The sequence below is a fragment of the Pseudomonas putida genome (assembly GCF_003228315.1).
GTDB lineage: Bacteria > Pseudomonadota > Gammaproteobacteria > Pseudomonadales > Pseudomonadaceae > Aquipseudomonas > Aquipseudomonas putida_S.
The window spans coordinates 5,161,644-5,390,291 of the sequence record NZ_CP029693.1; the positions used below are offsets into that span (position 1 = coordinate 5,161,644).

Consider the following 228,648-nt stretch of genomic DNA (forward strand, 5'->3'; position numbering starts at 1 on the left):
ACAGTTCATTCCAGAAAGGCGTGCCGTCCTTCCTGTAGTTGCGCAGGATTTCCCGGCACGACCCTTCGCTGTTCAAGGCATCACGAATTTTCGGCAGGGCGTCCTGGTCGCGGTCGCCCGATTGCAGGAAACGGCAATCCTGATAAAGGATTTCTTCGCTGGTGTAACCGGTCAGGCGTTCGAACGCCGGGTTGACGTAAATCAGGATCTTGTCCTGGTCGCCTTCCTTTTCGGCAATCACGATTCCGTCGTTTGAAGCGTTGATGGCCAGTTGCAGGAGTTTTGCGTTGATCATCGGTGAATCCCTTCATTGTTGGTCGGCCAAGGGATTCTAGAAGACCGTGCTGTTAATATCCCGGTCTTTCACTCAGGTTCAGGATCAGATTGATGAAAGTCGCCATCATTTCCGGCTCGGTATACGGCACGGCCGAAGAAGTCGCCCGTCACGCGGCGAGCATTTTGAAAGCCGCCGGTTTCGAAACGGCCTACAACCCTCGTGCCAGCCTCGCCGATCTTCAGGCATTTGAACCAGAGGCCTTTCTGGCCGTGACCTCCACTACGGGCATGGGCGAATTACCGGATAACGTACAGCCGCTGTACTTCGCCATTCGCGACCAATTGCCCGCGGCCTGGCGTGGCTTGCCGGGGGCGGTGATCGCTTTGGGCGATGCCAGTTATGGCGATACCTTTTGCGGCGGTGGCGAACTGATGCGCGAACTGTTCGGTGAACTGGGCATCCGCGAAGTGCTGCCAATGTTGCGTCTGGATGCCAGCGAGAGCGTGAATCCGGAAGGGGATGCCGAGCCTTGGCTGGCTGAGCTCGTCGGTGCTCTCAAGGGTTGATCGACTGATTTCGGGGGCCGGCAACGGCGCCCGTCATGCTTCTGGCGGGGCGGCCTGAAACACGCCCCGCGCCTTCTCTGGCGGCGGTCATTTGACATGGATCCAATCTGTTTTGGCCACTGACTCGCTCGGCCATCAAGCTGGCTGCCAACGCAACTACGGGAACCCGGAGGGCTGACTAGACTCGGTATTTATTGGAAACACTCCATAATAAAAACCAGAGGTTCCTAGTCGTGAGCGTAGCCCCCGTCCAATCTCCAAACAGCGTCAAAGATCTTGTCAGCCCCGCTGAATGGCAAGCCCGCGTCGACCTCGCCGCCTGTTACCGCCTTGTCGCCCAGCATGGCTGGGATGATCTGATCTTTACCCACATCTCCGCCAAAGTGCCGGGCACCGAAGATTTCCTGATCAACCCGTTCGGCATGATGTTCCACGAAATCACCGCGTCGAGCCTGGTCAAGGTTGATCAGGCGGGCAACAAGCTGATGGACAGTCCCTACGAGATCAATCCGGCCGGGTACACCATCCACAGCGCGGTGCATGAAGTCCGTCACGATGTCGTCTGTGTGCTGCACACGCACACCGCTTCGGGTGTTGCGGTGTCGGCGCAGAAACAGGGCGTGCTGCCGATCAGTCAGCAGTCGTTGTTCGTATTGTCGAGCCTGGCGTATCACGCCTACGAAGGTGTGGCGCTCAACCACGAAGAAAAGGCGCGGCTGCAAGCCGACCTCGGTGAAAACAATTTCCTGATGCTGCATAACCACGGCCTGCTGACCTGTGGCAGCAGCATCGCCGACACTTTCCTGATGATGTTCACCTTCCAGCGCGCCTGCGATATCCAGGTCATGGCGCAGACCGGTGGCGCGGAACTGATCGCCATCGAACCGCAGATTCTGGCAGGGGCGAAGGCGATGATTGCCGGCGTGACCAAAAGTGCTCAAGGCATGGGTGGGGCGTTGGCCTGGCCAGCGCTGCTGCGCAAACTCGATAAACAGGATCCGGGGTACAAGCTCTGATGGCACTTGCCGAGATTCCCCTGTCAGTCTGGCGCAAGCGCAGCCGGACCTTCATCTTCCGTGGCCAGACCATCCGATACTGGACGGCGGGGCAGGGTGAGCCGCTGCTGCTCATTCATGGCTTCCCCAGCGCCAGTTGGGACTGGCATTACCTGTGGCAACCCCTGACTCAGCGTTATCGCGTGATTGCCTGCGACATGCTCGGGTTCGGTGATTCGGCCAAACCCGTGAATCACGAATACAGCCTGCTGGAGCAGGCCGACCTGCAGCAGGCATTACTGGCGCACTTGAATGTCGCGCAACCGGTCCATCTGCTGGCCCATGACTATGGCGACAGCGTGGCCCAGGAGTTGTTGGCGCGGCATTACGAATCGCACATCCACATCGCCAGCTGCGTGTTCCTCAATGGCGGGTTGTTCCCGGAAACCCATCGCCCGGTGCTGATGCAGAAACTGCTGCTCAGTCCCTTGGGCTGGATGATTGGTCGCGCATTCAGTCGTGATGGGCTGGTGAAGAGCTTCCGGCAGATTTTCGGACCCAAGACCCGTCCCAGCGAAAGCGTGATCGATGATTTCTGGAGCCTGATCGAAACCAACCATGGCCCGCGGGTCATGCACAAATTGATCACCTACATTCCCGAGCGACGGGTGCAACGCGAGCGCTGGGTGAGTGCGATGCAGCGTGGCGAGGTGCCGCTGCGGGTGATCGATGGCGAGTTCGATCCGGTTTCCGGCGTGCACATGGTCGCCCGGTACCGGGAGCTGATTGCCGATGCGGACACGGTGCTGTTGAACGACATCGGTCATTACCCGCAGATTGAAGCGCCGTGTCAGGTGCTCAAGCACTACCTGGAGTTTCGCGAGCGTCTGATGCTGCCGCCGCTGAAGATGGCGTGTTCCTGAAAAGATCGCAGCCCGTGCAGGAGCTGTCGCAGGCTGCGATCTTTTAATCATCCTCCACCGTCCCGATACATCATCCCCCAGCCTTATCGCGCACCATTCAGCCCCCCTCGTGTTCATTGTGACCCGCAGCGCCGTGCCTGACACTCGGACCCATCGTCCCAAGGCCTGCTGGAGTCCTCCATGAATCAATCTGTACGCTTCGAAGACAAAGTCGTGATCATCACCGGTGCAGGTGGCGGCCTGGGACGGGCGCACGCACTGTTGTTCGCCAGGCAGGGTGCCAAAGTATTGGTCAACGACCTCGGTGGTTCGGCTCAGGGCGAAGGTGCCAATGCTTCGGCGGCGGATCGTGTGGTGGCGGAGATCCGCGACGCGGGCGGCACCGCGGTGGCTAACCACGACTCGGTCACCGATGGCGACAAGCTGGTACAACATGCCATGGACGCGTTCGGTCGCGTCGACGTGGTGGTCAACAACGCCGGCATCCTGCGCGACAAGACCTTCCACAAAATGGAAGACGCCGACTGGGATCTGGTTTACCGCGTCCACGTCGAAGGCGCCTACAAAGTCACCCGCGCCGCCTGGCCGCACATGCGTGAGCAAAACTACGGGCGGGTGATTTTCACCGCGTCCACCTCGGGCATCTACGGCAACTTCGGCCAGTCCAATTACGGCATGGCCAAGCTCGGCCTTTACGGCCTGACCCGCACCCTGGCCATCGAAGGCCGCAAGAACAACATCCTGGTCAACGCCATCGCCCCCACCGGCGGCACCCGCATGACCGAAGGCCTGATCCCGCCGCAAGTATTCGAGCAACTCAAGCCGGAACTGGTCAGCCCACTGGTGGTGTACCTGGCCAGCGAAACCTGCCAGGACACCTCTGGCCTGTTCGAAGTCGGTGGCGGCTGGATGGGCAAGGTCCGCTGGGAACGCAGCCTCGGCGTCGGCTTCGACCCACGAGCCGGGTTCTCACCGGAAGACGTGGCGGAGCATTGGTCGCAGATTTGTGATTTCGAAGGGGCGGCGCATCCGAAGGACAACATAGAAGCGCTGAAGGAAATGATGGGGAATTTGCAGAAGTATTCGCTCTGATCGTGTTTCATTCGGCAGGATCCGTTCGGGTCCTGCCAAGCCTCCCGTTTGTTCCTTCGCTACAAACCTGTCGCCCATAAAAAAGGCCGCTGCAAACGCAGCGGCCAAGCAAGACGTTGGATCCAGGAGCTACAAATCAACGTCGGTGTACCCGGGGCGATGACTCGAAAGCTTCGAATCATCTGAAATCTGTCGCGAGCGGCGTGGGAAATCACACGCTGTCGCTTCGTGCTTCCAGGCTGTTTCCCGTGAAAGCCAGGCTAGATTAAGTCTTTGCCGGCAAAGGAAAAACAGCGATTCCTGACATGCACTCTTACAGGGCACGCAACAGTGGAATGCGCTGTAGGCACTTTCACTGTAGCAGCTGGCTGCAGGAGCTGCCGCTGGCTGCGATCTTTTGATCTTGCCCCTTGGAAAGTTCAAAAGCCGCAGCCTCGTTGCACTCGACAGCTCCTGCGAGTGTTTGTCATCCCCCCCTATGCGTTCTGCTGATGGCCCGCCATCGAGGCCATCCATACCCCCGCGCAAACCCCGTTGCATGCGCCCGGTAATCCTTTGGAGGTACACCACGAATACCTCCTTGGTGCGCTTATCGCCCCAGACACGCGGCAGTAGGGTGAGGCCTTCTGTCACTCACCGGGGAAGACGCATGACAAAAACAACAATGCGCGCCATCTTCACGCCGCAGGCGCTGGCCGCTGCGGTGGCCTTGGGTTGCTGTGCCCAGGCGCAGGCTGTTTCTTTCAACATTGGGGAAATCGAGGGCACCTTCGATTCCTCGCTGTCCGTGGGCGCGAGCTGGGGCATGCGTGATGCGGATAAATCGCTGGTGGGTATTCCCAACGGCGGCACCGGGCAGGCGTCGACCGGTGACGACGGGCGCCAGAACTTCGGCAAGGGCGAAACCTTTTCGAAGATCTTCAAGGGCATTCACGACCTCGAATTGAAGTACGGCGACACCGGTGTGTTTGTTCGTGGCAAGTACTGGTACGACTTCGAACTGAAGGACGAAGACCGGCCGTTCAAACAAATCAGCGACCACAACCGCAAGGAGGGCGCCAAGTCCTCCGGCGGGCAGATTCTCGATGCCTTCGTCTATCACAACTATTCCATCGCCGAACTGCCGGGCACCGTGCGTGCGGGCAAGCAGGTGGTCAGCTGGGGTGAAAGTACCTTCATCGGTAACTCGATCAACAGCATCAACCCCGTCGACGTTTCCGCGTTCCGCCGGCCCGGCGCCGAGATCAAGGAAGGCCTGATTCCGGTCAACATGCTGTTCGGCTCCCAGGGCCTGACGGACAAGCTGACGGTCGAGGCGTTCTATCAACTGGAATGGGACCAGACCGTCGTCGACAACTGCGGCACCTTCTTCGGCAACGATGTGGTGGCCGACGGTTGCAACAAGAACTACACCGTCGCGAGCCCGGCCATTGCGCCGTTGCAGCCGGTAGCGGCAGCATTTGGACAGGGCTTCGAGGTCACCCGCGAAGGCGTGGTCGTGCCTCGCGGACAGGACCGCGATGCCCGGGACTCGGGGCAGTGGGGCACGGCGCTGCGCTGGCTGGGGGATGACACCGAGTACGGCCTGTACTTCATGAACTACCACAGCCGCACTCCCAACGTTGGTACGAAAACGGCTGGTCTCTCCACGCTGGCAAGCATTCCGGGGATTGTCACCGCGGCCAACCGTATCGCTCCAGGTAGCGGTTCGGGGCTTGCGCAAAGCGTGATGCTCGGTCGCGGCCAGTACTACCTCGAATACCCGGAAGACATTCGCCTGTACGGCGCGAGTTTCTCCACCACCTTGCCAACCGGCACGGCGTGGACCGGAGAGATCAGCTATCGCCCCAACCTGCCAGTACAGGTCAACACCAACGACCTGACTCTGGCGATGCTCAACCCGATCGCTGGCGGCGCGGCATCACCGATCGCGACCACCCCGGGTGCCGACAACAAGGGCTATCGGCGTAAAGAAGTGACACAGGTCCAGAGCACCCTGACGCACTTTATCGATCAGATCGCGGGCGCTGATCGCCTGACCCTGGTGGGCGAAGCAGCAGTGGTGCATGTCGGTGGCCTGGAGGGTCGCAGCAAACTGCGATATGGCCGCGACTCGGTGTACGGCCAGTATGGTTTCGGCGGCGATACCGACGGCTTCGTGACCTCGACTTCGTGGGGTTATCGCGCCCGGGCGATCCTCGATTACAACAACGTCATCGCCGGGATCAACTTCAAGCCCAACCTGTCGTGGTCCCACGACGTCTCCGGCTACGGCCCCAACGGCCTGTTCAACGAAGGCGCCAAGGCGGTCAGCCTGGGCGTGGATGCGGACTACCGCAATACCTATACCGCCAGCCTCAGTTACACCGACTTCTTCGGTGGCGACTACAACACGCTCGAGGACCGCGACTTCGTGGCGTTGAGCTTTGGCGTGAACTTCTGACCTGTCTCGAGAAAGGATGATTTCCATGCGCAAGATGATTCTGCAATGCGGTGTCCTGGCCCTCGGTCTGCTGGCTGCCAACGTCATGGCTGCGGTGTCACCGGAAGAAGCGAACAAGCTGGGTACCACGCTTACCCCCTTGGGCGCCGAGAAGGCCGGTAACGCCGACGGCTCGATTCCAGCCTGGACCGGCGGCATTCCGAAAAACGCCGGAGCGGTGGACAGCAAGGGCTTCCTGGCCGACCCGTTCGCCAATGAAAAACCGCTGTTCATCATCACGGCGGCGACGGTGGACAAGTACAAGGACAAGCTCTCCGACGGGCAGATCGCGATGTTCAAACGCTACCCGGAAACCTACAAAATCCCGGTCTATCCGACCCACCGAACCGCAGCCCTGCCACCGGAAATCTACGAGTCGGCCAAGCGCAGTGCGCTGAACGTAACCCCGATCAACGACGGCAACGGCCTGGCCAATTTCACCGGCAATCGCTACTACGCCTTCCCGATTCCGAAGAACGGCGTCGAAGTGATCTGGAACCACATCACCCGTTACCACGGCGGCAATCTGCGGCGCACCATTACCCAGGCTACGCCGCAGTCCAACGGCGACTTCACCGTGATTCGCTTCAAGGATGAGGTGGCAGTGCCTTCGCTGCTGGGAGACCTGAAACCGGGCAGCGATGACAACGTGCTCAATTATTTCAAACAGGAAGTGACGGCCCCGGCTCGGCTGGCGGGTAACGTGCTGCTGGTTCACGAGACCCTCGATCAGGTTGCTGAACCGCGCAAGGCCTGGATCTACAACGCCGGCCAGCGCCGTGTACGACGCGCACCGCAAGTGGCCTATGACGGGGTCGGCACTTCGTCCGACGGCCTGCGCACCACCGACAACTTCGACATGTTTTCCGGCGCCCCGGACCGCTACGACTGGAAGTTGATCGGCAAGAAGGAAATGTACATTCCGTACAACAGCTACAAGCTCGATTCGCCCGATCTGAAATACACCGATGTGATCAAGGCCGGTCATATCAACCAGGACCTGACCCGCTACGAATTGCATCGAGTCTGGGAAGTGGTGGCGACGGTCAAGCCCAACGAGCGTCACGTGTACGCCAAGCGTCACATGTACATCGACGAAGACACCTGGCAGGTGGCGCTGGCCGATCACTATGACGGTCGCGGCCAACTCTGGCGTGTGGCCGAAGGGCATGCGCAGTTCTACTACGATCATCAGGTGCCGGCCTACACCGTCGAAGCGCTGTATGACCTGATCGCCGGTCGCTACATCGCCCTGGGAATGAAGAACGAAGAGAAACGCAGCTTCGAATTCAACATCGCGGCAAAAGCCGGGGACTACACGCCAGCAGCCCTGCGGAGCACAGGGGTGAGGTAATCGTCCTACAGAGTCCTACACAAAAAGGTGACCTCTTGGTCACCTTTTTTATGGCCTTCAATCAGCCTGCTGAATACTTCTTCAACAAGCGCTCCGGAGGGGACTAGGGTGGCGCCACAACTATAAAAAGGCGCACTACTATGACTGCCATGACGACGTGTCTGGACCGTCCTGGATTTCTGCCTCGTTTGTCTTCCCATCACCTGTCCCGCGAGCGATTGGTCGAGCCGTTGCTGGCTGCCACGGCGCGGGTGAAACTGCTTTGCGCGCCGGCCGGTAGTGGCAAGAGTGCGCTGCTCACTGAATGCCTGTTGCGCGCGCCTTCGGGCTGCCGGGTACATTGGCTGCCATTGGCGGGTGAGTCGTTGAGTGTTGCCGACTTTCTGCAGCGGCTGGCGCAAGTGCTGGGGCTGGCGTCGACGGATGAGTCCGCATTGCTGGAGCACCTCGCCCGGTTGCAAACGCCGACCTGGCTGTTCATCGATGATTACTGCCGCTTCTCTCACCCTGATCTCGACCGTCTGCTCGATCGTTTGCTGACCCTCACTAACCCCTCCTTGATTTGGTGGCTGGGTTCGCGCAGGCGTCCGTCCTGCAACTGGCCACGGTTGTTACTCGATGACGAGTTGTATGAATGCAACGGTGCGGCGCTGGCGTTTACCGAAGCTGAAGTCGGGCAGTTGCTCGTCCATGCAGAGCCTTCCCAAGTGGCCAGTTTGGCCAAACGGGTCGTCCAGCGCAGCGGTGGATGGTGTGCCGGAGTACGCATTGCCTTGCTCGAGGGTTGTCCGTGGGCCGCCGGGCAGGAGCGGCAGGGGCGCTCGGCGACACTGTTCGATTATTTGCAGCACGAGCTGTTCAATACCTTGCCGCCGGAATTGGTGGAGGCCTGGCAAGTACTGGCCCGTTTGCCGCGCTTCAATGCCGGCCTTTGCGAGCATCTGTTCGGTGCCGGTGAGGGAGCTGTGTTGTTACTGGCTTTGCAGGAGATGGGCTGTTTTATCGAGCCCTGGGAAGATTCCACGGAATGGTTTCGTGTGTTCGCTCCACTGGCCCAGGCCATGCGTGACGAACAGGGCGCGGTGGGTCGCTCCTGGCATCGGCGCGCGTGCCAGTGGTTCTGCGCCGAAGAGGACTGGCAGGGCGCCTTCGAGCAGGCGCTGCTGGCGGAAGAGTTCGAGGTGGCGGTGAGTCTGTTGCAGCATTTCAATTTCGAGCATCTGTTTCGGCGCGAGAACGTGCGCCTGTTATTGAACCTGCATGAGCGTCATGGGCAAGACTTGACCCTCGGTTCGCCGCAACTGGTCAGCCTGATCACGGCGGCGCTGCTGTTTGCCGGGCGATTCGAACAAGCGGCAGAGTGCATCGAGCAAATGGCGCGGTTTGCTCCGCAACCGACGGCGGTGTCTCAGCGGCAACTGCTGGCACGCTGGCAGGCGCAACAGGGCTGGCTGCTGCATCTGCAGGGGCGTATGCCGGCCGCGCGCGGGCATTTCGTCGAGGCCTTGGCCGAGCTGGCCGCCGAGGCCTGGCCGGCGCGTTTGCTGTGTCTGTCCGGGTTGACCCAACAAGCGCTGCTCAATGCCGAGCTGGATGTCGCGCAGGCGCTGAACCGCGAAGCGCTGTGTCTGGCGCGGGCGCAAGGCTCGTTGTTGTTCGAGGCGTTGCTCGAACTCGATCACGCTCAGTTGCTTGAACATCGTGGCGCTCCCGGGCGCGCCGAGAGTCTGTTGGCCGATATTCATGAATTGTTGAGCCGACAGGCTGACCGCCCGACGCCGTTGCTGGGGCGTATTGCGTTGCGACGCGGGCGCCTGGCGTTGTGGCAGGGGCAGGATGAAAGGGCCGCCGAGTTCTTCCAGAGCGGCCTTCAGGACTGCCTGCACAGTCAGGACAAGCGTGCGTTGTACGGCCTTCTCGGGCAGGCCCAAGTAGCGGCCAATCAACGGGATTACGCCCAGGCGTTTGATCGCTTGCGCGAGGCCGAGCGCTTGATGCAGCAACGACAGATTCCCGACACCGTTTATCGCAGTGCCCTGCTGCAAATCAGCAGTCACTTCTGGTTGCAGCAAGGTCGGCCGGAATTGGTCCAGGAGGCGCTGACTCGCGTGCTGCGTCATTACCGCGGGCCCCATGCCCGGCAGGCACCACCGGCGACTGTGGAACTGATTGCGCGGGTCGAGTACTTGCTGATCATCGCCGAGACCCAACTGCAATTGGCTCAGGCTCCGCTGGCGCGGCTCAAGGCTTTGCTCGATCACGCGCAGCAACATGGAATGGTGGCGCTGGAAGCCGAATTACAGTTGGCCATTTGCGAAGTGGCGGACCTCATCGGCGAAACAGAGCAGGCAACCTCGGCGTTACAGACGGGACTGGCGTTGGTGAAGCGCTGCCATCTTCAGCAGGCTTTGCATGAACTGCGGCTGCGGCAGCCAACCTTGCTCGCTCGTCTGGGCGCGGACGACGAACCTGGGGCGCCTCTGGAAGCCAATCCGTTGAGCGGGCGGGAGTTGGAGGTGCTGGGGTTGATAGCCCAGGGCAATTCCAATCAGCAGATCGCCGAGCAGTTGTTCATCTCGTTGCACACGGTGAAAACCCATGCGCGGCGCATTCACAGCAAGCTGGGTGTTGAACGCCGGACTCAAGCAGTGGCTACGGCGAAAAAATTGGGCTTGATTGCACAAGGTTAGCGGCGGCCCTTGTAGGAGCAAAGCTTGCTCGCGATGGCGTCGTGGCAGCCAACAATGGGTTATCTGATTCACCGCCATCGCGAGCAAGCTTTGCTCCTACAGGGGATGGCGTCAGGCTGCAGGGCCGCTGCCCGCTGCAAAGCCCATTCGCCAACTTACGGCGCGCGCCGCCGCCAGCAACCGTTGCGCCGCCGGGCCATCTTCGTCGGCATGAAACAGCGAAGTCGGGCCAACCACCGTCAATACCGCCACGACATTGCCCATCGCGTTGAACACCGGCGCCGACAAGGCATCCACGCCGGGCATCAGCAAGCCGTGCACATGATGCAGGCCACGTGTGCGGATCTGCTCGCACAGGTCGGCATAGGCTTTATCGTCCGTCAGCGCGTGGCCGGTATGAGCCAGCAGTTCCTGGTCGCGCAACTCCACGGTTTCCCGCCTGGGCAGATAGGCGCCGAACACCAGGCCTGTGGAGGAACTGAGCAGCGGCAGCACCGAGCCCAGTTGTGTCACCACCGTGACTGCCCGCACCGCCGGTTCGATGTGTACCACCGTCGCGCCCTGATTGCCCCACACCGCCAAAAAGCAGGTTTCGTTCAGGTCGTCGCGCAACTCGGCCAGCGGCAGGGCGCCGACTTTCAGCACGTCCATACTGTTGAGTGCCGCCAATCCCACGCGCAAGGCTTCGCGACCCAGCCCGTAGTGGTTGGTCGCGGGATTCTGTTCGGCAAAGCCGCTGGCGATCAGTGCCTGCAAGTAGCGGTGAACCTTGCTTGCCGGCATCTGCACGTGTTCGGCCAGACGCGAGAGTGAAGTCGACGGCGACAATTCGGCCAACGCCTTGAGGATGTCGGTACCCACCTCGGCGGAGCGGACTTTCTGTTTACCGTTGCTGTCGCTGGTGGGCTTTTCCATGGTGGCGCCGTCTTTCAAGGGAGGAGATCCGGGGATGAATGGGCGTCTTTATAGCTTGACGCTCAATGCCAATCAAATTACGTTATTCGTAATTGGATTACGATAAAAACAATTCTGGCGTGCCTCGGTCTCTGTCGCAGAGCGCAAGGGTCACGACCTGTTCCTTGTTCAGGAGGCTTCATGAACCTCGATTCAACGACGCCAGCACTGGCTTATCAGTCGGGCTTCGGCAACGAATTTTGCAGCGAAGCGTTGCCCGGCGCATTGCCGGTCGGCCAGAACTCCCCGCAAAAAGCCCCTTACGGTCTCTATACCGAACTGTTTTCCGGCACCGCGTTCACCATGGCTCGCAGCGAAGCGCGGCGGACCTGGATGTATCGCATCCAGCCGTCGGCCAACCATCCGGCATTCGTCAAGCTCGACCGGCAGTTGGCCGGTGGTCCCTTGGGCGAAGTGACGCCCAATCGCCTGCGTTGGAATGCCCTGGATATTCCCGCCGAACCTGTGGATTTCATCGATGGCCTGGTGAGCATGGCGGCCAACTCCAATGCGGATAAGCCGGCGGGCATCAGCATTTTCCAGTACCGCGCCAACCAATCGATGGAGCGGGTGTTCTTCAATGCCGACGGCGAAATGCTGCTGGTGCCGCAACTGGGTCGCCTGCGTATCGCCACCGAACTGGGCGTGCTGGACGTGGAGCCGCTGGAAATCGTCGTGCTGCCACGGGGCCTGAAATTCCGTGTCGAACTGCTCGACCCGCAAGCGCGCGGCTATATCGCCGAGAACCATGGCGCACCGCTGCGCCTGCCGGATCTGGGGCCGATCGGCAGCAACGGCCTGGCCAATCCGCGGGACTTCCTGACCCCGGTTGCTCATTACGAACACCTCGCACAACCAACGACCCTGGTGCAGAAATTCCTCGGTCAGTTGTGGGCCACCGAACTCGATCATTCACCGCTGAACGTGGTCGCCTGGCATGGCAACAACGTGCCGTACAAATATGACCTGCGCCGTTTCAACACCATCGGCACCGTCAGCTTCGATCATCCGGACCCGTCGATCTTCACGGTACTGACCTCGCCGACCAGCGTGCACGGCCTGGCCAACCTCGATTTCGTGATCTTCCCGCCACGCTGGATGGTCGCCGAGAAAACCTTCCGTCCACCGTGGTTCCACCGCAACCTGATGAACGAATTCATGGGCCTGATCCAGGGCGAGTACGACGCCAAGGCCGAAGGTTTTGTCCCCGGCGGCGCGTCCTTGCACAGCTGCATGAGCGCCCATGGCCCGGATGGCGAGACTTGTACCAAGGCGATCAACGCCGATCTCAAGCCGGCAAAAATCGACAACACCATGGCCTTCATGTTCGAGACCAGCCAGGTGCTGCGCCCGAGCCGTTTCGCCCTCGATTGCCCGCAACTTCAAACCAACTACGACGCTTGCTGGGCCACGCTGCCCGCCACTTTCGACCCGACCCGGAGATAACCCATGACGCAGACTTCTATCACTCGCAGCTGGGTTGCATCCGCCAACGGCCATGCTGATTTCCCGTTGCAAAACCTGCCGCTGGGCGTGTTCAGCGTGAAGGGTTCGGCGCCACACAGCGGCGTGGCCATCGGTGAACATATTTTCGATCTGGAAGCCGCGCTGGACGCCGGCCTGTTCGACGGTGCGGCGAAAACCGCCGTCGAAGCCACCCGTGGCGGTCAGCTCAATGCCTTCTTCGAACTGGGCCGCGAGGCGCGTGTGGCCTTGCGCGAGCGCCTGCTGGAACTGCTGAGCGAAGGCAGCACCCTGCACGGCAAGATCGAAGCCCAGGGTGCAAAACTGCTGCCACTGGCTGCGGATTGCCAGATGCACCTGCCGGCTAAAATCAATGACTACACCGACTTCTACGTCGGTATCGAGCATGCACAGAACGTCGGCAAACTGTTCCGCCCGGACAACCCGTTGTTGCCGAACTACAAGTACGTACCGATCGGCTACCACGGCCGTGCCTCGACCATTCGCCCGTCCGGCACCGATGTGCGTCGGCCAAAAGGCCAGACCCTGCCGGCTGGCCATTGTGAGCCGACCTTCGGTCCTTGCGCACGCCTGGATTACGAACTGGAACTGGGCATCTGGATTGGCCGGGGCAACGAGATGGGCGACTCCATCGCCATTGGTGACGCCGTCGATCACATCGCCGGTTTCTGCCTGCTCAATGACTGGTCGGCGCGGGACATTCAGGCCTGGGAATACCAGCCGCTGGGTCCGTTCCTGTCGAAAAGTTTCATCACCAGCATTTCCCCGTGGGTGGTGACTGCCGAAGCGCTGGAGCCCTTCCGTCGTGCCCAGCCGGCACGTCCGGAAGGCGATCCGCAGCCGCTGCCGTACCTGTTCGACAAACGCGATCAGGCCGCCGGCGCCTTCGACATCGAACTGGAAGTGCTGTTGTTGACCGAAGCCATGCGCGAGCAGAACCTGCCGGCCCATCGCCTGACCCTGAGCAACTCGAAACACATGTACTGGACTGTGGCGCAAATGGTCGCGCACCACAGCGTCAACGGCTGCCAGCTGCAGGCCGGTGACCTGTTCGGTTCGGGCACCTTGTCGGGACCGGAAAACGGTCAGTTCGGCAGCCTGCTGGAAATCACCGAAGGCGGTAAAAAGCCGGTCGAACTGGCGTCGGGCGAAGTGCGCAAATTCCTCGAAGACGGTGACGAAATCATCCTGCGTGGCCGTTGCAGCCGCGAAGGTTTTGCTTCCATCGGTTTCGGCGAATGCCGCGGCAAAGTCCTGCCGGCGCGCTAAGGGGAACGGGTCATGGAACTCTATACCTACTACCGCTCGACTTCGTCCTATCGGGTGCGCATCGCACTGGCGTTGAAAGGGCTGGATTACCAGGCGCTGCCGGTCAACCTGATTGCGCCGCCCGGTGGCGAACATCGCCAACCCGCGTATCTGGGCATCAACCCGCAAGGCCGCGTGCCGGCCTTGCGTACCGATGAAGGCGAATTGCTGATCCAGTCTCCGGCGATCATCGAGTATCTGGAAGAACGTTATCCACAGGTGCCGCTGCTGTCCCAGGACCTCGCGGCCCGTGCCCATGAGCGCGGTGTGGCGGCGGTCATCGGTTGCGATGTGCATCCGCTGCACAACGTCAGCGTGCTCAACCGGTTGCGTCAACTGGGGCACGATGAAGTGCAGGTGGTCGAGTGGATCGGCCACTGGATCGGTCAGGGGCTGACGACCGTTGAACAACTGATTGGTGACGATGGCTATTGCTTCGGGCCGCAACCAGGGCTGGCGGACGTGTACCTGATTCCACAGTTGTATGCGGCCGAGCGTTTCAACATTTCTTTGGATGCCTGGCCACGGATTCGTCGCGTGGCAGCGCTGGCGGCTGCACATCCGGCGTTCATCAAGGCGCATCCGGCCAATCAGCCGGACACCCCCTAACAGCCAACACCTCCCCTGTAGGAGCGAACCTGCTCGCGATGGCGGTGTGTCAGATATAGAAATATCGAATGACACGCCCTCATCGCGAGCAGGCTCGCTCCTACAGGGGAACTATGTTCAGTGGACGATGGAATTGGGTGGCAGGTGCCCCAGCCGCTCCGTCAGACGAATGCGCTGGATCGGGTCGTCGGTCAGCAGCAGGGCACGTTCCAGGTCGAAACGTTCGGCATTGGGGCAGTCCAGCCGTTGATAGAGGCTGGCCCGGGCCAGATAGTCGGCGGTGGTGCCATTACCTAGTTCCAGCACACGTTCGGCGTCGATCAGGGCGCCGATGTAATCGTCGTTGGCCAAATGCAACTGGCGCAGGTTGCGTGACAGGCGCTGGAGCATTTGCAGCGGTTCGGCGGTGGCCAGGTGCTCGGCGCTGAGTTTCAGGTCCGGGCCGTACTGGCGATGCAGCAGTTCCCGGCAATCGTTGGGGTAGAGGCGTCGGCCACCGCACGGGTCGAGCAGGTGATCGGCCCCGGGTACGCGCAATAGAAAATGGCCGGGGAAGTTGACCCCCACCAGCGGAATCTCCAGGCCCTTGGCCAGTTGCAGTGCAATCAGGCCCAGGGCCAGGGGTTGCCCGCGTCGACGTTCCAGCACTTTATTGAGCAGTGCCGCCTGGGCGCGCAGTGGATTGGAGTCGTCCTGGGCAAACCCCAGGTCATTCATGCAGCGCAACAAGGGTTGCGCCAGCTCGCTTACCGGCAACATCGGCAGGCTACCGCTGATCCGTTGTTGCAGCGTCTTGAAGTTCTCCAGCAGCGCACCCGGGTTCACCTCGCTGTCATGCTCGGCGGCAATCCACAGTGCCGCCTCGAACAGTGCGGGCGGTGAGCGTTGCAGACAGGCGAAAAACGATTGACGCGGGGTCATGAAAATCTCCGGGCAATGCCTCGTTTTAGCCTCGTCTGCGCCATCCGTCCAGTGCCGGCCATGAGGCTCGAAGGATATTTCCGAATGCCTTAACAGCCGCTCTGCTTATTCCGGTGCGCTTCGGCAATTTTTACGCGCAAGCCTATACTGGCGACTACAAGAAGTGATTCGGGAGCCCCTACGATGTTCGCTCTCATGCAAAGCACTCGCCTTGAATCGCTGCATCTGAGCGTTGACCCGGCCACCGGGTTGAAGGCGGTCATTGCCATTCATGACAGTCACCTGGGCCCTGCCCTGGGAGGGTGTCGATACCTTGCCTACCCCAGCGATGAGTCTGCGATCGAGGATGCGGTGCGCCTCGCCAAAGGCATGAGTTACAAAGCCGCACTCGCCGGCCTGGCACAGGGCGGCGGCGTGGCGGTGATTATTCGTCCCGCCCATGTGGCCAACCGCGCCGCACTGTTCGAAGCCTTCGGTCGCTGTATCGACAAGCTCGACGGACGCTACATCACCGCCATCGACAGTGGCACGTCGGTAGCGGACATGGATTGCATCGCCCAGCAGACCCAGCATGTCACCAGCACGACATCGGCGGGCGATCCCGCGCCCCACGCAGCGATGGGCGTGTTCACCGGCATTCGTGCCACCGCCATGGCGCGATTGGGCAGCGACAACCTTGAAGGCCTGCGCGTGGCCATTCAAGGCTTGGGCAATGTGGGGTATGCGTTGGCCGAGCAGCTGCATGCGGCGGGCGCCGAATTGCTGGTCAGCGACATTGACCACGGCAAGGTGCAATTGGCCATGGAACAACTGGGCGCTCATCCGATCGCCAACGACGCACTGCTCAGCACGCCCTGCGACATCCTGGCGCCCTGTGGCCTGGGCGGCGTGCTCAACAGCCATAGCGTGACGCAACTGCGTTGCTCTGCGGTGGCGGGTTCGGCGAACAACCAGTTGACCCATCTGGACGTCGCTGATCAGTTGGAGCGGCGGGGCATCCTGTATGCACCGGACTATGTGATCAATGCCGGCGGGCTGATCTACGTGTCACTCAAGCATCGGGGCGAAGAGCTGTCGACCATCACCGCGCACCTTTCGAAAATAAGCTCGCGATTGACTGAGGTGTTTGCTCACGCCCAGGCGGAAAAGCGTTCGCCGGCGCGGGTGGCGGACGAACTGGCGGAGAAGGTCCTGTACCGATAAAAGATGTTGGCCATGAAAAAGGCCCTGAGCCATTCGACTTAGGGCCTGTTCAATTCGGCTGCCACTTATTTTGCTGCTTTGGTGGCCTTGGCTGGCTTGGCCGCAGGTGCCGGTTCAGCGGCCACCTCTTCTTCAACGGGTGCTGCCACCGCTTGCGGGGCTTCCACCGGCGCGGTCAGCAATTCGGACAGGGCGTCCGGCTGGCTCTTGAAGGCCTTGGCGAACACATCGCGATTCTTCGCCATGTAGATCCCGGCTTCTTCGACTTGCTGTTCAGTCAGGGACGGAACGGCTTTTTGCAACACTTCGGCCAGCAACTCGGCCAGCTCGAGCATTTTGTCATGACGGTCAGCTTCGGCTTTATCCATGAACAAGCGCTCCAGATCTCGGCTGCTGCGGTATACCACTTCGACGGCCATTCACCACCTCACATGCCTTTACATTTGGTTGTCTGAGTCGACTACTGTATCTATATACAGCAAAAGAATAAGCGAATCGCTGGGGTTTGGGTAGTGGCTTTTTAATGTAGTCCGGTTTTGGGGATTGTCAGGTGGGCCGAGTCGTCGCAATCGCGAGCAAGCTTTGCTCCTACAGGGGCAACATGCGACCAAACGCCACGGAGCGCAATGCACAGGGGCTCGCCATGATGGTGTGGCCATGTTTATGCATGGAACAGCTTGCAGAACAAACGTAAAGTCCAACCCGCATTATCCGGTCGAGCCGACCTAAAGGAAGCATCATCGTGAAAATCAACTGGGCCGAAAACCTGCGGCAGACCGTGCACGAACTGGCCGAATCCCTGGGCAACCTGTTCGTCGAGACCTTCCACTATCTGGCGTTGTTTGCCATCGGCGCCGTGACCGCGTGGGCGGCGGTGATGGAATTTCTCGGGATGATCGAGCAGGGGCACATCAAGATCGATGACATCCTGCTGCTGTTCATCTACCTGGAATTGGGCGCGATGGTCGGGATCTATTTCAAGACCAACCACATGCCGGTGCGTTTCCTGATCTACGTGGCGATCACCGCACTGACGCGCCTGCTGATTTCCAACGTATCGCACCACAATCCGCCGGACCTGGGGATCATTTACCTGTGCGGCGGGATTCTGCTGCTGGCGTTCGCGATTCTGGTGGTGCGCTATGCGTCTTCGCAGTTTCCATCGGTGAAGATTGAAAATCCGCACCGCAAGATCGGTGCGGGTTCCGGTGAGCATCCCGAGGTCGAGAAGGGCGAGATTTAAAGCCTGATGGCGGGGCGGACGCGGCCCTTGGCCGGCGGTGGAGGCGGGTTGCGCGTGCCGTCGGTGGTCATGGATTCAAGGATGGCCACCGCGCTGTGGCCCTGTTCGATGGCAATGCCGAACTGAATGCTTTGCACCAGACGCTTGAGGCGTTTGGGGTCATTGCGCTGTTCGGCGCTGATCATGCGCTTGGCGACCACTCGACCACTGTTGGACAAGGTCAGCATGATGCTGCCATCCAGGCCCTGAATGCTCAGGTTGATCTGATAATCCGCTGCAAAGGCATCGGTAATGAGCTGAAATGGGTTGTCCATGATGCGTCACCGCCTGATTGAACGTGCAGTTGTTGACCGGTCGTGATCGGGATTAGTTCGCAACACCAGACCATCGGCCATTCCGTGACCAATTCGCCATCAATGCGTGCAACAGGGATGTAGCAAGGGGCATGCCGGATGGATTGTCCGACAATCATTGCGGCACTTGAACCTGTGGGAGCGAGCCTGCTCGCGATGACGGCTGCACAGTCAACGCTGTGTTGTCTACAGTGAGTGCCCGAATCAGGGCAATAAACTCTGACGTGCCTCCAAACCGGTCAACACTCCACCCAATTCACCGCCAGGCCACCGCGTGACGTTTCCTTGTATTTGTCGTGCATGTCGGCACCGGTATCGCGCATGGTGCGGATCACCCGATCCAGGGAGATGAAGTGCTTGCCGTCGCCGCGCAGGGCCATCTGCGTGGCATTGATCGCCTTCACTGCGGCAATCGCGTTGCGCTCGATGCACGGCACCTGCACCAGCCCGCCGACCGGGTCGCAGGTCAGGCCGAGGTTGTGTTCCAGGCCGATTTCGGCGGCGTTTTCCAATTGCTCCGGGGTGGCGCCCAGTACTTCTGCCAAGCCGGCAGCGGCCATGGCGCAAGCCGAACCCACCTCACCCTGGCAACCGACTTCGGCACCGGAAATCGAAGCGTTTTTCTTGCAGAGGATGCCGACGGCCGCCGCGCCCAAAAAGAACGCCACCACATCATCGTCCGAAGCGTCCGGGTTGAATTTCATGTAGTAGTGCAGCACCGCCGGAATGATCCCCGCCGCGCCGTTGGTCGGTGCAGTGACCATGCGCCCGCCGGCGGCGTTTTCTTCGTTCACGGCGAGGGCGAACAGGTTGACCCACTCCATGGCCGACAGGGTCGAGGTGATGACGTTCGGCTTGCCGATTTCCAACAGGTTACGGTGCAGCTTTGCCGCGCGACGTGGCACCTTCAGGCCGCCGGGCAGAATGCCCTCGTGGCGCAACCCTTGCTCGACGCACTCACGCATTACCGACCAGATGTGCAGCAGGCCCTCTCGGATCTCGGCGTCGCTGCGCCAGGCCCGCTCGTTGGCCATCATCAGTTCGCTGACCCGCAGGCCGTGCTGGTTGCACAGCTCAAGCAATTCGACAGCGCTGGAAAAGTCGTAGGGCAGCACCACATCACTGGCCGGAGCAACGCCGGACTCGGCTTCAGCCGCCTCGATGATGAAACCGCCACCGACCGAATAGTAGGTTTGCTCGAACAGTTCGCCGCTGTCGCCGAACGCGGTCAGGGACATGGCATTGGGGTGGTAAGGCAGGCTCTCATCGAGCAGCAGCAGGTCGCGGGACCAATCGAAAGGGATGCTCACCTGGCCGGCCAGCGACAGAAGGGCGGTTTCGCGCAGGGTCTGGATGCGGCTGTCGATGGTGGTGGGGTCGACTCGGTCCGGCCATTCGCCCATCAGGCCCATGACGCAGGCGCGGTCGGTGGCGTGGCCGACACCGGTGGCCGAGAGGGAGCCATAAAGTCGGATTTCTACTCGCCTCACATCGGACAATAGACGCTGATCGACCAGTGCCTGAGCGAAGGTCGCCGCTGCGCGCATCGGACCGACGGTATGGGAACTGGACGGACCGATGCCGACTTTGAAGAGATCGAAAACACTGATAGCCATGCTAAAGCCTATTCCTGAAATGGAAGATGAATCGCTGCCATTTTTGTAGGACAAGCGCACTTTCAGCGATACTGCCAAGCAAGGTCCTACGTGACCAACGAAACTTCCTAAGAGAGCCTTTAGCAGGACTAAACGATGAGCCGTCAATTGCATGCCCAGACCTATGTGTGGCTGCAGGTGTTTTCCTGTGCGGCCCGACACCTGTCGTTCACCCGCTGCGCCGAAGAGCTGCACATCACGCCGGGAGCGGTCAGCCAGCAGATTCGCCAATTGGAAGAGCGCCTGGGTTTTCGCCTGTTTCATCGGCGCGCCCGGGGCGTGGAGCTGAGCGCGGAGGGTCAGCGACTGGCCATCACCGTCAACGAGGCCTATGGCAGCATCGATGCGGAATTGCGTCGGCTGGATGCCGGGATGATCAGCGGAACCCTGCGGGTGCGCTCGATTCCCTCGTTCCTGAGCAAATGGCTGACCCCGCGCCTGCCCCGTTTGCAGCAACGATTTCCCGATATTCAGTTGCGCCTGGTGGCCGAGGACAGCAGCGTGCCTCTGCATGAAGGGGACTTCGATCTGGCGATCGATCTCAATGACGGAAGTTATCCCGGGTTGTTATCCACAGCCTTGCTCGATGAGCAGATTTTCCCGGTGTGCTCACCGGGCCTGTTGCGCGGTCGCCCGCCGCTGCATGGTCCGGCGGACCTGATGCATTTCCCGTTGCTGCACGACATCACCGCCTGGCGTGGCAGTTACGAGTACGCGGAGTGGGAGTTCTACCTCAATGCCATCGGCTTCGAGGGGGCGGATGTGCGGCGCGGGCACACCTTCAATCGCAACCATCTGACCATCGAAGCGGCCATCGCCGGCATGGGCGTGGCCATCGCGCGGCGAACCCTGCTGAACGACGAATTGGAGCGCGGGGCATTGATCGTGCCCTTTGGCCTGTCAGTGCCCAATCACAAGCGCTACATGGTGCTCTATGCGCCGGGCGCGCTGAGTCATCCGGGCGTGCGGGCGGTGCATGACTGGCTGGTGGAAGAGGCGGGGATCTTTCGTGCTTTACATCCGCTGGAGCCATTGGATGACGGAGCGATGTAAGAAATTCTGACACTGGGTGGGGCGAATCAACTCCCGACCTTAACAGCGCTTTTGGCGGTTGTCCGGCTTTTTTTACGATTAAAAAATTATCTTTTTTCAGGGGTTGAATTGTTCAGCGTACAGACCGATTGTGTAACCAAGAGGTCACGGTGATGACGCCCAAGGGCTTAGCTGACCGGCCTCTCGCGAGCTAGCTGAAATAAGGGATGAACTATGCAAATCCAAGTCAATAGCGATAACCATATTCAAAGCAGCAAACGACTGGAGGAGTGGGTACGAACCACCATTGAGAGCACGCTCGAACGTTACGAAGAGGATTTGACCCGGGTCGAAGTTCACCTGCGAGATGAGAACGGCGACAAGCCCGGTCCCCACGATTTACGCTGCCAACTGGAAGCGCGGCCAAAAGGCCATCAACCAATTTCCGTCGCCCATAAAGCCGCCAACCTGGAACTGGCGATCGACGGGGCTGCCGAGAAGCTTGAGCATGCGCTCGAACACCTGTTCGGCAAACTGCGCGGCAAACCGCGCGCGGCCGTGGTGCCCTTCGAGCGCAGGCCGCACGCTGACAAGCTGCTGGAAGAAGAATTTCTTGAAAACGAACAGGCTGCCCAAAACGGCTGAAGCCTGATTTAACCTCCCAATAGAACGGGCCTGCATTGCAGACCCGTTTTGTTTTGAGTGCTTGCCCGAGCTGATCTCATTCGACAGCTTTGCGTATGAGAATATTTATCATTAGTATTGCGCCTCGCTGGCCCGCCCCATTGCCCTTTGCGCAGTACCCGACCGATGATCACGAGCCCTCCCGACCCCCACGATCTTGCGCAGGACGAACCGCGCGGCGACCGTGCCCATTTTCTTCAGGTATTCCTTTCGCAGCAGTCGCAGATGGAAGCGCTGGTGAACCGCCGTGTCGGTTGCCGTGCGACAGCCGCAGACCTGGTGCAGGACTTGTTCCTGCGTTTCTGGCGGCGGCCCCTGGTGCAGGTCGAAGAACTCGGCACCTACCTGCTGCGTTGCGCCGGCAACATCGCCATCGATCATTTGCGTAGCGAAGGCTCGCGAGCCCGGGCCAGCGAAGGCTTGATGGTGGAGCCCTCGGACAGCGTGGGCAGCGAGCCGCAGGCGGCGCTGGAGGCCGGCAACGATTTGCGCCATGTCGAGGCAGCGTTGCGCGCCTTGCCCGAGCGTACGCGGCAGATCTTTCTGCTCAATCGCATCCACGGACGAAAATACGCCGAGATCGCCAAGGCCATGGGTTTGTCCCAAAGCGCCGTGGAAAAACATATGATGCGCGCGCTCGAAGCCTGCAAGGCCAGCCTGCGGGAACCGCCACCACGCATGCCAGGGAAAGCACCGTGAACACTACTCAAAACGTCACCCCGACGGCCGCTCAGGAACAGGCCGCGCTGGCCTGGCTGAGCCTGTTGCATGACCAGCCGACCAGCGGCGATCAGGTCACGTTCAGCCAGTGGCTGCAGGCCGATCCGGCGCATGCCGAAGCTTACGCTCGGGCCCAGGTGCTGTGGGAGTTGAGCGAAGGGCCGGCACGCACCCTGGCCGATGAAGATGCCCTGGCCCTGCAGCGTTACCTCAACGCCATGAATCGCTCCCGGGGCAACAGCGTCCGGCGCTGGTCCGGCGCGCTGGCGATGGCCGCCTGTTTGTTGTTGATGATCAGCCTCGGCACCGGCTGGCAACCGTCGCGCTGGCTGGATGACCTGGGTGCTGATTACGTCTCGGCGCCGGGGGAGATCCGTACCGTTACCCTGGCCGATCAATCGCAAGTCACCCTCGACGCCGACAGCGCCATTGCCGTGGATTTCAGCGGGGGTGAGCGGCATGTGCAAGTGCGGCGCGGGGCCGGGTTCTTCAGCGTGACCCATACCGGCGAGCCGTTTGTGGTCGATGCGGAGAAGGGGCAGGCGCGGGTGCTGGGGACCCAGTTCGAAGTACGCCTGCAAGACCATGGCGCGCAAGTCACGGTGTTATCCGGTCGGGTTGGGGTGACTGCCGATAAGGGCGCCCCTCAGCAAGTGCTCACTGCCGGTCAGCAAGTGGTTTACGGCGAAGGTTCCGCGCAACCGTTGCACGCCGTGGACAGTGAAGCGCAACTGGCCTGGCGCCAGGGCTGGCTCAACTACTACAAGGCGCCACTCGCCGATGTGGTGCAGGATCTGGGGCGTTATTACCCCGGCCGGATCCTCCTGCTCAACGATGAATTGGGCAAGCGGCGGGTCAGTGGCAGCTTTGCGAGCAAGAACCCGCAGGCGGTGTTGAGTTCGTTGCAGGGGGTGATGGGGTTTGAGCAGCATCAGGTGTTGGGGCATCTGATTATTTTGCGGTGATGCCACCGGCCCCATCGTGAGCAAGCTCGCTCCCACAATTGAAATGCGTTCCCTAGGGCAAAAATATTTTTAATTTATTGCTGAGGTAAATCCAAGCGCCATCCGTGTAGTGACTGAAACTGCGATTCATTCGCATCCGTTGCGGTTCTACACAGGTCATGAGTCATGAAGTCCAGGGCAAAATCGGGTTCGGTCAAACAGTGGTTGAGTGCTTCAGTTCTAGGCTTTTCGACTTTGGCAACGTTGCCCCTGAGCGTGGCGATGGCTGCCGACACAGGCAGCGCCCAGCAACACGGGCAGTTCAATTTTGCGCTGACCGCCAAACCACTGCCCCAGGCCTTGAGCGACTTCACCCGGGTGACCGGCATCAGCGTCGTCTACACCGATGAAACGCCCTACGATCTCAATGCGCCGGCGGTCAACGGCCAGATGAGCGCCGAACAGGCCTTGCAGCAATTGCTCGGCGGTTCAGGGTTCACCTACCGCCGCACCGATGGCCACACCATGGTACTTGAGCCGCAACCCACCGAAGGCGCCTTGAGCCTGGGCGCAACCACCATTACGTCGGTGGCGGAGCAGTCCGAGAGCTATCAGCCGCCTCCTGTCAGTTCGGTGGCGCGCTCCTCGGCGCCGATTCAGGAAATCCCGCAGACCATCAACGTGGTCGCCGCCCAGGTCATTCGCGATCAGGCGCCGCGCAACCTGGACGATGCACTGGCCAACGTCAGCGGCATCACCCAGGGCAATACCCTCGGCAGCACCCAGGATTCGGTCATGACCCGCGGCTTTGGTGACAACCGCAACGGTTCGATCATGCGCGACAGCATGCCGATCGTTCAGGGTCGTGGTCTGAATGCCACGGTGGATCGCGTCGAAGTGCTCAAGGGGCCGGCGTCCCTGCTCTACGGGATCCAGGACCCGGGCGGCGTGGTGAACATGGTCAGCAAGAAGCCGGAATTGACCCAGTACAACGCCTTGACCCTGCGCGGTTCAACCTATGGCGAGGGCAAGAACGGCAGCGGCGGCACTTTCGACAGTACTGGCGCGCTGGGGACTTCCGGCTTGGCCTATCGCATGGTGCTGGACCACGAAGACGAAGATTACTGGCGCAACTTCGGTGTGCACCGCGAGAGCCTGGTCGCCCCTTCGCTGGCCTGGTTCGGCGAAAGCACCAAGCTGCTGTTCGCCTACGAGCACAGGGAGTTTCTGACCCCCTTCGACCGTGGCACGGTGATCGACCCCCGTGACAACCATCCCCTGGACATCTCCCGTGATCGCCGGCTCGACGAGCCTTTCAACAACATGGAAGGGCGCTCGGACCTCTATCACTTCGAGGCCGATCACGAGCTCAACGACAACTGGAATGCTCACTTCGGCTACAGCTGGAACCGCGAAACCTACGATGCCAGCCAGGTGCGGGTAACGGCCATCGACACCAAAAAAGGCACGCTGACTCGCAGCATGGACGGCACACAGAATGCGCTCAGCACCGACCGTTTCACCACCGCCAGCCTTGAGGGCAAGGTGAATGTACTGGGCATGCAGCATGACCTGGTGTTCGGTATCGACGACGGGTACCGCAAGATCTACCGCGCCGACCTGATCCGCCAGAAAAGCCTGACCACCTTCAGTTACCTCAATCCGGTGTACGGCCGTGAAGTCGAAGGCACCACGGTCAGCCCGGCCGACAGCGCGCAAACCGATTTGCTACGCAGCGATTCGGTGTTTTTCCAGGACTCGATCCACCTCACCGACCAATGGATTCTGGTGGCGGGCGGGCGCTTCCAGGAGTACGACCAGTACGCCGGCAAGGGTGTGCCGTTCCATGCCAACACCGACAGCAACGGCCAGAAATTCGTACCGCGCGCGGGCCTGGTGTATCGCTACACCGACGCCTTGTCGTTCTACGGCAGCTACACCGAATCGTTCAAACCGAACTCGACCATTGCGCCGTTGAGCGGCAGCACCGCGGTACTCGATGGCAGTGTCGCGCCGGAAGAGGCCAAGTCCTGGGAGCTGGGCGCCAAGCTGGATCTGCCGGGCCGCGTGACGGGTAACATCGCCCTGTTCGATATCAAGAAACGCAACGTGCTGATCGCCAACGCCGAAGGCCCGGTGACGATCTACAGCGCCGCCGGTGAAGTGCGTTCCCGTGGCCTTGAAGTGGATGTGAGCGGCCAGCTCAGCGACCGCTGGAGCATGATCGGCAGCTACGCCTACACCGACGCCGAGGTCACCAAGGACCCGGATTACCAGGGCAAGCAATTGCAGAACGTGGCGAAGAACAGCGGCTCGCTGTCGGCGGTGTATGACTTCGGCCGAATCATCGGTGGCGATCAACTGCGGGTTGGTGCGGGGGCGCGTTATGTCGGAGAGCGGGCGGGCAATGCGGTGAATGATTTCGACCTGCCGAGCTACACCGTCGCCGATGCGTTCGCCACTTACGACACTCAATTGGATGGGCAGAAGGTCAAGTTTCAGCTCAACGTGAAGAATCTGTTTGATCGCACCTACTACACCTCGGCGGCGAGTCGGTTCTTTGTATCGATGGGGGATTCGCGGCAGGTGGTGCTGTCGAGCACCCTGGAGTTTTGATCCGAAACCGCGTCATCGTTCATCGCGAGCAGGCTCGCTCCCACAGTGGACAAATGTCGAACACAAAATCTGTGTTCACTGAACATCCCTTGTGGGAGCGAGCCTGCTCGCGATGAGGTCCGAAAATTTAACGCAAAAACGCCTGCCGATACTCCCCAGGCGTCCCGCCCAGCGACTGCCGAAACCGATTGGTAAAGTGACTGGCACTGGCAAACCCGCAAGCCAGTGCAATCTCCCCCAGCGGCTGTGAGGTCCAGCGCAGCATTTCCCGCGCCCGGCTCAAGCGTCGCGCCAACACGTACTGATGCGGCGGCAGGCCGAAGCTTTCGCGGAACATCCGCGCAAAGTGATATTCAGACAGCGCGCACAACGCCGCCAGTTGTCCCAGGCTGATGGCCGCGTCCAGATGGCTGTCAATGTATTCCACCAACAGCCGCCGCTGATGCGCCGCCAGTCCACCCTTGAGGCGCAAGCCCGGACGTTTGCTGACCTGGCTGAGAAGCGCATGGCCGAGGATGTCGTGGGCCAGGCTGCTGGTGAACAGCCGCTCGCCCGGTTCGTCCCATTTGAGGGCGATCAACTGCCGGAAACGCAGCGCCTGTTGCGGATCTTCAAGAAAGGTCTGCTCGCGCAACTGCAACTCCCGGGGTTCACGATCAAGCAGCGTGACGCAACCCAGGGCGAATTGTTCGGGGCTGAAATAGAGGTGGGCGAGGCGAATATTGCCGTTGATCACCCAGCCGGACTGATGATCGGCGGGCAGCACGCACAGTTTGTCGGGACCACCCTTGGTGCCGGGTTGATCGCGGCGAAAGGTGCCGGTGCCGCCAGCGATGTAGCAGGACAGCGTGTGATGGCTCGGCGCCTCGTAGTCCTGGGCGTCGTGATGATTGCTCCACAGGGCCGCGGACAGGCCGTCACCGAGCTCGGCGCTGTGCTCCAGGCGAGCATTGGGCGAGCGGTTGAGGGCTTGGAAGACTTGCAGGGTGTCCAGTGCGGCCATGATCGTTGCTCTCTACCTCCAACTGCATCCGACGCCTCGCATCCTACTCCGTAGACGTTCGCCTGCCAGCCCGCGGTGCGACAAAAGCGCAAGTTTATGCAAGTGCGCGGGCCTGCGGCGCAGGACACTGGGCACCTATTGAGGAGCCTGCGCCATGAATCTTTCTTTGTATCTGCTGACCGTGCTGATCTGGGGCACCACCTGGATTGCCCTCAAATGGCAATTGGGCGTGGTGGCGATTCCGGTGTCTATCGTCTATCGCTTTGGCCTGGCCGCGCTGGTGCTGTTCGCGATGCTGCTGCTGAGCCGAAAACTGCAAGTGATGAACCGGCGCGGGCATCTGATCTGCCTGGCTCAGGGGCTGTGCCTGTTCTGTGTCAACTTCATGTGCTTCCTCACCGCCAGCCAGTGGATTCCCAGCGGTTTGGTGGCGGTGGTGTTTTCCACCGCGACCCTGTGGAACGCCCTCAATGCGCGGGTGTTCTTCGGCCAGAAAATCGCTCGCAATGTGTTGATGGGCGGTGCATTGGGCCTGCTTGGCCTGGGGCTGCTGTTCTGGCCCGAACTGGTTGGCCACACCGCCAGCCCGCAGACTTTGCTCGGCCTGGGGCTGGCCCTGTGCGGCACCTTGTGTTTTTCGGCGGGGAACATGCTGTCGAGCCTGCAACAGAAAGCCGGGCTCAAGCCGTTGACGACCAATGCCTGGGGCATGGCTTACGGTGCGGCGATGCTGTCGGTCTGGTGTCTGGTCAAAGGCATCCCGTTCGACATGGAGTGGAGTGCCCGCTACATCGGTTCGCTGCTGTATCTGGTGATTCCAGGCTCAGTGATCGGTTTCACCGCGTACCTGACGCTGGTCGGGCGCATGGGGCCGGAACGTGCCGCTTATTGCACCGTGCTGTTTCCGGTGGTGGCGCTGAATGTCTCGGCATTTGCAGAAGGTTATCAGTGGACCGCTCCGGCGCTGGCCGGGCTGGTGATGGTGATGCTGGGCAACGTGTTGGTGTTCCGCAAACCCAGGGCAAGCGTGAGTCCTGTAGCAGGCAAGCTGGCTTGAATGGCAACGGGGTCAGTTGTCCTTCGCCACCAACAGATAGATCAGGCCGAGGAACATGTATTCAATGTTGCTTCTGGCCCAGTCAAAGGCATTGCGTTGCGCGGAATATTCCATGTCGAACCATTCGTTGAGAATGATCACGTACAAAGTCTGGTAAACGAAAAGTGCAGTGCTGAAACCAATGATGGCGAACTTCTTGGCTTCGTGGAATTCACTGCGTGATGCGGAAAGTTTGCGGCACAGATGATAAATGCCGACCAGGAAACTGAAGGTGAAGATGATTTCGAGGGTGATGATTGCCCAGTAAAAACGATGATGGAAGAGGCTGGAGGAAATGGCTCGATAGCGTCGAGAGTCGTTCCCTTCGGTGTCGCTCATGCTAATGATTCGCCCGATGTATTCGGAGTAGGCCGCGTAGTCGGTGAAGTTGTTGGCGAGGGTCATCAGTCCGAAAAGAGCCGCCATCACGACGACCAGTATTTTGCTGCGCCTGAGGACGCCGGCAGTGGTGAAGTTGCTCATGGAAATACTCCGAAATGCACGGCAAATGCCGTTAAGTCGTCGGAGTTTATAGGCGTTTCCCGCCATGTCGCCGGGCACTGAATTGCAAGTTATGTCGTCGTTACATGCCGGTATGAGCTGCCGCAGGCTGCGATCTTTTGATCTTGAAAAACCAGCTCAAAAGATCGCAGCCTGCGGCTGCTCCTACAGGGAAATGCGCTTACGGGATCAGCCCTTCCAGACCTGCGGGTTGACCAGATCCTGCGGCCGCTCGCCCAGCAGTGCGGCGCGCAGGTTGCTCAGGGCGCGATTGGCCATCGCCTCGCGGGTTTCGTTAGTGGCCGAGCCGATGTGCGGCAGGGTCACGGCGTTTTTCAGCTGGAACAGCGGCGACTCGGCCAGCGGTTCCTTTTCGTACACATCCAGTCCCGCGCCGCGAATCCGGTTGTTTTGCAGCGCTTCGATCAGGGCCGGCTCGTCCACCACCGGGCCGCGCGCAATGTTGACCAGGATGGCACTCGGCTTCATCAGCGCCAGTTCGCGATGGCTGATCAGGTGTCGGGTCTTCTCGCTGAGCGGTACCACCAGGCACACGAAATCGGCTTCGGCCAGCAGTTGGTCCAGGGTGCGGAACTGCGCGCCGAGCTCCTGTTCCAGCTCGACCTTGCGGCTGTTGCCGCTGTAGATGATCGGCATGTTGAAACCCAGGCGGCCACGACGGGCAATCGCCGCGCCGATGTTACCCATGCCGACGATCCCCAGGGTCTTGCCGTGGACATCGCAACCGAACAATTGCGCACCGACCGTGGCTTGCCATTGGCCGGCCTTGGTCCAGGCATCGAGTTCGGCCACGCGGCGGGCGCTGCTCATGAGCAGGGCAAAGCCCAGGTCGGCGGTGCTTTCGGTGAGCACATCCGGGGTGTTGGTCAGCATGATCCCGCGTTCGCTGAGGTAGGCCACGTCATAGTTGTCGTAGCCCACCGAGACGCTGGACACCACTTCCAGTTTGGCGGCGTTCTCCAGTTGCGCGCGACCGAGTTTGCGGCCGACGCCGATCAGGCCGTGAGCGTGGGGCAGGGCTTCATTGAACTGGGCATTGATGTCGCCGTTTTTCGGATTCGGCACGATGACGTCGAAGTCTTGTTGCAGGCGTTCGACCATTTCCGGCGTGACGCGGCTGAAGGCGAGGACGGTTTTTTTCATGGAGGCTGGCTCGTCGGGCGGAGGAGAATGCTGAGCACGCTAACATTCTTCCCGGGATTTGTGCGAGTCACTTGGCAGCAGATTGCGGCGCTTCATCCAGTTATACTGGCGCCTTTCGCGGCTCGCTGATCGGGCCCGACACTTTACGTATCACCCGGAGCTTTCATGACTTCCCCGAAACAACCGCCGGTTGCCGACACCTTGAGCGACGAGCAGGCAACGCTGGCAGACGACGTCGAGTCCAGCACTGACGGCGAAACCAAAGCTGCCATCCCGGCGTTCAAGTTCCCGTTCAAGCCGGGTGAGCTGGCGGCCGCCAAGGGCTCCAACCAGCCGTGGTACAAGAATGGCGCCAAGAACGGCCACACCAAGACGCCGGGCATGGCACCGCCGGGGACTCGGCGGTCGATGGGCAAGCGCTAGGATCCAGAATTTGTGGTAATGGTTCTACCGCTATCGCGAGCAAGCTTTGCTCCTACATTGAATCTCTGCCAGTCGCCTGTATTGCGAACGACAAAGATCCCTTGTAGGAGCAAAGCTTGCTCGCGATGAGGTCGTTACAGGCACCGCAACTGTTGGATCAAGCCGCCCGCAGAGAAATAAACGCATAATTGGGCGCATCCACCGCCACCTGCGCCCCCGTCGCCAGCACTTGCCCGGCGACCTCCTCACTCGACAGATGAAACTGCCACTCGCTGCTCCATTCCGGCAATGTCTGCCCATGCAGCTCATCGATGATCTTGGCGAACTCGTTCATGTCCGGCAGATACGCGGTAAAGCCATCGCCCTTTAGCGCCGTCGTGCGAATGCCCAGCAACGCACAAATCGCATCCTTCATCAGGATCTCGTCGCGATCCGCCTGACGGGATTGCTGGATCAATTGCGCCAGTTCCCGATCGACCAGTTCGCCGCCGACAATCAACTGCGGCCCGGTTTCCCACGACTCGGGCGGGCATTCCTTGACCGCCGTGTTCAGTGGAATGTGCGGGTTGATCTCCATCGGATAGATACGGCACACCAGTGGCCGGCGGTCGTAGATACGGCAGCGGTTGTCTTCGTCAAGATTTCGACAGGCGCCGGCGTTGTAGGCGGCGAAGGTGATGGCGACGAATGCCTCGGTATCGGCGCTGCGAACCGGTGCGGAACGGCGCTGGGCGTGTTCACGTTGCTCTGCCGGCAGACCCAGGCCGTTGCTCAAGAAGGCTTCCACCAGCACGATCACCTGGCCACCGTCGGCGGCCCACATGCGGGCTTCGGACAGGGTCAGGGAAACATGGTGGTCATGGCAGCATTTGCCACAGCCTACGCAGGAAAACGTCGTATTCATTGAGCGCACAGTCGCATCCACAGGCATGAATCGGCGACAGAAAGCCGCCGCGAAGGCCCTGTCAAAGCAAGTTATGCGCCACTCAATGCGCCTTGGCGGTCGGGCGGATGGAGTCCCATTCGGTCACGTAGGCGGTTTTGCTCTGCTTGTTGTAAAGACACAGCTCGGTGCCCTGGGCGCCTTTCATGTGTTTTTGCGGGTACTGGCCTTGCAGCAGGACGGCGGTGTAGCCGACGCGGTCATCGAACTGCGCGGGGGGGCCGACAGGTTTGGTGTTCTTCAGGCCACTGGCCTTGGTGCAACTGGCGAGCACGGTTTTGTCGTAGGCGGCCCAGGCGTCGAAGCTGGAGGCGTGGGCCTGGGTGGCGAGGGCGGTGAGGCAGAGGAGGGTGAGGGTTGCGAGTTTCATGGTTCAGGGATCCTTGGATGGTGACCAAGGCTGAGTATGCCTGATGGTGTGATGGAGATTATGTCGGCCCCCATCGCGGGCAAGCCTTGCTCCCACAGGATTTGGAGTTGGTTGCGCAATTTGTGTAAGACCCGAAACCTGTGGGAGCAAGGCTTGCCCGCGATGGCGGTGGGTCAGGCAGGCACCAATTCCCGGCGGACTGCATACATGCCGACACTCTCATATAACCGCCGCGCCCGCCGGTTGTCCTCCAGCACCTTCAAATCCACAAACCCTTCCCGACGCTGCCGGAACACACTGAACGCCTGCAGCAGCAACCCACGCCCCAACCCCTGGCGCCGGGCGCGGGGATGCACCACCAGATCCTTGATGTAGGCACTGGTCCAGCACTGGCACACGGCGACTACGCCATCGGCATCCAGTGCAACAAGACACAGGGTGGGATCGTATTCGGGGTCACTTTCAAACCGCTGCTGCCAGACATCCAGCGCGGGCACGCGCCCACCGCCGTCCTGGTGGCCCAGCTCCATCAAGTGGTGCACGGCAGCGGCGAGTTCGGGCCGGTAGTGGGTCAGTTGAATGCCGGACGGCCAGTCGCTGGCGGGCACGACCTCAGTGAGGTCGCGCCGCATCAACCAGCAATAGTCAGCGGCCAAGACTCAGTGACCCTGTTCGGCCACAGCCTTGGCCGCGGTGATCAGGCACTGGGTCAGTTCCGGCGAGGAGAACTTGGTCAGCACCGCATTGGCGCCGGCCTGCCGGGCCTTTTCGCTGTTCATCGCGCTGTCCAGCGAGGTGTGCAGCAACACGTAGAGATGGGCAAAGTCCGGGGTTTCGCGCAGGGTGCGGGTGAAGGCGTAGCCGTCCATCTCGGACATTTCGATGTCGGAGACAATCAGGTTGATCTGCTGGGCGGTGCCCTGCAGGTCCAGCAGGCAATCGATGGCTTCCTTGGCGCTGCGCGCGGTGTGGCATTGCAGGCCGAGATTGCGCAGGGTGTGCACCGACTGCTGCAACGCCACCTGGCTGTCGTCGACCACCAGAATCCGCGCGCTGCCCAGGATTTCCGCGTCTTCCATGGTCAGTTCGGTCGGCGACATGTCGATCTCCACCGGTGCGATACCGTGGATCACTTTCTCGATGTCCAGCACCTGCACCAGCGTGCCGTCGACCGAGGTCACGCCAGTGATGTACGCGCGGGAACCACCGGAGCCGAAGGGAGGTGGGCGGATGTCGGTGGTCAGGCAATGCACGATCTTGCTCACCGCCTGTACGTGCAGACCCTGCTTGGAGCGACTGACGTCGGTGACGATCAGGCAACCGCCGTTGGGGTCTTCCAGTGGACGTTCGCCGATGGCGCGGCTGAGGTCGATCACCGACAGCGAGGCACCGCGCAGGGTGGCGATGCCTTTCACGTGGGGGTGCGACTCCGGCAGTTTGGTCAGCGGCGGGCAAGGGATGATTTCACTGACTTTGAGCAGGTTGATCGCCATCAACTTGCCGCTGCGCAGGGTGAACAGCAGAAGCGAAAGTGAATCCGCGCGGGCTTTGGTGGAGGACATAAAAACCTTCTTTGGAAAAAGGTGGCGGGCGACTGCGAGGATCGCCAACAGCTATCGATGCCGGGTTATCGACTTGTTGGGGGCAGGCTTTAGAAATTCGGTTGAATGTTAGACCGCCATCGCGAGCAGGCTCGCTCCTACAGTTGATTGCATTTCAAATGTAGGAGCGAGCCTGCTCGCGATGGGGCCCTCACTTCATGCCCAACCTTTTGGCCATCCGCCCGAGATTCGCCCGATCCAGCCCCAACTCCCGTGCCGCGCTGGCCCAGTTGTTGTGATGCCGCTCCAGGCACGCACCGATCAACTGGCGCTGATAATTTTCCGTGGCCTCGCGCAAATCACCGATCACCAGTGGGATGGCTGCGGTGGCCGGTTGCTCGGCGGCGACTTCCAGGCTGCCATCGGGCAGGTCCAGATCGGCCGCGCTCAAGCTGAGAATCTTCGGTCGCTCCTTGCAGTTGCCGAGGGCTTTCAAGGCGCTGCGGCCGATCAAGTGTTCCAGTTCCCGCACGTTGCCCGGCCAGTCATAGGCCAGCAACGCCACCTGGGCGTCGCTGTTCAGGCGCAGGCTGTTGAGGCCCATGCGTGAGCGATTCTGCTCAAGGAAATAGCCGCTGAGCAGCAGCACATCGCGGCCACGGTCACGCAGGGCCGGGACCCGCAACGGGTAAACGCTGAGGCGGTGATAGAAGTCGGCGCGGTAGCGGCCGCTGCGCACTTCTTCGGCCAGGTCGCGGTTGGTCGCGGCGATCAATCGCACATCGACCTGATGCTCCTTGTCCGAGCCCAGGCGTTGCAGTTGGCCGCTTTGCAGCACCCGCAGCAATTTGGCTTGCACCGTCAGCGACAACTCGCCCACTTCATCGAGAAACAGCGTGCCGCCGCTGGCCAGTTCGAACTTGCCGCGCCGGTCGCCCAATGCCCCGGTAAAGGCACCGCGCACGTGACCGAACAACTCGCTTTCCACCAGCGTGTCGGGCAGTGCGGCGCAGTTGAGGCTGATGATCGGCTTGTTGGCTCGGGGCGACGCAGCGTGGATGGCTTGGGCGACCAGCTCCTTGCCGACCCCGGTTTCCCCGGTGATCAGCACGGTCAGGTCGCTGCCGCCCACCAGATTGATTTCTTCCACCAGGCGCTTGTGGGCCTTGCTCTGGCCGATCATTTCGCGGCTCTGCTGGCCGCTGGCCTGACGGTAAACCTCGGCGCGCTGGTGCTCGTCCTCGACGCGATTGTTCAGGCGCTGGATGCGCTCGGCGGCGTTGACCGTGGCGGCCGCAAGGCTGGCGAAGGCCTCCAGGGCGTCCAGTTCGATGGGCTCGAAGCGTTCGGGGTCGAGGGCGTCGAGGGTCAGCAAGCCCCAGGGGCGTTCGTCGATGAACAGCGGGCAGCCCATGCAATCGTGGACTTCCAGATGATCATCGAGACCATCGACCAGCCCGTCATAAGGGTCGGGCATGTCACTGTCGGCGGCGAACCGGGTCGGCCCGTGGCTGCTGAGCAAGGCTTCGAAGCGCGGATGCTCGCTGACCTTGAAGCGTCGACCGAGGGTGTCGGTGCTCAAACCGTCGACGGCCAGCGGCACCAGCCAATCGCCATCAAGGCGCAGCAGGGCGGCGGCATCGCAAGGCAGGAGGGCGCGCATGGCTTCCAGCAGGCGTCGATAGCGCTCGCCTTCAGGGAGTTCGCGGGACAGGTCCGAGACCAGGGGAAGCAGGGCGGTGAGCAGGGATTTTGCAGTCATAATGACTCCGTGTAGTCGACATGACTATAAGGCGGCTTGTGTCGATATGACTACTCTATTTTTAAGTTATTGATTTTTAAGTAAATAAAAGTTGGCACGAAAGCTGATATCCCTAAGGCAATCGATTACAAACCCTCGATGTTCAGGAGTCACCTTATGCTTAGCGTTCAAGACCGTGCCATCGTCAAATCCACCGTGCCGCTGCTGGAGAGCGGTGGCGAAGCGCTGATCACCCACTTCTATCGTATGATGCTGTCCGAGTACCCGGAAGTCCGCCCACTGTTCAACCAGGCCCACCAGGCCTCCGGTGATCAGCCGCGCGCGCTGGCCAACGGCGTATTGATGTACGCACGCCACATCGACCAGCTCGATCAGTTGGGCGACCTGGTGGCCAAGATTATCAACAAGCACGTGGCCCTGCAGATTCTGCCGGAGCACTACCCGATCGTCGGCACCTGCCTGCTGCGCGCCATCGCTGAAGTGCTGGGCGAAGAAATCGCCACCCCGGAAGTGATCGCAGCGTGGGGCGCGGCTTACGGTCAACTGGCGGACATCCTGATCGGTGCCGAAACCAGCATCTACGACCAGAAAGAACAGGCACCCGGCGGCTGGCGCGGCGCGCGGGAATTCATCGTCGCCGACAAGGTGGAAGAAAGCGCGGAAATCACCTCGTTCTACTTCGAACCAGCCGACAAAGGCCCGATTCTGGCGGCAGAGCCAGGCCAGTACATCGGCATGAAGCTGATCCTCGATGGCGAAGAAATCCGCCGCAACTACTCGTTGTCGGCACGGCCCAACAACGGCCGGTACCGCATCAGCGTCAAGCGTGAAATCGGTGGTCGTGCTTCCAATCACCTGCACGATGCACTGCACGTGGGCCAGAGCATCCAACTGTTCCCGCCATCGGGCGAGTTCACCCTGACCGCCAGCGACAAACCGCTGGTGTTGATCAGCGGCGGTGTCGGCATCACCCCGACGCTGGCGATGCTTGAAGCCGCGCTGGAAACCGAGCGCCCGGTGCACTTCATCCACTGCGCCCGCAACGGCAGCGTCCACGCGTTCCGCGACTGGATCGAAGGCTTGGCTGCGCGTCACCCGCAACTCAAGCGCTTCTACTGCTATGCCGAAGACGACGGTGTGAGCCCGGCGGCGCACAAGGTCGGCCTGCTGAGCCTGGAGCAACTGGGCGAATGGCTGCCAGCCGAGCGCGATCTGGACGCTTACTTCCTGGGGCCGAAAGGTTTCATGGCGGCGATCAAGCGTCACCTCAAGGCGCTGGGTGTGCCCGAGAAGCAAAGCCGTTACGAGTTCTTCGGGCCGGCTGCGGCGCTGGAATAATCGATCAGGCGCGCGGTGGACCTGTTCCACCGCGTCGCCTTCTTCGCGGGCAAGCCTTGCTCCTACAGGATTTGTGTCGTTCACATACACCGGGAACGACACAAATCCTGTAGGAGCAAGGCTTGCCCGCGATGGCGTCACCTCGGTCTTAAACTGAAAAAACCGCACGAAAGTTAATCCCTTCTTAACCCGCCAGGCGTCTTCTCCCCCGATCCCCGCGACACGCACCCGATTCTCCAAGAGCCAGGCCAGCGTGTAGACTGGCGGGCAATCGATATCTGGAAGGGAAACGCGATGAGCGAGGAAACACTGCGGTTGGGGCGTGAACGGCGCTATCTGGTATTGCTGGGCATCATCTGCCTGGCGCTGATCGGCGGCGCGCTGTACATGCAAATCGTGCTCGGCGAGGCACCATGCCCGCTGTGTATCCTGCAACGCTACGCCTTACTGCTGATTGCCATCTTCGCCTTCATCGGCGCGGCCATGCGCAGCCGTCGCAGCATCACGATCTTCGAAACCCTGGTGGTGATTTGTGCGCTGGCAGGCGCTGGCGTTGCCGGGCATCACGTGTTCACGCAGTTCTACCCGGCCGTGAGCTGCGGTATCGATGTGCTGCAGCCGATTGTCGACGACTTGCCGCTGGCCAAGATCTTCCCGCTGGGCTTCCAGGTCGACGGTTTCTGCTCCACGCCGTACCCGCCGATCCTCGGTTTGTCCCTGGCGCAATGGGCGCTGGTGGCCTTCGTGCTGGTGGTGATTCTGGTGCCGTTGCTCACGGTGCGTAACCGCAAAAACCTGCGCTGAGGTCGATGGCGGCAACGCCGCGCACAACCTGAAAACGCCCCGGTCCTTGAAAGAGGGCCGGGGCGTTTTTGCATTTTCAGAGGCTTCGTTAAAACATCGTGATATGCGGCAAGCTAGGGTGCGACACGTGTGCGACATGTTGTCACATCTTTTGTGTCGCACCATCTTTCAAGGGGGCGAATTGGTGCGCGGGCAGGCGGCGAAATTGGCCTGTTTTCCAGCGTGGCCATTTCCCTGCCATCAAGCTCGAGCAGGCAGTTTTAACAGGCTCTGGCAATTTGCCAGAGCCCCCGTCATATGGGGGCTTTGCCGGCATCGAGAGCGAGGATCGGGTGCTCGATACTGTCTGAAATGCGGGTAGGTAGACCTACTAATTTTGGTGTTTTTGTTGAGAATCAATTTCGATACCATGCCGCACTTTTACGAGTTCCGTTAAGAATTGTTGCGGCTCGGGATATAAATTATTTCGGGATGAGACATGGTTTAAAAAACACGAAATATCTACAATCGCCCGCACTGAATCCCCGGCGCTGCTCACCCTCACCAGGTCATTGAGCAGGGAAGGGTGTCGAGAGGCCGGGTGGCTTCATGCGACTCCCAGGTGTCGGTGCCTCCAACTATCCGCACCAAATGGAATTGGTCTGTAACAAGGCCTTTGACCACGTATCGAATAAGAACTCGATGCTAGCCCAGGATTTGTCGAAACGCGTCTGACGCACGACGGGCCAGCCCTTATTCAATCCAAGAAAAATGCCAACCCTTGGCAGGGTGAAGTGTTGGCGATCAAAACCCAACTGCATGGCGCAAGCTGCTTTAGAGGTCGTGAGATGATTAAAAACAGGTACCCCAGACTACTAGGCTTAGTGCCCCTGATCGGCGCGTTGTTGCTGTCAGGCTGCAACATGACCTTGCTCAACCCCAAGGGCCAGGTCGGTCTGGATGAGCGAAACCTGATCATCACCGCAACGCTGCTGATGCTGCTGGTCGTGGTTCCGGTGATCGTGATGACGTTCCTGTTCGCCTGGAAATATCGCGCCTCCAACACCAGCGCCACCTACACGCCGAAGTGGAACCACTCCACCAAGATCGAGATCGCGGTGTGGGCTGTGCCAATCATGATCATCATTGCCCTGGGTTACGTGACCTACAAGTCGACCCACGCCCTGGATCCGTATCGTCCGCTGGAATCCGACGTCAAGCCTGTGACCATCGAAGTGGTCGCGCTGGACTGGAAATGGCTGTTCATCTACCCGGAACAAGGCATTGCCACGGTCAACAAGATCGTGTTCCCGGCGCACACGCCAATCAACTTCAAGATCACTTCCGACGCTGTGATGAACTCGTTCTTCATCCCTGCGCTCGGCGGTCAGATCTACGCGATGGCGGGCATGCAGACCAAGCTGCACTTGATCGCCAACGAGAACGCTGAAATGGACGGTATCTCCGCCAACTACAGCGGCGCTGGCTTCACCGGCATGAAATTCAAAGCGACCGCAACGACCCAGGAAGAATTCGACGCTTGGGTCAATGAAGTCAAAAAGGCACCTAAAAAGCTTGAACAGGCTGAATACGCAGCTCTTGCCAAGCAGAGCCAGAACAACCCAGTCGAGCTCTACTCCTCGGTTACACCGAACCTGTTCCAGATCATCGTCGACAAGTACGAAGGCATGAAACCGGGTCCTAAGGTGCACCACGAGAAGAAAGAGAAAGAAGTGGCCGCTACGGACATGAACTCGCATTCAGCTGCCGGGGCAGAGGAGTAAACGATGTTTGGTAAATTAAGTTGGGAAGCGGTCCCGTTCCACGAGCCGATCGTGATGGTGACCATCGCCATGATCGCCCTCGGTGGCGTGGCACTGTTCGCTGCAATCACCTACTTCAAGAAGTGGACCTATCTGTGGACCGAGTGGCTGACGTCGGTCGACCACAAGAAAATCGGCGTGATGTACATCATCGTCGCCATGGTCATGCTGTTGCGCGGCTTTGCCGACGCCATCATGATGCGTACCCAGCTGGCCATGGCCACCGAGGGTTCGCCTGGCTACCTGCCTCCTGAACACTATGACCAGATCTTCACCGCTCACGGTGTGATCATGATCATCTTCATGGCGATGCCATTCTTCACCGGCCTGATGAACCTTGCAGTGCCGCTGCAGATCGGCGCGCGTGACGTTGCCTTCCCGTTCCTGAACTCCCTGAGCTTCTGGCTGCTGGTTTCCGGCGTGGTGCTGATCAACCTGTCCCTGGGCGTCGGCGAATTCGCCAAGACCGGTTGGGTTGCCTATCCGCCGCTGTCGGGCCTGCAATACAGTCCGGGCGTGGGTGTGGATTACTACATCTGGGCGCTACAGCTATCCGGGCTAGGTACGACGTTGACGGGGGTCAACTTCCTGGCCACCGTGCTGAAAATGCGTACCCCTGGCATGAAGCTGATGGACATGCCGATCTTCACCTGGACCTGCACCTGGGCAAACGTTCTGATCGTGGCTTCGTTCCCGATCCTGACCGCTACCCTGGCACTGCTGACGCTTGACCGTTACATGGATTTCCACATTTTCACCAATGAACTTGGTGGCAATCCGATGATGTACGTCAACCTGTTCTGGGCTTGGGGTCACCCTGAGGTTTACATCCTGATTCTGCCGGCCTTCGGTATCTTCTCCGAAGTGGTTTCGACCTTCTCGGGCAAGAAACTGTTCGGCCACCACTCCATGATTTACGCATCGGGCGCGATCTCGATCCTGGGCTTCATGGTTTGGCTGCACCACTTCTTCACCATGGGTTCGGGTGCCAGCGTCAACGCCTTCTTCGGTCTGGCGACGATGCTGATTTCCATACCGACGGGTGTGAAGCTATTCAACTGGCTGTTCACCATTTACCAGGGCCGTCTGCGCTTCACCAGCCAGGTGATGTGGACCCTGGGCTTCATGGTCACCTTCGCCATCGGCGGCATGACCGGCGTACTGCTGGCCATCCCGGGTGCCGACTTCGTTCTGCACAACAGCCTGTTCGTGATCGCGCACTTCCACAACGTGATCATCGGTGGTGCTGTATTCGGTTACATCGCCGGCTTCGGCTTCTACTTCCCTAAAGCGTTCGGCTTCAAGCTGCACGAAGGTTGGGGCAAGGCTGCATTCTGGTTCTGGATCACCGGCTTCTTCGTCGCGTTCATGCCGCTCTATGTACTGGGCTTCATGGGCATGACCCGTCGTCTGAACGCCACGACCAACCCTGAGTGGGTGCCGTACCTGTACGTCGCCATGTTCGGTGCGATCCTGATCGCCGCCGGTATCGCGTGCCAGCTGATCCAGCTCTACGTGAGTGTGCGTGACCGCAACAAGCCAGAAAACATGTGCGAACACGGCGACCCGTGGAATGCACACACCCTGGAATGGTCGACCTCGTCGCCACCTCCGTTCTACAACTTCGCCGTGCTGCCAAAAGCCGATGGCGTCGATCCGTTCACCGAAGCGAAGGAAAACGGTACTGCGTACAAGACTCCGGCCAAGTACGAACCGATCCACATGCCAAACAACACCGCTACCGGTGTGGTGATGGGCGCGCTGCTGACCGTGTTCGGTTTCGCGATGATCTGGCACATCTGGTGGCTGGCAATCGCGAGCCTGGCTGGCACCGTGATCTACTTCGCGATCCACGCGGCCCGTGATGATCAAGGCTACTACGTGCCGGTCGACGTGATCGAGCGCATCGAAGCCGAGCAGCACAAGCGTCTGGTAGCGGCCGGTAAAGTCCGGGCCACCACCACCCGTGTTGAAACCTCGTTGGAACAGGCTTAAACCATGTCGAACTTAGTGACCAATGTTGGACACGCCCATGGTCATGACCATGGGCACGATGACCACCACCACGACTCGGGCGAGATGACCGTATTCGGTTTCTGGCTCTACCTGATGACCGACTGCATTCTGTTTGCGTCGATCTTCGCAGCGTACGCGGTACTGGTTAACAACGTAGCGGGTGGCCCGTCGGGCCACGACATCTTCGAACTGCCATACGTGCTGGGCGAAACCGCTCTGCTGTTGTTCAGTTCGATCACCTACGGCTTCGCCATGCTGGCGTTCTTCCGTGGCAACAAGAAGCAGGTCCTGGGCTGGCTGGCCCTGACCTTCCTGTTCGGTGCCGGCTTCATCGGCATGGAGATCAACGAGTTCCACATGCTGATCTCCGAGGGCTACGGCCCTAACCGTTCGGGCTTCCTGTCCGCGTTCTTCACCCTGGTTGGTACCCACGGTCTGCACGTGACCAGCGGTCTGATCTGGATGGCGATCATGATGTATCAGGTGCAGAAAAACGGCCTGACGGCGACCAACAAGACCCGTCTGAGCTGCCTGAGCCTGTTCTGGCACTTCCTGGACGTCGTGTGGATCTGCGTATTCACCGTTGTTTATCTGATGGGGACTATGTAAATGGCTAACGCTCATTCCCACAATGGCCACGACGACGGCAGCCACGGCAGCGTCAAGTCCTACGGCATTGGCTTCATCCTGTCGGTGATCCTGACCCTGATTCCGTTCGGTCTGGTGATGTACCCGACGCTGCCAAAGTCGATCACTCTGCTGATCGTCGTGGCATTCGCCGTGATCCAGGTGCTGGTGCACCTGGTGTACTTCCTGCACCTGGATCGCTCGTCGGCACAGCGTAACAACGTCATCGCGTTTGTCTTTGCCGCGATCGTGATTGCCCTGCTGGTTGGTCTGTCGATCTGGATCATGTTCAGCATCCACACGTTCATGATGGCGAAGTGAGGTAAATCCGCATGTCCTTCAAGCACTTTATCCAAATCACCAAACCGGGGATCATTTTCGGTAACGTGCTTTCTGTGGCAGGCGGATTTTTCCTGGCCTCCAAAGGGCATGTCGATCTGGCCATCTTCCTGGCCGCCATGATCGGCACGTCCCTGGTGGTTGCCTCCGGTTGCGTGTTCAACAACTGCATCGACCGCGACATCGACCTGAAGATGGAACGCACCAAGAACCGGGTGCTGGTCCAGGGCCTCATCTCCCTGAAACTGGCCCTGGCCTATGCGACCGTCCTGGGTGTCGCCGGCGTTGCCCTGTTGTACAAGGTGGCCAACCCGTTGGCCGCGCTGTTCGCGGTGATCGGCTTCGTTATCTACGTCGGCTTCTACAGCCTGTACCTCAAGCGCAAGTCGGTTCACGGCACGCTGGTGGGCAGTCTGTCGGGCGCCATGCCGCCAGTGATCGGCTACGTCGCGGTGAGCAACACCTTCGACATGGCTGCACTGACGTTGCTGGTGATGTTCAGCCTGTGGCAGATGCCGCATTCCTACGCCATCGCGATCTTCCGCTTCAACGATTACCTGGCCGCATCGATCCCGGTGCTGCCAGTGAAACGCGGAATCCAGGTGGCCAAGAAGCACATCTTGATCTACATCCTGGCCTTCCTCGTGGCGACTCTGATGCTGACCTTCAGCGGCTACGCCGGCATGAGCTACCTCGCCGTCGCCGCGGCCATGGGCATGTACTGGCTGTACATGGCCTGGACCGGCTACAAGGCAGTGGATGACACGGTCTGGGCACGCAAGCTGTTCGTGTTCTCGATCTTCACCATTACCGCGTTGAGCGTGGCGATGTCCCTGGACTTCAAAGTGCCGACCGAGTTGCTGCTGACGTACGCGCCTTAAGCGTCGGATGCGATAAAGAAAAACCCCGCCCTTCGAAAGAAGGTGCGGGGTTTTTTGTTGGCTTGGGTTTGGTCAGGGAATTCGATTTAACTTGGCTTTTACTGGTGCGTGAATGCGATCAAACGTCAGCCTTCGTTTATTTCGGAAAGCAGTGCATGGCATTTGGGAAACGTCCTAACGCCATTTTTCATGCATCTCAGTACGGTCCATTTCGATCACCACACTCCCATCGATGGTAGAGGTTAGAAATGGAATTACAGGACGTAGTCGTTCCCCGTCTGAACACGAGCACGGCGTTGGGGCAGGCATTGGTGTCGATGTTCAAGTCAGTCGAAGTGCAGCTGACGCTTGAAGGTGCCAAATCGGGTGCGCTCAAAATCATCGTCTTTGGTGGCTGCGCGGTTCATCTGTACACAAATCATCGAGTCTCCACGGACGTCGATGCCGAGATCTACGAGTTCAATTTTCCTGGAGATCTTCACCTGCAGACCCTTCTTGCGCAGGTCCCGGAAGTATTCACAGATGAACGATCAGGTCGACTGATGGAGCTGAACTACGACCTGCAATACAACACAAGCTTTGGTCCTATCCATGAGGACTACTGGGAGCGCAGCTTGCCTCTGGTGGAATTCCCCGCAGCGTCTGCGCTGCATGTTCACATTGCAGCACCTATAGATCTGGCAATCTCAAAGCTGGGAAGGGCTACGGAACAGGATATCGGCGACATCATGGCACTTCTCAGGGCAGGCTTCGTACGAAGCACAGAATTCCATCGGCTGGCATTGCAGGCGATTGATGTATATGTTGGCAACAAAGAGCAACCTATCTCTGTTCTCACCAATATCCTGCAAGACTATCTGGAGACGACAGATGACGAAGCCCCTTGACGGCCAAGTCCTCTCCTCAGCTTTGGACACACTGGTCAGAAGTCCTCTGGATCAGGCAGACGACGCTGCGCTTATCAGCGCTGCCAAGGCCGTGTGGTATTCGAACTCCAATCTGAAGGGCGAAATTTCAGCATTTCTGAGCTGTCATAACGACGATTTGCAATTAAGACGGGCAGGGTATCTGCTTGAGCGCTTCACGCGCTTCGCCTGTGTGTCTGATACCCGTGTGTCGGAAACCCTGAGTGCTCTCGAGCTTTTTTCGCGCTCAACTTCCAGGCAAGAAATGACTCCACACACGGGCCTGCCGCTTAATCAGCGCCGCGATGTACTTGCCATTTCCTGGGGGTTGGAGGAAGGGCTTGGGCTAAAAACCCAAACACTGTTGCCTTACCAGACGAGGCACTATGAAGCAGAGCAGCGCTCGATGTTTTCCTGAGCTGATCGATACCTGAAAGCCCCGCATTCAAAGAATCGCGGGGCTTTTTCATTCAGGCGCGGTCGAGCAATCGCATGAACCGCTCGCGCACCAAAGTGCTATCGCTATGGCCGACGTTGAAACGCAGGAACTGACTGGCATTAGGCGCTTTGCTGAGCAGCGTTCCGGGGGCCAATACCAGGTCGATTTCCAGACCTTTTCTCGCCAGCGTTTCGGCGTGAAACCCTTCGGGCAATTGCGTCCAGATGAACAAACCTTCGTGGGGTAGCGATGACACCGAGCAACCGGCCTCGACCAGCCAGCCGGATACCCGGCTGCTCGACTCGTAAAGCCTGTCCACTGTGCGCCGTGTGTGTTTGGCGTAGCTGCCATCGCTGAGCATCGCGCAGACGATCTGCTCCGCCAGTTCCGAGGTCATGCCGCCGCAGGCCATTTTCAGGGTGACCATGCGGGCCGCCAGTTGTGGCGAGAGCACCGCGAAACTGACGCGGCTGTTGGCGGTCAGGGTCTTGGAGAATCCGGAGACGTAGCTGACATTGTCCAGCCCACCCGCCGCCAGGCGCGGGGTCATGCGTTGTTGCAGGTCGCAGTACAGATCGTCCTCGACGATATGGAAGCCATAGCGATGGCTCAACTCCAGCAAGCGATAGACCTGCGCCGGTGAGAACGAATGTCCGGTCGGGTTGTGCAGGACGTTGTTGGTCATGTACAGCACCGGGCGATGAGTATTCACCAGTTGCTCGAAGGCCTCCATGTCCATGCCATCGGCACCACGGGCAATGGTGATGACCTTGGCGCCATGCAAGGCCAGGTTGGTGTGCATGGTGAAGTAGCACGGGTCGTCGAGCAGCACGGTGTCGCCGGGTTTGACCAGCAGACGCATCAGCATGTCGATGGCCTGTACGGTGTTGGCGGTAGTGACGATCTGGTCCACCGGCACTTCGATGCCGATGGCCGACAGCTTGACGCGCAACGCTTCGCGAAGTGGCAGGTAACCGGCGGCGACGCCGTACTCGCCCATTTGCAGAGAGGTCGCACGCAGGGTGCTGCGCACGGCCTTGAGCAGTTCTTCGGCAGGCAGCCAGGAGGAGGGGAGGAAGCCGGCACCGGGACGCAATGCGCCGGTGTCTTGCAGCACCGCGCGGCGGACCACGCTCAGTGTGTCCTGGGGCTGCAGGTCCGGCCCGGCGTCGGTCTTGAGGGTGACGCTGGAGCGATGCACGTAGTGCCCCGAACCCTGGCGAGATACCACCAAACCCTTGGCCCGCAAGCGGTCCAACGCATCCACCACCGTGGACTTGCCCACGTTCATCAGCTCGGAGAGTTCGCGAATCGGCGGCAGCCGCGAACCATGTGGAAGTCCGCCCTGGCTGATCGCCACGGACAATTGATCGACGATCTGCTGGACCAGCGGCACACCCGGCTGGAACTCGAAAGCGGCGATCACGGCACGCTGAACCTGCATTTTACTGGTCTCTCCGGCAGTAAAGTTCGTTCGATTCTAAACGAACTTGCTCTGATGAAAACAAGCCTCTGTCTCTACCATCACCTTACAGACTTTCCTGATTGTTGGCGCTCCACGCCGGAAAAATCACGGGTTCAAGAGGTGCTGCATGAGTGTTCAAACCACGGTCGCCGTCGCCAAGCCGGTGATCAACATCCGCCTGTTTGCGATCCGGATCATCACCGCGGTATCGCTGTTTGCGGTATTGGGCAAGGCCAACGTCTGGCTCGACACCGCGACCAACAGCATCCTCGCCCTGGGCTATCGCGCCTTGCTCCTGTTGCTGCCGCTGACGTTGCTGGTCCTGGGCCGCCGCTCCCTGAGCGTCACCTTGCTCTGCGCCGCCTCCGGTCTGGTATTGCTGGCCGTCACCCGTAACCAGGGCGTGGTGATGTTCGCCGCCGCGCTGTTCGCCTACGGCATCGCGATTGCCGGTTACCTGATCAAGAGCGAAGCGGCGCAGACCAAGGAAGGCGCGGCCTACAACCGTGTGGCGATGAACATGGGCAGCCTGCTGGCCGGTCTGATCCTGCTGTCGCCGCTGCTGACCCCGACCATGTTTTTCCTCGGTGCGGCGGCGTTCGTGCTGCTGTGCCTGCCCATCGCTCTCGGCGCGACCTTTACCTCCGAGCCTGTGACCGCAAGCCCCATCACTCACGATGGCAGTGGCTGGCGCAACAAACTGCCGTGGGTGATCGCCGGGATCATCATGGGCATCAAGCTGTTCGGAGTGTTCTCGATCCTGCCCCAGGCGATCCTGCTCAAGACCGGTGAACTGCCTGCCTGGTACGGCCTGATGCTGATCCTCAACAGCGCCGTGGTGGTGTTCGCCCAGGTGCCGGTGATGAAGCTCATCGAGCGCACCGGTCGCTTCAAGGTCGTGGCGGTGATCGGGATCATCGTCGGCGGTTTCGCGGTGCTGTCGTCACCCGCCGCCTTCCATGTCGAGACCCTCATGGGCGCGCTGATCTGGGTGGCGCTGCTGTCCATCGCCGAATGCGCGTTCAGCTATCTCGATTACTTCTCGGTCAAGCAGAACAACATGTTCGTCAAGGAAGTCTCCCTGGGCGTGGGCGCCGGGCTCACGGTGCTGGTCATGCGGGTGGTGCCGGCGCCGTATAACGCGCTGCTGCTGGCGGCCATCGGCGCGGGGGGAATCCTGGCGTGGTACTGGTTCAACCGTAAATCCCAAGCGTCGTTACACGACTGAGTCGTCGCGGGTGCGGGTTTCAATTTGCAAGACGGGGGCATTATGAATACGACTTCATGCGTCGTAGTGGTCGGTTACAACGGCAATCGGGTTCACGATATCCCGAAATTGCGCGAGCTGTGCAAGCAGCTCTACAACGCCAGGCTGATCCTGCTGGTCGAGCAGGTCCAGCCGCACGACGATCAGGTGGCAGACCATGTCTGCAGTTGCTCGCTGGCGGAAAAAGACGTCGCCGAATCCCTTGAACTGGTGGTGGGTTGCCTGAACGCCGATCGCTGGAAGCTGATCGGCGTGTTGCCGTTTTCCGACCGTGGCGTGCTGCTCGGCGCGGCGCTGGCCAGTCATTTCGGGCTGCCCGGCATCACGCCGGCCGAGGCACGGGCGGGGCTGGACAAGCAGATCTTCCGCAGCCTGGAAGTCATGGCCACCGAGGCGCCCGAGGATTACCGCCCGGTGTTTTCCACCCGGGTCGAGAGCCTGTCCGAGTTGCGTCAGCGGGTGGTCGAGTTGGGTGGCAAAGCCTTCATCAAGCCCGCTTGCGAGGGCGCGAGCCGCGGTTGCCGGGTGATCAATCATCCGTCGGAGTGTGATGAAGTCTGGCAGGCACTCAAGCCCTACCGCGAAGGCGGCATCGTCATTGAAGAGTTGATCCAGAACGCCCGTGAATACAGTTGGGATTGCGTGGCCGGCAGCACCTGGATCACCGAAAAAACCACCACCGAAGGCGCCTACCGCGCCGAGATCCAGCAGGTGGTTCCCGCGCCTCTGGCGGAGGACGTACAGACGCAATTGCTCGACGCCGGACGGCACATGGCCGACCTGGTGTCGCTGGACAACGGCGCCTGGCACAACGAGGTGTTCCTGCGTGCCGACCATCTGACCTCCGCCGTGGAAACCAACATGCGCCCCGGCGGCATGCACATCTGGGACCTGGCACGTCAGGCGTTCATCGATTTCAACCCGTGGGAGCGCTGGGTGCGCTGGGCCGTGGAAGGCCGGATCGAACCCTATGAACCAGTCGCTCGCGGCTATTGCGGCATTCGTCTGCTCAGGGCGCCAGCCGGCGGGATTTTGCGTTCGATACCCGACATCGAGTCGCTGGCCCGTTCGCTGAACATCGAGGTGGTGGAGGGCAAGTTTGCCAAGCGCATCGGTGATTCGGTGTCGGCGCTGGTGAAGGACAACTTCTCGTTCATCGGCCACATCGTGCTGTTCAACGAGCACTACGGGCAGCTCAGCAACGACCTGTTGCGGCTGTCGCAAGCCATCGAGGTAAACGTCGGGATCACCAGCCTGGAGCCGCCCGTGAGGGCCGCGGGCTGAATTCGTAGCGGTTGTAGTTTTGGCAGTATTGATGAGGATTCGGTAAATGATTGAACACATGACCTGTGATGAACGTTTCATCGCCCTGGCCAAGGAGTTCGGCTTTGACATCTACGGTGAGAACACCGTGGGCGGCCGTTACACTCCGCTGATTCGCCACCACGATGAGCTGTACATCAGCGGTCTGGTGCCACGCATGGATGGCAAGATTCTCTATCCGGGCCGTGTCGGCCGGGACCTCGGCATGGCGGACGCGCAAGCGGCGGCCAGCATCTGTGCGTTGCGCGGTCTGGCGTTGATCGTCGACGCCATCGGTTCACTGGATAAAGTCAAATCACTGATCCGCATCACCGTGCATGTACGGTGCACGGAGGACTTTGTCGATCTCAGCGAAGTGGCCAACGGTGCGTCAGATGTCTTCAGTCATGTATTGGGTGATGCCGGTAAACATACGAGAACCACTGTCGGGGTTTATCAGTTGCCGAAAAATGCCGCAGTCGAAGTTGATATGATTGCGGCGCTGCGTCCCTCGGTTCTGTAATCAATGAAAGTTCCTGCTTTACAGTTACAAGTTGTTGTCCTAGTGTCTGGTGACTCAAGTCACCGGACATTTGGTATTTGCCCATGAATAACGTTCAAGGCAGGTTCTTTTCATATAAGGATTTTCGTCAGAGTTTGAATAATTCGCCGATGGGAGCGCGAGTCTGGACGCAGGGCGAACTGGCGGATATGCGTCAGAGTCTGGCGGACAGTGATGTCGATATTGTCGCGCTGGCCCACGACAACAGCCCTGAAGGTTGCAGGCTGACCCCAGGGATGGCGGTCTCCATGCAATGGCTGATCCCGGGCACCAGGCTCGACGGCCATGCCCATGCCTGGTGGCATCTGTTCATCATCCAGTCCGGCAGTGGAACCCTGACCCTGGACGGTGCCGATGAGGTCAGCGTCGGCCCCGGCGACGTATTATCGGTGCCGGCCTGGACCCGGCATGGCTTCGTCAACACCAGCAAAACCGAGCCTTTGGCCATGCTCAACATGAGCAACATGCCGCAAATGGCGCAGCTGTCGAACGCCACCCTCTAATCATCCCCCCTGCTTTTCTGTAGGAGCGAGCCTGCTCGCGATGGTCGTCAACGATGACGCGTATTCATTGGTAATACGCGGCGTCCGTGAGTCCATCGCGAGCAGGCTCGCTCCTACAGTTTCCCTGTTCAGCCCATAAAATATTGTCACCTGCGGCAACAAATTTCCCCACGCCAGAAACTTTCTGTATCGATTGAAACAGACAAATTCTGTATCTATTCAGCCCCCAATCAACTTAATACGATCACTTCCAATGCAGGTTTATCAATGCAGCCATTGCAAGGGAGTGTTCTATGGAAAACCGAAAACTCAAACTGTATGTCGGTGCGGATTTTATTAGCGCATTTGCGATGTCGGCATTTGTGGCGCTAAAGGAGAAGCAACTTTCGTTCGACTTTGTGACAGTGGATTTGAAGGCTAAAGAAAACTATCAAGATGCTTATAGGGATCTTTCCCTGACTAACAAAGTTCCCACGTTAGTTCATGAGGATTTCGCGCTGTCGGAATCTTCCGCCATCGCCGAATACCTGGAAGAACTCTCCCCAGGCCATAAAAAACTCTATCCACAGGACCTCAAACAGCGCGCCCGTGCCCGTCAACTCCAGGCCTGGCTGCGCAGCGACTTGCTGGTGGTGCGCAAGGAGCGCCCGTTTGACCTGGTGTATTTCGGCAAGAAGGACACCCCGCTCTCCGACGATGCGAAAGCAGCAGTCGAGCGCCTGTTCTTCGTCGCCGATCACCTGCTGGAGGAGGGCGCCGAGCACCTGTTCGGTGACTGGAGCATCGCCGACACCGACCTGGCCATCATGCTCAACCGCCTGGTCGCCAACGGTGATCCGGTGCCTGCGCGACTGACGGCCTACGTGCGCCAGCAGTGGGACCGCGACAGCGTCCGGGCATGGATGGACATAGAGCGCGTAGCGCCAGCCACCAAGTGATCACTGCCAGCCAACACCAGGAGCGCTGCCATGCAGGGACTGTCGGAGCACGAAAGATACAAACCCTATAACTCACGCACCATCCGCGAGACGCCGTACTGGCACAAACTCACGCCGGATTTGCAGGAGGCCATGACGGTCGTGGCCCGGGTCATGCCGTTTCGCACCAACGAATACGTGCTGGGGACGCTGATCGACTGGAACAACATCCCGGACGATCCGATTTTCCGCATGACGTTTCCCCACCGGGACATGCTGCTGCCGGACGAATACACCTCGCTCAAGCAATTGATCGAGCTGGACGACAGCGCGGCCATCAAGCGCAAGATCGAAGCGATCTGGCTGCGCATGAATCCTCATCCGGCCGGACAGCTGACGCACAACAACGCCACCCTCGACGGAAAAGTCCTGCCGGGCATACAGCACAAATACCGCGAGACCGTGCTGTTTTTCCCCGGCGCCGGGCAGACCTGTCACGCGTACTGCACCTTCTGTTTCCGCTGGGCGCAGTTCATCGGCGAGGAAGAACTCAAGTTCAACGCCCGGGAATCCCAAGAGCTGGTGAGCTATCTGCGGGTGCATCCGCAGGTAACCGACGTGCTGATCACCGGGGGCGATCCGCTGATCATGAACAGCCGCTCCCTGGCGAGCTACATCGAGCCGTTGCTGGAATTGCCGCACCTGAAAAGCATCCGCCTGGGCACCAAGTCGGTGGCGTATTGGCCGCAGCGGTTTGTCAGCGACAAGGATGCACCGGAGTTGCTCGAGCTGTTCCGGCGGGTCATCGCGGCGGGGAAAAACCTCTCGATCATGGGGCACTACAACCACCCGGTAGAGCTGCGCCAGGACATCGCCCGGCAAGCCGTCGAACGTATTCGCAGTACTGGCGCGACCCTGCGCATGCAGGCGCCGGTGATCCGCCACATCAACGAAAACCCGGACGATTGGGCAGCGTTGTGGACCGAAGGCGTGCGCCTGGGCGCGGTGCCCTATTACATGTTCGTCGAACGCGACACCGGTCCCAGCCATTACTTCGCAATGCCCCTGGCGCGGGCCTTCGAGATCTTCCAGGCGGCGTATCGCACGGTGTCGGGGCTGGCGCGCACGGTGCGCGGGCCGTCCATGAGCACCTTCTACGGCAAGGTGTTGATCAATGGCATCGAGACCGTCGCGGGGGAAAAAGTCTTCGTGCTGCAGTTCCTCCAGGCCCGGGATCCGCAATGGGTGTTGCGCACCTTCTATGCGCGCTTCGACCCGCAGGCGACCTGGTTCGACGAGCTGAGACCGGCCTTTGGCGAACGTGCGTTTTTCTTTCAGAACGAACCTGAGCGGTTGCTGGCAGCCAAGCCGGAATTGATACCGGTCCTGCTGCAAACGGCGTAGGGCATTTCTTGTGATGTATGGGGAGATATGGACATGAGCACTATCCCGTTTGATCAACGCGATGGGGTGATCTGGCTCGACGGCGAGTTCGTCGAGTGGTCGCGGGCGCGTCTGCACGTACTGACCCACGGCTTGCACTACGCGAGCACGGTCTATGAAGGGGAGCGGGTGTACAACGGCAATATTTTCAAACTGCGCGAACACACCGAGCGGCTGTATCGCTCGGCGCAGTTGATGGATTTCGTCATCCCGTTCGAGCCTGAAGAACTGGAAGCGGCCAGCTATGAACTGCTCAAGCGCAACCAGGTGGTCGAGGGCTATCTGCGACCGGTGGCCTGGCGCGGCAGCGAGATGATTTCCACCTCGGCGCGCTTCAACCGGGTGCATGTGGCGATTGCCTGCTGGCAATGGCCGAGCTACTTCGACCCGGCGGCACGCATGGCCGGTATCCGCTTGAAGACCGCTACATGGCGTCGTCCGCCACCCAGCAGCAGCCCGTTCGAGGCCAAGGCGTCGGGGCATTACCAGATCGCCACCCTGAGCAAGCACGACGCGGAAGACAACGGTTTTCACGACGCGTTGATGCTCGACTGGCGTGGTCACGTGGCCGAAGCCACCAGCGCCAATGTGTTCTTCACCCAAGGTCGCACGCTGTACACACCGGTGCCGGATTGCTTTCTTGACGGCATTACCCGGCAGACCGTCATCGGGCTGGCCAGGGCGCTGGATTACCAGGTGGTCGAAACCACAATTCTGCCTACGCAACTGGGCGACTTCGAAGAATGTTTTCTCACCGGCACCGCCGCCGAAATCACGCCTGTGCAAAGCATCGACGAGCATCGCTATCGACCGGGCGATGTGTGCCGCGACCTGATTGCCGCTTACACCTCAACCGTCAACGCCTGATCAACCGCCAGGAATATCACCATGTCAAATCCAGGGATTGTTGCGTCCAAACCTTACGTTTCGCTGGGTCATCGCCATGACGAGTTGTCGGCTCGTGGCTGGACGGTCCTGACCCCCGGCGAATTCGCCCATGACGTTGTCGGCACCTTGCATGAGTTCGGCCCGGTCATTCCGCAGTTCAACGGCCAGACGGCCTTTGCCATCACCCGCAAGCCGGGTTACGAAGACTTGCCGTATTCCCAGAGCATGAACGGCATCGGCCCGCACACCGAAGCGCCGGTGTACACACCGCCGCCGCGCTACCTGGCGCTGCATTGCCATCGCCAGGCAACCTGTGGCGGCGGGCATACGGGGTTGGTGGATGGCTATGAGTTTTTGAAGTCGCTGGAGCGCACCGAGCCCGAGTTGCGCGAGTGGCTGGATGACACGCCGGTGGAGTTCGTCGCCACCGCCAAGCCAGGTGAGCCGGCGCAAACGCGGGTCAAGGAATACATCCTCACGCCTACCGAAGACGGCGACATTTTCCGCTTCAGCTACAACCAGTTTCACTACGGCGATGTGAACCCTTCCAAGCAAGCGCTGGAGCAGTCCCAGGTGAGCAACAACAGCTCGCCGCTGGCCAAATTTGCGGTGCTCGGCGAGGCGTATTTCATCGAGCACAACACCCCGGTGCTGATCCCCGAAGGCTGCATGCTGATCTGGGATAACTGGCGGATGATCCACGCCCGCAGTCGATACACCGACCCGGCGCGGCACCTGACCCGCTACTGGCTGGCCTGATTCTTCCGTCGCTTTTTTTCTTCTGGCGTACCCGCGAGCGGGTACGCGTCCTACAGGTATCGCGTCATGCAAACAGCAATCGAGATCGCCAAGGTCGATCATCAACTGGTCGTGCGGCTGAATCAGGCCTGGACCCGCCGGGCCACGGTCTGCTCACCCGAGAAGACTTCGGTCGAGGAGGTGTTCGACCCGTCCCGTCCGGACTACCCGCAACAGATGGTGCCGTTTTTCCACCACCCGAAATTCCAGGCCCTGAGCGACGAACTCAAGAGCAGCGTGGTGACCTGGGGCTGGATCGGCTACAACCTGCGCACCGTGACCGCCGAGGAACATGTGGTCAACCCGGCGCTGAGCGCCATTGCCAATCAATACCTGGGCAAGGACAACTGGCATTTTCGCGAGGCCATGCAGCAGACCCTGATCGACGAGCACTACCACACGCTCATGCACTTGCGGGCCATCGAGCGAACCAAGCTGGAACGCGCGATCGATCAGGAGCTGGACTTGCCGCCATCGGTGACCTATCTGCGGTTGCAGGCGTTGCGGGAAACCCTGGCCGAGCAATGGCAGAAAGACCTGGCGGCGATCACCTTTGCGGTGGTGGCCGAGATCAGCGTCAACGCTTATCTGGATCTGTTGGCGGATGACCAGAGCATCCAGCCGCAGAATCGCCGTGTCGCCGAGCTGCACAACCGCGACGAATATGCCCACAGCAAGGTGCTCGCCGAAGTGGCCAAGGTCATGTACGCCAACATGCAGCCTGAGCAGCAGGCCTTTTTCGCACAGACCCTGTCGGTGGCCCTGAGTGCCTTTGTCGCCCAGGACTACTCGATGTGGGAGGCGATCCTGACCCAGCTCGGGGTCGGGGAGGCGGCGCAGATCATCGGCGACACCCGCGAGAGCAGCAAAAACGCGACCATCATGCGCGACTACAGCGGCCTGCATAAGCTGGCGCACGAACTGGGCATCAGCGAGCAGATCGACTTCGATTTCCGCCCGACCCTCAAATCCACTGCCGCCGCCTGAACCAGGAGAGTCGTATGTCCGTTCCCGTGTACGAAGTGTTCGCCATCCGTGTCGGCGCCAATGCCCAGCGCACCGCCAAGGAGAACTTTCTTTACGATGCCTGCTGCGGTGATCCGAATGCGCCGATGCCGCTGGATTACTACTTCTGGGTGATCCGCAACGAGCAGCAAGTGGTCGTGGTCGACACCTGTTTTCAACCGGCCACGGCGGATCGGCGCAATCGTCAGATGTACCGCCTGCCGGAAGAATCCCTACGACAGCTGGACATTGATCCGACGCAGGTCGAGCAATTGATCCTGACCCATTTGCACTGGGACCACGCCGGCAATATCGCGTTGTTTCCCAAGGCCACCGTGCACTTGCAAGAGGCGGAATTGCGCTTCTGCACCGGGCCGAAAATGACCCATCGCACGGTGAACAAAACCTACGAGGTCGAGGACGTGATGTCGGCACTGCCGCCGCTGTTCGAAGGGCGCATGCGCTTGCACCGGGGCACGGCCGAGGTACTGCCGGGCATCACGCTGCATGCGGTGGGCGGGCATACGCCGGGTAGCCAGGTGGTACGGGTCAATACCGCGCGGGGCTGGATCGTCCTGGCGTCAGACGCCGCGCACCTGTGGGTCAACATTCGTGAGCGCAGCCCGTTTCCGATTCTCGACGATCTGGCGCAAACCCTCGAAGCCTTCGCCGAAATCGATCGCCTAGCCGACAGCGAAGACCATGTCATCCCCGGCCACGACCCGCAGATCGCCGAGCGTTTTCCGCATTGGAATGATGATCCGCATATCATCTGCCTCCACCAAAACCCAGCCTGATCACTTCCCACTGTAGGAGCGAGCCTGCTCGCGATGGACGCCAGAACACCGCGGGGTATCAGGTTGCCAGCGTCATCGTTGACGACCATCGCGAGCAGGCTCGCTCCTACAGTGGGTATGCATCAGCTTTGGGTTTTGAGGATCTGGCCAAGGGTCTGCAGCGCCTCATCAACCCTCGACGAATACGGCGCACCACAACCAATGCGCACAAAGTGATCGAACCGCTGGCCATTGGAAAAGATCCCGCCCGGGGAAATCTGGATCCCGCAATTCAACGCCTCGTGAAACAACGCCATGGACGAATGCTCACGGGGCAGTTCCACCCACAGCAAGGTCCCGCCCCGGGGATTGGTCGCCCGCGTGCCGGCGGGAAAGTAGCGCAGGATCGCCTCGCTCATTTGCTGGCGCTGCTGCGCGAGGGTAACGCGCAAACGCCGCAGGTAACGCTCATAGGACGGCGTGCCCATGAACGCACTGACCGCCAGTTGCGACAGCGCCTCGCAGCCACGGGACTGGGTGTACTTGAGCATTTCCACGCGCTCATGCCACTTGCCGGCGCTGATCCAGCCCAGCCGCATGCCCGGTGCCAGGGTTTTGTTCAGCGAGGCGCAATAGATCACGCTGTCGTCCCGGTCCCAATGCTTGAGGGTGGACAGCGGCTGCTCGGTGTCGACCAGATCGCCATAGGTGTCGTCCTCGATCAGCACGACTTCGTGTTCGGCGCACAGCTGCACCAGTCGCGCCTTGTTGGCGTCGGGCATGATGCTGCCCAGCGGGTTGTGCAGGTTGGGAATGACGATCAACGCCTTGATCCGCTCCGGGCCGTGCAGCACCTGTTCGAGAGCCGATAGTTTGATACCGACCTGGCTCGACGCCGGCACTTCCAGCACTCGCAGGTTCAGGCTTTCGAGAATTTGCAGCAGTCCGTAAAAGGTCGGCGACTCCACCGCCACGGTATCGCCCGGACGCGTCACCGCCCGCAACGCCAGGGTGATGGCCTCGGTGGCGCCGTTGGTGATCACGATGCGTTCGGCGCTCAGGTGGGTTTTGCTGGTCAGCGCGCGACGGGCCAGCACGTTGCGTAGCGCGATATTGCCGGCGGTCGATCCCGAGGTCTCGAACAGATGCTGATCCTGGCGCAAGGCCTTGATCATGTTGTCCTGCAGGGTCTTGATCGGATACAGCTGCGGTGCGCAGTAGGCGCTGGCGAAATTGACCTTCACCGTCGCCCGTTGGCTGGCCTTGAGCACTGCCGACACCTGTTCGTGAATGCCCACGTAGACACCGGTGTCCAGCGGCGGGGGCAGGGCGGTCGGCGCGGGTTTGGCGGGGGTGTCGGGCTGGCGGATGTAGTTGCCGGAGCGGGGGCGGGCTTCCAGTACGCCGTAGTCTTCCAGTTCCCGGCAGACCTGCACCGCGGTTGACAGGCTGACCGCGTGTTTTTCCATCATCAGCCGAATCGAGGGGAAACGTTCACCGGTTTTCAGGGTGCCGCTGCGGATGGCGTCCAGGTAGTGATTGGCCAGTTGGCGGTACAACGGAGTCGTGTTCATGATGACCTCAGCAGTTGCACCACTGAGGTCATTGGCTGGAAAGTGAACCGGCTCCCCAACCTTAATCTGAGCGGGCGGACCCGTGGTGCTGTTGGGTGAAGGGAAGTACTGCTGTCGATACTGGAAGATTAATCACGGATTTGCCCGAATCGCAGGCAATAAAAAGCCCCGCTCTGGGGCGGGGCTCTTGGGGGTACAGCGATTACTGGGCGGCGATGCTGTAGCCGTCGAATGCCGTCTGCTGTTGCAGCGCGGTGATGATGTTCTTGCGGTTGGCGGCTTGTTCGGCGCCGCTGTTGTCGAGGAAGGTTTCGCTTTCCAGCTCCGCTTCTTCGCCTTCACCGACGAAGGTGAAGCCGAGGAACTCCAGGGCTTCGCGGTCAACGTTCAGGCGCGAGCGCGGGGTGCGCAGGGGCAGGGTGACGCTGATGCCGTCCTTGCTGATGGTGAACACTTCGGCTTCTTTCTTGGCGCGTGCCGCCTTGCTCTTGCCGCCGCTCGGGTTGCTGATGGCCTGGTGCGTCTGGTTCAGCACTTTCAGCGCCAGACCGTAGACGATTTCCTGGAAGGCCGGGTCGTCCTTGAAGCTCGACAGGATGCGGCTGATCGGGAACTTGCTGCTCAGGTCTTCCAGCGCGGCGATATCGGCCGCTTCGGCGTCCTTGAGTTGCTTGAGCTGGCCCATCAATTCATAGGCCTTGTCGTCGTCGAAGCTGTCATGGGCCTGGCGGATCGCGGCGCGCAGCTCGCGAATCTGCTCGCTTTCGCGGGTGGACTGGAAAGCGTCCAGCACCATCTCGCTGATGGTTTTGGCCTGGGGGACGTGTTGTGAAAGATTGATGGAGTTTTCGTATTCCGCTTTGGACGACAGGGTGACTACGGTTTCAGCGGTGTTGGAATCGGACATTGAAATTTCACTACTTTGTTCAGCTTGAATAGGGGGAAAAAGCGTAGGGGCTTTTTCGGGCCGACTAATCTATTGGACCGGGGCGGCAATGTCACGACCCGGCTGGCCACCGGTCAAGATTTTGCTTTTCTGTAGGAGCAAAGCTTGCTCGCGATGGACGTTAACGATGACGCTGGCAGCCTGAAACCCCGCGGCGCCCTCTCGTCCATCGCGAGCAAGCTTTGCTCCCACAGAAAAGATTCAAGCGCAAAAACAAAAAAGCCCCGCGTTCATGACGAAGCGGGGCTTTGTGTTGAGGTGTGATCAGGGGTGCAACAGCTTCTGCGCCCGCTTGTCCGCCAGATGCTGAACCACCAACCGGCCAATCAGCACCGCCAGGGTCAGGCTGATCAGGATCACCGAGATTGCCGCGACGCTCGGGTCAACGTTATCGCGCAGGCCGCTCCAGATGCGTTTGGGCAAGGTGTCGACGTTGACGCTGGTGATGAACAGGGTCACCGCCACTTCTTCCCACGACAAAGCGAAACCCAACAGCGCGGTGGAAGCCAGGCCCAGTTTCAGGTTCGGCAGGATCACCATGAAGGTGGTCTGCATCAGGCTGGCGCCGAGGTTGCGCGAGGCCAGTTCGATGCGCCGGTCAATCTGGCTCAAGGCAACCAGCATGGTCACCACGCCATACGGCACCACCATGATCACGTGGGCAATCACCACGCCGGTCAGGGTGTCGTAGCCCATGCCAGGCGCGTAGCGGCCGAGCTTGGTTTCCATGAAGTACAGCACCAGCGCGGAAATCACCGGCGGAATCGCCATTGGCAACAGCACCAGACCGATCAGCGCCGTGGCCAGCTTGGAGCGCATGTACCAGATGCCGAGGCTGAAACTGGCCGCCAGCAAGGTGGCGATGATGCTGGTGGCGAAGGCGATGGTCAGACTCTGGCTGATCGCGTGGAACCAGTCCGGGTTGCTCACCAGCGCCTCGTAGTGACGCAGCGACCAGTTGCCTTCGGGCATCGACAGGAAGCGTTTGCTGGTGAACGACACCGGAATGACCGTCAGCAGCGGGAACAGCATGAAGGCCATGGCGACCACGGCCAGCAGCCGGGTACTCGGGCTTGTGCGATGGGTATTCATAATGTTCTCAGCCTACCAGTCGATTCACGCGTGTCATTTTCAACAGCACCCAGATCAATGCACTGACCAGGGCCAGCAGCACCACGCTCAGCGCCGCGCCCAGGCCCCAGTTGCTGGTCTGGAACATCTGCAGGAACACGTACTCGGCGATCATCACCGTTTGCCCGCCGCCCAACAGCACCGGGGTGATGAAGAAGCCCAGACAGAACACAAAGACCATGATGAACGCGCCGAGCATGCCCGGCAGGGTCTGCGGCAGCAGCACTTGCCAGAAGGTGCGCAGGGCGCCGGCACCCAGGCCACGGGACGCCATGAGCACGCGCTGGTCCAGCTGGCGCATGGTCGACAGCAGCGGGAACACCGCATACGGGATCATCACGTGGAGCATGCCGATGACCACGCCGATCTCGTTGCGGCTCAATTGCAGCGGCTGATCGATCAGGCCCATGCCCATCAGGCTGTTGTTCAGCACGCCATTACTGCGCAGGGTGATCAACCAGCCAAAGGCGCGCACCAGCACGGAAATCCAGAACGGGATGAAGATGCAGATCTCCACCACGCGCTGCCAGAACGGTGGGCTGAACACCCAGCAGTAGGCCAGCAGATAGCCGATCACCAGGGCCAGCAAACTCACGGTCATACACAGGCGCAGGGTGCGCCAGAGCATTTCGTGGATCGCAGGATCCGTCGCGATGCGCTGGTATTGCTCGATGCCCGGGGTGGGCAGCGTGAAGCTCCAGCCGACCACGCCAAGGAACGGCAGCACATAGAAGACCAACAGCAGCACCGGCAACGGAAACAGCAGCAGGCCACGCTCCAGGCCCGGCGAACTGAAGCGGGGCTTGGGGCTGGAGAGGGTCGAGGTCAGGGTCGTAGTCATGGTCTGAGGCTCACTTGGACAACCGCGTCAGATACTCTTCCAGAGCCTTGGAGTAGTTGTCGGCATACCACTGGGCGTTGAGGGCGATCTGTTTTTTCAGGTTCTCCTCGGAGGCACAGTTGGCCTTGAGTTGCTCGGCCGACATCAGTTTCTCGGTGGCGCTGTTGGACGGGCCGTTGCCCAGCAGTTCAAACAGTTTGAGCTGGCCGTCAGGCTGCAAGGCGTGCTGGATGTATTGCATGGCAGGCTGGGTGCCGGCCGGGTTGCCCGACAGCACCGCCCAGCTGCTGGAGTTGATGAAACCGTTGTCGAAGCTCCAGCGCACGCGGTTGTCGGTGTCTTCGCTGAGCAGCTTGGCGCGGGTGTGCCAGATCGCGCCCACCGACACTTCGCCATCGACCATCAGTTGCTGGCTCTCGGCGCCCGAGCTCCAGAACGACAGCACGTGGGGCTTGATCTCGTCGATCTTCTTCATCGCCCGTGGTACGTCCAGCGGGTACAGCTGATCGGCCGGTACGCCGTCGGCCAGCAGCGCCGCTTCGAGCATGCCGTTCATCCACTTGTACAAGGTGCGCTTGCCGGGGAATTTCTTCACGTCCCAGAAATCCGCCCAGGTCTTCGGCCCGTTGTCACCGAACTTGGCGCTGTCCCAGGCCATCACGTAGCTGAACTGGTAGCTGGCGATGCCGAAGTCGGAAGCCAGTGCCGGCGCTACCTGATCGCGCTTGATGACGTTGTAGTCCAGCGGTTGCAGTATCTTTTCCCGGCCCAGCACGATGGCGCTGTAGCTCTCGACGTCGACCACGTCCCAGCTTGGTTGACCGCTGGCCAGTTGCGAGCGGATCGCGCCCTCGGTGGGACCAGCGCCGTCGATGCGCACCTGGATGCCGGTGTTCTTGGTGAAGGTGTCGGTCCACGCCGATTTGAAGGCATTCAGGGCGTCGCCACCCCAGTTGACCACCACCAGCGGCTTGTCCGCCGACCAGCTGATGCCACTGCGCAACGCCAGCGGTACGGCAGCCAGCAAGCCCATGGCCTGGATGAAGGTACGACGGTTGATCTGACCGTCGCGGGCCTTTTCGATGAGCACTTCGATGCAGTCTTGTTGATGGTCCTGGCGCATGGGGGGCAAGTCCTCAAGCGGCGGGTGCCTCGTTGGGCGCCGGCCTTTTTGTTGTCATTGGAAGAGAGCTTTGTGATGCGGATGCTTTTTGATTCAAGCCGGTAGCAGGAAGCTTTGTTGCACCGGCCAGCTGAGCCACACCGGCGCACCGCTGGGCATCAAGGCGCCCGGGTGATTGCCGGGTACGGACAGGTTGATCGGCAGGGTGTCGCCGCCAACTTTCAGCGCCAGATGGGTGCTGGAGCCCTGGTAAACCTTCTCGGTGAGTTGCGCCGGCATCACGTTGTAGCCTTCCATGGTCGGGCAATCGCTGTGCAGTTCCATGTGCTCGGGACGCACCGCCAGCACGATCGGCGCATTGCTCAGCGGCGCCGGGGCAACGGCGTGCAGCACGCTGGTGCCGCAGCGACCGCTGGCGGTGGCGCCGTTGCGGGTCAGGTTGTCCAGCGGGAACAGGTTCATCTTGCCGAGGAACTCGGCGACGAAACGGCTCTCGGGACGGTTGTAGATGTTTTCCGGGGTGTCGACCTGAGTCAGTTTGCCGTGGTTGAAAATCGCGATGCGCGACGACAACGCCAGGGCTTCGTTCTGGTCGTGGGTAACGAACACGAAGCTGGTGCCGACCTGACGGTGGATGCGTTGCAGCTCGGTTTGCAGTTGTTCGCGCAGGTTCTTGTCCAGTGCCGACAGCGGCTCGTCGAGCAGCAGCAGTTCCGGTTCGAACACCAGGGCCCGGGCAATCGCCACGCGCTGCTGCTGGCCGCCGGACATTTCGGCTGGCTTTTTGTGCATCTGCGCGCCGAGGCCGACCACTTCAAGGATGTGCTTGACCCGGCGATTGCGTTCCTCGACCGGGACTTTGCGGATGCGTAGCGGATAAGCCACGTTGTCCGCCACGGTCATGTGCGGGAACAGCGCGTAGCCCTGGAACACCATGCCGAAATTTCGCTGCTCGGCCGGGCGCTTGATGATGTCGACGCCTTGTTCCATCAACTTGCCCGCCGTGGGGCTCAGGAAGCCGGCGAGGATCATCAACAGGGTGGTCTTGCCCGAGCCGGAAGGGCCGAGCAGGGTAAGAAATTCGCCTTTGCGAACGTCGAGATCGACGTTATCCAGCGCCGCGAAACGGCCGTAATACTGGCTGATACCTTGAGCGCTTAGCTGAATCGCTGAACGGCTGGACACAATGAGGTTCCTCTTTTTATTGCCCATAAAACGTACGAGGACGGAGGTGAGTCCGAAATGGGCTTTGGGACCTATTATTGTTAAAAATATCGCTACATCAATGGAATTATTTTGCTCGTATTGGTTAGTTTTTTTACTCAATTCATTGGCGATTTTCACCTCGCCCAAGACCCTTGAACCAGAGCCTTGAACCTGTAGGAGCGAGCCCTGCTCGCGATGGGGCCAGCACAGTCAACATTGATGTTGAATGTCAGATCGTCTTCGCGAGCAGGCTCGCTCCTACAGGTTGCGGTGTATCAGGGCGTGTCCTGCCAGGTCTGGTGGGACGATTGCAGCTGCGTCTTCACCCAGTTGCTAAAGGCCTGCACCACCGCGCGTTCGGCTTTTTGCGGGTCGGCGGCCAGGTAGTAGCCGCGGTGCAGGTCGATGGTGATGTCGAACGGGCGCACCAGCAGGCCCTTGGACAACGCATCGCCGCTGATCAGGTTGTCGCCGATGGCGATGCCCTGGCCGGCGATGCAGGCGGACTGCGCGCAATGCGCGTCGGAGAACAGGATGCCGCTCACGGCGTTGACGCTGGAGGCGCCGGCGGCGGTCAGCCAGACGCGCCAGTCCGAGTAGTCGGTCATGTGCAGCAGCGGGAAATGGCTCAACTCCTGTGGGCTTTTCAGGCCGCTCAGGGTGTTGATCAGGCGCGGGCTGCACACCGGGAAGAAGCGCAGGGCGACGATCTCTTCGACCATCATTTCCGGCCAGTCACCAATCCCATAGGCGATGAACAGGTCGGCGCCCGGGTTGTTGACGTCATCCGGCGTGCGCGGGGAAATCAGCTGCAACTGCACCTGCGGGTATTGGCGCAGGAAGGCGCCGATGTGGTGGCACAGCCAATAGGTGGCGAACCCCGGCGCGCAGCTGACGCACAGCCGCCCCGAGATTTCCTGATCGTCGATCGCCTGCCCGGCGTCGAGCAGGTTCATCAGGATCCCGTGCACCTCTCGCGCATAGCGCTCGCCCTGCCAGGTCAGGCCGATCCCCCGGCCAATCCGCTCGGTGAGGGCAAAACCCACGCATTCCTCAAGCTTGCTGATCTGGTGACTGATGGCGCTGCGGGTCAGGTTCAGTTCACGGGCCGCGACCGAGACGCTGCCCAGGCGGGCCACGGCGTCCAGCGCGCGAAGGGCTGTCATCGAAGGAAAGCGCATAAATCGTCCGTTGTGATGGGAAAGCCTGCGTATGGTGACGGAAATCGAACAGTCAGGCCAAAAAAAATCGATTGTTGTATTGGTTGATTCAACAATACTAGCCCAACTTGTCATCGGGCCGGTCAGGCCCTTCATCAAAGAGGTGCTGCATGACCACGTGTGCCCAGGCGCTTGTTCAGTTGCTGGAAGGCTATGGCGTTGAACATGTCTTCGGCATTCCGGGCGTACACACCGTCGAGTTGTATCGCGGTCTGCACGGCAGCCGCTTGAAGCACGTCAGCCCGCGTCACGAACAGGGCGCCGGGTTCATGGCCGACGGGTACGCGCGGGCCAGCGGCAAGCCGGGGGTGTGTTTCATCATCACCGGTCCCGGCATGACCAACATCATCACCGCCATGGGCCAGGCTTTTGCCGACTCGGTGCCGATGCTGGTGATCTCCACCTGCAACCGCCGTGAACAACTGCGCCTGGGTCATGGCCATCTGCATGAACTGCCGGATCAGCGCGCGCTGGTGGCCGGCGTCTGTGCCTTCAGTCATACCTTGCAGCATCCGTCGCAACTGCCGGAAGTCTTGGCCCGTGCCTTTGCATTGTTTGGCTGTACACGACCGCGCCCGGTGCATATCGAGATTCCCCTGGATGTGCTGGAGATGTCCGCCGATGACCTGGATCTGTCCGCGCGTCCGCTGCCCGCCGCACCGGCCCCGGCACCGCAGGCCATCGAGGCGGCGGTTGCCCTCATCAACAATGCCAAACGCCCCTTGATCCTCGCCGGCGGTGGCGCGCGGCGCTGCTCCCAGGCCCTGACCTCGCTTGCCGAACGCTTGCAGGCCCCGGTGGCGCTGACCACCAATGCCCGTGGCCTGTTGCCGCCTGAGCATCCTTTGCTGCTTGACGGTGTGCAATCTTCCGCCCATGGCCGCGAGCTGATCGCCGAGGCCGATGTGGTGCTGGCGATCGGTACCGAGCTTGGGGAAACCGACTACGACTTCTTCGGCCTGGGCGCGCTGTCGTTCAAGGCACCGCTGATTCGCCTGGACATCGACCCGCTGCAAGTGCTCGGCGTGCAGCCGGCGGCGGTAGGGTTGCTGGGCGATGCCGAACAAGGTCTGCAGGCGCTGTTGGCGAGACTGGTGCAGCGCCAGCCCGAATCGCACTGGGCCGGCGAGCGCGTGGCGCAGGTCAATTCCGTCGAACAGGCTGGCTGGACCGCCAAACAAAGCCGCATGCAGGCGCTGCTCGATACCTTGCGTGATCACTTGCCCGAGCCACTGATCGTCGGTGATTCGACACAGCCGGTGTATCAGGGCGCATTGGGTTATCGCGCGCCGACACCCAACAGCTGGTTCAACGCCGGCAGTGGCTACGGCACCTTGGGTTACGGCTTGCCGGCCGCCATCGGCGCCAAACTGGCTCAACCGCAGCGCCCGGTGGTGGCGCTGGCGGGGGATGGCGGCCTGCAGTTTTCCAGCAGTGAGCTGATCGCCGCCAAAGAGGCCGGCACCGGGGTGATCCTGCTGCTGTGGAACAACAGCAGCTACGCGGAAATCCGCGACTACATGAACGCCCGCTCGGTGCCGTTGCTCGGGGTGGAAATCCTCACGCCGAACTTCGCCGCCCTGGCGCAGAGCTGCCACGTCAACCACCACCGTGTCGGCCATCTGCAAGGCCTGCGCGAGTTGCTGGACGGGCTCGGCAACCCCGGCGAGCCGGTGATGATCGAGGTCGATGCCGCGACCTTCCTGGCTGACTAAAACAACAACAATTTTTCAGGTCCCCAGCCCGCCAAGCGCCGGTGGACCTTTCAACCTCCTGAACGTAAAGGTGGCTTACATGGCCGAGTCCGATAACTTTCTTTCTACCCATTCGGCGCAGGGAACCTACGCTGACCTGATCCTCGCCAACGGTCGCATCTACACCCAGGACCCGGCCAATCCCTGGGCCGAGGCCGTGGCGATTCGCGATGGCAAGTTGATCGGCGTCGCCAGCCTCGGCCAGATCGAAATGTTCAAAGGCCCGAACACCCGGGTGCATGACCTGCAAGGCGCGTTCTGCATGCCGGGCCTGCACGACATGCACACCCACCCCGACCTGGCCCTGGCCCCGCGCTATGCCGATGACCTGGACGTGGGCATCGAAGACCCGACGCCGGAGCAACTGCGCGAAAGCATCCTCGCCTATGCCGACAGCCATCCGGGCGACGGCTGGATCTACGGTCAGTACTGGGTGCGCTACACCTTCCGCGAAGCCGGTTTGACGCCAGGCCGCGCCTGGCTCGACAGCGTCATGCCGGACCGTCCGGTGGCGCTGCTGGACCGCATGTGGGGCACCATGATGGTCAACTCCAAGGCCCTGGAGCTGGCTGGGATTGACCGCAACACTTCCGATCCGCGCAACGGTTATTTCGAGCGCGACGAACTGACCGGCGAACCCACCGGCCTGATGATCGACGGTGCCTACGCGATGATCCACGCCGCCATGCCACCGACCCCGGTCAACGTGCTGCGCCGTGCCTACCGCGATGGCGTGCATTTCCAAAGCTCCCGTGGCGTGACCGCGAGCAAGTACGTGCACGTCTGCGAGCAGCGCCTGCAAGCGCTGAAGGAACTGGACGACAGCGGCGAACTGACCGTACGCATCGAAGCGGCGATCAGTTGGCAGGACGATATCTTCCCGGTGCGTCGTCGCTGGGAGCTGCTGGCGGGCGAGCGTCACTACTACCGCAGCGCGCGCCTGAGCGCCAACGCGGTGAAGTTCCACTTCGACGGCACCGTGGAGCCGAAATCCTCGTACCTGCTGACCCCGTGGCCGGAAGAAAAGAGCTGGCGCGGCAAGCTCAACCTGACCCCGGAACACATCACCGACATGGTGGTGGACATGGACCGCAAGGGCATCCGCGTGATTGCCCACTGCACCGGCGACGGCGCGTCCGACGTGTTCCTCGACGCCGTGGCCGAGGCCCGTCGTCGCAACGGCTTCAGCGGCGTGCGCCACCAGTGCGCCCACAGCACCTTGCTGCACCCGGGCAACCTGCCGCGCTTCAAGGAACTCAACGTGATCGCCGAGTTTTCCCCGGCGGCCTGGTACCCGACGCCGTTCGCCAGCGGCGCGCGTTCCGGCTACGGCCAGGAGCGGCTCAAGCGCATCTACGACTTCAAGGGTGTGCTGGCGGCGGGCGGTACGGCGGTGATGGGCACTGACTGGCCGGTGGCGTCCATCGACCCGTGGCTGGCGCTGGAAACCATGATCACCCGCCAGAACCCGTGGAACGACGACCCGGCCTGCTTCGGCGACCCGATCAGCCTGGAACAGGCGCTGACCGTGATCACCAGCAACGGCGCGGTGGCCATGGGCCTGGAGCAGAGCACCGGCAGCCTGCAAGTGGGCAAGTCGGCGGACCTGATCGTGATCGACCGCGACCTGTTCGCCGCTCCGGCACGCAATTACATCCACAAGACCCAGGTGCTGCTGACCTTCGTCGAAGGGCAACTGGTCTACGATCGCAATTCCACCCTGGAATCCGTTGGCCTCAAGGCCGTGTGGAAAGGTGAACCACCGGTGCTGGAGGGCAAGGCAGAATGACTTCCCCACGCATCGCGGTGACCGTCGTCTCGGGCTTTCTCGGCGCCGGCAAAACCACATTGCTCAACCGCATGGTGCGCCGTGCGGAGGGCAGCCGACTGGCGGTGATCGTCAACGATTTCGGTGAGCTGAACATCGATGCGGCCATCGTTTCGGAAGTCACCGACGCGGTGTACAGCCTGCAAAACGGCTGCATCTGCTGCACCGTGCAGGAAGACCTGCTGGCGCAACTGGGCAGCCTGGCGCAGCTGGAGCCACGGCTTGAACGCATCGTCATCGAATGCAGCGGCGTGTCCGATCCACAGCGCATCGTGCAGACCCTGGCTTATCCACAACTGCGCAGCCAGATGCAGTTGGACATGGTCATTACCGTGGTCGACGCCACCCGTCATCTGCAACTGGAGGGCGAGTACGCGCGCCTGGCCCGGGCCCAGGTGGCGGCGGCCGACCTGTTGCTGTTGAACAAGACCGACCTGGTGGACGAAGCGCAATTGCAGGCGTTGCGCGAGGCATTGGGGCTGCGCACGCGGATCCACGAAAGCGTGCAGGCGCAGTTGCCGGATGCGCTGTGGCTGGAAACCGATCTGGAACTTGAGCCCCGTGCCGTGAAGCCGCTGACCCGGGTGGCCGATGGCGACCACGGTGACATGTTCAGCAGCTGGCTGTGGCAGAGCGACTCGGCGCTGGATGCCGAGGGTTTGCGTGGCTGGTTGCAGGCGTTGCCTGGCGATGTGTTCAGGGTCAAGGGTTTGGTGCGGCTGGCGCAGGGTGACAAGGCGCATTGGTTGCAGCATGTCGGCACACGCAGTCAGTTCTCGCCGGCGGGTGATGAAGCCAACGCCAGCGGTTCGCGGCTGGTGTTTATCGCACGTCGCGGTTTCGATGGCTGGGAAGCGTTGGGTCAGGGGCTTGAGGCGTGCTCGGTGAAGGCGGGGGTGAAGGCATGAGTCCTGTCGAACAACGGCTTCGGGAAGAGCTTGCAGCCTGCTATCGCTTGATCGCGCATTTCCGCATGACCGACCTGATCTTCACTCACATTTCCGTGCGTCTGCCGGGGCCGGAGCATCATTTCCTGATCAACCCGTATGGGTTGATGTTCGATGAGATCACCGCGTCGAATCTGGTGAAGATCGACCTGAATGGGCAGGCGGTCGAGCCGTCGCCGTATCCGGTCAATCCGGCTGGTTTCGTGATCCACAGTGCGATCCACGGTGCCCGTGAAGACGCGCAATGCGTGCTGCACACCCACACCAAGTCCGGCTGCGCCGTGGCTGCGTTGAAGTGCGGGTTGCTGCCGGTGAACCAGATCTCCATGGAGTTCTACGGCAAGGTCGCTTACCACGACTATGAAGGCGTGGCGCTGGACATGAGCGAGCAGCAGCGGCTGGTGGCGGACATAGGTGACAAGCCGGTGTTGATGCTGCGTAACCATGGGTTGCTGACCGTGGGCGAGACGGTAGGACAGGCGTTCATGCGCATGTATTACCTGGAAAAGGCCTGTGAGATTCAGTTGGCGGCGCAGGCGGCTGGGGAGTTGGTGTTGCCTCCGGCCGAGGTGTGCGAGCACACCGAGCGCCAGTTCAATGACCCGGGGCGGCCGCTGGAGGAAGGGGAGTTGGCGGATCCGGATGCCATGCAGCTGGCCTGGGCGGCGTTGTTGCGGATGCTGGAGCGGGTGGCGCCGGGGTATCGGGATTGATCCTGGACTTGCGTTGAATGGGCTGACGTCATCGCGGGCAAGCCTTGCTCCCACAGATTTCGGTCGTATGCAAAATTTTCATACAACTCGCTCCTGTGGGAGCAAGGCTTGCCCGCGATGGGCGCGCCACGGTTTGTCAGGTATGCCCCGAGGCATTCAGGCTCATCGTCCGCACCGCCGTCTCTTCATCCTTGGGCAACGAAAACCGGAAGGTCGCGCCACGCCCGGGCACGTCGATCAACTGAATCTCGCAGCCATGCAATTGCAGGATGCGATGCACGATTCGCAGCCCCAACCCGCCATCGCGCCGTGCGCCACCAATGTTGAACGGGCGCAGGAACAGGCCTTCGCGCAGTTCCGGGGCGATGCCGGGACCGGTGTCGCTGACGGTCACTTCTATAAACGATCCTTGCGGCCGCAGGCTCAGTTCGATTTCCCCGCCTTGCGGCGTATGACGCAGGGCGTTGTCGAACAGGTTGGTCAGCACCCGTTCGATCAGCCCCAGGTCGGCGCAGGCCGCCGACACGTTGGGGGCGAAGGTGGCCTTGAGCTCCACCTGCCGCGCCTCGGCGGTGAGTTCGAATTTCTGGAAGATGTCCTGGGCCAGATCGGTCAGGGAAAAGCGCTCCAGGATCGGCTGCACGAAACCGTGTTCCAGGCGCACCAGTTCCAGCAGCGACTGCGCCAGGCCACCGACTTTGCGGCTCTGATCCAGGGCGATGCCCAGATAGCGGCGGCGGTCTTCCGGGGACAGGGTGGCGTCCTTGAGCGACAGGGTTTCCAGATAACCGTGCAACGAGGCCAGGGGCGTGCGCAGGTCGTGGGAGATGTTCGCCACCAGTTCGCGACGTTCCTGGTCCTGGCGGGTCAGTGAGCGCCACTGCTCGCCGAGGCGCGCCTGCATCTGCCGGAAGGTGGCATCGAGGATGGCGATTTCGTCGTGGCTGGCAGCTTTCTCCGTCGGCGGGGCGGGCGCCGGCGTGACCGGGATGCCATCGATGTCAAAGCGGCTGACACTGTCCGTCAGACGGCGCAGTGGTCGAGTGATGAGGCCGAAGGCCGTAAGACCGGCAATCAGGCACAGCAGCGCCACCAGACCGATGGACAGCAGCGCGGTATTGAGCGCGGCGCTGGTGGCACCGCGCTCGGCGAGGCGGTCGTGGTCCTCGCCGAGCAGCACCACGTAAAGATAACCGGCCGGCTTGCCATTGACCTTCAGCGGCGCGGCGCTGAACACCTTGCGTGCATCGACGCTGCGCGGGTCGTCGCCGGGAATCGGCAGCGGATCGCCCCTGAGCAGGCGCTGGATCGGTGCCAGGTCAACCTGTTCCCGGCGTATCCGGCCCTCGGGCGCGGCGCTGCCGACGATCTTGCCCTCGGTATCCAGCAGGTAAACCTCGACGCTGGGGTTGACCTGCATCAGCTTGCTGAACAGGTCGCGCACGGCGTTGGGCATCAGGCCCTGGGCGTCCATCAGCACCGTGTCGCGGGCGATGTGTTGCGCCAGGTCCCGGGACAATCCCTGCACCACTTCCTGTTCATGCATCTGGTTGGATCGCACCTGCAGCCACGCCGAGGTGCCGCAGCACACCAGCAGCAGTACGGCGAACACCAGGGACAGGCGCTGCGTGAGGGTCAGCCTCATGGTTGCGGCTCCTCACTGCTGGCGAATTTATAACCGCGTCCCCACACCGTGAGAATGCGCGCCGGTTGCGCCGGGTCGGTCTCGATTTTCGAGCGCAGGCGATTGATGTGAGTGTTGACGGTGTGCTCGTAGCCTTCATGGCTGTAGCCCCAGACGGCGTTGAGCAGGTCCATGCGCGAAAACACTTTGCCGGGCTGGCGCGCGAAGAAGTACAGCAGGTCGAATTCCCGTGGCGTCAGGTCCAGGCGCCGGCCTTCGAGGGAGGCTTCGCGAGTGATCGGGTCGATGGCCAGGCCGTCGATGTTCAGGCTGCCGGCGTCCATCTTCAGGTTGCGCGCCATGGCGTCGACCCGGCGCAGCAGGGCTTTGACCCGGGCCACCAGTTCGAGCATGGAAAACGGCTTGGCCAGGTAGTCGTCGGCGCCCAGCTCCAGGCCGAGAATCCGGTGCACTTCGCTGGAGCGGGCGCTGGTGATGATGATCGGGGTGTAGCGCGCCATGGCCCGGGCGCGCCGGCAGATTTCCAGGCCATCGACGCCCGGCAGCATCAGGTCCAGAACCAGTGCATCCCAGTTGCCTTGCTGCAGCAGGCGCATGGCCTCATTGCCATCGGCGCTGTGCACCACCTCGAAATGCTCATCGCGCAGATGCAGGCAGATCAGGTCGGCGATATGCAGGTCGTCCTCGACCACGAGGACGCGTTTGTTCTGTTCCATCCACTCATCCTTCGGTTAATACCCTGGACCTCTTTACCTGTAGGAGCGAGCCTGCTCGCGATGGTCGTTAACGATGACGCGGGCTGTCTGGCAAAACGCGTCGCCCTTGAGTCCATCTCGAGCAGGCTCGCTCCTACAGGGGCAGGTACAGGGATCGGTATGGCGCATTGTGCGGTGTTTTCAGGCATCGAGTTATCACGAATTGTTTAACTTCCCGTGAGGATTTGGCGATCCCCCCAAGCTTAGGCTCTGTTCCATGAAAGGCCTCAAGGGCTATCGGAGATGACCATGTTCTCAAGACGACAATTTCTTTGGGCGAGCGGCGGGCTTGGGGTTGCGGCCCTGGCGATCGGCGCATTGCCAAAGTTCGCCAGCCGTTCTGTACTGATCAGCGAGGCCGACGCCTCGGAGGTGTTCGAAGTGACCCACAGCGACAGCGAATGGCACGCCATCCTCAGCGACGAGCAGTATGAAATCCTCCGTGAAGAGGGCACCGAGCGCGCCTACAGCAGTCCACTGAACAACGAGCACCGTGACGGCACCTTCGCCTGTGCCGGCTGCGACCTGCCGCTGTTTTCCTCGGCCACCAAATTCGACAGCCGTACCGGCTGGCCCAGCTTCTGGGCGCCGCTGGACAAGGCCGTGGCGACCCGCCAGGACCGCACCTTCGGCATGGTCCGCGAAGAAGTCCACTGCCGGCGTTGCGGCGGGCATCTGGGACATGTCTTCGATGACGGCCCGAAACCCACCGGCCTGCGTTACTGCATGAATGGCCTGGCGATGAAATTCGCGCCGCGCACGGTCTGATTCCCTTCACTCACGTTTTGCAGGTAACCCCTATGTGGCTTCTGGTCCTCGCGTATCTCGGCGGTGTACTGACCATCGTCAGCCCCTGCATCTTGCCGGTCTTGCCCTTCGTCTTTGCGCGCACCGGGCAGCCGTTCGTCAAGAGCGGTTTGCCGCTGCTGGCGGGCATGGCGCTGACGTTCGCCTTCGTCGCCACGCTGGCGGCGGTGGGCGGGGGCTGGGTGGTGCAGCTCAATCAGTACGGGCGCTGGCTGGCGCTGGTGTTCGTGGCGCTGTTCGGCCTGACGCTGTTGCTGCCGCAACTGGCCGAACGCCTGACCCGGCCGCTGGTGGCGGCGGGCAGTCGTTTGTCCGAAGCAGCGGGAGCGGATGCACGGCCACGCCCGGGGGCTTCGTTCCTGATCGGCGTTGCAACCGGCTTGCTGTGGGCGCCTTGCGCCGGGCCGATCCTGGGCCTGTTGCTGACCGGTGCGGCGCTGCAGGGCGCGAGCATCGCCACCACCTTGCTGTTGCTGGCCTATGCCGCTGGCGCCGCGACTTCCCTCGCGGTTGCATTGCTGCTCGGTGGCAAGGTCTTCGCCGCGATGAAACGCTCGATTGGCGCCGGGGAGTGGCTGCGTCGCGGCCTTGGCGCGGCGATGCTGGCCGGTGTGGCGGCCATTGCCCTGGGGTTGGATACCGGGGTTCTCGCACGATTTTCCACCGCCTCCACCGGCGGGATCGAACAGGCGCTGGTGGAGAAACTGGCGGGCAAGTCTCCGCGCAACAGCACGGCGATGATGGCGCAAAAACCGTCGTCCGAAGGCGCTCTGCCTGTGGCCAACACCAGCGCCAGCAGCCTGCCGGTCGAAGGCAACCTTCCACCACTGGACGGCGCCGTGCAGTGGCTCAACTCGCCACCGCTCGATGCCCACGCGCTCAAAGGCAAAGTGGTGCTGGTGGATTTCTGGACCTACTCCTGCATCAACTGCCTGCGTTCGCTGCCCTACGTGAAGGCCTGGGCCGAGAAGTACCGCGATCAGGGGCTGGTGGTGATCGGCGTGCATGCGCCGGAATTCGCCTTCGAGCGCAACGTCGACAACGTCACCAAGGCCATGAAGGGCCTGGGGATCAGCTACCCGGTGGCCATCGACAACGAGTTCAAGATCTGGCGCGCGTTCAACAACGAATACTGGCCGGCGCACTATTTTGCCGATGCCCAGGGGCGCATTCGTTATCACCACTTTGGCGAAGGCGAGTACGCCGAATCCGAGCGGGTCATCCAGCAACTGCTGCGTGAGGCCGGTGCCAGCAAGGTCTCGGATGGGCTGATCAATGCCAAGGCCGAGGGCGTGCAAATGGCCCCGGACAACAACGAAGTGCAATCGCCGGAGACCTATGTCGGCTACCAGCGCGCCGAGCATTTCGTTCCTGAAACCAGCCTGGTACCGGACAAGGTGGCGACCTACAACCCACCGTCACAACTGGCACTCAACGACTGGAGCCTCGGCGGGCAGTGGCATGTCGGTGCCGAGCGCGCCACCGCCAGTGCGCCAGCCAGCCGCATTGTCTATCGCTTCCATGCTCGCGACCTGCATCTGGTGCTCGGCCCCGGCGCGGATGGCAAGCCGGTGCGCTTCAAGGTGCTGATCGATGGCAAGGCGCCCGGTAATGACCACGGCATGGACGTGGCGCCCGACGGCAGCGGCACGGTGACTGACCAGCGCCTGTACCAACTGGTGCGCCAGAACGGTGGTGTGGATGACCGGACGTTCAGCATCGAGTTTCTTGATCCGGGCGCATCGGCCTATGCCTTTACCTTCGGCTGATCACCTTTTCCAACTTGCAGGAGTTCGAACCATGAAAATCCAGTTCACCTGGCGCCGTACCTTGTTGGGATTGGTCGCTGCGGGCGCTATCGGCCAATGCCTGGCGTTCTCCCTCGGTGGCGCTGAAGAGGCGGTGAAAATTGCACCGCCGACCCTCGACGAAACCAGCCATGCCCGCACTGAAACCGCGGTCTTTGCCGGCGGTTGTTTCTGGGGCGTGCAGGGTGTGTTCCAGCATGTCAAAGGCGTGAAGAACGCGGTCTCCGGTTACGCGGGCGGGGCGGCCAATACGGCGCAGTACGAGCGTGTCAGCGAGGGCGATACCGGGCATGCGGAGTCGGTGGAAGTCACCTTCGACCCGAGCCAGGTCAGTTACGGCACCTTGCTGCAAATCTACTTCTCGGTGGCGCACAACCCGACCGAACTCAACCGCCAGGGGCCGGACACCGGCACTCAGTATCGCTCGGCGATCTTCACCAAAAGCAGCGAACAGCAACGGGTGGCGCAGGCCTATATCGCTCAGCTCGACGCGGCTCATTCATTCGATAAACCGATCGTGACCAAGCTGGAAAGCTACAACGGTTTCTATCCGGCGGAAGAGGAACATCAGGACTTTCTGACCGAGCATCCGAGCTATCCCTATATCGTGATCAACGACCTGCCGAAGGTGGCACAGCTCAAGCAGCTGTACCCGGATCGCTATCAGGAAAAACCGGTGTTGGTGAAGGCGGGTTTGTAGAGATAGGCAGCAGGTCTTATCCCGAGATCACGTTCTTGCCGGCGATCTTCGAGCGGTACAGCGCCTGATCGGCACGGGCCATCAGGCCGGTCTGCTGCTCTTCATCAAAGCGCTGCACCACGCCGAAACTCATGGTCACCTGGAAGTCCCCTACCGGCAGCAACTCGCTCAGGCCCTGGCGGATGGTCTCGGCCAGGGTCCTGGCTTCGGTCAGCGAGGTGTTGGCCAGGGTCATGATGAATTCGTCGCCGCCCCAGCGGGCCAGCAGGTCGCCTTCGCGCACGAAGCGTTTGATGTTGTCCACCACGTGCACCAGGGCGGCATCGCCCAGGGCGTGGCCGTAGTGATCGTTGATGATCTTGAAGTCGTCGATGTCCATGGCGATCAGCGACAGCGGCTCGCGAAAACGCTGGGCACGCTCGCAGGCCTGGGGCAGTACCTGTTCCAGACGATAGCGATTGGCGATGGAGGTCAGGGTGTCGGTGTGGGCCAGCTTGCGGTTTTCTTCGAGCTGCAGTTGCAGTTGCTCATTGACCCGGGACAGTTCCGCCGTGCGCTCCTCGATCATCGCTTCGAGGGAGTGATTGCGCCGTTGCAGTTCATCGAGCAGGCGGCGCTTGTCTTCGATGCTGCGGTGGGCGCCAACCATGCGCGCTACCGAGCCGTCAGGGTTGCGGGCCAGCACCTGACCACGGTCTTCGATCCAGAGGTAACCACCGTCGTGGGTACGGCAGCGATACTCGGCCTGATAGACCGGGCTGCGCTCGCTCAGGTGATCATCGAAACGGGCCATGACCTGTGGATAATCATCGGGGTGGATGATGTTTTCCCAGGTCAGCACGCTGTTATCCAGAGAGTGAGGGCTGTAGCCGAGCATTTCGTACCAGCGCGCGTTGCGGTAGACGAAACCGGTGTTGGCGTTCCAGTCCCAGATACCGTCGCTGACCAGTTCCATGATGGTGTGCAGCATGTTGGCGTTCATGCCCGACAGGTCGAACTTCACCGGTTCGATGTTCGATGCTTCGTCCATCGCTGCTCTCCCTGCTGCCCTGATATCAAAATGACCAGTCCTGCGCGGAGATTAATTCATGCCGCACCGGGGCGGCTAGTGTTTGCCCCACATGCCCATGGCGAAGTCGACGAAACGACGCAGTTTGGGCAGTCGGTAACGATCCTGGGCATAGACCAGGTGCATCGGTCGGCACGGCAGTTGATAACGTTGCAGCAGCGGGACCAGTTTGCCGTTCTTCAGATCCGGCTCCACCAGCGCATCGGGCACCATCACGATGCCCATCCCGGTGCGCGCCGCCTGATGCAACCCCGCCGAACTGTTGATCACCATCGAGCCACTGACCGCCACCACGATTTCGCCATCCGGGCCATTCAGCCGCCATTGCCGGGCCACTGCTTGCCAGTCGTCGCCGGCCGGATAAGCAAATGCCAGGCAATTGTGGTGTCGCAGGTCTTCGGGTTCTTCCGGGGTGCCGTGACGGGCCAGGTATTCCTTGGAGGCGCACATGGTCAGGGTGTAATCGATCAGCGGGCGCGCGATGAAGTTCGAGGGCTCGAGTGCGCCGAGGCGGAAGGCCACGTCGAAGCCATGATCCAGCAAGTCGGGGCGGCGATTGGTCAGCACCACGTCCAGCTTGACCCGTGGGTTGTGCAGGCTGAACTCACTCAGGGCCGGTGCCAGGCGTTCGGTGCCGAAGGTGAGCGGGGCGGTGATGCGCAAGGTGCCGCTGGGCTCATCGTGGGATTGTTCGGCCAGGCGTTCCGAATCCGCCACCAGCCCGAGCACTTCAAGGCAGCGCTGGTAATACGCACTGCCGAACTCCGTCAGGCGCTGGCGGCGGGTGGTGCGGTTGAGCAGGCGCACACCCAGGCGCTGCTCCAGTGCCTTGAGGTGATTGCCGACCATGGTTGTGGACATTTCGCACTGCTGTGCGGCGGCCGTCATGCTGCCGGCTTCCACGACCCGCACGTAAACGGTCATTGCCTGGAACAGATCCATTATCAAGCCCAGCTTTAAAATGATTGAAGTATTACTGCGTTTATCCAGCTCAGGTGGCTAACCATACTGCAAAAACACCGACAATAGCTGGAGCCTGATGTCATGACCGCCGCCTGCCTGATGAGTACTTACCAACCACTGGCCTTGAGTTTCGACAGGGGCCTGGGCACGCGCCTGTGGGATCGGGCGGGTCGTGAGTACCTGGATGCGGTCGCCGGTGTGGCGGTGACCAACGTCGGCCACTCCCATCCGAAAATCGTCGCCGCCATCAGCGAACAGGCCGGGTTGTTGCTGCACACCTCCAACCTGTACAGCATCGATTGGCAGCAACGGCTGGCGCACAAGCTCACGGCGCTGGCCGGCATGGATCGGGTGTTCTTCAACAACTCAGGTGCCGAGGCCAACGAAACGGCGCTGAAAGTTGCCCGGCTTCACGGCTGGCACAAAGGCATCGAGCAGCCGCTGGTGGTGGTCATGGAAAACGCCTTTCACGGGCGGACCCTTGGCACCCTGTCCGCCAGCGATGGCCCGGCGGTGCGGCTGGGCTTCAACAAGCTGCCGGGGGATTTCATCAAAGTGCCGTTCGGTGATCTGAAGGCGCTGGAGCGGCTGCATCAGGCCCACGGCGAACGCATCGTGGCGGTGTTGATGGAGCCGATCCAGGGCGAAAGCGGCGTGCAGCTGGCGCCACCGGGCTATCTCAAGGCCGTACGTGAACTGTGCAGCCGGTGGGGTTGGCTGATGATGCTCGACGAAATCCAGACCGGCATCGGCCGTACCGGTCAGTGGTTCGCCTTCCAGCACGAAGGCATCACCCCTGACGTCATGACGCTGGCCAAGGGCCTGGGCAACGGCATCCCCATCGGCGCCTGCCTGGCCCGTGGCAAAGCCGCCGACATCTTCACCCCCGGCAGTCACGGCAGCACGTTCGGCGGTAATCCGCTGGCCTGTCGGGTCGGCTGCACGGTGCTGGAGATCATCGAGGAACAAGGCCTGCGGGAAAACGCCCGGCTTCAGGGGGAACGGCTGCTGGACAGATTGCGCATGGAATTGGCCGACCACCCGAACGTCCTGGCGATCCGCGGCCAGGGCCTGATGATTGGCATCGAACTCAAGCAACCGATCCGCGACCTGAGCCTGATCGCGGCCCGGGATCATGGTTTGTTGATCAATGTGACGAGGGGCCAGACGATTCGGTTGTTGCCGCCGCTGACCATTGATGAGCGTGAGGTGGAGATGATTGTGAGAGGGGTGGGGCGGGCGATTTCAGTCGCTTGATACATATCCCTTGTAGGAGCGAGCATGCTCGCTCCTACAGTTTCAATGCGGCACTTCAGTTGGAGTTTTGAACCGCCAAACGCGTCGAACAACCGCTGATGCGCAGCAAACCCAGTGGAATCGTCACGCGTTCGATAGCTACCCGCCCATTCCAGCATCGCGATCAAGCGCTCGTCATCGTTCACCTCGCGTTGGCGAATGTTGGCGACGCATTGTTCATCTTCGAGACTCAACCAGATCAACGCCGTCGCTCGGGGTAGCAGCTCAGTGACGATCCATCCGTAAACCCCCTCGATCACCCAGCGCTCTTCATCGGCCGCGATGCGCGCAATCACCAGCACTTCGTTGCGGGGACGAGCAATGCTGTGTTCGTCCGACAGCCAGTTGATCCGGTCGAGATCGATCCAGGGGATCTGAAGTCGGCTTTTCATCCGGCTGGCCAGCCAGCTTTTGCCGGAGCCGGAATTGCCGATGATCAGGGTTCGGGTGAGGTCCATGGGTGACACCAATTAACTGTAGGAGCGAGCCTGCTCGCGAAAAACGTCATGTCTCCGCGTTTATTCAGGTGCCCCGCGTCATCGTTGACGTCCATCGCGAGCATGCTCGCTCCTACAGGTTCTGATTTTCGTCTTGCGGGGGGACCATCCGCGTCTTTGGCGCACCGTTTGCGTTGAGCTGGAAGATATCGCTCGGCTGTCCCTGTTCATTAAAGAACACCTGCCCAACTCCCGCCGAGTTCCACAGCCGCTCACCCGCTTCGGCATGTTCGGGAATGTGCGGCACGATGCGCATGCGCCGGCGTTTGGTCAGCCAGTTGAGCGGTGAGCGCGGCGAGTAGAGCCAGCGGTTGAGGCGGTCGAACCATTCCAGCAGCCTCGGCGGGAATTCGTTCTTGATGCCGCTGCTGGTGATCTGCCAGATGCGTGGCCCGGCCTTGCGGTGTCGGATCAGCACTTCGTAGACGAAGGAATAATGCACATCCCCCGACAGCACCACGTAGCTGCCCGGTGTACGTGAATGTCGGAAAATGTTCAGGATCACCTGTGCTGCGCCGCGATGGGCCATCCAGTTTTCCGCGTCCACCAGCAGGGGATAACCGCACCAGCTGAAGACGCGCTGCACGGTTTCGATCAGCTTCACGCCAAACACCGGCGCCGGTGAAACGATGATCGCCGACGGGTGATCCAGCAGCTCCTGTTGCAGTTCGCTCAAGGCTTCCCAGTCCAGCAGGCCCGACGGTTGCTTGAGGTTCATCTCGCTGCGCCAGCGCCGGGTGCGGGTGTCGAGCACGACCATGGCCGGAGTGGTGGGCAGCACGTAATGCCAGCGCTGGAACTTCAGCAGTTCATCGATCAATACATCCTGCACGGCGCTGTCGAGATAGCCGTCGTTGCCGGTGGAGCTGAAACCCTCGGCTTTCTCCAGCACGGCGTCGAAGGCATCCGGATTGTTGCCCCAACCCTGGCACAGCATGTACGCCAGCAGCGCATTGCCGATGATGCGTTTGGAGAACGGATGGCCGTAGGCCGTTTCTTCCCATTGCGCGGAAAGATTCCAGTCATCGGTAATATCGTGGTCGTCAAAGATCATCAGTGTCGGCAGATGCGCCAGGGCTCGCGCCACCTTTCCCTGGCCAGACTTGAAGCCGTCGATGCGGGTCTGCTCCAGCGCATATCGCTCGCGCCTTTCGGGTGTCAGCACCGGCGGTTGTGGATTGATCAAGGCCCACGGCACCGGCGACCAGACCAGCAAATACATGGCCATGACTTCAGCGAAGGTCACCAGATGATTGTCGGCGCTGCTGCTGGTGAAAATCGGCTTGCGCGCGCCGCCGAAGAATCGCTCGCGCAGAGTCTCGTTGCTCTCCAGCGCTGGCAGCAAATCCGCGCGGTGGTAGTAACTGGCGGGGTGCTCATAGAGTTTGGCGCTGTCGCTGACCACGGCGCCTTCCAGGTGCTCGCCGAACAGTCCCAGCCGATTGATCAAGGCATGAATCGCCCGCAGCATCGGCCCCGCCACGTCATCGGCGTAGACCTGATCGCCGGTCATCATCAGCAAGGCCGGGCGATTCGTGGGCTCGTGTGTCTGCGCCAGCAAGTTATCCACACACAGCAAACCGTCCGCGGCCGGGTGATGAGGCTTGCGGCAGGAGCCGTGGAGCAGTTGATCGATACGCGAACGCAGGACGAAGTTCGGCGTACGGGCATCGCCGTACAGCAGATGCGGCGCCCAGTCGGCGATGCCGGTGCCATCCTCCAGCAGCAGGTCGTAGGTGACCAGTTCATCGCAGGGCAGGGCGCTGTCCAACGTCACATCGATCAGGTGCACAAAGGCATGGGTGCCTACCGCGATGACCTTGCATTGCTCGACATCGAGGCCAACATCGCCCACGCCTTGCAGCCGCAGGGTCAGCGACAGCGCCCGCGAGCCCACCAGCCACAGCACCAGTCGCGCCGGCTCCAGCCGTCGCAACAGCGGGCCGACCAGTACGGGTGGCAAGACTTGATGAGCGTCGGGCAATGGCAGCGTTGCGGGCATCCGGGTTCAAGCTCCTGGGGCACAGAGGCGGGCGATGATAGCGCAGGTCATGTTCGCTGCCTGTTAAGCCTTGTGAGCTACAGTGCATCTTTCAGGCTGTTTGAACGTATTCGGGAAGGAGAGTGAACATGAACAGAATCATCCTGCCAGCACTGGCCATTCTCATCGCTGCGCAATCCCCGGCCTATGCCATCAGCGACAAGTACCGCAAACAGTTGGAGCAGTCCGGCTGCACCCAGGTCAGCGAAACCCAGGGTTGCGATATCCACAAGAGCAAGGCCGAAAACGCCAAGGCCGGGTTCAGCAACCCGGCTGTGGATAACTCAACCACCCAGACGCCGTATGCCGGGCAATGGGTGGCCAAGAGCGATTCGGGCGCAACCGTCGCCACGATCCGGATCGATGCCAAGGAGCAGGTCTGGGTCAACGGCAAGCAAGTTAACGCCAAGCGCACCGACGGCACGCTGCAGTTTCGCCAAGGCAAACTGACCTTCACGATTCAGGGCGATCGGCGGTTGCAGAACGAGGACTACTGGACCGACAGCGATGCCGGGACCAAGGGACCGATCCAGATCGAATGACCCTCACATCCGGGGGCGTGGCATTGTCGAGGGCATGCGCTGCTGGTCGGGGATAATCCTGCCACTGCCTCGGTTATCAGGCGGTTTTGACTGGTCGTCCTGGCGAGTGTCATGGCACGACGACCCGCTGATGGCCACGAACACGAAGAGCAGCAGCGGTGCGATCAGGTGCTTGGACATGGCGGTTCTCCGAAGCCGGACTCTTGCAGCTTAATCGCCGTTTTGCCTGCGCACCGCGCCGTTGGTCCGCCTTCATATTTCGCAACTTGTGCCAAGCTGATGGGACGCCCATTCGCCGGTCGCCCAGGAAGCCATGACATGAAGCGCGCCCAAGTGTCGAACATCCGTCGAGAGTTCTACAAAGCCGTCGGCTTCTATCTTCGACTGGCCTGGCCGATCTTTTCCACGATGGTGATCGTCATCGTAACGGTGGGGTTGATCATCAGTTATCTGGAGGGCTGGGATGCGTTTGACGGTATCTACTTTGGCTTCGTGACGGGATTGACCATTGGCTATGGCGAACTGGTGCCGAAGCTGCCGTTGTCGCGGGTGTTGGCGATATTGCTTGGATTCAATGGTGTGTTGCTGACGGCGATTTTTGCGGCGATCAGCGTGCGGGCGATCGAGACGGCGGTGCGGGTGACGGGCGAGGACAAGTAACCGATCCCTGTAGGAGCGAGCATGCTCGCGATGCAAGTTCATGTAACGCGGGTATCCAGACAGCCCGCGTTATCGTTGACGTCCATCGCGAGCATGCTCGCTCCTACAGGGGGGGCGGTGTCAGGCTTCCCAGCCGGCCCCGCTGACCGCTTCTTGCGCCAGTGGGTGCATTTCAGCCCCTGAATGCTCCGTCTGCCAGGCCAGCAATTCCTTGCGCATGCCCGGCGTCCAGTACATCTGCAGATGGTTGCGCACACCCTGCACCGCCAGTTGCCGGTCCGGCTCGCTGGCGAAGTACTGGGCGATCTGGTTGGCCATCTTGATCAGGTTCTCAGTGCTCATCGGCGTACCTCCGCCTTATCGCCACGGGCGCGTTCCTTGAGCAGACGATGCTGTTCCTCGGTGAATGCCTGGAAGCGTTTTTGCCATTCCGACGGGTGATACACGCGGCTGACTTCCACGGCGGTGACCTTGTACTCCGGACAGTTGGTAGCCCAGTCGGAGTTGTCGGTGGTGATCACGTTGGCCCCCGATTCGGGGAAGTGGAAGGTGGTGTACACCACGCCCGGTGCCACCCGTTCGGTGACCCGCGCGCGCAGCACGGTCTGGCCGGCGCGGCTGCCGATGCCGACCCAATCGCCTTCGTTGATGCCACGGCTTTCGGCGTCGGTCGGGTGAATTTCCAGGCGGTCCTCGTCGTGCCAGGCGACGTTGTCGGTGCGCCGGGTCTGGGCGCCGACGTTGTACTGGCTGAGGATGCGCCCGGTGGTCAGCAGCAGTGGATAACGGCTGTTGACCTTCTCTTCGGTGGGCACGTAACCGGTGAGCATGAAGCGCCCCTTGCCGCGCACGAACTGCTCGATGTGCATGGTCGGCGTGCCGTCCGGCGCATTGGCGTTGCACGGCCATTGCAGGCTTCCGTGACGCTCCAGTTCCGCATAGCTGACATTGGTGAAGGTCGGCGTCAGGCGGGCGATCTCATCCATGATTTCCGACGGATGTTTGTAGTCCATCCGGTAGCCCAGGGCATTGGCCAGCGCCACCGTACCTTCCCAGTCGGCCTTGCCGCCCAGCGGGTCCATCACCTTGCGCACCCGCGAGATACGGCGCTCGGCGTTGGTGAAGGTGCCGTCCTTTTCCAGGAACGAAGCGCCCGGCAGGAACACGTGGGCGAACTTGGCGGTTTCGTTGAGGAAGATGTCCTGCACCACCACGCATTCCATGGCCGACAGGGCCGCGGTGACGTGCTGGGTGTTCGGGTCGCTTTGTGCGATGTCTTCGCCCTGGCAGTACAGGCCCTTGAAGCTGCCGGCCAGCGCCGACTCGAACATGTTGGGAATGCGCAGGCCGGGATCGGGTTGCAGGGTGACGTTCCACGCCTGTTCAAATTGCGCGCGGACCGTTTCGTTGGAGATGTGCCGATAGCCGGGCAGTTCGTGGGGGAAGGAGCCCATGTCGCAGGAACCCTGCACATTGTTCTGCCCCCGCAGCGGGTTCACGCCCACGCCTTCGCGGCCGATGTTGCCGGTGGCCATGGCGAGGTTGGCGATGCCCATCACCGAGGTGCTGCCCTGGCTGTGTTCGGTGACACCCAGGCCATAGTAGATCGCCGCGTTGCCGCCGGTGGCGTACAGGCGCGCGGCGGCGCGGATGTCGGCCGCCGGTACGCCGCAGATCGGGCCAATCACTTCCGGCGAGTTGTCCGCGCGGCTGACGAATTCGCTCCAGCGGGCGAAATCGACATTCTCGCAACGGGCGTCGATAAAGGCCTGGTCTTGCAGCCCTTCGGTGATGATGGTGTGGGCCAGTGCATTGAGCATGGCGACGTTGGTGCCGGGGCGCAGGGCCAGGTGATATTCGGCGCGGGCGTGCACCGAGTCCACCAGATCGATGCGTCGTGGATCGATGACGATCAGGCGCGCACCTTCACGCAGGCGGCGCTTGAGTTGCGAGGCAAACACCGGGTGCGCATCGCTCGGGTTGGCGCCCATCACCAGGATCACGTCGGCCTGCATCACCGAATCGAAACTCTGGGTGCCGGCGGACTCGCCCAACGTCTGCTTCAAGCCATAGCCGGTCGGCGAGTGACAGACCCGCGCGCAGGTGTCGACGTTGTTGTTGCCAAACGCGGCGCGCACCAGTTTCTGCACCAGATAGGTTTCTTCGTTGGTGCAACGGCTGGAAGTGATGCCGCCGATGGAATCGCGACCGTATTTTTGTTGCAGACGGCGGAATTCGCTGGCGGCGTAGGTCACCGCTTCATCCCAGCTGACTTCCTGCCACGGGTCGTTGATGTGCTGGCGGATCATCGGCTTGGTGATGCGATCCGGGTGGGTGGCGTAGCCCCAGGCGAAACGGCCCTTGACGCAGGAGTGGCCGTGGTTGGCCTGGCCGTTCTTGTCCGGAACCATGCGCACAAGCTGGTCGCCTTTCATCTCGGCGCGGAACGAGCAGCCCACGCCGCAATAGGCGCAGGTGGTGATCACGGCGTGTTCGGGCTGGCCCATTTCGACCACGTTTTTTTCCATCAGGGTCGCGGTAGGGCAGGCCTGCACGCAGGCGCCGCAGGACACGCATTCCGACTCGAGAAAGTTCTCGCCACCGGCCGCCGACACACGGGATTCAAAACCACGCCCGGTGATGGTCAGGGCGAAGGTGCCCTGGGTTTCTTCGCAGGCGCGCACGCAGCGGTTGCAGACGATGCACTTGCTCGGGTCGTAGTCGAAGTAGGGGTTGGATGTGTCCTTCACATCGGCCAGATGGTTTTCGCCTTCATAACCGTAACGTACTTCCCGCAGGCCGACCTGACCGGCCACGGTTTGCAGCTCGCAGTTGCCGTTGGCCGAGCAGGTCAGGCAGTCCAGCGGGTGATCGGAGATATACAGCTCCATCACGTTGCGGCGCAGGGTCGCGAGCTTGGGCGTTTGGGTGTGCACGGTCATGCCTTCAGTGACAGGCGTGGTGCAGGACGCGGGGTAGCCGCGCATGCCGTCGATCTCCACCAGGCACATGCGGCAGGAGCCGAAGGCTTCCAGGCTGTCGGTGGCGCAGAGTTTCGGGATGGTGGTACCCATCAGCGCGGCGGCGCGCATCACCGAGGTGCCTTCGGGCACGCTCATGCTGCGACCGTCGATGGTCAGGGTGATTTGCACCTCGCTGTGGCGCTCGGGTGTTCCAAGATCGATATCGGTTTTCGGGTCGAAGAGCGTGATCATTGTTCGGCCTCCGAGGCTTGCAGACCGAAGTCGGCGGGGAAATGTTTGAGGGCGCTGGCGACCGGATAGGAGGTCATGCCGCCCAAGGCGCAGAGCGAGCCGTATTGCAGCGTGTCGCACAGGTCCTTGAGGATGATCACCTGCTCGTCGCGAGCGCTCTGGTCGGGCGCGGCCAGCAGGCGGTCGATTACCTCCACGCCACGGGTCGAGCCGATCCGGCAAGGCGTGCATTTGCCGCAGGATTCTTCGGCGCAGAACTGCATGGCAAAGCGTGCCATGTGGGCCATGTCGAGGCTGTCGTCAGCCACCACTACGCCGCCGTGGCCGAGCATCGCGCCCATGGCGGCGAAGGCTTCGTAATCCAGTGGCGTATCGAATTGCGAAGGCGGCACCCAGGCGCCCAGCGGCCCGCCAACTTGTGCGGCCTTCAAGGGACGACCACTGGCGGTGCCGCCGCCGTAGTCTTCCACCAGTTCGCGCAGGGTCAGGCCAAAGGCCCGTTCCACCAGGCCGCCGTGGCGGATGTTTCCGGCCAGTTGGAAAGGCATGGTGCCCAAGGAACGGCCCATGCCGTAGTCGCGGTAGAACTGTGCGCCCTTGGCCAGAATCAGTGGGACCGAGGCCAGGGTCAGTACGTTGTGCACCAGCGTTGGCTGGCCGAACAGGCCTTGCAGCGCGGGAATCGGCGGCTTGGCGCGGACGATGCCGCGTTTGCCTTCCAGCGAATCCAGTAGCGCGGTTTCTTCACCGCAGATGTACGCGCCGGCGCCGACGCGGACTTCCATGTCGAAGGCCTGGCCGCTGCCGCCGACATTGGCGCCCAGATAACCGGCTTCACGAGCGATATTCAGCGCTTGGCGCAGGGTGGCCACGGCATCCGGATATTCCGAACGTACATAGATGTAGCCGAAGGTGGCGCCGGTGCAGAGCCCGGCAATGGCCATGCCTTCGATCAGCAGGAAGGGGTCGCCTTCCATCAGCATGCGGTCGGCGAAGGTGCCGGAGTCGCCTTCGTCGGCGTTGCACACGATGTACTTTTGCGCCGCTTGGGTGCCGCGCACCGTGCGCCATTTGATCCCGGCGGGGAAGGCTGCGCCGCCACGGCCGCGCAGGCCGGAGTCGAATACTTCTGTGGCGGTCTGCTCGCCGCCAACGGTGATCGCTCTTTTCAGACCCTCGAAACCGCCGTGGGCGCGGTAGTCGTCCAGCGACAGCGGCCGGGTGATGCCGGCGCGGGCGAACAGCAGGCGTTGTTGGGATTTGAGATACGGCAGCTCTTCCACGAGGCCCAGGGCCAGGGGATGTGCTGTCGGGTTTTGGAGGGCTTCGAGTACGGACGGCACATCGTCTGCGGTCAACGGGCCAAAGCCGATCCGGCCTTGCGGGCTATCCACTTCCAGCAACGGTTCCAGCCAGTACAGGCCGCGCGAGCTGGTGCGCTGTAGCTCCAACGGCAGATTGCGTGCCTTGGCCTGAGTGATCAGGGCGGTGGACACCTCATCGGCCCCCACGGCACGGGCCAGCGAATCACAGGGCAAATAGAGAGTCGGCATCACGCGTCCTCCCTGCAAGCATCGAGCAAGGCATCCAGCCGCTCGGCACTGAGCCGCGCATGCACCCGACCATCCAGCTCCAGTGCCGGCGAACAAGCACAGGCACCGAGGCAATAAACAGGGCGCAAACTGATGCTGCCATCGGCGCTGCTGCCGTGGTCATCCAATTGCAGTCGATCGCGCAATTGCGCCGCCAACTGCTCGGCCCCACGGCTCTGGCACGACTCGGCGCGGCACAACCGCAGAATATGGCGGGCCGGCGGCGCGGTACGGAAGTCGTGGTAGAAGCTGATCACCCCGCGCACCTCGGCCTGACTGAGGTTCAGCGCATGGGCAATCTCGGGGACGGCGGCATCGGGGACGTAGCCGATGCGCTCCTGAATATCATGAAGAATGGGCAACAGCGCACCGGGAGTACCCTTATGGCGCTCCAGCAGCGTGTTGATCACAGGCAGGTGCAACTCAACATCAGGCATTCAGCAATCCTCACGGTCACGGACATACCAGAAGGTCGTCGGTTGTCCGAAAGTGTCGGCTGCGGCACTCACACCACGTCACGGTATCGTGGCAATTTCAGGCCGGTGGCCAGGGTGCCCTGAGTGGGCATCTTGTTGTGCCCGATGCGGTCTTCGCCGCACCTCTATAAAGGGCATAAAGCGCAGATTGCCACGGGGGCTTTTATTAACCCGCACCAAAGCGACGTGTTTGGTTCTGTCTACGACTCTCTATTGAGTCTAGAAGAGTGTGGTGGGAGATGGTGTTGTTAGAGACTGTTACGTAATTTCTGCCAGACAGCCGTAACCTTCTGTAGGAGCGAGCTGCTCGCGATGGCGGAGTTTCAGGCAGCATATTCGTCGACTGACACTCCCTTTTCGCGAGCATGTTGTCGCCAGGCACAAAGCCAACCCAATCGCCTCTCGAAGAAAAAACATCATCAATATCCTTCTACTTTTCCGAAGCACGCGTAGGAATCGTCTGAACTGTTCTCCGTCGCCTTGAATTGCCTCTTGGCCCCAGTACCGTGCGTGCGGCCAACTCAATCCTGAGTCGGTGCAGCGCACCGTTTATGGCTGCGCCCCACGGGGACGCCAATAGACAGGGAGTTCAAGAAATGAATGAAGGGCATTTTATCCGTGTGGGCGACAAGACCTCGTGCGGTGGCGAGGTCAAGGATGGTCATGACGGCGTCATCATGTATGGCCTCGCCCATGCGCGCGAAGGTGATCCCGTCACCTGCGGCGTGGACGGCCAGACCTACAGGATCCAGGGCGGCATTTCCTACATGGAAAGTCATGGACGATTGGTCGCCGGCACGCTGGACAGTTACAGCGGTTGCCCTTGCAAGGCGACCCTGAAAGCATCGAATTTCAACGGATCGTATGAATCCAGCCGAAGCGCTGCACCCTATGCCGCACAGACCGCCAGACAGCCGTCTGCCCGGGCCATGAGCAACCCGGAACCATCGCCATCCTCACTCGCGACCCCGCGGACCAACCCGACGCCAACACCGTTCACCACCTCAGCCCAGGAGCCCGGTTTTTACGTCGTTCCCCGAAGTACTACCCGCGAACAACTCGAAGCGAATCTGTTCACCCTGCGCGACCCGGCGGTGATGGGCAAATTCAAGCTGCTCAATCCCAATCTGGGCGATGTCAAAGCTGGTTCGATGATCGTGCTCGGTGATCCCAATCATCACCAATGCACCCGGCAAGAAGCCCTGCTCATGGAAGTGGCGGCCAAGACCAACCAGATCATCGAAACGCTCAGCTCGGAGGAAGCGGATTTCATGGTTCGTCACCGCGATGAAATCCAGACTTTTCTGGCGTTGGGCTCGAACGCTATCGGCGTCGGTGCGAGCATTTTCAAAAACAATCTGGATAACGTAGGCAATGCCTTGAGGGACATCGAGGCATTGCATCAGAAGACGCTGGAACGAGATGGCCACCTTCGCTCACCGACGTTCTTTGCAGAACGCCAGCTCTTGCTCGCCCAACTGAACAGCCACATGACGGCACTGACCCGCAAGGGAATTGGCTTCCCCGACCATATCAACCTGAAAAAAGCGCTGAGCATCTCCAGTCAAAGCCTGGTCCATCTGTGGACCAACGCCAGTCCTGCGGGGAAGATTCCGGGGTATGCAACCCACCTTGAAGGTGTGGCGAAGGCTACCAAGTATGTCCAGTATGGCGGTTGGCTAGGTACGGCTATCGGCGGCGGGGCGTCTGCGTTGAAGGTTCAGGATGTATGTGCCGCCGGGAATACTGAAGCTTGCGAGCGAATCAGATTTACCGAGACGGGGAGTTTTGCTGGGGGGATCGGTGGTGGTGCCGTGGCGGGTTCAATACTGACTGCATCTGCAGTTAGCAGTCTTTGTATCGGGCTTGGCGTACCTACCGCTGGTATCGGAATGTTGGCGTGTAGCATCCTCGCGGTAGGCGGTGGCTCTTATGCGGGCAGCATGCTTGGCGAGAAGGGGGGTGAAATCATTGGGGAAGTTGTTTATGAGAATTTGAAATGACTACTGCGGAACTGGTCGTTGGCAGTTTATGTGGAGTCGTGCTGATCAGCATGTTTATCTGGCTTGCGATTGCACTATATCTCGGCTACACAAAAACTGACGTGCTGCTGAACTCTTTCAAGAACAGTTCTTCTGTCATAACCATCGCTACGCGTATACACGCTGGACCTTGGGGGAAACTGCAGTTGGTAGGTTCAGCCTGTAGCGCCGTTACATTTCCGCGATTTTTTGTGAAACATGGTATCGCCAGTACTGAAGATATAGCGAACTTTCCTCTTTTGCTCAGGCGCATGCTCAAAGCACTCATGTGGTGCGCTATAGGGCAGTTCGCTGCTTTAGCACTGCTCGTTGCGTTGTGGGAGTCCGGAGTACTCAAACAATAAAAATGGGCAAGACAAAGGGGATATATTAATTATTGAGCAAACCTCAATAGCAAATCCGTTCCCTTTGTTTTGATAGCTAATTTTATGGGGTTCAGGCTGTATCACTCATCGAAGTAAGTGTGCCGACAATTCTTCCAACGCTTGCAATTTTTTCAGTAAACGGAATTACGTACATGACCGAAATCAATCAGTTGCAGCCCGAAGAGTTTGCAGGAATGGAGGATATTCGACGCGAAATCGATGCCCTTGATCAGGCGGTAATCAAACTGTTGGGCAAGCGTTTTCGATACGTACTGGCTGCCTCGAAGTACAAGACCTCAATGACTTCGGTGCGTGGTCCGGAGCGTTTCAAGGCCATGTTGGCGACACGACGCGAGTGGGCCGAGGCTGAAGGGTTGAGCCCGGACGCAATCGAGAAAATGTACAGTGACCTGGTGAACCACTTCATTGAAGAAGAAATGAAACACTGGGTGGCTCATCAATCCAGCACCTGACTCGAGTGCCCGGGCTGTCCGTCATGGGCTGGAAACGGACTTGGCTAACGCTGGCCGGCGGGAAAACCGGTGAGAGGAAAGGGGTACAAAAGCCAGTGGGAGCAACTTACTAGTGAAAGCGCCAACCTAAACAGCACCAATGCTGAATGTCTTGCAGCATTTGCAATGCCTGTACCCACTCAGGCCAAGCTCACCGCCCTACGCCAGCCTCGAACTTAGAACCGTAACCCCACATTGATCATCCCGGCAGCCCCTCCAAGCACGACGAACTCCGCTGCCACCGGTCCCCAGTGGGCACCGAACGAGGGAATGACGACGGGGGCGACGCCAAAATGGTTCAGGGGGATTTTGTCGTCGTACTTGCCTTTGTAACCCTCGATAAGCCCGCCGCTCAGCTTGACGTATAGCGGGTAGCGCTCATGCTCCCAGACCTTGCCCAGGTAGGCGTAATACGAACGCTGGTAGAACGAGTTCTTGAAAGTGGCCGCCCCCCACAACAAACCGTCGCCGTAGACGCGCTCGACACCGACCAGTTCCTGATGGTTGTTGTGTTCGGGGTCGTGGGTCCAGTGCTTGGTATAGGCGCTGGTTTGCAGATACCAATAACCGTCCTTTTCCTCACCGTCCGCCGCGAACACAGAGAGTCCGACGGTAAAGCAGGTGATGCCGGTGAGTGCTGCCCTGATCATTTTTTGATCCCTCGTCAAATGACCTTATGACCTTAGATAGGTGTGTGGGAAACGCCAGTGGACAGCGAAATGGCAAGGTAGTAGCGTCGCGCCACTTCATCATCTTTGTAATGGACTACACATGCTCACGCTCGCTCCAGCCTCGCGTCTGTTTTGCGCGATCACTTTCGCCTTAGTGACGACACCGGCGTTCGCCGACTGGGATGAAACCCCGGAATACGCCTGGAAGACCTACCTCTCCGATTGCCGGTATTTACAGCTGGCAGTGACCGATGTCGAGAGCGGGCGCAAGACGGCCAAGGAGGCCTTGCCCTATATCGAGAGCCAGCTGCGAACCATTAGGGTACATCGCAAAAACCTCGCCCAGCCAAGCCTCGACTCGCCCGAATACGCCCGCTGTGAAAGCCTCATGCCCCAAGTGCAAGACATAGCGGCCAAGGGGAGTGATGAATACAACGAGGAAATAGCTCAGCAATTGCAAAAAAACCAGACCGAACACCTGAACTCTGCGGAATACAAGCGTGCTCGCTCACTGGGCTTCAGCGACGTCGGCGAAATCGGGGCCCTGGACCAGCACGCCGAGCTGGATGGCGAAGAGAATTTGAAGACCTTGATGATCAAGGTCGATTTCGGTTGCGGCCGCCATTTCCGCGCCGCGTATTACGCCAAACCCTATGTGATCTACACCGTCCATCGCTCGGATGGCAGCTGTGGCGTGTATAAGCACGTCGCCGTGCTGGGCGGTGAAATGGTGGAGCGAGGCGACTTCATTGATGAGCAAGAGACTTTTCAGTACGTGGGGTGGAAGAAATTGGCCGGGCCTGATGGATTTCTCATCGACACTCAAGTCGTAAAGGTGCTGAAGTAACCCGCAGGATTTTTCTTCGGCAAAGGATGGACAGATGATCGACTTCAACAACAAAGGCTTCTTCAAACTCAAGCAGAACGACGAATACGCCGAACGCGTTTCCGCTCTGCTGATCGACGGCGAACACGTCATCGACTCCTACAAATCCATGCGCGACGGCGTGGTGTTCACCAACAAACGCATCATCTCGGTGAACGTACAGGGCATCACCGGCAGCAAAAAAGACTTCACTTCGTTGCCGTACAAAAACATCGTGGCGTACTCGGTGGAAACGTCCGGGACGTTTGATCTGGATTCGGAGCTGGAGATTTACTTCTCGTCGTTGGGGAAGGTGAAGTTCGAATTCACCGGCAAGACGTCGATGGTGGAAATTTCGAAGCTGATTTCACAGCATCTGCTCTGACCCGTATGCTCAAAAGCCCCGAAACCCGGGGCTTACAACCCTCGCCAGTTGGCCACATCCCCTGTAGGAGCGAGCCTGCTCGCGATAGCGCCAGCCCTGCCAACCTCAACCCGACTGTACTCACCCAGGAACCAAATTCGACCACATCAGCCCGAGTGCAACCGACCCCGTAAAAACACTGACACCCCCGGCAAAAAGATGGCGCAGAAACAGATCTTCCGGCTGCTCCAGCCTGGCAATGAGCCACATCCAGGTGCCAACCAACGTCCCCAACCCGGCCATGATCGAGTACAGCATGAAGGGTGCCTCGGGAGAGCCAATGCCCGCGGCGGAGCGAGTCAGCATCTCCACCGCCATGGCGACAATAAAACCGGCCACGAAACCCGCCAGATTAGCCAGCCACAAGTTCGTGGTACCCCGATGCCGCACCACCAAAACCCACATCCCAATCCACCCACCGTAAATAACCAGCCAGTCGAAGAGCATTGTTGATTCCTTCCTTGAGGACCTGCCGCTGAGTCCAGGATTGTTCCGACTATCGGGCAATCCGGCCTTTAAGACCACCTGCCTTTACTGGATGTCTTTCAGATAGTTCTTGAGCGCGATGAGTGGGGTATCAAGCTGTTCCATTGCCTGAGTGCCAGCAAATTCTTCTGCCAATTTCCGCAACTCCCGCCCCAACGGCTTATCCACACCCCCAACAGCCTCCAGCGCCAACCCCACACACTCACCCAATTTCATCTGAATTCCCTCAACATCCCCCCGCCGCACCAGCAACTCAAACACATCCCGCTGGTAATCGCCCATCACCAGGTCATCGCGCAAGATCGGGCTTGAACCTTCCGTTTCATAAGCCAGTTTCAGGGAGAAGAGGGCGATGGTTTCCAGTTGTGATTCCATGGGGGGAGTCCTTGATGAGTGTCTGACTGACCGAGGGGCTGAGAAATCAAAAAGCATCGCTGGCAAGCCAGCTCCCACAGGTCGGTGGGGTGCCGGGGGCTTTTCTGTGGACGAAAAAAAAGGCCTTGCTAAGCAAGACCTTTCTTAATTTTGGTGCCCCGAGGGAGACTCGAACTCCCACTCCTTTCGAAAACGGATTTTGAATCCGCCGCGTCTACCAATTCCGCCATCAGGGCAATGGCCGCGGAGTATAAAGATGAGATAACCGCTGGTCAATCAGGTACATGGAGAATTTTTGATAATTCCGCTAGACTTCCCGGCCCTGCTAGACGAACCCCATCATGCGCGTTGCTGACTTTACTTTCGAGCTCCCTGATTCGCTGATCGCCCGCCATCCACTGGCCGAGCGTCGCGGTAGTCGCCTGTTGACCCTGGATGGGGTCAGCGGCGCCCTGGCACACCGTCAATTCACTGATTTGCTTGAGCATTTGCGCCCGGGCGATTTGATGGTGTTCAACAATACCCGGGTGATTCCGGCGCGGCTGTTTGGCCAGAAGGCTTCCGGCGGCAAGCTGGAAATTCTGGTGGAGCGGGTGCTGGACAGTCATCGCGTGCTGGCCCATGTGCGTTCCAGCAAGTCGCCCAAGCCTGGGTCGAAGATCCTGATCGATGGCGGTGGCGAGGCCGAGATGCTGGCGCGTCACGATGCGCTGTTCGAATTGGGGTTCGCTGAAGAAGTCTTGCCGCTGCTCGACCGCGTCGGGCACATGCCATTGCCTCCTTATATAGACCGCCCGGATGAAGGCGCCGATCGTGAGCGCTACCAGACCGTCTACGCCCAGCGTTTGGGCGCGGTGGCGGCGCCGACGGCGGGGCTGCATTTCGATCAGGTGCTGATGGAGGCGATTGCCGCCAAGGGCGTCGAGACCGCGTTCGTGACCTTGCACGTTGGCGCTGGCACCTTCCAGCCGGTGCGCGTGGAGAAGATCGAAGACCACCACATGCACAGCGAATGGCTGGAAGTCGGCCAGGACGTGGTGGATGCGGTTGCCGCCTGTCGCGCGCGCGGCGGTCGGGTGGTGGCGGTGGGGACCACCAGCGTGCGTTCCCTGGAAAGCGCCGCCCGCGATGGCGTGCTCAAGCCGTTCAGTGGCGATACCGACATCTTTATCTACCCGGGCCGGCCTTTTCATGTGGTCGATGCCCTGGTGACCAACTTCCATTTGCCCGAATCCACGCTGTTGATGCTGGTTTCGGCGTTCGCCGGTTACCCGGAAACGATGGCCGCCTATAAAGCCGCGGTCGACAACGAATACCGCTTTTTCAGCTACGGTGATGCGATGTTTATCACCCGTAACCCCGCACCACGTGGCCCAGAGGAAACAGAATGAGTCGCCAATGTCGTATGTCTTTTGAGCTTTTGGCCACCGATGGCAAGGCTCGTCGCGGTCGTTTGACCTTCCCCCGTGGCACCGTCGAGACCCCGGCTTTCATGCCGGTCGGTACCTATGGCACGGTCAAGGGCATGCTGCCGCGGGATATCGAGGCGATTGGCGCTGAAATCATTCTGGGCAACACCTTCCACCTGTGGCTGCGCCCGGGCATGGAAGTGATCAAGAAGCACGGCGACCTGCACGATTTCATGCAGTGGAAAGGCCCGATCCTGACCGACTCCGGCGGTTTCCAGGTGTTCAGCCTGGGCGCCATGCGCAAGATCAAGGAGGAGGGCGTGACCTTCGCTTCTCCGGTTGATGGCGCAAAAGTGTTCATGGGGCCGGAAGAGTCGATGCAGGTCCAGCGTGACCTGGGCTCCGACATCGTGATGATTTTCGACGAATGCACGCCGTACCCGGCCGACGAAGACGTCGCCCGCGTATCCATGGAGTTGTCGTTGCGTTGGGCCCAGCGCTCGAAGAACGCCCATGCCGACAACACGGCGGCGCTGTTCGGCATCGTTCAGGGTGGCATGCACCAGGACCTGCGCATGCGCTCCCTGGAAGGCCTGGACAAGATCGGCTTCGACGGCCTGGCCATTGGCGGTCTGTCGGTGGGCGAGCCCAAGCATGAAATGATCAAGGTGCTGGATTATCTGCCGGCCCAGATGCCGGCTGACAAACCTCGTTACCTTATGGGCGTTGGCAAACCGGAAGATCTGGTGGAGGGTGTGCGCCGCGGTGTGGACATGTTCGATTGCGTGATGCCAACCCGTAATGCCCGCAATGGGCATCTGTTCATTGATACAGGCGTGATCAAGATCCGTAACGCGTTCCATCGCCATGATGATTCGCCGCTGGATCCGACCTGCGATTGCTATACCTGCCAGAACTTCTCCCGCGCTTATCTGCATCACCTGGACAAGTGCGGCGAAATGCTGGGAAGCATGCTCAATACCATCCATAACTTGCGCCATTATCAAGTGCTTATGGCTGGTTTGCGCGAGGCTATTCAACAGGGTACATTGGCCGCCTTTGTCGATGCCTTCTACGCCAAGCGCGGGTTGCCTGTTCCGCCCTTGGACTGAGTTTTCTGACCCCAAGATTCAACATTTGCAACTGGAGTGCTAAATGAGCTTTTTTATCTCTAATGCCATGGCAGACGGTGCTGCGCCGGCAGCTGCAGCCCCTATGGGTGGCGGTTTTGAGTGGATTTTCCTGGTCGGCTTCCTGGTCATTTTCTACCTGATGATCTGGCGCCCACAGGCCAAGCGCGCCAAAGAGCAGAAGAACCTGCTGAGCAGCCTGCAAAAGGGTGACGAAGTTGTGACCACCGGCGGTATTGCCGGCAAGATCACCAAAGTTGCCGATGATTTCGTGGTGCTGGAAGTGTCCGACACCGTCGAAATGAAGTTCCAGAAAGGCGCTATCGCCGCCACGCTGCCAAAAGGCACGCTCAAAGCGATCTAAAGTTTCAACTTCATTCTCAATCGACGGGGCGCGCAAGGCGCCCCGCGTCATAAACGGGCGGCGTGATGCTGAACAAATATCCTCTGTGGAAATACATTCTGATCCTGGCGGTGCTGGCGATCGGTCTGATTTATTCCGCTCCCAATCTCTATCCCGATGACCCGGCCATTCAGGTCAGTGGCGCAAGTACTGCGTTGGCGGTCACTCAGGCTGATCTGGATCGCGTGAGCACTGCGCTCAAGGACTCCGGGATCAACGTCAAGGCGACTTCGCTGACGGCCGGTGGCAAGGGCGGTCTGGTTCGCCTGGTCAAGGCTGAAGACCAGTTGCCTGCCAAGGACGTTGTGCGCAAGGCGTTGGGTGATGACTACGTCGTCGCGCTGAACCTGGCACAAACCACCCCGCAATGGCTGCGTAACGTCGCTGCGCACCCGATGAAGCTGGGTCTGGACTTGTCCGGTGGTGTGCACTTCCTGCTGGAAGTGGACATGGAAAAAGCCCTCGATGCACGCCTGAAAGTCTACGAAGGCGACGTCAAGAGCCTGCTGCGCAAAGAGAAAGTGCGCTATCGCAGCCTGCCGCAACTCAATGGTGCCATTCAGCTGGGCTTCACCGATGAAGCGACCCGCGAACAGGCCCGTGCACTGGTACGCAAGAACTTCAACGATTTCGACATTGTTCCGGCCGACCTGAACGGTCAACCGGTGCTGCGTCTGGCGATGACCCCGGCCAAGCTGGCGGAAATCCGTGAATACTCCATCAAGCAGAACTTGACCACGGTACGTAACCGCGTCAACGAGCTGGGTGTTGCCGAACCGATCGTCCAGCGTCAGGGCGCCAACCGCATCGTGGTTGAGCTGCCGGGCGTGCAGGACACCGCAGAAGCCAAGCGTATCCTCGGCAAGACGGCCAACCTGGAGTTCCGTCTGGCAGCTGAGCCTGGTGCTTCGAAAGCCACTTCCGAGGAATTCGAGTTCCGTGAAGGCAAGCGTCCTCCGGCACTCATCGAGCGTGGCCTGATCATCACCGGTGACCAGGTGACTGACGCCAAGGCTGGCTTCGGCGAGCACGGCACGCCGGAAGTGAACATTCGTCTGGACGGCCACGGCGGCGAGCTGATGAGCCGTGCAACCCGTTCGAACGTGGGTCGCAGCATGGCGGTGATCTTCATTGAACAGCGTCCGGTCACCACTTACACCAAGCAAGTGGTCGATGGCGTCGAAAAAGACGTTCCGGTGCAGTCGTTTAAAGAAGAGAAGAAGATCATCAGCCTGGCGACCATTCAGTCGCCACTGGGTGCCCAGTTCCGCATCACTGGCCTGAACGGCCAGGGCGAGTCCTCCGAACTGGCGCTGCTGCTGCGTGCCGGTGGTCTGGCCGCGCCGATGTACTTTGCTGAAGAACGCACCATCGGCCCGAGCCTGGGTGCGGACAACATCACCAAGGGTATCGATGCATCGCTGTGGGGCATGCTGTTCGTCTCGCTATTCATCATCGCCATCTACCGCTTCTTCGGCATCATCGCCACCGTCGCGCTGGCTGTGAACATGGTGATGCTGCTGGCCCTGATGTCGCTGCTGGGTGCAACGCTAACCCTGCCGGGTATCGCCGGTATCGTGTTGACCATGGGTATGGCGGTCGACGCCAACGTACTGATCTTCTCGCGGATTCGTGAAGAGATCGCCGCGGGCATGACCGTGCAGCGGGCCATCAACGAAGGCTTCAGCCGGGCATTCACCGCGATTCTCGACGCCAACCTGACCACCTTGCTGGTGGGCGGCATCCTGTTCGCCATGGGTACCGGTCCGGTCAAGGGCTTTGCCGTAACCATGTCCCTCGGGGTTCTGACTTCGATGTTCACGGCCATCATGGTCACCCGCGCGATGGTCAACCTGATCTTCGGCGGTCGTGACTTCAAGAAGTTGTGGATTTAAGGGGCTGCCATGTTACGTACAATCAACTTCATGGGCGTTCGCAACTTCGCGTTCGGCGTCACATTGTTCCTGACCGCACTGGCGCTGTTCAGTGTGTTCCACAAGGGCATGAACTGGGGCCTGGACTTCACCGGCGGTACGCTCATCGAGCTGACCTACGAGCGTCCGGCCGACGTCACCAAGGTGCGTGAGCAACTGGTGACTGCGGGTTATCACGAGGCCATCGTGCAGAACTTCGGTGCAACCACCGATTTGCTGGTGCGTATGCCGGGTGAGGATCCGCAACTGGGTCATCAAGTAGCTGAAGCGCTGCAGAAGGTCGGCGGCGAGAACCCGGCGACGGTCAAGCGCGTCGAGTTCGTTGGCCCGCAGGTCGGTGAAGAGCTGCGCGACCAGGGCGGCCTCGGCATGCTGATGGCGCTGGGCGGTATCCTGATCTACCTGGCGTTCCGCTTTCAGTGGAAATTCGCTGTCGGTGCGATCGTGTCCTTGATCCACGACGTGATCGTGACCGTCGGTATCCTGTCGTTCTTCCAGATCACCTTCGACCTGACGGTGCTGGCGGCGGTGCTGGCGATCATCGGTTACTCGCTCAACGACACCATCGTGGTATTCGACCGGGTTCGTGAGAACTTCCGCGTGCTGCGCAAGGCCAGCCTGATCGAGAACATCAACATCTCGACCACTCAGACCCTGCTGCGGACCATCGCGACCTCGGTGTCCACGTTGCTGGCCATTGCCGCGCTGCTGTTCTTTGGCGGCGACAACCTGCACGGCTTCTCCCTGGCGCTGCTGGTGGGTGTATTGGCGGGTACTTACTCGTCGATCTACATCGCCAACGTGGTGCTGATCTGGCTGAACCTGAGCACTGAAGACCTCATTCCTCCGGCGAATACCGAGAAGGAAGTCGACGACCGTCCTTGAGTGAAATTTCCCTCACTGCCGTAGTCCAAAAAGGCGCGAGTTGAACTCGCGCCTTTTTTTATGCTCCAAGGCTGGGAGAAGCGCGGGTTTATCCCGCATGAGATGGTCAGGAGGTTCATGTGAACAAGTCGATGCTGGTTGGTGCTGTACTGGGTGCTGTCGGTGTGACTGCCGGGGGTGCTTTGGCCACCTACAGCCTGGTTAAGAAAAGCGGCCCTGAGTATGCGCAAGTGCTCGCCGTTGAGCCGGTCAAGACACAAATCAAGACTCCACGTGAAGTGTGCAAGGATGTAACCGTTACCCGGCAAGCGCCGGTGAAAGATCAACACCAGATCGCCGGTACGGTGGTGGGTGCACTGGCAGGTGGTCTGCTGGGTAACCAGATCGGCGGCGGCACCGGCAAGAAAATTGCCACGGTTGCAGGCGCAGTCGGTGGTGGTTATGCCGGTAACAAGGTTCAGGAGGGCATGCAGGAGCGTGACACCTACACGACGACTCAGACCCGTTGTAATACGGTGAATGACATCAGTGACAAGGTAGTGGGTTACGACGTGCGGTACTCGCTGGACGGTAAAGAGGGGAAGGTGCGAATGGATCGCGATCCGGGGAATCAGATTCCTGTGGATAAAGAGGGTCGGCTGATCCTGTCGCAGAATCAGCAGGGGCAGTGATCTGCTGAAACCGATGCAAAAAGAAGCACCCTGCGGGGTGCTTTTTTGTGCCCGGGGATTTAAGGGCCTCCTGTAGGAGCGAGCCTGCTCGCGATGGGCTCTAGAGCGCCGCGGGGTGTCAGGCGTCCAGCGTTATCGTTGACGACCATCGCGAGCAGGCTCGCTCCTACAGGGGCGGCGGTGATTTCGATGGGCATAAAAAAAGCACCCCGAAGGGTGCTTTTATCTGTCGCTGGACGCTTAGCGCTTCAACGAAGCCGGCAGGTGCGGCTGAATCGCCGTCAGTACTGCCTTGAAGCATTTGGTGTTGCCGGCAACGACGTGACCTTTTTCGAGGAAGTCATGACCGCCAGTGAAGTCGCTCACCAGGCCGCCTGCTTCCTGAATCAGCAGGGCGCCTGCTGCCATGTCCCACTCGGACAGACCCGACTCCCAGAAGGCGTCGAAACGACCGGCGGCCACGTAGGCCAGGTCTAGGCTGGCGGAGCCGGCGCGGCGGATGCCGGCGGTCTGGCCAACCAGGGCGCGGAACATGCCCAGGTAGTTGTCGAGGTTGTCCATCTGGTCATCGCGGAACGGGAAGCCGGTACCCAGCAGGGCGCCGTCCAGGCTGGTGCGGCCGCTGACGCGCAGGCGACGACCGTTCAGTTGGGCGCCACGGCCACGGCTGGCGGTGAATTCTTCCTGGCGAACCGGGTCCAGTACAACGGCGTGTTCCAGGCGACCACGGTATTTGCAGGCGATGCTGACAGCGAAATGAGGGATGCCGCGCAGGAAGTTGGTGGTGCCGTCCAGTGGGTCGATGATCCACAGGTATTCTTCGCCTTCGATCCCGGTGCCGGCGTGCAGGCCGGTTTCTTCACCCATGATCGAGTGGTTCGGGTACGCCTTGCGCAGGGCGTCGATGATTTTCTGTTCGGCGGCGCGATCCACCTCGGATACGTAATCCTTGGCGTCTTTTTCGTCGACCTTGATGGTGTCCAGGCGCTCGATGGAGCGGAAGATCAATTCACTGGCGGCGCGGGCGGCGCGCAGCGCGATATTCAGCATGGGCTGCATGGATGTGTCACCTAAGGTTGTTAAAGAAAGCCGAGCATTCTATCAGAAAGTTTCTACAGGAGAAGGACGACGTTCGCTTTCATGGCTTAACGGTAGTTTGAGCTGTAAGATTCTGCTCCCCATCTATATGTTCGAGAGCGCCTCCCTTGCTGCAAAACATTCGTGTCGTCCTGGTCAATACCAGCCATCCGGGCAATATCGGCGGGACTGCGCGCGCCATGAAAAACATGGGGCTGTCGCGGCTGGTGCTGGTCGAACCTCGCCTGTTCCCGCATCACGAGGCGGACGCCCGCGCATCCGGTGCCGGGGACATCCTTGAAAAAGCGCAAGTCGTCGCCACCTTGGAGGATGCCTTGGTCGGCTGCAACCTGGTGCTGGGCACCAGTGCCCGCGACCGGCGGATTCCCTGGCCGCTGCTCGATCCGCGCGAATGCGGTGCGAAAGTGGTCGAGGAAGCCGGGCAGGGCGCCGAGATCGCGCTGGTGTTCGGTCGCGAAGACTCCGGCCTGACCAACGAAGAGCTGCAGCGATGTCACTATCACGTGCACATCCCATCCGATCCCGAATTCAGTTCGCTGAATCTGGGAGCGGCGGTGCAGGTGTTGAGCTATGAAGTGCGCATGTCCTGGCTCGCGGCCCAAGGCCAGCCGAGCAAGGTCGAAAAGGACGAAGTGGCATCGGTCAAAAGCATGGAGCTGGCGACCATGGATGAGTTGGAGCGATTCTATGAGCACCTGGAGCAGACCCTGGTGGCCATCGAATTCCTCGATCCGGAAAAGCCACGGCACTTGATGGCGCGCCTGCGCCGGTTGTACGGACGCAGCTCGGTCAGCCGGGCGGAAATGAATATTTTGCGTGGCATCCTCACGGAAACCCAGAAAGCGGCCCGTGGTGAGCTTCTTAAGCGGAAGGATTAATGATGTTCGAGCGTTTGCGTGAAGATATCCAGAGCGTTTTCCATCGAGACCCGGCGGCGCGCAATGCATTTGAAGTCCTGACCTGCTACCCGGGCATGCATGCCATCTGGATCCACCGCTTGTCCTCGGTCTTGTGGCGGGCGGACCTGAAATGGCTGGCGCGGCTGGTGTCGAACTTCGGTCGCTGGCTGACCGGGATCGAGATTCATCCGGGGGCCAAGGTGGGGCGGCGCTTCTTTATTGACCATGGCATGGGTATCGTCATCGGTGAAACCGCCGAAATCGGCGATGACGTGACCATTTATCAGGGCGTGACCCTGGGTGGCACCAGCTGGAACAAGGGCAAGCGTCACCCGACCCTTGAAGATGGCGTGGTGGTCGGGGCCGGCGCCAAGGTGCTCGGTCCGTTCACCGTGGGTGCCGGGGCCAAGGTCGGTTCCAATGCGGTGGTGACCAAGGCGGTGCCGGCCGGTGCGACAGTGGTTGGCATTCCTGGGCGGATTATCGTCAAGCCCGATGAGGAACAGGATGCCAAGCGCAAGGCGATGGCCGAGAAGATCGGCTTCGATGCCTACGGCGTCAGCGAAGACATGCCGGACCCGGTGGCGCGTGCCATCAACCAGTTGCTCGATCACCTGCAGGCCGTTGACGGGCGTCTGGAGGGGATGTGCGGGGCGCTGAAGGATCTGGGCAGTAATTACTGTGCGAAAGACCTGCCTGAACTGCGCGAAGAAGACTTCGCCTGCGTAAAAGACAAAGACCAATCCAAGGCCGGCTGATCCCGTTGCAAGGGGTCGCAGGTCGCTTTCAGGCAATGGCGCAGCGCTAAGCGGTGTGCCATTAAGCCGCAGACCCTGCTATCATTCGCGCGCTCTTTTGCGGGTAAACCTGACTAAAGTACTAGGTCTTATAGTTGACTTAAATACTCGGGAATCGCATACTCGTACCCATTCCGAACTCCGTGGTAACTGTCCATGCGACTGACTACAAAAGGCCGATACGCCGTGACCGCCATGCTCGACCTGGCGTTGCACGCGCAGCACGGGCCCGTGTCCCTGGCCGATATCTCCGAGCGCCAAGGCATCTCCCTGTCCTACCTCGAGCAGCTTTTCGCCAAATTGCGCCGCAGCAATCTGGTGTCCAGCGTTCGTGGTCCAGGCGGTGGCTACCAGCTGTCACGCGACATGCAGGGTATCCAGGTCGCCCAGGTGATCGATGCGGTGAACGAATCGGTCGATGCCACCAAATGCCAGGGCCAGGGTGATTGCCATCAAGGCGATACCTGTCTGACTCACCACTTGTGGTGCGATCTGAGCCTGCAAATTCACGAATTTCTGAGCGGTATCAGCTTGGCTGACCTTGTCACTCGCCGTGAGGTGCAAGAAGTAGCCCAGCGCCAGGATCAACGCCGTTGCAACAGCAAGGCGCCACGCCTGGACAAGATTGAAGCGTCCGCCGTCGAATGACAGCCACAGAGCTAACGGCGCGCCAGCCAGCCTGATTTAGGAGATAGTCCATGAAATTGCCGATTTACCTTGATTACTCTGCGACTACCCCGGTTGATCCGCGTGTCGCGCAAAAGATGAGTGAATGCCTGCTGGTCGACGGAAACTTCGGTAACCCGGCGTCCCGTTCCCACGTATTTGGCTGGAAAGCCGAAGAGTCCGTCGAAAACGCCCGTCGTCAGGTGGCCGATCTGGTCAACGCCGATCCGCGTGAAATCGTCTGGACCTCCGGTGCCACCGAATCCGACAACCTGGCAATCAAGGGTGCGGCACATTTCTATGCCACCAAAGGCAAGCACCTGATCACCACCAAGATCGAACACAAGGCTGTCCTCGACACCATGCGCCAACTGGAGCGCGAAGGCTTCGAAGTGACCTACATCGAGCCTCGTGAAGACGGTCTGGTCACTCCAGAGATGGTCGAAGCCGCACTGCGCGACGACACCATTCTCGTATCGATCATGCACGTGAACAACGAGATCGGTACCGTCAACGACATCGCCGCCATCGGCGAGCTGACTCGTTCCAAAGGCATCCTTTTCCACGTCGACGCCGCTCAGTCCACCGGCAAGGTCGAGATCGACCTGCAGAAACTGAAAGTCGACCTGATGTCCTTCTCCGCCCACAAGACCTACGGCCCTAAAGGCATCGGCGCGCTGTACGTGAGCCGCAAGCCTCGCGTGCGCATCGAAGCGACCATGCACGGCGGTGGTCACGAGCGCGGCATGCGTTCCGGCACCCTGGCGACTCACCAGATCGTCGGCATGGGCGAAGCCTTCCGCGTGGCCAAGGAAGACATGGCTGCCGAGAACGTGCGCATCAAGGCACTGAGCGATCGTTTCTTCAAGCAGGTCGAGCACCTGGAAGAGCTGTACGTCAACGGCAGCCTGACCGCCCGCGTTCCGCACAACCTGAACCTGAGCTTCAACTACGTTGAAGGCGAGTCGCTGATCATGGCTCTCAAGGATCTGGCGGTATCGTCCGGTTCGGCCTGCACCTCGGCATCCCTGGAACCTTCGTACGTTCTGCGCGCCCTGGGCCGCAACGACGAACTGGCGCACAGCTCGATTCGTTTCACCTTCGGCCGTTTCACCACCGAAGAAGAAATCGACTACGCCGCGCAGAAAGTCTGCGAGGCCGTTACCAAGCTGCGCGCTCTGTCGCCGCTGTGGGATATGTACAAAGACGGTGTCGACATTTCGAAAATCGAGTGGGCGGCACACTGATTTCAAGTCGCCGCGAACCGGCCCCGTGGACTCAGGTTCCGGGGCTCAAAGAGCGACTCTCTGATGAGTGAGGATTAAGAATCATGGCTTACAGCGAAAAGGTCATCGACCACTACGAAAACCCGCGCAACGTCGGCAAGATGGACGCGGAAGATCCTGACGTCGGTACCGGCATGGTCGGCGCGCCGGCTTGCGGCGACGTCATGCGCCTGCAGATCAAGGTCAACGACGCCGGCATCATCGAAGATGCCAAGTTCAAGACCTACGGCTGCGGTTCCGCCATTGCTTCCAGCTCCCTGGCCACCGAATGGATGAAGGGCAAGACGCTGGACGAGGCAGAAACCATCAAGAACACCCAGCTGGCTGAAGAGCTGGCCCTGCCGCCTGTGAAAATTCACTGCTCCGTGCTCGCCGAAGACGCCATCAAGGCGGCTGTTCGCGACTACAAGCAGAAGAAAGGCTTGATCTGAATTTCAAGATTTGGCGACGAGTAAGGAGTCGACGATGGCTATCAGCATGACAGAAGCGGCAGCACGACACGTGCGACGCTCCCTTGATGGGCGCGGCAAGGGTGAGGGGATTCGTCTGGGTGTTCGCACCACGGGCTGCTCCGGCCTTGCCTACGTGCTGGAGTTTGTCGACGAGTTGGCTGCGGAAGATCAGGTGTTCGAAAGTCACGGCGAAAAAGTGATCATCGACCCGAAAAGCCTGACTTACCTGGACGGCACCGAGCTCGATTTCGTCAAGGAAGGGTTGAACGAAGGCTTCAAGTTCAACAACCCCAACGTGCGCGGTGAATGTGGCTGCGGCGAAAGCTTCAACATCTGAGGCTTGTCGTGGGTACTCCTTGTCATTTCGCTTTATTCGAGCTGAAACCGGGTTTCGACCTGGATCTCGATCAGCTGGCTTCGCGCTACCGTGAGTTGGCGCGCAGCGTTCACCCGGACCGCTTTGCTGACGCCACCGAGCGTGAGCAGCGGCTCGCGCTGGAACAGTCCGCGAGCCTCAACGAGGCCTACCAGACGCTCAAGAGCCCTCCCAAGCGCGCGCGTTACCTGCTCGCCTTGAATGGTGGCGAGCTTCCGCTGGAGGTCACGGTGCATGATCCGGAGTTTCTTCTTCAGCAGATGGAGTTGCGTGAAGAGCTTGAAGACCTGCACGACAGTGCCGACTTGTCGGGTGTGGCCGCGTTCAAGCGCCGCCTCAAGGCTGCGCAGGAAGAGCTGAACCAAAGCTTTGCCGCTTGCTGGAATGATGCCGCGCAACGCGAGCGGGCCGAGCGCCTGATGCGACGCATGCAGTTCCTCGACAAGCTCACCTACGAAGTGCGCCAGTTAGAAGAGCGCCTCGACGATTAACCCAGTGCCGCTCCGGTCGCACGCCTGATATACAGATAAGTCCTGATAACGATGGCCCTACTGCAGATCGCCGAACCCGGCCAAAGTCCTCAACCGCACCAGCGTCGTCTGGCTGTGGGGATCGACTTGGGCACTACCAATTCGCTGGTCGCTGCCTTGCGCAGTGGTCTTTCCGAGCCTCTGGCCGACGCAGAAGGGCGGGTGATCCTGCCGTCTGCCGTGCGCTATCACGCTGATCGCGTCGAAGTGGGCGAGTCCGCCAAGCTGGCTGCCGCTTCCGATCCTTTGAACACTGTGCTGTCGGTCAAGCGCTTGATGGGTCGTGGTCTGTCCGACGTCAAGCAATTGGGCGATCAACTGCCGTACCGCTTTGTCGGCGGCGAATCGCACATGCCGTTCATCGACACGATCCAGGGCCCGAAAAGCCCGGTCGAAGTCTCAGCCGATATCCTCAAGGTTCTGCGCCAGCGTGCCGAAGCCACCCTGGGTGGAGAATTGGTGGGCGCGGTGATCACGGTCCCGGCCTATTTCGACGATGCTCAGCGTCAAGCCACCAAAGACGCCGCCAAGCTGGCTGGCCTGAACGTGCTGCGTTTGCTCAATGAGCCAACCGCAGCCGCCGTGGCTTATGGTCTGGATCAGCATGCCGAAGGTCTGGTGGCGATTTACGATCTGGGTGGCGGTACCTTCGATATTTCGATCCTGCGCCTGACCGGCGGTGTGTTTGAAGTGCTGGCCACCGGCGGCGACAGCGCCCTGGGCGGTGATGACTTCGACCATGCCATCGCTGGCTGGATCATCGAGAGCGCCGGTCTGTCGGCCGACCTCGATCCGGGTGCGCAGCGCAATCTGCTGCAAACCGCTTGTGCCGCCAAGGAAGCGCTGACCAACGCCGCTTCTGTCGAAGTCGTTTATGGCGACTGGAAAGCCGAGCTGACCCGCGAAGCCTTCAATGCGCTGATCGAGCCGATGATCGCTCGCAGCCTGAAAGCCTGTCGCCGCGCCGTGCGTGACTCTGGTATTGAGCTGGAAGACGTTCATGCCGTGGTCATGGTCGGTGGTTCGACCCGCGTACCGCGCGTTCGCGAAGCCGTCGCCGAAGCCTTTGGTCGTCAGCCGCTGACTGAAATCGATCCGGATCAAGTGGTGGCCATCGGGGCCGCGATCCAGGCCGATACTTTGGCTGGCAACAAGCGCGATGGCGAAGAGCTGTTGCTGCTTGACGTGATTCCGTTGTCCCTGGGGCTGGAAACCATGGGCGGCCTGATGGAGAAGGTGATTCCACGCAACACCACCATTCCCGTCGCCCGCGCCCAGGACTTCACCACCTACAAGGATGGCCAGTCGGCCATGGCGATCCATGTATTGCAGGGTGAGCGCGAGCTGATCAGCGACTGCCGCTCCCTGGCGCGTTTCGAATTGCGCGGCATTCCGTCGATGGTGGCGGGCGCGGCGAAGATTCGCGTGACCTTCCAGGTCGATGCCGACGGTTTGCTGAGCGTCTCTGCTCGCGAATTGGGTTCGGGCGTGGAGGCGAGTATCCAGGTCAAGCCGTCCTACGGCCTGACCGATGGCGAAATCGCCAAGATGCTCAAGGACTCGTTCGAATACGCCAGCGATGACAAGGTGGCTCGCGTTCTGCGCGAGCAGCAGGTCGATGCCCAGCGCCTGGTCGAAGCGGTGGAGGCTGCCCTGGAAGCTGACGGCGACCGTCTGCTCGACGCCGACGAGCGCATGGTCATCGAGATGCAGGTGCAGGAACTGACCGAACTGATGAAAGGTACCGATGGCTACGCCATCGAGCAGCAGACCAAGCGTCTGTCGCAAGTGACCGATGCCTTTGCAGCCCGCCGCCTGGACTCGACGGTGAAAGCCGCGCTGGCGGGGCGCAACCTGAATGAGATTGAGGAATAACGATGCCGCAGGTCATTTTTCTGCCACACGAAAAGTTTTGCCCGGAAGGCATGGTCGTGGAGGCTGAGACCGGTACGTCCATCCTCGAGCTGGCCCATGAGCACCATATCGAGATGGAAAGTGCCTGTGGTGGCGTCTGCGCCTGCACCACCTGTCACTGCATCATTCGCGAGGGCTTTGACTCGCTGGAAGAGGCCGACGAGCTGGAAGAGGACTATCTTGACAAGGCCTGGGGTCTGGAAGCCCAGTCTCGCCTGGGTTGTCAGGCGAAGGTCGGGACTGAAGACCTGACCGTCGAAATTCCGAAGTACTCGCTCAACCACGCAGCCGAAGCGCCGCACTGATTCAAGGAATTGTCATGAGTCTCATGTGGACTGATGTGCTGGAGATCGCGATCCAGCTGGCTGAAACCAAGCCTGATGTAGACCCTATGTCGGTCAACTTCGTCGATCTGCGCAAGTGGGTGATGGAATTGCCCGAGTTCGGCGACAAGCCTGAGCATTGTGGCGAAAAGATTCTGGAGGCCATTCAGGCCCACTGGATCGAAGAACGCGACTGAGCCACGCCGCAGGTTAGGCAATACCCGAGAACCCGCGTATAATTCGCGGGTTTAATTTTTCGCACATTACCGTTTCTGGAGTTACACCATGGCTGTTCAACGTACTTTCTCCATCATCAAGCCTGACGCTGTTGCCAAAAACGTGATCGGCAAGATCACCACCCGTTTCGAAGACGCTGGCCTGCGCATCGTCGCTTCGAAAATCAAGCAACTGTCCAAAGCCGAAGCCGAAGGTTTCTACGCTGAGCACAAAGAGCGTGGTTTCTTCGGTGACCTGGTTGCCTTCATGACTTCCGGTCCGGTTGTCGTTCAGGTTCTGGAAGGTGAAAACGCTATCGCTCGCAACCGTGAGCTGATGGGCGCTACCAACCCTAAAGAAGCTGCTGCCGGCACCATTCGTGCTGACTTCGCTGAATCCATCGACGCCAACGCCGTACACGGTTCGGACTCCGAAGCCGCTGCCGCTCGCGAAATCGCATACTTCTTCGCAGCTACTGAAGTAACCACTCGCTAAGCATTGGCTTAAAGAGTGAAGGTGAATCCATGACTACATCGACTGTTAAAACCAACCTGCTGGGGCTCACCCAGCCGGAAATGGAAAAATTCTTCGACTCAATCGGGGAGAAGCGTTTCCGTGCCGGTCAGGTAATGAAATGGATTCACCACTTTGGCGTCGATGATTTCGACGCCATGACGAACGTCGGCAAGGCCTTGCGCGAGAAGCTCAAGGCTGTTGCCGAAATTCGTGGTCCGGAAGTGGTCAGCGAGGACATCTCCAGCGACGGCACCCGCAAGTGGGTGGTGCGCGTGGCGTCCGGCAGCTGCGTCGAGACCGTGTACATTCCCCAGGGCAAACGCGGCACCTTGTGCGTTTCGTCCCAGGCAGGCTGTGCCCTGGACTGCAGTTTTTGCTCCACCGGCAAGCAAGGCTTCAATAGCAACCTCACCGCCGCCGAAGTCATCGGCCAGGTGTGGATTGCCAACAAATCCTTTGGCAGCGTCCCGGCGACCGTCGACCGTGCCATCACCAACGTGGTGATGATGGGCATGGGTGAGCCGCTGCTGAACTTCGACAACGTCATTGCCGCCATGCATCTGATGATGGATGACCTGGGCTACGGCATTTCCAAGCGCCGCGTGACCCTGTCCACCTCGGGCGTGGTGCCGATGATCGATGAGCTGGCCAAGCACATCGACGTCTCCCTGGCGTTGTCCCTGCACGCACCGAACGACGCATTGCGTAACCAATTGGTGCCGATCAACAAGAAATATCCGCTTAAGATGCTGCTCGAATCGTGCCAGCGCTACATGTCGTCCCTTGGCGAAAAGCGTGTACTGACCATCGAGTACACCTTGCTCAAGGACGTGAACGACAAGGTCGAGCACGCGGTCGAAATGATCGAGTTGCTGAAGAACGTCCCGTGCAAGATCAACCTGATCCCCTTCAACCCGTTCCCGCACTCCGGGTACGAGCGGCCTAGCAACAACGCCATTCGTCGGTTCCAGGATCAGCTGCATCATGCCGGTTTCAACGTCACCGTCCGCACCACCCGTGGTGAAGACATCGACGCCGCTTGTGGTCAATTGGTCGGGCAGGTGATGGATCGCACCCGTCGCAGCGAACGTTATATCGCCGTGCGCGAGTTGAGCGCCGAAAACGATATGGCCGTGAACGCCGCGAACAAGTAAACAGAGAGGATCTCTATGTCCCTGCGCTTTGCGCTGCTTTTGTTACTGGCCAGCCTGTGTGCTGGCTGTGTTCTTTCGGGCGATTACAACCCGATGAAGACCAGCAAGGGCCGCGACGAAGCGCGTGAGGCGTACGTACAACTGGGCATCGGCTATCTGCAGCAGGGCATGACCGAGCGGGCGAAAGTCCCGTTGAAGAAAGCGCTGGAGCTGGATGGCGCGGACCCGGATGCCAACGCGGCGCTGGGGCTGGTGTTCCAGGCCGAGATGGAGCCGGAACTGGCCGACCAGCATTTTCGCAAGGCGCTGTCCTCCCGTCCCGCCGATGCACGCATCCTCAATAACTACGGCAGTTTTCTTTTCGAGCAGAAACGTTACAAGGAAGCCTACGAGCGCTTTGAGCAGGCGGCTGCCGATACCCTGTATCCTGAGCGCTCGCGGGTTTTCGAGAACCTCGGCATGACCGCCGCGATGCTGGGCCAGCGTGACCTGGCGCAGCAGCAACTGGAAAAAGCCCTGCGTTTGAATCGGCAACAGCCACGTGCCTTGCTGGAAATGGCTGAGTTGTCTTACGAAGACAGGCATTATGTGCCCGCGCGTGACTATTACGATCGTTTCAGCCTGCTTGCCGAGCAAAATGCACGTAGTCTATTGCTCGGCGTTCGGCTGGCAAAAGTGTTCGAAGATCGCGACAAGGCCGCCAGTTTCGGCCTGCAACTAAAACGACTCTATCCGGGTACACCGGAATATCAGCAATACCTGTCGGAGCAATGATGAAAGCGGCGCATCCCGAAGTTGTAGCAGCGAATCGCGTTAATCCCGGTGAGACCTTGCGCCAGGCCCGCGAAAGCAATGGCTGGTCGCTGGCCGAAGTGGCCCTCAAGCTCAACCTCACCGTCAATTCCCTGAGTCATCTGGAAGCCGGCGCTTTCGACAAGCTGCCGGGGCATACCTTCGCCCGCGGTTACATTCGCGCCTATGCCAAATTGCTCGGCATGGACCAGGCCGTTCTGGTTCAGCAATTCGATCAATCCACCGGCACCGACTCCCAAGGCAGCAACGTTCATAGCCTGGGTCGTATCGAAGAGCCGGTGCGGGTTTCCCACACGATCTTGCGCATTGTCAGCCTGCTCCTGCTGGTAGCGGTGATTGGTGGCGGTTTCGTCTGGTGGCAGGATCAGACTTCCTTGCGCAACAAGGATCTGGTCAGCCTGAGCCCTGAGCACGTTGAAGTCGAAGGCGCCGACGGCACCACCCAGATTCATCCGCTGGATGAGCCGGAAGATCAGGCGGTCGCCGAGGGCGAGGCCGAAGGTTCGACTGCCCTGGCTTTGCCGCAGGCCGAAACTTCGGCTGAAGCACCGGCGCAAGCTCAAGCTCAAGTACCAGCGCCGGCAGCTCCGGCGTCACCGGCCACTCCTGCTCCAGCGCCTGCTGCGCCAGTGCACAACACTCCCGCAGTTGCTGCGACTCCGGCTGCTCCGGCTCCGGCGGTTCCTGCTGTGCCAGCGCCGGCTGTGACCGCTGCTGCTGCCCCTGCACCAGCCCCTGCCGCTACTCCGGCAGCACCTGCTGCGCCGGTCGCCGGCCAGGGTCAGGTTCAAGTGCAGTTCACTGCCGATTGCTGGACGCAAGTCACCGACGGTGGCGGCAAGGTGCTGTTCAGCGGTCTCAAGCGCAAAGGCGACAGCCTTTCCGTCAATGGCAAGCCACCGTTCGCCGTTCGCCTGGGCTACGCCCGTGGCGCGCAAGTCAGCTACAACGGCCAGGCGGTTGATGTTGCTCCGTTCACCAGTGGCGAGACTGCTCGCCTGAAGTTGGGTCAATAAGTCATGCACGGCGAATCTCCAATCAAACGTCGCGAATCGCGCAAGATCTGGGTCGGTAATGTGCCTGTTGGCGGCGATGCGCCTATCGCTGTGCAGAGCATGACCAACAGCGACACCAACGATGTCGCGGCCACCGTCGCTCAGATCAATCGCCTTGAAGCCGCTGGTGTCGATATCGTGCGGGTCTCCGTACCGGACATGGACGCCGCCGAGGCCTTCGGCAAGATCAAGCAACTGGTCAAGGTGCCACTGGTCGCCGACATCCATTTCGACTATCGCATCGCGCTGCGCGTCGCCGAACTCGGTGTCGACTGCCTGCGTATCAACCCGGGCAACATCGGTCGTGAAGATCGTGTGCGCGCCGTGGTCGATGCCGCCCGTGATCGCGGGATTCCGATTCGTATCGGAGTCAACGCCGGTTCTCTGGAAAAAGACCTGCAAAAGAAATACGGCGAGCCGACACCGGCAGCGCTGGTCGAGTCTGCCTTGCGTCACGTCGAGCACCTTGAGCGCCTGAACTTCCAGGACTTCAAGGTCAGCGTGAAAGCCTCCGACGTGTTCATGGCCGTCGAGGCGTATCGCCTGCTGGCCAAGGAAATCGTCCAGCCGTTGCACCTGGGCATCACCGAAGCCGGTGGTTTGCGTTCAGGCACGGTGAAATCCGCGGTGGGCCTCGGTATGCTGCTCGCCGAAGGGATTGGCGATACTATTCGCATCTCGTTGGCGGCCGACCCGGTCGAGGAAGTGAAAGTCGGCTACGACATTCTCAAATCCCTGCACCTGCGTTCCCGTGGCATCAACTTCATCGCCTGCCCGAGCTGCTCGCGGCAGAACTTCGATGTAGTCAAGACCATGAACGAACTGGAAGGGCGCCTCGAAGACCTGCTGGTGCCGCTGGATGTCGCGGTCATCGGTTGCGTGGTGAACGGTCCGGGTGAAGCCAAGGAAGCCCATATCGGCTTGACCGGCGGCACGCCAAACCTGATTTACATCGACGGCAAGCCGTCGCAGAAACTGACGAATGACAATCTGGTGGATGAGCTTGAACGCTTGATCCGCGAGAAAGCGGCCGAAAAGGTCGAAGCCGACGCTGCCGTCATCGCGCGTGGCTGAGCCTGACTAACGAGCCGAACGAATTTAAGGATTTAAAGTGAGCAAGTCTCTGCAAGCCATTCGTGGCATGAACGACATCCTGCCCGAACAGACTCCCCTGTGGCGTCACTTCGAAGGCACCGTTTCGCGTTTGCTGGATAACTACGGTTACAAGCAGATCCGCATGCCGATCGTCGAGTTCACCGAGCTGTTCAAGCGCTCCATCGGTGAAGTGACCGACATCGTCGAAAAAGAGATGTACACCTTCGACGATCGTAACGGCGACTCCCTGACCCTGCGCCCTGAAGGTACCGCTGCCTGCGTACGTGCCGTGCTCGAACACGGCATCACCGGTGGTGGCCAGGTGCAGAAGCTCTGGTACATCGGCCCGATGTTCCGCCACGAGCGCCCGCAGAAAGGCCGTTATCGCCAGTTCCACCAGATTGGTGTCGAAGTGTTCAATCTCGACGGTCCGGACATCGATGCTGAACTGATCGTGCTGACCTGGCGCCTGTGGGGCGAGCTGGGCATCCGTGATGCGGTCAAACTCGAGCTCAACAGCCTGGGCACCAGTGAGTCCCGTGGTCGTTATCGTGAAGCGCTGGTCGCGTTCCTGTCGCAACACCTGGACAAGCTGGACGAAGACAGCCAGCGTCGCCTGAAGACCAATCCGCTGCGCGTGCTCGACACCAAGAACGCCGAAACCCAGGCGATCCTGGTCGATGCGCCGAAGATGGCCGACTACCTCGACGAAGAGTCCCGTGTGCACTTCGAGGGCCTCAAGGCTCGTCTGGACGCTGCCGGCATTCCTTATGTCATCAACCCGAAGCTGGTTCGCGGGTTGGACTACTACAGCAAAACCGTTTTCGAATGGGTCACCGACAAGCTTGGCGCACAGGGCACCGTGTGTGCCGGTGGTCGTTACGACGGTCTGGTCGAGCAGATGGGTGGCAAGCCGACTGCCGGCGTGGGTTTTGCCATGGGCATCGAGCGTCTGGTCCTGCTGCTGGAAACCCTGGAGCAGATCCCGGAAGAAATCTCCCGTCAGGTCGACGTATACCTCTGCGCCTTCGGTGAAGAGGCCGAGTTGGCTGGCTTGGCACTGGCCGAGCGTGTGCGTGACCAGTTGCCCAACCTGCGCCTGCAAGTAAACGCCGGCGCCGGCAGCTTCAAAAGCCAATTCAAGAAAGCCGACAAGAGTGGTGCGCTGTATGCACTGATCCTCGGTGACGACGAGATGGCCCAGCAAGTGGTAGGTTTCAAACCCCTGCGTGGCCAGGGCGAACAACAAAGCATTGCCTGGGATGCGCTTGCTGCACACCTGGCCACCTGCGTCGTGCAGGGTTGAAGCTGTCATAAACAGCCGAATTAGCGATTAAGGAGTATTGGGGTGTCGAGTACCGAAGAGGAACAGCTGGCGGATTTGAAGGAATGGTGGTCGCGCAACGGCAAGCCCCTGGTCACTGGCGGCCTGTTGGCGCTGGTCATCGTATTCGGCTGGCAGGCGTTCCATAAGTATCAGAGCAACCAGTCGCAAGGCGCCTCGATGCTCTATCAGCAACTGCTGGAAACCACGCTGACGCCTGATGGCAAGCCGGATGCAGCCCGTGTATCGGAACTGGCGGGCAAGCTCAACAGTGAGTTCGCCGGCAGCGCCTATGCGCAGTACGGCAGCCTGTTCGTGGCGAAAGTCGCCGTCGACAGCGGCAAGCTGGATGACGCAGCCAGCGAGCTGAAAGCCATCACCGCCAAGCCGGCCAACGCAGCGCTGGGCGAAATCGCCCGTCAGCGCCTGGCTCAGGTTCTGGCTGCGCAGAACAAGGTCGATGAGGCCCTGAAACTGCTGGAAGGCGACGCTGACAAGGCATTCCTGGCAACTCGCGAAGAACTCAAGGGCGACCTGCTGGTTCAGTTGGGTCGTACCGACGAAGCGCACGCGGCCTATCAAAAAGCCAAGGCGGCACTGTCGGATGAAGCGGCGGTCGGTGGCCTACAAATCAAGCTGGACGACCTGGCCAAAGGGGATGCGTGACGTGATCCGTTGGAAACATGCAGCATTGCTGGCTCTGGCCATTCTGGCCGCGGGTTGCAGCAGCAACAGCAAGAAAGAACTGCCTCCGGCCGAACTGACCGATTTCAAGGAAGAAGTGGTTCTGAAAAAACAGTGGAGTCGTTCGATCGGTGACGGTCAGGGCGAAACCTACAACATGCTGGTTCCGGCAATCGACGGCGAGACCATCTACGCCGCCGACGTGACCGGCGTGGTGATGGCGCTGGATCGCAACACTGGCGACGTCAAATGGAAAAAAGATCTCGAACTGCCTGTTTCCGGTGCCGTCGGTGTCGGTTACGGCTTGCTGACGGTCGGTACGCTCAAGGGTGAAATCGTTGCCCTGGATGCCATCAATGGCGAAGAGAAATGGCGCGCTCGCGTGTCCAGCGAAGTCCTTGCGCCACCGGCCAACAACGGTGACGTGGTGGTGGTTCAAACCCAGGACGATCGTCTGATCGGTCTGGACGCCGCCACCGGCAACCAACGCTGGCTGTATGACAACACGCCTGCGGTACTGACCCTGCGTGGCACCAGTGCGCCGATCGTCACCAACCGCCTGGCGGTGGCTGGCTTTTCGACCGGTAAAGTGGTCGCGCTCGACATTTCCAACGGCGTGCCGGTGTGGGAGCAGCGTGTAGCCATCCCGCAAGGTCGTTCGGAGCTGGAGCGTGTCGTCGACATCGATGGCGGCTTGCTGTTGTCCGGCGAGACGATCTATGTCGCAAGCTATCAGGGTCGCGTTGCGGCGCTCGATCTGCAAAGCGGTCGTCAGCTGTGGCAGCGTGATGCCTCCAGCTACGCGGGCGTCGCCCAGGGTTTCGGCAGCGTTTACGTGAGCCTGTCTTCGGGTACCGTTGAAGGTGTCGACGAGCGTTCCACCACAGCCCTGTGGAGCAACGACTCGCTGGCCCGCCGTCAACTGTCGGCCCCGGAAGTGTTCTCCAGCTACGTTGCAGTGGGTGACCTGGAAGGTTACCTGCACCTGCTGAGTCAGGTGGATGGCCGTTTCGTCGGCCGTGAGCGCATCGACAGCGACGGCATTCGTGCCCGTCCGCTGGTGGTGGGTGACACGATTTATGTGTATGGCAACAGCGGCAAACTGGAAGCCCTGACCATCAAGTAAAGGTTTGACTATGCTTGGGTTAAATCCCGAGCGGCTTCACATATGCAGGACTGTAGGAGCGAGCCTGCTCGCGATGGACGTCAACGATTACGTTGGTGTGCAGAATAAACGCGGTGTCTTTGCGTTTATCGCGAGCAGGCTCGCTCCTACAGAAAAGCACAAGGTGATAGCACCCGAGCACCAGCCGCTGCCACGCAGCGGCTTTTGTATTTTCTGAAATAACGAAGTGGAGAGCCGCATGGTTCCCGTAATCGCCCTGGTGGGTCGACCGAACGTCGGCAAGTCCACCTTGTTCAACCGCCTGACCAGGACTCGTGACGCCATCGTCGGCGACTTGTCCGGTCTGACCCGTGATCGCCAGTACGGTGAGGCCAAGTGGCAAGGGCGTTCCTACATTCTGATCGACACCGGCGGTATTTCCGGTGACGAGCATGGTATGGACGAAAAAATGGCCGAGCAGTCGCTGCTGGCCATTGAAGAAGCGGATGTCGTTCTGTTCCTGGTAGACGCCAAGGCGGGTTTCACCGCCGCCGACCAGATGATCGCCGAGCACTTGCGCAAGCGTAACAAGCGTTCCCACGTGGTCGCGAACAAGGTCGACAACATCGACCCTGAAATGGCCCGTGCCGAATTCTCCCCGCTGGGCATGGGCGACGCGATCCCGATCGCGGGCGCCCACGGCCGTGGTATCACCCAGTTGCTGGAAATCGCCCTGAGCGACTTCCCGAAAGACGACGATGAACCGGAAGAGGGCGAGGAAGAGGAAGTTGCCGAGGGCGAAGAAGCCAAGCGCATTCCTGGTCCGAGCGAAAAAGACGGGATCAAGATCGCCATCATCGGTCGTCCGAACGTTGGCAAGTCGACCCTGGTCAACCGCATGCTTGGTGAAGAACGAGTCATCGTTTATGACCAGCCCGGCACCACTCGCGACAGTATCTACATCCCGTTCGAGCGTAACGAAGAGAAGTACACGCTGATCGACACCGCGGGTGTGCGCAAGCGCGGCAAGATCCACGAAGAAGTCGAAAAGTTCTCCGTGGTCAAAACCCTGCAGGCGATCAAAGACGCCAACGTGGTGATCTTCGTGATGGACGCCCGCGAAGGCGTGGTGGACCACGACCTCAACCTGCTGGGCTTTGCGCTGGAAGCCGGTCGTGCGCTGGTCATCGCGCTCAACAAGTGGGACGGCATGACACCGGGCGAGCGTGACTATGTGAAGATCGAGCTGGAACGTCGGCTGTTCTTCGTCGACTTTGCCGACATCCACTTCATCTCGGCTCTGCACGGCACGGGCGTGGGCAACCTCTACGCTTCGGTGCAGAATTCGTTCAAGTCGGCGGTCACCCGCTGGCCGACCAGCCGTCTGACCCAGATTCTCGAAGACGCCGTCAGCGAGCACCAGCCGCCGATGGTCAACGGTCGCCGGATCAAGCTGCGTTATGCCCACCTGGGTGGTGCGAACCCGCCGATCATCGTGATTCACGGTAACCAGATCGAGAAGGTGCCGAAGTCTTACGTTCGTTACCTGGAAAACACTTACCGTCGTGTCTTGAAGCTGGTCGGTACGCCGATCCGCATCGAGTTCAAGGGCGGCGAGAACCCGTACGAAGGCAACAAGAACACGCTGACCGACCGCCAGGTCAACAAGAAGCGTCGCTTGATGTCGCACCACAAGAAAGCCGAGAAGAAGCGCCGCGACAAGAAGTAAAAGCAGCTCCAGGCTTCTAGTAAAGGCAGAAGGGTCCTCGTTGAGGACCCTTTTTTATTGTGCGGCGGTTTGACGCTTGACCACTTGCAGCTTGAAACTTGAAACTTGCAGCTCACCTGCAAGGGGCTACCGATGATCACCAGTAAGTTGCCGAATGTCGGCATCACCATCTTCACTCAGATGTCTCAACTCGCGGCTTCGAGCGGGGCGATCAATCTGTCCCAGGGTTTCCCCGATTTTGATGCACCGCAAGCGCTGTGCGATGCGGTCGGCCGGCACGTTGCCAATGGCCACAACCAATACTCTCCGATGACCGGCCTACCATTGCTGCGTCAGCAAGTGGCGGCGAAGATCGCCCGCAGCTACGGCGTAGCGGTTGATGCCGACAACGAAGTGACCATCACTCCCGGCGCCACGCAAGCGATCTTCTGTGCGATCCAGGCCGTTATCCACAGCGGCGATGAAGTGATCGTGTTCGACCCGAGCTACGACAGTTACGAGCCGTCCGTGGAACTGGCTGGCGGTCGTTGCGTGCACGTGCAGCTCGGGCTGGACGACTTCTCCATCGACTTCCAGAAGCTGGCCGAGGCCATCACGCCACGCACGCGGATGATTGTGCTGAACACCCCGCACAACCCGAGCGGGGCTCTGATCAGCCGAGCCGAGCTGGATCAGCTCGCGGACCTGATTCGTGATCGCGATATCTATCTGATCAGCGATGAGGTCTACGAACATCTGGTGTTCGACGGCGTGCCTCACGTCAGTGTGCTGAATCATGAAGAGCTGTATCAGCGCGCCTTCGTGGTCAGTTCCTTCGGCAAGACCTACCACGTCACAGGCTGGAAAACCGGCTACGTGGTCGCGCCGCCGGCCCTGACGGCGGAGCTGCGCAAGGTGCACCAGTACGTGAGTTTCTGTGGTGTGACGCCGCTGCAATTCGCGCTGGCCGACTTCATGGCCGAGCATCCGGAACACGTGGAAGAGTTGCCTGCCTTCTATCAGGCCAAACGCGACCTGTTCTGCGACCTGTTGGCGCCATCGCGCTTCAGTTTCACCCGTGTCGCCGGCACCTATTTCCAGTTGGTCGACTACTCGCAGATCCGTCCGGACCTCAATGACGTCGAAATGGCGTTGTGGATGACCCGTGAACACGGTGTGGCGAGCATCCCGATTTCGGTGTTCTACCAGACGCCACCCGAGGGCCAGCGCCTGGTGCGCCTGTGTTTCGCCAAACGCGAGGAGACCCTGCGTAAAGCAGCGGAAAAACTATGCGTGATTTGAGTGCCTTGCCGAAACTGACCGTCGCGCTGGTGCAAACCACCCTGGCCTGGCATGACCGTCAGGCCAACCTTGCGCATTTCGAGCCGTTGCTGGAGCAGGCTCGGGGAGCGGACCTGATTATTCTGCCGGAGATGTTCACCACGGGTTTCTCCATGGAGTCCGAGGTGCTGGCGGAGGCGGAAAACGGTCCCACCAGCAAGTGGCTCCGGGCTCAGGCGGCGAAGCTGGATGCGGTGATCACCGGTAGTGTCATCGTGCAGGCCGCCGATGGCAGTCATCGCAACCGTCTGCTGTGGGCGCGGCCGGATGGCGAAGTGTTGCACTACGACAAGCGCCATCTGTTCCGCATGGCCGGTGAGCATCATCACTACACCCCAGGAGAGCGTCAGGTGCAGTTCGAGCTCAAGGGCTGGCGGGTGCGGCCATTGATTTGCTACGACCTGCGTTTCCCGGTGTGGAGTCGTGATGCTCAGGACACGGACCTTCTGCTATACACCGCCAACTGGCCGGGCGCGCGTCGACAGCACTGGAATCGTTTGCTGCCGGCGCGGGCCATCGAAAACCTGTGTTATGTGGCGGCGGTGAACCGTGTCGGGACTGACGGCAAAGGTTTTGCCTATACCGGTGACAGTCAGGTGCTGGATTTTCAGGGCGAGACATTGCTCAGTGCCGGAGAGGCGGACGGGGTATTCAAGGTGGAGCTGGATGCGGCGGAACTGGCTGCTTATCGCACAAGGTTTCCGGCGAATCTGGATGCGGATACTTTCGAGTTCACCTGAGATCCCTGCCGTCTGAGCTGGCCTCTTCGCGAGCAGGCTCGCTCCTACATTGGATCGGTGTGAACACGGTCACTATAGGAGCGAGCCTGCTCGCGATGAGGTACTGACAGGCGACACAAAATTTTCAGGCAAACAAAAAGGCCCCGAGGTTCACACCCCGGGGCCTTTTGCATTGCAGCGAAGGTCAGTTATGCCGCTTTCGCTTCCGGCTGGCTCAGGGAGCGGTTCAGCGCGCTGAACAGTGCCTTGAAGCTGGCGGTCGTGATGTTTTCGTCGATACCGACGCCGTGCACCGCACGTTCGCCGTTCACACGCAGTTCAATGTAAGCCGCTGCCTTGGCGTTGGTGCCCGCGCCGATGGCGTGTTCGTTGTAGTCCATGATCTCCACCGGAATCGGCAGACCGGCAACCAGTGCTTCCAGGGCGCCATTGCCCTTGCCGCGCCAGTGCAGGTTGGTTTCGCCCTGGCCTTGGCTGGCGACTTCCACTTCGACGGCGCTGTGGCCGTTCTCTTCCTGCAGGCGGTGGCTGACCAGCGCGTAAGGAGCGTTGGCTTGCAGGTACTCGCTGTGCAACAGGGCGTGGATCTGCTGGGCGGTCATTTCCAGGCCCAGACGATCGGTTTCACGCTGCACGACCTGGCTGAACTCGATCTGCATGCGACGCGGCAGGCTGATGCCGTATTCCTGCTCCAGCAGGTAGGCGATGCCGCCCTTGCCCGACTGGCTGTTGACGCGGATGACCGCCTCGTAGCTGCGACCGATGTCGGCCGGGTCGATCGGCAGGTATGGCACTTCCCACAAGGCGTCCGGTTTCTGCTGGGCGAAGCCCTTGCGGATCGCATCCTGGTGGGAGCCGGAGAACGCGGTGTGGACCAGATCGCCAACGTACGGGTGACGTGGGTGCACCTGGATCTGGTTGCACTCTTCGACGACCTTGCGCACGCCGTCGATGTCGGAGAAGTCCAGCTCAGGGTTCAGGCCCTGGGTGTACATGTTCAGTGCCACGGTCACCAGGTCGACGTTACCGGTACGTTCGCCGTTGCCGAACAGGCAGCCTTCGACACGGTCGGCGCCGGCCATCAGGCCCAGCTCGGTGGCGGCTACGCCAGTGCCACGGTCGTTGTGGGTGTGCAGGCTGATGATCACGCTGTCACGACGGTTGATGTGGCGGCAGAACCATTCGATTTGGTCGGCATAGATGTTCGGCGTGGCGCATTCCACTGTGGCCGGCAGATTGAGGATCATCTTGCGCTCAGGCGTCGGGTTCCACACCTCGATCACTGCGTCGCAGACTTCCTTGGCAACCTCAAGTTCGGTAGCACTGAAGGTTTCCGGGGAGTACTGGAAGGTCCACTCGGTTTCCGGCTGCTGGGCGGCATATTTGACGAACAGCTTGGCCGCGTTCACGGCGATTTCCTTGACCCCGTCCACATCCTGGTTGAAGACAATGCGGCGGAAAGAAGGGGAGGTGGCGTTGTACAGGTGAACGATGGCTTTTTTCGCGCCACGCAGGGATTCGAAGGTACGTGCGATCAAGTCTTCACGTGCCTGGGTCAATACCTGGATGGTGGTGTCGTCCGGGATGTGACCGTCTTCGATCAGCGTGCGCACGAAGTCGAAATCGGTTTGCGAGGCGGACGGGAAGGAGGCTTCGATTTCTTTCACGCCGACCTGCACCAGGGTTTTCCAGAAGCGCAGCTTCTTGGCAGAGTCCATCGGTTCGATCAGCGACTGGTTGCCATCACGCAGGTCGGAGCTGCACCAGATTGGAGCGGCGGTGATGGTTTTCGACGGCCAGGTGCGATCCGGAAGGTTGATGGTCGGGAACGCGCGGTATTTCGAAGACGGGTCTTTGAGCATGCTCATCGGGAAATCCTTATTGTGTGGGCCGAAAAAAGGCGGCCTGCCGGTGGATCGAATGTTCTGGATAAAGCGAAAGACGAGGTGCCGCGATTCAGCCCGGCAGTCGTGCGCTGACAAGGCACAGGCTGCGGTGCTGACGGAGTTGGATGAGGGTGTGAGAGGTTTTCATGCCTTCAACCCTAACCTTGAGGGGGAGGATGGCAAGCAGTCAAAAAAAATTGAGAGGAATACTCGCCGGGATCGGTTTTCAGAGATTTTATTGCTCTGAACAGGCCTGATCTTCAGGTTGCTTGCGCAAGGTTTGAGCGATGCGCAATCGGCGGTTTCGGCGTCGCGTGCTCATGACGGGGGCTATTCTTCTTGAAAGCCTGGACTGGCAAGTGGGAGTCGCGATGAACGAGTCCGATTGGAAACAGTATTGCGTATTGCGCCCGATAGCCCATGAACGGATGTGCACCCGGATCATGAACGATGTCGAGAAGATCGTGCTGGACAAGAGCATCCCGCCCTACGAACGGATCGATGCCAGCGAAGAACTGTTGAAAGCCGGGCAAAAGGAGCTGTATTGGGCGTTTGGCGTCTTCAGGTTTTCCCGCCACGAGGCGCGCTCGCATTTGCTTGGGTTGTGCGCGCGGGAGTTGATTAAGGCAGAAGAGTTGACGGGTTTCTCGCCAGACACCCAGGAATGGGTCCGGCACTGTTTGGCGGATCGGGAGGTCCATGGGATTGAAGATTTGGACGCGGAGTAAGTGGCGTCTGTTCTACCGCCTTCGCGAGCAGGCTCGCTCCCACAGTGGGCTTTGGTGTGCACGAATCTCGTGTACAACAATTACCTGTGGGAGCGAGCCTGCTCGCGAAGGGGTCATCTGCCTCACCGAAAAACTAAGGCTGAAACGCCCCGATAAAAATCGCCGGATCCACCCGCGCATCATTCAGGCTGACGTTCCAATGCATATGCGGCCCGGTCGCCCGTCCCGTCGCACCAACCTTGCCCACCACAGCACCACGGGCCAGTTGCTGCCCAACCTTCACATCGATTTTCGACATATGGCAGAACATGCTGATAAAGCCCTGGCCGTGATCGACAAACACGGTGTTGCCATTGAAAAAGTAATTGCCGATCAGGATCACCTTGCCCGAGGCCGGAGTCTTGATCGGTGTGCCAGCGGGAACGGCGAAATCCAGGCCCGAGTGGGGATTGCGCTCTTCACCGTTGAAGAAACGGCGCACACCGAACTTGCTCGACAGTGGACCGTTGACGGGTTTGTCCAGCAGCAGATTGCTGGGCGTATTCGGGCTGAACGTGCGGTAGGCGGCGATCTGCTCGGCCAGTTCGCGTTCGATGCGCTTGAGGTTGTCCTGGTCCGGATTGACCTGTTGGGTGTTTTTCAGGGTGATGCGCTGTTCCGGGTATTTCTTGTTACCGACCGTGAAACCCAAGTTTCGGCCGCCGCTGCTGATGGACTGCGCGCCCGGCTTGACCGTCAACGGCACGCCGACAATGGCCAGCCAGTTGTTCTGTTCCTTGACCACCAGCACCGGTTTGCCCTGGTAACTGGCTTTCGGTGCCTGCGCGGCGGTGCCCAGATCCACCACGGCCACGCCTCCCGGCACGGGCTTGTTCAGCAGGCGCGTGATGTAGCTGTCGGCGTGGGCGTTGAGCGTCAGGCACAACAATAGAAGCGAAGCGAAAAAACGCGGCATGGGTCAATCCAGTAAAGAAAGGGTGACGGGTGTCAGGTGATTGTCTTCGACCCGCACTTGCAGCTCGCCTTCACCCAGTTTGGCCTTCAGGCGCTGACCGGTATGGGTTTGTGCGGCGTTGCGAATCGCGTTGCCACGCTCGTCCAGCAAAATGCTGTAACCACGGCCGAGGGTCGCCAGCGGACTGACCACATGCAGCGTCTGCATCTGGCTGTGCAATTGCAGGCGGCGGCTTTTCAGGCCCTCGCGCATGGCCCGGGGCAGGCGTTCGGCAAGGCTGTCCAGACGCTGACGCAACATCGCCAGCTGCCGGCCCGGATGCTGTCCCGTCAGGCGGGTTTCCAGGCGGATCAAGCGTTCGCGGCGAGTATTGAGGCTGCGTTCGAAGGCACGGCGCAGGCGCATGTCCAGATCGTCCAGCCGTTGCGCTTGCTGGCGCAGGCGTTCGCCGGGATGCCGCAACCGGCGGGAAATGCCCTCCAGGCGCAAGCGATCACGCATCAGGCGGTCGCGCATGCGCATCACCAGCCGACGGTGCAGGCTTTCGACCCGGCGCACCAGGTCGCTGGAGTCCGGGGCCAGCAGTTCGGCGGCAGCGGAAGGCGTGGGAGCGCGAACGTCGGCGACGAAATCACTGATCGATACATCGGTTTCATGGCCGACGGCGCTGACGATCGGCGTCACGCAGGCATCCACGGCGCGGGCCACGGCTTCTTCGTTGAAGCACCAGAGGTCCTCCAGCGAACCGCCGCCCCGGGCCAGAATCAAGGCGTCAAAGCCACGGGCGTCTGCCATTTTCAGTGCGCGGACAATCTGAGCAGTGGCTTCGCGACCCTGTACGGCGGTGGGGATCAGCGTCAATTGCACTTGCGGCGCTCGGCGCTGGAACACACTGATGATGTCGCGGATCACTGCGCCGGTTGGCGAACTGATGATGCCGATGCGTTGCGGGTGCGCCGGCAGCGGCACTTTGCGCTCGGCGCTGAACAGACCTTCGGCGCTGAGCTTTTCCTTCAAGGCATCGAAGGCCAGGCGCAAGGCGCCATCGCCGGCGGGCTCCACGGTGTCGAGGATCAGCTGATAATCGCCACGGCCCTCGAACAGCGAGACCTTGCCCCGTACCTTGACCGCCAGGCCGTCTTTCAGCGCTTGGCGAACCCGTGCGGCGTTCTGCCGAAACAGTGCGCAACGCACCTGGGCGCCGCTGTCCTTGAGGGTGAAATACACATGGCCCGACGCCGGGCGGGCGAGGTTGGAGATTTCGCCTTCGACCCAAATGTTGCTGAACACGTCTTCGAGCAACACCCGCGCGCGGCCGTTGAGTTGGCTGACGGTCAGGACCTCGCGGTCCAGGCCGAGTCTTGCAAAGGGATCTTTAATCATGGGGCGCAGTTTAAAGGCATTCGATGATCAATCTCCATGAGTGCGCACAAATCCCGTGTGGGAGCGAGCCTGCTCGCGAAAGCGTAGTGTCAGGCGCTGCAGAGTTGAATGTTAATCCGCATTCACGAGCAGGCTCGCTCCCACAGGGGTAGAGTCGTCGACCGGTATTCAGGGAAGAGGGGGAGTGGGTGTGCTTGAGTTTTTGAACCAATGGCCGTTCGGCACCGTGGACTGGCTGCTGATCGGTCTCGGGATTGCCCTGGCCTATATCGTGTTCGGTATCGCCGGATTCGGTACCGCGCTGGTGGCCGGGCCAATCCTGATTGTTTTCATGCCGTTGTCGAAAATCGTGCCGCTGCTGGTACTGCTGGATTTCGTCGCAGCGTTCGGCAATCTGCTGCCCTCGCGACGGGACGTGGCCAAGCCCGAGCTTTTGCGACTGCTGCCGTGCATGGCCGTTGGCTGCACCTTGGGGGTGATTTTTCTGTTGAACCTGAAATCCGACCTGTTGCTGCTGTTGATGGGGCTGTTTATCAGTGCCTATGCGATTTACAGCCTGTGGATAAAAGTCCGTCCGGAGCAACTGTCGGCCGTGTGGGCGGTGCCGATGGGCACGGTAGGCGGGATGTTCGGTGCGTTGTTTGGCAGCGGCGGCTTTTTGTACGCGATTTATCTGAACAGTCGACTGCCCAAGGATGAAGCCCGGGCGACCCAGAGTGCACTGATCAGTTGCAGCACGGTGGTGCGTTTGAGTCTGTTCGCTGTGGCGGGCGTGTATGCGGATCTGCCATTGCTGGTGCTGGCGGCGTGCTTGCTGCCGGCCATGGCGCTGGGGCTGTGGGTAGGTCGACGATTGACCCGACGTTTGTCGCGCGAGGCCTTTGTGCGGCTGGTGACGTGGCTGGTGCTGGCGAGTGGGATTGCATTGATCGGGCGCTATCTCGCTACCTGAACGCATGGCCAGAACCTGTAGGAGCAAGGCTTGCCCGCGATGGCGTCCATAAGATCGCCATCGCGGGCAAGCCTTGCTCCTACAAAAGCGGTGCGATGTGATGCCCTGGCTCGAATCAATCGTTGTACTGACTCAACAACCGCTCAAGCCGTGCACTCAAGCGGCGTTTGATTTCGGTTTCGATGTGCGGTGCGAAGTCATCGATCACGTCTTGCATGATCAGTTGCGCGGCGGCGCGCAGTTCGTTGTCCAGGTACAACTGTGCTTCGGCGTTTTTGCTGGTGCCAGCCGGTTCGGCAGCAGGCCTGCTTGGTGCGGGTTCGACGGTCGGTGCGGGTTCGTTGACGGTGTCGAACAGCATGGGAATCTGTTCCTGATCGCCTGCTTCGACCGTATCGGTCAGCAGCGGCGGTTGCAGGTTGTCATCGCCGAGCAATTGGCGGATCGACTCGAGGTCGTCCAGCAATTCCACGGGTTTTTGCAGCGGTTTTGGAGTGTCCATCGGAAGGCTCAGAGTCGCTGTAAACGGTGATCTTGCAGAGGATAGCCCTGTTCGCGGTAGAAACGGAAACTCTCCCGCGCGGCCTGGCGGATCGTAGGATCCTCGACCACCACTTCCGCCACCCGGGCGAAGCGCTGGGCAAAGGCGGGGACCTTCAGGTCGAGGTTGACCAGCAAGTCCTGATGTTGACCGCAGTCATCGCCAACACCCAGCACGATCGGGCTCTCCGGTTCGTTTTCAGCGGGACCGTGAGGCACGAAGCTTTCGCCTTTGAATGCCCACAGGCGCGCGTCGAGATCATCGCGCTGGGCAGTGTCGCTGCAATGCAGGTAGACACGGTGGCCCATGCGCCAGGCTTTTTCCGTGAGCTTGCAGGCGAAATCCAGGCGTGCCGAAGGATCGGCGCTGGGCAGGATATAGAAGTCGACTTTGGTCATTGCGGTTCCTGAGCTTCAGGCGGCGTCACCCGAGAGTGACGCTGCCCGAAGTCATCGGTTTCAGGCTTTGGCGCGGTCCAGCAGGTATTGGGTCAGCAGGGGAACCGGACGGCCAGTGGCGCCCTTGTCCTTGCCGCCGCTGGTCCAGGCCGTGCCGGCGATGTCCAGGTGCGCCCAGTTCAGGTTCTTGGTGAAGCGCGACAGGAAGCAGGCGGCGGTGATGGTGCCGGCTTTCGGGCCGCCGATGTTGGCGATGTCGGCGAACGGGCTGTCCAGCTGTTCCTGGTACTCATCGAACAGCGGCAGTTGCCAGGCGCGGTCGTCGGCGGCCTTGCCGGCGCTCAGCAGTTGACCGATCAGTTCGTCGTTGTTGCCCAACAGGCCCGAAGTATGGGAGCCCAATGCAACCACGCAGGCGCCGGTCAGGGTGGCGATATCGATCACGGCCTGTGGCTTGAAGCGCTCGGAGTAGGTGAGGGCGTCGCACAGCACCAGACGGCCTTCGGCGTCGGTGTTGAGGATTTCCACGGTCTGGCCGCTCATGGTGGTGACGATGTCGCCCGGGCGCGAAGCGGTGCCGCTCGGCATGTTTTCGGCGCAGGCCAGGATGCACACCAGGTTGATCGGCAGCTTCAGTTCGAGCACGGCGCGCAGGGTACCGAACACGCTGGCGGCGCCACCCATGTCGTATTTCATTTCATCCATGCCGGCACCCGGCTTGAGGCTGATGCCGCCGGTGTCGAAGGTGATGCCCTTGCCGACCAGTGCGTACGGCTTCTCGGATTTCTTGCCGCCGTTGTATTGCATGACGATCAGGCGCGGTGGCTGGGCGCTGCCCTGGCCGACGGCGTAGAACGAGCCCATGCCCAGTGCCTTGATCTTCTTCTCGTCGAGGACTTCGACCTTCAGGTCCTTGAACTCTTTGCCGAGGTCCTTGGCCTGCTCGCCGAGGAAAGTCGGGTGGCAGATGTTCGGCGGCAGGTTGCCCAGGTTGCGGGTGAACGCCATGCCGTTGGCAATCGCGGTGGCGTGGGTCACGGCGCGTTGTACTTCAGCCTGCGCGGCCTTGATGGTCAGCAGGGTGATTTTCTTCAGGGCGCGGGGTTCGGCTTTCTGGCTCTTGAACTGGTCGAACTGGTATCCGCCGTCCACCAGGGTTTCGGCCATCAGGCGGGTCTTGCCGTAGCTGTCGCGACCCTTGACCACGATTTCATCCAGGGCCAGTACCGCATCGCTGCCACCCAGGCCTTTGAGGGTGTTGAGTACACCGGCGACGATCTTGCGGAACGGGCGGTCGCCCAATTCTTCATCCTTGCCGACGCCTACCAGCAATACGCGCTCGGCTTTCAGGTTCGGCAGGCTGTGCAGCAGCAGGCTCTGGCCGACCTTGCCGGCCAGGTCGCCACGCTTGAGCACAGCGCTGATCGCGCCACCGCTGAGTTCGTCGAGCTGTTTGGCTGTGGCGCCGAGCTTGCGACCTTCGCCAACGGCAACCACCAGCGTGGCGGTCTTCAACGTTTCGGCGTTAACACTTTTTACAACCAGTTCCATGTCCGGGTCCCTGAATTGATGGTCAACTCGCAAGCGCTCGGCAGTGGAGGTGCGTCGCTTGCCTGCATATAAATAGAAAGAAATAGATGGGCGCCAGCAATGGCCGACGGCGAAGGCCGCAGTTTGAACCTCGCTACCGGCGCCTGACAACCCTCGACAACATTAATGTGCAGGCGCGAGCCTGCTCGCGATGGACGTCCCGACAACGCGGGCTTTCAGACAGACCGCATCATCGTTGACGCCCACCGCGAGCAGGCTCGCTCCCTCAAGGGGCAGATGCATTGCGAAGTGACAGGCGCACCCAATCACAGGATAATGCGCCATCTTTTTCGGCGGCTCTGCCCTGCGGGCTGTCTGATGTGTTGCTTGTTTGGCCGCCTTAGCCTGACAACCCTGGAGTGTCTGGTTTGATCGTCTTCCGTTATCTATCCCGCGAAGTCCTGTTGACCTTGAGCGCCGTCAGCGCCGTGCTGCTGGTCATCATCATGAGCGGACGCTTCATCAAATACCTCGCACAAGCGGCTTCGGGCCAGCTGGATCCGAGCTCGCTGTTCCTGATCATGGGCTATCGCCTGCCGGGCTTTTTGCAACTGATCCTGCCGCTGGGCCTGTTCCTCGGGATCCTGTTGTCCTACGGTCGCCTGTACCTGGAAAGCGAAATGACCGTGCTGTCGGCCACCGGCATGAGTCAGCAACGCCTGTTTCGCATGACCCTGTTCCCGGCCACCCTCGTGGCACTGGTGGTCGCATGGTTGAGTCTGGGCCTGGCACCGCAAGGGGCCAATCAGTTTCAGCTGCTGTTGAACAAGCAGGACGCCCTGACCGAGTTCGATACCCTGGAGCCAGGTCGTTTCCAGGCACTTCGCGACGGTACCCGGGTGACTTACACCGAGCAACTGACGGATGACCGTATCAATCTGTCCGGTGTATTCATTTCGCAAAAGAACCTCTCTTCCGATAATAAAGATCGCGGGATTTCGGTGCTGGTGGCAGAGAAGGGGCGCCAGGAGATCCGTCCTGACGGCAATCGCTACCTGATTCTCGACAATGGCTACCGGTATGACGGTAACCCGGGGCAGGCCGATTACCGCGCGATCCAGTACCAGGAATACGGCGTTCTGCTGCCCAAGCCGGAAGTCAGCGAAGAGGTGACCGACCGTGATGCCATGCCGACCGCGTCCTTGATGGCCAGTGAAGACATCCGTTTGCGAGCCGAGCTGCAGTGGCGCCTGTCCTTGCCGTTACTGGTGTTCGTCGTGACCTTGATGGCGGTGCCGCTGTCGCGGGTCAATCCGCGCCAAGGCCGTTTCCTCAAGCTACTACCGGCGATTCTTCTTTATATGGCTTACCTGACCATCCTGATTGCCGCTCGCGGCGCCCTCGATAAGGGCAAGATTCCAGCTGCGCTCGGCCTGTGGTGGGTGCACGGTTTGTTCCTGGTCATCGGCCTGGGCCTGCTCTACTGGGAGCCCTTGCAGTTGAAGCTGGCGAGCCGTCGCGCGGCGCTGGAGGTGGCCCGTGGTTAAGCTCGACCGCTATATCGGTAGCAGCGTGCTCATGGCGATCCTGGCTGTGCTGGGGATCATTCTCGGTCTGGCGACCTTGTTTGCGTTCATCGATGAGATGGGCGAAGCCAGTGATACCTACACCCTGGTCGATGTCCTCAGTTATGTATTACTGACTGCGCCGCGCCGGCTGTACGACATGCTGCCGATGGCCGCGTTGATTGGTTGCCTGGTCGGTCTCGGCAGCCTGGCCAGCAACAGCGAACTGACCATCATGCGCGCGGCCGGGGTTTCGGTCGGGCGGATCGTCTGGGCGGTGATGAAGCCGATGCTGGTGCTGATGCTGGTGGGGGTGTTGATTGGCGAATACATTGCGCCGGCCACCGAAAGCACGGCACAAGCCAATCGTTCCCTGGCCCAGGGCAGTGGTGACGCACAAAGTGCCAAGCACGGCATGTGGCACCGTCAGGGTGAAGAGTTCATTCACGTCAACTCGGTGCAGCCCAACGGTATTCTGTACGGCGTGACGCGTTATCACTTCGACAAGGAACGGCACATGCTGTCGTCCAGTTTCTCCAAGCGTGCCGAATTCCAGACGGATCACTGGCAGTTGAACGATGTCACCACCACGCTGTTTCACGAGCGCAGCACGGAAGTGGTCAATACGCCGGTCGAGCGCTGGGACGTGGCATTGAGCCCGCAGTTGCTGAGCACGGTGGTCATGGCGCCGGAATCGCTGTCGATCTCGGGGTTGTGGGGCTACATCCACTACCTGGCGGATCAGGGCCTGAATAACGGCCGGTACTGGCTGGCATTCTGGGTCAAGGTATTGCAGCCGGTGGTCACCGCCGCCCTGGTGCTGATGGCGATTTCCTTCATCTTCGGTCCGTTGCGCTCGGTAACCCTCGGTCAGCGTGTATTCACGGGTGTGCTGGTGGGCTTCAGCTTCCGCATCGCCCAGGATCTGCTGGGTCCGTCGAGCCTGGTGTTTGGCTTCTCGCCCTTGTTCGCGGTGCTGGTGCCAACCGGTATTTGCGCCCTGGCAGGGTTCTGGTTGTTGCGTCGGGCCGGTTAAGAGCGAGCCATTTACGCCGTTTGTCCCATTTGAGAACGCCCCTGTCGCAAGGCCGGGGCGTTTTTGTACATGCCGTCTGACCTGCGAACGTGACGCTTGCGCCGTGGATCAGGTACAATTCCCGGCTATTTTTCGGCGGGCTATGCCTGCAGCCTTTTTGAGTGTTGATCCGTGAGTGATTTGAGTCATATCCGCAATTTCTCCATCATCGCCCACATTGACCATGGCAAGTCGACGCTGGCCGATCGTTTCATCCAGATGTGCGGCGGCCTGGCCGAGCGTGAAATGGAAGCCCAGGTGCTGGATTCCATGGACCTTGAGCGTGAGCGCGGGATCACCATCAAGGCTCACAGCGTTACTCTCTATTACAAAGCCAAAGATGGTATCAACTACCAGCTGAACTTCATTGACACCCCCGGCCACGTTGACTTCACCTACGAAGTCAGCCGCTCGCTGGCGGCCTGTGAAGGTGCGTTGCTGGTAGTCGATGCCGGTCAGGGTGTTGAAGCACAGTCGGTTGCCAACTGCTACACTGCGATCGAGCAGGGCCTGGAAGTGATGCCCGTGCTGAACAAGATCGACCTGCCACAGGCCGAGCCTGAGCGCGTCAAGGAAGAGATCGAGAAGATCATCGGTATCGACGCCACCGACGCCGTCACCTGCAGCGCCAAGACCGGCCTGGGTGTCGATGAAGTGCTGGAGCGTCTGGTTGCTACCATTCCCGCGCCGACCGGCAATATCGAAGATCCGCTGCAAGCGTTGATCATCGACTCCTGGTTCGACAACTACCTGGGCGTTGTCTCCCTGGTGCGTGTACGCCATGGCCGCGTGAAGAAAGGCGACAAGATCCTGGTCAAGTCCACCGGCAAGATCCATCTGGTGGACAGCGTCGGTGTCTTCAACCCGAAACACACCGCCACAGCCGACCTCAAGGCTGGTGAAGTGGGCTTCATCATCGCGAGCATCAAGGACATTCACGGTGCACCGGTAGGTGACACCCTGACCCTCGCCTCTACGCCGGACGTCGAGGTGCTGCCTGGTTTCAAACGCATCCAGCCGCAGGTCTATGCCGGTCTGTTCCCGGTCAGCTCCGACGATTTCGAGGATTTCCGCGAAGCCCTGCAGAAGCTCACCCTCAATGATTCCTCGCTGCAGTACACGCCGGAAAGCTCCGATGCCCTGGGCTTCGGTTTCCGTTGCGGTTTCCTCGGCATGCTGCACATGGAAATCATCCAGGAACGCCTCGAGCGTGAGTACGACCTGGATCTGATCACCACGGCACCAACGGTAATCTTCGAGCTGTTGCTCAAGACCGGCGAGACGATCTACGTCGACAACCCGTCCAAGCTGCCGGACCTATCGTCGATTGAAGACATGCGCGAGCCAATCGTGCGTGCCAACATCCTTGTGCCGCAGGAGCACCTGGGCAACGTCATCACTCTGTGCATCGAAAAACGCGGTGTTCAGGTCGACATGCTGTTCCTCGGCTCTCAGGTGCAAGTGACCTACGACCTGCCGATGAACGAAGTGGTCCTGGACTTCTTCGACCGCCTCAAATCCACCAGCCGCGGCTATGCTTCGCTGGATTACCATTTCGATCGTTACCAATCGGCTAATCTGGTGAAACTGGACGTGCTGATCAACGGCGACAAGGTCGATGCCCTGGCGTTGATCGTGCACCGTGACAACTCGCACTACAAAGGTCGCCAGTTGACCGAGAAGATGAAAGACCTGATTCCGCGGCAGATGTTCGACGTGGCAATCCAGGCCGCTATTGGCGGTCAGATTGTGGCGCGTACAACCGTCAAGGCACTCAGAAAGAACGTATTGGCCAAATGCTACGGTGGTGACGTCAGCCGTAAGAAGAAACTGCTGGAGAAGCAAAAGGCCGGTAAGAAACGCATGAAACAGGTCGGCAACGTGGAAATTCCACAAGAAGCCTTCCTTGCCGTGCTCAGGTTGGATAGTTAGGTCCTATGTCACTAAATTTCCCGCTGTTGCTGGTCATCGCCGTGTTCGTCTGCGGCCTGTTGGCGTTGCTCGATCTGCTGTTCCTGGCGCCGCGTCGGCGTGCCGCCATTGCTTCCTATGAGGGCAGCGTCAGCCAGCCCGATGTGGTGGTGGTCGAGAAACTGAACAAGGAGCCGTTGCTGGTCGAGTACGGCAAATCGTTCTTCCCGGTGTTGTTCATCGTGCTGGTGCTGCGTTCGTTCCTGGTGGAACCGTTCCAGATCCCATCCGGCTCGATGAAACCGACCCTGGATGTCGGCGACTTCATTCTGGTGAGCAAGTTTTCCTACGGGATTCGCCTGCCGGTGATCGACAAGAAAATCATCGAAGTCGGTGAGCCACAACGCGGCGATGTGATGGTGTTCCGCTATCCAAGCGACCCGAACGTCAACTACATCAAGCGTGTCGTCGGTTTGCCGGGTGATCAGGTTCGCTACACCGCCGACAAGCGTCTGTTCGTCAACGGGCAGTCGATTGCCGAGCAGCTGATCGGTTCCGAGCCCGGCACCCTGGGCAGCGCCGAGCTCTACAAGGAAAAACTCGGTGCCGCCGAGCATCTGATCCGCAAGGAAATGAGCCGCTACCGCGCAACGCCGGACCGTACATGGACCGTGCCTGCCGGGCACTACTTCATGATGGGCGACAACCGCGACAACTCGAACGACAGTCGCTACTGGGATGATCCGAACATTCCCAAGGATCTGCTGGGCATGGTTCCCGACAAAAATATCGTCGGCAAGGCCTTTGCAGTCTGGATGAGCTGGCCGGAACCCAAACTCAGTCACTTGCCGAATTTCTCGCGGGTTGGCCTGATTCAGTAATCAAACACGGCGCTGTTGAACACAGCGCCGAATGCATTTCTGGAACCGACGGATTTCGGGGCCGGAAGCATGAAGCCAATGATATTCAGGACGTTATTTTTGAACACAGCGTTAATTGTCCCAAGCCTGCGCCGCATCCCGGCGGTGGCGGTGGAAACCAACCACGAACTCAGCGTGGGTAAACCGTGAGCGCCTCCCTAAGCCGTCTCGAGCGTCAGCTCGGCTACACCTTCAAGGACCAGGAACTGATGGTCCTGGCCCTGACTCACCGCAGTTTTGCCGGGCGCAACAACGAACGCCTGGAGTTCCTCGGTGACGCCATCCTCAACTTCGTTGCCGGCGAGGCGCTGTTCGATCGCTTCCCGCTGGCCCGCGAAGGCCAGTTGTCGCGTTTGCGCGCACGCCTGGTCAAAGGTGAGACGCTGGCCGTACTGGCCCGTGGTTTCGATCTGGGCGAACACCTGCGCCTGGGGTCCGGCGAGTTGAAGAGCGGCGGTTTTCGCCGTGAGTCGATCCTGGCCGATGCCCTGGAAGCGCTGATTGGTGCAATCTACCTGGACGCCGGCATCGAAGTTGCCCGCGAACGCGTACTGGCCTGGCTGGCCGGCGAGTTCGAAGGCCTGACGCTGGTCGACACCAACAAGGACCCGAAAACCCGCCTGCAGGAGTTCCTGCAATCCCGTGGGTGCGAGCTGCCACGTTATGAAGTGGTGGATATCCAGGGTGAGCCGCATTGCCGGACGTTCTTCGTCGAATGCGAAATCATCCTACTGAATGAAAAAAGCCGAGGTCAGGGTGTGAGCCGTCGTATTGCCGAACAGGTAGCGGCCGCCGCAGCACTGATTGCCCTGGGTGTGGAGAATGGCAATGACTGATTCAACTGCAACACGCTGTGGCTATGTTGCCATCGTCGGCCGTCCGAACGTGGGCAAGTCCACGTTGCTCAACCACATTCTCGGCCAGAAGCTCGCGATCACCTCGCGCAAGCCGCAAACCACCCGTCACAACATGCTCGGCATCAAGACCGAAGGTGATGTGCAGGCGATCTACGTCGACACCCCCGGCATGCACAAGGGGGGTGAAAAGGCCCTGAACCGCTACATGAACAAGACCGCTTCGGCGGCGTTGAAAGACGTCGACGTGGTGATCTTCGTGGTGGATCGCACCAAGTGGACCGAAGAAGACCAAATGGTCCTCGAGCGTGTGCAATACGTGACCGGCCCGCTGATCGTTGCGCTGAACAAGACCGACCGCATCGAGGACAAGGCCGAGCTGATGCCGCACCTGTCCTGGTTGCAGGAACAGCTGCCAAACGCACAGATCATCCCGATTTCGGCTCAGCACGGGCACAACCTCGACGCGCTGGAGCGGGTGATTGCCGAGCAGTTGCCGGAAAACGATCACTTCTTCCCGGAAGACCAGATCACCGACCGCAGCAGCCGCTTCCTGGCTGCTGAACTGGTACGCGAAAAAATCATGCGCCAGATGGGCGCCGAGCTGCCGTACCAGATCACAGTTGAAATCGAAGAGTTCAAGCAGCAGGGGAAAACCCTGCATATTCATGCGCTGATCCTCGTCGAACGTGACGGCCAGAAGAAAATCATCATTGGCGACAAGGGCGAGCGCATCAAGCGCATCGGCACCGAGGCGCGCAAGGACATGGAGCTGCTGTTCGACTCCAAGATCATGCTTAACCTGTGGGTGAAGGTTAAGGGTGGCTGGTCCGATGATGAGCGTGCGTTGCGTTCGCTGGGTTACGGCGACCTGTAAACCTGAGCCCAGGTGATAAAACTGTGGGAGCGAGCCTGCTCGCGATAGCGGTCTGTCAGTCAACAATCTTGTTGAATGTTAGTCCCTCATCGCGAGCAGGCTCGCTCCCACAGTGGTTTTGGGGCTGTCAGTAATACCGTGCTCCTCTATTGAGAATTGCGATTCCCATGTCCCAACAACCCACCGGCCAACCCGCCTACGTCCTCCACTCCCGCGCCTACCGCGAAAGCAGTGCGCTGGTGGACTTCCTCACGCCCCAAGGGCGGCTGCGGGCGGTGTTGCGCAGTGCGCGGGGCAAGGCCGGGACGCTGGCGCGGCCTTTCGTGCCGCTGGAAGTGGAGTTTCGCGGACGTGGGGAGCTGAAGAACGTCGGGCGCATGGAAAGTGCCGGTGTGTCCACCTGGCTGCACGGCGAAGCGCTGTTCAGTGGTCTCTATCTCAACGAGCTGCTGATTCGTCTGCTGCCTGCCGAAGATCCCCATCCCAGTGTATTTGATCACTACGCCGCAACCTTGCTGGCCCTCGCCGAAGGCCGACCGCTGGAGCCGTTGTTGCGCTCATTCGAATGGCGCTTGCTCGACGACCTCGGCTACGGCTTTGCCCTCAATACCGACATCCATGGCGAGCCCATCGCCCCGGACGGCCTCTATCGCCTGCAAGTGGATGCCGGACTGGAACGGGTCTATCTGCTGCAACCGGGGCTGTTCAATGGCATTGAATTGCTGGCCATGGCCGAAGCCGACTGGTCCGCGCCCGGTGCGCTGTCCGCCGCCAAGCGCTTGATGCGTCAGGCATTGGCCGTTCATTTGGGCGGTCGGCCACTTGTCAGTCGCGAGCTGTTTCGCAAGCCCTGATCACCCCGTATGCTGTGCACCGAACTTTCTCTTCTTCTGGAGCGCTTCCGTGACCACCAGCACCCGCATTCTTCTTGGCGTGAACATCGACCACGTTGCCACCCTGCGTCAGGCCCGGGGTACACGCTACCCGGACCCGGTCAAGGCAGCCCTGGACGCGGAAGAGGCTGGCGCTGACGGCATCACCGTGCACTTGCGCGAAGACCGCCGGCACATTCAGGAGCGCGACATCCTGGTGCTCAAGGATGTGCTGCAAACCCGCATGAACTTCGAGATGGGCGTCACCGAGGAAATGATGGCGTTCGCCGAGCGTATTCGCCCGGCGCACATTTGCCTGGTCCCGGAAACCCGTCAGGAACTGACCACCGAAGGCGGCCTGGACGTGGCGGGGCAGGAAGCGCGGATCAAGGCGGCGGTGGAGCGCCTGTCGAAGATCGGCTCGGAAGTGTCGCTGTTCATTGATGCTGACGAGCGGCAGATCGAGGCTTCCCGTCGTGTGGGCGCGCCGGCTATCGAATTGCACACCGGGCGTTACGCCGATGCCGAGACGCCGACCGAAGTGGCTGAGGAATTGAAGCGCGTTGCCGATGGCGTGGCCTTTGGCCTGGCTCAGGGCTTGATCGTCAATGCCGGTCACGGTCTGCACTATCACAACGTCGAGGCCGTGGCGGCGATCAAGGGCATCAACGAACTGAACATCGGCCACGCGCTGGTGGCCCATGCCCTGTTTGTGGGCTTCAAGTCGGCGGTTTCGGAGATGAAGGCGCTGATTCTGGCGGCCGCAGCCAAGGCTTAAAGAACAATACAAAACCCTGTAGGAGCGAGCCTGCTCGCGATGAGGACCTGACATCCAACATTGATGTTGGCTGAAAGACCGCCATCGCGAGCAGGCTCGCTCCTACATTGGTTTTAGGCGGGGTTGTTAAAGCTGCGGAGTTTCCTGCGCCGGTTTGCTCTTGTCGATCCCCGGTACCACCAGTTTGCCTTCGGCCACCTGATCACCCTCAAGCTGCGGCTGCGTGACCCAGGTCAGGATGTCGTAGTAGCGGCGGATGTTCGCCACGAAATGCACCGGCTCGCCGCCACGGGCATAGCCGTAACGGGTTTTGCTGTACCACTTCTTCTCGGACAGGCGCGGCAGGATTTTCTTCACGTCCAGCCATTTGTCCGGATTCAGCCCTTCCTTGGCCGCCAGCTTGCGCGCGTCATCCAGATGGCCAATGCCCACGTTGTAGGCCGCCAGGGCAAACCAGGTGCGATCCGGTTCCTGGATCGACTCGTCCAACTGATCCTTCATATAAGCCAGGTACTTGGCCCCGCCCATGATGCTTTGCTTGGGATCGAGACGGTTGGACACGCCCATGGCCTGTGCGGTGTTCTGGGTCAGCATCATCAGGCCGCGCACGCCGGTCTTCGAGGTAACGGCCGGTTGCCACAGGGATTCCTGATAGCCGACCGCCGCCAGCAGGCGCCAGTCGACCTTCTCTTTCTTCGCGTAAGCCTTGAAGTGCTGTTCGTACTTGGGCAGGCGTTGCTGCAGATGCTGGGCGAAGGTGGTGGCGCCCATGTAGCCGAGCACGTCGACGTGCCCGTAGTAGCGATCCTTCAGGCGTTGCAGCGTGCCGTTCTTCTTGACCTTGTCGAGGTACTCGTTGATTTCGTTGAGCAGGCTGTTGTCATCGCCGGTGGCCACGGCCCAGCTCTGGTCCCTGGCATCACCCAGGTCGAAGGCCACCCGGATATTGGTGAAATACACCTGGTTCATCGCCACTTCGTTGGAGTCCACAAGGGTCAGGTCGATCTGACCTTCGTCCACCATGCGCAGGAGATCAACGACCTCGACCGCGTCGGACTCTTCGTATTCGATACCGGGGAATTTCTGTTTCAGTTGCGCCAGCTGGTCGGCGTGGGTGCTGCCCTTGAGCACCATGATCTTCTTGCCCACCAGATCCTTGGCGTCGGTCGGACGGGACTGGCCGTTGCGATAGATGATCTGCGGGGTGACTTCCAGATAGGAGTGTGAGAACCGCACCTGCTTCTTGCGTTCTTCGCTGCTGACCAGGCCAGCGGCGGCGAGCACCGGGCCGTTGGGCTTGCCGACCTGATTGAACAGGTCGTCGAGGTTGTCGGCGGTCTCGATCTTGAGCTCCACCCCCAGATCGTCGGCGAAGCGCTTCACCAGCTCGTATTCGAAGCCGGTTTCACCGTTGCGATCCTGAAAGTAGGTGGCGGGGCTGTTTCGGGTAACCACCCGCAGCACACCATCCTCCTTTACGCGCTCGAGCGTGTTGGGTTTATCAACACAGCCACTGAGCATCAGGAAGAGTCCGGTTGCGATCAGCCATTTGGCATATCGCGGACGCAAAGCCGTTGGGGAAAACATTTGCGCAGTATACGCAAAGGACCACCAGCGCCATATCTCGACAGTAGAGGGCTAGTCTGCTAGCGATCACAAAAGCGGCCGAAACCCCACAGGAATGGCTCTTGTCCGGGATTTGTCGGGATAAAAATAAGCTGTCGCCGCACCCCTGATTAACCTGACTTTGGAGGCAGAAACACAGATCGGTACTCGAATGCAACCGTGTGTAGCGTTTCGGGTGATGTCGCGGGCTGTTTAGGCTAGAATGCACGGCCTCAAAGCACACCCCCTTCCCGAGGCTGTCCCGAAGATGTTGATCCTGCGCGGCGCTCCTGCCCTTTCTGCCTTTCGCCACAGCAAACTCCTTGAGCAACTGAGCCAGAAGGTTTCAGCTGTCAGTGGCTTGTATGCTGAATTCGCTCACTTCGCCGAAGTTACCGGCGTCCTGACCGGCGACGAACAGCAGGTGCTCGCGCGCCTTCTGAAATACGGTCCAAGCGTTCCGGTCCAGGAGCCGACCGGTCGTCTGTTCCTGGTGCTGCCGCGTTTCGGCACCATCTCGCCATGGTCGAGCAAGGCCAGCGACATCGCTCGCAACTGCGGCCTGGGCAAGATCCAGCGCCTGGAGCGCGGCATTGCCTTCTACGTGGCCGGCCAGTTCAGCGACGCTGACGCCCAGGTCATCGCCGATACGCTGCACGACCGCATGACCCAGATCGTGCTGGGCAACCTGGAGCAGGCTGCCGGCTTGTTCAGTCACGCCGAGCCCAAGCCTCTGACCGCGATCGACCTGCTCGGTGGCGGCCGCGCTGCACTGGAGAAGGCCAACGTCGAATTGGGTCTGGCCCTGGCCGAAGACGAGATCGACTACCTGGTCGACGCTTTCCTCGGTCTCAAGCGCAACCCGCACGACATCGAACTGATGATGTTCGCTCAGGCGAACTCCGAGCACTGCCGTCACAAGATCTTCAACGCCAGTTGGGACATCGACGGCGAGAGCCAGGAAAAAAGCCTGTTCGGCATGATCAAGAACACCTACCAGATGCACAACGAAGGCGTGCTGTCCGCTTATAAGGACAACGCTTCGGTGATCGTCGGTTCCGTGGCCGGTCGTTTCTTCCCGGACCCTGAAACCCGCCAGTACGGCGCGGTGCAGGAGCCGGTGCACATCCTGATGAAAGTCGAGACCCACAACCACCCGACCGCGATTGCCCCGTTCCCGGGTGCATCCACCGGTTCCGGTGGCGAGATCCGCGACGAAGGCGCGACCGGTCGTGGCGCCAAGCCAAAGGCCGGCCTGACCGGCTTCACCGTCTCCAACCTGCAAATCCCGGGCTTCGAACAGCCATGGGAAGTGCCGTACGGCAAGCCCGAGCGCATCGTCAACGCGCTGGACATCATGATCGAAGGCCCGCTGGGCGGCGCCGCGTTCAACAACGAGTTCGGTCGTCCGGCGCTGACCGGCTACTTCCGTACCTTCGAACAATCCATCACCACCCCGCACGGTGATGAAGTTCGCGGTTACCACAAGCCGATCATGCTGGCCGGCGGCATGGGCAACATCCGTGAAGAACACGTGCAGAAAGGCGAAATCGTCGTTGGCTCCAAGCTGATCGTGCTTGGCGGCCCGGCGATGCTGATCGGTCTGGGCGGCGGCGCGGCTTCCTCCATGGCCACCGGCACCAGCTCGGCGGACCTGGACTTCGCTTCGGTACAGCGCGAAAACCCGGAAATGGAACGTCGTTGCCAGGAAGTCATCGACCGTTGCTGGCAATTGGGTGACAAGAACCCGATCAGCTTCATCCACGACGTGGGCGCGGGCGGCCTGTCCAACGCCTTCCCGGAACTGGTCAACGACGGCGACCGCGGTGGCCGTTTCGAACTGCGCAACATTCCAAACGACGAGCCGGGCATGGCCCCGCACGAAATCTGGTCCAACGAATCCCAGGAACGTTACGTGCTGGCCGTTGGCCCGGCCGACTTCGAGCGCTTCAAGGCGATCTGCGAGCGCGAGCGTTGCCCGTTCGCCGTGGTCGGCGAAGCCACTGCCGAGCCGCAACTGACTGTCACCGACAGCCACTTCGGCAACAGCCCGGTGGACATGCCGTTGGAAGTGCTGCTGGGCAAGCCGCCGCGCATGCACCGTTCGGTGAAGCGCGAAGCCGAGCTGGGCGACGACTTCGATCCGTCGACCCTGGACATCGCCGACAGCGTCGAGCGCGTCCTGCATCACCCGGCCGTGGCCAGCAAGAGCTTCCTGATCACCATCGGCGACCGCACCATCACCGGCCTCGTGGCCCGTGACCAGATGGTCGGCCCGTGGCAGGTTCCGGTGGCCGACGTTGCCGTCACCGCCACCAGCTTCGACGTCTACACCGGCGAAGCCATGGCGATGGGCGAGCGCACTCCGCTGGCACTGCTGGACGCTCCGGCGTCGGGTCGCATGGCCATTGGCGAAACCCTGACCAACCTCGCGGCCTCGCGCATCGGCAAGATCTCCGACATCAAACTGTCGGCGAACTGGATGTCCGCCGCCGGTCACCCGGGCGAAGACGCGCGTCTGTACGACACCGTGAAAGCGGTCGGCATGGAGCTGTGCCCTGAGTTGGGCATCACCATTCCGGTGGGCAAGGACTCCATGTCCATGGCCACTCGCTGGAACGAAGACGGCGTGGAGAAGACCGTCACTTCGCCAATGTCGCTGATCGTGACCGGTTTCGCCCCAGTGACCGACATCCGTCAGACCCTGACCCCGCAACTGCGCATGGACAAGGGCACCACCGACCTGATTCTGATCGACCTGGGCCGTGGCCAGAACCGCATGGGCGCCTCGATCCTGGCCCAGGTTCACGGCAAGCTCGGCAGCCAGGCTCCGGACGTCGATGACGCCGAAGACCTGAAAGCCTTCTTCGCGGTGATCCAGGGCTTGAATGCCGACGGTCACCTGCTGGCTTACCACGACCGTTCCGACGGCGGTCTGCTGACCTCCGTGGTGGAAATGGCCTTCGCCGGTCACTGCGGCCTGAGCCTGAACCTCGACAGCCTGGCGGATTCTTCGGCCGACATCGCCGCGATCCTGTTCAACGAAGAACTGGGCGCCGTGATCCAGGTTCGCCAGGACTCCACCCCGGACATCCTCGCGCAGTTCAGCGCTGCCGGTCTGGGTGACTGCGTGTCGGTGATCGGCCAGCCGATCAACAATGGCCAGGTCAACATCACCTTCAACGGCGACACCGTGTTCGAAGGCCAGCGTCGTCTGCTGCAACGCCAGTGGGCCGAGACCAGCTACCAGATCCAGCGTCTGCGTGACAACGCCGACTGCGCCGATCAGGAATTCGATGTCCTGCTGGAAGAAGACAACCCGGGCCTGAACTTCAAGCTCAGCTACGACGTGAACCAGGACGTCGCCGCGCCTTACATCAAGAAAGGCATTCGCCCACAGGTTGCCGTGCTGCGTGAGCAGGGCGTCAACGGTCAGGTGGAAATGGCGGCCGCGTTCGACCGCGCCGGTTTCAACGCGATCGACGTGCACATGAGCGACATTCTGGCCGGCCGTGTCGACCTGAACGACTTCAAGGGCATGGTCGCTTGCGGTGGCTTCTCCTACGGTGACGTACTGGGTGCCGGTGAAGGCTGGGCCAAGTCGGCCTTGTTCAACAGCCGTGCCCGCGACGCCTTCCAGGGCTTCTTCGAGCGTAACGACAGCTTCACCCTCGGCGTGTGCAACGGTTGCCAGATGATGTCCAACCTGCACGAGCTGATTCCGGGCAGCGAGTTCTGGCCGCACTTCGTGCGTAACCGTTCCGAGCAGTTCGAAGCCCGTGTGGCCATGGTGCAGATCCAGGAGTCGAACTCGATCTTCCTGCAGGGCATGGCCGGTTCGCGCATGCCGATCGCCATCGCCCACGGCGAAGGCCATGCCGAGTTCGCCAGCGAAGAAGCGTTGCTGGAAGCCGACCTGTCCGGTTGCGTGGCGATGCGTTTCGTCGACAACCACGGCAAGGTCACCGAGAAATACCCGGCCAACCCGAACGGCTCGCCGCGCGGGATCACCGGCCTGACCAGCCGCGACGGTCGCGTGACCATCATGATGCCGCACCCGGAGCGTGTATTCCGTGCCGTGCAGAACTCGTGGCGTTCGGATGACTGGAACGAAGACGCTCCTTGGATGCGCATGTTCCGCAACGCTCGTGTGTGGGTGAACTAACGGCTGTGTACAAGCTCAGCTTTTTCGTTCCCGACAGTCATGTCGAAGTGGTCAAGAGCGCCGTATTCGCCGCCGGTGGTGGTCGGATCGGCGCTTACGACCACTGTGCATGGCAGGTGTTGGGCCAGGGGCAGTTTCGGCCATTGGACGGCAGCCAGCCGTTCATTGGCGAAGCGGGGCAGGTCGAGCGAGTCGAGGAGTGGAAGGTTGAGCTGGTGGTGGCCGATGAGTTGATTCGCCCGGTGGTGGCGGCTCTGAAACAGAGTCATCCCTATGAGACACCGGCGTATGAGGTGTTGCGGCTGGAGGATTTCTGATCCTGCTGACTGCTGAAATGAAAAACCCGCTGAAGTGATTCGGCGGGTTTTTTTATGCCCAGGGTTTGTGTTGTGAGTGAGGGCCTCATCGCGAGCAGGCTCGCTCCCACAATGGGCCTGTGTACACCGGCCCCTGTGGGAGCGAGCCTGCTCGCGAATGCGGCCTGTCATACACCGAAAATCTAAACCTTGGCACTGACCTCACTGCGATTGACCAACGCCTCCAGCGCTCCACTCAAACTAGCGGCCCTGTCACCCACCAACAGGTGCCAGATCCCGCCCTCAAGCTGACTCACACCCTGACACCCCAGCGCCTTCAAATCACACTCCGACAACGCCTTGCCATCTGCCAGTTGCAGACGAATGCGGGTCATCGCCACGCAATCCAGTTGCAGCACATTGTCGCCACCGCCGAGGGCGCTCAGCCATTGTTGCGCTTCAGATGTTGCCACCGTGACTACTGGCGGAGTGTCGATAATCGCAGCCGGGGTAGCGATCAGCGCGCGACCCAAAGCCGGCATCGCCAGGCGAATCTCATCGGCAATGCTGTCGGCCATCGGCCCGACCACCACCTGCAAACTGCCGCCCTTGCCCGGCCGCACCACGGCCATGGCGCCGAGTGCTTTCAAATCCGCATCCGAAGCCTTGTTGCGATCGACCATGTCCAGGCGCAGGCGAGTGGTGCAGGCGCCGACGGTGATCAGGTTCTCGGCGCCACCCAATGCCTTGATATAGGCCCCGGCGCGGTCGCTATCGGCCACTGCCGCTTTTTCAGTCGTGGCAGTGTCTTCGCGCCCCGGCGTCTTGAGGTTGAAGCGGCGAATGCAGAAATCGAACACCCCGTAGTAGATCACCGCATAGACCAGACCGACCGGAACCACGAGCCAGCCATTGGTGGATTTGCCCCAGCCAAGAATCATGTCGATGAAGCCGCCGGAGAAGGTAAATCCGAGGTGGATGTTCAGCAGGTTGGTGACCGCCATGGACAGGCCGGTCAGCAGCGCGTGCAGCAGAAAGAGCAATGGCGCGAGAAACATGAAGGCGAATTCGATCGGCTCGGTAACACCGGTCAGGAATGAAGTCAGGGCCATCGACAGGAAAATCCCTCCCATGATTTTGCGCCGTTCCGGCAGGGCGTTGCGGTACATCGCCAGGCAAGCGGCAGGCAGGCCGAAGAGCATCACCGGGAACATGCCGGTCATGAACTGGCCGCCTTTCGGGTCGCCGGCGAAGTAGCGCGACAGGTCGCCGGTTACGAGGGCGCCGGTGGTCGGGTCGGTGAAGTTGCCGAACACGAACCACGCCATGTTGTTGAGGATGTGGTGCAGGCCGGTGACAATCAGCAGGCGATTGAACACGCCGAAGACGAACGCACCCAAGCTGCCACTTTCCATCAGCAAGGCGCCGAAGCTGTTGATGCCGTGCTGGATCGGCGGCCAGATCAGACCAAACACCACGCCCAGCCCGACCGCGCTGAAACCGGTGACGATCGGCACGAAACGCCGGCCACCGAAGAATGCCAGGTACTCCGGCAGCTTGATGTCCTTGAAGCGGTTGTACAGCGCACCGGCCATCAGGCCGCTGATGATCCCTGCGAGCATGCCCATGTTGATGCTCGTATCCAGCACCTTGAGCGTGGAGACCATCACCAGATAACCAATGGCCCCGGCCAGGCCGGCCGTACCGTTGTTGTCCTTGGCAAAACCCACCGCGATACCGATGGCAAAGATCAGCGCCAGGTTGGCGAAAATCACCTGGCCGGCATCGTGGATGATCGCGATATTCAACAGGTCCGTGTCACCCAGACGCAGCAACAGGCCGGCAATCGGCAGGATCGCGATCGGCAGCATCAGCGCGCGGCCGAGGCGTTGCAGGCCTTCGATGAAGTATTGGTACATGGCGGTTCTCCGTGGATTTTTATTGTTCTTCAGCTCAGAGGCCAATGTTGGTGACAGGCGTGTCGCACCGCGCTGGCGCTGCTCAACTTGAGCAAGTCCTGGCTGATGCGCCGGCATTCGCCGGCGTCGAGGTGGCGCACGCGGTCCTTGATTTCACCGACCTGCACCGGGCTTACCGACAGTTCGCTCACGCCCAGTCCGATCAGCACAGGCGTGGCCAGTGGATCGGAAGCCAGCGCGCCGCACACACCGACCCAGCGTCCGTGCTGCGCGGCGCCGGCGCAGGTCTGGGCGATCAGGCGCAGCAGCGCCGGATGCAGGGCATCGACACGCGAGGCGAGGCCGGCGTGGTCGCGGTCCATGGCCAGGGTGTATTGCGACAGATCGTTGGTGCCGATGGACAGGAAGTCCGCGTGTTCGGCCAACTGTTCGGATAACAGCGCGGCGGCCGGCACTTCGATCATCACCCCCAGCTCCGGTCGTTCACTCACGCCCAGTTCGCTGCACAAGGCATCGAGACGCTGACGGATGTGCAGCAGTTCATCGACTTCGGTGACCATCGGCAACAGGATCCGGCAGCGGGACAATGGCGTGACGTGAAGCAGGGCACGCAGTTGCTGGTCGAGAATTTCCGGGCGGGCCTGGGCCAGGCGAATGCCGCGCAGACCGAGCACCGGATTGGCTTCGACCGGTAGCGGCAAGTAATCGAGTTGCTTGTCGCCGCCGACGTCGATGGTGCGGATGATCACCGACTTGTCGCCCATGGCATCGAGCACGGCTTGATAGGCGCGGTGTTGCTCCTGTTCGTCTGGCGCGGTCTGGCGGTCGACGAACAGGAACTCGGTACGCAACAGGCCGACGCCGTCGGCACCGTTGGCCAGTGCATCGGCGGCTTCAACACTGGAGGCGACGTTGGCGGCGACTTCGATGCGCAGGCCGTCGCGGGTTTGCGCCGGTGTGTGGGCCTGGGATTGTTGCTCTTTGCGACGTTGCTCGTGCTGTATTTGCGCCTGATGGACTTCGGCCAGGCGTTCGGCGCTCGGCACCAGTTCGAGACGACCACCGTCGGCGTCCAGCACCACCGCCTGGCCTTGCTCCTGATCCAGCAGCGACGTGCCGAGCGCAACCACACAAGGCAAGCCTTTGCCGCGCGCGAGGATCGCCACGTGGGAAGTCGCGCCGCCCTCGGCCATGCACAACCCGGCGACACCTTGCTGACTCAGTTGCAGCAGATCGGATGGGGTCAATTCGTGGGCCGCGACGATGGCGCCCGGCGTTATGTCGTAATGCCAGGCTTCACCGAGCAGGGCGCGCAGCACCCGTTGCTTGAGATCGCGCAGGTCGTTGGCGCGTTCGGCCAAAAGTGAACTGCCCAATTGCTGGAGCACCTCGCATTGGGCATCGATCGATTGGCTCCAGGCGTGGGTCGCGGCGCTGCCCTGATCGATGGAAAGGCTGGCTGCGTCGAGCAAGGCCGGGTCTTCGAGCAACGCGAGGTGGGCGGCGAAGATCGCCTCTTCGTCGGTGTTCTTGAGTTTTCTGGTCTGGGTCAGGGTGCTGGCGATTTCGCTTCGCACTTGGGCCAGTGCGGTATCCAGAGCCTGTCGTTGCTGCGTCGGGTCATTGTCCCCGGTATCCACCGGCAGACTGATCGCGCTCAAACGCACCAATGGTCCGCCGACCAGCCCCGGCGCGGCGCAGACACCGTGCAGTACGCCGGCTTCAGCCGCCCGATTGCGCTGGAACATTGGTGGCGGCGCGGCGGCGTGATGCTCTTCCGGCAGCGCCGTGGTCAAGGCGATCAACAGGGCCTGGAGCGCGGCTTCGGCGTCCGGGCCCTGGCAGCTGACTTGCACTTCGTCCTGCTCGCCGATGGCCAGACCCATCAGTCCGATCAGGCTGTCGCAGCTGGCCGATTTGCCGGCGAAATGCAGCTTTGATTTGCTTTTGAAACCTTGTGCGGTCTGCCGAATCAACGCTGCTGGCCGTGCATGCAAACCGCCACGATGAGCGATGCGGATGTGACCGATCTGTTCTTCGCCGACGCCTTCCACGTCCGTCGCCACACCTGCGCCATGGCGGCGAATGATGTGCAGCAACGGCTCGCCGACTTTGACCGACTTGAGCGTGATGGGGCGCGCCTGGAAATCCTGGCTGTTGGTGAGGATCAACAGGCTGACCAGGCTTTTGCACTGTTGCGCGACCCGGTCCTGTTCATAGCGCAGCAGCGGCTGACCATTGGCAACCCGCGCGCCTTCCTGTACCAGCATCGAGAAGCCCTGGCCCTGCAGCTCCACCGTGTCGAGGCCCAGGTGCAGCAGCAGTTCGGCACCGTTGTCGGCGCGCAGGGTCACGGCGTGGCCGGTGCGTGCGACATGCACCACGACGCCGGCGCAGGGGGCGTGCAGGGTGTCGTTGAGCGGGTCGATGGCAATCCCGTCGCCCATGGCGCCGCTGGCGAACACCGCGTCCGGGACTTTGGCGAGGGTGAGCACCGGGCCGCTGAGCGGGGCGCTGAGGGTCAGCTCTTTATTGTTGTTGTGCATGGCTTGGTCTCATCAGGAAATCTATTCGGATCAACGCGCACCCTGTAGGAGCGAGCCTGCTCGCGAAGAACGACAGAGCGCCGCGGGGTGTCAGGCTGCCAGCGTCATCGTTAACGACCATCGCGAGCAGGCTCGCTCCTGTAGGGGGACGTGTCTTCAATGGGTGCGGGTGACCTTGCTCAGGTGCCGTGGCTGGTCCGGGTCCATGCCCCGTGCAACGGCCAAGCCGGCTGCCATCACGTAGAAACTCTGGATCGCCAGGATCGGGTCGAGGGCCGGGTGTTCGGCGCGGGTCAGTGTCAGGTCGCGTTCGCTGACGTCGTCCGGCGCCGCCAGCAAAACCCGGGCACCGCGTCGGCGCATGTCCGCCGCCAGACTCAGCAGGCCGGCCTGTTCGGCACCGCGCGGGGCGAAGATCAGCAACGGGTATTGCTCACCGATTAGCGCCATCGGGCCGTGCCGGACTTCGGCGCTGCTGAAGGCTTCGGCCTGGATCGCCGAGGTTTCCTTGAATTTGAGCGCGGCTTCCTGGGCGATGGCGAACCCGGCACCACGGCCGATCACCATCAACCGCTGGCAATCGCGCAGGGCCTCGATGGCCGGGCTCCAGTCCTGTCGAGCAGCTTCACGCAGGCCTTCGGGCAGGGCGCTGCCGGCCTCGAGCAGTTCGGGGTCGTCTTTCCAGTGCCCGATCAACCGCGCGCTGGCGCTGAGGGTGGCGATAAAACTCTTGGTCGCAGCGACGCTGCTTTCGATGCCGGCCAGCAGCGGCAGGCTGAATTCGCAGGCCGCTTCCAGTGGCGAGTCGGCGGCATTGACCATGGCGATGCTCAGCGCGCCGCGTTTGCGCAGCAGGCGCAGGCTGTTGACCAGATCCGGACTCTGCCCCGATTGCGAAAAGGCGAACGCCACCTGGCCACTGACCTTCAACGGTGCCTGTTGCATGGTGACCACCGACATCGGTACCGAGGCCACCGGGATACCCAGCAACTGCATGGTCAGGTAGGCGAAGTAACTGGCGGCGTGGTCGGAACTGCCACGGGCCACGGTCATGGCCACTTGCGGTGGCTGACGGCGCAGGCGTCCGGCGATCTCGATCATCGATGGATCGAGCTGCTGCAATTGAGCCTGCACGGCCTCGAACGAGGACAGCGCCTCTTCAAGCATTTTTGAAGTCAATGTCTTCTCCTTCGACCATGACGGCGGTCAGTTTCAGTGAGCGATCCAGCCGCACGCAGTCGGCCCAGGCGCCCGGTTCCAGGCGTCCGCGTTCGTTGAGGCCGAGGTAATCGGCGGGAAATTGCGACAGGCGTTGCGACGCCTCGGCGATGGGCAAACCGATCTTCACCAGGTTGCGCAGGGCCTGATCCATGGTCAGGGTGCTGCCGGCCAGGGTGCCGTCGGGCAGGCGCACGCCGCCCAGGCATTTGGTCACGGTGTGGCTGCCGAGCTTGTATTCACCGTCGGGCATGCCCGCGGCGGCGGTGGAGTCGGTCACGCAGTACAGGCAGGGGATCGAACGCAGGGCCACGCGGATCGCGCCGGGGTGCACGTGCAGTAAATCCGGAATCAGTTCGGCGTACTGCGCATGGGCCAGTGCGGCGCCGACGATGCCCGGTTCGCGGTGATGCAGCGGGCTCATGGCGTTGTACAAGTGTGTGAAGCTGGTGGCGCCGGCTTCCAGGGCGGCGACGCCTTCTTCGTAGCTGCCGAGTGTGTGGCCGATCTGCATGCGAATGCCTCGGCTGCTCAAGGTGCGGATCAATGCATCGTGACCGGCGATTTCCGGAGCGATGGTGATCACGCGGATCGGCGCCAGCGCCAGGTAGGCTTCGACTTCAGCCAGCATCGCCGTGTGGGCGAAGTTGGGTTGTGCGCCGAGTTTTCCCGGATTGATGTAGGGGCCTTCCAGATGCACGCCCAGAACCCGGGCGCTGCCTGTAGGACGTTGTTCACAAAATTCGCCGACAGCCTTGAGCACCCTGGAAATCTCTTCGCTTGGCGCGGTCATGGTGGTGGCCAGCAACGACGTGGTGCCGAAGCGCACATGGGTTCGGGTGATGGTTTCGAAGGCGGGCGCGCCTTCCATGATGTCCTTGCCGCCACCGCCGTGAACATGCAGGTCGATGAAGCCCGGCAACAGATAGGGCAGGTCGTTGTCCGTCGGATCGCAGGGCACGCCTTCGATCGACACGACTTTGCCGTGTTCGTGATGCAGCCGGCCGCGAACCCAGCCTTGGGCTGTGAGGATGTTGTCTTCGGACATGATCTGTTTCCCGGTTTCTGACAGTGCAGCTCTTTACCTGCGAAGCTCTGCAACAAAGTCGTAATAGTCGTTGCGGCAGTAGGTGTCGGTGACTTCGATGGGCGTGTTGTCTTCGAGGTAGCCGACCCGGGTCATCAGCAGCATGGCGGTGCCGGGGGCGATGCCCACCAGCGTGGCGAACTCGTCCGAGGCGTTGATCGCCTGAATGTGCTGCAGGGCGCGGACCACGGGTTTGCCGATGCCATCGAGGTACTCGTAAAGGGAGTCGCCCACCGCCTGCGGCCTGGGAATGATCGAGGCGGGCAGGGTGCTCATCTCGATGGCCATCACCGTGTCATCGGCTTTGCGCAGGCGTTTCATGCGCGCCACCTTGTCGTTGGGCGACAGGCCGAGGCGGATCAGCTCTTCATGGGTGGGCAGGGTGATTTCCCGTTCCAGCCATTGCGAGCCCGGCACAAAGCCCTTGAGGCGCAACATCTCGCTGAAGCCGGACAGGCGCGACAAGGGTTGTTCCAGGCGGGGTGTGATGAAAGTGCCGGAGCCCTGGTTGCGACGGATGAGGCCTTGTTCGAACAACACTTCCAGCGCCTTGCGTGCGGTGACGCGGGAGATGCCCAGGGTTTCGCTCAGGCTGCGTTCCGATGGCATCGCCTGCTCGGCTTTCCATTGGCCGGCATGGATGGCCGCTTCCAGGTTGCGCGCCAGTTGCAGGTACAGGGGCGTGGGCTGGGTATCGTCGGGGCGCAGGGCGATGAGGTCGTTCATGCAGGCATGTTCCGATGCGGATATAGGATTGTTGTCGCACGGTTGTTGGACAAAAAACTAATACCACTTGAATACCATGTCAACGCGTGGGGTAGGTGTAAGACGCAGTAATACCGGCAGAAATGTGCAGTCAGGAAGGGGGTTGGTTTGAAGTGGTATTAGCGGTGGGCGCTTTAAAAGCAAAGATCGCAGCCTTCGGCAGCTCCTGCAGGTGGAAGTGGTATTCACCCTGTAGGAGCTGCCGAAGGCTGCGATCTTTTGATTTTATTTTTTGAGGAGCGACGAAAGGTCGTTGTTACGGACGGATTTCGATCATGGTGCCATCGGGCACCAGGTTCCAGACTTCGCGCATGTCCACGTTGCGCATGGCCACGCAGCCGTCGGTCCAGTCCAGGGTGTGGAACAGGGATTCGGGGTTTTCTTCGGTGTCCGGGGTGCCGTGGATCATGATCATGCCACCCGGATCGACATTTTCGCGACGGGAGCGGGCCGAGTCGCTGATGTTCGGGTAGGAGATGTGCATCGCCAGGTTGAATTTGTCACTGACCTTGCGCCAGTCGATCCAATAGAAACCTTCAGGGGTGCGGCGGTCGCCTTCCATCAGTTTCTGGCCCCTGGGATTACGGCCCAGGGAGATGCGATAGGTCTTGAGCGGCTTGCCGTCATTGATCAATTGCAATTGATGGGCAGATTTGAGAACCAGGACTTTCTCGATGACCTTGCCGTCGTACGTCCCCACGGCAGAAGCCTGGGAAAGCGTGGCGAACGACAAACAGAACAGGGCAAGCAACCAGCGCATTGAAACGATTCCCCAGAAGGTGTCGCGACTATATGTATTTATAGGTGTTTTTAGTTGGCAGGCTGAGCCAGCGGCGGGATCGATTCGGACCGTACGGGATAGACCTCGGCCCGCCGGTCAGCGAAGAAGCATTCTAAGGTACGGCCCACGGTGCGGAAAGCCAGCTCGTCCCAAGGGATGTCCGCTTCGTCGAATAATTGCACTTCCAGGCTCTCGGGACCGGGGGCAAAGTCCAGATCTGCCAGTTCTGCGCGGAAAAACACATGCACCTGGCTGATGTGCGGTACATCGATCAGGGTATAGATGCTCAGGTTGCGCACCCGGGCGCAGGCTTCCTCGGCGGTTTCGCGGATGGCCGCCTGCTCGATGGTTTCACCGTTCTCCATGAAACCGGCGGGCAGGGTCCAGTAACCCAGGCGTGGCTCGATGGCGCGGCGGCACAGCAGGACCTTGCTGCCCCAGGTGGCCACGCAGCCGGCGACGATGTTGGGGTTCTGGTAATGGATGGCCTGGCAACTGTCGCAGACAAAACGCAGGCGCGAATCGCCTTCGGGAATGCGCTGGGTTACCGGGTTACCGCACTGGCTGCAAAATTTCATGCTTGGGTTCCTGAATGCTGTGCCTATCTTGGCGTGCGGCGGTGCCGGTCGGCAAGTTGTCGTTTCGCGACACGCCGTCATTCGGGGGCTTGGGCGGCCGATGCGATTGGTGCATGATGCGGGGAAGGCACAGATCGAGAAAACTCATGCTGGATGAGCTACTGCATCGGGTAAGTAACCACACACCGCGCACGCTGGAGACTGACCGTCGTTTCCCCGAGGCCGCCGTACTGGTGCCCATAACTCGCAGTGATGAGCCGGAGCTGGTACTGACTTTGCGCGCCAGCGGGCTCTCGACCCATGGCGGCGAAGTCGCCTTCCCCGGTGGTCGTCGCGATCCCGAGGACCCGGATCTGATATTCACCGCGCTACGTGAAGCCGAAGAAGAGATCGGCCTGCCGCCGGGACTGGTCGAAGTGATCGGTCCGCTGAGCCCGTTGATCTCCCTGCATGGCATCAAGGTCACTCCTTATGTGGGGGTGATTCCGGATTTTGTCGAATACCAGGCCAACGATGCCGAAATCGCCGCGGTATTCAGCGTTCCGCTGGAGTTTTTCCGCGAAGATCCGCGCGAACACACCCATCGCATCGATTACCAGGGCCGCAGTTGGTACGTGCCCAGCTATCGCTATGGCGAGTACAAGATATGGGGACTGACGGCGATCATGGTGGTCGAGTTGATCAACCTGCTTTATGACGCCCGGATCAGCCTGCACCAGCCGCCCAAAAGCTTTATCAATACCTGAAGCCATCATTCGAATGGCCCGAACACGTGATGCCCTGAGGACAAACACATGAAATACCGCCTGGGCGACGCCCGTGTCGAGACTCACCCGCAGAGCTGGGTCGCCCCCAGCGCCGTGCTGGTGGGCAAGGTCAAGCTGGAAGAGGGCGCCAACGTCTGGTTCAACGCCGTGCTGCGTGGCGACAACGAGTTGATCCTGATCGGCAAGAACAGCAACGTGCAGGACGGCACGGTGATGCACACCGACATGGGCTATCCGCTGACCATCGGCACCGGCGTGACCATCGGCCACAACGCCATGCTCCACGGTTGCACCGTGGGCGACTACAGCCTGATCGGCATCAACGCGGTGATTCTCAACGGCGCGAAGATCGGCAAGAACTGCATCATCGGCGCCAATTCGCTGATCGGCGAAGGCAAGGAAATTCCCGACGGTTCGCTGGTCATGGGGTCGCCCGGCAAAGTGGTGCGCGAACTGACCGAACCGCAGAAGAAGATGCTGGAAGCCAGCGCCGCTCACTATGTGCATAACTCCCAGCGTTACGCCCGCGACCTGGCCGAGCAAGAAGAATGACCACGCCAGAACGCCCGGTGCTGTCGCCCTGCGTGAATATTTGTGCGCTGGATGACGATGACATCTGCACCGGCTGCCAGCGCACGGTGGAAGAAATCACCCGTTGGAGTCGGATGGACAACGTAGAGCGCCGCAAGGTGCTGGAGTTGTGTCATGAACGGGCCAAGTCCAGCGGGCTGGTGTGGATGATCGGGGCCAAACCGCAGAATTAAGGCGCGACCATTGTAGGAGCGAGCCTGCTCGCGATGGACTCAAGAACAACGCGGGGAACCAGATTCCCCGCGTTTTCGTTAACGACCATCGCGAGCAGGCTCGCTCCTACAGTATTCTGTGCGGCAATTTCACAGGTACTTCCCCACCCATGCTCTTCCTCATCGCCTACATCAGCAGCGTCGTGCTGATCAACTTCGCATTCTCCACCGCCCCTCACCTGGACATCATCTGGTCGGCCTGGGGCGGGCTGGTGTTCATCCTGCGCGATATGGTGCAAACACGCTTCGGCCACGGTGCCATCGTCGCCATGCTGGTGGCGCTGGTGCTGTCCTATATCACCTCCGATCCGTCCATCGCCTTGGCCAGCGCCACGGCGTTCGCCGTCTCCGAATGCATCGACTGGCTGGTGTTCAGCATCACCAAGCGCCCGCTGCACGACCGCCTGTGGATAAGTTCGGCCCTGAGCATCCCCCTGGATACCTTCATCTTTTTCGGCATGATCGATGCGCTGACCCCAGGCGTGATCCTCACCGCCCTGGGCTCGAAGTTCGCCGGGGTCACCGCCGTGTGGCTGATCATGGCCTGGCGCCTGCGCAAACAGGCCGTCGTCAGCTGAAGCCAAAGCCCGCGGTTCATGTAAAATGCCGCGCTTTCTCCCACGGGATGCGCGCAGAACGTCGCTTCCCTCGATGATCCGCTTCCTTGAGGACCTTCAGATGACCCGTATCGGAACCCCATTGTCGCCCACCGCGACCCGCGTATTGATGTGTGGCTGTGGCGAGCTGGGCAAGGAAGTGGTGATCGAGTTGCAACGCCTGGGCGTTGAAGTGATTGCCGTGGACCGTTACGCCAACGCACCGGCCATGCAGGTTGCCCACCGCAGCCACGTGATCAACATGCTCGACGGCGCCGCCCTGCGTGCGGTGATCGAAGCCGAGAAGCCGCACTTCATCGTGCCGGAAATCGAAGCCATCGCCACCGCGACCCTGGTGGAACTGGAAGCCGAAGGCTTCACCGTGATCCCGACCGCCCGCGCCACGCAACTGACCATGAACCGCGAAGGCATCCGTCGCCTGGCCGCTGAAGAGCTGGACCTGCCGACTTCCCCATACCACTTCGCCGACACCTTCGAGGACTACAGCAAGGCCGTCGCAGACCTGGGTTTCCCATGCGTGGTCAAGCCGGTGATGAGTTCCTCGGGCAAAGGCCAGAGCCTGCTGCGCAGCGCCGATGATGTGAAGAAGGCCTGGGACTACGCACAGGAAGGCGGTCGCGCCGGTAAGGGCCGGGTGATCATCGAAGGTTTCATCGATTTCGACTACGAAATTACCCTGCTGACCGTGCGCCACGTGGGCGGCACCACGTTCCTGGCGCCGGTTGGCCACCGTCAGGAGAAGGGCGACTACCAGGAATCCTGGCAGCCACAAGCCATGAGCCCGATTGCCCTGGCCGAATCCGAGCGCGTGGCCAAGGCCGTTACCGAAGCCCTGGGCGGTCGTGGTCTGTTTGGCGTCGAGTTGTTCATCAAGGGCGATCAAGTGTGGTTCAGCGAAGTCTCGCCGCGTCCGCACGACACCGGCATGGTCACGATGATTTCTCAGGACCTGTCGCAGTTCGCCCTGCACGCACGGGCGATTCTCGGCCTGCCGATCCCGGTGGTGCGCCAGTTCGGGCCATCGGCTTCGGCGGTGATTCTGGTGGAAGGCCAGTCGACCCAAACCGCGTTCGCCAACCTGGGCGCCGCGCTGAGCGAGCCGGATACCGCGCTGCGTCTGTTCGGCAAGCCTGAAGTCAACGGCCAGCGTCGCATGGGCGTGGCCCTGGCGCGCGACGAGTCGATCGAAGCGGCCCGCGCCAAGGCGACCCGTGCTTCCCAGGCGGTTGTGGTCGAGCTGTAAAAACCTCTGCGGCGGGCCTATACCTTCTAAAGGCTTCCCCGGACCCTGTAGGAGCGAGCCTGCTCGCGATGGACTCAAGAGCGCCGCGGAGAACCAGACTCCCGGCGTTATCGTTAACGACCATCGCGAGCAGGCTCGCTCCTACAGGTCATTTATTAATGCTTCAGGCCTGTACCCCATGAATTCGCAAAGCATCATCGTCCCGAAAATCTCCACACTGCCGGTGCACGAGCCCCGGGCCCGGGCGATCGTGCGGTGGCTGGTGCGCAAGAACATCATCCAGGAAGAACTCACGACCTGCGGCCGGACCGGCAACCGCATGGCCCACGCCATTGGCGAAGGTGCCCGTGCCGTGGTCCTGCACCCGGACGCGCTGCCGTTTGGCGAGCAGATCAATGGTCTGGAAATCGTCACCAAGCGCTGCATCTATACCCCCGCCAAGGGCTTCCTGGGCGAGGCAGGGTGCGCCGAGTGCCGCCAGGAAATCGGCGAAGCGCTGTTTGAAAGCCTGGAGGACTGGATGCCCGGGCGCACTGATAACTTCACCTGCCCCGAATGCGGGCATGAAGACGACATCAACGGCTTTTTGTACCTACAGGAATGCGGCTTCTCCAACTTGGGCTTCATTTTCAACAACTGGGCCGAGGCGGGGTTCAAGCAGAGCTTTCTCGACGAATTCGCCGATTGGCTGGACCAACCCGTGAGCTGGGTAAAAGTCGAACTCTGAACAACTGTGGGAGCGAGCCTGCTCGCGATGGTCGTGAACGATAACGCGTGCTTTCTGGAAACAAGCGGTGCCTTCAAGTACATCGCGAGCAGGCTCGCTCCTACAGAAAAGCAGCCATAAATTCCCGTATATCAGCAATGCCAATAATAGACAGAGTTTTACATTGAACCCGAAGGGGTGTCTGACTATAATGGCGCGCTTCCATTTTCCCGCTCGGGAGCCCCCGCGATGCTGCGTATCAGCCAAGAAGCTCTGACATTCGACGACATTCTCCTAGTGCCCGGTTATTCCGAGGTGCTTCCTAACGAAGTCAGTCTGAAGACCCGCCTTACCCGTGGCATCGAGCTGAACATTCCTCTGGTTTCTGCCGCCATGGACACCGTTACTGAAGCCCGTCTGGCAATCGCCATGGCTCAGGAAGGTGGCATCGGCATCATCCACAAGAACATGACCATCGAGCAGCAAGCTGCCGAAGTGCGCAAGGTCAAGAAGTTCGAAGCCGGCGTCGTGAAAGACCCGATCACCATCGAGGCCGACGCCACGGTTCGTGACCTGTTCGAACTGACCCGCCTGCACAACATCTCCGGCGTTCCGGTACTGCACGATGGCGACCTGGTCGGCATCGTCACTTCCCGTGACGTGCGTTTCGAAAGCCGCCTGGACGCCAGCGTCCGTGAAGTGATGACGCCTAAAGAGCGTCTGGTCACGGTCAAGGAAGGCGCCGACAAGAACGACGTTCGCGAGCTGCTGCACAAGCACCGCATCGAACGCGTGCTGATCGTCGACGACAAGTTCGCCCTCAAGGGCATGATGACCGTCAACGACATCGAAAAAGCCAAGGCTTACCCGCTGGCCAGCAAGGACGATCAAGGTCGTCTGCGCGTTGGTGCCGCCGTCGGTACCGGTAAAGACACCGGTGACCGCGTTGCCGCCCTGGTCAATGCCGGTGTTGACGTGGTGGTGGTCGACACCGCCCACGGTCACTCCAAGGGCGTGATCGACCGCGTTCGCTGGGTCAAGGAAAACTATCCACAAGTGCAGGTCATCGGCGGCAACATCGCCACCGGCGCTGCCGCCAAGGCCCTGGCCGAAGCGGGCGCCGACGCGGTCAAGGTCGGTATCGGCCCTGGCTCGATCTGCACCACCCGTATCGTCGCCGGTGTCGGCGTTCCTCAGATCAGTGCCATCGCCAACGTCGCCGCTGCCCTCGAAGGCACCGGCGTTCCGTTGATCGCCGACGGCGGCATCCGTTTCTCCGGTGACCTGTCCAAGGCCATCGTGGCCGGTGCTTCCTGCGTGATGATGGGCTCGATGTTCGCCGGTACCGAAGAAGCGCCGGGCGAGATCGAACTGTTCCAGGGCCGTTCGTACAAGGCTTACCGCGGCATGGGTTCGCTGGGCGCCATGTCCCAGGCTCAAGGTTCCTCCGACCGTTACTTCCAGGACTCCTCGGCCGGCGCCGAGAAGCTGGTTCCGGAAGGCATCGAAGGGCGTGTTCCGTACAAGGGCACCCTGAGCGCGATCATCCACCAGTTGATGGGCGGCCTGCGTTCCTCGATGGGCTACACCGGTAGCGCCAACATCGAACAAATGCGCACCATCCCTGAATTCGTGCGGATCACCGGCGCTGGCATGGCCGAATCCCACGTGCATGACGTGCAGATCACCAAGGAAGCGCCAAACTACCGCGTAGGTTGAGCCTTCCAGTAAAAAGTTAACGACCGGGGCTGTTTGATTCAGCCCCGAGTTGTTTCTGAATCACGACTGTTTCTGAATGACTTAGACGAGACTGAATCATGGCCCTCGATATTCACGCTCACCGCATCCTGATCCTCGACTTCGGTTCCCAGTACACCCAACTGATCGCCCGCCGCGTGCGCGAGATCGGCGTGTATTGCGAACTGCACCCGTTCGACATGGATGACGAAGCGATCCGCGAATTCGCGCCAAAGGGGATCATCCTCGCGGGCGGCCCGGAGTCGGTACACGTGGCGGACAGCCCACGCGCACCACAAGCAGTCTGGGACCTGGGCGTACCGGTCTTCGGTATCTGCTACGGCATGCAGACCATGGCCGAGCAACTGGGCGGCAAGGTTGAAGGCTCCGAACTGCGTGAGTTCGGCTACGCCCGTGTCGACGTGGTCGGCAAGAGCCGCCTGCTGGACGGTATCGAAGACCACGTCGACGCCGACGGCCTGTTCGGCCTCGACGTGTGGATGAGCCACGGTGACAAGGTCACCAAAATGCCTGGCGACTTCCACATCCTGGCCAGCACTCCAAGCTGCCCGATCGCCGGCATGTTCAACGACGAGCGTGCTTACTACGGCGTGCAGTTCCACCCGGAAGTGACCCACACCAAGCAAGGCGGCCGCATCCTGTCGCGCTTCGTGCTCGATATCTGCGGCTGCGAAGCGCTGTGGACCCCGTCGAAAATCGCTGAAGACGCCATCGCCCAGGTTCGCGCCCAGGTCGGTACCGACAACGTGCTGCTCGGCCTGTCCGGCGGTGTCGACTCCTCCGTGGTTGCCGCGCTGCTGCACAAGGCTATCGGCGACCAACTGACCTGTGTGTTCGTCGACAACGGCCTGTTGCGTCTGCACGAAGGCGAGCAAGTGATGGCCATGTTCGCCGAGAACATGGGCGTCAAGGTGATCCGCGCCAACGCCGAGGACCAGTTCCTCAACAACCTGGCCGGCGAAGCTGATCCAGAGAAGAAGCGCAAGATCATCGGCCGTACCTTCATCGACGTGTTCGATGCCGAATCCTGCAAGCTGGACAACATCAAGTACCTGGCCCAGGGCACCATCTACCCGGACGTGATCGAGTCGGCTGGCGCTAAAAGCGGCAAGGCTCACGTGATCAAGTCGCACCACAACGTGGGCGGCCTGCCGGAAGAAATGAACCTGAAACTGGTCGAGCCGTTGCGCGAACTGTTCAAGGACGAAGTCCGTCGTCTGGGCCTGGAACTGGGCCTGCCGTACGACATGGTCTACCGTCACCCGTTCCCGGGCCCGGGCCTGGGCGTGCGCATCCTCGGTGAAGTGAAGAAGGAATACGCCGACCTGCTGCGTCGCGCCGACCACATCTTCATCGAAGAACTGCGCAAGGCCGACTGGTACCACAAGGTCAGCCAGGCGTTCGTGGTGTTCCAACCGGTGAAATCGGTGGGCGTGGTCGGCGATGGCCGTCGTTACGCCTGGGTCGTGGCCCTGCGTGCCGTGGAAACCATCGACTTCATGACCGCGCGTTGGGCACACCTGCCTTACGAACTGCTGGAAACCGTATCCGGCCGCATCATCAATGAAATCGAAGGCATCTCCCGCGTCACTTACGACGTGTCGAGCAAGCCGCCGGCGACCATTGAGTGGGAATGATCCCGCGACTCAGGTTGCAGTGAAGCAATAAAAAACCCTGGCCTTGGCCAGGGTTTTTTTTGAGTGGCGGATACGACCGGTTCAGACAGGAAGGCGGCTTTGAAGGCTCAGTCCCATCTGCTCCAGGCCCCTGGAGAGCTGTTCCAGACTGGCGTAGGGAACGCGGTTGACCGACCCCCATGACGGGCGGTCGATGTAATAGCGGCCATCGGCGAAGGTCTGCACGGGCGTTTGCACGATCGCTTCACTCTGACTGCGGTGAAACAACATGTAGGTGTCCTCGAAACGCTCAAAAACATACATGCCCGGACGATAGAGCAGCCTCTGTATTTGCGGCTCGCTACGACTGACAGGTTGAGCCTCCATTTGAAGCAGCAGATCGGCGTATTGCGTGTCGACTGTCCCGCGTTGAGTTTCAGCCTGCAAGAACGGTCCTTTTTCAATCTCTATCCCCGGATCTAGCGACACACTCTCGCCTTGTCCCGGATTGACTTCTTCGATCCGCAGTCCAATGCCGCCTTCCAATTCGCTCAGGCCGGCCAGCCCTCGGAAGGTATTGGTGTTTTCCACCCCCGTCAGCACGACCCACTTACCGGCGTTGCTGAAGGATCTGTCGATAAAAATGATGTCGCTGGCCAGGTGGTTGGTTTTCATCTGCTCTTCAATCCGCGAATACGACACTGGCCTTCTGTAGCTCGCCGCACAGTCGGTGGCCTGAACCCGAACGCCGTTCAGCCTCGCGGTTTTCACCAGTTCCAGCTCATTGAATTGACCAGAAGGGTCGGTGCCGAGACGGGACAGATACTGTTGCAGATCCTCTGACATGACGCCGGTCTTGAAGTAATCATTCAGATCAGCCTGGGCAAAGTCGCTGAGCAGGCGACGCACGTATAGGGTCTTGACGCCTTGGCGCGCCAGCGCGGGCATGTTTTCAATCATCAAGCGCATGCTGGTGATGCGCCCTGGCGTTTCGCCGATGACCAGTCCTGGCGCGGACTCCAGGGCCTGGGCCATGAACTGCGGGACAGTCGTGGACGCGCTGATGATTGGAACGGCGGGGCGTGGCGGCAGATTGGCCCACGGCAGGTTTTCGTAGAAGCGTCTGGCGGAGATCAACAGTGCCCGGGCTTTTTCGGCGAAGTACAGGGCATATCGATCCGGTGCGATCAAGGCGCCATTCGGGCCGATCTGCACCTGAATGTGGGTTTCGCGTAGCCCCATGGCCCATTTTTTCAATTCGGATCGCCGTGGCGCGTCAACATCGTAGGGTGTTTTAACCAGGCCGATGTCAGTTGATGTTAAGGGCTGGGGGGCGGTGCCAGGTGAAGTGGGTGGCGAGGCGGGTTCAACCAAGGGCTGCTCCGGGTTTTGCGGTGCTGGCTCTTGCGCTTCAAATTGAACGTCCACGGTGCATGTCTTGCCCAGGCACTGGCCGCCACCCTTGAGTCCCAATTGCGTCATTCGCTCCCAGTTGCCTTCAGCATTCAAGCGCACCGGCAATGAATGAATCAGCTGGTTGGGCCGAGCCGGATCGATGATCGCCCAGAAACCGTCGCCCTGTGAGTCCGCGAAGTAACGCACGTAGTAGGCCGTGTCGTTCATCAGAATGGCGTAGGGTGGGTCGGCGTCGAGGCGATAGATCCCCTGGAATTTTCCTGGCTGCGAGACGGGTGTCAGCCCGTCCAGCAACTCATTGGATTGAAAGGTTTGCGGGATCTCGGGTATCTGGCCCGTTTCAGCCGGGATTGGCGACAATTCCTCCAGGGGCGGGAGTATCTCACCGGGTTCTTCGACCGCCAGTTCCGAGGTTCCGGCCTCTGCCAGTTCACCCGTCTCACCGACTTCTGCCAGCGCTCCGTTACCCTTCAAAAAAGGCAGGTTGAACAACACATCGATACCACTGATAACCGCCCCGATCACTCCTGCCTTGCGCTCGGCGGTGGTCTTGCCGTTGACGGCCTGGTCGATGTTCAGTCCCATGTTGGCAAGGCTGGCGCCTATCACCGGCAGTGCCACTGGCCAGCCGACGACCGCCATTGGGCCGAACACCTTCAAACCGGCGCTCAGGTAGCCGATCCACAGCTTTTTACGCAAATCGCCATTGGACGTCAGCGACAGATCGGCTTCGGCGAACATGGCGGCCCGGGTCGAATCACGCAACCAGGTGAACGCGTCTCCCGTCACAGCCTGATTTTTCTGGTTAATCAGATGATGATCCGAATACCCCCAAGTGCTGACGAGCCGGTTCATCAAGTCGGTGATGTTTTCGGTGATCTGGTGCCGGTCGGCCAGTGGGAAATGCTCCAGGAATTGCGTGCGAGGCGCCTTTTCGTTCAGTTGTTGCAACACCCACCAATGCAGGTCACCGGGCGTCGCCATGACCTGGAACGTATGGGGGTCGCCTGGCACGTAAAGAATCTGGCGTCCCTTGTCGTCGACGATGCGCAGGATGTTCGTGGCGACATGGCCGTCAATGTCCAGTACGCGCACCTGCAGCCCGGGGCTGCCCGATGACTCCGATTGCAGCACTGCCAGGCTGACAGGCCATCTCAGTGGGCCGAAGGCGGCGTTGACTGCGGTTTGAAAATCCTTGTCAGCAAGCTGGCCACTGTCTCGGGCTTCAACGGCCTTGCTGAGGAAATTGCACTTGGCCAAGGTGCGAAAATCGCTGGCATGGTCATTCCAGAAGGCCTGCAGCCTGTTGCGGTAAAGCTCGCTGAAGTTGATGGACCAGAAGTCTTTCAGTACGTCGTTGCCGTGCAGGCGCACCTCGTTGGTTGCGTCGAAGGTTTCTTCGTCTGGACCCGCGGTATAAAAGCCGCCGTACAAGTCCAGCAGATCGGCATTGTCCTGATCGGTGGCGCGGAAGCGGTGAATGACCAGTTGCGTGAGGGTCAGGCTTTCATAGGGCTTTTCGCCATAGTGCTGCCAACCGGTGAATGAGGGTGCAAGGCTTTGAGCGGTCTTGAATCGGTGAAACCAGACTTTATCGGGATCCATTCCGGTGACACCGTATTTCTCAAGCAATTGCGCGGGGATCTCATGGGCCGTGTCTTGCAGGCTCGGGCAAGCCTTGACGACTTCGGCGGCGATGGCCTTCAGGGAAGCCTTGTCGGCGGCGTTGGGCAGTGAACGGGTTTCTATCGGATTCATGGGCTCTGTTCCTTGAGAAGGGGCGCCGAGCATCGCCCGGTGACCCAAGGGCAGTGCATTGCATATGTGTCGCATCAAGACGTCGTGCCCTGCGTCCTTCCGCCGCGCTGCCCTTACTGTTTCGCAATCGCAGGTGTATCGTATTCGCCTTTTGCAGGCCCGGTGCCTGTCGCTGATTCGTGAGGTAGTTGAGTTCATGTCCTTTACCCGTCGCCAAATCCTCGGTGGCCTGGCCGGTCTTGTTGTCGTTGGTGTCGGCGCGGGGGGCGCGTCGCGTTACTGGCTGGGCAAGCGGGCCGATGCCGAGGCGGGTCACGATTACGAGTTGATTGCCGCACCGCTGGACGTCGAACTGGTGTCGGGGCACAAGACCGAGGCCTGGGCATTCGGCCCCTCGGCGCCGGGCACCGAGTTGCGGGTGCGTCAGGGGGAATGGCTGCGGGTGCGGTTCATCAACCACTTGCCGGTAGCGACCACCATTCACTGGCACGGCATTCGCCTGCCACTGGAAATGGACGGCGTGCCTTACGTGTCGCAATTGCCGGTGTTGCCCGGTGAATACTTCGACTACAAGTTCCGCGTGCCGGATGCCGGCAGCTACTGGTATCACCCGCACGTGAACAGCAGCGAAGAACTCGGACGCGGTCTGGTCGGACCGCTGATTGTGGAAGAACGCGAACCAACCGGCTTCAAGTTCGAAAAGACCTTGAGCCTCAAGAGCTGGCATGTCGACGAGGTGGGTAATTTCGTCGAATTCAGCATTCCCCGGGAAGCGGCTCGTGGCGGCACCGCCGGGCGGCTGGCGACGATCAACGGCGTTTCGCAAGCGGTCATCGATCTTCCGGCGGGGCAGATCACCCGGGTGCGCCTGCTCAATCTCGACAACACCCTGACCTATCGTTTGAACATCCCCGGTGTTGAAGCGCAGATTTACGCGCTGGACGGCAACCCCATCGAACCGCGGCCACTGGGCAAGGAATACTGGCTAGGTCCCGGCATGCGCATCTGTCTGGCGATCAAGGCGCCACCAGCCGGTGAAGAGCTGTCACTGCGTAATGGCCCGGTTCGACTGGGCACCTTCCGTTCGGTGGCCAACAACGACGCACCGGCCGAGTGGCCGCCTGCGTTGCCCGCCAACCCGATAGCCGAGCCGGACCTGGCCAATGCCGAGAAACTCAACTTCAATTTCGAATGGGTCGGCTCGGTGTCGGTCAACGTCGACAACGGCAAGCCGCCCAGCCTGTGGCAAATCAACGGCAAGGCTTGGGACATCACCGACAAGACCTGCGCCGACCGCCCGATCGCCAAGCTCGAGAAGGGCAAGAGCTACATTTTCGAATTGAAGAACATGACTCAGTACCAGCACCCGATTCACCTGCACGGCATGAGCTTCAAGGTCATTGCCTCGAACCGGCACAAGGTCATTCCTTACTTCACCGACACTTACCTTTTGGGCAAGAACGAGCGCGCGCAAGTGGCGCTGGTGGCGGATAACCCAGGCGTGTGGATGTTCCACTGCCATGTGATCGACCACATGGAAACCGGCCTGATGGCCGCCATCGAGGTGGCCTGATGCGTCAGATTCGACCCGCCGCCATCATCGACCGCAGCCGTGACCGCGATTTCATGCGCGAAGCCCTGGCCCTGGCCGCCCAAGGCGCGGCGCTTGGGGAAGTGCCGGTGGGCGCGGTGCTGGTGCAGGACGGTGAAATCATCGGTCGCGGCTTCAATTGCCCGATCAGTGGCAGCGACCCCAGTGCCCACGCCGAGATGGTCGCGATCCGCGCCGCCGCCCAGGCCGTGAGTAACTATCGCCTGCCGGGCAGTACGCTGTACGTGACCCTGGAACCGTGCAGCATGTGCGCCGGGCTGATCGTGCATTCGCGAATTGCGCGGGTGGTTTACGGCGCGTTGGAGCCCAAGGCGGGGATTGTGCAGAGTCAGGGGCAGTTTTTTACCCAGGGCTTTTTGAATCACCGGGTGTTGTATGAAGGCGGGGTGTTGGCGGAGGAATGCGGGGCGGTTTTGAGCGAGTTCTTCAAGGCCCGGCGCGCCAAGCCGGCAGAATAAACACCGAACCTCTGTAGGAGCGAGCCTGCTCGCGATGAGGGCCTGACAGTCAACAATGATGTTGAATGATAGACCGCTATCGCGAGCAGGCTCGCTCCTACAGGGGATCTCTATTGTCTGGAGACTTATTTACGAGCGACGATGACAGCCCGCATCGGCGCCGGCAGCCCTTCAATGGTCTTGCTGTGATCCTCGGGGTCAAGGAAATCACTGAGCGACTGATACTTCATCCACTCCGTCCCGCGCTGTTCCTCGACCGTGGTCGTGCTCACGTCCACGCATTTCACATCCGTGAACCCGGCACGACGCAGCCACAATTCCAGCGCCGGCACCGACGGCAGGAACCACACGTTACGCATCTGCGCGTAACGATCTTCCGGCACCAGCACCTGATGCTTGTCGCCTTCGACCACCAGCGTCTCCAGCACCAGCTCGCCGCCCTTGACCAGGCAGTCCTTCAGCGCCAGCAAGTGCTCGATTGGCGAACGGCGGTGGTAGAACACACCCATGGAAAACACGGTATCGAAGCCTTCCAGGTTCGGCGGCAGGTCTTCGAACGGGAAGGGCAGGTGCCAGGCATTGGGTTCTGACAGGTAACGCTGCACGGCCTGGAACTGGCAGAAGAACAGCCAGTTCGGATCGACGCCGATCACGCTGTCCGCACCGGCGCCGAGCATGCGCCACATGTAGTAGCCGTTGCCGCAGCCGACATCGAGGATGCGCTTGCCTTTCAGATCGAGGTGCGGGGAAACCCGCGACCATTTCCAGTCCGAGCGCCATTCGGTGTCGACGTGCACGCCGAACAGGTCGAACGGTCCCTTGCGCCAGGGTGACAGGCCCATCAACGCGGTGCGCATTTGCGCACGGGTTTCATCGTCGCAATCGGTGTCCAGCTTCAGGCCGTTGAGCAGATCGACTTCACTTGGCTGGATCTTCGGCAGGGCATCCAGCGCGCTTTGCCAGCGTTCCAGGTCGCCATGACCCTTTTCCATTTTCTTGTCGAGTTGCGCTTGCAGGGTGTTGGCCCATTCGGCCAGCGGTGTGCCGGCCAGACGGCGGGCGAGGGGGGACAGATCAATCATGGCAAGGCAATCAACGAGGCAAAGTTAAGACACTGGAACCACGGCACGACTTTCGAGAACCCGGCGGCCAGCAGGCGTTCGCGGTGTTCTTCGAGGCTGTCGGGCTTCATGACGTTTTCGATGGCGCTGCGCTTCTGGGCGATTTCCAGTTCGCTGTAGCCGTTGGCGCGTTTGAAGGCGATGTGCAGGTCGGTGAGCAGTTCGTGCTCCTGCTCGTCTTCGAAACGCAGTTTTTCCGAGAGGATCAGCGCACCGCCGGGCAGCAGCGACTGGCGAATGCGCGAGAGCAGTTCAGTGCGCTGCGATGGGGCAATGAATTGCAGGGTGAAGTTCATGGCCACCACTGATGCGGGCTGGAACTCAAGGGCGAGGATATCGCCTTCGATCACGTCCACCGGCAGCAACTCCTGAAACATCGAATCCTGACCGTTGAGGTACTCGCGGCAGCGCTCGACCATCGCCGCCGAGTTATCCACAGCGATGACGCGGCAACCGTCGGTACGCACATGCCGGCGCAGTGCTTGAGTCACAGCGCCCAGGGAGGCGCCGAGGTCGTAGAGCACGCTACCCGGCTGGGCAAACTGCGCGGCGAGCACGCCGAGGTTTTCCACGATGGTCGGATAGCCCGGTACCGAGCGCTTGATCATGTCCGGGAACACCCGCACCACGTCCTCGTTAAAGGCGAAGTCAGGCACCTGGGCCAAGGGCTGGGCGAAAAGGCGATCGGATTCTTTGCTCACGGCGGTTCCGGCGGTGTCGGTGGAAAGGGCGGCATTTTAGCCAAGTTGGCGAGGGGATGCGCGGGTTGTCTGATAAAGCGGGGGGGGCTGGCCTGGAATCTTCATCACCAGTGATACCGCCTTCGCGAGCAGGCTCGCTCCCACAGGTTCAGTGCAGTCTCTGTGGGAGCGAGCCTGCTCGCGAAGCATTTAGCGCGGTTTCGTGCCAAACGCCGAAGCTGTAATCCCCCATTGCCCCAGCCAATAACTGAGGATGATCACATAAGGCGCCGCATCGAACGGCACCACAAAACGACTGATGCCAATCACACTGTCCGAGAACACGAATGCCACCGCGCCTGCCGCCGCCAGCAGCGCCGAACGCCGTGGCACATCGGTGCCGAGCCGCGCCAACGCGCGCCAGAGCATGGCACTGATGGCCAGGCCGTAGACGATGACCGGGATCAACAGCGGCCCCAATCCGTGGGAAATCAGAATCCCCAGCAACACGATGCCAACGCTCAAGGCGATGAGCAGCGGCAACAATGCCAGGCGTCGGCAATCGCTCAAATACGCTTTCAAATAGGCCAGATGCGCCACGAGAAACGCGCCCAGGCCAAACACAAACAAGTCCCCCGGCCACGCCAGCAACACGTCGCCGAGCAGCGAAAAAATCAAACCAAGACTGATCCAGCGCCGATAGTCACCGGGTGGCGCGTCGTGCAGCCAGCCGAGCAGGGCAAGAACGGGCAGCGGCTTGACCAGCAGGCACAGCAGTGCGGCGTGCACGCTGAGGCCATAGAGGAAAGTCACTGCGCCCATCAGCGCCAGGATCAGCCAGCCCACGGTCAGTTAACCGAGATCGCGCAGTCGAATGCGTCCACCGGCAACACTTCCGGTGCCCAAGGCTGTTGCGAAGTCAGGCGCAAACGCCCGGTGCCGGGGGCGAACGCCTGGAAACGCCAGGTCGAGACACCGGCGGCACCGACCACGCCGGCATCTTCCGGGTTGCGATACACCTCAGGTCCCAACGACTTCAATACCCCACCGGCCGAATCCTGGACCGACCAGCGATAGCCCGTGGTCGGGTTGCTCGGCAGTGTCAGGATCAGGTTTTGCCCGCTGGTGAGTTTTACCGGGCATTCGCTTTGTTTTTCCACGGTCACGTTGTGTTTCGGTTGCGTGGCACAGGCGGCCAGCAGCGCGAAGGCGAGGGGGACGAACAGGCGAGTGGGGGACATAAGGTCAGGGGCTCCGGCGTTCACGACGAACGGCGAGCATAACTTAAGATGAGACAAAATGTGACAGCCAGGGAAAAGGGTGGTGTCAGGTCTGACGCCATCGCGGGCAAGCCTTGCTCCTACAGGTGTTGGTGATCTGTAGGAGCAAGGCTTGCCCGCGATGACGGCATTGAAGACGCTAGAGAGCGATCAGAACAATACCTTCGCCACATCCGCAAACCGCTTGGCGAAGTGCACGGTTATCCCTTCCTTCAAATAGTCGGGCAACTCCTCGAAATTCCCGCGATTGGCCTCCGGCAGGATGAGCTCGAAAATCTTCTGCCGCCGCGCCGCAATCACCTTCTCGCGCACGCCGCCAATCGGCAAAACATGCCCGGTCAAGGTCAGCTCACCGGTCATGGCCACGCCTTTTTTCGGCGGCTGGTTGCGCGCCAGCGACAGCAGCGCGCTGGCCATGGTCACGCCAGCGCTCGGGCCATCTTTCGGGGTTGCGCCTTCTGGCACGTGCAGGTGCACGAAGGCTTCGTCGAAGAACTTCGCATCGCCGCCAAACGACTTCAGGTGGGAGCTGACATAGCTATAGGCGATTTCCGCCGATTCCTTCATCACGTCACCCAATTGCCCTGTGAGCTTGAAGCCTCGATTGAGGGTATGAATCCGCGTGGCTTCGATCGGAAGGGTGGCGCCGCCCATGCTGGTCCAGGCCAGCCCTGTGATGACGCCGGTCCCCGACAACACTTGCTCGTTACGGAACACCGGATGACCGAGGGAGGCTTCCAGGTCTTTCGGGCCGAGCTTGATGACGGCATTCGGATCTTCAATCAGCTTCATCACCGCCTTGCGCACCAGTTTGCCCATCTGTTTTTCCAGCTGGCGCACACCGGCTTCACGGGCGTAGCCATCGATCAGAGCCTTCAAGGCGCTATCGCTGATGGACAGGCTGCCCTTGGACACCCCGGCTTTTTCCAGCAATTTGGGCCACAGGTGACGCTTGGCGATGGCGACTTTTTCTTCGGTGATGTAGCCCGACAGGCGAATCACTTCCATCCGGTCCAGCAGCGGGCCGGGGATCGAATCCAGGGTGTTGGCAGTGCAGACAAACAGCACTTTCGACAGGTCCATCCGCAAGTCGAGGTAATGGTCGAGGAACTCGACGTTCTGCTCCGGATCGAGGGTTTCCAGCAGCGCCGAGGCCGGGTCGCCCTGGTAGCTCTGGCCCATCTTGTCGATCTCGTCGAGCATGATCACCGGGTTCATCACTTCGACGTCTTTCAACGCCTGCACCAGTTTGCCCGGCTGTGCGCCGATGTAGGTGCGGCGGTGGCCCTTGATCTCGGCCTCGTCGCGCATGCCGCCGAGGCTGAAGCGGTAGAACGGCCGCCCGAGGGATTCGGCGATGGATTTGCCAACGCTGGTCTTGCCCACGCCCGGTGGACCCACCAGCAAGACGATGGAGCCGCTGATCTCGCCTTTGTAGGCACCGACCGCGAGGAATTCGAGGATGCGGTCCTTGATGTCATCGAGACCCGCGTGGTGTTTATCCAGCACCTTGCGTGCGTGCTTGAGGTCGAGCTTGTCCTCGCCGTACACGCCCCACGGCACCGAGGTCGCCCAGTCGATGTAGTTGCGGGTCACCGCATACTCCGGCGAGCCGGTTTCGAGGATCGACAGCTTGTTCATTTCTTCTTCGAGGCGTTTCTGCACCTGCGCCGGCAGGACTTTACCCACCAGCCGCTGTTCGAACTGTTCGAGGTCGGCGCTGCGGTCGTCCTTGGTCAGGCCCAGCTCCTGCTGGATGACCTTGAGCTGTTCCTTGAGGAAAAACTCGCGCTGGTGTTCGCCGATCTTGCGGTTCACCTCGGCGGAAATTTCCTTTTGCAGGCGCGCGACTTCGACTTCCTTGCGCAACATCGGCAGGACTTTTTCCATGCGCTTGAGCATCGGCACGCAGTCGAGCACTTCCTGCAACTCATTGCCGGTGGCCGAGGTGAGGGCGGCGGCGAAGTCGGTCAGCGGCGACGGGTCGTTGGGGCTGAAGCGGTTTAGGTAATTCTTCAGTTCTTCGCTGTACAGCGGGTTGAGTGGCAGCAATTCCTTGATCGCATTGATCAGCGCCATGCCGTAGGCCTTGACCTCGTCGGTCGGCTCGGTGGGCTGGTGCGGGTATTCGACCTCCACCAGATACGGTGGGCGATGGTGCTTGAGCCAGGTCTTGAGACGCACACGGGTCAGGCCCTGGGCGACGAATTGCAGCTTGCCGTTTTCGCGGCTGGCGTGGTGCACCTTGACCAGCGTGCCGTACAGCGGCAGGGCCGAGGTGTCGAAGTGGCGCGGATCTTCCTGGGGCGTGTCCATGTAGAACAGGGCCAGGGAGTGGTGTTCGGACTTGGCCACCAGGTCCAGGGTTTCCGCCCACGGCTCTTCATTGACGATGACCGGCAGCACCTGGGCGGGGAAGAACGGTCGGTTGTGGATCGGGATGATGTAGACCTTGTCCGGCAGATTTTGCCCGGGCAGGGCCAGGCCTTTGCCGGGTACATGGTGAGGGGCGTTTTGCGGATCGGCGTATTCGCTCGGGTCTTCGGGGAATTCCTGCTGGTCGCTCATGTGGGCACCTGCGCAATGGGTATGGGTCTTAGATGGGGCAGGTTGGCGGTGGTTTCAATGATGCTTTGGCATCACTGAATCATTCGTGGGTATGTTCAGACGCTAGACAGGTTAGCTGGACTTTGCCCGTGCACTTCGATTTGAAGACTGCCGGCAGTCACTTAGAACAGGTGATGGTCCAGTTGCCGGGGCCCATCGCCCGCCTGGTCGAAAATCCAGCGTATGACGCCAGGCAGCGACCGCAACGCGGCAAAAACCTGCGAGCGGTGCTGAGCCGTGCAGAGCACGTGCACATTGGGGCCGGCATCCATCGTGGCACACACCTGCAGCCCTTCGCCGCGTAGTTGGCGAACCCGTTCAAGCAGCACCAGTGTTGTCGGTTGCCAGTAGAAAACCGGCGGTTGGGAGGTCATGGCGATCATGTGCATTTCAACGGCTTCGCACTCCACCGCGTCGGCCAGTGCATTGAAATCACGGTTGAGGATGGCTCGGCGCACGGTAGCCAGGCGTTCCGGCAACCGATCAAGACGGGTTTGGTAAAAGGGACTGCTGGAGGCAAGGCGATGACCCTGGCGGGAACTGACTTTCTTGTGCCTGGCATCGACCACGGCAATCAGGTCGTGCAGCGGCCAGTGATGCGCCGGGGCGAATTGTTGCGTCGGCCCGGCAAGCTGTCGGGCATCGCCAGGCCATTGGACAAATCCGCCAAACGCTGACCGTGCCGCAGAGCCCGAGCCGGACAGACGTGCCAGCTCACTGATGTGAGCGCCGTCACTGCTTTGATCGCACTGCAGGGCAAAAGCCATGGCCAGGGCACTGAAACCTGCCGCCGACGAGGCGATTCCGGCCCCGGTGGGGAAGCTGTTGCTGGTGGCGATCCGCAGGGGCTGCCAGTGATCGAAGTGCTGGCGCAATTGCCCAAGATGATGCTCGATACCGAAGCGCATCGAATTGCTGGCAGGAACCAGCGTGCCCTCACTGGTTTTCCACAGAATTTCATCGTTTGAGCCGCGGTGCAGCGGTGCCATCGTGCACAGGCTGACGCATTGACTCAGGGTCATGGACAGCGAGACGTTGTTGGGTTGGGTCAGTTGTTCATCGCGCATGCCCCAATACTTGATCAAGGCAATGTTGCTGGGGGAAGAGACGGTGATCCGCTTCATCGCTCACTGATCTCCAGGCCGCTCACCCCCAGCGTTGCATCGATCCTGCGGTAGCCCGCCAGCGCCGGCAGGGTGGTTGTGCCCACCACGAGCAGGGCGCCGGCGCTATCTCCGGAGAGTGCCCCGGCGCCGCAGATTTTCGCCGCGCCGCCGGACTTTTCGATCATGCGAATCACCTGGGCGATGGCTGGCGGCACTACGCCGAGCTTTTCCAGGTCGGCTTCATAGTCGCGCAATACGGCCTTGAGGGCTTCAGGCATGGGGCGCGTTAGATGCAATAGTGACCTGAATCGCTCTGTATTGCGGCACATGCTGGCCAGCAGTGGATTATCGCTACCTTCAAGTCGATGTCGGGTGGCAGCAATCACTTGCCCGGTGCTCTCGCGGGCGGCGCCGGTGTGATAGATCTGCAACGCGTGCAATGGCAAGTTCAAGCTTTCGGCGGGCCATGAAGTCAGACAGGAACCACCTTCATCGTCACACCTGCGTTCGACCACCGAGCCACGCAGGCTGGTGTTGTGATCGATCCCCGAAGGCAGGCCGTGCACATAACGCTCTACGGTCAGAGCCAGGGATTGCACAGGATGCTGCGCCTCTGGCCGCTTGAAGAGCCGCAGCAGCGCGGCAATCAGCGTAACCGCCAAGGCGCCGGAACTGCCGAAGCCTGCATCGAGGGGAATTTGCGATCGCACACGCAGGGAAAAACCGTGCCAGTCCTGCGGCGGGATCCTGAGCAGGACTTCTCCGATGGCACATTTGACCAAGTGATCGGGGTCCATGCCCCTGACCTGCTCGAAGGTGCGCGAAGTCGGGTCGCTCCGATAGCGTTCCCACGCCTGGCGCACCCGAAGGGTGTAGTCGGCCAGTTGGAGAAGGTCGTAGAACCGGTGGATTTCCAGGTCGGGCAATTTCAGCTCAACCAGCCCATCCCGGTGCGATCGCACCCAGACATTGCAGTACAACCCGATGGAACTGGCGATTACCGGGCATCCGTGCAGTACAGCATGCTCACCCATCAGTATGATTTTGCCCGGGGCGCTGGCTTGAATGGCAATCATCCTTCAACGCCCCAGCTTCACGTGGGCATCGACCAGATGATGAGAAGCCTGCGCGGCCATGATCGACAGCTCACCTGCCAATACAAGTGCACCGAGAATTTCCGCCAGGCGCTGTACATCCGCGCCGGGTTTTCGCTCGCCGGGCACGATGCCCATCAAGGCCAGGGCTTCGGATTGCGTGTCCAGAGCGGTGCCACCGCCGACTGTGCCCAACGGTGTGTCGGGCAACATGACCGAGGCGTAAATGCCGCCATTCTCGCGGGCTTCGATGCAGGTAATGCCGATGGCGCTTTCGGCGACCTGGGCAACGTCCTGGCCGGTAGCGATGAAAATGGCAGCCAGGATGTTGGCATGGTGGGCGTTGCAACCAATCGCCCCGGCCATGGCCGAGCCCAGCAGATTCTTTCGGTATTGAAGCTCGCACAGCGCCGTTGCATCGGTTTTCAGAATGTCACGCAAGATGTCGGCGCTCAGGTGCGCTTCGGCATGAATGCGCTTGCCGCGACCGTTGAGAAAATTGACCTGCGCCGGCTTTTTATCGACGCAGTAGTTACCGGAAATGCTGATGCATCGCACGCCCGTTTCCGGGGTGATCAATTGGCGGATTGCACGGTCGCAGGCGATGCTCGCCATGTTCATGCCCATGGCATCGGCGCTGTGAAAGCGAAAGCGCAGGTAGATCGAGGTGCCGACCACGGCGGGTTCGATATCCTGCAATCGCAGATGGGCGCTGCCCTGTTCGCACAGCTGTTTGATTTCCTCGTAGTGACTGCGGATCCAGGCCAGGAATGCCTGGGTTTGCACGATGCCGCTTGAGCGAAACACCGGTGCCCGGGTGATACCGATATCCTCCACGCGAACCACCGCGCCACCAGCGGCATACAGGGCGCTGCAACCGCGGGAGACACTGGCGACCAATGCGCCTTCAGTGGTGGCCAACGGCGCGTAGATCTGCTCCCTTGCAGTGATTGCCTGGCCGTTGACCACTATCGGCCCGACAACCCCCACGGGTATCTGAATGGCGCCGATGAAGTTTTCGCATTTGGCCGGTTTGGCATCGAAGGTGTAGCAGCCGATGGTGTGCAGTGAAGTTGCGCTGATACGTTGCAATGCCTCACGGCGAATGTGTGCGGCTTCGTCGCGGGAAAACGCTTTTGGCAACTGGTGCAATTTGATTTCACCCTCGGCCAGTGCCTCGATCCAGTCAGTGGCATTTCGGATAAGGGACGTCATTTGCACCTCGGCTACACGGGCACGTTTTTGTGCGTATGCGGTTGAGGATGCGTAGAAAAGAAACAGACAGCTACTGTCAGAGTTGACAGTTTTTTAGATCGATTGGCGATTGGGCTGACGCTCGGTCACCCACGAAGAATCTGTGAGCAATGCGTAAACCCGCACTGCACGCCTGCGACTATCGCGAGCAGGTTCATCTACATTTAACAGACCGCTTCCCCCCGGCGATGCCCTCGGCTAAGGTGCGCGGCTTCCCATTCTTTCCCTGTTTGAAGGCCCGGCATGACCGAACAGAACAACAACCCGCTGCATGGCGTGACGCTGGAGCAAATCCTCAACGCGCTGGTTGAACACTACGAATGGTCGGGGCTGGCCGAACGCATCGATATCCGCTGCTTCAAGAGTGATCCGAGCATCAAGTCGAGCCTGACCTTCCTGCGCAAGACCCCCTGGGCACGGGAGAAGGTCGAGCGCTTGTACGTGAAGCTGATGCGCACCAAACGTCCGCTCTGAACATGGCGATTGCTTGCGTCACACGGCGTCGTCTGGTGGCGGTGGCTGCCGTTCTGGGCTGGGCTGGGCTGAGCATCCAGCTGTACCTGATCTTCTACTCGCGCTGGACATTCGCGGCCAGCCTGCTGGCCGGGCTGGTGAGTTTCTTCAGCTATTTCACCGTGCTCAGCAACACTCTGGTGGCGACGGTGCTGACCTGTGAGCTGACGTCCCGCGAGTCCGCTGCACGTCGCTGGTTTCTGCAGCCTTGGGTCAGTAGCGGCATTACCGTGAGCATCGTCGTGGTCGGTGTCGCATACAGCCTGTTGCTGCGCCATCTCTGGCATCCCGAAGGCTGGCAATGGCTGGCCGATGAATTGCTGCATGACGTGATGCCGCTGCTGTTTCTGATCTATTGGTGGTGCTGCGTACCCAAAGGCACATTGCGGCTCAAGCATATTGCGCTGTGGGTGATTTACCCGCTGGCGTACTTCGCCTATGCGTTGCTGCGCGGACATTTGCTGGCGAGCTATCCGTATCCGTTCATCGATGTGGCGAAGCTGGGTTATCCACAGGTGTTTATCAATGCCGGAGGATTGTTGGTGGGGTTTGTGGGGATATCACTTTTGCTGATCGGGGTGGATCGGTGGCTTGGGCGTCGTAGTAAAGACATGCATTTGTAGTGTTTTCGGCATTGCTATCGCGAGCAGGCTCGCTCCTACAGGTTCAGTGTGATCCCTGTGGGAGCGAGCTTGCTCGCGATGGCGGCCTGAAGTCCTGTCAATCTTCGTCGCCGTCACCCAGTCGCCAGTAGCCCACCGCCTTGACGTATTGATCGTCCAGCCCATGTTCATCCAGCAACACCCGGCGGATCTGCCGTGACATCTTGCTCTCGGTCGCCACCCAGGCATACAGGCTGCCGCCCGGCACCTGAATCTGCCGTACCGTGGTCAGCAAATGATCCTTGCCACCTTCGCGCAGTACCCAGATCACATTGACCTGGGCCGCACTTTCCAGCACTTGCTGTTCCTTGCCGTTCTCCACTTCGACGATCACCAGCGCCCGCCGATTGGCCGCCAGGCCTTCCAGGCGCCGGGCGATGGCGGGCAGGGCGGTTTCATCGCCGATCAGCAGGTAGCTGTCGAAGATGTCCGGCACGATCATCGAACCCCGTGGCCCGCCGATGTGCAGGAACTGACCGGGCTGGGCCTGTTCGGCCCAGGTCGAGGCAGGGCCGTCACCGTGCAGGACGAAATCGATGTCCAGCTCCAGCGTGTCCAGGTCATAGCGACGAGGCGTGTAGTCACGCATGGCGGGCATCGGCCCGTCGTTCTTTCCCCCAAGCACCAGGGTTTCCAGCGCCGCCTGTTCCGCCGCATTTTGCGGGAACAGCAGTTTCACGTGATCGTCCGTGCCGAGGCTGACGAAACCGGCGAGTTCAGGCCCGCCCAGAGTAATGCGGCGCATGCGCGGCGTCAGATCAACCACGCGCAACACTTCCAGCCGACGGCGTTTGATTTCATGCATGACACGGTGAATGGTTTGGGAAGGGTCGATAACGTCGGTCATTCGATGGGCTCCTGAGCTGATTGAACGGCGGGGCCGTCGACGATGGCTTTGGCGGTGTCGTTGAGCAGGTCGCGCACCCGCAGTATTTCTTCCGGGCTCCAGCGACCGTGGTGCATTTGCAGGGCATGGCGCAGGTTATGCACCGCTTCATGAATCTCCGGCGGGCGGTCATGGCCGCGCAGCGAGCGCTTGCTGACCTCGATGCGCATGCGCACGCCATCCAGCGCAATGGCCTGCTCGCTTAGCGAAAGGCGCCCGGTATCGGTCACGCAGTAGCGTTTTTTTCCGCCTTCGGCGTCCCCCGAAATCATTTCGCTTTCTTCAAGGAACGTCAGGGTCGGGTAGATCACGCCGGGACTGGGGCTGTAGGCGCCGTCGAACATGCCTTCGATCTGGCGTATCAGGTCGTAGCCGTGGCATGGCTGCTCGGCGATCAGCGCCAGCAGCAGTAATTTAAGGTCACCGGGTGCGAAAACGCGGGGGCCGCGACCACCGCGTTCGCGGCCGGGCCGTCTTTCGAAGCCGTCGCGGCTGTCACCGTGTTCGCGGTGGGGGGAATGATGGTCTCTCATTTTCGCCTTCTCTCGTCATGTTTAGATACAACTTAAGATATATCTTATGCTTTGAGCAAGGCTTTTGTTGAGAATGACTTTTATTAGTCGACGGGTGGCGAACGGCAGGATGGCGAAATCTTGAGTCCATCAATGGCTTTGCAAGCTTTTGCCTCTACGCCAGCGAGCCAATTCAGGAGTTAAAGCAATCACTCTATTTAGCTGGAGCTTATGCTCTAGAGTTGTGCGATGTTCCCGAATTCATTAGTTAATATTGCTGTATGGTTTTTGTTTTGTAACTGTTTGTAGGCTGAAACTTACAGTTGTCTATTTTGTTTTCATTTTTTTGTTCCTTTTTCATTCTTTTTACGGGGTGGTTGGACTACACGGCAAAGAGAAGTTTCCTGCTTACTTTCAGGAACGAAGAGTCGATTATGCGCCGGCGTTGAAAGTTCAAACCCATACGGTGTTTACACTTTCAGCGATCCTATCCTTCCAATAAGCAGGTATTGATTCATGTTCAAGAAAATCGCAATCGCTACTCCAATGGCCATCCTGGCGCTGAGTTCTTCCATGGCTTTTGCAGAAGGCGAAGCGCGTCATTCCATCAACATTGTTGCATCGGTTCCAACCAATGTTTTCCACGTGTTGCCAGTAGACCCGGATTTGATCGTCAAGGATCAACGCCTGAGCTACGACCCGATTGCCGATCAGTTGAGCACCTTGCGGGCGCAGTTCGACACAAAAAACACCAATGGTTCGATTCACGCGATGCTTGAAAGCGAAGCCTATCTGTCCAACGGTGCTATCGCGGACAAAGTCCCACTGACCGTGACTTTCAACGGTCACGCCCTCAGCCAGACCGCACCGGTGGAAGTGGTGGGCGAAGCTGAATCCACGCCAGGTAAACGTGTGGAACTGGTGGTTGCTCCAACCAAGCCAGCGACCGGCGGTTACAAGCCGGGTGAGTACAGCGGCGTGGTCGCGATGCGCTTCGATGCGGTACTTCCGATTCGTTGATTTTGCCAGGCTCCCGGTGAGAGCAACTCTCACGGGTTGATCAAAACCGGTCGGCAGGTCGCCCCTCCTGTCGATCGGGTTTTTTTACGGTACTGATTGTTCAAATTCAGAGTATTTCGTTCATGTTCCCGATGACTCCCATCGCGGCTGCGCTCGCACTTTCTATTTGCGCAAACGCACTGGCCGCACCAACTAACAATGGTACGACACCTCGAAGTTTGCTGGCCCAGGCCAAAGGGTTGCCCGCAGACTTTGAAGAGCATTTCTTCGATGTGCCATTAGCTGTTCGGGTGGAACTTGATCAACAACTTCTCGGTGAGGCGATGATCGTGTTATCCCGCGATGATCGAATCACACTGCTCGAATTTACGGATGTTGGTGACAGCAACATGACGGCCAGCGAACGTGAGATCTGGGCCACTTATTTAAAGAAAGGCGTGGCCCTTGGCGCCTGCGAAGGCAGTTGCCCGGAGCAGATGCTGGCTATTCATTACAACCTGCAGAATTCCCTGGTGTCGATTGCCACCGAAAACGCCGAACGCAATACCGAGACCAAGCGCTATTACGACCTGCCCGAGGGCGGCAGCACCGGCTTGATCGTGCGCAATCAGTTGAACCTCAATGGTGGCCAGGAACAGGATCTCGGTGGCCGGTATGGCCTGGAAGCCAGCGGTAGTCTGGGCAACTGGAGCCAGAGCTTGAACATGCAATTGGCTCGTTTAGGCGGCCCGGACGACAAGCTCTACCACGCAGTGCATGAGCTCTATACCCAGCGTGAACTTGAAGGCAGTTTCATGCGCCTGGGTTATTTCACTCCCAACTCCGAAGGCCTGAGCCGTCAGCCGCGTTCGTTCGGTGCCAGCCCCGATACGGCGGTGGGCCTGATGTATGGCAGCTCCGACAGCCTGGCCATCAACAGCCCGAAACCCAGCGTGTACCCGATCTATGTCACTGCCAACCGCCAGGCTTCGGTGGAGATTTATCGCAACGGCTTGTTGATCAATACCCAACCGGTCGATGCCGGCTTGCAAACCCTGGATACCCGCCCCTTGCCGGGCGGGATCTATGAAGTGGAAGTACGTCTGATCGAAGACGGTCAGATCACGTCCACCACCCAGGAACTGGTGTACAAGCCGACCAACTGGCGCAACCAGGACAGTCGCTGGCGCTACAACCTGTTCGCGGGACAGGAGAGCAAGTTGCTCAGCAATTATGACGAGCAGGCCTACGGCGACATGACCGCCGGTGCAGCCGTCAACTTCCTGCTGCACCCTCGGGTCATTCTCGGCGTCTCGGGTCGTCAGGTACGGGACAAGCTGCAATACGGCACATCGGTCGACTGGACCGTGGCCAACAACACCAGCCTGTTCGCCAACGTCTATGAAACCGAAGACCACGGCACCGGCATGGATCTGCAAGCGATGTACAACTATGGCGCCGGCAGTGTGTTTGCCACCCATAGCCGTAGTTGGCTGGACACTACCAATACCTACGAAACCCTGCCCGACGGCACGCGGGTAAGACAACGCAACGTGTTCATCGGCCAGACCAGTACGTCGTCGTTGTCGGTGAACCATCGAATCAGTAGCAGGAGCTCGATCAATGGGCGGATTTCTCATAGCGATGGCAATACCGAAGGGGTTGGCGTTGACCTCGGGTGGACCCAGCGCGGCAATCTGTTCGGCAGTGATGCCAACTGGCGGTTTTCGGTGTTCGATCGTCCCGGCAGTTTCAGCAGCGGCGACCAGCGCAATCGCGGCGTCGACCTGAGTGTCAGTGTCGCGCTTGGCGGGCCGGGTGAGCAGTGGTCCGGCAGTGTCGGTACGCGCACCTCCCGCGATGGTGGCCGCGACAACAACGCCTCGCTCACTTATCGCAAGGACTTGCAGGACCATGTGCTGCAAAACGTATCGGCTACGACCATTGCCGATACTTACGGCGTTGGGCTCTCCGGCACGGCGAATTTCCGCAATGACGTCCTCAATGGCGATGTCTTCGTTCAGCGTTCCTCCTTCAATGACAACCTCACCGGTGGCTTGAACCTGGATAGCACCGTGGCCGTGGGCGGCCAGCAGATTGTCATGACCAGTCAGCATCAAGGCTCCGGTGCCGGGATGATTGTCGATGTCGAGTCCGATATCGATGACATCGCCCTGCGCGCCGACGATTTGAGCGGCGGCAGCGCCAGTCTGCGACGGGGTCGAAACTTCATCCCGATCACCGCCTACAAGAACAGTTCGGTGAGTTTCGATTTCGAAGGCAACCATCCGCCGGCCGCCAGTATCCAGCCGCCACGCACTCGCTATCACCTGAACAAGGGGGGCGTGGACTACCGCAAGATCACCGTCAGCAAAACCCTGACCGTTCTCGGTCGCCTGGTCGACTCACAAGGCAAGCCGCTCAAGGGCCATCACGTCATCAACCACGCCAGCCGTGGGGTGAGTGAGGTCGACGGGTTCTTCTCAATGGAAATGAATGCGGGTTCACCGACGCTGGAAGTGCGCCAGGGCAATCAGTTGTTGTGCCAGTTCCGACTCGATACGGCCAATGCGCGTAGTGAAAACAATGTGCTGATGATTGGGGATTTGCGTTGTACGCCAGATACGTTGGCTGATTTGGCGAGCAAGCCCGGGGCTGCGGGCTGAATGCACATATATGGAACGTATTTGAAATGATGAAAAAAGTAGCTGTGGCATCGGTGCTGTTGTTTTCTGGGGGGGCGGTGACACCTGTGGATGCTGAAGTGGTACTAATTACCGCTGAGTTCAAACCGGACACATCGAAACCCTATATCAATGAGTTCAAGAATACGACACCTAACAGTGGGTATTGCACTACAAATCCACCGGTTATTTGTGAAACCTGGACACCTCGTTTGTTCAGTATTGAAACCGGCATCCAGGTAAATTCCATCAGGTCAATTAGCGCGAACCATTCCAATGCTCGTCACGGTGCTTTATTCAGTGCACCGGCAACGTGGAAAGACGTGTCGGTTAAAGATTCAAGAGGGAATGAGCATCTTGTCAATATCCGAATTTCTGCTGTCGGTGGTCGTTATCGGTTGAGCAATAGAGTGCAGGATTTGATTGGAGAAGAACTAGATAATTCTCGGGCTCACAATAAATTGTGGGGCAGTGACTGGGGGATCTCTCCTCGTCCATGTAAAGATTCGCCCGCCGGAGGGTCTGGTGGTGACTACAGCAGGGAGTACGATTTTTTTTGGTTAACGCCAGTTGTCGGTGCATGTGCTTATCAAGCGAAGTTCGATATTCCCGGTTTGACCTATCAGAATCTTAATTTTGCATATGAGATGAAAACACCAAATCCTTTGAAAATGTCGCCGGGAACGTATACGGGTTCTACTGTCTACACTGTCGGTCCGGGTATGGATTTCGATATGGGCGACATCATGCAGCCTACCGATAGCACCCTCCAATTGGATTTCTCCCTGACCGTGGAGGACGTCTTTAGCATAGAGATACCTCCTGGTGGTAATAAAATTGAACTGTTACCTCAAGGAGGATGGCAAGCGTGGCTGCAACAGGGGCGCAAGCCCACACGTTTATTTCGCGATCAAACCTTCAATATATGGACCTCTTCTCCATTCAAGATGCAACTAGAGTGCGGTTTCCCCAGCGGGGATACATGTGCCCTTCAAAATGAAAAAGGCGAAACCGTTTCGTTGGGTGTCGGTGTGAGTCTGCCCAATGGACTGTTGGATGTTACAGGCAGTTCAGTGAGTCGACGTCCTCTGCTAAGAAGCGGTAGTGGGACAGAGAGATTCGAACCGACTTTTTATGTCACTCGAAAACCTGGCGTTTTGCATTTTGAAGTCAACAAGGATGAAGTGGAAAAGATGTTGAGATTTCCGGGGCAGACTTACTTGGGCGAGATAGCCGTTATCTGGGACTCCCAAATTTGATAGGTGTGAGTACAGCATCAGTAGACATGTTTGAATTTAATGAATGAGAACTGAAAATATGAAGCTTTTATTGAAGTTGGTTTTGTGCTGTGTGATTTCCAATACCGCTATTGCCGGTCCGAATATCAATGTTGGAGTGGTCTACGACTATCTGGACGGTGATAAAAGTACCTACTTGAAGCGAGTCTTCAATGGTGGCGACAGCACGGCCTTTGTAAAGGTCAATATCCTTGAAATCGTCTATGAGGATGATGGTACTTCCCGGGAAATTCCGCTCGCCACTCAGGCCAATGCGGCTGTCCGTGACGGATTGATGGCCAGCCCTGCCCGGCTGATCGTACCGGCCAACGGTATGCAGGGGACTCGCCTGCTGTATATGGGGGAGCGGGAAAAGGAGCGGTACTTCCGTGTACGTTTCGTGCCGGTAGTTCCCGAAAAGGAAGACGAATTCGCAGTATCGGCCGAAGAACGTGAAGACTACAAAAAAGGCCTGTCAGCCGGGGTTAACGTGTTGGCCGGGTATGGCACGGTGTTTTTTGTTCGACCTAAAGAAACACGCTACGACAGCGTGATCAATAACGGTCCGGGCAAGTATGAAATCCGCAACAACGGTAACAGTGTCGTAGTGGTTGATGAGTTCAAAGACTGCTCTGCAAAAAAAGAAACCGAATGCCAGCCCACCACCAAACATCACATCATGGCGGGTCGAACTTTTCAGTTCGATAAACAGGTCGGTCGTGAATACCGGTTTACGCTGATTGAAGGTTCAGCGACGAAGAAACTGGAAATCAAAGGGTGATAATGGGTTTGTTATTTTTTAAGTTGGTTTCGACGCGCAAGTGACAGGTGGGCAACATGTTTAAACTAATAACAACTGCAGTTCCAATCGTGATGCTGGCACTGACCAGTACCTGTGCATTCGCCATACGAATAAGTGAAACATTCGATGTTGCAGTCACTATTCCCACCGCTGCATTCCATGTAATACCGACGGATCCCGACTGGATTCACCGCGAGCAGCGTTTGAACTGGAATCCCGTCACTTCCGAACTAAGCCCTTTACGCAAACAGTTTGATGTCAAAAACGAAAACGGTTCCATCTCCGCCCGCCTGTATTTTGAACCCTATCTGAGCAACGGTCGGGATACTGATGATATTCCATTGGTTGTCACGTTTAACAATAAGCGACTCACTCTTGATCCGGATGAAGTGATTTCGGAGTTGGATGGTAAGGCGGGTAAAAGGGTTGGGTTGGAAATTGCTGCAATAAAACCGGTAGATGGCTATAAAGCGGGTGACTATTACGGAAGCGTCCACATGATTTTTGAGGCCGTCGCGCCTTGAATCGCAACTCGACCCATTAAACATACTTGCCCGAAAGATAAATTTTGGGCGGTCTGGACTAAAAGAAAAGCAAATGAACAGCTCAGCGCGTTGTAAACCTTGGCTATACCGACTCTTTGGCGCTTTCATACTGCTGGTGTCATCTCCCGGCGCAAACGCTCTTGTGCAGGAGATAACGGCGAAGTTTATCCCGGACCCGGCTAACCCGCTGAAAAACGAGTTCGTCAATACCACGCCGGAAAGTGGAGTCTGCCCGGGACATATACCTCAAAGGTGCAAGGACCTGGGGATTTTCACGATTCGTACCGCTGCCTTCGCCGCGAGCTCCAATAGTCCCATCCTGGCTAACCATGAAGATGTCCGACAGGGGGCCATGTGGAAGGTGCCGTCGCAGTGGCGGGATTTGCAAGTGACGCACGCAGCCACGGGGGAAGTGGAAACGGTGCAAGTTCGTATTGCAGGTATTGGCCATCGGTGGAACCTGAATCGACCTCCGGGTGTCAGTGCCTGGGCCAAACCGGGTATTACCTGGAATAGTCAATGGAGCCAGGCACCGAGTCCTTGCACCGGAGTTAACTACCTTGCGGCAAGTACCAGTTTCGCTCTGTTCTTCTGGATCGTGCCTGAAGGTGCGGGTATCTGCAGCCGACAACCGGGTATGGATATTCCTAGATTCTGGTACGACAACATGGAGTACGCCTACGCGATCAGAACCCCCAACCCCTTGAAGATGTCATCCGGGCAGTACACCGGCAGCATCAACTACACCATGGGGCCTGGTGCCGACTTTGATTTCGGTGATGTCATGATCCCGAATGACAATGTGTTCACGTTCAACTTCACGCTGGATGTGCAGCATGCGCTGAAGGTCGAGGTTCCTCCCGGTGGGCACCGTATAGACCTGGTGCCCCAAGGAGGGTGGCAGGCCTGGCTGAATCAGGGGCGCAAGCCAACGCGGTTGTTTCGTGACCAGACATTCAATATTTCGGCGTCCTCGCGTTTCAAGATGCGGCTTGAGTGCCAATATCTGAGCGGCAATACATGTGCGTTGTGGGAGCCAAAGTCAGGCCATGGTGTGCCACTGAATGTCGGTGTCAGCTTGCCCAACGGCCTGACAGACGCTTTCGGGCAACCGGTCAATCGCCGTCCATTGCTGCGCGACGGCAGTGGCACCGAATTGTTCCAGCCTGGTTTTTACGTCGATCGAAAACCTGGATCGCTGCACTTCGAAATCGACAGAGAGCATGTGGAGCAGATGTTGACCGGGGCTGAAAAGACTTATTCGGGCCATGTCACCGTGGTGTGGGATTCGGAGGTATAGGCGTCATCAACGGCGCACCACGTCAACCGGCAAACACTGCGTATGTGTGCCCGGCTGCAGATAGGGATTGAGAATCGGCGCCATGCCCTTGAGCACCTGCACCGGCAATGCCGAAGTGAAGGTAAAGCTCTCGGCGCTACGCCCCGGCACGAAGGCGGTGAGGGTGCCGAAGTGGGTGTCGCCGATATAGAACACGAAGGTCGCCGTGCGGTTGAGCGATTTCGAACTCAGAATCCGCCCGCCAGAACCGATCGCTTCGATACGGTTGTCCCCGGTGCCGGTCTTGCCACCCATGGCCAACGGGGTGCCATTGTCCGTTTTGAAGGTCCCGGCCACCCGTTTCGCCGTACCGGCATCCACCACTTGTGACAGGGCTTCGCGCATTGCCGTGGCGACTTCGGACGGCATCACCCGCTTGCCGACATCCGGATCGTTGATCAATTTGGTTTCATACGGCGTATTGGCCGCGAAGTGCAGGCTGTCGATGCGCAAGGTCGGCATGCGTACGCCGTCGTTGAGGATGGTGCCGATCAACTCGGCGAGCGCGGCGGGGCGGTCGCCGGAGCTGCCGATGGCGGTGGCCAGTGATGGAACCAGATGGTCGAACGGATAGCCGACTTTTTGCCAGCGCGCGTGAATCTCGAGGAACGCTTCGATTTCCAGCATGGTGCGGATGCGGTTGTCGCGGGCGCCCTTGTGACGGCTCTTGAACAGCCAGCTGTAGACCTCCTGACGCTCGAATTGGCTGGCCTTGACGATGTCCTTGAACGTGGCGTCGGGATGGTTGAGCAAGTAACCCATCATCCACAGGTCCAGTGGGTGCACCTTGGCGATGAAACCCTGGTCCGGCAGGTCGTAGATGCCGGGGCCGTAGGCCTCATAGAGACGTATGAGCCGGTCGTCGGTGAGTTTTTCGGTGAGTTTGGTGCCGGCCAGGTGCGAACGCACGAAGGTATTGAAGCTCTCCTGGCTGGCCCGAGGCAGCAGGTAGCGGTGCACGGCCGCCAGACGAATGGGAGTCGGACGCATGCTGTCGAGGAAGGTTTCGAGTCGCTCCTGGGTGTCCTTGTTGCGGTATTTTTTCCAGAACTTGAGCAGAAACGACGTGCCTTCGCGGTCGGCGAAGGAAGCCAGATACTCCTGGCGCCGTGGGTCGCGGTCGTCCTTGAGCAGCTCGGCGCTGCTGTTGGGGCCGGAGTAGGTGGTGTAGCGCACGATGTCACGCATCAGGCGAATGAACGGCAGGTTGATCGACTCCCGGATGGCATCGCGCAGGGTCGGCAGGCGGCCGTTGTCTTCCTTGCGGAAGTTGTGGAATACGTGAAGACCGCCACCGGTAAAGAACGCTTCGCCGGGGCTGGCCGAGTACTTGCGGTCCAGTGCGGCGCTGAGCATTGGCGGCAGGCTGCGGTCCTTGTTCTGGATCAGGTACTCGATGACCCATTGGGTCAGGCGGTCCAGCTCCGGCACCTCGACCTTCTTCAGCTCCGGGATGCTCATGCCGGCGTATTTATCGTGCAGCTCGGAGATGATTTGCAGGTAGGTCGTGAGCACACGCATTTTCGCCGTGGAGCCCAGTTCCAGTTTGCTGCCTTCGTTGATGTCGAACGGCTGGTCGGTGCTGTCGGTCTGCACCCGCACCCGCGAACCGTCCGGGGTCAGCTCGAACAGGGTGAAGCTGTAACGCACCTGGGTAGTGCTGGTGGGGGTCAGCAAGCGCTCGCCCATCAGGCCGATTTCCTTGGCATATTCGGGGTCTGCGAGCCGTTTCAGGTAAGCGGTGGCCTGGGTCTGCAGATCGCCCTGCAGGGTGCTGGTGGCCGAGAGGTCGAGGCGATCGAGGTCATACAGCGGGCGATTGAGCAAACCGGCCAGCCGGCTGCGCGCCACGCTGATGCCCTTGTTGGTTTCGATCGGCTGGATGGTCGGCTGGGTCGCCCAGTCGCGATAGGTGACCTTGCTGGCGAGCGCCGCATCGGCAAAAGGCTTGTCGATCACGCCGTTCTGCGCCAGCAGGCGAATGTGGCTGTCGGTAAGGTCGGCCAGCTCATCGTGACCTTTGGTCAGGTAATGGGAAGGGCGGCGCTGGGCAATCATCAGCGACAGCATCTCGCGCAGGGCCAGGCCTTTTTCCGCCAGGCTTTGTGGATCTTTCGCGTCGCTGGCCAGGATTTCGTTGGCCCTGTTGAAGTCCGCGCCGTACCACACGCGCAGACCTTCGGCCATGCCATGCACCTCACCATGACCCGGTACCGCTGACAGCGGCACGCTGTTGAGGTAGTCGCGCACCACGTTCTGCCGGGCCTTGAGGGTTTCCGGGCCGTCCTGATAGGCGCGCACGCTGGCGGAAATCATCTGGCGAATTTTCTCCCCACCCGACACCGTCAGGCCGTCAGGCGAATGCCGGTACTTCTCCAGTTGCGTCGCCAGGGTACTGCCACCCGCCGATTGACCGGGCAGATGCAGCATTTTCGCGATCTGGGTGTAGGCCGCCATGCCGAACCGTGGCCAGTCCACCGCCGGGTTGGCCTGGGGCTGGCGCGGGTCAAGCAGGAAACGGTTCTCGATGAACAGCAGGCTGCTGACCACCACTGGCGGGATTGATTCGAAGCTGGAGTAGAGCTGTTGCGGGTAGTTGTACTGGTACAGCGGCGCCGCCTTGCAATCGGTAATCGACAAACCGGCCTGGATTTTTTCCGAATAGGGTACGAAAAGGCCCTTGTCCGTGTATTTCAACAGCTCCGGGGAAAAGCGGGTCTGGGCGGAAATCACGTAATCGCGCTTGATCAGCCGCGGCAGGAACTCGCCCAGGGAGCTGTAGCCCAGGCGCAGGTCGAACGGCCCGGCCCCCGGATAATGCACTGCATCGCTGGGCCCGGGTTTGAGCTCATAACTCAAGGTCTTGGCGAACTTGCTCAGCTCCCGTGCCTGAAACCTGGAGGTGCGCATCTCCTTTTGCGCCGCCAGCCCCACGACAATCGCAATGATCAACAACAGCAGCCAGAAAGCCTTCCAGCCGTGCCGGGAGCGGGGGCGAGGGGTTTTTTCAGGGGGCGGCGCTTGCTCATCCACTTCTTCAGTCGGGACCACGGTTTTACTCGAATCGGTTTGCCATAAAGCGCCCATAGTCGACTGATCCATTCACGCATATTGATCTGACTTGACTGAAGCTTAGACGGTGGATGGCGATGGTGAAAAAATTGTGAACCTCCAAATATCGTGGATCCATTCCGATGGACTTGTGTGGCAAGGGCATTTATCTGTGGTGAGGGGATAAATCCCCTCACCACAAGCCCCTGCACCCAAGGTTTAATCAGGCCGTGGCCAGACGGGCAGGTTGATTCAACCGCTTGTTGAACTCCAGCCAGGCCCCCATCAACGCCATCAAACCCGCACCCACCAGTGCGGTAAAGATCTGCATGGCGAACGCGTCGTCGGTCATGGCATTGATCATGTCCGCCAAGGGCGCCAGCAAGACGCCCAGACAGAAGATTTCCAGGGAAAAGCGCCCCATGCGGCAGCTTTGCCGGGCCAGCCAGTTTTGCGTCCAGCCGGTATCGGGCAGCAGTTTCGCCGTGACGTAGGCCAGCGCCAGGAAGTGCAGCAGACGTACCGGCGAGAGATTGGTCTTGCTGATCGGGTACAGCAGGTTGCTCAGGCTGGCGGGCATCAGCGCGTCGTGGATGTGTGGCCAGCGCCATGCCAGGGTGATCAGCCCGGCTGCGACCACATACACAGCTGCGGTCACGAACAGCGGCTGGCGCAGCAGCGGCCGGGTATCAGGCAGCCGTGGGCGCTGTGAATGGATGGCGGCGGCGCCGCCCAGGACGAACAGCAACTGCCAGGCGACGGGATTGAAGTACCACACGCCGTCCTTGATCGCGGCCAGGTTCCAGCCGGCCAGCGGCACCATCAGGTACAGCGCCAGTGACAGCCCGACCACCACCCAGGTCTTGCGCACCAGCAACGGCAAGGCCAGCGGCAAGCCCGCCAGCAGCACGATGTACAGCGGCAGCGGGTCCATCAGGTTGGGCTTGAAGCGCAGCAGCAGTTCATCGATCAGGGCCTGTTGAGGGTCGCTGATGAAGTGGTGCATGCCCATTTCTTCCACCAGGTCCCGGGTTTCCACGTGACTGTTGGCGAAGAACACGATGCCCATCAGCATCGCCAGCAAGAAGATGTGCACCACGTACAGCACCCAGGCGCGGCGCAGGATTTTCAGGCAGGCGATCAGGAAACCTTCCCGGGCCAGCACCTTGCCGTAGGCCAGTACCGCGGCAAAACCGGCGAGGAACACGAAAACTTCGGCGGCGTCGCTGAAGCCGAAGTTGCGCAGGGTGATCTGGCCCAAGGGGTTGTGAGGCACGTGATCCCAGAAGATGAAGATCAGTGCCAGGCCGCGAAAGAAATCGATCCGGTGATCGCGCGCTGAGGTCATGACGGCAAGCTCGTAAACGGGTGTTGAACAAAGGAGTAGCCGAAGGCGCGAAAGGTTGCGCGCCGCACATCGGCGGCGCGCAGGGTGGCCCGATTTGCCGTTAATTGCAAAGTCGGGGTATTACGGAATGTTGATAAGGCGTTTAACCGCTAGTCTGAAAGGTGGCGCCACCTGCGATTTCTGACAGTAGACGGGCTCAAAGACTTGGAGGAGCGTGTGCTCAATCCGAGGCGTGAATATGAGACGGTTGTGGAAAGGCTTTTCCAGTTACACGGTGATCGGTGTCGCCAACACGCTTATTCACTGGCAGATCTTTTTTCTGCTGAGTGTGGCGGCGGGGTTGCGCCAGGCGGTCAGCAATCTGGTGGCGTTCTGCGTGGCGGCTTCGTTTTCGTTCTACATGAATGGGCTCTACACCTTTGACGGCAAGCTCTCGGTCGGCGGTTATCTGCTGTTCATGGCGGCGATGGGGGCGCTGAGTTTCGGCGTTGGCCATGTGGGTGACCAGTTGCGCCTGCATGGCTTGCTGACCGTGGCGTTGTTTTCCGCATTGAGCCTGGTGTTGGGTTTCCTGTTTTCCAAATACGTGGTGTTTCGCGAGCGTGATGAAGCATGAGAGTTTCGCTGATCGTTCCGGTGTACAACGAAGAGCAGGCGATCGACCTGTTCTATCGCGCGGTCCGCCAGGAGTTGCAACTGGGCGATGCCGAAGTGGAAATCGTGTTCATCAACGATGGCAGTACCGACGGCACCGCCGAACGGGCTGCTGCGCTGGCACAAGCGGACGATCAGGTCCTGCTGATCAATTTCTCCCGCAACTTCGGCAAGGAGCCCGCGCTGTTTGCCGGTCTGGAATATGCCACCGGTGATGCCGTGATCCCGATGGACGTCGACCTGCAAGACCCCATCTGTGTCATCCCGAAACTGGTCGAACAATGGCAGAAAGGCGCGGATGTGGTGTTGGCCAAACGCAAGGACCGCCACACCGACAGCTATCTCAAACGCCACAGTGCCTCGTTGTTCTACCACCTGCTCAATCGCATTTCCTACACCCGCATCGAAGAAAACGTCGGCGACTTTCGCCTTATGGATCGCAAGGTGGTCGACGTCATTCGCACCTTGCCCGAGCATCAACTGTTCATGAAAGGCGTGCTGTCCTGGGCCGGGTTCAACACCGTGGTGGTGGAGTACGAGCGGGCCCGGCGCGTGGCGGGGAGCAGCAAATTCAATGGCTGGAAACTCTGGAACCTGGCGCTGGAAGGGGTAACGTCGTTCAGCACCGTGCCATTGCGGCTGTGGACGTACGTCGGCGGTTGCGTGTCCATCTTCGCGGTGCTGTACGCGGTGTACATGGTGTTGGACAAGATTTTCAACGGTAACAGCGTCCCCGGTTACCCCTCCCTGATGACGGCCATTCTGTTCCTGGGCGGCGTGCAGCTGATCGGCATTGGCATCCTCGGAGAGTACATCGGGCGAATTTACATCGAGGCCAAGCATCGGCCTCGCTATGTCATCAAGGACATCGTCAAAACCACGGGCAAGACGACCGAAAAGCCCTTCCTGACGAAGAGCCTTTGAACACACATGGCTCGGGTTTTTGATGGGAACCTGTGTCAGCCATGGCTCTATCGTGCGGGGCTGATCCTGCTGGTGATCCTGGCGCTGATCGTCCGTTTTCATGGGATTTCAGTGCCCGTCATCTGGTATGACGAAGCCTTCAGCGTGCTGCTGAGCGAGCGCTCGCCAGGGTTGATCTGGGCCACCACGGCCCGTGACGTTCACCCGCCGCTGTATTACCTGATCCTCCATTACTGGACACTCCTGTCCGGAAATACTGCGCTGGCCTTGCGCAGCCTGAGTGCCGTGGCGGATGTCGGCACGCTGGTGCTTTGTCTCAAGCTGATGAGCCTGTTGGCAACGCGCAGAGCGACCTGTTTTGCCGGGCTGATGCTGGTGTTGTTGCCGCTGTCGGTTCGCTACAGCCAGGAAGTGCGCATGTACACCTTGCTCGGCTTCTGGCTGATGGCGGCCACGGTCGCTCTGGTGTGCTGGAGTCGGCGGCCGCAATCGAAGCGTTACGCAGTGCTCTATGTGTTGCTGATGGCGTGCGCTTTTTATACCCATTACTTCGCCGCGCTCTGTGTGTTGGTGCATTGGTTTTACTGGTCGGGAATCGGAGCTGGCGGGTCTGTGGCCTTGCCCTTTCGGCGTTGGTTTTTGGCCAATGTCGCGATTGTGGCGTTGTATCTGCCCTGGTTGCCCTGGCTCATTGATCAGCTCGGTCGAATGAATGGACTTGAATGGGTGGCGCCGACCACTTGGGAGATGTTCCCGGAGCTGGTTTCGCGCTGCGTCATGATGGTGTCGGCCACCGGTGGAGGGTTGTGGTGGGCGCTGCTGATCTCGGCGTCGATGCTCGCCTGCTGTTGGCTGGCGTTGAGGCAGGGGCGTGCGGATCGTCGCTCGACGCTGCTGTTGGTGGCTTATTTCTTCGTGCCGGCGATCACTGTTTTTCTGGTCTCCCTGATCGTTCCGGTATTCGTGACGCGGTACCTGGTGTTTGCCGCAGTCGGTTTGCCTCTGATAGCGGCGTTGGCACTGGATGGCCTGGCGAGTCGGAGGCCGCGGGTGGCGTACTTCTGTCTGAGTCTGTTGATCGCCGCCCAGGCCTATGGCGTGCTCAGGGTGTATGCACAGGATGACGGATTGAATGGCACGGATGTTCGCAAGTTGGCCAGGCTGGATACGGTGGCGGAGGGCATCAACCGACTGGCCCAGGCGGGCGATGAGATAGTGGTCGACGGTTTGTATTGGTATCTGCCCTTCAGTTACTACAACACCACGGGTATCCAGCCACGGCTTTACATCTCCCGTGCGCCAGACGGGAAGCCGCGTGGGCCTTATGACTATGGTGGCTGGCGGCTCATTCCCCAGCGCCTGGACTGGATTTTTTTCAGCGATGTCTCTGCGTTGAAGGCCGTCGCGAGAAGAGTCTGGTGGATCACAGGCAAGCCCAAGCCTGAGGACGTGGTGATATTTCCCAAGGACTGGAAAGAGACGCAGACAGTCAAAGGCAATGAGGTCCAGGCGCGACTGTTCATTCTTGAAGGCGGGCGCTGAGGTCAGCAGACCTTCAGCGCCGCAGTGTCACTGTCAGGCCGCCGCTATTTCATTGGGCTCGAAACTGTCCGCCCGCGCCATCTGCCACATCCGCGAATAGAACTCGCCGTTCACTTCCCCAGTCAGCAACTCACCGGGCTTGAGGAACACATGCAGCTGCGAGAACAGCTTGATCTCAGTCGCCGACATGCGCCGCACCAGGTGCTTGGCCGACAGCTGTGACGGGTGTTCGAGGCCGGCGGCGGCGAGCATTTCGGCCAGGCCCTTGAGGGTGTTGCGGTGGAAGTTGAAGACCCTCTGGGCCTTGTCCGGCACCACCAGCGCGCGCTGGCGCAAGGTGTCCTGGGTGGCGACGCCGGTCGGGCATTTGTTGGTATGGCAGCTTTGCGACTGGATGCAGCCGATGGCGAACATGAAGCCCCGCGCCGAATTCGCCCAATCGGCGCCAATGGCCAGGACGCTGGCGATGTCGAATGCGCTGACGATCTTGCCGCTGGCGCCGAGTTTGATTTTGTCCCGCAGGTTCAGCCCCACCAGGGTGTTGTGCACGAACAGCAGGCCTTCGCGCATCGGCACGCCGATGTGGTCGGTGAACTCCAGTGGTGCGGCGCCGGTGCCGCCTTCCTTGCCGTCGATCACGATGAAGTCGGGGAGGATGCCGGTTTCCAGCATGGCCTTGGCGATGCCCATGAACTCCCACGGATGACCCAGGCAGAACTTGAAACCCACCGGTTTGCCGCCGGACAGTTCACGCAGTTGCTTGATGAAATGCATCATCTCGATCGGTGTGGAAAACGCGCTGTGGCGCGAGGGCGAGATGCAGTCTTCGCCCATCGGAACGCCACGGGTCTCGGCAATCTCCTGGGTGACCTTGTGCTTGGGCAGAATCCCGCCGTGACCGGGTTTGGCGCCCTGGCTCAATTTGATTTCGATCATCCGCACTTGCGGGGTTAGCGCCTGGGCGGCGAAGCGTTCCGGGTCGAAGCGGCCGTCGGCGGTGCGGCAGCCGAAATAGCCGCTGCCCAGTTCCCAGGTCAGGTCGCCGCCGTTTTCCCGGTGGTAAGGGCTGATGCTGCCTTCGCCGGTGTCGTGGGCGAAGTTGCCGAGCTTGGCACCCTGGTTCAAGGCGCGGATGGCGTTGGCGCTGAGCGAGCCGAAGCTCATGGCCGAGATGTTGAACACCGATGCCGAATACGGCTGGGTGCACTGCGGGCCGCCGACCAGTACGCGGAAGCTGTTGGGGTCGCTCAACGGCGCCGGGCGCATGGAATGGCCGATGAACTCGAAGCCCGACTGATACACATCAATCAGGGTGCCGAAGGGTTTGTCGGCGCTTTCATTCTTCGCCCGGGAGTAGACCAGCGAGCGCTGGGCCCGGGAGAAGGGCAGGGCATCGCTGTCGGATTCGAGCAGGTACTGGCGGATTTCCGGGCGGATGCCTTCGACCAGGTAGCGGATGTTGCCCAGGATCGGGTAGTTGCGCCGCACGGCGTGGGGTTTTTGCAGCAGGTCGCCAATGCCGATCAGGCTCAGCACACCGGTGACGAGGGTGATTGGCCACAGCCAGTCGTGGGACAGGAAGGGCAGGCTGGCGAGGGTGAAAATCACGCAGACGGCAAAGAAGGCGTAGCGGCTCAGGAGTGACAGGCTCATACGGTTTCCTTGGGTTCGGACTCAAAAAATTGGCTGCACACAAAACACTGTAGGAGCGAGCCTGCTCGCGATGGCAATCTCAAATTCAGCATTGATGTTGGCTGAGACTCCGTCATCGCGAGCAGGCTCGCTCCTACAGAAAAGCAATCAGGCATTCTGCGCCTGCAAAAAAATCGAAAACAGCTCCGACTGGGACTTGATCCCCAGCTTGCTGTACATGTGTTTCTTATGGACTTTCACGGTTTCGATGGAAATTTCCAGTTTGCGGGCGATTTCCTTGCTGGAGCAGCCGCTGAGCATCAAGCGCCCGACGTCCAGCTCCCGGGCGGTCAATTGCGCGCCCTTGAGTTGCTGCACCGACGCTTCCAGTTGCACCCGCCAGTCGCCCTGTACCGGGGAGGGCGCCAAGGCCACTACTTCGTTGATTTCGTAGGGCAGGCGCTGGCGCAGCAAACCCAGCACCCACGGCGAAATCAACGATAGCAGGGCGATCTGCCCGGCGCTGAAGCGCTGCTTGCTGCCCAGTGACAGGCACAAGGTGCGGTCGCCTTCGAGCTGACAATTAAACTGGATTTCGTCGGCCACGACATTCACACGAAAGTATCGTTGATAGTACTCGGTGAGTTCGAAATGCTCCGGCGCGACCTCCGACAGGCGGTACAGACCGGTGCGCGATTGCTCGCGGCAGGCGATGTAGAAAGGGTCGAGCAGGTAAAGGCCGCGCAGGTAATCCTGGAACAACGGGTCGGGGCCACCGTCTTCCGCGGGGCATTCGGCAAACACTTGCGGGTGCTGGTCGGCGCTGAACAGCAGGGCGACCCAGCTGTCGCAGGGCACGTATTGATCCAGCAGGCGCACCAGCTGCGTCCAGAAATTGGGCCTGTCCAGGGCGTCGATCAGTTGCCCCACCGAGCGGTGCCAGGCGATGTCGTCCAACGAGAGTGTCATGCCTCTACCCCTATCGTGTTACCCCAGCGGCGTGATTCCCCGGCCGCTCGCTTGCTGCGCATACTGGCGCACAGACAGCGACCGGGCAATCTTTCCGGCGCCCAGAACAAGGACTCCCCATGAAAGTCGAACTCGCCCAACTGGCGGGCCGTGACAACGACACGGCTTACAACCTCGAGCGCGCCCTGGCGGCGATCAACGCCTGTTCCGCCGATACGCAACTGATCATGTTTCCGGAAAGCCACTTGATGGGCTTCCCCAGCGCCGAATCCGTGGCCGACGTCGCCGAACCGCTGGACGGCCCGACCGTCGGCGCGATTGTTGCCGCTGCCCGTGAGCGCAACATTGCCGTGGTGATCGGCACGGCCGAGAACGATAACGGCCGTTTTTTCAACACCACGCTGCTGATCACCCCTGAAGGCATTGCGCTCAAATACCGCAAGACCCACCTGTGGGCGTCGGATCGCGGTGTCTATGAGGCCGGCGATCGCTACGCCACCGTCATGTGGAATGGCCTGCGTGTGGGTCTGTTGATTTGCTACGACATCGAATTTCCCGAAACCGCCCGCGCCCTGGCGCAACTGGGTGCTGAGTTGCTGCTGGTGACCAACGGCAACATGGACCCCTACGGCCCGACCCACCGCACCGCGATCATGGCCCGCGCCCAGGAAAACCAGGCGTTTGCGCTGATGGTTAACCGGGTGGAAGCGGGCGACGGCGGGCTGCTGTTCGCCGGCGGCAGTGCACTGGTGGATCCGCTGGGCACGCAGGTGTTCGAAGCGGGGCGCGAGGAAGGCCAGTTTGCAGTGGAGCTGGACCTGAGCCGGTTGACGGCGGCGCGCCAGGATTATCGGTATCTGGATGATCAGCGGCTGAAGTTGCCGGGGGAGATGGTTGAGCATGCCAATGGACTGCGGGAGTTGCTGATCCCTGCTCGCTAACCGATCGTTCCCACGCTCTGCGTGGGAATGCATCAACGGACGCTCTGCGTTCGGCTTTTGATTTGGGACGCGGAGCGTCCCCGGCTGCATTCCCACGCAGAGCGTGGGAACGATCACCCTGCGCCGAACTCGGCTCTGCCATAAATCCAATAACAACCGGAGTAGTCGCCCCATGGCTCGTTTGCAACGCACCCTGTCATTAGGCTCGGTGGTGCTGTTTGGCATCGCCTACATGACGCCGATCATTGTCCTCGGCACCTTTGGCATCCTCGCCCAGTCCACCGCCGGCATGGTCCCGGCCGCGTATCTGGCGGCGCTGGTGGCCATGTTCTTCACCGCCATGAGCTACGGGCGCATGGCCCAGGCCTTCCCGGTTGCGGGTTCCGCCTACAGCTACGTACGCAAGGCCATCAGCCCGAAACTGGGGTTCATCGCCGGTTGGGCGGTGCTGCTCGATTACCTGTTCCTGCCCATGGCCATCTGGCTGATCGGCGCCGCTTACCTCAACTCCGCGTTCCCGGCGGTGCCGCAGTGGATCTGGGTGCTGGCGTTCATCGGCATCACCAGCGCGATCAACATCGTCGGCCTGAAACTGGCCAACGGCGTCAACGCCTTGCTGATGCTGGTGCAATTTTTGGTGCTGGTGGCGTTCGTGGCGCTGTGCGTGCACTACGTCACCGGCGATGCGAGCACGCCGTTGTGGTCGATCAAACCGTTCTTCAATGGCGACATGCAGATGCCGTTGATCATGAGCGGCGCGGCCATCGCCTGCTATTCATTCCTCGGCTTCGACGCGGTCAGCACCCTGACCGAAGAAACCCGTGACCCACGCCGCACGATTCCACGGGCGATCATGCTGATCACCCTGATCGGCGGGCTGATTTTCGTCGGGGTTTCGTACTTCGTGCAGATCGCCCACCCGTCGTTCCAGTTCGACAGCGTGGATTCGGCGGCCTACGAGATTGCCCGCAACATCGGCGGTGACCTGTTCGTCTCGATCTTCCTCATCGGCCTGATCGTCGGCCAGTTCGCCTCGGGCCTGTCGGCGCAGGCCAGTGGTTCGCGTCTGTTGTACGCCATGGGCCGTGACGGCGTTCTGCCGAAGTCGTTTTTCGGCACCTTGCACGAGCGCTTTGGTACGCCGATCAACAGCATCCTGCTGTGCGCCGTGGTGGCGTTGCTGGCGCTGAAACTCGACGTCACCACCTCGACCTCGTTCATCAACTTCGGCGCGTTCCTGGCGTTCAGCCTGGTGAACCTGTCGGTGATCTTTCATTACTGGATCGGCGGCGAGAAGAAAGGCCCGCGCGAGCTGGTGCTGTTCCTGATCTTCCCGTTCATTGGTCTGGCAGCAGACCTGTGGCTGATGGTCAGCCTCGATCACCTGGCGATCTATCTCGGCCTGAGCTGGCTGGCGATTGGCGTGGTGTACCTGGCGGTGTTGACCAGCGGCTTCCGTCGTCAGCCACCGGAGATGGATTTCCAGGAAGCGACATAAGCGAGCGGTTTCTCTACTGCTTATGATTGCATTACGCAAAAAGGCGAACACCTTGAAGGGTGTTCGTCTTTTTAGTTTCAAGCGTTGATAGCCTCGTTTTTCAGTTGCTTTTTGTCTTCATGCTTTTGCTTGTCGCGAGGAAGGGCGTTGATGCAGTAGTTCACATGGAAGAACGTGACCAACACAGAAAAAAGGCGATTAATTCGGGGTTTAAAACCGTGTTCAATCGACGCGTATGTCCTGAGGGCCTTCCTTACGCGGAAGCACCAAATGACAGTGATCGACCAAACCGTGATAGCCCAAACGAGTCCTAATCCTGATGCAACGGGGTTGAAAATTTGCACCAGCAAGGACCCCATGCCCATGAAAACCAGATATCCAATTAGAAAAGTCGTACTCATCACCTTGATGTGTGTGACTTCTTCAATTGCCATAGAAACTTTGTACAACCAGATATACGAATAGAGGCCCACCGTTATCAGCGACAGGAGAATGAAATGAAATGTCTTGGTGTTGATTTTTTCTTTCAGCGTTGAGATGTCCGACATGCAGGCGTTCCATTGGTAGCGGGATTGGCGAAGTACCGGTGAAAATCGGTGCAAATACGCTACCAAACACCTGCGTGGGAAATTTCCGGACCTGTAAGCAGACACTTCCGGTCCTAAGCGGGATTCAATTCTTGGCCGAGCCACAAAGGCGTGGGATTCTGTGCGCCCCCACATGGATCTTTGGTCAGCGATGCTTTTTTCTACAGATGTTTCCCACAACAACTCTGCACTTATCCACATCGCCACCGCCCTGCTGATCGGCCCTGATGGCCGAACCCTGCTGGTACGCAAGCGTGGCACCGAGGCGTTCATGCAGCCGGGGGGCAAGATCGAGGCCCATGAACAGCCGGTCAACGCTCTGGCCCGCGAGCTGGAAGAGGAGCTGGGATTGATCATCGATCCGGCGCACGCCTCTTTCCTTGGTCAGTTCTCGGCGCCCGCCGCCAACGAGCCGGGCTTTGTCGTGAAGGCCGAGATTTTTCTGCTGAATATCGATGCACAGGTCACCCCGGCAGCCGAGATCGAAGAGGTGATCTGGATCGACCCGGCCGGTGATGGCGATCTCGTCCTCGCGCCATTGACACGGGACCTGATCCTGCCGTTTTATCGGGCTTCGCTGACCGCGATCGCCTGATCAATCACGCAAAGGACCCGCCATGATCCCGCTCCAGGATTTGCTGATTTTCGCCGCCACCGCGTTGCTGCTGGTACTGACGCCGGGACCGAACATGATCTATCTGATCTCCCGTTCGATCTGCCAGGGGCGCCGGGCCGGCGTGACGTCGCTACTGGGTGTGGTGGCCGGGTTCTTCGTCCATGTGTTCGCCGCCGCTGCGGGTCTCACGGCAGTGTTCCTGGCCGTGCCGATGGCCTACGAAGTACTGAAGTGGGCCGGTGCGTTGTACCTGTTGTGGCTGGCGTGGCAAGCGGTCAGACCCGGCGCGCGTTCGCCGTTCGAGGCGCAACAGTTGCCGCCGGATTCTTCGCGCAAGCTGATCACCATGGGCTTTCTCACCAGCGCCCTGAACCCCAAGATTGCGGTGTTCTACCTGTCGGTGTTTCCGCAGTTCATCTCGCCTGAACACGGCTCGGTGTTCACCCAGAGCATCGTGCTGGGTCTGACCCAGATCAGCGTCAGCTTTTGCGTCAATCTGCTGATCGCCCTGTTTGCTGCCGGCATCGCTTCATGGTTCGTCAACAACCCGACCTGGCTGGCGATGCAGCGTTACTTCATGGGCTTCGTGCTGTCAGCGCTGGCGCTGCGGCTGATGCTTGAACAGCGCCGGATGGCCTGAGCATGTGGATCGAGCGTCTGGATGCCAGCCACGCCCTCGATTACCGGGCGCTGATGCTCGAAGCCTACGACCGGCATCCGCAGGCCTTCACTTCCAGCGTGCGTGAGCGTGCATCCATGCCGTTGAGTTGGTGGGAGTCGCGCCTGAACGGCAAGCTGGATGTCGTGTTCGGTGGCTTCGTGGAGGGGCGGTTGGCGGGCATCGCCGGGCTCGCTTTCGAGCCCCGGGAAAAGGCCCGGCACAAGGCGACGCTGTTTGGCATGTATGTGGCGGCGGGCGTGCGTCAGTGCGGGATGGGTTATCAACTGGTTCAAACCGTACTGGACGAGGCGTGGCGTCATCAGGAGTTACGGCTGATCAAGCTGACCGTCACTGCCGGCAACGATGCCGCGTTCAACCTGTACAAGCGCTGCGGCTTCATCCAGTTCGGCCTGGAGCCGATGGCGGTGCGGGTGGGCGAGGAGTACTTCGACAAGATCCATATGTGGCGGGAGATCTGAAACCGCCGCAACCCCCTGTAGGAGCGAGCCTGCTCGCGATGACGGAGTGTCAGTCGACATCGATATGTCTGGTAAGCCGCAATCGCGAGCAGGCTCGCTCCTACAGGGGATGTGTTGTTTTATCGAACAGCGCTGACACCATCCAGCGTCGAAAACGACGTGTCCTTCGCCGTCAGCAGAAAATCGCGCATGTACGGCGCATCCAGCATGTCGGCCCGGATCGCCGCATACAGCGTCGCAAACAACCCTTTCTCGCCCAGGCGCTTGGCCTTCACATAACCCCGCGAGCTGTATTCATGCAGCGCCCAATGGGGCATGCCGCACACGCCGCGTCCGCTGGCCACCAACTGCATCATCATCACCGACAGTTCCGAGGTGCGCACCTGGGCCGGTTCGATGTCGGCCGGTTCAAGGAAACGGGTGAAGATGTCCAGCCGATCGCGCTCCACCGGGTAGGTGATCAGCGTCTCGGTGAGCAAGTCTTCGGGGACGATGTAGGCCTTGCTGGCCAATCGGTGCTGGTTGGCCACCGCGAGCATCGCTTCATAGGTAAACAGCGGCACATAGGTAATCCCCACCAGATCCACCGGATCGGACGTCACCACCAGATCCAGATCACCACGAGCCAATGCAGGCAGCGGGGCGAAGGAGAAGCCCGAGGCCAGGTCCAGCTCGACTTCCGGCCAGGCGTCGCGGAACTGGTCGATGGTCGGCATCAGCCACTGGAAGCAGCTGTGGCATTCGATGGCCATGTGCAGGCGCCCGGCGGTGCCACCGGCCAGACGCGCGATGTCACGCTCGGCAGCGCGCAGCAGCGGGAGGGTGGCGTCGGCCAGTTGCAGCAGGCGCAGACCGGCGCTGGTGAAGCGCACCGGCTTGGTCTTGCGCACGAACAACGGCATGCCCATGCGCTCTTCCAGCTCCTTGAACTGGTGGGACAGCGCCGACTGCGTCAGGTGCAGGCGGTCGGCGGCATCCACCAGGCTGTCGGCTTCGCGCAGGGCGTGCAGGGTTTTCAGGTGACGGAGTTCAAGCACCGGAGGGCTCCATGAGGAAAACTTGTGATCAACACGAAAAGGTTGAGTTTGTCTCATGTTGGGTTGGCTGTCGACAATAGCGCCATCTTTTACACAGGAGCGCATTCGACATGGCCGTAGCCCACACCCTTGGTTTTCCGCGCATTGGCGCCGACCGCGAACTGAAAAAGGCCCTTGAAGCCTACTGGAAGGGCGACCTCGACCAGACCGCGTTGCAAAGCGTCGGCCGCCAATTGCGCGCCACCCACTGGCAATTGCAGAAAGACGCCGGCATCGACCTGCTGCCGGTCGGCGACTTCGCCTGGTACGACCAGGTGTTGAGCCATTCCCTGGCCTTCGGCGTGATCCCCGAGCGTTTCGCCAGTACCCGGGACGAACGCGGACTGCCCACCCTCGACACCCTGTTCGCCATGGCCCGTGGCGCCACGACGAGTTGCTGCGGCGGCGAACATGGCCAGGCGCAATATGCCCAGGAACTGACCAAGTGGTTCGACACCAACTACCACTATCTGGTCCCGGAATTCACCGCTGACCAGCAGTTCAAGCTGAGCTGGGAACAGCTGTTCGATGAAGTCGAGGAAGCCAGGGCCCTCGGTCACAACGTCAAGCCGGTGATCATCGGCCCTCTGACCTACCTGTGGTTGGGCAAGGCGAAAGGCAATGACTTCGACAAGCTCGACCTGCTGGAGCGCCTGCTGCCGATCTACGGCGAAATCCTCGGGCGCCTCGCGGCCCAGGGCGTGGAATGGGTGCAGATCGATGAACCGATCCTGACCCTCGACCTGCCACAGGAATGGAAAAACGCTTTCGAGCGCGCCTATCACATCCTGCAGTATTCGCCGCTGAAAAAGCTGCTGGCGACCTACTTCAGTGGCTTGCAGGACAACCTCGGCCTGGCCGTCGGCCTGCCGGTGCAAGGCCTGCACATCGACGCCGTGCGCGCGCCGGACCAACTGCTGCACGTGCTCGATCGCCTGCCGATCTACAAGATTCTCTCGGTGGGCCTGGTCAACGGTCGCAACGTCTGGCGCTGTGAGCTGGAGCCGGTACTCGAACAGCTGCAATTTGCCCAGGAGCGTTTTGGCGACAACCTGTGGGTCAGCAGTTCCTGCTCGCTGCTGCACAGCCCGGTGGACCTGGAACGCGAAGACAAACTCGACCCCGAACTGAAAAGCTGGCTGGCGTTTGCCGTGCAAAAATGCGGCGAAATCGCCGTGCTGCGCGATGCGCTCAACGATCCGCAAGCGCCGAAAGTGCGGGCCGCGCTGGCCGAGAGCCGAGCCATCGCCGTCAGCCGTGCCGAATCGCCGCGCATCCACAAAGCCGAAGTACAGGCACGCATCGACGCCATCAAGACAACCGACAGCCAGCGCCATTCGCCGTTTGCCAAGCGTATCGAGCAGCAGCGTGCTCGCTTGAAGTTGCCGGCGTTCCCGACCACCACCATCGGCTCGTTCCCGCAGACCGGATCGATCCGCCTGGCGCGCCAGGCGTTCAAGCAAGGCAAGCTGTCGGCCAACGATTACAACGACGCCATGCGCCATGAAATCCGCCATGCGGTGCAGGTTCAGGAGCGTCTGGGGCTGGACGTACTGGTGCACGGGGAAGCCGAGCGCAATGACATGGTCGAGTACTTCGCCGAGCAGCTCGACGGGTATGCCTTCACCCGCTTCGGCTGGGTGCAGAGCTACGGTTCGCGCTGTGTGAAGCCGGCGATCATCTACGGCGACCTGAGCCGTCCGAACGCCATGACTGTCGACTGGATCACCTACGCACAGAGTCAGACCGACAAGGTCATGAAAGGCATGCTCACCGGTCCCGTGACCATGCTGATGTGGTCGTTCCCCCGTGAAGACGTGTCGCGCAAGGTCCAGGCACAGCAACTGGCGCTGGCCCTGCGGGATGAAGTGCTGGACCTGGAAGCCGCCGGCATCAAGATCGTGCAGATCGACGAAGCCGCGTTTCGTGAAGGGCTGCCGCTGCGTCGCGAACAATGGAAGGAGTATCTGGACTGGGCGGTGGAAGCGTTCCGCTTGAGCGCCAGCGGCGTGCGTGACGAAACCCAGATCCACACCCACATGTGCTACAGCGAATTCAATGACGTGATCGAGGCCATCGCGGCAATGGACGCCGATGTCATCACCATCGAGACCTCGCGTTCGGACATGGAATTGCTCGAGGCTTTCAAGGCGTTCGATTACCCGAACGACATCGGCCCGGGCGTGTACGACATCCACTCGCCACGGGTGCCGGACACCGCCGAGGTGGTCAAGTTGATGAGTAAAGCCGTGAAACGGATCCCGGCCGAACGCCTGTGGATCAACCCCGACTGCGGGCTGAAGACCCGGGCGTGGCCGGAGACCGAGGCCGCGCTGGTGAACATGGTGGCGGCGGCGCGGCAGCTGCGCAGCCAGTTGGCGTAACACCCCCCCTGTAGGAGCGAGCCTGCTCGCGATGGACTCCAGAACGCCGCGGTTTACCAGCCAATACGCGTTTTCGTTGACGTCCAATCGCGAGCAGGCTCGCTCCTACAGGTACATCACAGGTTTTCGAAGTGCGCTAACGCAGCCGATCGCTTGCCGATGTCGGCATAGGGCAGGTCGGCATTGTCCGCATGGGTCAGGAACCGATGTTCCGGCAATTTCAGATGGGCTTTCTCGAAGCCACCGAATTCAGGCGTGGCTTTCGAATAATGAAAATGGGCGTACCACAGCACCTTTGGCGGCGCTTGCGTCGTGTCCCAGACTTCGTACTCCTGCATATAGTCGATGCGACCATCCCGACGTTTACCCAGATTTTTGATCAGTCCGGTTTTGCGGATCTCCACCACGTTGTGTTTGACCAGATCGTCGAGCATGCCATCGGTGGGTTTTTTGCTCTGCAGTGACTGACGGGTTCGCAGCGTGCGGCCAGTGGCAACCAGTTCGCTGGCCTTGTCGCGAAGTTGGGTGACAAGGGCATTGCGCGGGGCTATTTCTGCGATGCCATCGGCGCGATGAGTGAGTTCGTTCGCCTCGCTGGTCATCATGTGTTCCAGGTCCACCGGGAGCATGTCTTGATCGGCATAGGACTGAATGCGGGCCTGATAGGCGTCCTGGGATTGCAATCGCTGGCGGGCGTCGGCCAGCAGCGAATCGAGGTTTCGGCGCTGGGCATGGGACGGTTGCGGCTGTGGATTGAGCAGGCGGGATTTGCCATGGCTCCCTTGCTCCCAGATTTCCGTGTAGCCCCCTTGTCCGGTGAGGGTATATCGGCGTGTTTGTGAGCCGGGCTCCCATTGCTCCACCCCGATCAGCCATTGGTCGGTATCGGTGAGGAATGCTTTTTTGCTGTTGTGGCCGGCGGGTGCGGCAGGTGGCGGCAGGTTGATCGCCTTGCGTGCCCGCTCGGCCATTTTCGCCAGGCCGTCCAATAGCAATGGCACGGCATCCAGATCAAAGTGCTGTGGATAACTGGCGGTCCAGGCATTCATGCTTCGACTGAATTCGCGATAGTTTTCAATGCATTCCTGAAGGATCTGGTTGCGCTGAGCCTTGGTCGCACTGACTTCCGGCAGACTGTATTGGGTGAACAGATCCCGGTCGACCCGGCTTCTTTTGGCTCGCATCTGGTTCTGGAGAAAGAACCAGGATAGATCGTTGCTGGTGTCATAACGCGTCACCAATTCAAGCCAATTACCCGTCTTCAGGTAAAGCATGTTTGCCTCGCTCATCCGCCCGTTGAGCATGGCGACTTCCTGGGTCAATTGAGCCTTTTGTGCGCTGACGGTGATGCGTTGATACCAATGATTAAGGTCTCGTAGATGGGCGTCTATCGTGTCGAACTCCTTGATCATTTCAAGGCGCAGCTTTCTGATGTCCCCCAGCACTCCCAACCGCTCGGAGAGGGCCGTCGCAGGCATGTCATCGAGCTTTTGCGTCAACGCATCGATGCTGTCGATCAGGGGATTGACGCGATGATTGGCCAGGAACAGGCGTTGCTTGTAACGGTCGGCGAGCATCAGTGCGGCGTTGCTTTGGAACTCCAGAAGCGCGCGCCTTTTGTTGCCATGGGTGAGGGGAAGCAGATCTACCAGTGTCTGATGATAACGACCGGCCAATTCGATATCGCCCATGCAGGCTGTTTCAGCCTGCTGCAGCAGTGTCGGCGTACGATTCGGTGCAGGCGTGGTGTTGTAGGTGTTCAGGGTGGTGTCGGTTTGCTTGACCCGCGCATCGATTTGCAGCGCCAGGCTGTCGGCGCCTTCGGTCAGGGCATGCTGGCGGCGAAAACCTTCATCGACCCACCAGCGCGGCAGGCGCTCGCGAACGGCTTGCGGCCAGACCGGATCAAGGGTGTCCGCCAGATGCCCCAACAGGTTGCCGCCACCGAGGCCGCCTCCTTCGAATGCCACGCCGTAAACGCCAAACCAGGTGTCCCACTGTCCGGACTCATCCAGTGCGATGGGTTGTTTGTAGGTCTTTCGAGTCGTGCCTTTCAAACGCCAGTTGCGTGAATCGGTGCTGCGCTCGACCTGGAAAACCCGCCCCTGGCGCACGATGAAATCACCGTCGGCATGGCGGTAGATGTTGCGGTAGATCCCATGAGTAGCCGGTTGCAGGCTCGACAGCGAGAGCGGTTTTTCATACTCGTAGCCCGCGAAGCGCTGAACCACCCTGCTGGCCTCATGCAGGGAGGTAGTCGACATGGCAGCGCCTTTGTTCAACCCCCTCAGATGACGCAATCGAGTGGCCGAGCGTGCGCCCTGGGTTGTCCCGATCGACGCGCTGGGCAAAATATCCATGGCGGCATCGATCAGGCACAACAGCACCGACTCAACCTCCGCCAGCCCATCACCTGCCTCGCCGCGCACGAAGGCCGCCACCGCTTGATTGGCGCTGTTCCAGGCGTCGTACAACGCAATGGCGGTACCGACAAAGGGCACCAGGCCAAGGGCCATTTTCATGTAGTTGAACGCACGAGGACCCTGGAGCGCATAACGTTCAAGGTACAAGTCATTGTTGGAGCGGGACGTGGCGCGGTGGGCTTCGATCAACCGTCCCATGTGGCTATCGAGTTGATGCGCCGCCAGCGATGTGGTCGACGGCCAGCGCGTTCCGATTCCGATCAGCGCGTCGAAATGTTTGAGCTGGGCCTGGTTGATGCGACTGAGGTGCGCCTGGACACTGCCTTGCAAGGCTCGCCCCGCCAGGTACCTGGCCATCTCGTCGCGCAGGCACAGGTTGTAGAGTGCCTTGCGAGCCATTTCCAGATTGTCGAAGCGTCTCAAAAATTGCTTGTCGGGGCTGTCCGGCAGGTAGAGCAAGGTCATCCCGCTGACTTGTTCCTCAATGAAGGTCACCCCCGCCAGCGTTACGGGACCTTCATTGGGCGTGTCCTTGCCGCCGACCGTGAGGTTGGCCGGCCAGAGCACCAGACGTTTGCCATCCGTCCGCCAGGCTTGCTCGGTGTCAGCATCGATGGCGATGCTGAACACCTGCTGGTCATCGTGACTGATCTGTTTTTGCAAGCGGGCGCATTCACCCTGCAACTTGAGCAGCAAGCGCCAGGGCTCGATCAGGCATTCACGCCGATGCTCCCTCACGAATGCCGCTTCGTCGCCGGCGCCCATGAAGGTGTTGCGGATCAATGTTTCGTAGTCCCGAGCCAGGTCCAGTTCGGGCAAGATCCGGCGCAGCCACGGCAAGGTGATCGCGCTGGCCAGTGTCTGGCGCTCGCTGTCGTCGGCAGTGCTGATCTCCACTTTCATGAACGACAACCGCAGTGCCAGCGGTTCCAGATTCATGGATGGCGAGTTGTCGATGTTGTGCTGGGCCAGGTCCTCGATGGGCATTTTGCTGCGTGCGGTACTGGGCACCAGCACCAGTTTTTGCGGGGTACCCGGGGCACCCGGGGCAGGGCTCAAGTGTTTCTGCCACGAAACCGAATCGGGCATTTCGAGCAGCACTTGAAAATCACCCTTGATCGAAAAGTCTTTCCTGAGTCGGGCATGCAGGTGCTGTCGGGTAAATTCATGACGAGGCATCAGCGCGATATCCAACTGCTCGCGGCTGCGCCGCATCGCCTCGATATAAGCGAGTATCAGGGCCTTCAATCCGACGCTTTCGTCGCCTCGCACATGCTTGAGCCAGTCGGGCAAGTGCGTGGACAGAGTGGCGCTGCGGTCTTGTTCCAGCCGCTGCGAGAACGCCAGTTGCCTGGCCGTCTGCACGGGCACCTGCAAGCTGGCAAGCGCCTGACGCCGCAGTTTTTCCAGTTCGTCGGCTCGTTCCGAGATCTGAGACTCATGGGGATAGCGCTGACGAACCTGAGCGACTTTCAGTTCAAAATCGCCGGTCTGTTCATTCAGGCTGTACTGGACAGGGTCAGCGCTGATCCTGCTCAACTTCAGCGCCAGGCGATTGTCGAGGTCCTGAATCTTGAGCAACTCGCGCTCGAGTGTTCGCAGGTTTTCGAACCGCAACAAGCCACCGCCGGTGCCTGGCCAGTACAGCAGCACACTGTGTGCAGAAGCGCTGTTGAGGGGCGAGCCTGATGGTGCAATGACCCATGGACCGTGCAGGGACTGGGTGAGCGTCGAAGTTTGATCGCCATGGCGGGTCGTCATGGTCAGAGACAGGCTCGCCACCACACTGTCACCAGCGGGATCGCTGCCGTCATGCGTATCAAGCACGGTGTTGATGAGACGGAATTCATCCTCGGTCAATTGTTCGAGGGTCCGTTGCAACCGGGCCTCGGCGCGAAGGCCTGCCTTGTGTGCCTGATAAAGCCGTGTGAACTGCTGATTGAACGTCGTGAGGTCCAGGGTTCGAGCCCTGTAGAGCAAGGCCGTGGCGGCCTTGTCGGCGGATTGCATGGCGGTTTGCAGCGCCACAAGCTGTTCTGCGATTTTTTTATGGCGGTCGCTGTCCAGGTCGTCGCCCAAGTGTCTGTCGAGCGCTTCGCGTTGCATGTTCAGGGCAGCCTGACGCAACGACCATGGGATATCGGCATACAGGTTGCCGAACAATGCCGGGTGATCGTCATGGTTGTTCTCGATAATCGCTGGAGTCATTTCAAGCCTTGGCGGCAAGTTAAAGGCCGCGCCGGCGTGCAAAAGGGGACGCTGTGCCTGCTGGTAGTGCGAAAGAAGATCGGTGATGCCTGCTGTCAGCGGCTGAGTTCTGGCGCTGTATTCAAAGCGGATATCAGTGCTGGGCAAACCCTGAGGGACGAGAGACTGACGCAGCAGCCAATCTTCCATCTCGCTGCGTTTTGCGAACGCTGTTATCGCCACCGGTCGATAGGGGAAATACAGCCAGCAAGCGTCCGGCTGGGCATCGTTCGCGCTGATGACCCAGGCAGCGGGGAATTTGACTGTATCGCCGTTGCTCAATGCCAGTGTCAGTTGTTCAGTGCGTCCGCTCACGTCAGCATCCGTTGTTGCCCCCATGAGCGACGACAACGTATTGAACTGCACTGTACCCAGGGTTCTTTGCGCGAAGGCAAGCCGGGTAACGGCCTCGAAATGCTCGCGATACAGCTGGGCGGCCCGATCGCGTCGAGACAGGGGAGTGCCGGGTGCTCTGGCGTCCCAGTAGGCATTCCAGCGGTCTGATGCCGTTGGCACATCGCTGAACAGTTGCCTCAGGCCCAGGCTGCTGTCGTTCCATCCGCCCCAGGCACTGCGCAGCAGGCGTTCATCGACGCTGGCCGGCAACGGCAAAAAGGGCGGTGGGGCAATCGAGGAAGGTGTGGAAAGGTCGGGCAATAATCCATCGGTCATGGGAAAGGACTCGGTGTGAGGGGAGTGGTGGATCCACTCCGGGGCGAGTCATTCAAGGGAAGCCGTGCGGGGTACTGGCACTACATAGTTAGCGCGACGACCATTCGGCACTCTTCATCAAACTGTCATGGAACTGTGGCAGCGCGCTTGAACAAACTTCATCAGACTCGCGCTCTACTGGGGTTCTGCGTTTTGGTGTTTTTTCATGCGTGCTTTGTTTTTATCGGCGGCCATGTTGCTGGCCTCATTGTTCAGCCTGCCGTCGATGGCAGCGTCTCGTTGTGATGTGAATGTTCCGACCGAACACGTCGATCTGGCGCAGGTGAGCCTGGCGTACCAGAGCATCGGTCGTGCGTCGGATCCGGCGTTGCTGCTGGTGATGGGGTTGGGCGGGCAGTTGATTCACTGGCCCGACGAGGTGGTGGTTGCGTTGTGTCAGCAAGGCTTTCGCGTCATTCGCTATGACAATCGCGATGTCGGGCTCTCGACCTGGCGGCAAGCACCGACCGAGGCCAACCTGGCCTTCGAGGTGCTGCGCTACAAGCTCGGCTTGCCGGTGTCTTCGCCGTACTCGCTGACCGACATGGCCGACGATGGCCTGGGCCTGATGGATGCCCTGCACATCGAACAGTTCCACGTGCTGGGCGCGAGCATGGGCGGGATGATCGCGCAGCACATGGCGGCCATGGCGCCGCAACGGGTCGAGAGCCTGACCCTGATCATGACTACCTCCGGCGCCGAAGGCTTGCCGGCGCCGAGTGCGGCGCTGGTGCAATTGCTCGCCCGCCGTGGCGCGCCGAATCGCGAAGTGGCGCTGGAGCAACAGGCCGATCTGCTGGCCGCCCTGGGCAGCCCGTCGGTCACCGATGATCGTCAGGCGCTGCTGCATCAGGCGGCGCTGTCCTATGACCGGGCGTTCAATCCCGAGGGCGTGAAACGCCAGATCATGGCGATCCTGGCCGAACCAAGCCGGGTCGCGTTGCTCAATCAACTGCGGGTTCCGGCGCTGGTGGTGCATGGCACGGCCGACCCTCTGCTGCCGGTGATGCATGGCGTGCATCTGGCGGCGCATTTGCGTGGCAGCCAGTTGAAGCTGATTCCCGGGCTGGCCCATCGTTTTCAGGAGGCGTTCAAGGCGCCGTTGCTGGCGGCGGTGCTGCCGTATCTGCGGGCGCATCGTGAAGACACTTCGCATTGGGCGCAGATCGAGCCGGTGGCAGAACCCAATCTCCTCTAATCATCGCGCCCCCTGTAGGAGCGAGCCTGCTCGCGAAGCGGTGTGTCAGTCGACATTAATGCCACCGGACATACCCTCTTCGCGAGCAGGCTCGCTTGGGGGCTACTGCGTATTCAAGCCCTCGGGTGTATCGTTCAAACTTTCCGGCGCGTTCAAGCCAGCGAGGTGAATGATGAGTGCTCCACTGAAAATCGATTTCGTCAGCGACGTATCCTGCCCCTGGTGCGTCGTCGGCCTGTACGGCCTGACCCGGGCCCTGGATATCCTGCGCGACGAAGTCCGCGCCGAGATCCGTTTCCAGCCATTCGAGCTGAACCCGAAGATGGGCCCCGAAGGGCAGAACATCACCGAGCACATCACCGAGAAGTACGGCTCGACACCAGAGCAATCGCAAAAGAATCGCGAGATGATCCGCGCGCGCGGCGCCGAGGTCGGGTTTGCTTTTCGTACCGATGGCAACAGTCGCATCTACAACACCTTCGATGCCCATCGACTGCTGCATTGGGCGGAGTTGGAGGGGAAGCAGTTAGAACTGAAGGAAGCGTTGTTCAAGGCGTATTTCACCGATGGCGGCAATCCGTCCGATCACGCTCAGCTGGCGCAGGTCGCCGAAAGCGTCGGGCTGGATCGGCAGCGGGCCGAAGCGATTCTGGCGTCCGATGAATTTGCCGATGAGGTTCGCGAAGAGGAACAGCTGTGGTTGTCTCGCGGCGTCAGTTCGGTGCCGACCGTGGTGTTCAACGGCCAGTACGCCGTCACGGGCGGACAGCCGGTGGAAAGTTTCGTCGCCGCGATTCGCCAGATCATGAGTGAAGCCAGGGGCGGAACCGTCAACTGACGCGGCCCTTGTAGGAGCGAGCCTGCTCGCGATGGACGTCAACGATAACGCGCCCAGACTGGATGATCGCGTTGCCTGGACGTTTTTCGCGAGCAGGCTCGCTCCCACAGATGAAATTCAGCGCACGATCTTGTCCACATGAATCCCGAGCTTTTTCAGGCGGTACCAGAAGCTGCGCTCGGAGATCCCGATCAACTGCGCCGCCGCGGCCTGCACACCGTTGCTTTGTGCAAGGGCGGCGAGAATGTAGGCCTTTTCCACCTCCGCCAGCGCTGCTTCCAGATCCGGCGGCACGCTGGTGCCTTCACTGAGGACGGCAGCATTGGCCGCCGGCGATGAAGCGAACAGATAGGCCGGCAGATCATGCTCTTCAATCACTGCGCCCGAGGCGACGATGGTTGCCCGCTCCACGCAGTTTTGCAGTTCGCGGATGTTGCCCGGCCATGCATAACCGGCCATGGCCTGCAACGCCTCCGGGCTGAAACCGGTGAAACGCTTGCCGGCCGTCGCGCCCAAGGTGTGGGCGAAATGGCGAGCCAGCGGCGCGATATCCTCGACCCGTTCACGCAGGGCCGGCAAGGGAATCGGGAACACATTGAGGCGGTAGTAGAGGTCCTCGCGAAACTCCTTGTTGGCCACCGCTTCCAGCAGGTTTTTGTTGGTGGCGGCGATGACCCGCACATCGACCTTGCGCTCCCGGGGATCGCCCACCGGTTCGATCACGCGTTCTTGCAGGGCCCGCAGGATTTTCGCCTGCAACGGCAGCGGCATCTCACCGATTTCGTCGAGAAACAGCGTGCCCTTGTCGGCCTGCAGGAAGCGCCCGACCCGGTCGGCCACGGCCCCGGTGAAGGCACCTTTGCGATGGCCGAACATCTCGCTTTCCAGCAAACCTTCGGGGATGGCCGCGCAGTTCACCGCAACGAAGGGCTTGTCGGCGCGATTGCCATGCTTGTGGATCGCCCGGGCGACCATTTCCTTGCCGGTGCCGCTCTCGCCGGTCAGCAGGATCGTCGCGTTGCTTTCGCGTACCGAATCGATGGCGTGCAGCACCCGTCGGAAGCTCGGGCTGTCACCCACCAGGCTGTCGATCTGCTGGTGCTCGTCCAGTTCGGCACGCATGCGCTGGTTGTCTTTGAGGATGTCGCGAAATTGCAGGGCCTTGCTGACGGTGATGTCCAGCTCATCGATGTCGAACGGCTTGGCGATGTAGTCGAAGGCGCCGTTGCGCATGGACTGCACGGCATTTTTCACCGTGCTGTAGGCGGTCATGACGATGACCGGCAACTGCGGGTAACGGCTTTTGATTTCCGCCAGCAATTGCGGGCCATCCATGCCGGGCATGCGCCAGTCACTGATGACCAGGTCGATGTCTTCGACCTCCAGCACCTTGAGGGCGTGCAGGCCGTTGCCGGCGATGAATACGCTGATGCCGTTCTGGCTCAAGGCCGAGGCCAGCAGGTCGCAGAGCTTGGGCTCGTCGTCGACCACCAGAATGTTATGCGTCATTGCTGCCCTCGTCGAAGTCTTCGCCATTGGCCGGAATGTACAGGCTGAACGTGGCCCCGGCACCTTTTTCACTGGCGCATTCGATGCGTCCGTCGTGACTTTCCATGATCGAGAATACCTTCGCCAGGCCCAGGCCGGTGCCGGAGGCCTTGGTGGTGACGAACGGCGTGAAGATGCGTTCGCGCATGTCCGCTTCGATGCCCTGGCCGGTGTCGCCGATGCTGATCACCGTGAACGGCCCGTCACGGGTGATGCCAAGGGTCAGGCGGCCGCCGCCGGGCATGGCGTCGATGGCGTTGACGATCAGGTTCAGGCCAGCCTGCTTGAGCTGCCGGGCGTCGGCATGAACCGTGGCCCCCGGGGCCTGATCGTCGATGCGTACGTCAATGTTGTGGCTGGCCAGTTCCGGGGCACAGAAACCGGCCAGTTCATCCACCAGTGAGCGCGCCGGTTGCGTCGAGCGCATCGGTGCGCTGGGCTTGGCGAAATCGAGGAATTCGGTGATCAGGTCGTTGATGCGGCTGACTTCACTGACCACGTATTCCAGGTGTCGTTTGTCGCTCTCGGGCAGGTCGGCGCGCCGATGCAACAACTGCGTGGCGGTCTTGATGATGCCCAGCGGGTTGCGGATTTCATGGGCCAGGCCCATGGCGACTTCGCCTAGCGCATGCAAACGGTCGCGCCGGCGCAGTTGCGATTCCAGGTGCTGCAACTCGCCCAGGCGTTCGCTCATGTGGTTGAAGGTGCTGCTCAATTCCGCCAGTTCGTCACCGCCCTCCACCGGCAGGCGCTGGCGATAATCCCCGGCAATCACCGCCTGGACGCCACGGGACAGGCCGCGCAACGGCTTGGTCAGGCGTTGGGACACCAGCCAGCCGACGGTCAGGGACGCCGCCGAGCTGAGCAGGAAAATCACGATGAACAGATTGCTCTGGTTGACCAGCCCCAACAGGCTGCTGTGACGCAGCAAGCCACTGAAGATCACCCCTTGGAGCTCACCGTTTTCGTTGAGAATCGGCCGGTAGATACCGCTGTAGCGACTGGTGAATTGCTCGATCGGCTGTTTGGTGCTGCGCAGGATCTGTTCGATTTTTTCCGGTACGGACGCCGGATGATCCTCGAAGCGCTGGGTCGAGAAAATCTCTGAAAAGTCATTGGTCTTGGCCAGGTACAGCCGCAGGTCGAGGGAGTGCACGTCGGCCACGCTGGTCAGGAAACTGCTGTCCAGGTAGGTGCCGATCAGCAGCTTGTAGCCGACACCGTCTTGCTCGGTCTCGAAGGTCGACACCACCGTGCCGGTCGCCACGCCACCGACTTGCAGGGTCTGCAGCACGGCCTTGGGCGCAGTGCTGATCTGGCGGACGATGTCGTCGGCGACGGTGCTGAACAGCACTTCGTGATCACTATTGCGCACCAGCGCCACGACGTCGATGCCCATGGAGTCGGCGATGTCGCTGGTCAGTTTGTCGTTGCGGATCGACAGCCGGTCGATGGGCGGGCGGGTATAGCGCAGGAACAACTGCGCGGCGCGGGCGTTGTCGCGCAGTATCTCGCTGATTTCGTCTTCGACGATCTTGGTCGATTCCTGCAGCCAGATGCGTACGTTGCTGTCGAAAATCTGCGACAGCGTGGTGGCCGCCAGTTCGGCGGCGATCATGGTCGGGATCACGCTGACCAGCCAGAACGCCAGCACCAGCTTGCGCTGCAGGCTCCAGCCGGAAAGGGCGAAAGGTCGGGCGGTGGGGCGTCGGTCTTGGGTCATCATGCTTCGCTTATTGCAGCTCGCTGATTGCGGCCGCCATGGCAGGGTCGGATCGATCCGGACGGATAAACATTTTCACCAGCCGCAACAGGCTGTCGAGCAGACGGTTGCGATGGCGGAAGAACAAGGTGTTGCCACGGAACGAGCACCCCAGGCGCCGCTTGCTGGCATAGCCGGCCTGGCCGCACTCGTAGATGGCAAGGCCGTGCTCAATACAGTAGTCGACATTGGCCAGCCAGCTGCGCACGTATAGGTTGTGATCGCGGGTTTTGTCCAGGTCGTGGGCAAAGAACTTGTCCACCAGGCGCCGATCGTCCAGCAACACCAAATTGAACGCCACCAGTTCGTCGCCCAGCCAATAGAGCACACAAGCGGCCCGTTCATCGAGGTGTTCCAGGACCTGCTGGAAGTAAGCCGCTGGCAAGCGTTCGAAGGTCAGGTCGCTGCGCGCGAGCGTGGCTTCGTACAGCGGCATCATTTGTGCGAGCAGGTCTTGTACCGAGCGACGCCATTCGATACGCGGGCCCTGGCCGCGCAAGGTGCGGCGCAAGTCCTTGCGGGTGGATTTGCCGAGGGTGCCAAGATAGGCGTCGACGGAGCCGAAACTGATCGGCAGCTCGGCACCGGGCAGGCCGGACATGCTTTGCAGACCAGCGTCATGACAGGCCTGCAGCCACTGTGGATCACGGTGCGAAGCGTCCTTGACCGCCAACAGGCCGATGCCGGCCTGATCGGCATCCTGGCGTGCCAGGACCAGCAATTGTTCGAGCAGCGCCGCACGCCGATGCGCAGCGATGTGCCGGGCCGTGCCGACATGGCATTGCTCGGCCACGGGCGAGCCGAGGGCGTAGAGACGCACATCGAGCAGCCCCGGCCATTGGCGGCGCAACCGTTGGCTGATACGTTTGCCCAAGCCCTGGACCGTGGTGTCCAGCGAGTAAGCGGTGGTGAATGCCACGGCGGCGGCGATCAATACCTCGCCTTCGAACAGCGCCAGATAGCGCCACGCAAAGCCGGCGATGGCCGAACGTTCAACGGCCCGGTAGTAATCCCAGTCCTCCAGTTCATCGGGGAAACAATTATTCCAGGCATCGCGCTCGAGGGCCTCGATCGTCGAAAAGGCGAGGGCAGTGATCACGTCGTTTCCTTGGGTTTGCTCACAATTTCAGTCACTACCCGATCCCCTGTAGGAGCGAGCATGTTCGCGATGGTCGTCAACGCTAACGCGGGGTTTCAGGTTATCCGCGGCGTTCTTGAGTCCATCGCGAGCATGCTCGCTCCTACAGAGGGTGGGGCGTGTGCGGGTTCGGGGATGAGTTCAGGCCAGCTGTCGATATTCCTGGTGCAGGGGTTGCGGGGTACTGCGTTGCTGGATGAAGCGGTGCTGGATGAAGTCCGCGCTCAACTCCACCACGCGGCGGTATTGCAGGTCGACGGTGATCATGTGATAGCAGTCGTCCAGCAGGACCTTGACCACCGGCCCGCCGAGTTTGCGCTCCACGTAATCAGCGTTCCATGCACTGGTGATGTCGTCTTCGCGCGAGTGCAGCACCAGCGCCTGGGTGGTGATCTGCGGCATGCGCTTTTTCACCGCCGCCACCAGTCGATGCAGCTCCCGGACACTCACGCCAGACATGGTCAACAGCCCGGCGTTGCTGCTCTCACCGGCCCTCATCTGGCGCTCGACGATGGCCCGCAGGCGCTCGTCCTTGATGCCGTACGGCGATTTTTCGTTGAAGCGGCACAGGTGCACGCCAAACGGAATCGACATCACCAGGCTGCTCAGTTTCGACACCCAGGGCATGTTCCAGCCGTCGTAACGCAGGGTCGTGGAGTACAGCAACAAGCCTTCGATCTGCCCCGGATGTTCGGCCGCCAGGTACATCGACAGCACCGCCCCCATGGACAGGCCGCCGACGAACACGTGCGCATGCTTGCGTCGCACACCGACGAAGGTGTTGCGCGCGCTCTCGTACCAGTCGCGCCAGCCCGTGGCTTGCAGGTCCGCATTGTCACCGCAGTGGCCGGCCAGGGTCGGCACGTAGACGGTGTACCCGGCCTTGGCCAGGCCCATGGCGACCCGGCGCAGTTCCGTCGGGGTGCCGGTGAGGCCGTGGATCAACAGCACCGCGACCTCCCCGCTGCCCAGAATGAATCCGGCGCCGCCTTCGCCCATGTCGATGGCATCGGATGAAAACGGCGCGTTCATCGCGTCATCGCCCGGTGCAGCAAGCGGTCGAGCAGGGCGATGCCCAGGTCTATTTCCGGATAGCTGATTTCCAGCGATGGCGCCAGGGTGATCACGTTCTTGTAGTAACCGCCCACGTCGAGGATCAGGCCCAGGCGCTTGCCGTCGATTTCAATGTCGCCCTTCATGCCTTCTTCGACCATGAAGTCCAGGGTCGCCTTGTCCGGCGTGAAACCGTCCGGGGCGCAGATTTCGCAACGCAGGGCCAGGCCCAGGCCGTCGACGTCGCCGATGATCGGGTAGCGTTTTTGCAGGTCCTTCAGGCCTTCTAGGAAATACTTGCCCTTGTTCATGACCATCGCGCCGTAGTCGATTTCACTGGTCATCTTGAACATCTCCAGGCCCACCGCCGTACCCAGCGGGTTGGAGGCGAAGGTCGAGTGAGTCGAGCCCGGCGGGAAGACTTTGGGGTTGATCAGTTCCTCCTTGGCCCAGATGCCGCCCAACGGATTGAGACCATTGGTCAACGCCTTGCCGAAGACGATCACGTCCGGTTTGACATCGAAGTGCTCGATCGACCACAGCTTGCCGGTGCGGTAGAAACCCATCTGGATTTCGTCCACCACCAACAGGATGCCGTGCTGGTCCAGCACATGCTTGAGTTCGCTGTAGAAGTTCATCGGCGGAATCACGTAGCCGCCGGTGCCCTGGATCGGTTCGACATAGAACGCGGCGTATTCGCTCTGGCCGACTTTCGGGTCCCAGACGCCGTTGTATTCGGTCTCGAACAGGCGGGCGAATTGCTGCACGCAATGGCTGCCGTACTCTTCCTTGGTCATGCCTTTGGGGCCGCGGAAGTGGTACGGGAACGGAATGAAGTTGGCGCGTTCGCCGAAGTGGCCGTAGCGACGGCGATAGCGATAGCTGGAGGTGATCGACGAGGCGCCGAGGGTGCGGCCGTGGTAGCCGCCCTCGAAGGCGAACATCAGGCTTTTGCCGTTGCTGGCGTTACGCACCACCTTGAGCGAGTCCTCGATGGACTGCGAACCACCGACGTTGAAGTGCACGCGACCGTCCAGGCCGAACTTGTTCTTCGCGTCGACGGCGATCATTTCCGAGAGCTCGATTTTGCCCTTGTGCAGGTACTGGCTGGCGATCTGCGGCAGGGTGTCGATCTGCTGTTTCAGCGCGTTGTTCAGGCGTGGGTTGGCGTAGCCGAAGTTGACCGCCGAGTACCACATCTGCAGGTCGAGGTAGGCCTGGTCGCTGGTGTCCCAGACGTAGGAGCCTTCGCAGCGGCTGAAAATGCGCGGTGGTTCGATGTAGTGAACGGTGTCGCCGTAGGAGCAGTACTTGGCTTCTTTTTCCAGCAGGATTTGGTCTTCGGCGGTAGCGATTCGAATATCAGACATGGTGGAAGAGTTCCTGTGTTTCGGCGTTGATGGTTTCGGCGTTGAAAGCGCTGGCATTGGCGGCGCTGGCGCCTGGCAGTTGAGCCAGCAGGGCGGGCAATTCGGCGAAGCTGTCGAAGCGTGCGTAGGCAATGCCGTTGCGCTCGCAGTGCTCGGCCAGGCGGTCTTTGGCGAATACGAAATCGGCGGTGGCGGCCACGCACATGTCGGACTGGCCGTCACCGATCACCAGCACCCGTTTGGTCTTGGGCGTGGATTTGCATTTGCAGTTGCCGGCGGCGGAGCGACAGGCATCGCTGGCGTGGGGGAAGTCGATGCGCCAGCGGTCGTGATCGACCTGGCGCAACTGGTTGGCGAGGATCGGCAGCAGGCTCACGTAGTGGCGCGACAGGATCCGGGCGATGCCCTGCACGATGCCGTCGCTGACCACTTCCAGGGAGGCACCCAGGCCAATGACGTGGTCGACGAAGTCGGGGAAGTCCGGGTCGATCTCGATGCCGTCGAAGAACCCGAGCAATTGGGCAGGCGTCGCCTTGACCAGCGCCAGTTGGCGGCTGAGGCATTCACGGGAACCGATGTCGCCCGCCAGCCACTCGTCTTCGATCGCTTCCCAGCTGGGGTCGGCGAATCGTTGGAGGATGCTGTCGATCACGTCGGTGCGGGTGATGGTCCCGTCGAAATCACACACGATATGCCAGTCAATCATCTGTTTTACCTATTGAGCTTTTCGCGCTGTCTGCGCTTGCCAAGGCGGTAGAGCAGGGACTGTGCCAAATGTGTAAGGCCCCGCAGGGCTGGGGTTCTGGCGGGTATGGGGGCGGGCGAAGCTACAATTTTTGTAGCTCGCTACAAACAACATGAGTGCTTGCGCAGGCGTGGAAAACGGAGGATTGATGCGCGCATGTCCCGTTCCAAGGAGTCACCTCATGTCGAGGTTTACCATTGCGCTGACTGCGGCGCTGACCTGCCTTTCCATCAACGCCCATGCCGCTGGCATCACCGGTGAAGCCGGGCTCGGCTTGAGCTATCAGCCCCGTGATCCAACGGGCAGTCGCTACGAAACCCGACCCGTGCCGTACCTCGATCTGGACTGGGGCGATGTCAGCCTGAGCACCGATGACGGCTTGACCTGGAATGCCTTCAAGGCCAATGGCTTCAGCGCCGGACCGTTTGTGAATTACCTGCCGGGGCGCACCTCAAACGGCTCGCTGCAAGGCCTGCGCGACGTGCCGGACATGGGCGAAGTGGGTGGGTTCGTGCAGTACGCGCCAGCTGATTTCTGGCGGGTGTTCGCCTCGGTTGGCCAGGCGGTCGGCGGGGGCGGCGGGCAAGGCGGAGTGCTCGGGCGAGTGGGTGGCGAGCTGGGGTATCCGGTGGGCGGCGGCGTGATCGGCAGCACCAACCTCACGGCGCATTTCGCCGATGCCCGGCAGGCGCAGACCTTTTTCGGCGTCAGTGCCGATGAATCACTGGCTTCGGGGATTCGTCGCTACAACGCGGGTGGTGGGCAGCAGAACGTGGCCTTGACCCAGAGCTTCGAGTTTCCCCTGGCGCCGCACTGGTCGTTGCTGACCAGCGCGAGCTGGATTCACCTGACGGGGTCTGCGGCTGATAGCAGCATTGTCAAACAGGTTGGGCGTGCCGATCAGGGGGAGGCGCAGGTGGCAATTGCCTACAAGTTCGACTAGAGGATTTTGTTGATTGGGCTGACGCCTTCGCGAGCAGGCTCGCTCCTACAGGAGACCTCGGCCCACTGTAGGAGCGAGCCTGCTCGCGATGGGGCCCTGGTGTTCAACACCTATCTAATTGCCTTCACCCTCGGCCAGCAACGCAATCCCGCCCATGATCACTGCCACCCCCACCCAGTGCAGCACGCTGATCTGCTCACCCAGTCCCAGCCACGACCCCAGCAGCACCCCGACAAACACCAGTGAACTCAAGGGAAACGCCAGCGACAGACTGCTGCGCCGCAGAATCAGCATCCACACGAGGAACGCCCCGATGTAGCAGGCAATCGCCAGCCATACGCCGGGATTGACCGCTACCGCCAGCAGCCATTGCAGGTTGAAATCCATTTGCCCCAGTTGATCGCCGCCCACCTTGGTGGCGATCTGTCCGGCACTTTCGAAGCCGATCAGCAGCGCCCAAAGAACGATGGTGCCGAGGCGCTCATGCAGCCAGCCAGTCTTGTTGTTGATCATCGATTGACCTTCAGCCATGGGCGACACACACGAGCATCACGCCCGCCGTAATGACCCACGTACCGAGCCAGCGTCGACGGCTGACGGTTTCGCCCAGGATCACTTTGCCGGCCAGCACCACACCGCAATACGCCAGCGCCGCCGCCGGAAACAGCAGGCTCAGCGGTGCCCGCGACAGGGCTTCGAGCCAGACGAAAAATTCAATCACGTAGGCGCCGATGCCGCACCACAACAGCGGGGCGTTGAACACCTGCCCCCAGAACGCGTTGAGGCGAAAGCCGCCCTCCAGTTCCGGCAAACGGTCCAGGCCGAGCTTGAAACAGAGCTGGCCGATGACATCCAGCACGATGGAAATCGCCACCAGGACGATGACTGCAAAACTCATGGGAACAGTTCCTCGAACAAGTCGATCAGGGCCTGATTGGTGTTGGCGTTGCGCAGCAGATCCGCCTCGCTCCAACGTTCGGCCGGGGGTTGGTCGGAGTTGGCTTCCCAGCGTTTGAAGGCATTGCTGAAGGCCGGTTGGGCGTACTCGCCGCAAATGTCGATGCCCAGGATGCGCTTGCCGGTGGCCAGCACACGGATCGCCTGCAACAGGTGACTCAGGCGCATGCCGCCCTGATCCCAGTTGGTGGCGGCGTCTTCGCTGGCCAGCACGTCCTTGTCGATGGTGATCCAGACCGCTTCGGTGGGCAGGCCGACGACCAGTTGGTGAAGAAACTGCGACCAGTCCAGCCCGGACAGATTGCGCCAGTGCAGCAGATTCTCCTGCTGCCGATGCCCGGCGCCATCACCGATCATGCCCCAGATTTTCGAGGGCGGTCGCTGCCAGGGGAACAGTTGCAGATCACCGCGCTTGAGTGCGCGCAGGTTGCCGCCCTTGATCTGCGGGTTATCCAGGTCATCGCTGCACGGGCCGAGAGTGACGATGCGCCGGACATTGGGCAGTTTCAGCGCCTGATTGACCCACGAACCGCAATGTCGACGGGGGGCGAAGCGGACCCAGTCGGGGTGGTTGTCGAAGTGGATCAGGCTGACCGGTTCCGGCAGATCGCTCAGCAGGGCCGGGGTCAAATGATGGAAATCGCCGGAGCCCATGAAGAAGATTTCCGGCTGTGGGCCTGTGTGTCGGGGCCGTCGCTGCAAGCGCTCGGTAAAGCGCCGCCAGGTACGCCCACTGGACCACAGCCGCAGTTTCGGGCCGAGATCGAGCAGGTCGAGACGTGTGGCGCGGCCGCTGTCGAGCAACCGCGCGATGGGGGCCTGGGCAGTCAGGCTGTGGTCGAGATCGAGAATGTTCAAGGTCGCAATTCACCCTTGGCAGACCCTCCCGGACACCGGCCTCATCGAGCATGAAGGCCAGCCCGGTGGGCTTTTGGGGGTAAATGCAAGGGATGGGCCAGCCACCCATAAACCAGACATCACGGACCTGTGGGAGCAAGGCTTGCCCGCGATTGAGTCACCGCGCAGCCTCTGACTGACCGCGTTATCGTTCATCGCGGGCAAGCCTTGCTCCCACAGGTGTTCAGGTGTGCAGGCGAACCCAGACGCTGACAAGCACCGTCGCCGCCATCAACCACGCCACCGCCGCCACGGCCAGCGATGCTTCCAGGCGCATCCGGTCGACCATCACGTACAAGGTCGCCAGGTAGACGAAGTACGGAATGATCGACCACATGCCAAACACGATCGTGGTCTTGAGGTCATCGATCGAACGGCTTTTACCGACGATGAAATGGGCGATCAGCGCAAAGGTCGGGAACAGCGGCACCAAACCGGCGATGTAATAGTTTCTGGTCTTGGCCAGCGCGGCGAGGATCACCACCACTGCTGCGCCCAGGGTTGCCTTGAGAATCAGATCCATCAGTGGTTCAGCCCGTACTTCTTCACTTTGTCGAACAGCGTGGTCTTGGCCATGCCCAGTTCCTGGCTGGCCTGGGTCAGGTTGCCGCCGCTGCGTTGCAGGGCGTCGTTCAACAGGTTGCGTTCGAAGGCTTCCACCGCTTCGGCGAACGTCAGGTCCTGGGCAATGGCACCCGTGCCGGTTTTCTTGAACGCTGGCAGGCCGAGGGCGAAACGCTCGGCGACGTTGCGCAGTTCGCGCACGTTGCCCGGCCAGTCGTGGCTCATCAGGCTTGAAACGGTCTGGTTATCCAGTTCCGGCGCGGCGCGGTCGAAACGCAGGGACGACTGCTGCAGGAAGTATTCGAACAGTTGCAGGATGTCTTCACGGCGCTCGCGCAGCGGCGGCAGTTCCAGGGTCACCACGTTGAGGCGGTAATACAGGTCGCTGCGGAACTCGCCGGCCTTGCTCGATTCGTCAAGGTCGGACTTGGTCGCGGCGATCACCCGGCAATCCACCGTCACGCTCTGGTTCGAACCCAGGCGTTCCAGGGTACGCTCCTGCAACACCCGCAGCAGTTTGATCTGTAAGGGCAGGGGCATGCTTTCCACTTCGTCGAGGAACAGCGTGCCGCCGTCGGCGTGCTCGATCTTGCCGATGCGCCGTTTGCCGGCGCCGGTGAAGGCGTTGGCCTCGTGGCCGAAAATCTCGCTTTCGAACAGGTTCTCCGGCAGGCCGCCGCAGTTCAGTGCCACGAAAGCCCGGGTGTGCCGGCGACTGAAATCATGCAGGCACCGGGCGACCAGTTCCTTGCCGGTGCCGGTTTCGCCCTCGATCAAAACGTTGGCCGAGGTATCGGCGACGTTGGCAATCAGTTCGCGCAAGTTTTGCATGGCCGGCGAACGGCCGATGATCCGGCCTTCCAGGGAATCGCGCTCTGCCAGTTGCCGGCGCAACGACGAGACTTCCCGCGCCAGGCTGCGTTGCTCGAGTGCGCGGCGTGCCACATCCACCAGGCGTTCCGGCGAGAAGGGCTTTTCCATGAAGTCATAGGCGCCTTTCTGCATCGCACCGACGGCCATGGAAATATCGCCGTGGCCGGTGATCAACACCACCGGCAGGCTGCGGTCGCGGGCCTTGAGCCGGGTCAGCAGTTCCAGACCATCGATACCCGGCAGGCGAATGTCGCTGATGACGATGCCGGCAAAGTTGTCGCCCACCCGCTCCAGCGCTTCTTCGGCGCTGCCCACGCCGATGCAGGGAATGTCTTCCAGGGACAGCGCCTGCTGGCAGCCGAGCAGCACATGGGGGTCGTCTTCGACGATCAATACACTAAGGTCGTTGTTCATATTGGCTCGGCGGGAGTGGGGCTTACCAACGGTAAACTGAGGACGAATGCGGTACCACCGCTGGCCGGGTGCTCGACACCCAGGTGACCGCCGGTGGCGGCGGCCAGGCTCGCGGAAAGGGTCAGGCCGAGGCCCAGGCCCTGTTCGCCGGGCTTGGTGGTGAAGAAGGGTTCGAACAAATGCTTGCGCGCTTCGGCGTCGATGCCGTGACCGTTATCCCGGACGCGCAATCGGTACTTGCCATCGATCGCCTCGCCTTCGAGCCACAGCACCGGCTGCGGCTGTGCCTGCATGGCATCGAGGGCGTTGCCGATCAGGTTGACCAGGATTTGCTCCAGACGGGTTTGGTCGATCTGCACCTGCACCTCTTCGAAATGACGGTGCACTTGCAAGTGGGCGCTTTCGACCCGTCCGCTCAGCAACTGCAAGGCGGCGTCGACGCCTTTGCCCAGGCAGGCCTGGCCCTTGTCGTCGCCACGCCGGGCGAAGGAGCGCAGGCTGGCGGTGATCCGGCCCATGCGGTCGATCAGTTCGTTGATGGTCTTGAGGTTGGTGCTGGCCACGTCCAGCTGGCCGCGCTCGAGAAAGCGCACGGTGTTGCCGGACAGGGTGCGCAGCGCCGCCAGTGGCTGGTTCAGTTCGTGGGCGATGCTGGTGGACATCTGGCCGATGGCCGCGAGTTTACCGGCCTGTACCAGCTCATCCTGGGCACGACGCAAGGTCTCTTCGGCATGCCGCCGTTCGCGGATCTGACCCTTGAGCCGTTCGTTGCTGGCACGCAGGTCGACGGTGCGTTCGGTAATCCGACGCTCCAGTTGGCTGTTGGCTTCCTGCAGGGCTTCCCGGGCGGCGAGGCGAGTGGCGATCACCTTGCGCCGCTCGTTCCAGGCAATCAGCAGGAACGCCACAAGGCCGAAGGCCACGGCCACCAGGATCCCCTGATTGATCGCTTCGCGGCGCAAGTCCTGCAGTGGCGTGAGCAGGGTGAAATTCCACGGGGTATCGCTTAACTGTCGGGTTTGCGACAGGTAACTGATGTTTTCTTCGTCGGACACCACTTCGCTGTTGGCCGGGAAGGTCAGCTTTTCCACGCCTTCGGACAGGACTTCCCGGGCCAGCGGTTGCAGTTCGTTGAGCGGGAACCAGTAGTACTGAAGGCTGCGAGCCAGCTTTTCCTTGGTCTCGTCGCTCAGTGGCACCACGGATTTCAGGCGTCGCGAAGGGTCGCTGGAGAGGATGATGATGCCGTTTTCGTCGCTGACGAAGGCTTCCAGGCGCGCCCGCTGCCAGCGTTCTTCCATGGCTTCGAGGCGGACCTTGACTACGGCGACGCCAATGATCTTGCCGTGTTCCTCCAGGCCGTGGGCCAGGTAGTAGCCGGGTTCGCCGTTGGTGCTGCCGATGCCGTAGAAGCGCCCCGGCTGGCCGCGCACGGCGTTCTGGAAATAGGCACGGAAGGACAGGTCTTCGCCCAGGTAACTGTCGACATCGCGCCAGTTGCTGGTGGCCATGACACGACCGGTGGTGTCCATCACGTAAATGGCCCGGCTGCGACTGCGTCGGTTCAGGCCTTCAAGGTATTCGTTGACCGTTTGCCGGTGTTCCGGTGTCGGATCGTCCAGCAACGTCGAGACGCTGGTTTCGAGTTCCAGCAGGCTGGGTAGGTAGGTGTATTTGCTGATTTCGCTTTCGACGGCGCGGGCATGCAATTCCAGCTGGCGCTGGCCGTTTTCGCCGAGGCTGCGAATGCCGTAGTGCTCACTGACCCAGAAGCCGATGTAACTCAGTCCGATCATCATGGCGATGATCAGCGGCGGCAGGAACAGATGACGAATCAGGCGGGGTTTCACGGCAAGTGATGGCGACGTGTCGCTATAGGAATTGGGGTCGCATTTCATCACAGATGCCTTGGGTCAAACCACAACACAAATCTTGATATCACCGCCAATCCCACTGTAGGAGCGAGCTTGCTCGCGATGGAGTATCAGCTACATAGGTGCCGACTGACACACCATCGCGAGCAGGCTCGCTCCTACAGTAGGGAGCGGTGTTTTTCTTAGTGCTGCAGAATCTTGTTGAGGAAGTGCTGCGTACGCTCGGCCCGGGCGTTGATATCGCCGAAGAACTCTTCTTTCTTACAGTCCTCGATGATCATGCCCTTGTCCATGAAGATCACCCGGTCGGCCACTTTACGGGCGAAGCCCATTTCGTGGGTCACGCACATCATGGTCATGCCTTCGTGGGCCAGTTGCACCATCACGTCCAGCACCTCGTTGACCATTTCCGGGTCCAGCGCCGAGGTCGGCTCGTCGAACAGCATGACGATCGGGTCCATCGCCAGCGCACGGGCAATCGCCACACGCTGCTGCTGACCACCGGACAATTGGCCCGGATGCTTGTGGGCGTGGGCCGAGAGACCAACGCGCTCCAGCAGTTGCAGGCCTTTCTTGGTCGCTTCTTCCTTGCTGCGACCCAGCACCTTGATCTGCGCGATGGTCAGGTTTTCGGTGATGGTCAGGTGCGGGAACAGTTCGAAATGCTGGAACACCATGCCCACGCGCGAGCGCAGCTTGGGCAGGTTGGTTTTCGGGTCGGCGATGGAGGTGCCGTCGACCACGATGTCACCTTTCTGGAACGGCTCCAGTGCGTTGACGCATTTGATCAGGGTCGACTTGCCGGAACCGGACGGCCCGCACACCACGATCACTTCGCCTTTCTTGACCTCGGTGCTGCAATCGGTCAGCACCTGGAAGTCCCCATACCACTTGTTGATGTTCTTGATAGAGATCATACGGTGATCCTTTTTTGCAGACGCTTGACCAACTGCGAGGCGGCAAAGCTGATGATGAAGTAAACGAGCCCCGCGAAGATCAGGAACTCATTGGAGCGGCCGATGATGTCGCCGCTGGCGCGCGAAGCATTGAGGAAGTCCACCAGGCCGACGGCGTAGACCAGCGAGGTGTCCTGGAACAGGATGATGCTCTGTTGCAGCAACAGCGGGGTCATCTTGCGGAACGCCTGCGGCAGGATGATCAGGCGCATCATCTGGCCATAGGTCATGCCCAGCGCTTGCGCGGCGCCCATCTGGCCCTTGGGGATCGACTGCACGCCGGCGCGGACGATTTCGCAGAAGTACGCCGCTTCGAACATCATGAAGGCCACGATGCACGAGGTGAACGCGCCGATCGGGGTGTCTTCGCCGGTGATCCAGCGCAGCACGAACGGTACCGCCAGGTAGAACCAGGTGATCACCAGCAGCAGCGGAATCGAACGGAAGTAGTTGACGTAGGCGCCGGCCAGGTTCGACAGCAGCTTGCTGTGGGACAGGCGGCACAGCGCCAGGATGGTGCCGAGGACGATCCCGCCGACGACGCCCATGGCCATCAGCTTGAGGGTCATGATCATGCCGTTCCACAGGCCCGGCAGGGACGGGACGATGCCCGAGAAATCGAATTCCATCATTTACCCCCTACGGAGATCAGGCCCGGTACGGCAACCTTCTTCTCGACCATGCGCATCAGCAACATCAGGCTCATGTTCAGGGTGAAGTAGATCAGTGTGGCCAGGGTGAACGCTTCGAACAGGTTGGCCGAGAACTCGGCGGTCTGCTTGGTCTGCGCGAGCAGCTCCATCAGGCCGATCAGCGAGGCCACGGACGAGTTCTTGAAGACGTTGAGAAATTCCGAGGTGAGCGGCGGAATGATGATCCGGTAGGCCTGGGGCAGCAGCACGTTCCAGTAGATCTGCGGCAAGGTGAAACCCATGGCGCGGGCCGCGGATTCCTGGCCCTTCGGCAGGGCCTGGATGCCGGTACGCACCTGTTCGCAAACCCGGGCGGCGGTGAACAGGCCCAGGCACACGACGACGCTGAGGAAGGCCGAGGTGGTCGGGTTCAGGTCCTGCTTGTACCACTCCTGCAGGTCGGGCGGCAGCAGGTCGGGCACCAGGAAGTACCAGATGAACAGCTGAACCAGCAGCGGCACGTTACGGAAGAGTTCGACATAGCAGGTGGCGATGCCCGACACGATGCGGTTCGGCACGGTACGCATGACGCCCAGGACCGAGCCCAGTGTCAGGGCGATGATCCAGGCCACGACGGCGATGCCGATGGTCCAGCCAAGTCCCGAGATGAACCAGTCGAGATAGGTCTCGCTGCCCACGCCGGTGGACTTGAAGAACACGCCCCAGTCCCAGTTGTAATTCATTAGGGTCTCCCCTTGAGATCAATCGATGTACCCGCTTGGGGGAAGCTCCGTTCCCGCCTGAACGTGATATTCAGGCACACGCCACCGGCTCGACAGCCACCGGTTCGAGTGTTTCCAGGTTTGCCAGCAGGAAGTGACAACTCCCGAAAGGGCAACGGCCCTTTCAGGAGATAAGGTTAGTCAGAAATCAGGATTTCTTGTCGTCAGCCGCTTTATCGGTCGGCGTGGCGATCAGGGCCTTGAGCTCGTTGCTCATCGGGAAGTTCAGGTTCACGCCTTTAGGCGGGACTGGCTGCAGGAACCACTTGTCGTAGATCTTGTTGATCTCGCCCGATGCGTAGGTGGACTTGATGGCGTCATCCACGACCTTCTTGAACGGCTCGTCGCCCTTGCGAACCATGCAGCCGTAGATTTCGTAGGACTGTGGAGTACCGGTCACGGCCCAGTCGGACGGCTTCTTGGCCTTGGCCATTTCGCCGGCGAGCAGTACGTCGTCCATCATGAAGGCCACGGCGCGGCCGCTTTCCAGCATCTGGAAGGATTCGCCGTGGTCTTTGGCGGAGATGACGTTCATGCCCATCTGCTTGTCGGCGTTCATCGCCTTGAGGATGCGCTCGGAAGTGGTGCCGGCGGTGGTCACGACGTTCTTGCCCTTGAGGTCGTCGAAGTCCTTGTAGGTGGAGTCTTTCTTGGCCAGCAGGCGGGTGCCGACTTCGAAGATACCGACGGAGAAGTCAACTTGTTGCTGACGCTCGACGTTGTTGGTGGTGGAACCGCATTCCAGGTCCACGGTGCCGTTCTGCACCAGCGGGATACGGGTCTGCGAGGTCACCAGGTTGTACTTGACCTGAAGGTTAGGCAGGTCCAGTTCCTTTTTCAGGGCGTCGACGACTTTCAGCTGCAGGTCGTGGGAGTAGCCCATCGGTTTGCCGGAGGCATCCGCGATGTAGGAGAAAGGAATGGAAGCGTCGCGGTGGCCCAGGGTGATGACGCCGGACTCTTTGATCTTCTTAAGGGTGCCGGTGAGTTCGGCTGCGAAAACTGGTGTGCTGATCAGAGCGGCAGCAATGGCTGCGCCCAGGATATGGGGAACGATGCGCATCAAATTTTCCTCGACATTGTTTTTTTTATGGAGCCAGTTCATCGGCCCTTTTGTGCTTTGAATGCCTGACGGCTCCTGAAGTGTTGGCGCAACAGGCATTCGTCGAAGAAGTGTAGAGCATGACTCGTGCCAGACCAGTCGCGACAGGTCAAGGCATTGATTTATAAGGGGATTAAATATTTGTGGCGGCTTTTTCAGCGCTGAAACATCCGGTTATCCGAACCGACCCGAAGGTCGCGTTCGGAAAACCGAATGGAGGAAGGGCGCAACCCGCTATCAGGGGTATTTGCGCTTGTCCGGTGCCGGCGGGAAGTACTGGTACAACCAGGTTTCACTGAGCGTGCGGTCATTGGTGCGAATGAACAGGCGCAGCTCCACCGGGTCGACGCTGTCATTGGTCGGGTACCAGTCGAACAGGATGCGGAAGCCCTTGATGTCATCGAGCACCAGCACGCTGAAATCCTTCACCTGGCCGTTGGAGCAGGTGACCACCGGTTCAATGCCGGCGCCTGCGGGCAAGCGATCCAGGCCGCCACCGGTGAAATCCACGGCAAAGCGGCGGGCCCAGACTTCCGGGTAGTGCTCGCCAGGCGCCCAGCCCTCGGTGAAGCCGCCCATTCCCGAGCGAGTCGCATGAACCCGGGCCAGCGGCGTGCCTACGGGCGGCAACGCGCTCCAGTACAACTTGTAGCCGTAGTTCAGCGAGTCGCCGGCGGCCACCGGTTTTTTCGGCGTCCAGAAGGCGACGATGTTGTCCATGGTCTCGCCAGTGGTCGGGATCTCAAGCAGGTCCACCGAACCTTCGCCCCATGGCGTCGTTGGCTCGACCCACAGGCTCGGGCGGCGGCTGTACCAGTCGACGGTGTCCTGATAGCTGGCGAAATCGTGATCGGTCTGCACCAGGCCGAAACCTTTCGGATCGTTGTCGGCGAAGGCGTTGAATTGCAGGGTGGCCGGGTTGTTCAGCGGACGGCAGATCCACTCACCGTTACCGCGCCACATCGCCAGGCGGTCGGAGTCGTGAATCTGCGGGTGAATGGTGTCGCACATCCGGCGCTCGTGGGTGCCGCAGCTGAACATGCTGGTCATCGGCGCGATGCCCAGTTGATCGATGGCGGTACGCGCGTTCACGTGGGCATCAACCTCCATCACCACGCGCTCGGCCTGGCAATCGATGTCAAAGCGGTAGGCGCCGGTGGCGCTCGGGGAGTCGAGCAGGGCATAGACCACAAAACGAGTGCTGTCCTTGTCCGGGGTCTCGAACCAGAACTTGGTGAAGTCGGGGAATTCTTCGCGCTTTTTCGCGTAGGTGTCGATGGCCAGGCCGCGCGCCGACAGGCCATATTGGCCAGTGGCATCCACCGCACGGAAGTAGCTGGCGCCGAGGAACGACACCACGTCGTGCTTGTCCAGCTCCGGGGCCTTGAACAGCTTGAAACCGGAGAAGCCCAGGTCGCCGGTCAGCTGCTTGGTGTCGACCGTGGTGTTTTCGTAGTTGAACAGCGCCGGATGGAAGTGCACTTCGCGGGCCATGCGGGTCTTGGGGTCGACGCTGTACATGCGCACCGGTTGCTTGAACCCCATGCCGACGTGGAAGAACTGCACGTCCAGCTGACCTTTGTTGTCTTTCCACAGCGAATGATCGCCGTCGTAGCGGATGGCGTTGAAATTCTGCGGGGTCATGGTCGCCAGCGTCGGCGGCAACACTTGCTTGGTGTCCTGGTAGCGGTTGCTGGCGAGCTGTTTGGCCTGGATCTTCAGGGCATCGAAATCGAAGGCCTTGGCCTCGCCATCGGCGGTCTCTGATGCGGCCCAGGCACGGGCGGCAAGCAGGCCGGTGGCGGACAAACCGGTGTAGGCGGCAATGGCCATGGAGGCTTTGAGCAAGTTCCTGCGGTGCATAAATACAACCTGTCGTGAACAATCCCGCGCCGTTCCTGGCACGTACTGGATCAGAAATTACGGTTCGGACATGCCTTCGGCCAAACGCGACGGACTTTAAACAGATGCCGGATAGCTTAAACCGTTCGATTGCAGAGCAAAAATGATTGATGGCAAGACGCTAGCCCGCCAATGAAACAAGACGTGTCTGGAAACATTTCCGACAGCCCGGTCTGATTTAGAGGGCATTTCTGCTTTTTTCGACTAATTACTCTAAAAACCGCTTTTCAGCGCCGGGAATATTCCTATTCTGTGGTCATGACCGGCTTATGCCCTTCGGGCCGGTACGGTTCAGCGGCCATGGGGCGCTGCCGGAAAAGGGATTAGGGCGATGCGGTTTCTGAAGTTTTCTTTGACGTAGAGAAGGACATCGTCCATGTCGAAAGTACAAGGCATCACCGAAATGTTGGGGATCTTTCCGTGCCTGGGGATCGGGCGGCGAAGGCGACGGCTCAATA

General features: G+C 60.4%; 208 protein-coding genes, 1 tRNA gene and 2 pseudogenes (2 of these 211 running past the window's edge). 124 read left to right on the top strand and 87 right to left on the bottom strand.

Annotated features, from left to right (window positions below; genetic code table 11):
- Nucleotides 1-295: the 5' portion of a PAS domain-containing protein gene (locus tag DKY63_RS24130; protein ID WP_110966397.1), read on the bottom strand. Its footprint begins 182 nt before the window's first position; only the first 295 of its 477 coding nucleotides appear in the window; the start codon lies at nt 293-295; the stop codon falls past the left edge of the window.
- A 92-nt stretch (nt 296-387) separates the two neighbouring features.
- Here DKY63_RS24130 and DKY63_RS24135 point away from each other — a divergent pair, with 92 nt between their 5' ends.
- The 7 genes from DKY63_RS24135 (at nt 388) to DKY63_RS24170 (ending at nt 10,379) form a co-directional block, all read left to right on the top strand.
- Nucleotides 388-843, top strand: a complete 456-nt coding sequence (locus DKY63_RS24135) for a flavodoxin (protein WP_110966398.1) — start codon at nt 388-390, stop codon at nt 841-843.
- A 233-nt stretch (nt 844-1,076) separates the two neighbouring features.
- Nucleotides 1,077-1,859 carry a class II aldolase/adducin family protein gene (locus DKY63_RS24140; protein ID WP_110966399.1) on the top strand — a complete coding sequence of 261 codons (783 nt, stop codon included), beginning with the start codon at nt 1,077-1,079 and terminating at the stop codon, nt 1,857-1,859.
- Nucleotides 1,859-2,761: an alpha/beta fold hydrolase gene (locus DKY63_RS24145; protein WP_110966400.1), complete on the top strand. Its 903-nt coding sequence runs from the start codon at nt 1,859-1,861 to the stop codon at nt 2,759-2,761. Before DKY63_RS24140 ends, DKY63_RS24145 begins: the two co-directional genes overlap by 1 nt.
- 180 nt (nt 2,762-2,941) lie before the next feature.
- The gene (locus DKY63_RS24150; protein ID WP_110966401.1) at nt 2,942-3,853 is read left to right on the top strand and encodes an SDR family oxidoreductase; all 912 of its coding nucleotides are present in this window, start codon (nt 2,942-2,944) and stop codon (nt 3,851-3,853) included.
- Nucleotides 3,854-4,502: 649 nt separating this feature from the next.
- Nucleotides 4,503-6,296, top strand: coding sequence for a DUF1302 domain-containing protein (locus tag DKY63_RS24160; RefSeq protein WP_110966403.1), 1,794 nt, complete (start codon nt 4,503-4,505; stop codon nt 6,294-6,296).
- A 25-nt stretch (nt 6,297-6,321) separates the two neighbouring features.
- Nucleotides 6,322-7,689: a DUF1329 domain-containing protein gene (locus tag DKY63_RS24165; RefSeq protein ID WP_110966404.1), complete on the top strand. Its 1,368-nt coding sequence runs from the start codon at nt 6,322-6,324 to the stop codon at nt 7,687-7,689.
- Nucleotides 7,690-7,829: 140 nt separating this feature from the next.
- Entirely contained in the window at nt 7,830-10,379 is a 2,550-nt protein-coding gene (locus DKY63_RS24170) for a LuxR C-terminal-related transcriptional regulator (RefSeq protein ID WP_110966405.1), read from the top strand.
- A 111-nt stretch (nt 10,380-10,490) separates the two neighbouring features.
- On the opposite strand, the gene DKY63_RS24175 is transcribed toward DKY63_RS24170, so the two are convergent.
- Complete coding sequence (locus DKY63_RS24175) at nt 10,491-11,294, bottom strand: IclR family transcriptional regulator (RefSeq protein WP_110967971.1); 804 nt, start codon at nt 11,292-11,294, stop codon at nt 10,491-10,493.
- 180 nt (nt 11,295-11,474) lie between these two features.
- On the opposite strand from DKY63_RS24175, the gene hmgA reads away from it, so the two are divergent.
- From hmgA to maiA, 3 genes are read left to right on the top strand one after another with little or no spacing between them, the layout of a single operon-like run.
- Complete coding sequence (gene hmgA / locus DKY63_RS24180; RefSeq protein ID WP_110966406.1) at nt 11,475-12,779, top strand: homogentisate 1,2-dioxygenase; 1,305 nt, start codon at nt 11,475-11,477, stop codon at nt 12,777-12,779.
- Between the two features lie 3 nt (nt 12,780-12,782).
- Entirely contained in the window at nt 12,783-14,087 is a 1,305-nt protein-coding gene (gene fahA / locus DKY63_RS24185; protein ID WP_110966407.1) for a fumarylacetoacetase, read from the top strand.
- A 12-nt stretch (nt 14,088-14,099) separates the two neighbouring features.
- On the top strand, nt 14,100-14,735 hold the full coding sequence (maiA, locus tag DKY63_RS24190) for a maleylacetoacetate isomerase (RefSeq protein WP_110966408.1): 636 nt from the start codon (nt 14,100-14,102) through the stop codon (nt 14,733-14,735).
- A gap of 117 nt (nt 14,736-14,852) precedes the next feature.
- On the opposite strand, the gene DKY63_RS24195 is transcribed toward maiA, so the two are convergent.
- A complete protein-coding gene (locus tag DKY63_RS24195; protein ID WP_110966409.1) occupies nt 14,853-15,656 on the bottom strand; it encodes a SirB1 family protein in 804 nt (267 codons plus the stop codon).
- A 183-nt stretch (nt 15,657-15,839) separates the two neighbouring features.
- On the opposite strand from DKY63_RS24195, the gene DKY63_RS24200 reads away from it, so the two are divergent.
- Nucleotides 15,840-16,859 carry a Leu/Phe/Val dehydrogenase gene (locus DKY63_RS24200; protein WP_110966410.1) on the top strand — a complete coding sequence of 340 codons (1,020 nt, stop codon included), beginning with the start codon at nt 15,840-15,842 and terminating at the stop codon, nt 16,857-16,859.
- Nucleotides 16,860-17,038: 179 nt separating this feature from the next.
- Here DKY63_RS24200 and DKY63_RS24205 read toward each other — a convergent pair.
- Nucleotides 17,039-17,278 (bottom strand): annotated as a pseudogene (locus DKY63_RS24205) (YebG family protein); the annotation flags it as partial.
- A gap of 323 nt (nt 17,279-17,601) precedes the next feature.
- On the opposite strand from DKY63_RS24205, the gene DKY63_RS24210 reads away from it, so the two are divergent.
- Nucleotides 17,602-18,102 (top strand): phosphate-starvation-inducible protein PsiE, encoded by a 501-nt coding sequence (locus tag DKY63_RS24210; protein WP_110966412.1) that lies wholly within the window; start codon nt 17,602-17,604, stop codon nt 18,100-18,102.
- Here DKY63_RS24210 and DKY63_RS24215 read toward each other — a convergent pair.
- The gene (locus tag DKY63_RS24215; RefSeq protein ID WP_110966413.1) at nt 18,099-18,416 is read right to left on the bottom strand and encodes a DUF3509 domain-containing protein; all 318 of its coding nucleotides are present in this window, start codon (nt 18,414-18,416) and stop codon (nt 18,099-18,101) included. The two genes, DKY63_RS24210 and DKY63_RS24215, sit on opposite strands and share 4 nt — an antisense overlap.
- Before the next feature lie 278 nt (nt 18,417-18,694).
- On the bottom strand, nt 18,695-20,071 hold the full coding sequence (locus tag DKY63_RS24220; RefSeq protein ID WP_110966414.1) for an L-serine ammonia-lyase: 1,377 nt from the start codon (nt 20,069-20,071) through the stop codon (nt 18,695-18,697).
- Nucleotides 20,072-20,206: 135 nt separating this feature from the next.
- Here DKY63_RS24220 and DKY63_RS24225 point away from each other — a divergent pair, with 135 nt between their 5' ends.
- From DKY63_RS24225 to DKY63_RS24245, 5 genes are all read left to right on the top strand, one after another.
- Complete coding sequence (locus DKY63_RS24225) at nt 20,207-21,163, top strand: LysR substrate-binding domain-containing protein (RefSeq protein WP_110966415.1); 957 nt, start codon at nt 20,207-20,209, stop codon at nt 21,161-21,163.
- 213 nt (nt 21,164-21,376) lie between these two features.
- On the top strand, nt 21,377-21,787 hold the full coding sequence (locus DKY63_RS24230; protein ID WP_110966416.1) for an HPF/RaiA family ribosome-associated protein: 411 nt from the start codon (nt 21,377-21,379) through the stop codon (nt 21,785-21,787).
- 165 nt (nt 21,788-21,952) lie between these two features.
- Nucleotides 21,953-22,525 (top strand): RNA polymerase sigma factor, encoded by a 573-nt coding sequence (locus tag DKY63_RS24235; protein ID WP_110966417.1) that lies wholly within the window; start codon nt 21,953-21,955, stop codon nt 22,523-22,525.
- On the top strand, nt 22,522-23,511 hold the full coding sequence (locus DKY63_RS24240) for a FecR family protein (protein ID WP_110966418.1): 990 nt from the start codon (nt 22,522-22,524) through the stop codon (nt 23,509-23,511). The genes DKY63_RS24235 and DKY63_RS24240 overlap by 4 nt, the downstream gene beginning before the upstream one ends.
- A gap of 165 nt (nt 23,512-23,676) precedes the next feature.
- A complete protein-coding gene (locus tag DKY63_RS24245; RefSeq protein WP_110966419.1) occupies nt 23,677-26,106 on the top strand; it encodes a TonB-dependent siderophore receptor in 2,430 nt (809 codons plus the stop codon).
- Between the two features lie 127 nt (nt 26,107-26,233).
- Here the strand turns inward: DKY63_RS24245 and DKY63_RS24250 are convergent, their stop codons facing one another.
- Nucleotides 26,234-27,109, bottom strand: coding sequence for a helix-turn-helix domain-containing protein (locus DKY63_RS24250; protein ID WP_110966420.1), 876 nt, complete (start codon nt 27,107-27,109; stop codon nt 26,234-26,236).
- Nucleotides 27,110-27,263: 154 nt separating this feature from the next.
- Here DKY63_RS24250 and DKY63_RS24255 point away from each other — a divergent pair, with 154 nt between their 5' ends.
- Nucleotides 27,264-28,166 (top strand): DMT family transporter, encoded by a 903-nt coding sequence (locus tag DKY63_RS24255; RefSeq protein WP_110966421.1) that lies wholly within the window; start codon nt 27,264-27,266, stop codon nt 28,164-28,166.
- A gap of 12 nt (nt 28,167-28,178) precedes the next feature.
- Here the strand turns inward: DKY63_RS24255 and DKY63_RS24260 are convergent, their stop codons facing one another.
- Together DKY63_RS24260 and DKY63_RS24265 are read right to left on the bottom strand one after the other, a co-directional pair.
- Complete coding sequence (locus DKY63_RS24260) at nt 28,179-28,688, bottom strand: DUF2165 family protein (protein WP_110966422.1); 510 nt, start codon at nt 28,686-28,688, stop codon at nt 28,179-28,181.
- A 207-nt stretch (nt 28,689-28,895) separates the two neighbouring features.
- Entirely contained in the window at nt 28,896-29,870 is a 975-nt protein-coding gene (locus tag DKY63_RS24265; RefSeq protein ID WP_110966423.1) for a 2-hydroxyacid dehydrogenase, read from the bottom strand.
- Nucleotides 29,871-30,035: 165 nt separating this feature from the next.
- Between DKY63_RS24265 and DKY63_RS24270 the strand changes: the two genes are divergently transcribed.
- On the top strand, nt 30,036-30,293 hold the full coding sequence (locus DKY63_RS24270; protein ID WP_110966424.1) for a hypothetical protein: 258 nt from the start codon (nt 30,036-30,038) through the stop codon (nt 30,291-30,293).
- Nucleotides 30,294-30,450: 157 nt separating this feature from the next.
- On the opposite strand, the gene DKY63_RS24275 is transcribed toward DKY63_RS24270, so the two are convergent.
- The 5 genes from DKY63_RS24275 to norR form a co-directional block, all read right to left on the bottom strand.
- A complete protein-coding gene (locus DKY63_RS24275) occupies nt 30,451-31,197 on the bottom strand; it encodes a YkgJ family cysteine cluster protein (RefSeq protein ID WP_110966425.1) in 747 nt (248 codons plus the stop codon).
- Nucleotides 31,198-31,279: 82 nt separating this feature from the next.
- Nucleotides 31,280-31,606 carry a hypothetical protein gene (locus DKY63_RS24280; RefSeq protein WP_110966426.1) on the bottom strand — a complete coding sequence of 109 codons (327 nt, stop codon included), beginning with the start codon at nt 31,604-31,606 and terminating at the stop codon, nt 31,280-31,282.
- Nucleotides 31,607-31,779: 173 nt separating this feature from the next.
- A complete protein-coding gene (locus DKY63_RS24285) occupies nt 31,780-32,238 on the bottom strand; it encodes a GNAT family N-acetyltransferase (RefSeq protein ID WP_110966427.1) in 459 nt (152 codons plus the stop codon).
- 27 nt (nt 32,239-32,265) lie between these two features.
- On the bottom strand, nt 32,266-33,168 hold the full coding sequence (locus tag DKY63_RS24290; protein WP_110966428.1) for a chemotaxis protein CheV: 903 nt from the start codon (nt 33,166-33,168) through the stop codon (nt 32,266-32,268).
- Nucleotides 33,169-33,358: 190 nt separating this feature from the next.
- On the bottom strand, nt 33,359-34,909 hold the full coding sequence (gene norR / locus DKY63_RS24295) for a nitric oxide reductase transcriptional regulator NorR (RefSeq protein WP_110966429.1): 1,551 nt from the start codon (nt 34,907-34,909) through the stop codon (nt 33,359-33,361).
- Between the two features lie 156 nt (nt 34,910-35,065).
- Here norR and hmpA point away from each other — a divergent pair, with 156 nt between their 5' ends.
- The 9 genes from hmpA (at nt 35,066) to DKY63_RS24345 (ending at nt 44,039) form a co-directional block, all read left to right on the top strand.
- Nucleotides 35,066-36,247, top strand: a complete 1,182-nt coding sequence (gene hmpA / locus DKY63_RS24300) for an NO-inducible flavohemoprotein (RefSeq protein ID WP_110966430.1) — start codon at nt 35,066-35,068, stop codon at nt 36,245-36,247.
- Between the two features lie 294 nt (nt 36,248-36,541).
- Entirely contained in the window at nt 36,542-37,051 is a 510-nt protein-coding gene (locus DKY63_RS24305; protein ID WP_110966431.1) for a disulfide bond formation protein B, read from the top strand.
- A gap of 827 nt (nt 37,052-37,878) precedes the next feature.
- Nucleotides 37,879-38,814, top strand: a complete 936-nt coding sequence (gene cyoA, locus DKY63_RS24315; protein ID WP_110966432.1) for a ubiquinol oxidase subunit II — start codon at nt 37,879-37,881, stop codon at nt 38,812-38,814.
- A gap of 3 nt (nt 38,815-38,817) precedes the next feature.
- The gene (gene cyoB / locus DKY63_RS24320; protein WP_110966433.1) at nt 38,818-40,848 is read left to right on the top strand and encodes a cytochrome o ubiquinol oxidase subunit I; all 2,031 of its coding nucleotides are present in this window, start codon (nt 38,818-38,820) and stop codon (nt 40,846-40,848) included.
- Nucleotides 40,849-40,851: 3 nt separating this feature from the next.
- Entirely contained in the window at nt 40,852-41,478 is a 627-nt protein-coding gene (locus DKY63_RS24325) for a cytochrome o ubiquinol oxidase subunit III (protein ID WP_110966434.1), read from the top strand.
- Nucleotides 41,479-41,817 (top strand): cytochrome o ubiquinol oxidase subunit IV, encoded by a 339-nt coding sequence (gene cyoD, locus DKY63_RS24330; protein ID WP_110966435.1) that lies wholly within the window; start codon nt 41,479-41,481, stop codon nt 41,815-41,817.
- Nucleotides 41,818-41,828: 11 nt separating this feature from the next.
- On the top strand, nt 41,829-42,716 hold the full coding sequence (gene cyoE / locus DKY63_RS24335) for a heme o synthase (RefSeq protein ID WP_110966436.1): 888 nt from the start codon (nt 41,829-41,831) through the stop codon (nt 42,714-42,716).
- Nucleotides 42,717-42,964: 248 nt separating this feature from the next.
- A complete protein-coding gene (locus tag DKY63_RS24340; protein WP_204354257.1) occupies nt 42,965-43,603 on the top strand; it encodes a DUF6036 family nucleotidyltransferase in 639 nt (212 codons plus the stop codon).
- Nucleotides 43,587-44,039, top strand: a complete 453-nt coding sequence (locus tag DKY63_RS24345; protein WP_110966437.1) for a hypothetical protein — start codon at nt 43,587-43,589, stop codon at nt 44,037-44,039. The genes DKY63_RS24340 and DKY63_RS24345 overlap by 17 nt, the downstream gene beginning before the upstream one ends.
- Nucleotides 44,040-44,091: 52 nt before the next feature.
- Here DKY63_RS24345 and DKY63_RS24350 read toward each other — a convergent pair whose 3' ends face one another.
- Nucleotides 44,092-45,504, bottom strand: coding sequence for a PLP-dependent aminotransferase family protein (locus DKY63_RS24350; RefSeq protein ID WP_110966438.1), 1,413 nt, complete (start codon nt 45,502-45,504; stop codon nt 44,092-44,094).
- 148 nt (nt 45,505-45,652) lie between these two features.
- Here DKY63_RS24350 and DKY63_RS24355 point away from each other — a divergent pair, with 148 nt between their 5' ends.
- The 10 genes from DKY63_RS24355 to DKY63_RS24400 all read left to right on the top strand — a co-directional run bounded on the left by DKY63_RS24355 (nt 45,653) and on the right by DKY63_RS24400 (nt 55,007).
- Complete coding sequence (locus DKY63_RS24355) at nt 45,653-46,753, top strand: hypothetical protein (RefSeq protein WP_110966439.1); 1,101 nt, start codon at nt 45,653-45,655, stop codon at nt 46,751-46,753.
- 42 nt (nt 46,754-46,795) lie between these two features.
- The gene (locus tag DKY63_RS24360; RefSeq protein WP_110966440.1) at nt 46,796-48,076 is read left to right on the top strand and encodes an ATP-grasp domain-containing protein; all 1,281 of its coding nucleotides are present in this window, start codon (nt 46,796-46,798) and stop codon (nt 48,074-48,076) included.
- Between the two features lie 46 nt (nt 48,077-48,122).
- Nucleotides 48,123-48,617: a RidA family protein gene (locus tag DKY63_RS24365; protein WP_110966441.1), complete on the top strand. Its 495-nt coding sequence runs from the start codon at nt 48,123-48,125 to the stop codon at nt 48,615-48,617.
- Nucleotides 48,618-48,700: 83 nt separating this feature from the next.
- Nucleotides 48,701-49,159, top strand: coding sequence for a cupin domain-containing protein (locus DKY63_RS24370; protein ID WP_110966442.1), 459 nt, complete (start codon nt 48,701-48,703; stop codon nt 49,157-49,159).
- A gap of 293 nt (nt 49,160-49,452) precedes the next feature.
- On the top strand, nt 49,453-50,097 hold the full coding sequence (gene yfcF / locus DKY63_RS24375; RefSeq protein ID WP_110966443.1) for a glutathione transferase: 645 nt from the start codon (nt 49,453-49,455) through the stop codon (nt 50,095-50,097).
- A 30-nt stretch (nt 50,098-50,127) separates the two neighbouring features.
- On the top strand, nt 50,128-51,480 hold the full coding sequence (locus tag DKY63_RS24380) for a KamA family radical SAM protein (RefSeq protein WP_110966444.1): 1,353 nt from the start codon (nt 50,128-50,130) through the stop codon (nt 51,478-51,480).
- Between the two features lie 33 nt (nt 51,481-51,513).
- A complete protein-coding gene (locus DKY63_RS24385) occupies nt 51,514-52,386 on the top strand; it encodes a branched-chain amino acid aminotransferase (protein WP_110966445.1) in 873 nt (290 codons plus the stop codon).
- A gap of 21 nt (nt 52,387-52,407) precedes the next feature.
- The gene (locus tag DKY63_RS24390; RefSeq protein WP_110966446.1) at nt 52,408-53,166 is read left to right on the top strand and encodes a TauD/TfdA family dioxygenase; all 759 of its coding nucleotides are present in this window, start codon (nt 52,408-52,410) and stop codon (nt 53,164-53,166) included.
- A 66-nt stretch (nt 53,167-53,232) separates the two neighbouring features.
- Entirely contained in the window at nt 53,233-54,192 is a 960-nt protein-coding gene (locus DKY63_RS24395; RefSeq protein WP_110966447.1) for a diiron oxygenase, read from the top strand.
- Nucleotides 54,193-54,206: 14 nt separating this feature from the next.
- Complete coding sequence (locus DKY63_RS24400; protein WP_110966448.1) at nt 54,207-55,007, top strand: N-acyl homoserine lactonase family protein; 801 nt, start codon at nt 54,207-54,209, stop codon at nt 55,005-55,007.
- Nucleotides 55,008-55,129: 122 nt separating this feature from the next.
- Here the strand turns inward: DKY63_RS24400 and DKY63_RS24405 are convergent, their stop codons facing one another.
- From DKY63_RS24405 to DKY63_RS24435, 7 genes are all read right to left on the bottom strand, one after another.
- Complete coding sequence (locus tag DKY63_RS24405; protein WP_110966449.1) at nt 55,130-56,560, bottom strand: PLP-dependent aminotransferase family protein; 1,431 nt, start codon at nt 56,558-56,560, stop codon at nt 55,130-55,132.
- A gap of 202 nt (nt 56,561-56,762) precedes the next feature.
- Nucleotides 56,763-57,467 carry a hypothetical protein gene (locus DKY63_RS24410; RefSeq protein ID WP_110966450.1) on the bottom strand — a complete coding sequence of 235 codons (705 nt, stop codon included), beginning with the start codon at nt 57,465-57,467 and terminating at the stop codon, nt 56,763-56,765.
- Nucleotides 57,468-57,770: 303 nt separating this feature from the next.
- Nucleotides 57,771-58,598: an ABC transporter permease gene (locus tag DKY63_RS24415; protein WP_110966451.1), complete on the bottom strand. Its 828-nt coding sequence runs from the start codon at nt 58,596-58,598 to the stop codon at nt 57,771-57,773.
- Nucleotides 58,599-58,605: 7 nt separating this feature from the next.
- The gene (locus DKY63_RS24420; RefSeq protein ID WP_110966452.1) at nt 58,606-59,478 is read right to left on the bottom strand and encodes an ABC transporter permease; all 873 of its coding nucleotides are present in this window, start codon (nt 59,476-59,478) and stop codon (nt 58,606-58,608) included.
- A gap of 10 nt (nt 59,479-59,488) precedes the next feature.
- Complete coding sequence (locus tag DKY63_RS24425; RefSeq protein WP_110966453.1) at nt 59,489-60,601, bottom strand: ABC transporter substrate-binding protein; 1,113 nt, start codon at nt 60,599-60,601, stop codon at nt 59,489-59,491.
- Between the two features lie 93 nt (nt 60,602-60,694).
- On the bottom strand, nt 60,695-61,786 hold the full coding sequence (locus DKY63_RS24430) for an ABC transporter ATP-binding protein (protein ID WP_110966454.1): 1,092 nt from the start codon (nt 61,784-61,786) through the stop codon (nt 60,695-60,697).
- 296 nt (nt 61,787-62,082) lie between these two features.
- Entirely contained in the window at nt 62,083-62,988 is a 906-nt protein-coding gene (locus DKY63_RS24435) for a LysR substrate-binding domain-containing protein (RefSeq protein ID WP_110966455.1), read from the bottom strand.
- Between the two features lie 149 nt (nt 62,989-63,137).
- Between DKY63_RS24435 and DKY63_RS24440 the strand changes: the two genes are divergently transcribed.
- The 4 genes from DKY63_RS24440 to DKY63_RS24455 all read left to right on the top strand — a co-directional run bounded on the left by DKY63_RS24440 (nt 63,138) and on the right by DKY63_RS24455 (nt 68,269).
- Nucleotides 63,138-64,742 carry a 5-guanidino-2-oxopentanoate decarboxylase gene (locus DKY63_RS24440; RefSeq protein WP_110966456.1) on the top strand — a complete coding sequence of 535 codons (1,605 nt, stop codon included), beginning with the start codon at nt 63,138-63,140 and terminating at the stop codon, nt 64,740-64,742.
- A 79-nt stretch (nt 64,743-64,821) separates the two neighbouring features.
- The gene (locus DKY63_RS24445; RefSeq protein ID WP_110966457.1) at nt 64,822-66,570 is read left to right on the top strand and encodes an amidohydrolase; all 1,749 of its coding nucleotides are present in this window, start codon (nt 64,822-64,824) and stop codon (nt 66,568-66,570) included.
- Nucleotides 66,567-67,517 carry a CobW family GTP-binding protein gene (locus tag DKY63_RS24450; RefSeq protein ID WP_110966458.1) on the top strand — a complete coding sequence of 317 codons (951 nt, stop codon included), beginning with the start codon at nt 66,567-66,569 and terminating at the stop codon, nt 67,515-67,517. The genes DKY63_RS24445 and DKY63_RS24450 overlap by 4 nt, the downstream gene beginning before the upstream one ends.
- Nucleotides 67,514-68,269, top strand: coding sequence for a class II aldolase/adducin family protein (locus DKY63_RS24455; RefSeq protein ID WP_110966459.1), 756 nt, complete (start codon nt 67,514-67,516; stop codon nt 68,267-68,269). The genes DKY63_RS24450 and DKY63_RS24455 overlap by 4 nt, the downstream gene beginning before the upstream one ends.
- Before the next feature lie 136 nt (nt 68,270-68,405).
- On the opposite strand, the gene DKY63_RS24460 is transcribed toward DKY63_RS24455, so the two are convergent.
- Nucleotides 68,406-69,914 (bottom strand): sensor histidine kinase, encoded by a 1,509-nt coding sequence (locus DKY63_RS24460; protein ID WP_110966460.1) that lies wholly within the window; start codon nt 69,912-69,914, stop codon nt 68,406-68,408.
- Nucleotides 69,911-70,630 carry a response regulator transcription factor gene (locus tag DKY63_RS24465; protein ID WP_110966461.1) on the bottom strand — a complete coding sequence of 240 codons (720 nt, stop codon included), beginning with the start codon at nt 70,628-70,630 and terminating at the stop codon, nt 69,911-69,913. Before DKY63_RS24465 ends, DKY63_RS24460 begins: the two co-directional genes overlap by 4 nt.
- A 288-nt stretch (nt 70,631-70,918) precedes the next feature.
- Between DKY63_RS24465 and msrB the strand changes: the two genes are divergently transcribed.
- Genes msrB through msrA form a run of 3 tightly spaced genes read left to right on the top strand, consistent with a single transcriptional unit; the run spans nt 70,919 to nt 73,984 of the window.
- Nucleotides 70,919-71,437 (top strand): peptide-methionine (R)-S-oxide reductase MsrB, encoded by a 519-nt coding sequence (msrB, locus tag DKY63_RS24470; RefSeq protein ID WP_110967973.1) that lies wholly within the window; start codon nt 70,919-70,921, stop codon nt 71,435-71,437.
- A 32-nt stretch (nt 71,438-71,469) separates the two neighbouring features.
- On the top strand, nt 71,470-73,245 hold the full coding sequence (locus DKY63_RS24475) for a cytochrome c biogenesis protein DipZ (RefSeq protein ID WP_110966462.1): 1,776 nt from the start codon (nt 71,470-71,472) through the stop codon (nt 73,243-73,245).
- A gap of 31 nt (nt 73,246-73,276) precedes the next feature.
- On the top strand, nt 73,277-73,984 hold the full coding sequence (gene msrA, locus DKY63_RS24480) for a peptide-methionine (S)-S-oxide reductase MsrA (RefSeq protein WP_110966463.1): 708 nt from the start codon (nt 73,277-73,279) through the stop codon (nt 73,982-73,984).
- A gap of 16 nt (nt 73,985-74,000) precedes the next feature.
- Here msrA and DKY63_RS24485 read toward each other — a convergent pair whose 3' ends face one another.
- Nucleotides 74,001-75,014, bottom strand: a complete 1,014-nt coding sequence (locus DKY63_RS24485; protein WP_110966464.1) for a sensor domain-containing diguanylate cyclase — start codon at nt 75,012-75,014, stop codon at nt 74,001-74,003.
- Between the two features lie 75 nt (nt 75,015-75,089).
- Complete coding sequence (locus DKY63_RS24490; RefSeq protein ID WP_110966465.1) at nt 75,090-75,995, bottom strand: LysR family transcriptional regulator; 906 nt, start codon at nt 75,993-75,995, stop codon at nt 75,090-75,092.
- 102 nt (nt 75,996-76,097) lie between these two features.
- Between DKY63_RS24490 and DKY63_RS24495 the strand changes: the two genes are divergently transcribed.
- Complete coding sequence (locus DKY63_RS24495) at nt 76,098-77,273, top strand: aspartate aminotransferase family protein (protein WP_110966466.1); 1,176 nt, start codon at nt 76,098-76,100, stop codon at nt 77,271-77,273.
- Nucleotides 77,274-77,314: 41 nt separating this feature from the next.
- On the opposite strand, the pseudogene DKY63_RS24500 reads toward DKY63_RS24495, so the two are convergent.
- Both DKY63_RS24500 and DKY63_RS24505 read right to left on the bottom strand, forming a co-directional pair.
- Nucleotides 77,315-77,770 (bottom strand): annotated as a pseudogene (locus DKY63_RS24500) (adenylate kinase); the annotation flags it as partial.
- Between the two features lie 112 nt (nt 77,771-77,882).
- Nucleotides 77,883-79,811, bottom strand: a complete 1,929-nt coding sequence (locus tag DKY63_RS24505) for an alkaline phosphatase D family protein (RefSeq protein WP_110966467.1) — start codon at nt 79,809-79,811, stop codon at nt 77,883-77,885.
- 128 nt (nt 79,812-79,939) lie between these two features.
- On the opposite strand from DKY63_RS24505, the gene DKY63_RS24510 reads away from it, so the two are divergent.
- The gene (locus tag DKY63_RS24510) at nt 79,940-80,392 is read left to right on the top strand and encodes a hypothetical protein (RefSeq protein WP_110966468.1); all 453 of its coding nucleotides are present in this window, start codon (nt 79,940-79,942) and stop codon (nt 80,390-80,392) included.
- Between the two features lie 3 nt (nt 80,393-80,395).
- Here DKY63_RS24510 and DKY63_RS32215 read toward each other — a convergent pair whose 3' ends face one another.
- Nucleotides 80,396-80,572, bottom strand: a complete 177-nt coding sequence (locus tag DKY63_RS32215; protein ID WP_162634922.1) for a hypothetical protein — start codon at nt 80,570-80,572, stop codon at nt 80,396-80,398.
- 138 nt (nt 80,573-80,710) lie between these two features.
- On the opposite strand from DKY63_RS32215, the gene DKY63_RS24515 reads away from it, so the two are divergent.
- Complete coding sequence (locus DKY63_RS24515) at nt 80,711-81,052, top strand: potassium channel family protein (RefSeq protein WP_110966469.1); 342 nt, start codon at nt 80,711-80,713, stop codon at nt 81,050-81,052.
- A 120-nt stretch (nt 81,053-81,172) separates the two neighbouring features.
- On the opposite strand, the gene DKY63_RS24520 is transcribed toward DKY63_RS24515, so the two are convergent.
- Genes DKY63_RS24520 through DKY63_RS24535 form a run of 4 tightly spaced genes read right to left on the bottom strand, consistent with a single transcriptional unit; the run spans nt 81,173 to nt 86,296 of the window.
- Nucleotides 81,173-81,394, bottom strand: a complete 222-nt coding sequence (locus DKY63_RS24520) for a formate dehydrogenase subunit delta (RefSeq protein ID WP_110966470.1) — start codon at nt 81,392-81,394, stop codon at nt 81,173-81,175.
- Entirely contained in the window at nt 81,391-84,267 is a 2,877-nt protein-coding gene (gene fdhF, locus DKY63_RS24525; protein WP_110966471.1) for a formate dehydrogenase subunit alpha, read from the bottom strand. The genes DKY63_RS24520 and fdhF overlap by 4 nt, the downstream gene beginning before the upstream one ends.
- On the bottom strand, nt 84,264-85,820 hold the full coding sequence (locus DKY63_RS24530) for a formate dehydrogenase beta subunit (RefSeq protein WP_110966472.1): 1,557 nt from the start codon (nt 85,818-85,820) through the stop codon (nt 84,264-84,266). The genes fdhF and DKY63_RS24530 overlap by 4 nt, the downstream gene beginning before the upstream one ends.
- Nucleotides 85,820-86,296 (bottom strand): formate dehydrogenase subunit gamma, encoded by a 477-nt coding sequence (locus tag DKY63_RS24535; RefSeq protein ID WP_110966473.1) that lies wholly within the window; start codon nt 86,294-86,296, stop codon nt 85,820-85,822. Before DKY63_RS24535 ends, DKY63_RS24530 begins: the two co-directional genes overlap by 1 nt.
- Before the next feature lie 635 nt (nt 86,297-86,931).
- On the opposite strand from DKY63_RS24535, the gene DKY63_RS24540 reads away from it, so the two are divergent.
- The 3 genes from DKY63_RS24540 to DKY63_RS24550 all read left to right on the top strand — a co-directional run bounded on the left by DKY63_RS24540 (nt 86,932) and on the right by DKY63_RS24550 (nt 89,215).
- The gene (locus DKY63_RS24540; RefSeq protein WP_110966474.1) at nt 86,932-88,338 is read left to right on the top strand and encodes a PAAR domain-containing protein; all 1,407 of its coding nucleotides are present in this window, start codon (nt 86,932-86,934) and stop codon (nt 88,336-88,338) included.
- A complete protein-coding gene (locus DKY63_RS24545) occupies nt 88,335-88,721 on the top strand; it encodes a hypothetical protein (RefSeq protein WP_110966475.1) in 387 nt (128 codons plus the stop codon). Before DKY63_RS24540 ends, DKY63_RS24545 begins: the two co-directional genes overlap by 4 nt.
- Before the next feature lie 173 nt (nt 88,722-88,894).
- The gene (locus DKY63_RS24550; protein WP_110966476.1) at nt 88,895-89,215 is read left to right on the top strand and encodes an isochorismate lyase; all 321 of its coding nucleotides are present in this window, start codon (nt 88,895-88,897) and stop codon (nt 89,213-89,215) included.
- 215 nt (nt 89,216-89,430) lie between these two features.
- Here DKY63_RS24550 and DKY63_RS24555 read toward each other — a convergent pair whose 3' ends face one another.
- Complete coding sequence (locus tag DKY63_RS24555; RefSeq protein WP_110966477.1) at nt 89,431-89,904, bottom strand: sn-glycerol-3-phosphate transporter; 474 nt, start codon at nt 89,902-89,904, stop codon at nt 89,431-89,433.
- A 121-nt stretch (nt 89,905-90,025) separates the two neighbouring features.
- Between DKY63_RS24555 and DKY63_RS24560 the strand changes: the two genes are divergently transcribed.
- Both DKY63_RS24560 and DKY63_RS24565 read left to right on the top strand, forming a co-directional pair.
- On the top strand, nt 90,026-90,772 hold the full coding sequence (locus DKY63_RS24560; RefSeq protein ID WP_110966478.1) for a hypothetical protein: 747 nt from the start codon (nt 90,026-90,028) through the stop codon (nt 90,770-90,772).
- 34 nt (nt 90,773-90,806) lie between these two features.
- Entirely contained in the window at nt 90,807-91,175 is a 369-nt protein-coding gene (locus DKY63_RS24565; RefSeq protein ID WP_077048026.1) for a PH domain-containing protein, read from the top strand.
- Nucleotides 91,176-91,295: 120 nt separating this feature from the next.
- Here the strand turns inward: DKY63_RS24565 and DKY63_RS24570 are convergent, their stop codons facing one another.
- From DKY63_RS24570 to DKY63_RS24580, 3 genes are all read right to left on the bottom strand, one after another.
- The gene (locus DKY63_RS24570; protein ID WP_110966479.1) at nt 91,296-91,661 is read right to left on the bottom strand and encodes a hypothetical protein; all 366 of its coding nucleotides are present in this window, start codon (nt 91,659-91,661) and stop codon (nt 91,296-91,298) included.
- 84 nt (nt 91,662-91,745) lie between these two features.
- Entirely contained in the window at nt 91,746-92,075 is a 330-nt protein-coding gene (locus DKY63_RS24575; protein ID WP_110966480.1) for a hypothetical protein, read from the bottom strand.
- Nucleotides 92,076-92,226: 151 nt separating this feature from the next.
- A tRNA-Leu gene (locus tag DKY63_RS24580) sits at nt 92,227-92,311 on the bottom strand.
- A gap of 105 nt (nt 92,312-92,416) precedes the next feature.
- Between DKY63_RS24580 and queA the strand changes: the two genes are divergently transcribed.
- From queA to DKY63_RS24610, 6 genes are all read left to right on the top strand, one after another.
- Nucleotides 92,417-93,466, top strand: coding sequence for a tRNA preQ1(34) S-adenosylmethionine ribosyltransferase-isomerase QueA (gene queA, locus DKY63_RS24585; RefSeq protein WP_110966481.1), 1,050 nt, complete (start codon nt 92,417-92,419; stop codon nt 93,464-93,466).
- Between the two features lie 14 nt (nt 93,467-93,480).
- Nucleotides 93,481-94,596, top strand: coding sequence for a tRNA guanosine(34) transglycosylase Tgt (gene tgt / locus DKY63_RS24590; RefSeq protein ID WP_162634923.1), 1,116 nt, complete (start codon nt 93,481-93,483; stop codon nt 94,594-94,596).
- Nucleotides 94,597-94,639: 43 nt separating this feature from the next.
- A complete protein-coding gene (gene yajC, locus DKY63_RS24595; protein WP_110966483.1) occupies nt 94,640-94,978 on the top strand; it encodes a preprotein translocase subunit YajC in 339 nt (112 codons plus the stop codon).
- A 65-nt stretch (nt 94,979-95,043) separates the two neighbouring features.
- The gene (gene secD / locus DKY63_RS24600; RefSeq protein WP_110966484.1) at nt 95,044-96,912 is read left to right on the top strand and encodes a protein translocase subunit SecD; all 1,869 of its coding nucleotides are present in this window, start codon (nt 95,044-95,046) and stop codon (nt 96,910-96,912) included.
- A 9-nt stretch (nt 96,913-96,921) separates the two neighbouring features.
- Complete coding sequence (secF, locus tag DKY63_RS24605; protein WP_110966485.1) at nt 96,922-97,836, top strand: protein translocase subunit SecF; 915 nt, start codon at nt 96,922-96,924, stop codon at nt 97,834-97,836.
- Between the two features lie 119 nt (nt 97,837-97,955).
- Entirely contained in the window at nt 97,956-98,507 is a 552-nt protein-coding gene (locus tag DKY63_RS24610; protein WP_110966486.1) for a glycine zipper 2TM domain-containing protein, read from the top strand.
- 240 nt (nt 98,508-98,747) lie between these two features.
- Here the strand turns inward: DKY63_RS24610 and suhB are convergent, their stop codons facing one another.
- Nucleotides 98,748-99,566 carry a type III secretion system regulator SuhB gene (gene suhB, locus DKY63_RS24615; protein ID WP_085724358.1) on the bottom strand — a complete coding sequence of 273 codons (819 nt, stop codon included), beginning with the start codon at nt 99,564-99,566 and terminating at the stop codon, nt 98,748-98,750.
- Between the two features lie 146 nt (nt 99,567-99,712).
- Here suhB and trmJ point away from each other — a divergent pair, with 146 nt between their 5' ends.
- The 21 genes from trmJ (at nt 99,713) to DKY63_RS24725 (ending at nt 118,599) form a co-directional block, all read left to right on the top strand.
- Nucleotides 99,713-100,483 (top strand): tRNA (cytosine(32)/uridine(32)-2'-O)-methyltransferase TrmJ, encoded by a 771-nt coding sequence (gene trmJ / locus DKY63_RS24620; protein WP_110966487.1) that lies wholly within the window; start codon nt 99,713-99,715, stop codon nt 100,481-100,483.
- Between the two features lie 2 nt (nt 100,484-100,485).
- A complete protein-coding gene (gene cysE / locus DKY63_RS24625; RefSeq protein WP_110966488.1) occupies nt 100,486-101,262 on the top strand; it encodes a serine O-acetyltransferase in 777 nt (258 codons plus the stop codon).
- A gap of 195 nt (nt 101,263-101,457) precedes the next feature.
- Nucleotides 101,458-101,949 carry a Fe-S cluster assembly transcriptional regulator IscR gene (iscR, locus tag DKY63_RS24630; RefSeq protein WP_007903581.1) on the top strand — a complete coding sequence of 164 codons (492 nt, stop codon included), beginning with the start codon at nt 101,458-101,460 and terminating at the stop codon, nt 101,947-101,949.
- A 50-nt stretch (nt 101,950-101,999) separates the two neighbouring features.
- On the top strand, nt 102,000-103,214 hold the full coding sequence (locus DKY63_RS24635; RefSeq protein WP_110966489.1) for an IscS subfamily cysteine desulfurase: 1,215 nt from the start codon (nt 102,000-102,002) through the stop codon (nt 103,212-103,214).
- Nucleotides 103,215-103,297: 83 nt separating this feature from the next.
- Nucleotides 103,298-103,684, top strand: a complete 387-nt coding sequence (gene iscU / locus DKY63_RS24640) for a Fe-S cluster assembly scaffold IscU (RefSeq protein ID WP_007974006.1) — start codon at nt 103,298-103,300, stop codon at nt 103,682-103,684.
- Nucleotides 103,685-103,718: 34 nt separating this feature from the next.
- Nucleotides 103,719-104,042, top strand: coding sequence for an iron-sulfur cluster assembly protein IscA (gene iscA, locus DKY63_RS24645; protein ID WP_110966490.1), 324 nt, complete (start codon nt 103,719-103,721; stop codon nt 104,040-104,042).
- A gap of 8 nt (nt 104,043-104,050) precedes the next feature.
- On the top strand, nt 104,051-104,572 hold the full coding sequence (hscB, locus tag DKY63_RS24650) for a co-chaperone HscB (protein WP_110966491.1): 522 nt from the start codon (nt 104,051-104,053) through the stop codon (nt 104,570-104,572).
- A 51-nt stretch (nt 104,573-104,623) separates the two neighbouring features.
- Nucleotides 104,624-106,486 (top strand): Fe-S protein assembly chaperone HscA, encoded by a 1,863-nt coding sequence (gene hscA / locus DKY63_RS24655; protein WP_110966492.1) that lies wholly within the window; start codon nt 104,624-104,626, stop codon nt 106,484-106,486.
- Between the two features lie 2 nt (nt 106,487-106,488).
- Entirely contained in the window at nt 106,489-106,830 is a 342-nt protein-coding gene (gene fdx / locus DKY63_RS24660; protein ID WP_085715824.1) for an ISC system 2Fe-2S type ferredoxin, read from the top strand.
- A gap of 14 nt (nt 106,831-106,844) precedes the next feature.
- On the top strand, nt 106,845-107,045 hold the full coding sequence (gene iscX / locus DKY63_RS24665) for a Fe-S cluster assembly protein IscX (protein ID WP_110966493.1): 201 nt from the start codon (nt 106,845-106,847) through the stop codon (nt 107,043-107,045).
- A gap of 88 nt (nt 107,046-107,133) precedes the next feature.
- A complete protein-coding gene (ndk, locus tag DKY63_RS24670; RefSeq protein WP_110966494.1) occupies nt 107,134-107,559 on the top strand; it encodes a nucleoside-diphosphate kinase in 426 nt (141 codons plus the stop codon).
- A 29-nt stretch (nt 107,560-107,588) separates the two neighbouring features.
- Entirely contained in the window at nt 107,589-108,734 is a 1,146-nt protein-coding gene (gene rlmN / locus DKY63_RS24675; protein ID WP_110966495.1) for a 23S rRNA (adenine(2503)-C(2))-methyltransferase RlmN, read from the top strand.
- Nucleotides 108,735-108,749: 15 nt separating this feature from the next.
- Nucleotides 108,750-109,508, top strand: coding sequence for a type IV pilus biogenesis/stability protein PilW (gene pilW / locus DKY63_RS24680; protein ID WP_110966496.1), 759 nt, complete (start codon nt 108,750-108,752; stop codon nt 109,506-109,508).
- Nucleotides 109,508-110,563: a RodZ domain-containing protein gene (locus tag DKY63_RS24685; RefSeq protein ID WP_110966497.1), complete on the top strand. Its 1,056-nt coding sequence runs from the start codon at nt 109,508-109,510 to the stop codon at nt 110,561-110,563. Before pilW ends, DKY63_RS24685 begins: the two co-directional genes overlap by 1 nt.
- A gap of 3 nt (nt 110,564-110,566) precedes the next feature.
- A complete protein-coding gene (ispG, locus tag DKY63_RS24690) occupies nt 110,567-111,676 on the top strand; it encodes a flavodoxin-dependent (E)-4-hydroxy-3-methylbut-2-enyl-diphosphate synthase (RefSeq protein WP_020795607.1) in 1,110 nt (369 codons plus the stop codon).
- Between the two features lie 37 nt (nt 111,677-111,713).
- Nucleotides 111,714-113,003 carry a histidine--tRNA ligase gene (hisS, locus tag DKY63_RS24695; protein WP_110966498.1) on the top strand — a complete coding sequence of 430 codons (1,290 nt, stop codon included), beginning with the start codon at nt 111,714-111,716 and terminating at the stop codon, nt 113,001-113,003.
- A 42-nt stretch (nt 113,004-113,045) separates the two neighbouring features.
- Complete coding sequence (locus DKY63_RS24700) at nt 113,046-113,687, top strand: tetratricopeptide repeat protein (protein WP_110966499.1); 642 nt, start codon at nt 113,046-113,048, stop codon at nt 113,685-113,687.
- Nucleotides 113,680-114,831, top strand: a complete 1,152-nt coding sequence (gene bamB / locus DKY63_RS24705; RefSeq protein ID WP_110966500.1) for an outer membrane protein assembly factor BamB — start codon at nt 113,680-113,682, stop codon at nt 114,829-114,831. The genes DKY63_RS24700 and bamB overlap by 8 nt, the downstream gene beginning before the upstream one ends.
- A gap of 238 nt (nt 114,832-115,069) precedes the next feature.
- Entirely contained in the window at nt 115,070-116,539 is a 1,470-nt protein-coding gene (gene der, locus DKY63_RS24715; protein WP_110966502.1) for a ribosome biogenesis GTPase Der, read from the top strand.
- A 132-nt stretch (nt 116,540-116,671) separates the two neighbouring features.
- Nucleotides 116,672-117,820, top strand: coding sequence for a pyridoxal phosphate-dependent aminotransferase (locus tag DKY63_RS24720; RefSeq protein WP_110966503.1), 1,149 nt, complete (start codon nt 116,672-116,674; stop codon nt 117,818-117,820).
- Nucleotides 117,808-118,599: an amidohydrolase gene (locus DKY63_RS24725; RefSeq protein WP_110967974.1), complete on the top strand. Its 792-nt coding sequence runs from the start codon at nt 117,808-117,810 to the stop codon at nt 118,597-118,599. Before DKY63_RS24720 ends, DKY63_RS24725 begins: the two co-directional genes overlap by 13 nt.
- A gap of 188 nt (nt 118,600-118,787) precedes the next feature.
- On the opposite strand, the gene leuA is transcribed toward DKY63_RS24725, so the two are convergent.
- Nucleotides 118,788-120,467: a 2-isopropylmalate synthase gene (gene leuA / locus DKY63_RS24730; RefSeq protein WP_110966504.1), complete on the bottom strand. Its 1,680-nt coding sequence runs from the start codon at nt 120,465-120,467 to the stop codon at nt 118,788-118,790.
- Here leuA and DKY63_RS24735 point away from each other — a divergent pair.
- Nucleotides 120,460-120,732, top strand: coding sequence for a hypothetical protein (locus DKY63_RS24735; RefSeq protein WP_239499325.1), 273 nt, complete (start codon nt 120,460-120,462; stop codon nt 120,730-120,732). The genes leuA and DKY63_RS24735 overlap by 8 nt on opposite strands.
- Nucleotides 120,733-120,856: 124 nt before the next feature.
- On the top strand, nt 120,857-121,213 hold the full coding sequence (locus tag DKY63_RS24740) for a hypothetical protein (protein WP_110967975.1): 357 nt from the start codon (nt 120,857-120,859) through the stop codon (nt 121,211-121,213).
- A 133-nt stretch (nt 121,214-121,346) separates the two neighbouring features.
- On the opposite strand, the gene DKY63_RS24745 is transcribed toward DKY63_RS24740, so the two are convergent.
- Complete coding sequence (locus DKY63_RS24745) at nt 121,347-122,168, bottom strand: M23 family metallopeptidase (protein WP_110966505.1); 822 nt, start codon at nt 122,166-122,168, stop codon at nt 121,347-121,349.
- Between the two features lie 3 nt (nt 122,169-122,171).
- Entirely contained in the window at nt 122,172-123,551 is a 1,380-nt protein-coding gene (gene xseA, locus DKY63_RS24750) for an exodeoxyribonuclease VII large subunit (protein WP_110966506.1), read from the bottom strand.
- Between the two features lie 184 nt (nt 123,552-123,735).
- Here xseA and DKY63_RS24755 point away from each other — a divergent pair, with 184 nt between their 5' ends.
- Nucleotides 123,736-124,503, top strand: coding sequence for a sulfite exporter TauE/SafE family protein (locus DKY63_RS24755; RefSeq protein ID WP_110966507.1), 768 nt, complete (start codon nt 123,736-123,738; stop codon nt 124,501-124,503).
- A gap of 115 nt (nt 124,504-124,618) precedes the next feature.
- On the opposite strand, the gene DKY63_RS24760 is transcribed toward DKY63_RS24755, so the two are convergent.
- Genes DKY63_RS24760 through DKY63_RS24770 form a run of 3 tightly spaced genes read right to left on the bottom strand, consistent with a single transcriptional unit; the run spans nt 124,619 to nt 126,993 of the window.
- The gene (locus DKY63_RS24760; RefSeq protein ID WP_110966508.1) at nt 124,619-125,005 is read right to left on the bottom strand and encodes a DNA polymerase III subunit chi; all 387 of its coding nucleotides are present in this window, start codon (nt 125,003-125,005) and stop codon (nt 124,619-124,621) included.
- A gap of 8 nt (nt 125,006-125,013) precedes the next feature.
- On the bottom strand, nt 125,014-125,442 hold the full coding sequence (locus DKY63_RS24765; RefSeq protein WP_110966509.1) for a DNA polymerase III subunit chi: 429 nt from the start codon (nt 125,440-125,442) through the stop codon (nt 125,014-125,016).
- A gap of 60 nt (nt 125,443-125,502) precedes the next feature.
- A complete protein-coding gene (locus DKY63_RS24770; RefSeq protein ID WP_110966510.1) occupies nt 125,503-126,993 on the bottom strand; it encodes a leucyl aminopeptidase in 1,491 nt (496 codons plus the stop codon).
- A 407-nt stretch (nt 126,994-127,400) separates the two neighbouring features.
- Here DKY63_RS24770 and lptF point away from each other — a divergent pair, with 407 nt between their 5' ends.
- From lptF to pdxJ, 8 genes are all read left to right on the top strand, one after another.
- Nucleotides 127,401-128,519, top strand: a complete 1,119-nt coding sequence (lptF, locus tag DKY63_RS24775; RefSeq protein WP_110966511.1) for an LPS export ABC transporter permease LptF — start codon at nt 127,401-127,403, stop codon at nt 128,517-128,519.
- On the top strand, nt 128,512-129,573 hold the full coding sequence (gene lptG, locus DKY63_RS24780) for an LPS export ABC transporter permease LptG (RefSeq protein WP_110966512.1): 1,062 nt from the start codon (nt 128,512-128,514) through the stop codon (nt 129,571-129,573). The genes lptF and lptG overlap by 8 nt, the downstream gene beginning before the upstream one ends.
- Before the next feature lie 171 nt (nt 129,574-129,744).
- On the top strand, nt 129,745-131,544 hold the full coding sequence (gene lepA / locus DKY63_RS24785) for a translation elongation factor 4 (RefSeq protein ID WP_110966513.1): 1,800 nt from the start codon (nt 129,745-129,747) through the stop codon (nt 131,542-131,544).
- Between the two features lie 5 nt (nt 131,545-131,549).
- Nucleotides 131,550-132,404, top strand: coding sequence for a signal peptidase I (gene lepB, locus DKY63_RS24790; protein ID WP_110966514.1), 855 nt, complete (start codon nt 131,550-131,552; stop codon nt 132,402-132,404).
- Between the two features lie 185 nt (nt 132,405-132,589).
- Nucleotides 132,590-133,279, top strand: coding sequence for a ribonuclease III (gene rnc, locus DKY63_RS24795; RefSeq protein WP_110966515.1), 690 nt, complete (start codon nt 132,590-132,592; stop codon nt 133,277-133,279).
- The gene (gene era / locus DKY63_RS24800) at nt 133,272-134,174 is read left to right on the top strand and encodes a GTPase Era (RefSeq protein ID WP_110966516.1); all 903 of its coding nucleotides are present in this window, start codon (nt 133,272-133,274) and stop codon (nt 134,172-134,174) included. The genes rnc and era overlap by 8 nt, the downstream gene beginning before the upstream one ends.
- A 167-nt stretch (nt 134,175-134,341) precedes the next feature.
- On the top strand, nt 134,342-135,028 hold the full coding sequence (gene recO / locus DKY63_RS24805; RefSeq protein ID WP_110966517.1) for a DNA repair protein RecO: 687 nt from the start codon (nt 134,342-134,344) through the stop codon (nt 135,026-135,028).
- Nucleotides 135,029-135,077: 49 nt separating this feature from the next.
- The gene (gene pdxJ, locus DKY63_RS24810; RefSeq protein ID WP_110966518.1) at nt 135,078-135,824 is read left to right on the top strand and encodes a pyridoxine 5'-phosphate synthase; all 747 of its coding nucleotides are present in this window, start codon (nt 135,078-135,080) and stop codon (nt 135,822-135,824) included.
- Nucleotides 135,825-135,950: 126 nt separating this feature from the next.
- Here pdxJ and mltF read toward each other — a convergent pair whose 3' ends face one another.
- A complete protein-coding gene (gene mltF, locus DKY63_RS24815) occupies nt 135,951-137,411 on the bottom strand; it encodes a membrane-bound lytic murein transglycosylase MltF (RefSeq protein ID WP_110966519.1) in 1,461 nt (486 codons plus the stop codon).
- 286 nt (nt 137,412-137,697) lie between these two features.
- Between mltF and purL the strand changes: the two genes are divergently transcribed.
- Complete coding sequence (purL, locus tag DKY63_RS24820; RefSeq protein WP_110966520.1) at nt 137,698-141,594, top strand: phosphoribosylformylglycinamidine synthase; 3,897 nt, start codon at nt 137,698-137,700, stop codon at nt 141,592-141,594.
- Nucleotides 141,595-141,599: 5 nt separating this feature from the next.
- Nucleotides 141,600-141,911 (top strand): YqfO family protein, encoded by a 312-nt coding sequence (locus DKY63_RS24825; protein WP_110966521.1) that lies wholly within the window; start codon nt 141,600-141,602, stop codon nt 141,909-141,911.
- Nucleotides 141,912-142,093: 182 nt separating this feature from the next.
- Here DKY63_RS24825 and nagE read toward each other — a convergent pair whose 3' ends face one another.
- The 7 genes from nagE to DKY63_RS24860 form a co-directional block, all read right to left on the bottom strand.
- Nucleotides 142,094-143,809 carry an N-acetylglucosamine-specific PTS transporter subunit IIBC gene (gene nagE, locus DKY63_RS24830; RefSeq protein WP_110966522.1) on the bottom strand — a complete coding sequence of 572 codons (1,716 nt, stop codon included), beginning with the start codon at nt 143,807-143,809 and terminating at the stop codon, nt 142,094-142,096.
- Between the two features lie 29 nt (nt 143,810-143,838).
- Complete coding sequence (gene ptsP / locus DKY63_RS24835) at nt 143,839-146,355, bottom strand: phosphoenolpyruvate--protein phosphotransferase (protein WP_110966523.1); 2,517 nt, start codon at nt 146,353-146,355, stop codon at nt 143,839-143,841.
- A 156-nt stretch (nt 146,356-146,511) separates the two neighbouring features.
- Nucleotides 146,512-147,534, bottom strand: a complete 1,023-nt coding sequence (locus DKY63_RS24840; protein ID WP_110966524.1) for an SIS domain-containing protein — start codon at nt 147,532-147,534, stop codon at nt 146,512-146,514.
- A complete protein-coding gene (nagA, locus tag DKY63_RS24845; RefSeq protein WP_110966525.1) occupies nt 147,515-148,621 on the bottom strand; it encodes an N-acetylglucosamine-6-phosphate deacetylase in 1,107 nt (368 codons plus the stop codon). Before nagA ends, DKY63_RS24840 begins: the two co-directional genes overlap by 20 nt.
- A 33-nt stretch (nt 148,622-148,654) precedes the next feature.
- A complete protein-coding gene (locus tag DKY63_RS24850; RefSeq protein WP_110966526.1) occupies nt 148,655-149,386 on the bottom strand; it encodes a GntR family transcriptional regulator in 732 nt (243 codons plus the stop codon).
- A gap of 295 nt (nt 149,387-149,681) precedes the next feature.
- Nucleotides 149,682-150,185, bottom strand: a complete 504-nt coding sequence (locus DKY63_RS24855) for a L,D-transpeptidase family protein (RefSeq protein WP_110966527.1) — start codon at nt 150,183-150,185, stop codon at nt 149,682-149,684.
- Nucleotides 150,186-150,235: 50 nt separating this feature from the next.
- On the bottom strand, nt 150,236-150,784 hold the full coding sequence (locus DKY63_RS24860; protein WP_110966528.1) for an NUDIX hydrolase: 549 nt from the start codon (nt 150,782-150,784) through the stop codon (nt 150,236-150,238).
- 146 nt (nt 150,785-150,930) lie between these two features.
- On the opposite strand from DKY63_RS24860, the gene DKY63_RS24865 reads away from it, so the two are divergent.
- The 8 genes from DKY63_RS24865 to guaA all read left to right on the top strand — a co-directional run bounded on the left by DKY63_RS24865 (nt 150,931) and on the right by guaA (nt 158,315).
- A complete protein-coding gene (locus DKY63_RS24865; RefSeq protein ID WP_110966529.1) occupies nt 150,931-151,530 on the top strand; it encodes a CoA pyrophosphatase in 600 nt (199 codons plus the stop codon).
- Between the two features lie 48 nt (nt 151,531-151,578).
- Nucleotides 151,579-152,103 carry a gamma carbonic anhydrase family protein gene (locus tag DKY63_RS24870; protein ID WP_110966530.1) on the top strand — a complete coding sequence of 175 codons (525 nt, stop codon included), beginning with the start codon at nt 151,579-151,581 and terminating at the stop codon, nt 152,101-152,103.
- A complete protein-coding gene (locus DKY63_RS24875) occupies nt 152,100-152,315 on the top strand; it encodes a DUF1289 domain-containing protein (protein ID WP_110966531.1) in 216 nt (71 codons plus the stop codon). The genes DKY63_RS24870 and DKY63_RS24875 overlap by 4 nt, the downstream gene beginning before the upstream one ends.
- A 149-nt stretch (nt 152,316-152,464) precedes the next feature.
- Nucleotides 152,465-152,932: a VUT family protein gene (locus tag DKY63_RS24880; protein WP_110966532.1), complete on the top strand. Its 468-nt coding sequence runs from the start codon at nt 152,465-152,467 to the stop codon at nt 152,930-152,932.
- A 100-nt stretch (nt 152,933-153,032) separates the two neighbouring features.
- Nucleotides 153,033-154,214: a formate-dependent phosphoribosylglycinamide formyltransferase gene (gene purT, locus DKY63_RS24885; protein ID WP_110966533.1), complete on the top strand. Its 1,182-nt coding sequence runs from the start codon at nt 153,033-153,035 to the stop codon at nt 154,212-154,214.
- Between the two features lie 178 nt (nt 154,215-154,392).
- Nucleotides 154,393-154,941: a sugar ABC transporter ATPase gene (locus DKY63_RS24895; protein WP_110966535.1), complete on the top strand. Its 549-nt coding sequence runs from the start codon at nt 154,393-154,395 to the stop codon at nt 154,939-154,941.
- Between the two features lie 228 nt (nt 154,942-155,169).
- The gene (guaB, locus tag DKY63_RS24900; RefSeq protein ID WP_110966536.1) at nt 155,170-156,639 is read left to right on the top strand and encodes an IMP dehydrogenase; all 1,470 of its coding nucleotides are present in this window, start codon (nt 155,170-155,172) and stop codon (nt 156,637-156,639) included.
- Nucleotides 156,640-156,737: 98 nt separating this feature from the next.
- A complete protein-coding gene (guaA, locus tag DKY63_RS24905) occupies nt 156,738-158,315 on the top strand; it encodes a glutamine-hydrolyzing GMP synthase (RefSeq protein WP_110966537.1) in 1,578 nt (525 codons plus the stop codon).
- Between the two features lie 81 nt (nt 158,316-158,396).
- Here guaA and DKY63_RS24910 read toward each other — a convergent pair whose 3' ends face one another.
- Entirely contained in the window at nt 158,397-161,666 is a 3,270-nt protein-coding gene (locus DKY63_RS24910) for a membrane-targeted effector domain-containing toxin (RefSeq protein ID WP_343327503.1), read from the bottom strand.
- Between DKY63_RS24910 and DKY63_RS24915 the strand changes: the two genes are divergently transcribed.
- Both DKY63_RS24915 and tadA read left to right on the top strand, forming a co-directional pair.
- Nucleotides 161,665-163,041: a multicopper oxidase family protein gene (locus tag DKY63_RS24915; protein WP_110967976.1), complete on the top strand. Its 1,377-nt coding sequence runs from the start codon at nt 161,665-161,667 to the stop codon at nt 163,039-163,041. The two genes, DKY63_RS24910 and DKY63_RS24915, sit on opposite strands and share 2 nt — an antisense overlap.
- The gene (gene tadA, locus DKY63_RS24920; RefSeq protein ID WP_046820376.1) at nt 163,041-163,538 is read left to right on the top strand and encodes a tRNA adenosine(34) deaminase TadA; all 498 of its coding nucleotides are present in this window, start codon (nt 163,041-163,043) and stop codon (nt 163,536-163,538) included. The genes DKY63_RS24915 and tadA overlap by 1 nt, the downstream gene beginning before the upstream one ends.
- 125 nt (nt 163,539-163,663) lie before the next feature.
- On the opposite strand, the gene cmoB is transcribed toward tadA, so the two are convergent.
- The 8 genes from cmoB to DKY63_RS24960 form a co-directional block, all read right to left on the bottom strand.
- A complete protein-coding gene (gene cmoB / locus DKY63_RS24925) occupies nt 163,664-164,620 on the bottom strand; it encodes a tRNA 5-methoxyuridine(34)/uridine 5-oxyacetic acid(34) synthase CmoB (protein ID WP_110966539.1) in 957 nt (318 codons plus the stop codon).
- Nucleotides 164,617-165,360 carry a carboxy-S-adenosyl-L-methionine synthase CmoA gene (cmoA, locus tag DKY63_RS24930; RefSeq protein WP_110966540.1) on the bottom strand — a complete coding sequence of 248 codons (744 nt, stop codon included), beginning with the start codon at nt 165,358-165,360 and terminating at the stop codon, nt 164,617-164,619. Before cmoA ends, cmoB begins: the two co-directional genes overlap by 4 nt.
- Before the next feature lie 189 nt (nt 165,361-165,549).
- On the bottom strand, nt 165,550-166,185 hold the full coding sequence (locus DKY63_RS24935; protein WP_110966541.1) for a lysoplasmalogenase: 636 nt from the start codon (nt 166,183-166,185) through the stop codon (nt 165,550-165,552).
- A gap of 2 nt (nt 166,186-166,187) precedes the next feature.
- Nucleotides 166,188-166,580, bottom strand: coding sequence for a protease inhibitor I42 family protein (locus tag DKY63_RS24940; RefSeq protein WP_110966542.1), 393 nt, complete (start codon nt 166,578-166,580; stop codon nt 166,188-166,190).
- Between the two features lie 189 nt (nt 166,581-166,769).
- Nucleotides 166,770-169,187 (bottom strand): endopeptidase La, encoded by a 2,418-nt coding sequence (lon, locus tag DKY63_RS24945; protein ID WP_110966543.1) that lies wholly within the window; start codon nt 169,185-169,187, stop codon nt 166,770-166,772.
- Between the two features lie 161 nt (nt 169,188-169,348).
- Entirely contained in the window at nt 169,349-170,350 is a 1,002-nt protein-coding gene (mvaD, locus tag DKY63_RS24950; protein WP_110966544.1) for a diphosphomevalonate decarboxylase, read from the bottom strand.
- Nucleotides 170,347-171,408, bottom strand: a complete 1,062-nt coding sequence (locus DKY63_RS24955) for a mevalonate kinase family protein (RefSeq protein WP_110966545.1) — start codon at nt 171,406-171,408, stop codon at nt 170,347-170,349. The genes mvaD and DKY63_RS24955 overlap by 4 nt, the downstream gene beginning before the upstream one ends.
- 3 nt (nt 171,409-171,411) lie before the next feature.
- Nucleotides 171,412-172,641: a hydroxymethylglutaryl-CoA reductase gene (locus DKY63_RS24960; RefSeq protein WP_110966546.1), complete on the bottom strand. Its 1,230-nt coding sequence runs from the start codon at nt 172,639-172,641 to the stop codon at nt 171,412-171,414.
- Nucleotides 172,642-172,923: 282 nt separating this feature from the next.
- Here DKY63_RS24960 and DKY63_RS24965 point away from each other — a divergent pair, with 282 nt between their 5' ends.
- Nucleotides 172,924-173,154 (top strand): VF530 family DNA-binding protein, encoded by a 231-nt coding sequence (locus DKY63_RS24965; RefSeq protein WP_007903672.1) that lies wholly within the window; start codon nt 172,924-172,926, stop codon nt 173,152-173,154.
- A 2-nt stretch (nt 173,155-173,156) separates the two neighbouring features.
- Complete coding sequence (locus DKY63_RS24970; RefSeq protein WP_110966547.1) at nt 173,157-173,816, top strand: Pr6Pr family membrane protein; 660 nt, start codon at nt 173,157-173,159, stop codon at nt 173,814-173,816.
- A gap of 97 nt (nt 173,817-173,913) precedes the next feature.
- Here DKY63_RS24970 and DKY63_RS24975 read toward each other — a convergent pair whose 3' ends face one another.
- Both DKY63_RS24975 and DKY63_RS24980 read right to left on the bottom strand, forming a co-directional pair.
- The gene (locus tag DKY63_RS24975; protein ID WP_110966548.1) at nt 173,914-174,702 is read right to left on the bottom strand and encodes a siderophore-interacting protein; all 789 of its coding nucleotides are present in this window, start codon (nt 174,700-174,702) and stop codon (nt 173,914-173,916) included.
- Nucleotides 174,699-175,274 (bottom strand): PadR family transcriptional regulator, encoded by a 576-nt coding sequence (locus DKY63_RS24980; protein ID WP_110966549.1) that lies wholly within the window; start codon nt 175,272-175,274, stop codon nt 174,699-174,701. The genes DKY63_RS24975 and DKY63_RS24980 overlap by 4 nt, the downstream gene beginning before the upstream one ends.
- A gap of 495 nt (nt 175,275-175,769) precedes the next feature.
- Here DKY63_RS24980 and DKY63_RS24985 point away from each other — a divergent pair, with 495 nt between their 5' ends.
- From DKY63_RS24985 to DKY63_RS25010, 6 genes are all read left to right on the top strand, one after another.
- Complete coding sequence (locus DKY63_RS24985; protein ID WP_110966550.1) at nt 175,770-176,273, top strand: CS1 type fimbrial major subunit; 504 nt, start codon at nt 175,770-175,772, stop codon at nt 176,271-176,273.
- 122 nt (nt 176,274-176,395) lie between these two features.
- A complete protein-coding gene (locus DKY63_RS24990) occupies nt 176,396-178,918 on the top strand; it encodes a TcfC E-set like domain-containing protein (RefSeq protein ID WP_110966551.1) in 2,523 nt (840 codons plus the stop codon).
- A 26-nt stretch (nt 178,919-178,944) separates the two neighbouring features.
- The gene (locus DKY63_RS24995) at nt 178,945-180,195 is read left to right on the top strand and encodes a hypothetical protein (RefSeq protein ID WP_239499326.1); all 1,251 of its coding nucleotides are present in this window, start codon (nt 178,945-178,947) and stop codon (nt 180,193-180,195) included.
- Between the two features lie 58 nt (nt 180,196-180,253).
- Nucleotides 180,254-180,994, top strand: coding sequence for a molecular chaperone (locus DKY63_RS25000; RefSeq protein WP_110966552.1), 741 nt, complete (start codon nt 180,254-180,256; stop codon nt 180,992-180,994).
- A gap of 56 nt (nt 180,995-181,050) precedes the next feature.
- Entirely contained in the window at nt 181,051-181,539 is a 489-nt protein-coding gene (locus tag DKY63_RS25005) for a CS1 type fimbrial major subunit (protein ID WP_110966553.1), read from the top strand.
- Between the two features lie 73 nt (nt 181,540-181,612).
- Nucleotides 181,613-182,860 (top strand): hypothetical protein, encoded by a 1,248-nt coding sequence (locus DKY63_RS25010; protein WP_110966554.1) that lies wholly within the window; start codon nt 181,613-181,615, stop codon nt 182,858-182,860.
- Nucleotides 182,861-182,866: 6 nt separating this feature from the next.
- On the opposite strand, the gene DKY63_RS25015 is transcribed toward DKY63_RS25010, so the two are convergent.
- A complete protein-coding gene (locus DKY63_RS25015; protein ID WP_110966555.1) occupies nt 182,867-185,986 on the bottom strand; it encodes a transglycosylase domain-containing protein in 3,120 nt (1,039 codons plus the stop codon).
- A gap of 187 nt (nt 185,987-186,173) precedes the next feature.
- The gene (locus DKY63_RS25020; protein WP_110966556.1) at nt 186,174-187,298 is read right to left on the bottom strand and encodes an OpgC family protein; all 1,125 of its coding nucleotides are present in this window, start codon (nt 187,296-187,298) and stop codon (nt 186,174-186,176) included.
- 238 nt (nt 187,299-187,536) lie between these two features.
- Between DKY63_RS25020 and DKY63_RS25025 the strand changes: the two genes are divergently transcribed.
- From DKY63_RS25025 to DKY63_RS25035, 3 genes are read left to right on the top strand one after another with little or no spacing between them, the layout of a single operon-like run.
- The gene (locus tag DKY63_RS25025; protein ID WP_110966557.1) at nt 187,537-187,914 is read left to right on the top strand and encodes a GtrA family protein; all 378 of its coding nucleotides are present in this window, start codon (nt 187,537-187,539) and stop codon (nt 187,912-187,914) included.
- Entirely contained in the window at nt 187,911-188,876 is a 966-nt protein-coding gene (locus DKY63_RS25030) for a glycosyltransferase family 2 protein (RefSeq protein WP_110966558.1), read from the top strand. The genes DKY63_RS25025 and DKY63_RS25030 overlap by 4 nt, the downstream gene beginning before the upstream one ends.
- A gap of 6 nt (nt 188,877-188,882) precedes the next feature.
- Nucleotides 188,883-190,418: a glycosyltransferase family 39 protein gene (locus DKY63_RS25035; RefSeq protein ID WP_110966559.1), complete on the top strand. Its 1,536-nt coding sequence runs from the start codon at nt 188,883-188,885 to the stop codon at nt 190,416-190,418.
- A 33-nt stretch (nt 190,419-190,451) separates the two neighbouring features.
- On the opposite strand, the gene DKY63_RS25040 is transcribed toward DKY63_RS25035, so the two are convergent.
- Both DKY63_RS25040 and DKY63_RS25045 read right to left on the bottom strand, forming a co-directional pair.
- Nucleotides 190,452-192,071 carry an FMN-binding glutamate synthase family protein gene (locus tag DKY63_RS25040; RefSeq protein WP_110966560.1) on the bottom strand — a complete coding sequence of 540 codons (1,620 nt, stop codon included), beginning with the start codon at nt 192,069-192,071 and terminating at the stop codon, nt 190,452-190,454.
- 147 nt (nt 192,072-192,218) lie between these two features.
- A complete protein-coding gene (locus DKY63_RS25045) occupies nt 192,219-193,019 on the bottom strand; it encodes a helix-turn-helix transcriptional regulator (RefSeq protein ID WP_110966561.1) in 801 nt (266 codons plus the stop codon).
- Between the two features lie 119 nt (nt 193,020-193,138).
- Between DKY63_RS25045 and DKY63_RS25050 the strand changes: the two genes are divergently transcribed.
- Complete coding sequence (locus DKY63_RS25050; protein WP_110966562.1) at nt 193,139-193,960, top strand: carbon-nitrogen hydrolase family protein; 822 nt, start codon at nt 193,139-193,141, stop codon at nt 193,958-193,960.
- A 172-nt stretch (nt 193,961-194,132) separates the two neighbouring features.
- Nucleotides 194,133-195,458 carry an APC family permease gene (locus DKY63_RS25055; RefSeq protein ID WP_110966563.1) on the top strand — a complete coding sequence of 442 codons (1,326 nt, stop codon included), beginning with the start codon at nt 194,133-194,135 and terminating at the stop codon, nt 195,456-195,458.
- Between the two features lie 77 nt (nt 195,459-195,535).
- Here the strand turns inward: DKY63_RS25055 and DKY63_RS25060 are convergent, their stop codons facing one another.
- Nucleotides 195,536-196,006, bottom strand: a complete 471-nt coding sequence (locus DKY63_RS25060; protein ID WP_110966564.1) for a DUF4234 domain-containing protein — start codon at nt 196,004-196,006, stop codon at nt 195,536-195,538.
- Nucleotides 196,007-196,196: 190 nt separating this feature from the next.
- Here DKY63_RS25060 and DKY63_RS25065 point away from each other — a divergent pair, with 190 nt between their 5' ends.
- Genes DKY63_RS25065 through DKY63_RS25075 form a run of 3 tightly spaced genes read left to right on the top strand, consistent with a single transcriptional unit; the run spans nt 196,197 to nt 197,801 of the window.
- Nucleotides 196,197-196,640 (top strand): NUDIX hydrolase, encoded by a 444-nt coding sequence (locus tag DKY63_RS25065; protein ID WP_110966565.1) that lies wholly within the window; start codon nt 196,197-196,199, stop codon nt 196,638-196,640.
- Nucleotides 196,641-196,662: 22 nt separating this feature from the next.
- Entirely contained in the window at nt 196,663-197,301 is a 639-nt protein-coding gene (locus DKY63_RS25070) for a LysE family translocator (RefSeq protein WP_110966566.1), read from the top strand.
- A 2-nt stretch (nt 197,302-197,303) separates the two neighbouring features.
- On the top strand, nt 197,304-197,801 hold the full coding sequence (locus tag DKY63_RS25075) for a GNAT family N-acetyltransferase (RefSeq protein WP_110966567.1): 498 nt from the start codon (nt 197,304-197,306) through the stop codon (nt 197,799-197,801).
- Between the two features lie 119 nt (nt 197,802-197,920).
- Here the strand turns inward: DKY63_RS25075 and metR are convergent, their stop codons facing one another.
- Complete coding sequence (gene metR / locus DKY63_RS25080) at nt 197,921-198,838, bottom strand: transcriptional regulator MetR (RefSeq protein ID WP_110966568.1); 918 nt, start codon at nt 198,836-198,838, stop codon at nt 197,921-197,923.
- A gap of 110 nt (nt 198,839-198,948) precedes the next feature.
- Between metR and metE the strand changes: the two genes are divergently transcribed.
- Nucleotides 198,949-201,261: a 5-methyltetrahydropteroyltriglutamate--homocysteine S-methyltransferase gene (metE, locus tag DKY63_RS25085; protein ID WP_110966569.1), complete on the top strand. Its 2,313-nt coding sequence runs from the start codon at nt 198,949-198,951 to the stop codon at nt 201,259-201,261.
- 116 nt (nt 201,262-201,377) lie between these two features.
- On the opposite strand, the gene DKY63_RS25090 is transcribed toward metE, so the two are convergent.
- Complete coding sequence (locus DKY63_RS25090) at nt 201,378-206,603, bottom strand: dermonecrotic toxin domain-containing protein (RefSeq protein WP_110966570.1); 5,226 nt, start codon at nt 206,601-206,603, stop codon at nt 201,378-201,380.
- A gap of 205 nt (nt 206,604-206,808) precedes the next feature.
- On the opposite strand from DKY63_RS25090, the gene DKY63_RS25095 reads away from it, so the two are divergent.
- Nucleotides 206,809-207,840 carry an alpha/beta fold hydrolase gene (locus DKY63_RS25095; protein WP_110966571.1) on the top strand — a complete coding sequence of 344 codons (1,032 nt, stop codon included), beginning with the start codon at nt 206,809-206,811 and terminating at the stop codon, nt 207,838-207,840.
- A gap of 172 nt (nt 207,841-208,012) precedes the next feature.
- Nucleotides 208,013-208,678, top strand: a complete 666-nt coding sequence (locus DKY63_RS25100) for a DsbA family oxidoreductase (RefSeq protein ID WP_110966572.1) — start codon at nt 208,013-208,015, stop codon at nt 208,676-208,678.
- A gap of 117 nt (nt 208,679-208,795) precedes the next feature.
- On the opposite strand, the gene DKY63_RS25105 is transcribed toward DKY63_RS25100, so the two are convergent.
- The 6 genes from DKY63_RS25105 to DKY63_RS25130 all read right to left on the bottom strand — a co-directional run bounded on the left by DKY63_RS25105 (nt 208,796) and on the right by DKY63_RS25130 (nt 216,255).
- Nucleotides 208,796-210,187 carry a sigma-54-dependent transcriptional regulator gene (locus DKY63_RS25105; protein ID WP_110966573.1) on the bottom strand — a complete coding sequence of 464 codons (1,392 nt, stop codon included), beginning with the start codon at nt 210,185-210,187 and terminating at the stop codon, nt 208,796-208,798.
- A complete protein-coding gene (locus DKY63_RS25110; RefSeq protein ID WP_110967978.1) occupies nt 210,177-211,949 on the bottom strand; it encodes a sensor histidine kinase in 1,773 nt (590 codons plus the stop codon). The genes DKY63_RS25105 and DKY63_RS25110 overlap by 11 nt, the downstream gene beginning before the upstream one ends.
- A 10-nt stretch (nt 211,950-211,959) precedes the next feature.
- On the bottom strand, nt 211,960-213,087 hold the full coding sequence (locus tag DKY63_RS25115; protein ID WP_110966574.1) for a GNAT family N-acetyltransferase: 1,128 nt from the start codon (nt 213,085-213,087) through the stop codon (nt 211,960-211,962).
- Nucleotides 213,088-213,267: 180 nt separating this feature from the next.
- Nucleotides 213,268-214,158, bottom strand: a complete 891-nt coding sequence (locus tag DKY63_RS25120; RefSeq protein ID WP_110966575.1) for an alpha/beta hydrolase — start codon at nt 214,156-214,158, stop codon at nt 213,268-213,270.
- Nucleotides 214,155-215,549: an aspartate aminotransferase family protein gene (locus DKY63_RS25125; protein WP_110966576.1), complete on the bottom strand. Its 1,395-nt coding sequence runs from the start codon at nt 215,547-215,549 to the stop codon at nt 214,155-214,157. The genes DKY63_RS25120 and DKY63_RS25125 overlap by 4 nt, the downstream gene beginning before the upstream one ends.
- Nucleotides 215,542-216,255 (bottom strand): MtnX-like HAD-IB family phosphatase, encoded by a 714-nt coding sequence (locus DKY63_RS25130; RefSeq protein WP_110966577.1) that lies wholly within the window; start codon nt 216,253-216,255, stop codon nt 215,542-215,544. Before DKY63_RS25130 ends, DKY63_RS25125 begins: the two co-directional genes overlap by 8 nt.
- A gap of 220 nt (nt 216,256-216,475) precedes the next feature.
- Here DKY63_RS25130 and DKY63_RS25135 point away from each other — a divergent pair, with 220 nt between their 5' ends.
- Nucleotides 216,476-217,237, top strand: coding sequence for a MipA/OmpV family protein (locus DKY63_RS25135; protein WP_110966578.1), 762 nt, complete (start codon nt 216,476-216,478; stop codon nt 217,235-217,237).
- Between the two features lie 114 nt (nt 217,238-217,351).
- On the opposite strand, the gene DKY63_RS25140 is transcribed toward DKY63_RS25135, so the two are convergent.
- The 11 genes from DKY63_RS25140 to DKY63_RS25195 form a co-directional block, all read right to left on the bottom strand.
- Nucleotides 217,352-217,750: a transporter gene (locus DKY63_RS25140; RefSeq protein ID WP_110967979.1), complete on the bottom strand. Its 399-nt coding sequence runs from the start codon at nt 217,748-217,750 to the stop codon at nt 217,352-217,354.
- Nucleotides 217,751-217,760: 10 nt separating this feature from the next.
- Nucleotides 217,761-218,135, bottom strand: a complete 375-nt coding sequence (locus tag DKY63_RS25145; RefSeq protein WP_110966579.1) for a transporter — start codon at nt 218,133-218,135, stop codon at nt 217,761-217,763.
- Nucleotides 218,132-219,052: an arginase gene (locus DKY63_RS25150; protein WP_110966580.1), complete on the bottom strand. Its 921-nt coding sequence runs from the start codon at nt 219,050-219,052 to the stop codon at nt 218,132-218,134. The genes DKY63_RS25145 and DKY63_RS25150 overlap by 4 nt, the downstream gene beginning before the upstream one ends.
- Before the next feature lie 223 nt (nt 219,053-219,275).
- A complete protein-coding gene (locus DKY63_RS25160) occupies nt 219,276-219,605 on the bottom strand; it encodes a GlpM family protein (protein ID WP_204354370.1) in 330 nt (109 codons plus the stop codon).
- Nucleotides 219,606-219,613: 8 nt separating this feature from the next.
- On the bottom strand, nt 219,614-220,942 hold the full coding sequence (locus DKY63_RS25165) for a sigma-54-dependent transcriptional regulator (RefSeq protein WP_110966583.1): 1,329 nt from the start codon (nt 220,940-220,942) through the stop codon (nt 219,614-219,616).
- Complete coding sequence (locus DKY63_RS25170) at nt 220,939-222,840, bottom strand: sensor histidine kinase (protein ID WP_110966584.1); 1,902 nt, start codon at nt 222,838-222,840, stop codon at nt 220,939-220,941. The genes DKY63_RS25165 and DKY63_RS25170 overlap by 4 nt, the downstream gene beginning before the upstream one ends.
- A 158-nt stretch (nt 222,841-222,998) precedes the next feature.
- Nucleotides 222,999-223,733 carry an amino acid ABC transporter ATP-binding protein gene (locus DKY63_RS25175; protein WP_110966585.1) on the bottom strand — a complete coding sequence of 245 codons (735 nt, stop codon included), beginning with the start codon at nt 223,731-223,733 and terminating at the stop codon, nt 222,999-223,001.
- Nucleotides 223,730-224,401 (bottom strand): amino acid ABC transporter permease, encoded by a 672-nt coding sequence (locus DKY63_RS25180; protein WP_110966586.1) that lies wholly within the window; start codon nt 224,399-224,401, stop codon nt 223,730-223,732. The genes DKY63_RS25175 and DKY63_RS25180 overlap by 4 nt, the downstream gene beginning before the upstream one ends.
- Complete coding sequence (locus DKY63_RS25185) at nt 224,401-225,147, bottom strand: amino acid ABC transporter permease (protein ID WP_110966587.1); 747 nt, start codon at nt 225,145-225,147, stop codon at nt 224,401-224,403. Before DKY63_RS25185 ends, DKY63_RS25180 begins: the two co-directional genes overlap by 1 nt.
- Before the next feature lie 187 nt (nt 225,148-225,334).
- The gene (locus DKY63_RS25190) at nt 225,335-226,249 is read right to left on the bottom strand and encodes a glutamate/aspartate ABC transporter substrate-binding protein (RefSeq protein ID WP_110967980.1); all 915 of its coding nucleotides are present in this window, start codon (nt 226,247-226,249) and stop codon (nt 225,335-225,337) included.
- Nucleotides 226,250-226,525: 276 nt separating this feature from the next.
- Nucleotides 226,526-228,151, bottom strand: a complete 1,626-nt coding sequence (locus DKY63_RS25195; RefSeq protein ID WP_110966588.1) for a glucan biosynthesis protein D — start codon at nt 228,149-228,151, stop codon at nt 226,526-226,528.
- Nucleotides 228,152-228,566: 415 nt separating this feature from the next.
- Here DKY63_RS25195 and DKY63_RS25200 point away from each other — a divergent pair, with 415 nt between their 5' ends.
- Nucleotides 228,567-228,648: the beginning of a hypothetical protein gene (locus DKY63_RS25200; protein WP_110966589.1), read on the top strand. The gene runs 104 nt beyond the window's last position; 82 of the gene's 186 nt are visible here — the first part of the coding sequence; its start codon is at nt 228,567-228,569; its stop codon lies beyond the right edge, outside the window.

Excerpts from the sequence above, each read along its gene's own strand:
- DKY63_RS24135 (WP_110966398.1), top strand. The coding sequence starts at position 388 with ATGAAAGTCGCCATCATTTCCGGCTCGGTATACGGCACGGCCGAAGAA.
- DKY63_RS24145 (WP_110966400.1), top strand. The coding sequence starts at position 1,859 with ATGGCACTTGCCGAGATTCCCCTGTCAGTCTGGCGCAAGCGCAGCCGG.
- DKY63_RS24150 (WP_110966401.1), top strand. The coding sequence starts at position 2,942 with ATGAATCAATCTGTACGCTTCGAAGACAAAGTCGTGATCATCACCGGT.
- DKY63_RS24160 (WP_110966403.1), top strand. The coding sequence starts at position 4,503 with ATGACAAAAACAACAATGCGCGCCATCTTCACGCCGCAGGCGCTGGCC.
- DKY63_RS24165 (WP_110966404.1), top strand. The coding sequence starts at position 6,322 with ATGCGCAAGATGATTCTGCAATGCGGTGTCCTGGCCCTCGGTCTGCTG.
- DKY63_RS24170 (WP_110966405.1), top strand. The coding sequence starts at position 7,830 with ATGACTGCCATGACGACGTGTCTGGACCGTCCTGGATTTCTGCCTCGT.
- DKY63_RS24175 (WP_110967971.1), bottom strand. The coding sequence starts at position 11,294 with ATGGAAAAGCCCACCAGCGACAGCAACGGTAAACAGAAAGTCCGCTCC.
- hmgA (WP_110966406.1), top strand. The coding sequence starts at position 11,475 with ATGAACCTCGATTCAACGACGCCAGCACTGGCTTATCAGTCGGGCTTC.
- fahA (WP_110966407.1), top strand. The coding sequence starts at position 12,783 with ATGACGCAGACTTCTATCACTCGCAGCTGGGTTGCATCCGCCAACGGC.
- maiA (WP_110966408.1), top strand. The coding sequence starts at position 14,100 with ATGGAACTCTATACCTACTACCGCTCGACTTCGTCCTATCGGGTGCGC.
- DKY63_RS24195 (WP_110966409.1), bottom strand. The coding sequence starts at position 15,656 with ATGACCCCGCGTCAATCGTTTTTCGCCTGTCTGCAACGCTCACCGCCC.
- DKY63_RS24200 (WP_110966410.1), top strand. The coding sequence starts at position 15,840 with ATGTTCGCTCTCATGCAAAGCACTCGCCTTGAATCGCTGCATCTGAGC.
- DKY63_RS24215 (WP_110966413.1), bottom strand. The coding sequence starts at position 18,416 with ATGGACAACCCATTTCAGCTCATTACCGATGCCTTTGCAGCGGATTAT.
- DKY63_RS24220 (WP_110966414.1), bottom strand. The coding sequence starts at position 20,071 with ATGGCTATCAGTGTTTTCGATCTCTTCAAAGTCGGCATCGGTCCGTCC.
- DKY63_RS24225 (WP_110966415.1), top strand. The coding sequence starts at position 20,207 with ATGAGCCGTCAATTGCATGCCCAGACCTATGTGTGGCTGCAGGTGTTT.
- DKY63_RS24230 (WP_110966416.1), top strand. The coding sequence starts at position 21,377 with ATGCAAATCCAAGTCAATAGCGATAACCATATTCAAAGCAGCAAACGA.
- DKY63_RS24235 (WP_110966417.1), top strand. The coding sequence starts at position 21,953 with ATGATCACGAGCCCTCCCGACCCCCACGATCTTGCGCAGGACGAACCG.
- DKY63_RS24245 (WP_110966419.1), top strand. The coding sequence starts at position 23,677 with ATGAAGTCCAGGGCAAAATCGGGTTCGGTCAAACAGTGGTTGAGTGCT.
- DKY63_RS24250 (WP_110966420.1), bottom strand. The coding sequence starts at position 27,109 with ATGGCCGCACTGGACACCCTGCAAGTCTTCCAAGCCCTCAACCGCTCG.
- DKY63_RS24255 (WP_110966421.1), top strand. The coding sequence starts at position 27,264 with ATGAATCTTTCTTTGTATCTGCTGACCGTGCTGATCTGGGGCACCACC.
- DKY63_RS24260 (WP_110966422.1), bottom strand. The coding sequence starts at position 28,688 with ATGAGCAACTTCACCACTGCCGGCGTCCTCAGGCGCAGCAAAATACTG.
- DKY63_RS24265 (WP_110966423.1), bottom strand. The coding sequence starts at position 29,870 with ATGAAAAAAACCGTCCTCGCCTTCAGCCGCGTCACGCCGGAAATGGTC.
- DKY63_RS24270 (WP_110966424.1), top strand. The coding sequence starts at position 30,036 with ATGACTTCCCCGAAACAACCGCCGGTTGCCGACACCTTGAGCGACGAG.
- DKY63_RS24275 (WP_110966425.1), bottom strand. The coding sequence starts at position 31,197 with ATGAATACGACGTTTTCCTGCGTAGGCTGTGGCAAATGCTGCCATGAC.
- DKY63_RS24280 (WP_110966426.1), bottom strand. The coding sequence starts at position 31,606 with ATGAAACTCGCAACCCTCACCCTCCTCTGCCTCACCGCCCTCGCCACC.
- DKY63_RS24285 (WP_110966427.1), bottom strand. The coding sequence starts at position 32,238 with ATGCGGCGCGACCTCACTGAGGTCGTGCCCGCCAGCGACTGGCCGTCC.
- DKY63_RS24290 (WP_110966428.1), bottom strand. The coding sequence starts at position 33,168 with ATGTCCTCCACCAAAGCCCGCGCGGATTCACTTTCGCTTCTGCTGTTC.
- norR (WP_110966429.1), bottom strand. The coding sequence starts at position 34,909 with ATGACTGCAAAATCCCTGCTCACCGCCCTGCTTCCCCTGGTCTCGGAC.
- hmpA (WP_110966430.1), top strand. The coding sequence starts at position 35,066 with ATGCTTAGCGTTCAAGACCGTGCCATCGTCAAATCCACCGTGCCGCTG.
- DKY63_RS24305 (WP_110966431.1), top strand. The coding sequence starts at position 36,542 with ATGAGCGAGGAAACACTGCGGTTGGGGCGTGAACGGCGCTATCTGGTA.
- cyoA (WP_110966432.1), top strand. The coding sequence starts at position 37,879 with ATGATTAAAAACAGGTACCCCAGACTACTAGGCTTAGTGCCCCTGATC.
- cyoB (WP_110966433.1), top strand. The coding sequence starts at position 38,818 with ATGTTTGGTAAATTAAGTTGGGAAGCGGTCCCGTTCCACGAGCCGATC.
- DKY63_RS24325 (WP_110966434.1), top strand. The coding sequence starts at position 40,852 with ATGTCGAACTTAGTGACCAATGTTGGACACGCCCATGGTCATGACCAT.
- cyoD (WP_110966435.1), top strand. The coding sequence starts at position 41,479 with ATGGCTAACGCTCATTCCCACAATGGCCACGACGACGGCAGCCACGGC.
- cyoE (WP_110966436.1), top strand. The coding sequence starts at position 41,829 with ATGTCCTTCAAGCACTTTATCCAAATCACCAAACCGGGGATCATTTTC.
- DKY63_RS24340 (WP_204354257.1), top strand. The coding sequence starts at position 42,965 with ATGGAATTACAGGACGTAGTCGTTCCCCGTCTGAACACGAGCACGGCG.
- DKY63_RS24345 (WP_110966437.1), top strand. The coding sequence starts at position 43,587 with ATGACGAAGCCCCTTGACGGCCAAGTCCTCTCCTCAGCTTTGGACACA.
- DKY63_RS24350 (WP_110966438.1), bottom strand. The coding sequence starts at position 45,504 with ATGCAGGTTCAGCGTGCCGTGATCGCCGCTTTCGAGTTCCAGCCGGGT.
- DKY63_RS24355 (WP_110966439.1), top strand. The coding sequence starts at position 45,653 with ATGAGTGTTCAAACCACGGTCGCCGTCGCCAAGCCGGTGATCAACATC.
- DKY63_RS24360 (WP_110966440.1), top strand. The coding sequence starts at position 46,796 with ATGAATACGACTTCATGCGTCGTAGTGGTCGGTTACAACGGCAATCGG.
- DKY63_RS24365 (WP_110966441.1), top strand. The coding sequence starts at position 48,123 with ATGATTGAACACATGACCTGTGATGAACGTTTCATCGCCCTGGCCAAG.
- DKY63_RS24370 (WP_110966442.1), top strand. The coding sequence starts at position 48,701 with ATGAATAACGTTCAAGGCAGGTTCTTTTCATATAAGGATTTTCGTCAG.
- yfcF (WP_110966443.1), top strand. The coding sequence starts at position 49,453 with ATGGAAAACCGAAAACTCAAACTGTATGTCGGTGCGGATTTTATTAGC.
- DKY63_RS24380 (WP_110966444.1), top strand. The coding sequence starts at position 50,128 with ATGCAGGGACTGTCGGAGCACGAAAGATACAAACCCTATAACTCACGC.
- DKY63_RS24385 (WP_110966445.1), top strand. The coding sequence starts at position 51,514 with ATGAGCACTATCCCGTTTGATCAACGCGATGGGGTGATCTGGCTCGAC.
- DKY63_RS24390 (WP_110966446.1), top strand. The coding sequence starts at position 52,408 with ATGTCAAATCCAGGGATTGTTGCGTCCAAACCTTACGTTTCGCTGGGT.
- DKY63_RS24395 (WP_110966447.1), top strand. The coding sequence starts at position 53,233 with ATGCAAACAGCAATCGAGATCGCCAAGGTCGATCATCAACTGGTCGTG.
- DKY63_RS24400 (WP_110966448.1), top strand. The coding sequence starts at position 54,207 with ATGTCCGTTCCCGTGTACGAAGTGTTCGCCATCCGTGTCGGCGCCAAT.
- DKY63_RS24405 (WP_110966449.1), bottom strand. The coding sequence starts at position 56,560 with ATGAACACGACTCCGTTGTACCGCCAACTGGCCAATCACTACCTGGAC.
- DKY63_RS24410 (WP_110966450.1), bottom strand. The coding sequence starts at position 57,467 with ATGTCCGATTCCAACACCGCTGAAACCGTAGTCACCCTGTCGTCCAAA.
- DKY63_RS24415 (WP_110966451.1), bottom strand. The coding sequence starts at position 58,598 with ATGAATACCCATCGCACAAGCCCGAGTACCCGGCTGCTGGCCGTGGTC.
- DKY63_RS24420 (WP_110966452.1), bottom strand. The coding sequence starts at position 59,478 with ATGACTACGACCCTGACCTCGACCCTCTCCAGCCCCAAGCCCCGCTTC.
- DKY63_RS24425 (WP_110966453.1), bottom strand. The coding sequence starts at position 60,601 with ATGCGCCAGGACCATCAACAAGACTGCATCGAAGTGCTCATCGAAAAG.
- DKY63_RS24435 (WP_110966455.1), bottom strand. The coding sequence starts at position 62,988 with ATGCGCTTTCCTTCGATGACAGCCCTTCGCGCGCTGGACGCCGTGGCC.
- DKY63_RS24440 (WP_110966456.1), top strand. The coding sequence starts at position 63,138 with ATGACCACGTGTGCCCAGGCGCTTGTTCAGTTGCTGGAAGGCTATGGC.
- DKY63_RS24445 (WP_110966457.1), top strand. The coding sequence starts at position 64,822 with ATGGCCGAGTCCGATAACTTTCTTTCTACCCATTCGGCGCAGGGAACC.
- DKY63_RS24450 (WP_110966458.1), top strand. The coding sequence starts at position 66,567 with ATGACTTCCCCACGCATCGCGGTGACCGTCGTCTCGGGCTTTCTCGGC.
- DKY63_RS24455 (WP_110966459.1), top strand. The coding sequence starts at position 67,514 with ATGAGTCCTGTCGAACAACGGCTTCGGGAAGAGCTTGCAGCCTGCTAT.
- DKY63_RS24460 (WP_110966460.1), bottom strand. The coding sequence starts at position 69,914 with ATGAGGCTGACCCTCACGCAGCGCCTGTCCCTGGTGTTCGCCGTACTG.
- DKY63_RS24465 (WP_110966461.1), bottom strand. The coding sequence starts at position 70,630 with ATGGAACAGAACAAACGCGTCCTCGTGGTCGAGGACGACCTGCATATC.
- msrB (WP_110967973.1), top strand. The coding sequence starts at position 70,919 with ATGTTCTCAAGACGACAATTTCTTTGGGCGAGCGGCGGGCTTGGGGTT.
- DKY63_RS24475 (WP_110966462.1), top strand. The coding sequence starts at position 71,470 with ATGTGGCTTCTGGTCCTCGCGTATCTCGGCGGTGTACTGACCATCGTC.
- msrA (WP_110966463.1), top strand. The coding sequence starts at position 73,277 with ATGAAAATCCAGTTCACCTGGCGCCGTACCTTGTTGGGATTGGTCGCT.
- DKY63_RS24485 (WP_110966464.1), bottom strand. The coding sequence starts at position 75,014 with ATGGACGAAGCATCGAACATCGAACCGGTGAAGTTCGACCTGTCGGGC.
- DKY63_RS24490 (WP_110966465.1), bottom strand. The coding sequence starts at position 75,995 with ATGGATCTGTTCCAGGCAATGACCGTTTACGTGCGGGTCGTGGAAGCC.
- DKY63_RS24495 (WP_110966466.1), top strand. The coding sequence starts at position 76,098 with ATGACCGCCGCCTGCCTGATGAGTACTTACCAACCACTGGCCTTGAGT.
- DKY63_RS24505 (WP_110966467.1), bottom strand. The coding sequence starts at position 79,811 with ATGCCCGCAACGCTGCCATTGCCCGACGCTCATCAAGTCTTGCCACCC.
- DKY63_RS24510 (WP_110966468.1), top strand. The coding sequence starts at position 79,940 with ATGAACAGAATCATCCTGCCAGCACTGGCCATTCTCATCGCTGCGCAA.
- DKY63_RS32215 (WP_162634922.1), bottom strand. The coding sequence starts at position 80,572 with ATGTCCAAGCACCTGATCGCACCGCTGCTGCTCTTCGTGTTCGTGGCC.
- DKY63_RS24515 (WP_110966469.1), top strand. The coding sequence starts at position 80,711 with ATGAAGCGCGCCCAAGTGTCGAACATCCGTCGAGAGTTCTACAAAGCC.
- DKY63_RS24520 (WP_110966470.1), bottom strand. The coding sequence starts at position 81,394 with ATGAGCACTGAGAACCTGATCAAGATGGCCAACCAGATCGCCCAGTAC.
- fdhF (WP_110966471.1), bottom strand. The coding sequence starts at position 84,267 with ATGATCACGCTCTTCGACCCGAAAACCGATATCGATCTTGGAACACCC.
- DKY63_RS24530 (WP_110966472.1), bottom strand. The coding sequence starts at position 85,820 with ATGCCGACTCTCTATTTGCCCTGTGATTCGCTGGCCCGTGCCGTGGGG.
- DKY63_RS24535 (WP_110966473.1), bottom strand. The coding sequence starts at position 86,296 with ATGCCTGATGTTGAGTTGCACCTGCCTGTGATCAACACGCTGCTGGAG.
- DKY63_RS24540 (WP_110966474.1), top strand. The coding sequence starts at position 86,932 with ATGAATGAAGGGCATTTTATCCGTGTGGGCGACAAGACCTCGTGCGGT.
- DKY63_RS24545 (WP_110966475.1), top strand. The coding sequence starts at position 88,335 with ATGACTACTGCGGAACTGGTCGTTGGCAGTTTATGTGGAGTCGTGCTG.
- DKY63_RS24550 (WP_110966476.1), top strand. The coding sequence starts at position 88,895 with ATGACCGAAATCAATCAGTTGCAGCCCGAAGAGTTTGCAGGAATGGAG.
- DKY63_RS24555 (WP_110966477.1), bottom strand. The coding sequence starts at position 89,904 with ATGATCAGGGCAGCACTCACCGGCATCACCTGCTTTACCGTCGGACTC.
- DKY63_RS24560 (WP_110966478.1), top strand. The coding sequence starts at position 90,026 with ATGCTCACGCTCGCTCCAGCCTCGCGTCTGTTTTGCGCGATCACTTTC.
- DKY63_RS24565 (WP_077048026.1), top strand. The coding sequence starts at position 90,807 with ATGATCGACTTCAACAACAAAGGCTTCTTCAAACTCAAGCAGAACGAC.
- DKY63_RS24570 (WP_110966479.1), bottom strand. The coding sequence starts at position 91,661 with ATGCTCTTCGACTGGCTGGTTATTTACGGTGGGTGGATTGGGATGTGG.
- DKY63_RS24575 (WP_110966480.1), bottom strand. The coding sequence starts at position 92,075 with ATGGAATCACAACTGGAAACCATCGCCCTCTTCTCCCTGAAACTGGCT.
- queA (WP_110966481.1), top strand. The coding sequence starts at position 92,417 with ATGCGCGTTGCTGACTTTACTTTCGAGCTCCCTGATTCGCTGATCGCC.
- tgt (WP_162634923.1), top strand. The coding sequence starts at position 93,481 with ATGTCTTTTGAGCTTTTGGCCACCGATGGCAAGGCTCGTCGCGGTCGT.
- yajC (WP_110966483.1), top strand. The coding sequence starts at position 94,640 with ATGAGCTTTTTTATCTCTAATGCCATGGCAGACGGTGCTGCGCCGGCA.
- secD (WP_110966484.1), top strand. The coding sequence starts at position 95,044 with ATGCTGAACAAATATCCTCTGTGGAAATACATTCTGATCCTGGCGGTG.
- secF (WP_110966485.1), top strand. The coding sequence starts at position 96,922 with ATGTTACGTACAATCAACTTCATGGGCGTTCGCAACTTCGCGTTCGGC.
- suhB (WP_085724358.1), bottom strand. The coding sequence starts at position 99,566 with ATGCAGCCCATGCTGAATATCGCGCTGCGCGCCGCCCGCGCCGCCAGT.
- cysE (WP_110966488.1), top strand. The coding sequence starts at position 100,486 with ATGTTCGAGCGTTTGCGTGAAGATATCCAGAGCGTTTTCCATCGAGAC.
- iscR (WP_007903581.1), top strand. The coding sequence starts at position 101,458 with ATGCGACTGACTACAAAAGGCCGATACGCCGTGACCGCCATGCTCGAC.
- DKY63_RS24635 (WP_110966489.1), top strand. The coding sequence starts at position 102,000 with ATGAAATTGCCGATTTACCTTGATTACTCTGCGACTACCCCGGTTGAT.
- iscU (WP_007974006.1), top strand. The coding sequence starts at position 103,298 with ATGGCTTACAGCGAAAAGGTCATCGACCACTACGAAAACCCGCGCAAC.
- iscA (WP_110966490.1), top strand. The coding sequence starts at position 103,719 with ATGGCTATCAGCATGACAGAAGCGGCAGCACGACACGTGCGACGCTCC.
- hscA (WP_110966492.1), top strand. The coding sequence starts at position 104,624 with ATGGCCCTACTGCAGATCGCCGAACCCGGCCAAAGTCCTCAACCGCAC.
- fdx (WP_085715824.1), top strand. The coding sequence starts at position 106,489 with ATGCCGCAGGTCATTTTTCTGCCACACGAAAAGTTTTGCCCGGAAGGC.
- iscX (WP_110966493.1), top strand. The coding sequence starts at position 106,845 with ATGAGTCTCATGTGGACTGATGTGCTGGAGATCGCGATCCAGCTGGCT.
- ndk (WP_110966494.1), top strand. The coding sequence starts at position 107,134 with ATGGCTGTTCAACGTACTTTCTCCATCATCAAGCCTGACGCTGTTGCC.
- rlmN (WP_110966495.1), top strand. The coding sequence starts at position 107,589 with ATGACTACATCGACTGTTAAAACCAACCTGCTGGGGCTCACCCAGCCG.
- pilW (WP_110966496.1), top strand. The coding sequence starts at position 108,750 with ATGTCCCTGCGCTTTGCGCTGCTTTTGTTACTGGCCAGCCTGTGTGCT.
- DKY63_RS24685 (WP_110966497.1), top strand. The coding sequence starts at position 109,508 with ATGAAAGCGGCGCATCCCGAAGTTGTAGCAGCGAATCGCGTTAATCCC.
- ispG (WP_020795607.1), top strand. The coding sequence starts at position 110,567 with ATGCACGGCGAATCTCCAATCAAACGTCGCGAATCGCGCAAGATCTGG.
- bamB (WP_110966500.1), top strand. The coding sequence starts at position 113,680 with ATGCGTGACGTGATCCGTTGGAAACATGCAGCATTGCTGGCTCTGGCC.
- der (WP_110966502.1), top strand. The coding sequence starts at position 115,070 with ATGGTTCCCGTAATCGCCCTGGTGGGTCGACCGAACGTCGGCAAGTCC.
- DKY63_RS24720 (WP_110966503.1), top strand. The coding sequence starts at position 116,672 with ATGATCACCAGTAAGTTGCCGAATGTCGGCATCACCATCTTCACTCAG.
- DKY63_RS24725 (WP_110967974.1), top strand. The coding sequence starts at position 117,808 with ATGCGTGATTTGAGTGCCTTGCCGAAACTGACCGTCGCGCTGGTGCAA.
- DKY63_RS24735 (WP_239499325.1), top strand. The coding sequence starts at position 120,460 with ATGCTCATCGGGAAATCCTTATTGTGTGGGCCGAAAAAAGGCGGCCTG.
- leuA (WP_110966504.1), bottom strand. The coding sequence starts at position 120,467 with ATGAGCATGCTCAAAGACCCGTCTTCGAAATACCGCGCGTTCCCGACC.
- DKY63_RS24740 (WP_110967975.1), top strand. The coding sequence starts at position 120,857 with ATGAACGAGTCCGATTGGAAACAGTATTGCGTATTGCGCCCGATAGCC.
- DKY63_RS24745 (WP_110966505.1), bottom strand. The coding sequence starts at position 122,168 with ATGCCGCGTTTTTTCGCTTCGCTTCTATTGTTGTGCCTGACGCTCAAC.
- xseA (WP_110966506.1), bottom strand. The coding sequence starts at position 123,551 with ATGATTAAAGATCCCTTTGCAAGACTCGGCCTGGACCGCGAGGTCCTG.
- DKY63_RS24760 (WP_110966508.1), bottom strand. The coding sequence starts at position 125,005 with ATGGACACTCCAAAACCGCTGCAAAAACCCGTGGAATTGCTGGACGAC.
- DKY63_RS24765 (WP_110966509.1), bottom strand. The coding sequence starts at position 125,442 with ATGACCAAAGTCGACTTCTATATCCTGCCCAGCGCCGATCCTTCGGCA.
- DKY63_RS24770 (WP_110966510.1), bottom strand. The coding sequence starts at position 126,993 with ATGGAACTGGTTGTAAAAAGTGTTAACGCCGAAACGTTGAAGACCGCC.
- lepB (WP_110966514.1), top strand. The coding sequence starts at position 131,550 with ATGTCACTAAATTTCCCGCTGTTGCTGGTCATCGCCGTGTTCGTCTGC.
- era (WP_110966516.1), top strand. The coding sequence starts at position 133,272 with ATGACTGATTCAACTGCAACACGCTGTGGCTATGTTGCCATCGTCGGC.
- recO (WP_110966517.1), top strand. The coding sequence starts at position 134,342 with ATGTCCCAACAACCCACCGGCCAACCCGCCTACGTCCTCCACTCCCGC.
- mltF (WP_110966519.1), bottom strand. The coding sequence starts at position 137,411 with ATGTTTTCCCCAACGGCTTTGCGTCCGCGATATGCCAAATGGCTGATC.
- purL (WP_110966520.1), top strand. The coding sequence starts at position 137,698 with ATGTTGATCCTGCGCGGCGCTCCTGCCCTTTCTGCCTTTCGCCACAGC.
- nagE (WP_110966522.1), bottom strand. The coding sequence starts at position 143,809 with ATGTACCAATACTTCATCGAAGGCCTGCAACGCCTCGGCCGCGCGCTG.
- ptsP (WP_110966523.1), bottom strand. The coding sequence starts at position 146,355 with ATGCACAACAACAATAAAGAGCTGACCCTCAGCGCCCCGCTCAGCGGC.
- nagA (WP_110966525.1), bottom strand. The coding sequence starts at position 148,621 with ATGTCCGAAGACAACATCCTCACAGCCCAAGGCTGGGTTCGCGGCCGG.
- DKY63_RS24850 (WP_110966526.1), bottom strand. The coding sequence starts at position 149,386 with ATGAACGACCTCATCGCCCTGCGCCCCGACGATACCCAGCCCACGCCC.
- DKY63_RS24855 (WP_110966527.1), bottom strand. The coding sequence starts at position 150,185 with ATGCGCTGGTTGCTTGCCCTGTTCTGTTTGTCGTTCGCCACGCTTTCC.
- DKY63_RS24860 (WP_110966528.1), bottom strand. The coding sequence starts at position 150,784 with ATGAAATTTTGCAGCCAGTGCGGTAACCCGGTAACCCAGCGCATTCCC.
- DKY63_RS24865 (WP_110966529.1), top strand. The coding sequence starts at position 150,931 with ATGCTGGATGAGCTACTGCATCGGGTAAGTAACCACACACCGCGCACG.
- DKY63_RS24870 (WP_110966530.1), top strand. The coding sequence starts at position 151,579 with ATGAAATACCGCCTGGGCGACGCCCGTGTCGAGACTCACCCGCAGAGC.
- DKY63_RS24875 (WP_110966531.1), top strand. The coding sequence starts at position 152,100 with ATGACCACGCCAGAACGCCCGGTGCTGTCGCCCTGCGTGAATATTTGT.
- DKY63_RS24880 (WP_110966532.1), top strand. The coding sequence starts at position 152,465 with ATGCTCTTCCTCATCGCCTACATCAGCAGCGTCGTGCTGATCAACTTC.
- purT (WP_110966533.1), top strand. The coding sequence starts at position 153,033 with ATGACCCGTATCGGAACCCCATTGTCGCCCACCGCGACCCGCGTATTG.
- DKY63_RS24895 (WP_110966535.1), top strand. The coding sequence starts at position 154,393 with ATGAATTCGCAAAGCATCATCGTCCCGAAAATCTCCACACTGCCGGTG.
- guaB (WP_110966536.1), top strand. The coding sequence starts at position 155,170 with ATGCTGCGTATCAGCCAAGAAGCTCTGACATTCGACGACATTCTCCTA.
- guaA (WP_110966537.1), top strand. The coding sequence starts at position 156,738 with ATGGCCCTCGATATTCACGCTCACCGCATCCTGATCCTCGACTTCGGT.
- DKY63_RS24915 (WP_110967976.1), top strand. The coding sequence starts at position 161,665 with ATGTCCTTTACCCGTCGCCAAATCCTCGGTGGCCTGGCCGGTCTTGTT.
- DKY63_RS24910 (WP_343327503.1), bottom strand. The coding sequence starts at position 161,666 with ATGAACTCAACTACCTCACGAATCAGCGACAGGCACCGGGCCTGCAAA.
- tadA (WP_046820376.1), top strand. The coding sequence starts at position 163,041 with ATGCGTCAGATTCGACCCGCCGCCATCATCGACCGCAGCCGTGACCGC.
- cmoB (WP_110966539.1), bottom strand. The coding sequence starts at position 164,620 with ATGATTGATCTGTCCCCCCTCGCCCGCCGTCTGGCCGGCACACCGCTG.
- DKY63_RS24940 (WP_110966542.1), bottom strand. The coding sequence starts at position 166,580 with ATGTCCCCCACTCGCCTGTTCGTCCCCCTCGCCTTCGCGCTGCTGGCC.
- lon (WP_110966543.1), bottom strand. The coding sequence starts at position 169,187 with ATGAGCGACCAGCAGGAATTCCCCGAAGACCCGAGCGAATACGCCGAT.
- mvaD (WP_110966544.1), bottom strand. The coding sequence starts at position 170,350 with ATGAAGCGGATCACCGTCTCTTCCCCCAGCAACATTGCCTTGATCAAG.
- DKY63_RS24955 (WP_110966545.1), bottom strand. The coding sequence starts at position 171,408 with ATGATTGCCATTCAAGCCAGCGCCCCGGGCAAAATCATACTGATGGGT.
- DKY63_RS24960 (WP_110966546.1), bottom strand. The coding sequence starts at position 172,641 with ATGACGTCCCTTATCCGAAATGCCACTGACTGGATCGAGGCACTGGCC.
- DKY63_RS24965 (WP_007903672.1), top strand. The coding sequence starts at position 172,924 with ATGACCGAACAGAACAACAACCCGCTGCATGGCGTGACGCTGGAGCAA.
- DKY63_RS24970 (WP_110966547.1), top strand. The coding sequence starts at position 173,157 with ATGGCGATTGCTTGCGTCACACGGCGTCGTCTGGTGGCGGTGGCTGCC.
- DKY63_RS24975 (WP_110966548.1), bottom strand. The coding sequence starts at position 174,702 with ATGACCGACGTTATCGACCCTTCCCAAACCATTCACCGTGTCATGCAT.
- DKY63_RS24980 (WP_110966549.1), bottom strand. The coding sequence starts at position 175,274 with ATGAGAGACCATCATTCCCCCCACCGCGAACACGGTGACAGCCGCGAC.
- DKY63_RS24985 (WP_110966550.1), top strand. The coding sequence starts at position 175,770 with ATGTTCAAGAAAATCGCAATCGCTACTCCAATGGCCATCCTGGCGCTG.
- DKY63_RS24990 (WP_110966551.1), top strand. The coding sequence starts at position 176,396 with ATGTTCCCGATGACTCCCATCGCGGCTGCGCTCGCACTTTCTATTTGC.
- DKY63_RS24995 (WP_239499326.1), top strand. The coding sequence starts at position 178,945 with ATGATGAAAAAAGTAGCTGTGGCATCGGTGCTGTTGTTTTCTGGGGGG.
- DKY63_RS25000 (WP_110966552.1), top strand. The coding sequence starts at position 180,254 with ATGAAGCTTTTATTGAAGTTGGTTTTGTGCTGTGTGATTTCCAATACC.
- DKY63_RS25005 (WP_110966553.1), top strand. The coding sequence starts at position 181,051 with ATGTTTAAACTAATAACAACTGCAGTTCCAATCGTGATGCTGGCACTG.
- DKY63_RS25010 (WP_110966554.1), top strand. The coding sequence starts at position 181,613 with ATGAACAGCTCAGCGCGTTGTAAACCTTGGCTATACCGACTCTTTGGC.
- DKY63_RS25015 (WP_110966555.1), bottom strand. The coding sequence starts at position 185,986 with ATGGGCGCTTTATGGCAAACCGATTCGAGTAAAACCGTGGTCCCGACT.
- DKY63_RS25020 (WP_110966556.1), bottom strand. The coding sequence starts at position 187,298 with ATGACCTCAGCGCGCGATCACCGGATCGATTTCTTTCGCGGCCTGGCA.
- DKY63_RS25025 (WP_110966557.1), top strand. The coding sequence starts at position 187,537 with ATGAGACGGTTGTGGAAAGGCTTTTCCAGTTACACGGTGATCGGTGTC.
- DKY63_RS25030 (WP_110966558.1), top strand. The coding sequence starts at position 187,911 with ATGAGAGTTTCGCTGATCGTTCCGGTGTACAACGAAGAGCAGGCGATC.
- DKY63_RS25035 (WP_110966559.1), top strand. The coding sequence starts at position 188,883 with ATGGCTCGGGTTTTTGATGGGAACCTGTGTCAGCCATGGCTCTATCGT.
- DKY63_RS25040 (WP_110966560.1), bottom strand. The coding sequence starts at position 192,071 with ATGAGCCTGTCACTCCTGAGCCGCTACGCCTTCTTTGCCGTCTGCGTG.
- DKY63_RS25045 (WP_110966561.1), bottom strand. The coding sequence starts at position 193,019 with ATGACACTCTCGTTGGACGACATCGCCTGGCACCGCTCGGTGGGGCAA.
- DKY63_RS25050 (WP_110966562.1), top strand. The coding sequence starts at position 193,139 with ATGAAAGTCGAACTCGCCCAACTGGCGGGCCGTGACAACGACACGGCT.
- DKY63_RS25055 (WP_110966563.1), top strand. The coding sequence starts at position 194,133 with ATGGCTCGTTTGCAACGCACCCTGTCATTAGGCTCGGTGGTGCTGTTT.
- DKY63_RS25060 (WP_110966564.1), bottom strand. The coding sequence starts at position 196,006 with ATGTCGGACATCTCAACGCTGAAAGAAAAAATCAACACCAAGACATTT.
- DKY63_RS25065 (WP_110966565.1), top strand. The coding sequence starts at position 196,197 with ATGCTTTTTTCTACAGATGTTTCCCACAACAACTCTGCACTTATCCAC.
- DKY63_RS25070 (WP_110966566.1), top strand. The coding sequence starts at position 196,663 with ATGATCCCGCTCCAGGATTTGCTGATTTTCGCCGCCACCGCGTTGCTG.
- DKY63_RS25075 (WP_110966567.1), top strand. The coding sequence starts at position 197,304 with ATGTGGATCGAGCGTCTGGATGCCAGCCACGCCCTCGATTACCGGGCG.
- metE (WP_110966569.1), top strand. The coding sequence starts at position 198,949 with ATGGCCGTAGCCCACACCCTTGGTTTTCCGCGCATTGGCGCCGACCGC.
- DKY63_RS25090 (WP_110966570.1), bottom strand. The coding sequence starts at position 206,603 with ATGACCGATGGATTATTGCCCGACCTTTCCACACCTTCCTCGATTGCC.
- DKY63_RS25095 (WP_110966571.1), top strand. The coding sequence starts at position 206,809 with ATGCGTGCTTTGTTTTTATCGGCGGCCATGTTGCTGGCCTCATTGTTC.
- DKY63_RS25100 (WP_110966572.1), top strand. The coding sequence starts at position 208,013 with ATGAGTGCTCCACTGAAAATCGATTTCGTCAGCGACGTATCCTGCCCC.
- DKY63_RS25105 (WP_110966573.1), bottom strand. The coding sequence starts at position 210,187 with ATGACGCATAACATTCTGGTGGTCGACGACGAGCCCAAGCTCTGCGAC.
- DKY63_RS25110 (WP_110967978.1), bottom strand. The coding sequence starts at position 211,949 with ATGACCCAAGACCGACGCCCCACCGCCCGACCTTTCGCCCTTTCCGGC.
- DKY63_RS25120 (WP_110966575.1), bottom strand. The coding sequence starts at position 214,158 with ATGAACGCGCCGTTTTCATCCGATGCCATCGACATGGGCGAAGGCGGC.
- DKY63_RS25125 (WP_110966576.1), bottom strand. The coding sequence starts at position 215,549 with ATGTCTGATATTCGAATCGCTACCGCCGAAGACCAAATCCTGCTGGAA.
- DKY63_RS25130 (WP_110966577.1), bottom strand. The coding sequence starts at position 216,255 with ATGATTGACTGGCATATCGTGTGTGATTTCGACGGGACCATCACCCGC.
- DKY63_RS25135 (WP_110966578.1), top strand. The coding sequence starts at position 216,476 with ATGTCGAGGTTTACCATTGCGCTGACTGCGGCGCTGACCTGCCTTTCC.
- DKY63_RS25140 (WP_110967979.1), bottom strand. The coding sequence starts at position 217,750 with ATGATCAACAACAAGACTGGCTGGCTGCATGAGCGCCTCGGCACCATC.
- DKY63_RS25145 (WP_110966579.1), bottom strand. The coding sequence starts at position 218,135 with ATGAGTTTTGCAGTCATCGTCCTGGTGGCGATTTCCATCGTGCTGGAT.
- DKY63_RS25165 (WP_110966583.1), bottom strand. The coding sequence starts at position 220,942 with ATGAACAACGACCTTAGTGTATTGATCGTCGAAGACGACCCCCATGTG.
- DKY63_RS25170 (WP_110966584.1), bottom strand. The coding sequence starts at position 222,840 with ATGAAATGCGACCCCAATTCCTATAGCGACACGTCGCCATCACTTGCC.
- DKY63_RS25175 (WP_110966585.1), bottom strand. The coding sequence starts at position 223,733 with ATGATCTCTATCAAGAACATCAACAAGTGGTATGGGGACTTCCAGGTG.
- DKY63_RS25180 (WP_110966586.1), bottom strand. The coding sequence starts at position 224,401 with ATGGAATTCGATTTCTCGGGCATCGTCCCGTCCCTGCCGGGCCTGTGG.
- DKY63_RS25185 (WP_110966587.1), bottom strand. The coding sequence starts at position 225,147 with ATGAATTACAACTGGGACTGGGGCGTGTTCTTCAAGTCCACCGGCGTG.
- DKY63_RS25190 (WP_110967980.1), bottom strand. The coding sequence starts at position 226,249 with ATGCGCATCGTTCCCCATATCCTGGGCGCAGCCATTGCTGCCGCTCTG.
- DKY63_RS25195 (WP_110966588.1), bottom strand. The coding sequence starts at position 228,151 with ATGCACCGCAGGAACTTGCTCAAAGCCTCCATGGCCATTGCCGCCTAC.